This window comes from Paenibacillus lupini, assembly GCF_011761355.1.
GTDB classification, from domain to species: Bacteria; Bacillota; Bacilli; order Paenibacillales; family Paenibacillaceae; genus Pristimantibacillus; species Pristimantibacillus lupini.
The window spans coordinates 1-230,686 of the sequence record NZ_JAASRW010000005.1; the positions used below are offsets into that span (position 1 = coordinate 1).

Consider the following 230,686-nt stretch of genomic DNA (forward strand, 5'->3'; position numbering starts at 1 on the left):
GGGATTAAAAAAGATGACTCCTGATGAATACAGAAGTCATCTTCTTACAGCCTAAGCCCTTTTTATTACGTGTCCATAACTCGGGTTACAGTTCAAAGAACCTGCACGACCGCTTTGTTTTTTATGAAGGAAGCGATTAGCCGATTAGTTCGGTAACTGCTTTGTAGATCGTGTCGAACAATTCTTCAAGGTTAGGTTCTTCGATACAAGAGAAAGCTACACGAAGATCGGTTTCGCCAAGCGCAATTGTACCAATTCCGTATTCGTCCAGGAGACGGGTGCGAACGGCTTCTGCCGATACGCCATTAAGCTTGAGGCACATGAAGTATCCGGAGTTAAATGGATAGTAGCTCCACACTTCACCGTAACGACCGCTGTCGAGCAGCGATTTTACTTTATTGGCACGTTGCTTCATCACATCATATTTCTCTGCTTTTTGCTCATCGAATTCTGGTGATTGCAGCGCACGCAGAACGAAGGTTTGTGATGGATGTGGACCACTTGAGATCGTAGCACGGATAATGCCCATCGTTTTTTGCTCAAGAGCAGCCAGTACTTTATCAGAAGTAGAGGCGAAAGTAATGAAGCCTACGCGGAAGCCCCATACATACTCTTCTTTTGTTGCGCCGTCAACTTTGATAGCGAGGACACGCGGATGCAGGTCAGCAAGCTTGCCGAACAGAGATTCATGCATCGAATCTTCAAAGAACAGGCCGAAGTAGGCATCGTCGGTTACCGCAACTACATTAACACCTGCTTCTGCAGCATCATGGATTGCAGCAACAATCTCATCGCCCTCTTGTGGATCTGGTGAATAACCGGTAGGGTTATTCGGGAAATTGAGGACAACAATGGCTTTGCCTTTGTCCTTCTGGCTGAGCAAGGCTTCACGCAGACCAGCACTGTTGAAACGGTTATCTTCATTGTAGAGCGGATATTCAACGATTTGGGCACCGCGGCGGATGCCAAATGTTAATTCATAGTTTTCCCAGTTCTTGTTCGGAATAATGACAGCATCGCCTACATCTGCGAACAAGTCAGCAACAATACTCAGTCCATGCGTCAATGCATTCGTAGCGACAGGGTTGCTGAAATTTTTACCTTCAAGAGAAGGGTTTTCTTTAATCATCTTCGTGCGCCATGCAGCGCGTAGCTCCGGCTTACCAGCAGGAGGTGCATATTCATATATATCTTTTGGATCGTAAGAGGATAACGTGTCTTGAATGACCTTCAAGTGCATTGGCTGGCCATTTTCTATTGCAATGCCGATTGTGGCGTTAAATTTCTTAGCCTTGGCCTTTGCTTCTGCGGATTGGCTGAGGATGCCTTCTTTCGGGAAATAAATCGCTTTTCCTAAAGCGGACAACATGTCATAGACGTTCGGACATTCAGTAGCGAGCGTCTCATTCAACTGCTGAGCAAGTGGGTTCATGGACTTCATTCCATCCTTCCGGGAAATCAATTCGTCATTTAACGCTTATCGGGTGCTATTATAACATTTTTTTAATAAAGCAAACCATCCAAAAATGCAAATTTTTTTGTCTTTTGTGCAAACGAGTGTCTCAGAATGCTTGCGCGGGAGATTGAGGCTGTTGTATGATGTCCGCAAGAACGCCATTTTTCGCTGAAAAACGACTTATAACAACATGCTAATGTTGATTCTTAGATATCCTTTTAGGAGGAAACCCATGCTGCACTTATCTCCAGATTCGTACATTAAATTGCCGCCTATTGCCAAGATCGTTTGTGAACCGGGCTGGAAATGGCAGCGGCGGGAAAAGCCGATGGCGAACTATGATTTATTTTATGTATGGAGCGGCGAAGGGGAAGTGGAAGTTAACGGGACGACGTATCCGGTTGGGAAGGGAAGTTGTTTTTTGTTCCGGCCCGGCGATTATACGAGCGCTACTCATAATCCCCAGAAGCCTCTTGTACTGACTTATATCCATTTCGATGTACGCGAGCCGGTACAGCTTGTGCCGGAGCGATACCGCAAATTAAATGATACCGTTGACTTTGAATATTTGTTGTCACGTTATGTTAGGCTGTTCCTCGTAGAAACATACGCAGCCGAAGAAGAAGCACTACTTGTGCTGAAGCAGCTGATGATTCATCTGCTTCGGGAGGATCGAGAGCTGCCGATTGAGAAGAAAGCAAGTAATCAGTTGACGGAAGCTATTCATGAGGTGGCGAATTTCGTGAAGCAGCATCCAAGTGTTGCTCATCGGGTCGAGGATTTAGCGATGCGCGCGCAGCTGTCTCCGCGGTACTTCTCCGTAAAATTCAAAGAAATGATTGGTATGTCGGTGCAATCCTACATGATCCGGACAAGGATTGAGCGTGCTCAGCACCTGCTTATGCATGAAGGCATGAACGTAACCGAAGTAGCCGATGCGCTTGGCTACCGAGATATCTTCTTCTTCAGCAGGCAATTCAAACAATATACAGGACGCAGCCCATCCGAAATTCGTTAACCAAACAACAAAAAGGCGCCACAGGAGTTAGTCACTGTGGCGCCTTTTGTATGTACTACTTTAAGCCATTAGAGTAGTAATGGCGTCACTTTGTTAATAAAAATAAGTGGATTGGTAAAGTAAAAACGGAGCAATTTGAATGATTCTGGAGAAAGCCTTCATTTGGGGATTCCCTCCTTATAACCTAATTCAAGGAATCCCCAAACAACAGCAGTCGGAAGAACATTCAAATGCTTAGTTTACCTCTTTACCTCAATCCACTTATGTCCCCAAGCTTTTCACCCATCCGAACCTTCAATCCAAGAGCAAGATCCTGCCTTGGTACAAAAGTATCATCTTCTGTCAGCAGCACAACTGTCGAGCCGAATTCGAAGTAAGCGAGTTCTTCGCCTTTCTTCACGTTGTCATGAATGGGCTCGCAGTACCGGATACTGCTGACATTCATTGCACCAACTTTGACAACGGCCGTTTCGCCTCCGGCGTGCTTGATGTATGTAATGAGCCGTTCATTGCGGCTAAGTACTCGGCGCATGCGCCGAAGACCAAAATCATTGACCGGATATACTTTGCCGAGCACATGCTCACGCTCCACAATACGTCCGTCAACGGGGGTATGTATTCGGTGGTAGTCGGTTGGACTTAAATATAGAACGATGTAATAGCCGTCAAGATAATGGTCCGCACGTGGCGAGCGATTAAGAAGCTCTTCGATCGTATAGTCCTGACCCTTCACATTCACAATCGTACCGGATTTAATCGGACCAGCGCCCGTTATTAGAGCATCAACTGGACTTACAAGAGCAGTAGTCTCTTCGTGTATAACCCGGGAACCTGGCTTCAGACGCCTGGTGAAAAATTCATTTAATGTGCTGTATTCATGCAGCGGCTTTTCCGCTTCGTCTACTTGAATATTGTACATGTTGGCGAATCTTGGAATCCACCCTCGGCTAGCCTTCGATTGTGCGAAGCGGCCGGTTAATTTGGAAATCCATTTGCGCGAACTAAGTTCCGTCATGGCTTGAAATAACCATCCCATCATGCCCGCACCTTCACGTCCTTTCCTTGCATCTTGCCTTTCGATGTTCTCCGAACAGTGTGACACAACCGGCTTTACAAATCAATAGTACCAGACGTTCTACCGTAGGCATCCGCTCAACCTTGTGGCAAGACGTTAATGGTCAGCGTATGCTAACTGCAAATTGATAACGAAGGAGGCATTCCTTCGAAATGTCGCCTGTAAAAGTGGCATTCGTTACGCCGGGAGCCTTTCCAATTCCATCGGGGAACAGCAGCTCCGTTGAACGGGTTGTAGAAAAATTCGTTCCTTTGCTGCGTCCTAATGTTGAACCTCGTATATATGGGAAAATCGGGCGTAATTTGCCCCGCAGAAGCCTGGTGAATCATGTCGTATGCGAGAGATTTCCTGCTGGCAACAAATCGGCCTATCTTGTTGATGTAGGACACGCCTTGAAGAAATTTAATCCGCAAATTATTCAAGTCGAGAATCGTCCCAGCTCCGTGCTGAAGCTGAAACGTGCGAACCCCAAAGCGAAAATTTGGCTGAATCTACATTCTTCTACCTATATCAGTCCCAGACATATTTCTGAAACAAGTCTTCGCAAGAGCTTTTTAATGGCAGATCGGATTATTGTAAATAGTGAATTTTTGAGAACTCACTTGGTTACCAAGGTACCTGAAGCAAGGCATAAAATCCGCGTCGTGTACCCGGGAGTTGAGACGAAACGTTTCCCATCCCGTTATTCGCCAGAGGGTGAAACAGCCCGTAAATTCCATCGCGAGCAAAAAGGACTTGTCCATCGCAAGGTTGTCATTTTCCTCGGCAGATTGATTCCGCTTAAAGGTGTCCATCATCTGCTGGCAATTGTGCCAAAGCTGGCTAAAGTTCATCCCGATCTTCTGGTTGTTATTGTGGGAAGCCCCTTCTACGGTTCTCACCGTTCAACACGGTATTCACGCAAGCTAATGAAGATGGGTGAACGGTACAAGAAGCATATCCGGTTCGTGCCTTATGTGCCTTATTCCGAAGTGCCGGGCTGGTTTATGGCTGCCGATCTAGCTGTTATGCCATCCGGTAAACGGGAAGCATTTGGGCTTGTAAACGTGGAGGCCATGGCAACAGGCTTGCCGGTTATCGCGACACGGGCAGGCGGTATGCAAGAGATTATCCAGGACGGCGAGACGGGATATCTTATTAACCAAAAGAATATTGAGGCTGAACTGACCGAGAAACTGCTGTTATTGCTTCACAACACTTCCCTGCGCAGACAAATGGGCCTGAGGAGCAGGGAACGGGTAGAGCAGTTGTTCACATGGGAACATACGGCCAAACGATGGTTAAGGATTCAAAGAAATGAAGTGGATATGAGGTTCCAAGATCATGAGGGGCTTATTGATGAGACAATTACTCCTGAATCTAATCATGGGAATACGGCTGATAACGATGAAGTAATCAGCTATGAAATGTGCTTCGAGAACGTTAATTTGTCCAAAGATAAATAGGATTTCGGCAACAAGGACGGCAGGCTTACCTGCTGTCCTTTTGTTCGTCTATTCGGAAAACGGTGTAGCGAGCCCATGGGTAAGAGCATATAGTGAAATAACTTTGAGGAGGAAGAAAGAAGGAGAGGTCAATGACTAAAGGCAAATCGTCTAAAAACGCCAAAGGGCGTAAACCAAGTTATTATGTCGATAATCCCAATGCTTCGGAATTAAAGTGGCTGGATGAATTAAACCGCAAAAAAAATACGGTGCAGCAGCCTGTTATTAATCGCACTGTTCCGCAGCCTCAGCCGCAGCCTATTCCGGCAGAACACAGAACGGTTAATATTAACGCTATTGCTCCTGTAGAACTGGAGCCTCAAGCGGAGACGCTCGAAATCCCTGCATTGACGGAAGAATTGATCCTTATTGCCGATGCCTCCTCATCGGCTGAAGTGAGTGACGTGGAAACTGAGCGGCTTATAGAGGAAATCACTTCGTATCATGCAGTTCCAGAGCCTGAGATCAAGCCTGTACCTGAACCTGAGCTGCAGCTGCAGCCTGAGCCTACCTATGATCAAAAGCTGGATAAACTGGTTGAAAAGCAGGATCTATACAAACCGTTCCCGTTCATTTATACGGATGATATCGTGGATGGCGCGGTTTCGAGCGGCAAGCTCGCCGCCTATTCGGTTGACTCGGATAATCTGCGTCCAGGCAGCGTTACATCATCCACAATCGCCGATTATGCGGTAAATAACATTCATCTTGGTCCTGGTGCGGTGACGGGAAATAAAGTTGCACCTTCTGCCATAACGGGCAATCATCTGTCCGACAGTTCCATTACAGGGGACAAAATCGTTGATTCTTCTATAAACGGCAGCAAGCTGGAAGATGGGAGCATTACATCTGAAAAGCTGGCTGACAGGACGATTGACTCCAGCAAAATTGCTGACGGCTCAATAAACTCGAGGCATCTTCAATCTTTTCTAATTACAGAAGAGCTGCTCGACAAACAGTCGATCTCTTCGGAGAAAATTCAGAACAGCGCTGTTCGTACGGAGAAAATTGCGAACGAAGCAATTACGAATTCAAAGCTTGGTGAGGCTTCGGTAACTCATTCCAAGCTTCGGGATGGAGCTATTACGGGAAGTAAACTAGCTTCGGATACGATTGAGTCTGTTCATCTTAAGCAAGGACTGCTGCTGGCTGAGCATGTCTCGATTGGAGCTATCCTGGGGAAGCACCTGGCTCCAGGCGCCATCGCACAAGAGCATTTGGCGGAAGGGGCAGTGGGCACCGAGGCCCTTCAACCTCAATCCGTAAACGCAGAGCGAATAGCACCCGGAGCCGTTAATTCTACCCATCTTCAGCCGGAGGCTGTAACAGGCGACCATATTGTTGCTGGACAGATCGGCAGCAAGCATCTTGGAGATCAAAGCATCATTTCGATCAAGCTGGCTAATGAAGCGGTTCAAACTCGGCATATCGGCCGCAGCAGTATTATTTCTGACCATATTTCCATCGGACAAATTGAACAGCGTCATATTGCTCATCAAGTCGTTTCCCGTCAACATCTGCAATCAAGCTCTGTCGGCAGGGAGCAATTGCAGGATGGCTCTGTGAAAAGTGAAAAAATCGCTCCTCAAGCGATAGGCTCGGAGCACTTGAGCGACTCTGCAGTTGGGACTTCTCAGCTCGCTGACCAATCCGTAACCGATAAAAAAATTGCTGATGGCGCGATAAAAAGCTCTAAGCTTGCCGCCGGTGCAATCGAAACCAACCATCTGAAGAATGAGAGTATCACCTTCCAAAAAATTGCACCGGATACGATCCGTGCTTATCATTTTTCTCCAGGTGCAATTACGGAAGAAGCGATTTCTCCTGAAGCTGTAACCGGAGAACATTTGAAGCCAAAGCTCATTGAGAAGCAGCACTTCGCGAATCAATCGGTTGGTACGGATGCCTTACAGGACTTGTCCATTACAAGCGGGAAGATCGCATTTGGAGCGATTACGGAATTCAACTTAGCACCTAATGCTGTCCATCTGCATCACCTGGCTGATTATGGCATCGGTTCGCAAAAAATTGCTCCGGAATCGATCACAACCGATAAACTTGCCGAGTTTAGTGTGACATCGTCGAAGCTCGCTGAAAGCAGTGTGAATGAACAGCATATTGCACCAAGCGCGGTTAATGCCGAAGCGATTCAGGCTTCCTCCATTCATGGAGGTCATGTTCAGTCGTTTGCTATTGATAGTCAGCATTTGAAAAATGGTGCGGTTCAGTCTGAGCATCTCGCAGGCGAAGCGGTTACCGAGCAGCATTTGTCAGGCAGCAGCGTGAAGACAGAACATTTGTCAGATCTGTCGGTGACAACAAGCAAGCTGGCTTCAAAATCCGTTACTAGTGATAAGCTTGCGGATTCCAGTGTGACATCGTCGAAGCTGGTCGATGGAAGTGTACTCTCGAATCATATTGAAGCGGGTTCAATTCATTCTGAATTAATCGGCCCATCAACCATTACATCGGAGCATCTGCAAGCTGGGATCATTCATTCCGAGCACATGGGCTATCAATCGATTACGGAAATGAATCTGTCTTACGACATTATTAATACGGATCATATTGTCGATCAGGCGGTGACAACAAGCAAGCTGTCCAAGGACTCCGTCACAACCGAAAAATTAACAGATTCGAGCGTAACAGCCTCCAAGCTGGCCGATGGCAGCGTAACGGCAAGTAAACTTGCAGAGGAATCGATCTATTCCGAACTCATTCGTCCTTTATCGATTCGAGGAGATCATATTCAGTCACTCTCAATTAGCTCGGAGCATCTGCAGGATAGTATTATTCATGCTAATCATATCCGTAATGGTGCGGTGGGATCAGATGCTCTCTCCAACTATTCGATAACGGCATCAAAACTGACAAAAGAGGCAGTTCAGTCGAGCCATATCAGTAATGAAACGGTGCTGAGCAGGCACTTGGCTAATGAATCTGTGCTTGGTATTCATATCGGAGCAGAGAGCGTCCGTTCCATCCACCTGTCGGATGAAGCGGTAACAGAAGCGAAGCTGGCACCAAATAGCGTTGGTGAGGCGCATATTCAAAGTGGAGCGGTACATGCGGAAGCTTTGCAAAAAGAAATTGTTGGTACGGAGCATCTAGCCAATGGTGCTGTTCTAGAATCGAAGCTTTCATCCCTATCGGTCAACTCTCGCCATATCCAGCTTCAATCTATACAAGATAAGCACTTGACGCCAGGAAGTGTAGATGAGAGTAAGCTGCAAAATGGGGCCGTTACATCGTCTAAGCTGGCTGTTGATACGGTATCAGGCGATCATCTGAGGCTCGAGACCATTGCAAGCAAGCATATTAAGGCGGATTCTATCCAAAGCTATCATCTTCGTAAAGGTACGGTCTCATTCGAGCATTTGAGTGCGGATGTTCTTAACGAATTTAAGCCAAAGCTCATCACGAGCGAGCAGCTGACAGGCGGGATTATTGACCATTCAAAGCTGGCTGATGGCAGTGTAACAAGCCGTAAATTAGGCGACGAAACTGTTACCACGGAAAAACTGGCAGATGACAGCATAACGAGCCGTAAGCTCGTGGATGAGAGTATTACGAGTGAGAAGCTGGCTGGCGATAGCGTTACGACCGACAAGCTTATAGACAGCAGTATCATTAGCAGCAAGCTGGCCGACGAAAGCGTAACGAGTGAGAAGCTTTCAGACGGGAGCATTATAACTAGCAAGCTGGCGGACGAGAGCATTACAAGTGGCAAGCTAGCAAGTGAGAGTGTTACAACCGATAAGCTGGCAGAAGGAAGCATCTCGAGCAGCAAGCTGGCTGATGAGAGCGTCACAAGCGAGAAGCTGGCGGACGTGAGCATCACAAGCAGCAAGCTGGCAAGTGGGAGTGTTACAACTGATAAGCTGGCAGGCGGAAGCATCATAAGCAGCAAGCTGGCTGATGACAGTGTCACGAGCGATAAGCTTGCAGATGAGAGTATCACAAGCAGCAAGCTGGCCCACGAAAGTGTCACGACTGAGAAACTTTCTGACGGAAGCGTAACTAGCAGTAAGCTGGCGGATCAAAGCTTCACGAGCGAGAAGCTTGCGGACGGAAGCATCATGACCAGTAAGCTGGCAGATGAAAGTATCACTAGTGAGAAATTTGCAGATGGAAGCATTACAAGCCGTAAGCTTGCCGACGAAAGTGTGACGAGTGAGAAGCTTGCCGACGAAAGCATCACAAGCCGAAAGCTCGTAGACGAAAGTGTCACGACCGAAAAGCTGGCCGATGAGAGCGTCACAGGTGATAAGCTTGCGATCGGGAGCATAACGAGAAGAAAATTGGCCGACGAAAGTGTTGCAACTGATAAGCTTGCGGACGACAGCGTCACAAGCCGTAAGTTAGTAGACGAAAGTATCACAACCGAGAAATTGGCGGACGATAGCGTCACAGCTGATAAGCTTGCGGATAGCAGCATCACAACTAACAAGCTGGCAAACGATAGTGTGACAAGTGAGAAGCTGGCTAATGAGAGCATCACAAGTGATAAGCTGTCAGGGGAAAGTGTGACGAGCGAGAAGCTTGCGATCGGCAGCGTAACAAACAGCAAGCTGACTGACGAAAGCGTAACGGCGGAGAAGCTTTCAGACGACAGCATTACGAGCCGTAAGCTGGTAGATGAAAGTGTCACAACTGAGAAATTGGCGGACGACAGCGTCACAACGGAGAAGCTTGCGGATAGCAGTATAACAAATAGTAAGCTTGCAGATGAAAGTGTGACGAGTGAGAAGCTGGCCAATGAGAGCATTACTAGTGATAAACTGACAACGGAATGTGTGACGAGCGAGAAGCTTGCGATCGGCAGCGTAACAAACAGCAAGCTGTCAGACGAAAGTGTGACAACCGAGAAGCTGGTGGACGATAGCATTACGAGTCGTAAGCTGGTAGATGAAAGTATCACAACTGAGAAATTGGCTGATGAAAGTGTTACTGCTGAGAAGCTTGCAAATAGCAGTATTACAAACAGCAAGCTGTCAGACGAAAGTGTGACAGCCGAGAAGCTGGCGGACGATAGCATTACGAGCCGTAAGCTGGTAGATGAGAGTGTCACGACCGAGAAGCTGGCAGAAGAAAGCATTACAGCTGATAAACTTGCAGACAGAAGCATCATAAGCAGCAAACTTGCCGATGAAAGTGTTTCAACTACGAAACTTGCAGATAGCAGCATCACAAGCAGCAAGCTGGCAGACGAAAGCGTAACGAACGAGAAGCTGGCAGGCGAGAGTATCACAGGTGATAAGCTTGCGAATAGCAGCATTACAACTAGCAAACTGTCAGAAGCAAGCGTGACGACTGAGAAGCTTGCGGACAGCAGTATCACAACCAGCAAGCTAGCCGAGGAAAGCATCACATCTGAGAAGCTGGTGGACGGAAGCATCTTAAGCAGCAAGCTTGCGGACGGTAGTGTTTCGTCTGCGAAACTTGCTGACAGCAGCATCACAAGCGGTAAGCTGGCGGATGGAAGTATCACCTCTAATAAGTTATCAGACGGTAGTGTCTCGGCTGTTAAACTCACACAGGAAAGTGTGACGACTGCGAAGCTTGCTAACGAAAGTATTACTAGCGAGAAGCTGGCGGACGAAAGCGTCACAACCGAGAAGCTAGCAGATGAGAGTGTGACGAGTGAGAAGCTTGCGGATGAAAGTGTAACCAGAGAGAAGCTTGCGGAGGACAGTGTATGCGGCTGGCATATTGCTCCGGAAGCCATTACACTGGAAAAGTTGGCGCCAGAACTTGTGTCTGCTCTATTCCCGGAAGCTGTCGAGGAAATGATCGAGCAATCAGAACCGGAACCAGCGCCGGCCTTTATTCGATCAACGGGAAGCGGCCAAGTGATTCAGCAATTTGGGCTTGCTCCGTATACCTTCTTCAAAAAGGGTAAACAGCTGGAAATCGAGATTCTATTCGAAGAACCATTCAGTGATACCAATTACGTCATAACCGCCATCTGTGATAATCCAGAATGTTATGTCTCTATATTTAGCAAATCCAAGGATAGAGCTATTCTTAATATTGTTCGCTCCAGAGGATCATTTGAACCTGAAGGATATATGAACTGGATTGCCATTGGCCGATAATGTTCATCTTTTTCATAGAGGATTGGAAGCGCGGAGTACGCTTCTATCCTCTTTTTTATTTATAGCGGGACATCCGTCTTGGAAGTTGTACAAATGCCGTTGCACCAGCAGGAGCAATACATACTATGTGATGTACATCAATTAAGCTTGTAAATTTTAATAGGCATAAACTGAGGTGATTTAGTGAATGAAACGCGCAGAGCGATTGATAGGCAGCCGGGCAGGCAGCCGATCGTCGGAGCACGGATCTTACAAGCCTCATCCTAATCCGATTGTATCGGTTATTATCCCAGTAATGAATGAAAGATCGACCATCGGGCGCGTGATTCGCGAAGCTGCAAAAGTACATCCACGGACAGAAGTTATCGTTGTGGCTAATGGTTCTAAGGATGGCTCAATTGCAATTGCTAGGAAGATGGGAGCTAGAGTGCTGCAATACGAGAAGCCCCTTGGTCATGACGTAGGAAGAACGATGGGGGCTCTAGAGGCCAAAGGCGAGGTCCTGCTTTTTATTGACGGCGATATGGTTATATCAGCCTCTCATTTGCGCCCTTTCATTCACGCGGTGAAAGAAAGAGGAGTAGATGCGGCACTGAACAACTATTCAGGCCCCGTTCATAAGGTGAATGTTCATAGCGTGGTGCTTGCAAAACATGCTTTAAACGCGGTTCTGCAAAGGCCAGATCTGAAAGGTATTTCGTTTACAGCAGTACCCCATGCCATCAGCCGAAAATGTCTGGATACGATTGGGGCATCAGCCTTGTCTGTTCCTCCGCTTGCTCATGCAATGGCTGTTAAGGAAGGGCTTAAGGTTGCTGCCGTACATGCCGTTAATGTCGGCAAATTAAATAAACCTCGTCCGGAGCGGGAGAGGAAAAATCCACTTGAACGGTTAATTCTAGGCGATCATTTGGAGGCGATCTATTGGCTGCTTTCATGCACAGATGAACGGGGCGGGTTCGAAGATCGGCTGCGTAAGCGCGAGATGGCCTTGTAAGTCTGAACATGATAGGAGGTTTGTACAATGAAAGCTGTTATATTGGCAGGTGGAACGGGATCGCGGCTTATGCCTTTAACTTCTTATATCAATAAGCATATGCTGCCTGTCGGTAAACATCCAATGATCCATCATGGTATTCAATCCCTGCAGAAAGCAGGGATCCAGGATATTCTGATTATCACGAATCGGCAATCTGCAGGAATGTTCATTCAATATTTCGGAAGTGGACATCAAATGAAGATGTCGCTGGCGTATCGGATTCAAGAGGAAGCCGCTGGCATTGCGGACGCCTTGCAGCTTGCAAGACCGTTTATCAATGATGGTGAAAAGTTCCTTGTACTCTTGGGCGACAACTTATTTGATGAGGATTTAACACCATATGTGGAAGATTTTCAGAAGCAGGCAGAGGGAGCGATGGTGCTTCTTAAGCAGGTGGATGACCCGCGCCGCTATGGCGTTCCGGTCTTCAGTCCCTCTGGTACCATCCTTCATATTGAAGAAAAGCCTGCCGAGCCGGAATCCGATCTATCGGTTACTGGTTTATATATGTATAGTACTGATGTCTTTCAGCATATCGAGAATATTAGCCCGTCCAGCAGAGGGGAGCTGGAGATTACAGATCTTAACAATCTCTATGCAGCCGCTGGACTATTAACCTACAGGGAAATATCCGGCTGGTGGATCGATGCAGGAACATTCGAGTCGCTGAGAGAAGCATCCGCCCGATATTGGGATAAAGAATACTAGACGGGAGAGATCATACGTGAGACGAAAGTCGCGGAACATCCGTCGTCTCAAGCTCGCACCGACGCAAGAAGGCAGGCGCTTGGACAGTTATCAGGCCGGTTTGCAAGCGGGGTACAATCAGGGGCTGCAAGCAGGTCAAAGCAGCTACCACACTTTATTCGATGGAACCAGCATCATCATCCCGAGCTATAATCAAGTGGATTATTTGAGAGCATGTATCGATAGTATTATGGATAATACCGAGCAGCCTCATGAAATTATTGTGGTCGATAATGCATCAACCGACGGGACTGTAGAATATTTGGAACAGCTCGACGGGCAGGTGCGTTATCGAGTTTTAAGCGAGAATTTCGGATTTTCCGGGGCGGTAAATATGGGGCTTATGATGGCCAAAGGAACAACTATGGTCGTTCTTAATAATGATACGCTCCTGACGGATAATTGGCTTGGTAACATGCTAATCTGTCTGCACAGTGATCCAACAATTGGACTGGTAGGTCCTGTCACCAATTATATTAGTGGAGATCAACAGATTCAGGTCCCTTATGTGAGTATTGAAGATATGCCTGAGTTTGCTAGATTAAATAATATTTCCGATCCGAAGCGATGGGAGAGAACAGACAGACTTCCAGGCTTTTGCCTCTTGTTCCGGCGGGAGCTGTGGGAGAAAATCGGCTTCCTGGATGAAGGCTTCGAATACGGCAACTATGAAGATGATGATTATAATATTCGGGTCCGGCTGCTTGGGTACTCCCTTGTTATTGCGAGAGATTCATTTATCCACCACTTCGGAAGTGTAAGCATTAAGGCGCTTGGTGCCCAGCTTGAAGAAGTGACAACCCGAAATATGGTTTACTATATGACCAAATGGAATAATCCGTACGCTTGGATTCATCAGCTTCGTGCAAGTGAGCATGGCAATTCTTCCTCCTCCCTGATGACGAAAGGGGAAACCGCCTTTTATCCGGAGGGAATTGTGGTAAAGGGAATTGGACAACAAGCCTATTGGATTGAGAATGGAGTCAAGCGGCCAATTGAAGGTGGTTGGTCCGGCCCGGTTATAAGGCTTCCACAAATCCTCATTCGTAACTGGCCGGTAGGCGACTCTCTATCTACCCTGGAGGCTGAGATCAAATGGCAGACGCTGCATTACGTTCATCATGGTGCGCCATTACACGGACAAATCGCAAGCGGGCTTGATGGTTTCCTCTACTATCTGGAGCATGGAATGAAACGGAAAGTGATTACCGAAGCGGCAGCTGTCGCCTGGAATTTGAAAGAGAGAGCTAAATATCCGCTAACGGTTGAACAGCTGGAAGCACTGCCGGAAGGGCTGCCGCTTATTCCTCCAGTCAAGCTGCGACAAGCGTTGTAGGCATGCCGCATGTATCACCCTTTTTACCTGATGCATATGCTGGTATGACGACATCTGTAGAGAGCTAAGGATATTGCTGCCAGAGGAGGGGAACGTATTGCAGCAGATCGTAAATGAAATTATTGAGCACCTATCTCATTCCCATCATCAGATGGCCCGTATGATTGATTCCAAGCGTCATGTTGTCGTGCGGATGGCCGAGGTTGTGAAGGCGATTCCCGATAAAGATCCAAACTTTGGGGGGACGGATGGGCTGCTGTCCAATACCCAATCCTTGCTAGGCGGAATAGTCTCTTACTTGACGACGATTGCGGAACTGCAAGAAACACTTGCAGCACAGCTGACGTTTACCGTTCGCGAGCTTCGTCTAGAAGATGAGGAGTGAATCGGAAGGAGGACGTCTGTCATGAATCGTGAACAGGCTTATAAGCGTATGCTTGGCGCTACCGCCAATATGCAGTGGAACATCGCTATGATGCTGGAAGCTAAAGCAGAGGAAGCCGAAAAAGCACGTAATTGGATATGCAACCATATCACATCGGCTTCCTTCCTTGGTGAACAAACGCAAATGAAACAATCCGCTCAAATCAATGAGCAGGTTATTGAAGTATTAGACGGTGTAAACAAAATGAGTCAAGGGATTCTTTCTGTCATGAGGTCCGTTCTGCAGAAATCCAATGAGGGCGGGGGCGACGGAGACGACGAGGAAATGCTATTTGGCATGGGTGATATCGATTGAGCCTGATCACTCATAGAGAGCGGGAAGTGAAGCTGGAGCTTCTGTCTTCCTTGGCTAGAAGCCAAGCTGCACTTGCCCGTATTCTGGATAGTATTGCTGTCGTATCGGAGGCATCACCCGAGCTTGCGAGAAACATTGCAGAAAATGTGAAGCTGCTGACTGACATGCAGCAGAATATAACGGAAGCTGTAACAGGGCTGTCTTTGAAGCGTAAGCGCATGAAGATAGGCAGCCCCGTTCATCCATGGCTGAATACGAAGATTATAAGAATTAGAACGTCATCACGAAGGAGGCGTTTGATATGAAGAAGAAAGCTGCCTCTGCTGCGAAACGGAAAGCCAAACGCAAGCCTCATGTCCGTACAAAACGTAAAACAGCAGGAGCGCGGAAGCTGACCGGCAAGAAAACAGGCAAAGGCACAATGAGCCGCCGGAAGTCAGCGGTTAGGAAGAGAAGAAGAAAAAGCTTCGATGCCGTAAGTTATGATGAAGGCTTTAATCAAACCTATAACGAAGGCTATAACGCTGGTTTTGCTAAAGGGTTCGAAGATGGGCATCAAATTGCTTACGAGACGCAGGTGTAATATCAGCGATACAGGTCTTAGATCTGCCTTGTTCATGCCCATGATGGACAAATCAGGAATAAGGCTTTTTTTGTATAATCATGAACGATGGGCAGGTGAAGGGGTATTTTGAATACGACAGCAGAAGTGTCGTTTCAAACGGGCAGGCAGCAGGGCTTTGCAGCCGGATTCCATACAGGATGGCGGGATGGAGCTTGCGAATGGGCCAAAGCGGCTTCCATTACTCCGCAGCCAGAAATACAGCCTTTGCGAGTCTTATATATTCCGCAAGGTTCATTAGGATTTGAGGCGATTGACTCCGGAATTATTCTTGCCCTGCAGAGATGCGCCAGCGAAGTTCTGGTAGGCACGCAGGAGCAATTATTGGAGCAGGCCATTGCTTTTCAGCCAAATATGATGATTGTGCTTAATGGCTTATATACGTTTCCTCCCGATCATTTGCAGCAAATAGATGCGATAAAGGCACTTGGCATCCGTACAGTGATCTGGTTTGTAGATGATCCTTATATGACGGATCAAACGGTCCCAATTGCTCTTCATTATGATGTTGTATTGACCCATGAACGGAGTACGGTTCAGCTGTACCAGCAGCATGGCTGCCTGCAGGTGCATCATATGCCATTAGCAGTGAATGAAGCGATATACCGGCCGTTTCGGGCGGAGAAGTCGTATGAGTATGATGTTTGTTTTATCGGGGTCGCTTTCTGGAATCGGGTAGAGTTGTTTGATGCTATTGCCAAGCAGCTGTCTCATAGGCGGTTGTTTATTGGCGGAGGGCAATGGGAGCGGCTAAATCATTACTCCCTGCTTAAGCCTTTCATTCAATCGAGAGAGATTATACCAGAGGAAGCTGCCCATTATTATAACGGCTCCAAGATTGTCATTAATCTGCACCGGACCGACGTTCCCGGAAAAGACAATCAGAACGAAGCGCAGCTTCCAGGGCTGTCAATTAATCCAAGGACGTATGATGTAGCAGCCTGTGCTACGCTGCAATTAACCGATATCCGTGACGATCTCATTCATCAATACCGTCCAGGTCATGAGATTGAAACGTATAACGGGGCAGCCGAGCTGCTGGAGAAGATTGATTATTATTTGACTCATGAAGAAGAACGGCTTCGCATTGCGATGAGAGGGTTATATCGGACTTTACGAGATCATACGATGACGACGCGAATGGCATCGTTATTGACATTATTAAAGTAGGAGTGACGAATATGGCGCCAGGGCTCAAAAGAAAGCCCGATGAGGAGGCTGGGCGAGCGGCAGGGTTTCAATTAGGCTGGGATCATGGCTATTGGTACGGTTTATGCGAATCGGCAATTAGCCGTATTCCGCAAGTAAACCAAGTATGGCCGATTCATGCCATGTTTGTTGAGACGGGAAAAGGCTTCCCGTACTCGCCAATTGATGAAGCGGTAAGAGAAACCTTGTCTACCTTCGTTCAGCGCTTGACAGTGGTTAACGGCACCCAGCCGGTCGCGGAGATCGCGATTGCAGAACGGCCGGATATTGTAATCGTGCTTGACGGCCTTCAATTTGATGTCGGGCAGATCATTACGATGAAGGATAACGGGATTCGTACGGCGATCTGGCTGACGGATGATCCTTATTATATGGACATTACGACAAGTCTCGTCCCTCATTACGATACGGTATTCACGCTGGAGAGGAACTCCGTCGACTATTACAAACAGCTGGGCTGTCAGCAAGTGTATTATTTGCCCTTTTGCTTTCACCCAGCCCAATACCGGCCAACGAATCCTGATCGATCGATTCGAAAGGAAATTACATTTATAGGTTCAGCTTATCTTAATAGGGTAAGCTACTTCAATGAATTAACTTCTTACCTGGCAGGCAAAGACACCTTAATATCCGGTATTTGGTGGGATCGGCTAACCAAATATGATCAGCTTCGTTCCAAAATCAAACTGAATCACTGGATGGGGCCAGCGGAAACCTCTCTCACTTATAATGCCTCAAAAATTGTAATCAATATGCATCGAGCACATGATGATGCGCTGTATAACAGCAATACAATTGGGCTGACTGCCGTTTCGCCGAATCCACGTACGTTCGAGATTGCGGCTTGCGGCGTCCTGCAGGTATGCGATATTCGTGACGATCTGGCCTCATTCTTTATACCAGATGTAGAGATTGTAACGTATTCTTCTCCCATGGAGCTTATACAGAAAATGGATTATTATCTGAGCCATGAACAAGAGCGGAAACAGATTGCCCTTCGAGGCATGTATCGTGCTTTCCGGGATCATACGTATGCGAATCGCATTCATACGATGCTGTCGATCTTATTCCCGCTGACTTGATCGAGATATTAAATGGACCAGCGCAAAATGACGCCAGATTGGGTCAGTCCACCGCCAAAGCCATAAAGCAGCAGCAGATGTCCAGGCAACACACGCTGGTCGCGGACAGCGGCGTCAAGAGCAAGTGGAATGGATGCAGCTGATGTATTGCCGTAATGCTCAATGCTCGACAAAGCCTGCTGCTCGCTTATGCCGGTCCGTTCGCATAACGCGTCAATTATGCGCTGATTCGCGTTGTGCGGAACGAACCAGTTCATCTGGGAAGGTGCATAGCCGCTTTCATGAAGCAGATTGGAGATCCCTTCAGAAACTTGGCTTAAAGCCCAGCGGTATACTTCACGTCCATTTTGTACGATACGGCTTGTAGTATCGATATCCGCTGCATTAATTGTGGAGGACAAGCCACTGCGGTAAACATGATGTCCACCTAATCCATCCGTATGAGAGGAGGCAGCTAGAATGTCGCCTTCAGAACTTGCTGCGACTTTGGCTTCCATTAATATAGCGCCAGCTCCGTCTCCAAATAAGATGCAGGTCGTCCGGTCGGAATAGTTCGTTACTTTAGACAAGGTTTCTCCGCCAATAACAAGAATTTTACGGTAAACTCCCGACAACAGCAGACCATTAGCAAGCTGAATCGCGGATGTGAATCCGGCACACGCAGCCTGGATATCGATCGCACCACATTGCGTGATGCCAAGTGCTCCTTGAACTTGTGCGGCTACGCTTGGGATAACATTATCGGGAGTGGAGGTTGCTACAATAATGTAGTCTACATCTTTGACATCTACTCCGTAACGCTCTTGCATGTTGCGAACCGCCTCTATACATAAATCGCTGGTGAACTGATCTTCGGCTGCAATACGGCGTTCACGAATGCCGGTACGCTGCACAATCCATTCGTCAGAGGTCTCAACGATTTGTTCTAAATCTGCATTGGAGAGAATCTTCTCCGGCGTGTAAGTGCCAATAGCTGTAATAACGGCATTTGAGCGGAATTGTTTTTCCATAATAAACAGCTCCTTCACGATTTTATTTTTATTTAGCACCTGGTACTAATACTTGATAATAACTTACTCAAACAGAGAGGATTTGTCAAGGGTTACAGCAGGATAGCTTCGTAATCATCCGCGCACAATAATGGACGGGTCAAAGCCTAACTAAACGAATGGAGGAGTGGCCAGTTCATGAAAAACAAATTCATTCTTCTCACAGCAAGTGTGGCTTTAGCAACAACGTTAGCGGGATGTGCAGCTAATCAGGGGGATATAGGCAACAAAAATATTCGTCCCAATAGTGTACGTTATGATGCTAACGGTAATGCGATCCGTAACCTGGCAGTTCCGGGTGCGATGACAGACAAACGTTTCGCCAATGACCAGATGAACGAGATGAATCGTGTCAATGGCCGTCGCCTCAACAGCAACAACATTGTTGGCAGTCATAAAAATTATAAAATGGAAATGAGCGATGAAATCGCGAAGCGGATTGTAGCATTAAATACCGTCAAATCAGCCAATGTGATGCTGACAGACAATAACGCTTATGTGGCCGTATCCTTCGAGGATCATGTAAACGGCTTAAGCGCAAAAAGCATCAGCCGTACAAACAGAAGCTATGCTAACCCGATTACCGATACTAACCGCAGCATGAATGGCACATATGGAGCCAATGGGAAGTACGGCATGAACGGGATGAATGGTACGTATGGCATGAATCCAGCGATGGATGGCAACGGTACAACGGGTAGGGGCTACAACAACAACAGCAATGGCATGCGTGGTCTGAGTATGACGAATACCGGAGAAAGTCAGCTCACAGATAAAATTAAAAGCGATATCGCTGCAGAAGTTAAGCGAATACACCCATCGATTCAAAATGTGTATGTATCCGCAAACCCGGATTTTGTGGACCGCATGAACAGCTATATGGGCGATGTTGCACTTGGCCACCCAATACAAGGCTTTGTATCTGAATTTAATGCGATGGTTGAACGGATTTTCCCGGCTAATGCAACCAGGCTGAATTCGCCAAACGAAAAGCATACTTCCCCGTATATCTATGATCGTCGTTAAAACACAATAGAACAAAAAAAGGGCCCGCTTGCAAAAGCGGGCCTGTCCTAGAAAATGGTATCAACTGTGGGGTTGATGCATATGATTGTATCGAAGAAAGCTTAGCGTAAGATTAAAGAACTTTGTCGAAATTGAAACAAAGTAAAACCCCGCCCCTTTTTATGGAAGGAACGGGGAAGCTAGATAGCCCAAATCGAGGTTGGGTTGATTAGATTTGTAACTCCCCAAGCTTGATCAGCTCGACAACCGCTTGTGAACGACCTTTAACGTTCAATTTTTGCATGACATTGGAAATGTGGTTGCGGACGGTCTTCTCGCTAATAAATAATTGCTGTGCAATGTCTCTAGTTGTCTTATCCTGCACCAGCAGCTCAAATACCTCGCGTTCACGATGCGTTAATAAAAACTTGCTCTTATGGTCGCTACCCTTCAAGGGTAAAGTTTATTCTTCACTCCAATTTATCTCTTTTCTCTTCGAATCACTTAAAACCCCTTTATTCCTCAGTGCTTGTCCGTTTTATCCTGTTAACCTTCACCTCTTATTATCCTGTAATATTCTTATTTCACTTCCTTTACTTGCATCAAATTTGCATCAGATGCATTTTAGTGATGCAAATCGGCTGATGCATCACATAAAATCACTGTCCGTATTAAGGACGAAATTTTGTCATATTTTGGGCGCGGAATGTGCTCCATTAGGAATTTAGCGTGTTATATTTATAGCATAGGAAATCGAGAAGAGAGCAGCCGGCCTTGATAAAAGGTTAGCTGCTCATTTTCGTTCCTAGAGGACAATCGCATCACCCGATCAGTCGACATACCTGTTTGACGGCGATGGAGTCGCAAGGGTAGTACAAGCGGGGATCATCGCGATTACCCTCAGAGTTCATCTTGAAGGCATTCAATGCCGGAGGTGATCAAAGTATCTCGTTGCCAGACGCTCTCAGGTGGTCACAGAACATCAGTTCCAGTTCTGCTCGCGTATTCGTGCAGGTTAAATTGGAACTTCTCAAATCGCCTTATAGAGCGTCGGGTGATGTATAGCTTTCTCTGCATCCTCGGGTGGCAACCGAAACACAAGGGGAGACATGGCAATCCCCTGCGAATATTACAGCGTAGATAGTTCGAGGTTGGGTAAAGATGTAACTTATCGTTTGTAACGATTTATATCAGCATAATACCGAGCAGCATGTAACCCGGGGCCTCTACGTCCAAACACGAACGCAGCGTTTTTTCCTGAATACTGACCACCAATGATTAATCCTCCATCATGTGCCATATGAGTAGGAGTGACCGTTAATTCTACGCCGTTACAAAGGAAGTGCCCGTTTTCTACGATAACTTTATGGGGCGGTTCAAATGTAAATTTAATGAGGATATTTCGGTGACCTTCTCTTATGGTTAAACTTTTACCGACAAATTGTATATCCCAGACTTCAGAGCTATATATAAGTTCGTTATTCAGGATGGTTAAAACAACCTTATTGAATGAATCTAGAATGTTCATATGTAAACCAAAATTACCGTCTTCAAAGGAGAACCCTAGGAGTAACTCCATATCAACAACAATAGCAGCAAAATCTTTGTAACTCTCGTTTTGTTCCCAGGAAACAATGTTGCTTCCGATAATGAAATCTATCTTCGGATCGTTGTAATGTAATAATAAGGGGCGGCTTTGGCCGTGTCTTAAGTTTATAGGGTCTTTGTTGGCGGAAAATACTGATTCTCGAGAAAGTAGACCATGAGTTACTTCCGTATGATGCTGAGGACAAAGCAAAGTTAAATCTTCAGCTTTATGTTCCTTTACGATTGCCCATTCTTTCATGTGGTCGTACTGATAAATGGGAAGGCCACATATGACACAGCCAAAACCACATCGTTGCCGTACCTCTCTTTTCATTGGCTCAGGTATTGGTGGTCTTTCCTGCATAAAGCACCCCTTCAAATTTTGGCATATAATAACATGTCCTAATGATAACGAATAAATAAGCATAACAAAAGTGTCAAAGGGTGATGACCTTAGATGTGGTTGAAACCTAGGTGCCCCAATCTTGGTAGAGATATCGCTACGGATGATCGAAATGGTCGAGGGCTTATCCTCAAATAAAGGTGAGCGTTAATAATCATCGGACATAGATCAAGTTTGCTAAATGGACTACGGTCTTCGGCAGCCTCGATGATGTGTGCATACCAGCACTTCCCTTGGTTCCAATGAGTCAGCGAATGATACAATTGGAACATATGGGAGGGAAGACACCATGATCACAGCGACAGCACCACAAGCAATGCTCCTTATGAAGCGAGAAGAAGCCTTTGACGATCAGCGGTATGTATTTGAGCCGAAGATCGATGGACACCGGCTGCTGCTCGCTAAAGAGGGTGACTCTATAAAGCTCTGGACGCGGCATATGAACGAAGTAACGCGACAATACCCAGAGTTACACGCTCCACCGTTAAACTGCTCCAGCGCCATTCTTGACGGTGAGGTTGCATATGTCGACCCAGCAACGGGAATGATTGATTTTGAGGCAATTATGGAACGGTTTAAGATGGCGAAGCCGGATAAGATCCGAGAAGGTATGAAACGCCTGCCAGTGCAGTATTTCGTATTCGATGTGCTTGAGGTAGATGGTCGCGATGTTCGCCGGCTGCCGCTTGTAGAGCGTATGGCGATATTGGATTCGATCATGTCGGAGAACAACCATTTCAGACGCTTGATGCAGATTGATGGCAAGGGCAAAGACTTGTTTCAGATAATTCAACAGCAACAGCTCGAGGGCATCGTCGCCAAGCGTAAAGATAGCATTTATGTCGGACGTCGATCAGACAGATGGCTAAAGATGATCAATTACACCTATGCTGACGTGAAGATCGGTGGCTACCGCAAAGAGCAGTTTGGATGGCTGGCGCAGCATGAAGGCAGGAACGTTGGAGTGATTGAGCTGGCAGTACCTGCAGATCATCGGAAAGCTTTCTACCGAATTGCCCAGGACATTGTGACTGGCGAGGATAAGAATTTTGTTTATGTGAAGCCGGTGATTACAGCGCGGATTCGAATGCGGAATTGGTACAAATCAGGTATGATGCGATCACCTGAATTCGTGCAGTTCGTAATGTAAATGTCAACACTTGATTCGAACGTTTGTTCGCTATATAATCGCCTTTGAGGTGATTGAATTGGACGGACAAAGGCCGATGGTACCAACTAAAGAAGAGCTTGAGTTGATTCGTGAATTCTGTCTTTTACCGATGCTTCTCGATATTGTAGCAAAGAATAAGAAGGACCTGGAGTATACTGATTCTACTTTAAAGCCTTTTTATATACTGATTGTGGAAGCCTTGCTGGATCGGATCCACACAGAACTTACGGACATTAGGAAGGAACTAAACCGGATTAAGTGCAAGGTCAACCAGTTAGACCGACCTGACCCTGCGGCCTTCCACTTTGAATTTCGGTTGCGGGGCTATCATGAAGAATTCTGGTTATGGAAGTCGCTTGTTAGATCAGAAATGAGTATACGGTTAGGAAAGCAAAAATCCGAAATAGCAGAACTGCTTAAACAGCCATCCCATTAATTTAGGATGGCTGTTTCTATGAAGAATTTAAATCTCAGTCGAACGAGGCTTTCGTCGCCGATTATAACAAACAGGTCGTTGAAGCTTTTGATTTTGCCGGACCCGATCCGGTCCAGTGATAAGAATTTGACATCCTTGCCGCTTTCGATTGCGAATTTAAAGTCTTCATCGGTGATGAGCTCGTGTTGCATGGTATCGCCTCCTAAGGACACAGTTCGCCACTTTAAAGGAAATTCCTTTTCTTATGGCGAATGTGATTCGGTGAATAAGAGAGTCCGAGTAAATGTAGGGGGCATGTAATTTTGGAACCAATTGAGTATGAATTTTTATTAGAAGATATGTTCGACTTAAATAAAAGCCTATCACGATTTATCATCAAACTTGCAATGGCCAGAAATGACGTTTTATATGTACACAAGCACCTTTTAAAATTAACTGAACAACAACCTAATAATTATGTCAGTGAGTCTTTTTACTTTTTCAAGCTTGGTATCTCACACCTCAGAGAGGCTTACATGTTACTTGATGCATTCAAAAACGACAATACCGTTAAATCCTTTATTGAACAAACAGGTCCTGAAAATCAAGAGATGTACAGTAGAATAAAAGAAGTAAACAAAAACTATAATTCGAACATTGTAGGAAAGCTAATCAAACCGATACGACACAACACATTTCACTATTATAAAACTGGTAAAGACTTCAAGGAATTTGACATGTCATTTATGCAAGAACTGCTTAAATTAAAGGGATTAGAAACCGGAATTCGGTTCACTGGTGAGAAGGTAGCTGATGCTGAATATACTTTCGCAGATGAGATCTCATTTAACTTGCAATTTAAAACTTACGATGGTTCTTTTAATGATAATGAAATGAAACGGATATTAGGCGATTTAAGTGAACTCATGACTGATTTTTTATCATTTTCAGATTACACCGTTGCGTACTATCTCACAGAGAATGAATCAAAGATGAGAAATTTACGAAAATAAGACCAGTAAGAAGAAAAAAATATGCGCGGGCACATATGTTCGTGTTTTTGAGTGGAAAACGGCTGAATTTGCGATTAGGCGATTTTCATCGATCTCGATATAATGGTCTTGTTCTTCCTCTCTAGTTACTAAGTACAGGTGCTTTTAAGTAATGGCGCGTTTATGCGCGGTTTGCGGTAAGCGCAGCGTTACACCGTGCTGTGCATTGATTATATAGATCAATAAATGAATCATAGATGCCTCCATTTTGCGTAGCGAAATGCCGAACGATAGTGAGGGAAGAGGAGTGGAGGTTTGGAACGACGGTGAGTTCCAAGGTCTTAAAGGCAACGCACATTGTTTCTATATACGTATAAAGGAGCATCTCAGCTAATGAAGCATAAAACCAGCTATACTGAGGATGTTGAAGAGTTTAACGCAGCTGTTCGTCAACTGTGGGAAGCAATGGGATTATATCGGATACGCAATTGGTTATCTGCTAAACTCGAAAGCCGGTCATGGTGGTTATGAGACAGTTCATACATAAACGATAAAGTGTCACTCAATCGAGTGGCTCTTTTTTTTATGGAGGTGGGGATTATGAAACGCAAAATACATCCTACAACAAGCGGTGTTGTTGCGGGCTTGGTAGCATCGATATTGTTTGACGCTACACAAGCGGAAGTGTTCATAGCATGTCTGCTTGGATGGCAAGTAGGATACTCCCACAACAAGGAGGTTGATAACCCATGCGAATGAGAGCATTGCTTGCAGCTGGCGTGTTATGGTTTGGAGCGTTCAACGGGCTATACAGTGTACCGAAAGCGATTGAAGCACCTAGAGCGCCGTGGCCAAAAGATTACATCGTACAGGGTGAAGGAGTGAAGTTGTGATGGACGGCAAACGAAGAGTCTATTTCGACATTGACAACGGGTATGTTATAGAACCGATTATTTCAACTCCAGCTATGTATGCGGAAGTAGAGGGCGACGAAGTAAAGGAGATATACGCTTGCTATTCGCAGGCTAACATTGACCGGCTAGGTGAGACATGGGCGTTAGGTGAGCTGCTTAAAGATCGTGAAGCGTGGACATGTTATGGCTGGCTCAGACGAAGCCTAGTGCATCACATCATGGATACTAGGGAAAAGATTCAGCGCGACTTTGAGACTCTTCTAGCGCCGCGTTACGTGTACATGCCAATTCGTATACCTGTTCCGATTCGATGTCGAAGTTGATGTATAAAATGAGGTGTGATCGTGGCCAGACATCCTGAGATATACGCTAACCCTGAGTGGAAGAAGGTCCGGAGATTCGTAATCAAACGAGCCAATGGATTGTGCGAAGAATGCACCAGGCAGCACAGGATCGAAGCCGGCAAGGAAGTCGACCATATCATTGAACTGACAGATGAGAATAAGCACGATTGGAACATTGCATATAACCCAGATAACCTGCAGTTGCTGTGCTCGACCTGCCATAACATTAAGCATGGACGCTGCACCGGATTACATTTCTTTGCGGACATCTGATTCGTAGTCCATTCATGTCCTTTTCGTGTCGAATGATGTCGAAAATCACCATTTGAGGGCCAAGGCACCCCCCCCTGAAAAATCGCGCAGGAGGGTTTTTTGTTCACCGCTCTCGACAGCTGCAAAATCACTCGAGTTACACGCACATACGGAGGGGGTGTAGTATTTTTGACTGAATTGACCAAAGAAAAGCGGATTAAGAAGGAAGTTACCAGACTTAAGAGGCTGTTTAATGTAATCCCTAAAAACACGTTGGAATCGGTTATGTCGTTAATTACTAACGCCGCCTTCATGACTGTAACGCTAGAGGATCTGCAGCAGAAGATCAATGAGGATGGCGCTGTAACCAAGTATCAGAACGGTGAAAACCAGTGGGGTACGAAGAAGAGTCCTGAGGTCGAAATTTACAACACGATGGTCAAAAACCATGCCTCACTAATCAAGCAGCTCACTGAGTTGATTCCTAAACCAGATGATATACCAATTGTCCCAGTCATGCCGCCGCCGAAGAAGCAAGATGCATTCGAGAGGATTGTAAACCGTGGCCAGGGCGGCTAAGGTCATTGATATCCCGGTCTACATCAGAGAATGGCATGACTATGTGGAGCGGGAACCGAAGAATCACGGTAAAGACATAAAGGATCTAAAGAAACTCGTGGATAAGCTGCTGCGGTCAAAGACGATCTTCTATGACCCAACAGACGTTCAGGCATTTATCGATTTCTGCGCTTTGGTGAGACACAGAGAGGGACGATGGGCTGGTAAGCCGCTTGAGCTTAGCATTGAGCAAGCGTATATCGCTGCTTGTGTATTCGGCTTCAAAGTGTATGACGAGGAGCTTGGCATTAACGTCCGTTACTTCAAGGAGCTCGTGCTCTTTGTAGCCCGTAAGTGGGGTAAATCAACGTTCATTTCAGCGGTGGCAACATTTCTATTAATGGCAGATGGTGAGCCAGCAGCGCAGGTTTGGTGCCTTGCAACACAGAAGCAGCAAGCGTCAATCGTTTACGAAAGTGCGAAGGCCTTCTTGCAGTCGAGTGATGTGCTGACGCCTGAGGAAAATCCTCGCAAGCATTGGAGGACCAAACGAGATAGAGACAACTCAGAAATGATAATGTACCCGGCTGCCGGTAGCTATATGAAAGCCGGCTCGAAGAATAGTAACTCCCAGGACGGTCTTAACCCGCATGCGTTCATCATTGACGAATGTCACGCTATTAAAGACCGCAACACTTATGATGTATTCTCATCTGCCGGCGGTGCTAGGACGCAGCCTCTTGGAGTTATTATCTCGACGTTTGGCTTTGAGCGTGAAGGCATCTTCGATGGTATCTTGGAGCGTTGTAAGAAGGTACTGTCAGGCAAGAGCAAAGAGCGACTGTTCCCGATGATCTTTAGGATCGACGATGATGATAACCCTGCCGATCGTTCTTGCTGGATTAAGGCAAATCCCGGTGCCCGCGAAGGCAGACCGACAATGGGTTACCTGGAAGGTGAGTATCAGAAGGCGGTTCAAGATCCGGCGCAGATGCCATCATTTCTGGCCAAGCATCTCAACAGAGCAAGTGGTATGAGTGTTGTTTACTTCGACCTAATGAGCGTCGATAAGTGTATGGCGGACATGGTTGAAGCGATGATCCGAGACAAGTATGCTTCTGGCGGAGTGGACATGGCGGAGACGACAGACCTTTGTTGTGCTTCCGCTTTGGTTCCTTACGGAGGCCGACTGCATCTCTTCCAGAAATACTTTATTGCAAAGGCTCGCCTTGAGAAGAACAGTAAAATGGACAAGATGGCATACGAGAGCTTCTGTCGAACGAAAGCTGCTGATCCCTTGAATCGCGAATTGTTGCAAATATGTGAGGGCAGTATGGTTCGGAAATCGGATGTAACGGCTTGGTATGTTGAGTTGGCTAACACTTATGGTGTGACCTTCTGGAAGATTGGCTACGACCGCTGGCACGGTGGTGACTGGGTCGATGATATGGAGGCAAACGGCTTCCCGCGGGAGGATCCAGACGGCCGCGGCGTGACGTTCCCAGTGGCGATGGGTTCTAAATCGTTATCTACTCCTATGAGGGAAACGAAATCGCTATTTGAGGATAAGGTCATTCTATTCAGCCCACAAAACGGACTCTTCCGATGGTGTGTTACGAACACTGCGGCTAAGATCGACACCAACAGCAATATACAGCCGGACAAGTCGAAGAGCAGGGCACGTATCGATGGATATGTGTCTTTTTTAATTGCCTACATTGCTTACAAACGATGCGTAGATGACTTTGAAACATTCCAGCCGTGAAGGGGGTGAGAAAAATTGGGGTTTTGGAATAAGATTTTTCGATCTGCAGCAGATGATGGTCCTCTGAGAGTAAAGCTCGTTAGTGATCGCGGTGACTGGTACACCAGTTGGAATGGCAGTCTGTACAAATCAGATGTAGTTCGCTCTGCGATACGGCCAAAAGTAAAGGCTGCCGGAAAGCTAGTTCCACTGCATATACGTGAAAGCCCAGACGGATCAATTAAAGTGAACCCGGATGCTTATCTGCGGTTTCTTCTTGAGGAGCCGAATCCTTATTCAACTGGTCAGATGATGCTGGAGAAAATGGCGACACAGGTGCAGCTGAATAACAACGCATTTGCCCTTATCTATCGAGATGATAACGGGTATCCGATGCAGCTTTATCCGATTACAATGGCAACCAGAGTTGAGGCCATACGCAATGATAACAATGAGCTGTCTCTGAAGTTTTGGCTTCCACGAGGAAGCACGATGACAGTCCCTTATTCTGATGTTATTCACTTGAGGGATGACTATAGTGATAATGACGTATTTGGGAGCCCAAAGGCTGATGCGCTTGAATCGTTACTTGAAACTCTGAATGCTTCAGACCAATCCATCGTTAATGCGGTCAAAACATCCGCAACAATTCGCTGGATTATGAAGTTCAAGCAAGTTTTGAAGAAAACCGACCGGGAGTTACAGGTCAGTGAATTCGTAAATAGCTACCTAACTCTAGATAATGACGATGGTGTTGCTTATGCTGACCCGCGTTATGACCTGGAGCAAGTCAAGCCTAACGCATATGTCCCTCCTACATCGCTGCAGAAAGAAGCTGTGAACCGAGTTCATAGCTTTTTTGGTGTGAATGAAAACATCGTTCAAGCAAAGTATGACGAGGACGAATGGACGGCTTGGTATGAGGCTGAGGTTGAACCATTGGCCATGCAGATCGCTGGGGAGATGACACGTAAGTTCTTCTCTCGTCGAGAGCGTGGGTTTGGGAATCGAATCACTCTTGATTCAGGCGACTTATCCTTCGCCAGCATGAACACGAAGCTGCAGCTCATGCAGATGGTCGACCGCGGTGCAATGACACCGAACGAATGGCGGCGCGTTATGAATCTCCCTCCAATTGAGGGTGGCGACAAAGCGATTCGCCGTCTTGATACAGCAGTCGTAGACGATGGCAAAGCAACTAGCACGAAAGGAGGTGGAAAAGGTGCCTAAGACAGTCAATATCAAAGGTGTAATCGTCGGAGATGACGAGAAGTGGATCTACGATTGGTTTGAGATAGCAGCTACAAGTCCAGGGGATGTTCAAAGGGAACTCAATGATGCAAATGGAGAAGCAGTCGATGTGTTTATTAACTCGGGCGGCGGATCCGTATTTGCGGGTTCAGAGATTTACTCGCTGATCAAAGCTTACCGTGGCAAGACGATCGGCAAGATAGTTGGGTTAGCAGCTAGTGCAGCAAGTGTTGGCGCAATGGGCTGTGACACTGTACAGATTTCTCCGACAGCACAGATCATGATTCATAACGTCTGGTCTTATTCTTCAGGCGATTACCGTGATATGCAGCACACGTCGGATGTATTGAAAAATATGAACACGTCCATAGCAAATGCTTACAGACTGAAAACAAATTTGGAAGAGCAAGAGCTGCTGGACATGATGGACAAGGAAACGTGGTTGAGCGCTCAGCAAGCCTTAGAAAAAGGCTTTGCAGACGAGATTATGTTTGATTCAGAAAAGAAACTCGCTGCTAGTACTGGTGGATTTGCTGGTCTATTGCCTCCAGAAGTCATGGAGAAAATGAGAGCTCATTTGAAAGCAGGTGGAGCTCCAGCTCCGGTAGCAAGTGTTGTTGCTGAACCACAAGTCGATGAAATGAAACAACGGCAATATGCCGCAAAATTAAATTTACTCAAATTGAGGAGCGTGGATTTGTAATGACAAAGAATGAATATCTGGCTAAACGTAAGACTCTTTTGAACGAAGCTGATCAGCTGATTAATGCCGGCAAATTGGATGAGTACGAAGCGAAAGAAAATGAAATCAAGGCACTGGATGCACAGTATGAGGATGCTGCAAAGGCTCAGGCAAATGCTGCAGCTATGCAAGGCCGTCTGGCTGTTCTGACTAACGCATCGATTATTAAAGACGGTAACGACGATGAAGGAGCGGGCGGTACTGTTCTCGCAGCTACACAAGAACCAACTCCACAAATCGCGCGTAACTCAGCACGTGGTAAAGCGTTGAAAGCAAACAACGCGGTGACAGTTGGGGCTGGAACTGTTGTAACACCTCGTCATAGTGCGTCGGATATTCGACCAACATTTAATCAGGTTTCGTCTCTGATTGACCGTGTTGGCTATAAAGAACTTAAAGGCGGCGAAACTTTCCGTCAACCGTACATTGTTGGATATGGTACAGCTGATTACACGGCTGCTGAAGGCGATGACTACAACACTGCAGAGCCTACATTTGCATACGCGGATATCAACAAAACGAAGGTTACTGCGTACGCAGAAGATTCCGAAGAAATCATGAAACTTCCTGACGCAGATTACGATGGCGAAGTAATGAAAGGCATCACGATTGCCAGCCGTAAGAAACTCACTCGTGAAATCCTCATCGGTACCGGAGCTGCCAATCGATTGACTGGTATTTTCTCTACTGCGGCTACAGCAATCGATGCTTCTACGGACTTGGCGATCTCTGCGATTGATGCATCGACGCTGGATGACATTATCTTCAGCTTCGGAGGCGACGAAGAGGTTGAAGACGCAGCGGTTCTTATCCTGAACAAGAAAGATCTCAAGGCATTCGCGAAGCTGCGTGGAACGGACGGTAAGAAAATCTACAACGTCGTATCCAACGGTAACACAGGTACAATCGATGGCGTACCGTTCATCATCAACAGTGCGTGCAAAGCGATTACTGATGCTGCAACGACTGCTGGCCAATTCGGTATGGCTTACGGTCCACTTTCCAACTACTTGTTGACTGTGTTCAGTGACCTGGACGTACAACGTTCTACTGACTTCAAATTCAAACAAGGCATGATTGCTCACCGCGGTTCCATCTTCGCCGGCGGTAACGTTGTATCGAAAAACGGCTTCTTGCGCGTTAAGAAATCCGTATAAGGAGGGCTTACTGAATGGCTGAAGCTAAAGTAACCCAATACATTCTGTGTAAGCTGGATGGGAAAGAGTACGAGCCAGGAGATACCTATGAAGGTTCACCTGAACGTATTGCCGAGTTAACCAAACTTGGATATCTCGAGGCAGAAGAAAAAGCGAATCGCGGTCGTAAGCGGAGTGCTGATGATGGCAGCGCTGATTGATCGAGTAAAAACCTCACTCAGAATCAGTGCCGCGGCATTTGATGAAGAAGTGAGTGGGTTGATTGCGGCAGCCCGACAGGATTTAGTTCTGTCGGGCGTTTTGTCTATCAAAGCGAACGACGAGACAGATGCTTTAATAACTCGTGCAATCACCGTATATACAAAAGCACATTTCGGCTATGACAACCCAGATCATGAACGGCTGCTGGCAGCTTACGAGATGTTAAAAAACCATCTCACTTTATCCGGGGAATACACGGTCGGTGAAAGCCCATGATGTGGCGTGACGTTGTCAAACTGTTTAGTCTGTCGCTGGTCGGCACTGATAATCAGTCAGTAGCTGAAACTGATAGAACTGTATTTGCCAATAAGAAGTCGGTTGCTCGATCTGAGTTTTACCAGGCTTTCGCAAACAATTTGAAGCCAACGATTATCTTCGAAGTCCGTTCCGTTGAATACGAAGGTGAGCAGAAGCTGCAGCATAACGGCGTTGATTACATCATCCTTCGGACGTACAGCCGGAATGACGAAACAATCGAGTTAACTTGTCAGTCAGTCAATGACGTACAAACCAACTTAGCCCGGCTGCAGAACATCGTAGAGATTTGGCACCATATTACGGGCACAAACAACATGGGAGAGATGCAACCAGTTGAAAGACTACTCTTCACTGTGCCGGCGCGAGTGGAACAGAATGGCGGGGGCTCAAACAGCTCAGATGGGATCACTGAGACCACCAATTATGTTTCGGTCACAATGGTCTATCGAGAAGGTATAAGACCGGATATGTTTCTTAAGATCGATGGCAACCGGTACGATATCCGCTTTATCGAGGATCCGCTTAACCGCCACGAAACTCTGATCATCAGTGCAGAGAGGGTGACACCATGATTACTCGAGCCCAAATCAACAAAGCCATTAATGAACGAATAACAACTGCATTCTCCGGCGTGCCGTTACAAAGCAGCGATATTGAAGAGGGCTTCTCAAGGCCCTCTTTTTACGTTTCGCTTGAAACACCTCGGACTGAGTCTAATCAGTTTTCTCTTTATCGGGAGATGACCTGTAGAATCCGTTACTTCCCGACCAATCGTAACGCATCCAAAGAAGAAACTTACGATGTGCAAGATCGGCTGGAGATTTTGTTCGGACTGAACTTCCGAGTTTCAGACCGGACGATAACGATTGAAACTGCTGACTCTGATGTCGTCGATAAGGTCCTTTACTACAACTTCAATTTTGCTTTTTCCGAGGATATCGAGAACGTGGATCCGGAAGTGCTCATGCAGGAGTTGAATTTCAATGGATGATTTTGATATCAAGATGAATCCATTGTCTGTATTCGTTCGGGAGTTGGAAGATCTTCAAAAGCACTTCCCGAAGCAGGCTAAGCAGCTTATGATGCGGTCCGGTTCGAAGGCTAGGACCATCGTTGCTAGAAAGGCGCGGCAGCTGGTTCAGAAGAAAACGGGAACATACTTGAAATCCATTAAACGAGGCAAGGTGTGGATGGATGCAGGAGCGGGTTGGTACAAAGTTCGAGTTTACACCCGGGCTCCACACGGTCACCTCATCGAGCTTGGACACCGGATTGTAGGCAAAGACGGTTCAGAGCATGGCTTCAAAGAGGGCTTTCACGTTTTCGATAAAGCGACGGTAGAAATTGAAGACCAATGGACTGACATCGTCGAAAATGAGTTCGATAAAATCATGAGCAGTGGGCGGGAGCCAGCTGCCTAGGGCAACTATTCCACCAGACAATGTTCCTCCTGTGATTACAGCTTCAATACCTGCCGGTTCATATAGTGGAGCACAAATTGTGAGTTTGACATCTGATAAGGGGGCTTTGATTTTCTATACCCTTGATGGTTCTACTCCTACAACTGCAAATGGGACAAGATATAAATCACCTATAGCGATTTCGGACAACAAGACTCTGAAATTCTTTGGTGTCGACTCATTTGGCAATGTATCTGCTATCCAATCAGTAACTTATACGATAGCGCCATTCAGTACCACAGCAAATTTACTGGCTCATTGGCTAGCAAGTGATTTGTCAGCAAGCGGAGACGGCGCCAGCATTAGCACATGGAATGATAAGAGTACTAACAGTAATAACCTCACATCTGCATCTAGCGGGGAGAACCCTACGTTTAAAATTGCCAAGAACGGCAAGGCTGCTGTCTTTTTTACAGGCGGTTCGCAGAAACTTTCGACTGGAAACGTTATAATGCCTCAATACATGACGGTTTACATTAGAGTTCTATTCGACCAACTTCCGGTATCAAATCAGACAATTATTTCGCAGGACCTCTTAGGAAGTGGTCCGCGTTTGTGGCATGAAACTGTTGATTCAACATCATTTAAAGCTGTTGGATTTAATGGTACAAGTGGCTTGGTCGACCAACAAAGCGGCACGTTGGTACAGAGTCAATGGCATACCTTTGTGGCACGACATACTCCAACTACAATCGAAGCGTTCTTTGACAACGTCAGCAATGGAGCATTGTCTATTATTTCACAGAATGCCGGCACGCAAAAAATCAATATGGGTGGGACCTATAACGGGTCTGGTGTATGGGCTGAGTCATTAAACGGTTATATTGCGGAGATAAGAATCTATTCTGCATATCACGATAATGGCCAGATCTCAACGGTTATTTCATCATTAGCGTAACTATACATTGTTTTGGGTTTAATGGAAAATACTTGATCAATCAGGACTTTTGCCCCATTATTATACTCAAATGATTTTATTTGAGGAGATGAGCGGTGTGCGAAGGTTCGAGGAATTGGATTCATTAAGGGGCTTGGCAGCACTGACTGTTGTGTTCTGCCACTTCTTATTGATCTTCCCGGCAATGGATTACTTGTACTCTAATCCAGATGGAGAAGGAAGTATCTGGGTAAAAGCGTTAACGTATTCTCCGTTGCATCTACTATGGGGAGGACATGAAGCGGTAATTTTATTCTTTCTATTGAGTGGGTTTGTACTGACCTTGCCTTTCCTGAAGAGCAAACAGGCATACATACCTTACTTAATTAGAAGGATCTGCCGGATTTATCTGCCTTACTTAATTGCAGTCGTGATCGCACTGATTGCTTGCGTTTCGCTATATAGTGGTGTTGTTAGTGGATTGAGTGAGTGGTTCAATATTCGGTGGGTTGATCCAATCTCAATCAAAGCAATCCTAGCTCACTTATCTTTGATCCTTCTGCCAGGCAGCATGATGAACGAATACAATGCGGTGCTATGGACACTTGTTCATGAAATGAGGATTTCGATTATCTTCCCGCTAGTGGTGTTTGCAGTAAATCGTTTGTCATGGAGAAACAGCTTAATTCTGGCTGTGTTAATTTCGTTGGCTGGCTTCAGTGGGAAGTACATTGCTTATCCGTTTCATGGGAATGAACTGGTAACAACGCTTCAGTATCTTGGAATATTTGTTGTAGGCTCATTGCTCGCGAAACATAAGAACACATTACAGCAATTTTTCATGAAGTTGACTGCAGCTAAATCGGCAATACTTCTCGTGTTTGCAGTATTGAGTTATACCTATTCGTGGTGGTTTTTCTACGATATTAAGATCATTCACCTCGAAATCATTAACGACTGGATCATCACAGTAGGAGCGAGTATCTTCATACTATTTGCTCTATACTCAAAAGCCTTCTCAAGAGTGCTGTTGGTAAAACCGATTCATTACCTTGGCCGCATTTCTTACAGCCTGTACCTGTATCATTTTATTGTTCTAATTAGTTTGGTTCATCTGTTTAATGGTCAGTTGCCAATCTGGCTGATCACCGTGTTATCGTTCTTAGCAGCTCTAGCTATATCGAGCGTTGCTTATCACTTAATTGAACTGCCAGCAATTAGAATTGGTAAACATTTATCCAGTTACGCTAAAAGAAAAAGTACTGAGAAATCCTTGGCACAGAAGCGTGTGTTAAACTAACACGCTTAATAAAAACATTTTAAAGCTCCGCTATATGCGGGGCTTTTTATTTTGATTAGGAGCGTGGGAGATGAAGAATGTCCATATCATGAATTGGTTAGCAGGGGCTTTCGGAGCGATTGCTACTTATGCATTTGGGGGGTGGAGCGGCATGCTGGAGATATTCTTTTTGGCCCTATTGTTTGATTACCTAACGGGAGTTGCCGCTTCGCTTAAGGAACAGAAGGGGTTAAGCAGTCAAGTTGGATTTTGGGGCTTGGTAAAGAAGTTATTGATGATCGCGGCAGTTTACTTTGGTCATCGTGTTGACCTGGCATTCGAACTTAATTACATCATGATGGGCTTGCTGTCTGCTTTCCTCGCTAATGAACTGATTTCTCTTGCTGAGAATTATGGGAGGCTGGGTTTGCCTCTAAGTAAATACATCGCACCGATTATTACAGTACTTAAAAGCAAATACCAACAAGTGGACACAGTTCTTTCTGCCAAGGAGGAGGCAAAAGATAATGACGCATCAGTTTAATAAGGCCGCGTTCTTTGAGTTCTTAACTCCGACTGTTATTCGAGTGTGGAAAGAAGGATCTCCGCTCCTACCAAGTGTCCGACTGGCTCAGAACTGGTTGGAGACTGGCGGCCGTATCCATGATTGGTTTAACCTTGGCGGATATAAGGTTGGTAGCGGCATAACTAATGCCTACTGGAAAGGTCGAACAGTCAACACAGCTACATGGGAAGTGTACGCAGGCAAGACGATCAACACAGCGGCAAACTGGCGTGCATACGATTCGATCTATGACTTCTATAAGGATCAGGATCTCCTCTTCACAAAGACCCGTTATGATCGTGTACGAGCGGCCAAGACACCTGAGGCACAGACTGCTGCGCTGTATGCTTGCGGGTATGCAACAGATCCTGACTATGCCAGCAAACTGATGTCGATCATCAAAACAAACGACCTGACGGTTCATGACAAAGAGGAGGAGGATGAGGACTTGGAGAAGATCGATGTATATGTCAATGGAAAGAAGCTCACAGACGGTCTGTATGACGATAAAGCAGGCGTTACTTATGTTCCTGTCCGTTCAGTCGCTGAGTCTCTTGGAGCGTCAGTGAAGTGGGACGGAAACGCTAAACGAGTCGATTTAACCGCCAAGAAATAGTGAAAGCCCACCAGCCGCATATAGGCTGGTGGGCTTTTTTTGTTTGTAATTAAGTTTCGCAAGCAATTCCATCGCCATCTTTGTCGAGCTTGGTGCTGTACCCTGGATCACCTTTTCTAATTGGAGCTTTGCCAGCTGCTTTGACCGCTGAACAATTTGCGTAAACGACATTAGAGGACGCAGGCGGAGTTGTAGGTGTAGTTGATTGAGCGATCTTGTACTCCACGCTTTTAAACCGCTTCGTGTCAGCCCACATTTTGTCGAACTGAGCAGAGAAATTCTTCGCCACATCTGCGGTCCTGATTACCATCAGTATCTCATCGTTCTGCTCACTCGCAGCCTGAGAGTAATTAAATGAGCCAGTTGTTCCAATCTTCTTGTCAGCGATCGTCATCTTGATATGCATTAGACCACTATGTGAATTGACCTTGATTGGAATGCCTGCACTACCGAGTATCTTAAGTGCTTCAGTCTGAGATTTACCTGCTGCTTGAACCTTATCTGTGATGATCCTAACATTGACTTTACGCTTTTTAGCATCCTTTATAGCGGCTACGATATCTGGATCCGTAAGGCTGTAGATTGCAATGTCGAGCGTACTCTTTGAGGATTTAATCGTATCGATCAGAAGCTTTTCCTGATCCTTGCCAACAAATGTCCATTCTACATCAGCTGACTTTACGCGAGCATTTTGAGCTGCATACACAATGCCGATTGAGGCAGAAAATACAAGAATGAATGCTATAAGATACTTTGTTAATTTCAATGGAATGCCTCCTCCTACTTTAGGTCTTCCTGGCCTATCTGTGCTTCATATGCCTAGAAGTTGTTTCTTTTTGAGCGCGAATTCCTCTTCTGTAAGGAGCCCCGTATCTCTCAGATCAGCAAGTTTCTTGATTTGATCAGTCAGTTCATCCGATATTGATTCAGCAAATACTTCGGAGGTATTAATCGACTTTTTTTTTCTTTTCTGCCAGAAGTACATCGCTATAAACCCCAGTATGAAAAATATTATTAGTTCCGTTATCTCCACTCCCTCTCAGTTAATTGTTCCAAAATCTGTTGTTAAAGCACCTAGACTCTGTCTTAAAAGCAATTTTTGATAATGCATCTAAATATCTTCTCATCAACCTCAACTAGGCTCTTCTTTCCATCTTTAAACTGCAACGCAACAATATGGACTCCTTTTGTTTTAGCTGAAAGTCCAGCTAATAACCCAACAGGTCCAAGTAAGAATCCTCCTACTAATCCCCGGCCAACTGCACTAACAGCACTCTTGCTGTGAGATTCGTCCATTACTTCATATCCTTCAATTGAATCTTTGTTTAACTGTACATTTTTAAATCCATTAGATATTGCAACAATACCAAAGTTGGATGAAATACGCTTTCCTTCGTAATCTCCAGCGATCACTTTATTCTTCGCTCCCATGAGGCCTATCACCCATTTCAAATTTGGTTTTAGTATACCTTTAGAACTAGATTCCAGCAATAGGAAATTGATCAGACAAATGCCCACTGACCTAAGCGGTCAGTGGGCATGTTTCGTTTTTCGCTTCTTAAGTTATATTGAGCCAACTAAAGGTAAGTTCAATTATACCAATAGCACCAAAGTAAATAGCTCCAGCGATCAGTCCAAGAATGACATCCATAGTTCGCAACTCCTTCGGTTTTAATGAAAAAATTATCCCCGAAAGTCGCAAGTGATATTCACCCCATGGGCGGCCAAAAGTCTTCGGGACGGACATTCTTACCTGATAATTTACGAGCAGCATCAGTCAGTAATTTGCGTGTGCTTTTTCGAACGATATATTCTGGATTATTGCAAACGCGGGTCATTGTATCCCGATGCAATCCCGTTTCCTCGCTAACTCTTTCCTGAAATATCTTATTATCATCAAGAAACTCTCCGTATTTAGTTCTCTTCTTACCAATCCTAAACATCATACTCACCTTCGTCTCTTCCATTATCTTTCTATTATTTTGGACGAGACTATCAAAATTTATACTGTGCTCTTTCTGCATATGCGGAAACTCTCCCAAGCCATCACCATAGGCTAGTGACATAACCAGTGATTAAACGACAGGCTTCAACAGCTTGGTAGTGATACCACCGGTGACGACAGCTAGAGGAGGCGGTATTACAGCATGACGATTCTTACCATTGACGGCGGCGGTTCGACAGTAAAGTCGTATGACGGCGTTCAGCTCCGTCAGTTCCCCGCGACGATCAGCTACGATTGGCGACAGCGGAATATCGAGAGTAATGGGTTATACGACTTTGAATGGGAGTACAACGGGGGTAAAGGCTTTGCTGGCACATTAGCGCAGCGAGAAAGTGACTGTGCAGACAGTATGAAAGGAGATACCAAAGCGCATCCAGAGGCTGTCCTACGTGTATTGCTTGCATTACACCAATACTGTCCAGACCCAGCACCACGGATCATTGTAGGCCAGCCGATTAAGACGCACACGCTTGGCGAGAAGACAGCGATTAAAGAGATGTTGCAGCGCAAGCACGACATCACAGTGAATGGTCAACGGCGCATAATCTTGGTTCAACGTTGCGAGGTCGCAGCCGAAGGTGTTTCTGCTGGGTTGCTGGTAGCTGGTGCTGGTTTAACCAGGGTGATTGATATCGGCAGCGGGACAGTGAACTTCGGAACTTTGATCGATAGGCAATTCAATGATTTGGGCAGTTTCACATTAAGTACAGGGGTTGAGACAACAAGAGGCGGCATATCCGCGCTTGCACATCAAATAGCTCGTGCAGCGAGGGCGGCAAAATGGCAATCGGAGGAGAAGGTGTATCTTTGTGGCGGCGGGGCATTGGCAATGCTGGAGTTGCTTCGCCCATACTTCCAAAATGTCGAGGTTATTCCGGATCCGGTGACAGCGAATGTCCGGGCATTCTATATGATCGCGAGGAAGGTGTATGGCTAAGAAAATCAATAAGATACCGGTTTGCTTTAATATGTTAGACCCGGATCAAGCAAAGATGCACGAGTGGGTATGTAGCAGACCGAACCGATCTGGATACCTAAAGAGATTGATACAGAGGGATATGGAAGGTGGCGCGGCAGTTGGTGGACGTAACACTAAGCCTGCATCAACTTCGCTAAATGATGATTTTAATGCGAGTGCTTTTATATGAGGGGGGAATTACCATGACAATCAAAATTAACGGAAGGGAACTTGAGAAAATTGAAGAACTCGAAAGATTGGAGCAGCATTACTTCGAAGTCATCAAAACAACAGCTTATATTATCCTCGGCTGTATCGCTGTCGTTTGTTTGCCTGGGATTGTTAACGCCATTGCCAGCATGGGTCTTGATATCGGGCCGGCTCGTATCATCAATGCTTTTAAGGCGATTAAATAGCGAAAACCGCCATAGGCGCAGTACGGGCAAGGCGCTGCGGGCGGTTTACCCTCAGCCTATGATACCTCATCGGAAATAATGCAAGTACAGGAGGGAAGTTATGAAATTTTGTCTAACTGATGCAGGGATGTGTGAAATTGCACCACTTCCATATAAATTATATTGCAACAAAAAAAATAACCATATCGAGCGTATCCTCGAGAAGGTGCGCTCCGGTGTTGAAATCATTGTCGAACACGTTGAGCGCCATAAAGTCGTTTATCGGATCGGAGCAATGACTCTGGTTATGTTGATCGGTCTGGATGTCACTGCATTTGCTGCTGATTCTAGTATCGATGAGAACGCGGGTAAGCTTTACCACAAACTCATCGGAATTGGGAAATGGATTGTTCTTATGAAGGGTGCTTTTGACACAATCAGCCATACGGTGCAAGGTGATTTCGTGGCAGCTCGTAAAGCCGGTTTAGCTTATATGTTGGTGTACGTGATCCTGTTGGGGTTGCCGTGGGCTTTTGATCAGATTGAAGGTTTGTTTGAGGAGATGACCTGATATGCCGATGAAGTTTCGTATTTCATCCGAGTATGGGGTGTTAGAGGAGATCCGCGGCGGCCGGGTTCATAAGGGCATCGATCTGGCTATGCCGCCGGGAACTGAACTTCACAGCATTGCAGATGGAACTATTGAGAAGGTCATCAATAACAAGCTGATGGGTAATGGAGTTTACGTTCGTGCTGAGAATGGCGATGTTCATGTTTACGGCCACCTCGACAAGGTAGCGGTTAAACCAGGAGACCACGTTGATGCCGGAGATTTAATCGCACTAAGTGGGAACACAGGACACAGCACAGGACCGCACCTGCACTTTGCCTTACTACATGACGGGTATGTGGCTGATCCCACACCGTTAGTGAATGCAGTGCAACACTACTCCGGAGAAATAGCAGGACCGTCCTTCCTAGGCATTAAAGGTCCAGCGCTGTTTATTGCAGAGAAGGTGCCCCATAGTATCGGGGATGCAGTCAAGGATCAAGTGGCACATAGCCTCGCCGCACACGCTCTCGACTGGTTGCAGGCAGCTTCTATCGTCTTTTATGAACTCGGTCTGGTTGCATGTACAGCGCTCATTATACTGGGTGCAGTGGGGCTCAAGAATGGTTACCGCTGGGCGGGAATGACATTCATTTCCGTCGCGTTATTAAGATACTTGTTGGGCGGTGTAGCAGAATGAAAAGCATCACGTTAACGAAATATCTGCAGGTAACTCAACCCGAATATGTTTACCTTCGAATCAAACCAAACAATGCTGTCCGCAATCAAGGGACTTACAAGATCGCCAGAGCAATTGCCGCGCTACACAAAACCGCACTCGCTAACATCAAAATCGAAGAACACAAACTGGTTAAAGCATTCGGGAGAGAATTCGTACTCGGTACGAGGTATCGCTACACAATGCCGGCGAAGGTTGGCTATTACATTTACATGGAGCAGCGTAAGGTTGAGTTCTTCTTCATCGTACCACGGCAGCATCTTGCCTTTCTTCGGGAGAAGTTGTCGGACGTATGGGGTCAGGTGACGATCGAGGAGGTTGCAGAACTTCCGGGCTTTAGTTCAACAGCCACACGGTATGAGTTGGTCTACGAGAAAGAGGATGCCATGAGCGTGGCTACAGACCGCCGTAACAACGACCTGCTGACCAGTAACCTGAACGCTGTAGAACTGCTGGAGGAAGGCGATAAGCTCGCTATCATGTACAACTTCATCCCTACTTCCCAACTCAGCTGGAGGCATCTCTACAAGGCTACAATCGATAAGGTTAACCGCCGTCTTCCAGTGGACCGCAATAAGATGGGCACATGGTATCTATTCCGTTATTTGATTGCTGCAGGCAATGCTGTATTTAAGGAGATTGCTGAATCACTTAGCGAAAAGAAAGGTGCAGCAGCTGGTGGTGATTATATGGATACTCTGCTTGATCGGCTTAATGGAGGCCGCAAGATAAGTGAGAGCACGACAAAGAAAGCAGCCAGCACGATAATTGATACGCAGATCGTAGTGATGGCTGAGAGTCCGGATAAACTCCGTGAGAGGAACGCAGCTCGAAGTCTGGCACAGTCATTTGATACAGTGTCAGAAGACAATAGGCTGCTGTATAAGCCTTATCGACGGCAGTTCCTCTTCACAGACCGCTATCTTCCAGGAGCAGAGAAGAATAAGGTAGGTGACCTTGAAGCCCAGAACTTCCTCGAGCTGCCTGGTAGAGGCGTCTTAGAACGATATGACTTCATTGACAAGGTAGAGACGCAGGAAACCCAAGTGCCGGACGATCTGAAACAAGGCGTGATGAGTATTGGCACTAACAAGTATCGTGGAAATGATCAGGCAGCTTATCTATCGACAGACAAAGAATACAAAAACCTCATGCTTGCTATTATCGGACCTACACGTGCAGGTAAATCTACGCTGATCGGTAACTTAAGCCGAGACGCAATTAATGCGGGAGAGAGTGTATTTATCTTTGACTTCGTTAAAAACTGCGAGTTAAGTACCGAGGTTTCAGAACTATTCCCTAAAGATAAAACATTAGTTATTGATTGTGCTGATCCTCGTAAAATCCAAGGTTTAGGATTTAATGAAGTCCCTCATACCCCAGACCCTTTTTTCCAATACGATAACGCTAAAAAGCAGACCACGCAGCTGATGGTTCTAATCAATTCAATCAATGCTGACGATACCAGGCTGACGGCTAAGATGGAACGGTACTTAACAAGTGCAGCACTCGTCGTGTTCATTACTGGAGGGAGCATCAAGGATGTATTCAATGTGCTGCAGAACCATCGTGCTCGACATTCTTTCCTTGAAAAAGTACCAAAAGTGCATTTCGAAAACTTAGAAGAGTACATGAATAATCTTGAGGAGCTTGATGAATACAAAGATGTGAAAACGAAGGTTGGGAAAGAAACTATAGTTGAATCAGTGTTATGTGGGACAAAAGATCACCTTATCACTGGTGTAATTGATCGTCTGAATAAACTCAAAGCGAATACTTGGATGGAGCAAATGCTTAAGAAATCAACTGCTGGGAACATCGATCTGGTTCAAGAGATCCAGAAAAATCAATTGATCTGTTTGAAGATGCCAGAGACCATGTTCCAAACAGATGGAGAGCGCGACATCTATACGACTTATTGGCTAGCAAAGATATGGCTTGCACTCCAGATACGCGGGCAACAGATACCCGATCGGGGGAAGCTGACTAAGCTGAATGTCATAATTGATGAATTGTACCAGGTGGAGAATACAGAGAAACTCCTTACAGAGAAGATAAGCCGTTTGGCTAAGTTCGGAGCAAAGCCAATAATCAGCGCCCATTACCTCAATCAGATCCGACATATCCGCGATGAGCTGCGATCTGCCAATGCCTCATATATGCTGATCAGTGGCTGTGATAAGAACAATTACAAGGAGCTAAGCAGCGAACTATATCCATATACAGAGGAGGATCTGCTTAAGCTACCACGTCATCATAGCTTGAATCTGATTAAGAACAAAGATGGTTATGCGAGGTTTATAACAAAGCTTCCATGTCCCATAATAGTAGACGATTACTATAGAAATGATGAGACATAAGTTGCTGTTTTACACTAACTCTAAAATTAAATAATATGAATGCACTATAGCATTAGTCTAAGCATGTTTTTATAGTATTGCATCTCCTATATAAATGCATTTTAAAAAAAGGATGGTGCAATAAATGGGGAAATCACCCAAAAATACAAGTATTACCAAAAGACCTAATCCACCGAGAATTATTAGTAGAGAGGACTTGGTACCTGCTTCAACTAGAAAGGCCTCAGTGACTTTAAGTATATTTGTCCTAATACAACCAGGTAGGGGTATTGAGTCTAGACCGGGTATTGCAGCAAGTATTAGAAACGATATTAATAGTGTTGAAACAATATGGAATATATCAGTCGGTTATGAAATTATTTATGTAGCTTATCAATTAGTATCCTCAAGAAGTGTTGAAACAGATAATGCCTTCCGGTTCATAAATCCTATAGGCAGGACACTTATTGAGTGGGTTGAAAGTATAAATCAGAAAAATAGTAGAAGAATACCTGTAATATATACTGACCTTACAACAAATCTAGCTGGTAATACTGGAGAAACTTATGTTCGAAGGTCTTCAACCGGAGGAACACCAACACCAATAACTGTATCCGCACTTGTATTAATGTATCTTATTAAGGGGCCAAATACTTTAGCTCATGAATTAGGTCATGCATTTTTTGGTACAGATCCGACTGGTATGAATAAAGATGGTTTCGATCCAGATTCCGGCGCCAATCATAATTCAGATGAAAATAATGTAATGCATTCACCAAGCCCAAGCGTTCCAGCAGCATCATCAATGGCTACATTGAACCAAAGAACAGTGGCTTACAGAAGTTATTATATAAATAATCCTTCAAGTCCTTTATCCCTAACTCAATTGAGGCGTATAATTCACAGACCTCCTCTTAAATTTTTCTAACGTTTGAGCAAGCAAACAATCTGACTCTTACCGGAGTCAGATTGTTGCTTAAGGCTCCTTTTTGGATGCTCCTAAAGGGGAAGCTACTAAAAGAGTTATTGTAAGGTTATTACTTGTTATTGATGTTAGAGTTTAGCCTTAACGCTATGGATTTTTTAGACTTCAATCGACTACCATTACTGGCTACATCAAGTTTTTTATTATTTGACTTCAACTTACCAGCACTGGAATTTTGGCTACCGTTTGACTTCCACTGGCCACCACTGGAATTTTGGCTACCGTTTGACTTCAACTTACCAGCACTGGAATTGTGGCTGCCGTTTGACTTCCACTGGCCACCACTGGAATTTTGGCTACCGTTTGACTTCCACTGGTCACCACTGGAATTTTGGCTACCGTTCGACTTTCCATGACTTAAGTTCAATGAAGTCGACATCCCAATTAACAGACGTTTTTTTGTTTTATATAAAGTTTTAAATCCAAATTTCTTGAAAATGAGCAGAGCTTTATTGTTTTTGTTACTTACTGCACCAGTAATTACATCAACACCTTGCTTCTTAACGTTTTCTAAAAAAGTTGGAAAGAAGTTTTTAGTTATACCATTACCTTGAACTCCATAATCAACAATTGCATAGCTAATAAAAATTGTATTTGATAAAATAAAACGATATGACAATACACCTTCTATCCGTTCATATTTATTACAAAGAACTATTGTTTTGTTCTTTTTTAATACTTCATTAGCCGTTTTATATTTTGTGTCAAAGTGACGCAGTAATAAATCAATAATTATTGGTTTATCTTGGTTAGTTGCGGGGCGAAGATAATAATTTTCACTTAAGTGCAAGATACCATCTCCTTTAATTTATTCTATTTCGTAAAACAAGCTAACTATTGCTAATTAACCTTATGCTACATATATTCAGTCACAGAGTATTATTCTTGGGTAAATACCGCCTCATAATAAAAGTAGATAAAAACCATTTATTTACTAGACAAACTTTTGGACTATATTTACAATTTTGTTGCAGGAAAATTTACCTATTTAATGAAAGTGAGAGGGAATTGATGAATTTATTGATGCAAATAAGAAGGTTTTTAATATTTGGCGTGGGGGGGATTGGCCTATTAGTCAGTATTATCGTCGCTCTTGCTAATAAGGAAGAGTTAAAAAAAGACAATGACATTATAATTTTTTTAGTGCTATTGTTTTTAGCAAGCTTAGTCACACTCTTGTATAGATTTTCCAGAGCTAATGTCTTTACTATCACATTATTAATCTTTATTGCTGCGCCGCTAGTGATTACTTTGACACTATTGATGCTTATCATTCTAATTACATCAGGGTCGTCACACTATTTAGTTGTATATTTCCCGTTTTACTCCATACCGTTATATTGCTTGATTTATATATATCTGTTGAGTGCAAAGGAAAAGCAATTTCTACAACAAATTAAGGTTGCCCTCGGTTATCATTCTGCATTCTTCGGTACCATATCACTAATTGTGGGGATGTATTTTTTTGCGAAAATAGGGACAATACCTGATGTCACAGTAAATATAACTAAAGGTGAATTTATTAATTTTCGCTTTCTAGCTGCTTTGTTATCATTTCCATTTCTTGCAACAAGCTTATGGGGCAGAGCTATTGTGGATCACAAGCTACTGTAAAACCAAGTAATGCCGAGAAAGAAAGAGGGGCGGGTAGTCTGATTATTTATCCACATTGCTTTGAATACCACTGAGGTTATTTAGAGGTTACTGATAGAACAGGTTTGTTTGACCTATAATCATAGATAAATCCTCCTCTAAATGGCTTTGAGGAGGATTTATCTGACAATCCACATAATTATTCGGTAAGGTGCGAAACACTTGTTACAATAAAACTATCAACAGCACCGAGAAAATATGCGGTAAAAGAATACTTCTGTCCAACATTTATGTATGGTACTTTTGTTGATTTGGGAATCATTAAATATTCTTCTGTAACGTTATTATTTTCATCAATTAACAAAGTAATGTACTTGTTGCCGTTCTTCTTATTATAATTAAATCCTGATACTTTGCCTTCTATAACAATCAAAGGGTTATTACTTGTGTTTGCATAATGATATTCTTCACTGTTAGCACCAATATTAGTTAATGTTACACTTATTATCCATGCGCCAAGGAGTAAAATAATTAAAATTCCAATAAAACGTGATATAAATCTGAAATTTTCTATTCGTGGATTGTACTCTTCTTTATGTAATCCTATATCAACTGTTTTTTCGTTTTTCATATTCATACTATATAGTTTATTATTAGTAATTCGATTAATAAACTTTTCAATTTCTGCCTTACGTTGTGATAATCCAAAACCTCTTTTTGATTTAAATGCTTTTTGGAGACTATGCTCTAGCGATTCATTTAACTGGTCGCTGAATAAGTGGTGTTTCCAGAACTGTTCTGAAAGTGATTCACTTCCAGATGATTTTCTTAGGACTTCATGTCTTGAGAACCCATAATGTACTACTAAATAACCGAAGGATGTATTTATTAGTGATGGATAATTGGATTGAATAAGCTCAATAAGTTCTTGATAATGTAATTTTACCTGATAAAGCGGATTTGTGATCTCATTATTTTTCCATTCCATTGAGCCATCATTATGTATGTTCTTAATGGGATCTATTGACCAGTTCTTCACCTCGATGATACGAAACCCCCATTTGGGAGAATAGATAATAAAGTCGGGATCGTACTTGCCAATAGTGGGGTGAGCAATTACATAACAATCTTCAGGAAGGTATTTGCACAAAAGTTTCCCTGTCTCAAACTCCCCGATTTGCCCCTTAACTATGTTTTGTGATTTGCTTAAGAAAGAATCATTGTTAACCTCGCCGACGAGTTTTGCCATACTGTTTAGCCTCCATGATATGAGAATTATTAAGTGGACATGAAAGCTAAAACGTAATAACTACTTTTTTCAGTTTACCAATTATATATATGTTATTTTCACCTGCCGTGCAAATGATCGGCGGGTAATTTGTGTTTTCAGACTGCAGAACGAGCGTTGTTCCTTGGCGGTATACACGTTTCAGTACAGCTTCTTCCCCGATCAACACAGCAGCGATCTCTCCGTCTTCAACTTCTTCCTGCTTGCGAATCAGCAGCAGGTCGCCATCGAAAATGCGGGCTCCTTGCATACTATCTCCCTTAGCTCTGAGGTAGAAGTACTCTCCACCATTGATCCAGGACCGTGGTGTCGGTTCATAACCTTCGATGTATTCATATGCGAGCTGGCCATTACCGCAAGAAATCTTCCCGACGATCGGAAGGGTAATGTTGTCAGTCTCCTCAACCTCAATGCCCAATTTCTCATAGGCCCCTTCGGTCAGTTGTAGGACACTAACATCGAGTGCTGCAGCCAAATCCTTAAGCCGCTCTGTATCGATTCTATGTTCACCGTTTTCGTAACGTTGAATTGTTTTCTTAGTGAGCCCGACTTTTTCAGCGAGGACTTGAAGGCTGTAATTTCTCAGATCACGATACTTTTTTATGTTTGCGCCAGTTGCAGCGTAAAATTTTTTTGTACCGATTGCATCAGTCATTTTTAAAATCCCCTTCATTAATGGCTTGAAAACAGTATACCTCAATTAAGACACATCCATCAAGATAAATTAATATTCGTGTCTTAAACGGGTTGACGAAGGTAAAATGTGGTGCTATTCTGAGTGTGTCCTAAGCGAGACACGAATAAACGTTCTTATGGAAAGGCGGTGAACGAATGAAGATTTCGGTAAAGGCAGCACGAATAAACGCAAATAAGAAAGCGCAAGAAGTCGCTGATACTCTAGGTATATCGATTACTACGTATTCCAGGAAAGAAAACGGACATGTTCGTTTTTACGCTGATGAAGTCGCCAAGCTAAGCAACATGTTCAATGTTCCATATGAAAATTTTTTTGATGCGGGGTGTCTCGAAAAAGACACGGATTGATGCTCCGCTGATAGGAGGAAATCGGAATTAGTCAATATGCACCTGAATAGGAGGCGATTCAATGACCGGCATCCAGCGAGTAATGAACAAATGCATGTTCTTCCTCCAACTCGAGGATCGGGCCAAAGCAGATGGTGATCTAGCCAAAGCAAAGCATGCGAGAAGCATGTATCGCACTTATAAGCTACAACTCAATAACATGAAGGCACGCCGCAGTAAGCTTGAATCCAACTACCTACAACACGAACTACATAAGCACGGAGCAAGCTTCCAGCAGTACGTCGAGCTCGTTGAGCTGAGTCTTAAAGGACTGGAGGCGCCGCATGTACCAAATATTGAAAGCCAAGATCGAAGCTATCCTGCATCTGAACAGATTGTGTGAGTTTAGGAATCAACCAGAGGTACATCCTTCTCAGCATGATTGGCTTGACATCGAGATCGCAGAGCTTGAACGAGACATAGTGAGGAGGAACTGCCAGTGACTATGGGGAACGCAGCGCATATAAGGACGGTCTTCGTTCAAGAGCAACCGGCAAAAGACCTCGGAACCGTGGTTAACGAGAAGATGGTCGAACTTGGAAGTGATGTTGAAATCATTGACATCAAATTCACATCTTTTTCAGACGAAGATGGAGTTGGCTGGCATGCTGCATTGATCGTTTATAAAATGTCGGACAAATAGCTGCTTTCAGCTGGCCCTATTATTTTTTTGCCAAAATCGGGTGTTTGAGCCCGAAATCAATGGGTTTGAGGAGGAATTTCGGTGGTTGAAGAAGCTTTAGTAATTCAGTCAGTCACGGTCTACAAAGGCGCGACTGAGAAAACATATTCCGTTGGTGAAGAGGTAAATGGCGCGGTTGTAATCGAGATCGTTGATAAAAAGACTATTGGAACTATCGAGTTTGATTTGCTCGACGAAGACGGGCAAGTGATTCTTAAACTCGAGAAACTCCCTTGTCTGGTTGAGTGGATGAAGATTGCGGTCGACGGTCCAGTTAGTGAGGTGCAAGCCTAATGCCAGTTATTCGCTTAATCGAAGAGCAGCTCAACAACTTCGCCGGCATCAAGAACCGCACAATCAACTTCGGCGCTGTTACAAACCTATCCGGAAAGAACGGGGAAGGCAAGACATCGGTCGGCACTGCACCCATCTGGATCCTGTTCGGTAAAGACCTGCTGGGTTCCGACTACACCAAAGACAAATACAGCCCGCGGCCTACCAATTACGAATACGATCGGGTCTACGCCTCAATCCTGCTTTCAATCGACGGCACTGAATACAAATTTGCTCGTGAGATCGATGAGAAGAAGAAAAACAACTTCTATATAAATGACATTCCTAAATCAGCATCAGACTTCAACGCTGCAGTATCAGCTCTCATAACGCAAGACGAATTCATGTCCTTATACTTCCCGGCATACTTCTTCAATCTTAACTGGACCAAACAGCGCGAGCTTCTAATGAAAGGTGCTGTTGCACCACTGAAAGCGACTGTACTACAAGAGATGTCTCGCACTTCGCCTGAGCAAAAGCCGAAGGAGATCATACTTAACCCGCATGCAGCAAAGCTGGAACCTTTATTGAAGAAGAACACCATTGCCGATCTGGAGAGCAAGCACAAGCAGGATAAGACGCGGCAAGAAAAAGCTCATACAGAAGCAGGTGGGGCAACCAAGAAGCTGCGCGAGATGATTGAGCGTCTGCCGGTAGCCGTAGGCGATCTGTCCGAGCTCGAAGCTGAGGCAGCTGCATTAAAGGATGAGTTTGCCAAATATGAACCAGAACTCGCGGCAGCATGGGAAACGAACGATCGGTATCGTCAACTTCAGCATGAACTAATAACAATCTCAGCTCAGGTTGAAGCCTCAAAAGAAGCATGGCCGGCACTAAAGGATGAGCCTATAAAGGAAACATGCCGGACTTGTGATCAGCAATTACAACCGGAAGCTGTTAAATCTGTCATAGCTGATAAGCAGCAGCGGATAGATGCGTACAAAGCAAAACATGCTGTGCTCCAGCACAAGAAGAAAGCTGCGATAGCTGCACTGGGTGATGCTCAGGAAATCGACATACCGGAACTTCGGACAATTCTCAATGGAATCGAAGCAAAACACGATGTTGTAATGCTTAAAATCAGAGCCCATAAAGATCGGCTGCCATTACAAGAGGAGCTTGCTAAATCTGTTGATACCGAGTCAACAACACTTACCAGCCTTCGAGAATCAACACTCATCCTCGATGCGATCAAGGCATTTAAAGCCAAGGAAGCCGAACTGCAGGCAGCAGAGATCGAATCGAAGTTCACTCGTTTATCAGTCCGGCTGTTCAAATACGTTAAAGCCAACGACGCATACGAACCAGACTTCAGCATCCAGATGGACGGTAAGGATTATCAGTTCCTTTCCACCGGAGAGAAGATCGCTGCGGGGCTGGAGTTAACCGAAGTCCTTCATAAACAAACAGGCGTCATCGCACCGGTGTTTATTGATAACGTGGGTGAGTATACGGGACCAATTACAGCTTACGACCAGGTTATCACTGGCCGGGCGGTACCGGATCAAGAATTAAAAATAGAAGTGGATGGAGTGAAGTTGAATGGATAACAAAAACAATCAAATTCAAGTGGCATCAGAGCTAAATGAAATCGTACAGATCGGTGACTTCGGGGCTAACGAGCTCATGACAATGAAAGAAACAATCGGCAAAGACTTAACCATTCCGCAATTCAATCTCTTCATGTACCAATGCAACCGGATGGGCCTTGACCCAGCATTGAAGCACGCTTTCCCGATCTTGTACGGTGGTAAGCTGGACAGCCGAGTTTCATATGAAGGGCTGCTTTCTTTAGCTAAAAAGTCAGCTGGCTACCAAGGCGTCTTTAACCAAGTGGTTTGTGAAAACGAAGCGGACACCTTTGAAGCAGAAACAGATGATGAAGGTGTAATCGTTAAGATCAATCACAAGGTTAAGTTCCCACGGGGCAAAGTAATTGCCGCTTACTCGATCGCCAAACGTGAAGGTCACAAGCCAGTTATCGTGTTGATGGACGTCATGGAAGTACAGAAGCTGCTTAAAGGCCAGAATCAGAAGTTCTGGAAGATGGAAGACGGTTCGCCTGATCCGGATATGTTCAAGAAGCATGTAGGCTTCCGTTCAATCAAAGCCCAGTTCGATATCGCCTCTGTTGTTGAGGAAAACATGGAGTCACTGAACACACCAGAAGGTTATACGCAGCCTGAACAACCTACACGGAAAGATATCACGGCCGAAGTAAATGCAGCAGCGGCTCAATCACCATCATCATCCGAACCAGCTGTCGATCCTGTTGATGCCAAATGGAAAGAGGTCGGCGCTATTTTCCAACAGCTTGGTATTACTGTGAAGGCTCAGCAGGCTGAATACATCCGAGAAAACCTCAAGATCAAGGGAGAATCAGCAACTGTCGCTGAACTGACAGGCTTGATCAAGATCATGAAGATGCAGTTAGAATCTGCCGGCGATGAGCTGGAATAAGAGGAGGAATAACTCTATGCAAATCACAAAAAGACACTTGATCTTTCTGGAAGAGGCAAAGCGGGCATTTATCGAAAATCCTCATTATGAAACTTACCGCAACGAAGAGAATAACCTGATTGCTCTCCGACGCGGGGAAGATCGGGATTGCATTGAAATTTACAAACTCAGCGGAAGAGTTGGTTTCTTCGCTCAAATGATGGCTGATGTTTGACGTCAAAATCCACGCCACAGGGTCAGATGGGAACTGTGTTTCGATAAGTAACGGCGCTGTAACGATCCTGGTTGATGTCGGGTTGCCAAAGACAAAGGTCGAGAAGATCCTGCTCGCTGCAGGTATTGACCCAACGAAAATCCACTCAATATGGATTACACATGAACATCAGGACCACTGCCGCGGCCTAGGTTTTGCTGATAAATACAAGATACCGGTATACGCCAGTGAGGGGACACTTAAGGCGCTCGAAAGACTAGACAGCGGCAAAGTCATCAAGGCCGGTAATTCAATCTGCTTCGAAGCTTTTAGTATTACGAATCACATGTTCGTGACTGCTTTCAACGTCTCACACGATGCAATGGAGCCGCTGGGGTTCGCGATACAGAGTGGGGCAGGCAAAGTCAGCGTGATGATGGATACCGGCTACGTGACTGATGAAATGCTTCATGCGATGGCTAACAGCGACATCTACGTATTCGAATGCAATCACGATGAGGATATGGTCGTTAACGGTGATTATCCGGATGTAACGAAGAGCCGGGTGCTGGCAGATACGGGTCATTTATCAAATGAGGCTGCTGCCTCGGCTCTCGCCAAATTAGTACATGGACTCGGAGAAAAGATCTACTTAACCCACATGTCCAGCAACAATAATATGCCGGCGCTTGCTCAGGGCACAGTGAAGAGAGCTCTTAAGGCGAAGGGGCTACTGGCAGGTAAACATTACGAATTGGAGGTGTTGTGAATGAGACAATCGCCTGAGTATATGGAGTCGAACCGCAATTCAGCCAGCATGCAGAGCGTTCAAAGATACGGTAGGGACACTATCCTACAACTACTCAGTCATATTGATACGATCGAGACTGAGCTAAAGATTGCAACAGAGGACGAAGAACGTGCAGTAGCTGCTGCGGATCGTCTGACTGAGAATGTAGCTAAACTGTATGTTGAGAAGCAGGAGTTTGAGAATCAAATGAACGCATTAAGAGTGCCGGTTGTGCTGCCTAAAGAGATTGCAGAAGCGATGAATAAATTAGAAGCAGTAGGTCACACGGTTGATGAAGCGGCTTGGTTAATAGCACATGGGGGCCGAGCAGACGCCACTGAAGCAGAAGGAACTTTGAATAAATACGCATTAAGAAAAAATGGCTTCATTCAATTAGTCAACGCTCTCCAATATGGCTACACCGTCGAAGAACCAATCAACCACGAGCAGCGCCTACGGATCGAACTGGAGAAACTTATCACTACTTGGGACGGACTCAGCCGCTACACGTTGAACAAAGATGTCGGTGAGCTGCTGACTGATCACTTTCAAGAAATTGCGAAATGAACGTTGGTGATGTGGTATGTCAGGCGGAGCTTTTCAAACCAGCAGGGAGTTGTTCGCTAATCCAATCTGGCAAAACATTGTGGAGTTCAGACTTTTCTTCCTTATATATGGCAGTGCAGTATTCGCTGAGGATGGCGTTAAAATTACTGACGACCTCACATTGAAGAGAGGTCAGTGGTTACGGTCTACTCGCAAGCTGCAGGAAGACCTCAAATACATCGAGAATCGGCAGGTTTTAACCTACTCTGTATCCACTATAAATCGCACTATTAAACGACTTGAGAGGTTGCAGAGGATATGCACGAAACAGCATCAACTTGGAACAGTCTTTACAGTGCTGAATTATGAGCAATATCAAGGGTTTGGTAATTACAAGCATACCGAACTTGGAACGGAACTTGGAACAAACGCGGAACAAACGCGGAACAATAATAAGAATGTATATAAAGGTAAAGAAGGATCTTTAAATAATTCTTCCTCTCAGAATAAGAAAATCACTTATTCAGAGGACGATGATTTCTATCTCATGGCTTTATACCTTCATGTAAAAATAATGGACCATGCAGAAATAAACGGAAAGAAACATCTCGTTGAAAATGCAGATATGCAGAAATGGGCAGACGAGTTTAGGAAGATAATCGTGCTCGACAAGCGGAACAAGAAAGAATTGAAGGAGATCATTGACTGGTGTACTTCAGACACTTTCTGGCAAGTCAATATTCTTAGCCCTAAAAAGCTCAGAGAAAAGTACGCGGAGTTGGGACTGAAAATGAATCAGCCTAGTGGAGGAAAACAAATGACTACTAGACCGATGAGCAAGGCTGAGAAAAACAAGCAGTTGTTACAACGTAAGATGAAGGAGGCGCAGGAACTTGAACAGGCAGGAGGTAATGAAGCTCCTCTCGATCTATTCAGCAGCCTACCCTATGGTGGAGATCAGTGATGAGCAAATAGAACTTTGGGTAGAAATGCTCGATGATATCCCTTATGCAAAAGGGATACGCAACATCAGAGAACATGTTCGTTCCAGCAAGTTTCCACCTACTATTGCAGACATCGTCCGGCATGATCCTGAGCAATTCACTAACCAGAATCAACTCCAGTCTGAGATGAACCACCGAATTGCATTAATGGATCAATGGGAAAGAGATTCATCAGACTCAATCCCCGAGCATGTTAGGAAGCGTTTGGAGCTAGTTCAGCAGAGAATAAAGTCAGGTGAGATTGGATGAGTTATGAAGCAGAAGCTGCTGTACTCGGTACATTAATCCTTTACGGCGAGAAGATGGATGAATGCATTCTTAAGCCGGAGGAGTTTGATGCGGATCCGCGGCACTCAACCATAATGGAATACCTTCGCTTCACGTGGGAGCAAGATGGTGCAATCAATCCAGTGTTGATGGTCCAGCGCTCCGGTAAGAAGATCGAACGTATGGGCGGCCTTGAGTATCTCATGCAGTTGTCGGGAAGTGTTTCCCACCACCATCACTTTGCCCAATACCAGAAGGTTGTTAGGAACGCTCATATCGCTAAGCGGACACGGGAAGCGATGCAAGGAATAGCGGTCGCTGGATCGAGTGCTGGTGTGGACACAACGAAGCTGCTATCTGATGCAAGGGCAGCAATCGAGGAAATATCCGAGCTAACGATAACGGACAGTGACAAGGGCTTAAAGCATATCAAAACATTCTTGGAAGGTCATTCGGATAAAATCGTTGAGCGTAAGAAGAAGCGTGGATTGACCGGCTCAAAGACGGTAAGCGCTCAGCTCGACAAGATGACCGGGGGCCATCAAAAAGGCGATCTTGATATTTATGCAGCACGACCCTCGATGGGGAAAACAGCACTCATAATTAATGAAATGATTACGGCAGCACGGAATGGTACAGCAGTAGCTTTTATCTCTTTGGAGATGTCAGCAGCATTGGTCGTTGATCGTTTCATCTGCAGCTTAGCTAATATCGAGAATACGAAAATGCGGTCAGGCGATTTCGACGATGACGATTGGGTGAATTACAGCTTTGCGGTCGAGGAATTCATTAAGCTTCCAATTTACATCGATGATACAACCGGAATGTCATTGCAGGATATAAGGCGAGAAATTAAGGAGCTTTTAAAGAAGCACAGCCATGTCGCTTTATACGTCGACTACCTCCAGTTGGTGCAGCCAGGTAGATCATTCAAGGAGCCTCGTGATGGAGTCGCATACGTCTCTAAAGGTCTCAAAGCACTTGGCAGGTCACTAGACGTTTCAGTGGTCGCAATATCAGCTGTAGGCCGGCAATGCGAACAGCGTCAGGATAAACGGCCAATGATGTCTGATCTACGAGAGTCCGGCTCAATTGAATCAGATGGTGATAACATCGTGTTTCTTTATAGAGATGATTACTATAATTCGGACAGTGAGAAAAAGGGCATTGTTGAGCTCATAGTTGCTAAAGGTCGCAACGTCGGGGTAGGCAAGGTAGAAATGGTGTTCCTCAAACAGTACGGGAAATTTGCGGATCTGGATAACTCAGGGCAAGCTCCGAATAAAGGAGGCGCTAATGGCAAAGATTCCGGAAAAGATCAGCAACGATCAGGAGTACGAAGAGATTCTGGCTCGTATCGTAAAGGGCGCGCAGACGATTGAGGACCCGCTAACAACACCAGAAGAAAAAGAGTTATACATGCGGGGATACGACAAGATGGTTGCTGTAGCAAGGGAGTTCAGAATAAGAGAGGGCTGAAGCAGAAATGAAATCATTTCACATTCGTCTCGCCGAACTTACCAGGAAACGCAAAACCAAACCTTTAACAGATGCAGAAATCATCGAAATCCAGCACTGCCAACAATTGAATGAGGTTTACGTTGAATCAGTTCTCACATTACAAACAATGATCGTGGCAGCGGAGACAGCTAAGGACACCGAATGGGAGAGCCAGCTATATATCCAGCTCGACTCACTAGAATGTGACCCTCACCGAACGAAGGTGAAATAATGCGGAAGCGAAACACAAAGGTAGTACAGCGGCCGAAGCCAAAGTTTGATCCGATATTCCACGAGTATCCTTGGGAAGTCATTAAAGATGATCGTGGCCGGGTGATAGGTGAGGTATATACCGCACCGCCAACTTATATCAACTGCGGGAGGATAAATGGAAAACCAAAATAAGTTAAGCAAAAGGCAGGGAGAAGCACTGGAATTCATTCAACGCTATCAAGCAGCGAATGGGTATGCTCCTTCAATTCGAGAGGTAGGCAAGGGAATGGGGCTGAGTTCATCATCAACAGTTCATGCGATAATGGCCCGCCTTCAGCAGAAAGGCTATCTCGTCCGTGAAGGTAAATCACCGAGGGCTATACGGTCAGCAGAAGCTCATCAGCAGCAGAGAGCAGACATCGCAACGATGAAGCATCATGACAGATTGTTGGTGGCAATATTCGGGGAACTACGAGAGGCGGTGGGCGACTGATGAGGTTTCTAGGTATTGATCCAGCCACAAAAACAGGTGTCGTCGCTCTTAATGGAAGAGGCGAAGTGGTACTTGAAGTTGAGCTGAAAGGTGCCGGCAAAGCAGAGAAGGGCGGCATTACAATTGCCCAGCTTGTCGATCTTGAGAACCAACTCTATCAGGTCATTCAGCCAGGTGATGAAACAGTCATTGAGCAAGCAGCAGCCGGAACACAGAAAGGCATCACAACCGGAATGATTCACGGCGGCTTAAGATCGATCATTCACCGGAAAGGCTTGGTATACCACGAGATCAACCCTCTCCAGACAAAGAAGTATGTTGGCGTTACTGGCTGGAAAGGCGAAGCAGGCAGTAAAGTCCGGCTGAAAGACAAGGAGAAGAAGGCAGCAGTAAGCAAAGCAGTGCAGGAGATGTTCGGATATCACCACAAGAGCGATAACGTAGTTGATGCATACATCATAGCCCGGGCCGCTTGGAATCTATTTCTGCTGCGAGAGTTTAAGCCACTAGTCGACACACATCCGTTTCAAGTAGAAATCATTCAAGGAATACTCGATAAAGCGAAATAACCGCGCATGCGCTCGGTGAAGGGCTTCGTGCAGATATATAACCGAACATATGTGCGTGAAAGGGTGATTGCGATGGCCTATTCAAATGTTCGAATCATGCCAAAGGTCAGAGAAACTGTGATCGGTATCGGGTTCTTCGGTCCGGTCAGAGAAAAGGTTGTAGTTGATACCGGAGAGCCGTGGTTGGTCGTTTATCACACTGGCACACGCCGCTGGTTGGTTACAAACGATCTTGAAAAGCACGGACTGAATGCAGCAGCAGCCGACATCGAACCTATTGGATTTGCTGAAAACGTAAAGGCAGCGCTGTTCGTTGTCTGGGAGCATCAGTGTTCCCTAGGACTTGAAAGAACGATCTTGGATGAGCTGCGGGAGAAGGAAGACAAACAGATAGTAGCTGATGAGACCGAGTGGGAGGGAGAGTGGTCGGCATCTTGAAACAACTTAACTGGCGATCGGCGAGCAGAGAACAGCTGGTCAACATAGCCATCATCGATACTGAAGCACCGTTAGAGCACCGCATAGCTGCACAGGTTGAACTGAAGCGCCGGGCTCGTAAGCGGTACGACAGGCTGAATCAGAAGATCAAGGTGGTGCATCCACGATGAAAGATCACTCTCCCAGAAAAAAGCACAAACCACTACCACGAGAGAAGTTGGATAAGGCCTCGGCAAATGGCCCAGTAAGCAGTCGGCAGTGGACAGAAGAAGAACGGCAGAGGGTTGAATCGGCACCATCTCCAAAAGGTAAGCAGCCGTTCGTTTGGAGGAAGAAGTCATGAACCGGGAAGAGAAGCGCAAACAGTTCCAAGTGTTGAAAGCGATGAAGCCAGATCAATTCTGGTCAGCTATGAATGTGCTTCATACAAAAGCTTATGCAACTGCCACAAGACATTACCATCAAGCCATGAGAGAGCTGTTTGATCCTGAAACAATGGCTGCAGTAATCAAAAAAGCAAATGAGATCCGAATCGGTGAAGGCATGGCCACTATTGATACGAATCAAACGGAAGTCGAAATATTTTATCCGGAGGAGGCGGACGCTTTGCATTTAGGTGTGCCGATGCGTGACAGGGAAATGCAGTCGCAGGGTTCTGGTGAGGTGCAAGTTACCAAGTTAAGCCCGGAGCAAATGGAAAGAGAGTTTGAGCGGATGAATGGTGGCAAGCATACGCCAAGCACTGTACCTAATCAGAAGGAGGATGAAGACATGAATAAACGGAGAGGTCCAGCACCGAAAGAAGGTCCAGCATGTGGGCTGACAAAGAAAGACTTCCTGAAATCCATAGCTGAAGGCGAGACGATCGCAAGTATTGAGAAAGCATGGAGCATGAAATACAACACACTTCATGACTGGGTGAAAAAGTGGGGATTTAGAGGAATTACGCCGGGCAAGGCGCGCGAGCTGCTAGCGGCTATGGATCCAGAAGAAACGCCGGTTATGGTTACAGTTGAGGTAGCCAATCCCGAAGATCCTCAGGTTGTAGCTGAATTCTTAGAACAGAATGATGAATCGTCAGAGGTAGAGGTTGAGACGCAAGAAGTGCATGTTGTGGCACTTGAGAATTCAGTGCCAGTTGCGACAATACCTGCAGCACCAATCATTCTACAAGATCGACCGCAGCATCAAGCATATATCTCCGTAGCTATTCCGCTGATTATCTCGAATGAACCAAAGTTGGCGAAGCGAGATAAAGCTTACGAATCAATGAGCAGACTGCTTTCTGATGGAGTAGACTCCACAAGTCTGGACTACCCAGTTCTCGCTGCTGATATCCTTGAAATCCTTCAGGTAGTGGTCAGCCTGGTATATGACCAAACGAGTGCGGTGGTAGTTAAGCCGGGCAAGGCACTGGAGGCTGTACAGGAGTTCTTCAGTCATCACAATCAAGAACATCTGAACCGTATGGAACAACTGCTTGGGAACGATGGATGGCGGAAGATTTCGGTATGAAGCAATTAATACGGGAGCTGATCGTTGACAACTTTGCAGGCGGTGGCGGTGCGAGTACGGGGATTGAACTCGCGATTGGTCGAAGCGTTGATGTGGCAATTAACCATGATCCAGCAGCCATAGCAATGCATAAGGCTAATCATCCCGATACCGAACATTATTGCGAATCAGTATGGGATGTAGATCCCCGAAAGGTAGCTCGAGGTCAGCAAGTAGCCCTGTGCTGGCTCTCCCCTGACTGCAAGCACTTCAGCAAGGCAAAAGGCGGCAAGCCAAAGGAAGAGGGAATTCGCGGACTTGCTTGGGTGGCTGTAAGATGGGCGGCAACGGTGCGGCCGCGGGTCATCATGCTAGAGAACGTTGAGGAATTCAAAACCTGGGGGCCGCTACTTAAAGACGGCATGCCGGATCCGGATAAGAAGGGCAAGACATTCCAAGCATTCATCAATGCACTTAAACGTCAGGGATACGAGGTCGATCACCGAGAGCTCCGAGCAAGTGATTACGGAGCACCAACGATTAGAAAGAGGTTCTTCCTGGTTGCTAGGTGTGATGGTCAACCGATCGTATGGCCGAAGCCGACTCATGGAGATCCGAATCGTATCGAAGTTAAGAAAGGGCTGCTGAAGCCTTGGCGGACAGCTGGTGAAATTATCGATTGGTCATTGGAGTGCATGAGCATATTCGAACGTAAGAAGCCGTTAGCTGAGAATACAATGCGCCGGATAGCCAGAGGGATAAATAAGTTCGTGCTCAATAATCCAGATCCGTTTGTCATTAAGGTTAATCATCAAGGCGAGGCTTTTAGAGGGCAACAAATCAGCGAGCCATTACAAACAGTAACTTCAAAAAATGGCTGGGGCATCGTTACACCGTATATCGCTCGCATCGGACAGACGGGATTCGGTGGCGATAGGATGCAATATCCACTTGATCAGCCATTAACCACAATAACTACTAAGGCTGAACACTTACTGATCAAACCATTCCTTGCGAAAAACTACGGTGGAAATTATAACGGACCAGGCGCTGATGTTAAGGAACCACTATCGACAGTGACCACTAAAGATCATCACTCGCTTGTAACAGCTTTCCTTGCTCAGTACCACAGTGAGACAGCAAGTCATGATGCACGTGGGCAACAACTTGATCGACCGATCCTTACGCTAGATACCTCAAACCGATACGGATTAGTAGCTGCTCACCTTGCCCGGCACTTTGGAGAATCGGTTGGAAGTTCGGCAGATGATCCAGTTGGAACTGTAACAGCAGGCGGTGGTGGAAAGACTTCGCTCGTAACAAGTCATCTTATCAAAATGAAGGGAACGAACATTGGACAACCGGCAGATGAACCGCTACAAACAATTACAGCTGGTGGACTGCACTTCGGAGAGGTTCGGGCTTTCTTGATGAAATATTACGGAACAGGCGAAGGACAAGAAATAAGCGAACCGATGCACACCATTCCTACTAAGGATCGCTTCGGACTTATAACAGTTCATGGTCAAGATTACGCTATCGTGGACATTGGCATGCGGATGCTTGAGCCACATGAACTATTCGCCGCGCAAGGTTTCCCTGAAGAATACATCATTTCCAAGGATGCTGATGGCAAGCAATATCCAAAGTCAGCTCAGGTAGCCCGCTGCGGTAACTCAGTGCCACCGCCATTTGCTCAGCACCTAGTAAGAGCTAACCTACCGGAGCTGTGTAAGGATGTACCGTATGGCGGGGAACATCAATATGAGCTGCAGTTGATGTAATGAAAAAAGATTTTCCGGAACGATCCAGCAGCCATTGATTAATCAAAACATCGAATGTTCATAAGCCGGCCATCCCATCTAGGAGGTGCGCTCTGAACGAAAAGGATAGCAAAAACATCTATGTATTGTTCGGCGTTGTAATCGGCATTCTGCTGGTGATCGTCATCAAAATCATTTAATGCACACGGCTGTAATCGGCGAGCTGGCGGCCAACTACTGCTATTAAACCGAACATATGTGCGGTGGAAAGGAAGGTATATGGTAAAACTGACGCAACGACAGCTCGACTTGGTCAAGGTTGTTCAAGAGAGCCCTGGTATCGCATTACCACCAATGTTGGAGAAAGCAGGCTTTAAAAGCAACAGTAGAACAGCGTATGAGGTAATGAGGTACTTAAAAGCTCAAAAAGTCCTCATCCGTACTGGCAAACAGAAAAGCTACCGGCATTATGTTGATCCAGATCTGAAATACGAGCTGGTGAAGGTGAGTTCTGAGTTGGATAGTATTCCGCAGCCAGATTCACTTATCGATGAGGCAAGTGCAATCACTCTTTCGGAAGATCAAGTTTTCTATATGAAAAACCATCATCAGCACATGCCACGAAAGAAGTTAGCCGAGCGACTCGGGATCAGCAAGTTGGCATTAAACCTATTCTTAATCAAAAACAATTTGGAAACCAAATCTAGGGAGGCAATTTAACCATGAAAACATTTATTAACGCAAAGATCAAAGATATCAAGCTCGCGAAAGAAGAAGTTATCACACTTACCCTGGATTCTTTAAATGGCGATCAATTGGAAATCCTCCGTCAAATCAAGAAGCAAGGCACGGCTTACATCACATTCAATAGCTCGCAAACTGATGTTGATGACTACTACGAGTACCATTCTTCGCGGGAAGGCGTTCGAGGCACAGTTAACTCGGACGGGACAATCAACTTGAACCAGAAAGATGAAGGCCAAGTGACCTTGGAAGAGGTCGGGGAGCAGCCGGCACCAGATGAGGAAACGACAGAGCCGTCTGACCAAGAGCAAGAGTCGGGTGAGGAGACTGAGCAGGAGCCAGCTGAAGAATCAGAAGATGAACTCCCTGAGGATGTAGAGGAGCAAGAGGGTTCTGAAGCTGAAGAAGCTGGAGAGGCCCAGGAAGATTCCGAAGAAGACCAGCAGCCGGCAGGCGCAGACAACGACGACCTCGAGGACTAACGTATGCGTCACTGGAACTGGGAACGGATTGGTTATGTAGCACTCTGCCTAGGATTCTGGGTTTGGCGTTTTGGATGATATCAAAAATCTAAATGATTTCGGCCCCGGTTCATCCGGATCGGGGCTCTAACGCACTTATGGAGGTGAAGTTTTTGTTTAACATTTTTGAAGACAACGAGGGCATCGTGCTTTTAGTAATCTTTGTAGTTATTGTTTTGGCTATATTCGGATTGGGGTTACTTACAGGTTGGTGTATATGGGGAGGTTAGAACAATGAATTTTAAGGTAGAGACTGGGCGTGTTCAGATGCTAGGCGCTGGTATCGCATTTGATCGGATACATTACCACAACTTCGAAAGGAGATCATTCGGGGTAGTCTTCATATGTTTCGCCGTTTGGTTTTCTTGGGACAAAGATACATCGAAGGGAGGGGCTGCCGTTTGAAGGAAGTCACACGCTATAAATGCGATCATTGCAAAAAGTTGGCGGCAAGAAAATCAACAATCGAGAAGCATGAGTTAATCTGTGTTTGTAATCCTGAGGGTGAAAATTGCTTCACTTGCAAACACATGACGGCAGATTACGAAATGAATCGCGGTGAATTTGACCATGAGTGTGACAAATTAGGCGGCGAATGCAAGAAATTCAGGGCGTTAGAGTGTGGGAATTATGAGCGCTTGAATCCTTTTAACCGCGCTTTATAAGTACAAGTATGATTACTGAAGCACATGAGGTGATTTATGCAACTCAACTTCGAATTGCCGGAGCTGGATAGGAGAAGGACTCAGCTGGCTGTTGAGTCAGCACTTGAGAAGTATCGGATCTTCAAGACGATAACCTTCGATGAACGTGAGGCTAGCACAACTGCAGGATACAGTGATATGCCTCGCAGTTATACCGGTACGACTACTGATCAAACGGCTAGCATCGCAATTCACAACGTAGATGTACCAGCACAGCGGAGAAATTACTGTGAACGTATCGAGCGGGCTGTAAGGCGATTGCATCCAAAGGAACGGCTGCTGATTGAAGAACGCTATATGAAAGAAGATTACGTATACGACTTCGCGGTGTATAACCAGAAGTTCAACCCACCGATCAGCAAGGGAACATACATCAAGATTCGCTGGAAGGCATTCTATAAACTCGCCCTTACTCTTGACATAGCCGTTGAAAAAACGGACGAGGAGTGGGAAGAGGAATGAACATTAGGACATGGTAAACGAGAATATATTAAGGTGAGGTGAGGGGAAATGGACGTTTACAAGGAAGGATACGAGCCTGAGACCTTAGAGGTGTCTGACATCCGGCGTATCCTTGGAATTGGACTGAATCAAGCTTATAAGCTTGTAAACTCAGGAGAGTTTCGCGTAATAAAAATCGGACGGAAAATAGTAATACCAAAGGAATCATTCTATAAGTGGTTTAACGGCGATGAAAAAAAAGAAGAACAAGGGGAGTAAGTGCCCTTGTTCTTTCTTTGTCTTTATTCAATATCGAATCCAATAGTTCGGTCAAGAGATAAAACTGCTTTCTCCTGGCCTGTAGGGAGAAGGTGGGAATAAGTATTAAGCGTTGTTGTTACAGTGGAGTGTCCAAGTCTCTCAGAGACAACTCGGATATCCTCGCGCTCATTAAGCATGATGCTGGCGCTCTGGTGCCTGAGATCGTGATAAGTGATTTTGGGCTCATGCTCAGGTTTATATTTATCACAGATGTTGTACCACATCTCCAGCACCTTATTGGCGCGTGCTGGAGTGCCTAAGCGTGAACATACAACAAGATCATTGTCTTGATATTGTTTGCCAAGTATCCTTTTCTCTACATCAATAATATCTCGATGCTCGAGCAGAAATGCAGCTGTTAGAGGTGACATACTTATAACCCGATTACTTTTTCTGGTCTTAACTTTTTTAAGCGTTGTTGTATTCTTCTGCAAGCTCCGACGAATTGAAATGGTCCGCTTGTCAAAGTCTATGTCAGCCCATTTGAGGCCTAATATCTCGCCTTGTCTCATGCCAGTCATGATTGCGAGGAAGTATGCGATCCAAAAGCGAGTCGTGCCCTTGCTGCTTGACAGCACTAGTTTCACTGAATCATTATTCCATATTTCCCGTTCTTTTTTCTCAACACGTGGCCGCTCGTTCTTAGGTAATTTGGATACGGGATTAATATCGATGATATCCAAAGTAGCAGCATCATTAAGTGCAGTGTTTATTGTTGCATACATACGTCTGACAGTTTCGTCTCCTAGCCCTTTACCAGTCCGCGAGTTTGCATCAGTCTTTAAGTATTTCAAGAACTTAAGGATATCCATTGCAGCTAATTTAGAAAGTTCAATTTTGCCGATCCGTTCTTTGACATGTCTCTCATGGAAAGATAAGTACAATTCGCGAGTTGTTTCTTCGATGTTACTCCGGTTATTAACCCAATCAAGGAAGTACTCTCCAAAGGTGATTTTAGTTGGATCGATGTAAGAGCCACGATTCATATCTACAGTAAGTTCATCACGTGCCTTTTTAGCCTCAGTACGAGTCCGAAAACCGCGGCGAGTAACACGCTTGCCATCAACCATAACCTGGAACCAATAGGGCTTGCCGTTTTTTACTTCTTCGTTAAAATAGATGTTATCCTTGGTTTTACTGGTATCACTCTTCTTACCCACGAAAATCAGCCCCTTATTGATTTGCATCAAATTTGCATCAACAATTAATATTGTGACTCAAAAGCCTTGATATATCAATGTTTATTTAATTATAGTATAATACCCTTCAAGTTTGTCACCCCTCCTTGCTCGGGTTTTTATGGTTTAACAAGGTTAAGGGATACAGTCAAAATTATAGTATGAATTGGCCGTGGCAATGGTGCTGTATGTAGGGAAAATGGGCGCTTATAATAAAGAAGGACTGTCCATCCTGTCATGTTGATGACCGGTTGGACAGCCCTTCTATTTGTTTGCGATCTAGTAGCCGTCCGTCCGATGTCCCAATTCCTCAGCAATTTCCATCCCTTCGCGAGCCGGGAATGTACCGATATGATCGGATTTCATCGCAGCCGATTTCTTGATGGATTCCGCGACAAGGCGGCCGTACTCCGGATCAGCATTGGTCAAATTGGCAAGCATCTTCTCTTGGATGACAGGTGCACAGGTCGATAACGCATCACCAAGATTATGAATGAGCTCATCACGTTCCCATTGCTCCAACTTCCGGAATGTATCGCCTGCTTGGCCAAAGTTGTTTGTGCGGTCGATCGCTTGTTGAACCAGATCCGCATCATAATGCGGCTTATGCGGCTCACCGGAGGCTTCAGCCTCTACAAGGCCGTTTAAGCTCGACGGCTCATAGTTGATATGTGGATTTTGCCCAGGAGCTACATCCACATAGAAGGACATTTGGCCGTCACGCTGATTCGTCGCGGCACGTTTTTTTGGCGCATTAATCGGCAGCTGCAAGTAGTTCGCGCCAATACGGTAACGCTGAGTATCCGAGTAGGATAATGTACGCCCTTGGAGCATTTTATCGTCTGAGAAGTCTAGTCCGTCCACCAGAACCCCCGTACCAAACGCCGCCTGTTCTACTTCTGCAAAGTAATTTTCCGGGTTTTTGTTAAGCACCATCTTACCTACAGGAACCATAGGGAATTTGTCTTCATCCCATAGTTTTGTATCATCAAGTGGATCGAAATCAAGCTCCGGATGCTCGCCATCCTCCATGATTTGAACCTTCAGTTCCCACGCTGGATAATCACCGCGCTCAATCGCTTCATACAAATCCTGTGTCGCATGATTGAAGTTTTTTGCTTGAATTTCTTCCGCTTCACTTTGAGTTAGATTACGGATACCTTGCTGCGGATCCCAATGATATTTGACGAGAACAGCCTCGCCCTGAGCATTTACCCACTTGTATGTATTCACCCCAGAACCTTGCATTTGACGGTAGTTAGCCGGAATACCCCATGGTGAGAACAGGAAGGTAATCATATGCGTTGCTTCAGGGGAATTGGACACGAAATCAAAGAAACGCTCCATACTCTGAATGTTGGTTACGGGATCTGGCTTAAAGGCATGAACCATATCCGGGAACTTCATCGCATCGCGGATGAAGAAGACTTTCAGATTGTTGCCAACCAGATCCCAGTTGCCGTCTTCGGTGTAGAACTTTGTAGCGAATCCGCGAGGATCACGTAGTGTTTCCGGCGAATGCCCGCCGTGAATAACGCTGGAGAAGCGAACGAAGACAGGCGTTTGTTTCCCTTTTTCCTGGAACAGCTTCGCTCTCGTATATTTGCTGATTGGTTCGTTGCCAAAGGTTCCATATGCTTCGAAATAGCCATGTGCACCCGCGCCACGTCCATGCACGACACGTTCAGGTACACGTTCCCGGTCGAAGTGCGTAATTTTCTCGATAAAGTGATAATTTTCTAACGTGGCAGGACCACGGTTGCTTACTGTTCTGATGTTCTGGTTATCTGTTACGGGATGACCCTGCCTTGTTGTCAGCGTCATATCCGTTTCTCCCGCCGCTTTACGGTTATCTGCAGCTCCGCCAGCTCCGGTTGCGTTTGAGCCATTCATCTCATTTGCAGACATTATAACTTTTCCTCCATTTCCATATTTCAGGTGATTGACCACATCCTCCACTACTATTCCTCATTCGCTTCAGGATTATGAGATTAATGGTAAATTTGTTTCTTTTGGGTACTCCCCTATTCAGGCTTGCTGCCGCGTAGTACTGTATTAGAAAACGGCCTGCACCAAGGGGGAAGGAAGTACGATATGAACATTCTGATCGTCGACGATGAACCAAGGCACTTAAGAGGGATGGCTGGCATGATCCAATCGATGCGTCCGGAGGCAAAAGTGAGTACGGCCAAAGACGGAGCAGTCGCACTTGCCATGGTAAAAGAAAATCTGCCAGATGTAGTGCTGAGCGACATCCAGATGCCTAATTTGGATGGTCTAGCTTTCTTGCAGCTGCTTAAGGAAGAAGGCTTGCAGACCAAGGTTGTTATGGTGTCTGCCTACAATCTGTTTGAATATGCCCAGACTGCTATTCGGCACGGCGCTTATGATTATTTGCTTAAGCCTGTAGACATAGAGAAGGTGGAGACGCTGCTGCAGCGGCTGGAGGAGCAGTTCGCGGCAGAAGCCAAAGAGCGAGGGGAATCTGCTGAGTTAAAGCAAAAGCTTGAACTTGCCTCTCCCGCTTATCGAAGCCGGTTGCTTCATCAGTGGCTGATCGGCGAGCTGCCTTCGGACCAAGGTGCCGAATTGGAGGAGTGGCCGCTTCTTCAGGAGGTGAATGTCCTCCTGCTGACAGATATAAGAAGATTAGAAGCAGAGGAAGCGATTCCGCCTCAACTGATGGAAGAGCTCTCCGGGAAGCTCAGGAGCTTCGCCGAGAAATTTGGACAAGCCTGTGTATTTCCGCTTCAGACCATGCAGCAGGGAGACAGGCTTGTTACCGCGCTGAAGCTCGGACAATTGTCAGACCTGTCAGCAGCAGAGCTTGCTGCAGGACTGAGGGATTGTATATCTTCCTGGCAGCTGCTGCATGGCAAAGTCGTTCACGGGATGGCTGTCCGGACCATTCACGAAGGCATTCCAGATTTGTATCAGAGGGCGGAGACGGCTTTGCATTATGCTTTCCATGATGAATGGCAGGGAGTTGTAGCTGCGGAGGAGATTGCCGCATATGAGCCGAAGGAAGCGCTCTATAAGCTGGATGGAGAGCTGTTGTTCGAAGCCCTTCAAGAAGCTTCCTTCAAGAAAGCAGAGGAAATGTGCCAAGAAGCGTTCAAGACTCTGGCAGCCGGCGGTTACACTGACCCTAAGCTGATGATCAATTATGCTGCGTTAACCTTGATTAAGATCAAAAGCCGAACCTCAGGTATTATTGATCCGCAGGTTGGAAGCGTACTCACGGAGACAGCTTCCAATTCTATTCCTTCCTGCAGCACGAGCGATGAACTGCTGAAGCAGCTGATGTACTGTCTGGGAGCTGTTCATCAGGCGCTTACGGATCGGAAGCAGGGCAGCGGCGATGTTGCCGTTGAGCAGTGCTTAAGCTGGATTCAGTCCCATTACTTTGAGGATATTACGCTTGAGATGGCAGCCGAGCAGTTCCATTTCAATCCGTCTTATTTCAGCACGTTGATCAAAAGCCGTACTGGCCGTTCGTTCTCGGATCATCTAACTGAATCGCGGATACGGGAAGCGAAAGTGCTGCTGGCATCAGGGAAGCTCAAAATATACGAAATTGCAGAACGCTGCGGTTACCGGGATACGAAATATTTTACCCGAATCTTCAAACGGCAGGTCGGCTTGTCGCCGGAAGCTTATAAGCATACAGCACGTCCATTAACCGGAGGCGATTCACGATGACATTCAGGAAGAGGCTGCTGCTCAGCTATTTGATACTGATTGCACTGCCGCTGCTTGTACTCAGCTCACTATTCTACCGGACAAGCCTTAATGTTGTGACCGAGCAGGCACAGAAAAATGTGTACGATGTGGTCATGAAAAATAATGATGTGATCGACACAAAGCTTGGCATCGCAGATCAGAACAGCCGGGCACTATTTGTGGACAAAGACCTGTTCCAGATTTTTAACGATCTCAATCCGGCAAAGGAAGAAGAGCTGCTGGCGGCTGACCGACAGATTACAGCTATCTTAAGCAAATATTACTCTCTCAATGAGGATGTCTATTCAGCACAGCTGTGGACCTCCTATTACAATTTTGGAAGCTCCGTGCAAATGCCGCTTGGCAATCCGGTACAGTCAGACATCTATAAGGAGGCTGTTAAGGCAGGCGGGAAAATGGTCTGGTATCCGACATATGATTTTATTCAGATGTTCAATCAGCCATGGCTGGAGAACGGGTCGATCGACTTCCGTTACTTGTTCTCGGCAACAAGACTGCTCAATTTCTCTCATATGGAGGACAGCACCCTAGTTAAGCTGAAGCCGGATGTAGAACGTCCCGTGCTTACCATCAGCTTCAAATCAACCGTAATGGACCAATTGTTCGAGAAGAGCATTCCAGCCGGTTCCACTTATATGGTGCTGAATCCGGAAGATATTGTTGTCGCTTCAAGCGATTCCACTCTCGTTACAAAGCCGTTTAAGGAAGACTGGCTTGACCAGTTTCGGGACAAGGATAGCGGGACAGCGCGGATTAAAATTGACGGGCGCAGTCAGATCGTCAGCTATGCCCGTTCCGAAATAACAGGATGGCTGTCCATTGTTGTTACTCCGCAGTCTGTACTTGTTGAAAGCCTTGTGCCAGTTATACGTACCTCCACGCTTGTCAGCGCAATTGCTTTAAGTGTTGTTGCTCTCCTATTTGCTTATTTCATTCTGAGCCGCATCACCGGACCGATCAAAAAGCTGATGAGTGCCATGCGGTCGGTTGGCGAAGGGGATTTCGGGACTCGTGTCGAGGTGACAAGGCAGGATGAGTTTGGACTGCTTTCGCAGCGCTTTAACCGGATGAATGACCGGATTGAGATGCTTGTGAAAGAAAATTACGAGATTAAGCTAAAAGAGAAAGAAGCCGAAATTCAGGCATTAAATATGCAGATGAATCCTCATTTTCTGTACAATACGCTCAATATTATGAACTGGACAGCCATTGAGAACAATCAAACTGAACTCAGCAAGATGCTCGTCTGTTTATCCAATATGCTGCATTATACGTCCCGCAAGGACTGGGGAGCTGTTCATCTGACAGACGAGCTGGAATGGATTCGCAATTATTTCTTCATCATGTCAGCACGATTCGAAGGGAAGTTCATTGTTTCATATGAGATCGAGCCGATACTCTACGAGGAGAAAGTGCCAAGGCTGCTATTCCAGCCCTTTGTGGAGAATGCGATACTGCATGGGTTCAGCGGCATGGAGGAAGGCGGGGAAATTACAATCCGGGGTTGGACGGAAGGGGAAAGCCGGTATTTCGAGATCAGCGACAATGGACGTGGAATCAGCAAAGAAGGTATAGATACAATTTTATATAAGGAATCTGCATCTGTTGGCATTAAAAATACGATTTCGCGTATCCGGATGGCGTATGGTGACGAGTATGGGATCCGCATAGACTCCACTCGAGGCAAGGGGACAAGCATTGTGATCCATCTTCCGCACAAGATCCAATAAAAGTCCACCATTCTAGAAATGCTCGGGTTTTGTAAGCGTTATCTATGATCTACAATAAAAACAATCATAGACTGCAGCTATGAACCATGAGGATGGAAATAAGAGAGGGGCTCGAAAAAATGATTATGAATCGATGGAAATACACTTCCGCGTTTATGGTTACGGTTCTGTCAGCTGTGCTTGTTATGTCTGGCTGTACCAAGTCTGATAGTTCTAATAATTCCTCATCCAGTGATAACACAAGCACTTCAACAAACAATGCCGGAACGGATACGAAGAGCGGCGAGAAAATTACTCTGAAGCTGACCGGATGGGGCGCTCCGGCAGAGGTAGCGGCATACAAATCTGCCATTGCCAATTTCGAGCAGGATCATCCAAACGTTAAAGTCGAATTCCAATCGATTAGCAGCGGTGATTACGATACAAAGCTGACAACGATGGTTGCCGGCAACGATGAGCCAGATGTAGCGATGATGGAGTCTGCGACGATCGCCTTCCCGCTCGCTGAAGAAGGCAAGTTCCTGAATTTGCAGGACTTCCTTGCAAGCGATCAACAAATTACACTCGACTCAATCGTTCCGAATATTACGTATTCCCAGGCGCCGGGCAATATTATCGGCATTGGCCCAGGCCCCGAAACATTCGGACTGTTCTATAACGAAGATGTATTCAAGGATGCTGGTATCGAACCGCCTCCATCTGATATTTCCAAAGCATGGACCTGGGATCAGTTCGTTGATGTCGCGAAACAGTTGACGCTTGATAATAAGGGACGGAATGCGACAGATCCAAACTTTGATCCTAAAAATATTAAACAATTTGGTATTAACCTTCCGACATGGTGGGGGCAATACAGTAACTTTATCTATTCCAATGGTGGAGATTTCCTGTCAGCAGACGGTAAGACCTTCGCTCTTAATCAACCAGCGGCTGTAGAAGTTATTCAAAAGCTTGCTGATCTGATTAATGTGTATCATGTCGCTCCATCTCCACTGCAGTCGAAAAATATCCCGGGAACAAACGTGGCCCTGCAGACGAAGAAAGTCGCTATGGCTATTGATGGTCAATGGGCTACTTCATCGCTTGCTGAATCCAAGGTTCACTTTAACGTAGGTGTCCTGCCTGTGATGAAAGAACCGGTAACAACGGTTGTGGCCGGCATGTTCTCCATCTTCAAATCGACGAAGCATCCACAGGAAGCTTGGGAGCTCCTGAAGGCACTGCTTGACCCGGAAGCATCGCTTGATATGCTGACAAACGGAACTTGGATGCCAGCTCCTAAAGACTGGTATACCGACAGTGAGAAGCTGGCGAAGTGGACGAAGGATCTGCCTGCCCGTCCATCCGGCTACCAAGGTGCAGTTATCGATATGCTGCTCAATCACAGCCATGCAACCCCAACGGCTTATGTGAAAAACTTTAATAAAATTATGGATATCGTAAATCCCGCTCTGGATAAAGTGTGGCTGGGCAAACAGTCGGCCCAGGAAGCGCTTGATTCCATCGCCGCGAAGGCACAGCAGCAGGTGCAAGGCCGGCGTGACGTCGAGTAAGCAGTCTGCGGTAGTGGACTAAAGGAGAGGACAGCGGTTCTTGGCTCCAAGAACGTTGTCCTCTTTCATAGACAGGAGGGATACGGCATGGAAATGACGGCAAAAGATGTGCAGCCAGCGGGGACAAGAGCCAGGAATAAATTCTCCAAAAGAGAGAAGAAGGCGTTGTTCTATGGTCTGCTCTTTACAGCGCCGGCGATAATCGGCTTTATCATTTTTACATTAGGTCCGATGATAGCCAGCTTATATTTAAGCTTAACGGATTACAACGTATTCAAGGATACAACTCACTTTATCGGTTTGGACAATTATACAAAGCTGTTCAGCGGTGAAGATGATCTGTTCTACAAGTCGCTTGGTACCACCTTCTATTTTGTTATTTTGCGCGTACCAGCGGTCATCATTATCTCGTTCTTCCTGGCCATTTTGCTGAATATGAACCTAAAGGGTCGTTCACTTTTCCGGACGATTATCTACCTGCCAAGTATCGTTCCGGCGGTTGCCTCTTCGATGATCTGGCTGTGGCTGATGAACCCTGATCTAGGCTTGCTTAATACCGTTCTAGAATGGCTGCACCTGCCGACAAGCTCGTGGCTGTTCGGAGAGGGCAGTGTTATCCCATCCGTCGTGCTTACGACATTATGGGGAATTGGTGGGACAGTAATTATCTTCCTCGCCGGCTTGTCTGGTGTACCGAAGTCCTATTACGAAGCGATTGATGTAGACGGCGGCGGCTGGTACAGCAAGCTGCGTCATATTACGATTCCAATGCTGACGCCAACGATCTTCTTCAATACGATTATGACGATTATCGGCTCCTTCCAGGTGTTCAGTGAAGCTTATATCCTGACCCAAGGTGGACCTAATAACAAAAGCTTGTTCTTTGTCTTCTACCTATGGAGAACGGCCTTCCGTGATACGGAAATGGGCTATGCATCCGCACTTGCTTGGGTGTTGTTCGTTATTATTATGATCTTTACGGTGCTTATCTTCAAAACCTCGAAATCCTGGGTGCATTATGAGGGGGAACGGTAATGAGAGAATCCAGGCTAAAACTTACTGCGGGGTTTACTACCCTGCTGATTATTTCCGTGATGTTTATCGTGCCGTTTGTGTGGCTGCTGCGCAGCTCGGTGATGGATCTGTCTCAAATTTTCATCATGCCGCCGCAGTGGATTCCGAAGCCTTTTCACTTTGAAAACTTCAAGGAAGCCATGACGGTCGTGCCGTTTGGCGCTTTCTTCAAAAATACGCTTATTATCGTAGCCGGTGTATTGATCGGCACAGTCGTCTCCAGTACCATTGCTGCATTCGGCTTCTCCCGCATTAAGTGGAAGGGCCGCGATATGGTGTTTGCTATTCTGATGTCTGCAATGATGCTGCCAGGAGCGGTAACACTCATTCCTAGTTTTCTCGGCTGGAAGGAGCTTGGATTCTACGATACGTTCTATCCGCTGATCCTTCCTTCATATTTCGGCGGCGGTATGTTTAATATCTTCCTGCTGCGTCAATTCTACATGTCGATTCCTCAAGACTTTGATGAGGCGGCTGTTGTGGACGGAGCGACTTATTTCCAAATCTATTGGCGGATTCTGCTTCCGCTCAGCCGTTCAGCCGTTATAGTCGTTGCGCTCTTTACATTCCTTGGCTCATGGAATGACTTTATGGGACCACTTATTTATTTGAAGAGTGACAGCCGGTTTACCCTTGCACTTGGTCTGCAGATGTTCCAAGGCAGTTATAATGCACAGTGGGATTTATTGATGGCAGCCTCAACCGCTGTTGTACTGCCATGCGTATTAGTCTTTTTAGTTGGACAACGATTCTTCCTTGAAGGAATTACACTGACGGGGCTGAAAGGGTAAGAAGCGAGAATTGCGCCATCTGTGTGAGCATTCTTTTTAGGAGGCATGGCAATGACCATTATGAAGCAGTCGAATGTGATAAAAGGGTGGCAAGGCGTCCCTTTTTCCAATGTATCCATCAGTGATGCTTTCTGGCGTCCGCGGCTTGAGACAATCAAGAATGTAACGATTGGTGTCTGTCTGGACCAATGCGAGAAGACGAATCGGATCGCGAATTTTGCGCTGGCAGGCGGGCTAATCGAAGGCAAATATGAAGGCATGTACTACAATGATTCCGATGTCTACAAGGTACTAGAAGGTGCGGCATACTCCCTTATGACGGATCGTGATCCAAAGCTCGAAGCGGAGATTGATCGGATTATCGGACTGATCGAAGCTGCACAGGAGAGCGATGGGTATTTGTCTACGTATTATACGGTCGAAGCGCCTGATCTCAAATGGACGGACATGGAAAAGCATGAAATGTACAATGGCGGCCATCTGATTGAAGCGGCGGTTGCCTATTATCAAGCGACGGGCAAGCGTACATTGCTGGATGTGGCCTGCCGAATGGCGGACCATTATGATTCGTTGTTTGGACCAGGAAAACGCCACTGGGCAGAAGGACATGAGGAGATTGAGCTTGCGCTCGTGAAGCTGTACGGAGCTACGGGTGAGGAGCGCTATTGGAAGCTGGCACTCTGGCTTCTGGAGGAGCGCGGACATGGACATGGGGTTGGCGCCATCTGGGATAAGGCAGATTGGGGACCAGCGTATTGCCAGGATGATGTTCCGGTACGGGATATCCGTGAAGTGAAAGGGCATGCCGTCCGGGCTATGTATCTGTACACGGCAATGGCGGATGTTGTAATTGCTTCGGGGAATCCAGAGTATCTCGAAGCGCTTGATCGGGTGTGGGCGCATACGGTCGAACGGAATATGTACGTGACAGGTGGCATTGGGCCGTCTGTGCATAACGAAGGCTTCACCCATGATTATGATCTGCCTAATGAATCGGCTTATTGTGAGACCTGTGCAGCGATCGCTATGGCCTTCTGGAACCACCGGATGAATCTGTTGCATGGCGATGGGAAATACGCGGATGTGGTGGAACGTGAATTGTTTAATGGGGCATTGTCGGGTATCTCGCTGTCTGGCGATCGTTTCTTCTATGTGAATCCGTTAGCATCGAAAGGCGAGCATCATCGGGTGGAATGGTTCCATACATCATGCTGTCCAACGAATCTTGTTCGGTTCCTGCCGGCGGTTGGCCAATATACGTATGCGGCAACAGTAGACGGTATTGCGGTTAACCAATATTTGAGCAGCGAAACGACTATTGAAGTGGAAAATGCGGGTAAAGTGTTGATTGCCCAGTCTACAGCGTATCCGTGGAAAGGCCGCATATCAGTAAGCATATCGCCGGAGCAGGTCAGTGAATTTACGGTACGGCTCCGCCTGCCGGGATGGTGCAGGAGTTATCAGGTATTCGCACAAGGTGAGCGTGTTCAAGGTGCGGAGGCGCTGGCGGAGAAGGGCTATCTTGTTCTCAAGCGTCACTGGGCACCAGGTGATACGATTGAACTAGAGATGGATACTCCAGTTGAAGTGGTCCGTTCACGGCCGGAAGTGGAAGAGAATCGCGGTCGAATCGCATTCCAGCGGGGGCCGGTTGTGTACTGCCTCGAGCAGTCCAGCAATACCGGACTAAGCTATGATGACTTCGCGATGAACGCGCATGAGCCATTTGTTACGGAACATCGTGAAGATTTGTTAGGTGGTGTAACGGTTCTGCGAGGAAAGACGGCAGAAGGCGCGCTCTGCGAGCTTATTCCGTATTATACATGGGACAATCGGGAAGCTGGATTCATGCAGATCTGGCTGCGCGAAGCAGAGGATCGGAATTTGTATCGGTAGAGAATTATAACGGGAAGAGTTGTCTAAGTGGCTGCAGATGAGCCACATAGACAGCTCTTTTTTTATTGTGATTCCTTGCGTTTCCATGATCAATCCGAGCCAGGTGGAATATGCTGTTAATAGGCCGTTTGTAGTTCTGTTTCCTGGAAGCAGCGGTGAAATCTATTTCTCAAGATGATAGGGTTATGTTAAGATTAATACATATTAAACCAAATGATGGTTGAAAATCAGGGGGTTGCAATGGGGAAAATCTTTTTACTATTTGTTTTTTTTACATGGTTGTTTGGTAACCCAATAATTGCAATCTTGGTGTTGTTATTTATTGTATACGTTATAGAACGGAGATTTATTGGATTAACGCCTAGTCTGCTGAAGCCAATTCGCCGCTCCTCCAGGTTAAAGAAGCTGAAGCGCCATATTGCGCAGTCTCCTAACGATACATCCTCCAAAGTGGAGATTGCCAGAATATTAATCGAAAAGAAAAAATACAACGAAGCATTAAGCCTGCTTGCACCACTCGAGCGTATGCTTGATGATTCCGCTGAATATTGGGATGATCTTGGTCTTTGCCTCATGCAGACCGGTAAGTCGGAAGAAGGCGAAGCAGCCATGAGTAAAGCGCTCTTGCTTAACCCTAGAGTCAAATATGGAGCTCCTTATCTAAGACTGGCCGCCTATTACTCGAATCAAGATGCGGAGAGAGCTCTTTCTTATATCGAAGCGTTCCAGGAAATCCATTCCTCTTCCTGCGAAGCTTATTACCGTCTCGCGGCTATTTATGAGCAGATGAACCGGAAAGAAGATGCAAAACAAGCGGTTCAGGAAGGGCTTCGAATCTACCGTTCTTTGCCAAGATATAAGAAGCGGGTGGAACGCAAATGGGCTATACGTTTGCGTATACGGCGAACCCAAGGTTGATGGAAACAATTTCAAGGTTCTTTTACCTCAAGCCTTATTGTTGTTTCAATGAAAATCATCCATAATCGAAGTACATTACAGGAGACTTAAAGGAGCATCATATGCCGCGCAATACTTGGCTCATGGCAATTAGCTTGAGCGTTATTATCGTTTTACTTAGCAATGTTGCTTATTATTTTCTAACCAAAAAAACGTTGGAAGACGCGCTAAACCATGAGATGCGAGCTGTTGCAAAGCAAATTGAATTTTCTGTTGAGCAATCCCGGCTTGGTTCTGAGAAATTTCAGGAGCAGATTGGGCGGGAGCTTCGAATAGTTGCCATTGCAGCGCAATATGCGCTGGACCCAGATGTAGAGAAGGTAACGAATGAACAGTTAAAAGAATTAAGCGCGAAGATTGGCGTCAGCCATATCACACTGATGAAACGGACAGAAGACAACATTATATTGTACAAGTCATCTGACGAGAATGAGCTTGGCAAAGGAACAAAAACCTGGGATCCCTGGTACGTTGCCTTTAATCAACTATTTGATGACAAGCAAGTGAAGATCGATTGGCTTGGGCAGACGCTTCCGAACTTCTGGAGCGGACCGTTTGAGGTAGCCTCGACAGACCCCGATCATATATACAAATGGGGCTATTATCACGACGGAACAACCAACTATATTATCGATCCATACGTCAACTATACGACTCTTGCGGAATATGAGAAATTAACGGGTACAAATCAATTAATTGATAAGTCGATTAAGAACAGCGATTCCTTACTGGAAGCTACCGTATTTAATCCGTCTACGTTTGGTAAAGGCTCGTTTGATACGGTGAATGAAGACGGTGAAGTACAGGGGCATTTATTGCAAAAGGATATCTTTTATGGATCCTATCTTTATGAAGCAGACAACGATGTTCAGAACGTAACGAAAGCTTATAAATCAGGAAACGTTATTTCGGCTAAAGAGAACATAAACGGCAAGCATGTGCTCAAAATGTTTATTCCTGTCCTGACAGCAGATAACGGTGCCAGCATTGTCGATGAGAACGGTGAACCGATTCATGGATATGTTCTTTCATTAGTTTCCGACTATCAGGTTATTCAGGAAAGACTTGATTCCCAGTTCTTGAACATTGCTATTGTTATTTTCCTTATTACGGGAATAAGTATTCTGATAGCGACCTTCGCTATGCGTTATTTCCATCAGTCTCGTGAGAAGATGGTTCAAGTGACGCAGCAGACTTATGTAGATGAGATCAACAGCATGTTCCAATCAATCCGGGCACAGCGGCATGATTTTCTAAATCATGTTCAGACGATCCATTCACTCGCAGAGCTTAACAAATCGAAGGAGCTTGTCGCGTATACGAAGGAATTAACGGGTGAGATCCGGTTGATGAACGATATTATCAATATTGGGAATCCGGCTATTGCGGCCTTGATCCGTTCTAAGATTTCGCAGGCAGAGAGCTATCGGATCGCCTTCAGCTGTTCCTTTAGCGGACTTAACCGTCTGGAGATGGGGCTAAAGACGCTGGATGTGAACCGTATGCTTGGCAACTTGATTGATAACGCTTTTGATGAGGTAATGAAATATGCGGAGGATTCACGTGAGGTCGAGCTGTCCGGACGACAAATGGACGGATTCATTGAGTTTTGTATCAGCAACACCTGCATGAACGCACATGAAGTGAAAGACAAGCCTTTGTTTGAAGCAGGCTTCACCACAAAAAATGATGCTCATCAAGGGCTTGGCTTATTTACAGTCAAGTCGATTACGGAGCATTATAAAGGCACGATCCAAGTTAATGTGGAATCAGAGAACCGTATTACGTTCTATATTCGTATCCCGCACTAATGAATACCTTCATAATCAGCAGTCCATTGGCTCAGGTTGAGAGTCAATTGGGCTGCTTTTGTCTTTTCAGAGGGGGCATTTTTTGTGGTATACTAATAAGATGCTAGGTGAACGGAAGAAGGCGGGTGAAATAGCTTGGCAAGTCTTGATGATAAGCTTCATACAGCGCTTGAACACAGTCTAGGTCAGCATTTGCACGAAGATATCATTCGCCGCGGATGGGATTATTATCGAAGCGGCCAGGTGCTGAATGTCAAACAAGCGGATGAAGATACCTTATACGGTGCTGTACAAGGTTCAGATGTTTATTCGGTTTTGCTTGACTCAGACCAATTTCGATACAGTAAATGTACGTGTCCCTTTAATGATTATTGCAAACATATGGCGGCCGTTTATTTTGCCTATTGTCATAATCTGGACGGTGAATCTGCGGCGCAGGCAGCTTATGACCGTATTCTAGGTGTTGATCAGAAACCGCAGCGGACATCGGTCACTGTGAGCGTTCCGAAATTCAGCGGCAGGCATGAGCAGCCATCCGATGATGCTTCTCCATGGGATTGGGGACATTGGATGGAGGAGGAATATGGCGAGACGTGGCGCAGCTGCCGCCATTCCCTCCATTCGCTGCAGCCTGTGCTGTCGGCCTTGAAGGGAACGACCAAGCATTGGGACAAACGAAGCCAAAGGCTTCATTGGATGAGTGTCATCTTATTTGTTCTCGATCAGGCGGAGCAGGCTATCAAGACGGTCGATACTTTCAGCCGTTATTATCATGAAATGTCGTTTCTACGCATGGCGGAGCCATGGGTGGAGCATTATTATACGCTTGTACTCGAGATGCAGCCGTCAGAAGTCATCGGACTTGACCGCAGATGGATCAACTATGTGGCTGACTATGCGAAGAAGAGAGCAATGAAAAACGAGCAGCAGCTGTTTGATTGGACCTATATTTATTTGGCGATCTGCGAACGGATGGCAGAGGATACCGAGTGGTATGAGCAAGAGCTTGCTTCGATGACTCGGGAAGAGCATAGGGAAGATCCTGTTGATCTGACGTTCGTGCATACTGCTGCAGCGATGTTATGTTTCTTTGGCAGAGATGACGAAGCGGCACTATCGCATTTTGGCAAGACCGATTTCGCGCGTTCACAGAAGGTCATCTATCCTTGCGTTGCACAGCGTCTTGAAGAAGGCGACTGGAAGGTAATCGGCGAGTGGATGGGCTTCTTATATGAGAATATATCCAAGGTGAAAAATGCACGGACGATTGGTCCGTTTATGACATTATGCAGAAGAGCAGATACCGATCAGCCGGATGAACCACGCTGGACCCGGTATATGGTGGAGCTTCTGCCGCATTCCTATTCCGATTTGTCGGATCATTGGCTGGCTGTGAAGAAATATGAGGAATGGGCAGACCTCCAGCTGCTCATCGGAATGAGACCAGATGATCTAGGTATTCAGAATGTGCGGGAAGTCGCGAAAGTGGCTCCGAGCGTGATGATTCCGCTTTATCATCAGTCGATTGATGAGTGGATCAATTCGCGTAATAGACAGGGATACCGCATGGCCGTGAAAGAATTGAAGAAGCTCGAGAAGCTGTACAAAGCGGGCAAAGGTGCAGAAAAATGGGACCGTTACCTTGCTGGTATCGTGAGCAAGAATCAACGGCTTCGAGCGTTTCAGGAAGAGCTCTGGAAAGGAAAAATCGTAACATGAAATCATTCATCGGCGCTCGAACGTTAGTGGTGGACGGATATTGGAAGCAAGGTGAAACAGCAGAAGAAAGTGCGATCATATTGGCTGCGGCTGAACGGTCCGAGAATTCGGCTCGGCTCAAACCGGTGCTCTTCGCATGGCATCAAGCATCCTGGTATGGTGCTGAGGTCGAGGATATTGAGATTGAGGGCGGCAAAGCACTTAAGCTTTCTCCACTTATTGCCATTGATTATTTATCCTCTCCGCAGCACGTACGTCTCCTTCAAGTGGAATGGACAACGAGGTTGCAAGGCTTGTTGCAAGTGGCCGGTCTGCTGCGTCAGGTGCTGCTTCACGGATGGTTTCAGCCAGACTGGGGACGCTGGTCGGAGTATCGAAGGGCTTGGCGAATGGAAGTTCCGGCCGAGGAGAAAGATTTTCTGGCGGCTTGGGAGCAGCAGACAAGAGATGCTGGGGTAGTTGGCGTAGAGCAATGGTTAAGTGAGGCAGTCGAAGAAATTCTGGCCCAAAATGATCATGCTGCCAGCGCTTGGCGCAAAATAGCTGCGGCAGCAGGCGGTGAATCCTTGCTGCTTCACAAAGCGGCCGATGAAGAAGATTGGCTGATTGCTCTTGGGCTGCATAAAGATACAATGCCGTTTAAGGTTGCCCTTCAGCTTGCAGAGCCTGTAGAAGGGGCGAGCTGGCAGCTGCGTCCGGCTTTGCAGGATCGGAATGGCGGACCGTGGATTTCTGTGGTACAGGTGAATGGGCAATGGCAGGCCATGTTCGATCAGGACGGCCTGCTGCCTGAGGATTGGATGCCGCATCTGGAGACTAGGCTTGCGAAAGAGCAGGGGAAATGGCTTGCTGCCCTGCCGGACTGGAGAGATGAGGCGAACCCGGAGAAGTTTCGTGTTCAACTGGGAGATAATGATGCCTGGTACTTCATGGAGAAAGCAAGTTTACAGCTGCTCGAGGCAGGCTGTCCGGTCCTTCTGCCAAGCTGGTGGGAAGCCGTGCGTTCACGCCGCTTGAGGCTGAAGGCGAAGATGAAGTCCTCGGTAGGCTCCGATACGCAGCCGATGTTTGGTCTTGATCAGATCGTCCAATTCGATTGGAAAATGGCACTGGGCAATATCGATTTGACCGAATCAGAGTTTATGCGACTAGCCGAAGAAAACCGCAGATTGATGAATATCGGCGGGGAATGGGTGCATCTTGATCCGCAGGATGTCGCACAAATTAGGGATTGGATGACAAAGGTCGGCAAACGCAAAGGCATGTCCTTCCGAGATGTGATGGAGATGCATTTGATGGGCGGCTCCGCCTTGGAAGAGGGAGAAGATGCTTCGGAAGGCCTTAGAGCTGAAGTTGAGCTGAATGATCATTTGATGAGATGGCTTGAACAGCTGCAGCACACGGCTGAAATTCCGCTTGTTGATATTCCGGAAAGCTTTCTTGGATCACTTCGCCCTTATCAGCATCAAGGGGTATCCTGGATGTTATTCCTGCGCCGGTTTGGTCTTGGCGGCGTGTTAGCTGATGATATGGGTCTTGGTAAGACCATTCAATTTATGGCCTATCTGTCGTATGTGAAAGAGCATGGCGATAAAAGCTTTGGTCCTTCTCTCCTCATCTGCCCGACCTCGGTAATCGGCAACTGGGAGAAGGAGCTTGAGAAGTTTGCACCAACCTTGAAGGCTTACCTGCATTATGGTCCAAAGAGGGAGAAAGGCGAGGCATTAAGAGAAGCGATCGCAGACTCGGATCTGGTCATTACCTCATACTCCCTTGCTCAAATAGATGAAGAAGAGCTGAATCAGATTGATTGGGATGCTTTATGTCTGGATGAAGCTCAGAATATAAAGAATGTATACACGAAGCAGTCAACCGCTATTCGTGCGCTGCCCGCACATCATCGACTTGCGCTTACGGGTACACCGATGGAAAATCGGCTTACTGAGCTGTGGTCGATCTATGATTTTATAAATCCAGGTTATCTTGGTAGTATGGGTGAATTCCGCAAAGCGATTGTTCTTCCAATTGAACGTAATCGTGATGAGGAAGTAATCAGTGGTTTGCAGCGTTGGGTGAAGCCGTTTATGCTTCGCAGGGTGAAGAAGGATCCAGCTATCCAGCTGTCATTGCCAGACAAGAATGAATCAAAAACGTATTTGACGTTAACAACAGAGCAAGGCGCTATCTATGAGAATATTGTCGCCGACCTGCTGGAGAAGCTGGATAAGCTTGGTCCAATGCAGCGCCGCGGACTAATCCTGGCATCACTAACAAGGCTGAAGCAGCTTTGTGATCATCCCGCTATGCTTAACGAGGAAAGTGATCAGCAGTGGGACGACACTCGTTCGAATAAAGTGGCTCGATTGCTGGAAATGGTTGAAGAGATCGCTTCTGAAGGAGAACGCTGCCTGATCTTTACCCAGTTTGTTGATATGGGGAAGCAGCTGAAGAAGCTGCTCGAAGAACGGCTTGAGCTGCCTGTTCCTTATTTACATGGCGGTGTGCCAAAAGCAAAGCGGGATGAGATGATTGAGAAGTTCCAGAATCCTGAAGAGCCTTGTTGTGCATTTGTACTTTCGCTGAAGGCTGGCGGTACAGGTCTTAATCTGACGGCCGCGAACCATGTGTTCCATTTCGACCGCTGGTGGAATCCCGCAGTTGAGAATCAAGCGACGGACAGGGCATTCCGGATTGGCCAGACGAGGAAAGTACAGGTTCATAAATTTATTACGTTAGGCACGCTTGAAGAGAAGATCGACGAGATGATCGACCGCAAGCAGCAGTTGAACGAGCAGGTTGTTGGTCAGTCTGAGCAGTGGATCACCGAAATGTCTACGGATGAATTGAAAGAACTATTCGCACTTCGTAAAAACTGGTTAAAGGGATGAGGGGGATAAATGTCTGAGGGCAAGGATAAATGGGCTAAAGCAATGAGCGAACGGCATACCGGCCTCCCTAAGCCGGATGAAGAAGGCGTTAATCAAGAAGTGTCAGGTTCTGAGCAAGGAAATGAAGAATGGAAAGCTTTCTATGAGGCAATTAAAGCTCATGTTATCGATATGCGTAAGTAATATGTGACCTATCATTACACAGTCTGTCGGAAAAAGTAACCCGAGAGGCTGTGTTTTTTTATCCCTATTTCGAAAAATAATAGAATTGTATCCCTCGTCGGGCTTATTTTCGACCTCCCTCGCCCTTACACAGCGAACTTATAATAAGGGTGCAAGGCAAACAAGCAACATTATATCGAGGAGGTCTTCTTAAATGAAAAAAAGTACTTTGCTCATCGCCACATTGCTTGCATCATTCACCATGGTCGCTTCAGCTTGCGGATCAAACAATAATAATGGTGGTAATAACACTCCTGCAAGCTCAGAAGCTTCGCAAGAGCCGGCAGCTACAACAGAAGCAACACCAAGTCCGGAAGCAAAAGATGTGACCTTATCTCTGCGCCACACGCAAATCAAAGAGACGAGCAAAAACCGCCTTAAAATTCTCGAAGATGTTGTGAAGAAAACACAGGACGAAAACCCTGGCCTTACATTCAAGCTGGAAGGGATCGACGAAGTTGTTAACCGCGACCAAAAGCTGAAAGCGGAAATGACAGCAGGCAACCCGCCTGATATCTTCGAAGTATTCGGCGGTGCTGACCTGAACCTTTATGTTAAAGCAGGCCGCATGCTGGACCTTACACCAATCATTGAAGAGCTTGGTATTAAAGACAAATTCGCCAGCCTTGACGAGTTCACGGTTGACGGTAAAGTATACGGCTTGCCATTTGGCGGCTACTCGGAAGGTATTTTCTACAACAAAAAAATCTTTGCTGACCTTGGATTGTCCGTCCCTACAACTTGGGATCAGCTGATCGAAGTTGCTGACAAGATCAAAGCAGCAAAAATTACACCACTTGGTCTTGCAGCAAAAGACGGCTGGGTAAATGGTATGCTCTGGAACACAGTTATGGAGCGTAACGTAGGTATCGACGGGTTCAACAAGCTCGTTACAGGCGAAGCAAAATGGACGGATGAAAACTTCATTAAAGGCTTCACGAACTACGCGGATCTCGTAAACAAAGACTACTTCACAAAAGGTGCACTGGGTCTTGCTTATGCGGATCAAGGCGCTCAACTGCTCTCTGGTAAAGCTGCAATGGTATTCACAGGCACATGGGATGCCAGCCGCTTCACAGGTGAAGAAGCAGGCGACTTGAAAGGCCAAATCGGCTACTTCAACTTCCCATCAATCGCAGGCGGCGCAGGTGACCAAACGTCGATCAATGCATCGTACTCGAACGGCTTTGGCTTCTCGGCTAACCTGAACGAAGATCAAGTTGCAATGGCTAAGAAATTTATCGCTAACTTCTACAGTGAAGAGATTCAAAAACGTACGCTTCTTGAAGACAAAGTTCTTCCTTCTATGAAATTGTCTGACCTGTCCGGCGTAGATCCGCTGATCTCTGAAGTGCTGACGGTTATGGCTAACGCTTCTACTTCCTGGAAAGCTTATGATGCTATCGTTCAACCTGCTGTAGGCGCTGTTGTTAACGTAGGTTTGCAGGAGCTGATCGGTAAGGTGAGTAAGCCTGATAAAGTAGCTAAGGATATTCAAGCCGCACAAGACAAGGCTAACGCTGCTGCTAAGTAAGACCGCTGCGCGAAAGAATTTTTCTTCCGATCGCCATTGCCCCCGAATTTCTTTATTCCAATCCGCTAGCGGATGAAATTCGGGGACAAAAGCGAACGTTTCACTTCTCCAGAATGATTCTTTCGCTCCGCTAATGCGGCGCGTGAACATCCTAAACACTTTACAGGCAAGGGAAATAGGAAAAGGAAAAAGCTAAGGTTTTTTACGAACCTTAGCTTTTTTAAAGGAAGGAAGCAGGAGGCGAAGTTATGAAGGCACTCAGAAATCCGTTTACTTATATCGCGTTCATTATTCCAACGCTTGTATTATACGCTTTGTTTTTTGTTTATCCGGTAATCGTATCGTTCGTTTATGGGTTCTATCAATGGGACGGCATTACAGATAAGGTGTTTATCGGCCTGGATAACTTCACAAGGCTGTGGGAAGATGAAGTGTTCTTGAAATCGCTTGCAAACAATTTCTATTTTATGGCGTTCTCCTTAGTCGTGAATATTCCGCTCGTCTTCCTTATCTCGATCTTGATCAGTAAGGTTGGTCGTATGCGTGACTTCTACAAGTCGGCTGTGTTTGTGCCGGTCGTGATCTCGACCGCAACGGTCGCTATATTGTTTGGTGTGTTGTACAACTATGATTCGGGCCTCATCAACCAGTTTATCCGTTTGGTAGCACCTGACAGCTGGGCGCGTGAATGGCTGTCGGATCCGAAGCTTGCAATGCTGTCCATTCTGATCGCTAACGCATGGCAGAACATTGGATTCTTTATTGTCTTGTGCCTTGCTGCCATCTTGAACATCCCGAAGGAAATTGTAGAAGCTTCGAAGATTGATGGTGTAAACGGCTGGACGGAAACCTGGAGCATTACTCTTCCGCTAATCAGACCCGTACTGTTCGTCATGCTGCTCCTTAGTGTATCCGGCACGATGAAGGTGCTTGATATCGTTCAGATTATGACCAATGGCGGTCCATTCCAATCGACCGAGGTTATGTCCACGTATATGCTGAAGGTTGGCTTCCGTTCAATGGAGCTTGGTTATGGCAGTGCGATTGGCGTAACGATGTTTATTCTGATTCTCGTGCTGACGGGCATCCTGCAAAAACTGACGAAGCATGAGGAGGTGCAGTACTAATGAATGCAGCATTAACTGGACTGCGCAGAGGGAAGTTCTGGATTCACTTTTCGCTCATTGTTTATATCGTTGCTACCTTATTCCCGCTTGTGTGGCTGCTCATGTCTTCCTTCAAGACGAGTCGTGAAATTACCGTGAATACGTGGGCTTTCCCGAAGCATTTCAACTTCGATAACTACAGGCAGGCTTGGGATACGGCGAAAATCGGTCTTTATGCCTGGAACAGCTTCTATGTCACGATCATCGCCTGTCTGGTTACATTGCTGTTTGCAGCGATGACATCATTCGCTTTATCGCGTATGAAATATTCCCGAATGAACAAAGCCGTGTACCAGTTTATTTTGTTCGGATTGCTTGTTCCACCGGGCGCATTGTTTATTCCACTGTACCGTTTGATCCAGCAATTGAGTGTTGGCGGCATCCATTTATACAATTCGCATTTCGGCCTTATTTTGGTATACTGCACATATGCATTGCCCATTACGGTATTTATTATTTATGCCTTTATGCTTTCGATACCTAATGAGCTTGAAGAAGCGGGAATTATGGACGGGCTTTCAGCCGGTGGATTGTTCATGAAAGTTGTCCTTCCGGTCTCGTTACCTGCACTTGTGACCGTTACGATTCTTAACTTTATTGGAAACTGGAATGAATATATATTATCGCAATTATTTATTACATCCGAATCGCTTCGCACACTGCCTACAGGTATGGCGAGCTTTAATGATGGCTATCGCACGAACTTTGCCGCTTTGTCGGCTGCCGTTATTATGAGCATTATCCCTGTGCTGGTCGTGTACTTCTTCTTGCAGAAGCAAATTATTGAAGGCATGACGGCAGGAAGCGTGAAGGGCTAAGACGATCGGAAGGGGCCCGCTAGATGAACTTGAGACCGAAATTGATGCTTGCTTTTATTCTTCTGGTCGTATTCCCGATGATCGGATTAGGCATTGTGTCTTTTCTTAATACGGAATCCGTGCTGGAGAAGAAATACAGCGAGCAGACTGAAATATCGCTCAAGGCTGTCGGTGGGAATATTAAATACTTTTTCAAAGAGCTTGACCAGCTCTCAGACGGTAATTTAACGAGCTCCGAGGTGCAGGATACGCTGAATTACAGCAAATATTATTCGAGCGATGATGCCAGCACCTTAATTGCGATTAACCAATCGGAAAAGGAAATGAAGCGGATCTTGTTCCAGCATCCTGCAGTCAGCTATGTAGTGCTGTATGCGATGGATGGGACGATGTTCCGCACCTTCCGCAATGATCCAACGACGTTTCGTCCGATTGCCTTCGAAGCATTAAAGGTCCAGCCTCTCTATAATGAAACGATTCAATTAGGCGGACGTCCAAAATGGATCGGCCCATATGAGCATCAAGAGCTGACAGGGGTCGAACCACCTCTATTTACCCAACTAAGGTTAGTAAAAGATTATGAGACACTGGATGATTTGGGTCTGATGATCACGCAGTATAAGACAGAAGAAGTGTATTCCATGCTGAATACCTTCTTGAATCCGAAGGCTGAAGGCCAAACCTCCCGTTATGTGATTGTGAATACAGAAGGGCTTGTTATGCTCGACAGCGGCAAGCATTTCGAAGGAACCAATATTGCGGATTACTCCAGCGAGCTGCCGCAGAAGACAGTGGATTATTCAAGCTCCAGGCTGCGATTTGATGGGGAAGACAGTCTTGTTTCTTCCTATAATCTTGGCTTTAACGGCTGGGTTCTGGTATCGGTCAAATCATGGGATTCTTTAACGAATGAGAATGAACGTTTTGTACAGTGGATAGGAATGATCACAATCTTCTGTATTTTATCAGCAATTCTATTTAACATCTTCTTCGTGAACCGGGTCGCTAAAAGTATTATTAAAGTCGTTCGCAAAATGCGGCTTGTTGAGCAAGGTCTGCTTGATATTCGCGTGAATGCGCAGGGTAAGGATGAGACGGTACTGCTCGCGAACAGCTTCAACAGTATGGTGGAGCGGATTGGGGAACTCCTGACCGAAGTGCGTACAGAGCAGGAACGAAAACAGCATGCCGAGATGATGCTCATGCAGGCACAAATTAAGCCTCATTTCTTATTTAATACCTTAGAGTCGATTAATGCGCTTGCCGCTCAGAATGAGGGCGGAAAGATCATGATGATGGTGCGGCGATTAAGCAACTTGCTTCGCACGAGCATGCACCATACGGAAGAGATTTTCATCGGGCAGGAGATTGAGCATGTCCGAAGTTACTTAGAGATTCAGAAATATCGATTTGAGGACTTATTTACTTATGAATTGAATGTATCGGAAGAAGCGTTTGATTATTCGATCCTGAAGCTGACGCTTCAGCCGCTAGTTGAGAATAGCATTCAGCATGGCTTTGAAGGACTTGAGGATGGGAATGGCGTTATTAAGATCGAGGTAATCGTCGAAGCCTATCAGATTGTCATTATGGTTAGTGATAACGGACATGGCATGAACGAGCAGACGCTTAAAAAGTTCGCCGAAAGAGAGCAGCAGCCAAGTGGTAAACGGAGTAATGCCGCAGAGCTTGGGGAAAGACGGGGACTAGGGCTCCGCAATGTAGCGGATCGCCTACGTATTCATTATGGTCCATCTTACGGATTAAGGATTTGCAGCGCAGAGGGGTATGGCACAGTGATCCGCTGCACCATTCCGAAAAACAGAGGTGAACGATTATGAATGGCAAAGTATTGCTCGTAGATGATGAGCCGCATATCACCCGTAATTTGGAGAAGGTTATTCCATGGGAAATGCTTGGCTTAACCGTTGGTGGTACAGCGAAAAACGGGATGGAAGCTCTAGAGCTTCTGGAGTCCGAATCTTTTGATTTGGTATTATGTGATATTCGGATGCCTGTTATGGATGGACTGGAGTTAGTTCGGCATATAAGGGAAAAAGGGACAGAAAGCGACATTATAATGCTGTCTGGCTATCAGGATTTTGCTTATACACGGGCTGCCATTCAATATGGTGTGAAGGATTATGTCTTAAAGCCTATTCCTTATGACGAATTAACAGGAGTTATTGCCCGGGTAATGGCGAATCAACGTCAGAAACGGAAGCAGCAAAGCGAGGAGCAGCAGAAGATCGGCCGGATGATTGACCTTGCAAGCGAGAAGATCCTTTATGATATTCTAATGGATTATACGGAAGTAACAAGCGGGAACTGGCTGTTTAGCGGGGAAGAGCAGGAACTGGATAAGAGATATGTACTTATTGTGCTTGATCTTGATGTTAGCTCGGAGCGGACGAAGGATTGGCGGGAATGGTCGGATAAAGAACGGAAGCTGTGGAATTTCGCAGTATGTAATGTACTCCGTGAGAGGCTGCAGCAGAACGGCCTGCATCATGCGGTCATTCAAATTCGGGATGGCGAGTGGTGCGTGCTGATTGAATGCGAGCAGGCGTCACCTTATGATTTGAAGCAAATTACAGGTTGGACAGAGCTTCTGCTTAGTGCGGTGAAGAATCACGTCAAGTTGTCTTTGTACGCAGGTATTTATCGCGAATATGCTGAAGTGACGTCCCTTTCCCAAGCCTATAAGCTGGTTCAGCAGGGGATGCAGCTTACGCCAGTTCAAGAGCATATTGCAGTCTATCCGGATGAACGGGTTGGCTCTTCGCGGGAAGATCAAGCCTTCTGGGATACGTCCGAGAAGCTGATTGGTGCGGTAAAGCGCGGCGATACGACTGTCGTTGATGATGAGCTGAAGCGGCTGACGACTCAATTGCAGCGGATGAATGAGACCTCGCTTGGACGCTTCAAGCCAATGCTGCATTTCTTCGTGCTAAACCTGATGCGCGAGACGAAGGAAATGGGGATTTTCTCTCGGGATCAGGAAGATTTGCTCTGGCTGAAGCTCGACAGGCGGTTTGGTATTAAGGATCTTCTGTCCGTTATCTTGCAGGTGACGAAGGCGGTTGCCGAGAAATCGACGGATAAAAAGAAACAGTCTGAACGCTCCATGTCGGAGGCTAAAGCTTTCCTTAGCCGGAATTTGTATCGTGATTTGAGCGTAGAGGAAGCAGCAACTCATGTGGGCTTAAGTACCTCCTACTTCAGCTTGTTGTTCAAACAGACCTATAACGAGACGTTTATTGAATATGTCACCCGCGAACGGATGGAGAAGGCGAAATCGCTGCTGGCCGATACGATGAAAAGCATCGCGCAAATCGCCAAGGAAGTTGGTTATGCAGAGCGGCGGTATTTTACGAAAGTATTTATGAAATATACAGGGGAAAATCCGACGGATTACCGGAATAAGCATCAGCAGAATCCGGCTGGACTTGAGGAGCAGGAAGCAGAATAGCGCTGAAAGTAGGGGACGGGGAATGGGAGAGTTGTCTTGGAACAGCTGGACGCTGCGGGAGAAGGTTGGTCAGCTGTTTGTGTTTGGGTTTCATGGGTATGAACCAACCGAGCAGATTACTTCTTTAATTGAAACATACGGCATTGGAGGAACCATCTATTTTGGACGTAATGTTCAGAATGCAAGGCAGGTTCATCAATTGTCCAGCTCACTGAAGGATATTGCCAGCCGTGCAGGCAGACCTAATGTACTAGTTGCCATTGACCAGGAGGGCGGCATGGTTGCCCGTATTGTAGATGGCGTGACGTTGATGCCTGGTAATATGGCTCTTGGTGCAACAGGTTCGGCAGAAGGTGCGGGTGAAACGGCTCGTGTATGCGGTGAAGAGCTCCGTCTGCTTGGCGTCACGATGAACTATGCGCCGTGCCTTGATGTAAATAATAATCCGGATAATCCCGTTATTAATGTTCGTTCTTATGGTGATCGTCCGCAACTGGTTGGAGAGCTGGGGAAAGCGGCGCTGCTTGGTTATCAAGCATCCAAAGTAGCTGCAACCGTTAAGCATTTCCCGGGCCACGGGGATACATCGGTTGATTCGCATCATGCTTTGCCGGTGCTGCCTCATAGTCGTGAACGGTTAGACGCCATTGAACTGGCACCCTTCCGTGCTGCAATTGAAGCGGGAACAGCTGCTATTATGACCGCACATGTCTGCTTGCCTGCACTTGATCCATCGGGAAAACCGTCGACGTTGTCGCAGCCGGTATTAACAGGTTTGCTTCGTGAAGAGCTGGGCTACACAGGGGTTATCGTGACGGACTGTCTCGAAATGGACGCCATCGATCAGTATTATGGTCCTGAGAAAGGTGCAGTACTTGCACTTCAAGCTGGGGCGGACATGGTGCTAGTCTGTCATACGTATGAGAAACAGGTCGCAGCGCTTGAAGCTGTTGTTGCAGCAGTTGAAAGCGGCGAGCTGACAGAGGCTCGTATCGATGAATCATTAACCCGGGTAATGCAGCTGAAGCAGGACTATGAAGTGGATGCAGCGCTGGGTTCGTGGGAAGAAGTAGAGTCTGCCATTGGGACTGCTGCGAATAAAGCTGTTGCTCGGCAGTGGAGCGAAGCCTCTGCGACGCTTGTGAAGAACGAAGGTGCTCTGTTGCCGCTTCGCCGTGAGGGCCGTACTTTGGTATTATGGCCGGATATTAAGCCAGTTTCAGTTGCGGATGAGATGTTATCTGGTGACGGAACATTGGGTGATTATTTGGCAGTGCGGCTTGATCAGGTAGAAGAGCGCTCTATGAATGGAACTGATCCACTGGCTGATCTGGAATCGTTCGAGCATATTGTAGTCGTCACCTATGATGCGACAAAACATCCAATCGAAGCGGATATTGCTCGTCAAGTTATTGCCAAAGCTGGTGACCGTACGGTTGCGGTTTCGGTCCGTAACCCGCTTGATTTGAACGTGTATCCTAATGCAAAGGCTTTTCTGGCTGTGTACGAATGCCGTCCGCTGGCGCTTGAATCAGCTGCTAAAGTGTTAACGGGAGAGCTTAAGCCAACAGGAAGTTTACCGCTGGAGCTATCCGCGCAATATCCGTTTGGCTGGAACGTAACGTTATAATACGAAATGCCTCTGATGGTAAGGACTGACCATTCAGAGGCGTTTTTTTATAGGCGGTTTATGTCCGGTAAGACGAGTATGTAATGTCGCATTTTCATAGTATCATGGAGGGAACTAAGTGAAAATCTTTTCCCTTCTTATTTTAAGCCAAGGCTCTAAGGTATAATGAACTGCAACTTATGTGCATCAATGGCTGCAAATTTATCTCAGGGGTGATATTCGTGGAATACCGGGTATTAGGACGTTCAGGTTTGCGGGTAAGTGAGGTCAGCTTAGGCTGCTGGGCAATAGGTGGTCCATCATGGCGGGATGGGGATCCAGTAGGCTGGTCGGGTAATGATGATAACGAGTCTCTTGCAGGTTTGCGCCGAGCTCATGAGCTTGGTATTAATCATTTGGATACAGCGGATGTATATGGCGACGGTCATTCAGAGAGAGTAATCGGACAATTTCTGAAGGATGTTCCACGTGAGTCTGTGGTCGTTGCTTCGAAGGTAGGATGGTTCAGAGGGACAGCACCTAATGCAATGCAGCCCGTACATATCCGTCATCAATTGGAGCAGACACTGACGAATTTAGGTACAGATCATGTAGATCTTTTTTATTTTCATAATACGAATTTTGGACCAAATGACCTCTATCTGGAAGAAGCAGCTGATACGATGCGCGAGCTTCAGAAAGAAGGCAAGGTTCGAGTGATTGGCCAGTCGGCCTACAGTTATGCGGATTTTATGCGGGTATGCCCGGTAACAAGGCCGGATGTTCTGCAGTTCCATTATAATGCCTTCGGCAATGAGTTCGATAAGCCGGGAACACAGCTGTTCCAATGGGCAGAACAAGAAAATTTGGGTATAGTGTTGTTTGGCCCTCTTGCACAAGGATTGCTGCTGGATAAATTCGATCCGGAGAATCCTCCTCAATTTGGTGAGGGAGATATTCGCTCGACGAATCAATCGTATTCCAAAGAGCGCTTGCTCGAAATTAGGAGACAGCTTCAGCCGTTGAAGGAGCACTTTGGCCACGAAACACAGGATCTGGTACGAGCGGCTATTCAATATGCGTTGGCACAATCCCCTAATGCATGTGTTATTCCTGGGTTTAAAAATATTCGTCAGGTAGAATCCAATGCCAGTGCTGCTGGCAGTCCGCTGACTGCACAAGAAGTCGAACTAATCAAACAATCGATTCGATAAAATGTACTGAAATAAATAGCCCCCAGAAGGGATGCTCATGGCGAGCAACCTTTCTTCGGGGCTTTTATGTCGTATCTATTATTCCAACCATTGCCGTGAGATCGTTGTATGGAAAATTGACTCCCGATGAGGATTCAGTGCATCTAGAATGCGATTATAGGTGAAGTCTTTCATCGGTCTTGGAAGATCATTGAGGGCATAGTAGCCGAGATCTAATATTTCATCTGAGCTTGGCTTTGGCTGCTGACCATCTCTAATCGTTGCGAGAAACACAAAATGATGCATGTCATACTCTGAATCGTAGTAAACGCCGGTTAATGCTCCAATATCAACTTGTACGCCAATTTCCTCCAGCACTTCTCTCGCTGCGGTTCCTTCAGCCGATTCATTAGACTCCGATTTTCCGCCGGGCAAATCCCAGTTATTCCTGCCGTAACTGTGCTTAACCAGTAGTACTTTGCCTTCTTCGTTTACTATAACGGCTGCCGCGCCCATTAACTTGTTCGACAAGATAATGCCTCCTTAAATGACGTTTCCAATTGGATGATAAATCCATACAAAAATGGTATTCGGTAAATTAAACCGTTATCCTGCAAAAGAGATAAAGGACCGTCAACTCAAATGAGTTAACCGGTCCTTTGTTTTTACAAATAACTATGACGTACCTTTAATTTTTGATACCGAATAATCCTGGAAGATCGTTCAGGAATCGGCCGATTGGTTCGGCCGCATACTCATTCCACGGTGCATCGAAGCAGCCGTACCCAAATACCAAATGCACATGGCCAGCCTGAACGGCTGGAAGCTTAAGCCACGCCTCACTTATCGAGAGTTGATGCCAACGAGCTTCAGCGGCTGATCCCCGTTCGATATGATCTCGAGGTCTTTTCTAATAATGAAAAAAGTATATTTCGTGAGAATGCCATCATGTATTTCGAAGCGGGTCGATACATAGTAACCCCATAGCAAGAAAAAGACGATAGCTGCCCAAAAAAAGTGATTGTGATAATAAAGTCCAAGAACGAATACGAGGAGTATGACTCCAAATATAAAGAGGGTACTGCCTTTAGCTCTTCTAAATGTCATGGTTGTCTGCCTTTCCGCTTACGACAGCTCATCTAATGTCATTCCCAAGCTTGGCGCCATATTAGCAAGGAACCAATCGGTTTCCGGCAAGCCGAGTCCCTCGAGGGAAGCTTGGATCTGTCCTTTGGCGACGAGAAATTCGCGGTTGCCGGTGGACACCTCGGTCAAGCATTTCAAATAAGCATCCAGCAGGTCAGCGGCTTTCACAATCTTATGGAGCTGCTGCTCCTCTTCGGACAGCGTCCCGTCTGGTTTCCCGAGCAAGGGAGCGTAGGCAGACTGTAGGGGCTCAGGCACCATCCCAAGCATTCGCTCTGCGGCCATCGCTTCAATCTCGCGGAAGCTCGCTAGCATTTTCGGATTATGATGCTTAACTGGAGTTGGGATATCACCGGTGAATACTTCCGTAGCATCGTGAAATAAAGCTATCGTAACCGCACGATCAGCATTGTAGCTGCGGCCAAAGAAGCTGTTGCCAATCTCGCACAGCATGTGGGCGAGCAGCGAAACATGGAAGGAATGCTCCGCTACAGTCTCCTTGGTCGTGTTGCGCATCAAGCTCCAGCGTTCAATATATTTCAACCGGTACATATAAGCGAAAAAATGACTTTCCATTCGATTCGAAGCTCCTCTCCATTACGTATCTTTCCATTTGCTTATTTTACTATATCCTACCATATATGAGCTATACCACGGTTCGTTAGAGTAGGGATCAAATCACAGGTGAGGCAGCACAGATCGTGAATGGTCAGCAGTAGGAAAAAGGTCCTATAAATTTCCTATAAATTAATTCTTGTTTAAATGTATAAAAATTATTAGAATGATGAAAGGGTGAAGGAAATAAAGCTTTTGCCTTATACTAAGATGCTTCTGACTAACGACTAATTCGGCATTAATGAACCAGAGATGGAGCTGGACATAAGCCTAAATAAGAGTTGTTCACAACAACTTTTATTTAGGCTATTTTTATTTCTATTTCTACTTACTATTAAATAACTGCAGCTACTGAGGATGGGATTTTTGGACAAGAATGAAAAACAAATTCAAAGTGAAATTGCGAGTCATATTGGAAGATTACTGCGTGAATCTTTTGGAAAAGGACCGCAATCAATTTATGTGAATATCAGCCGCCCGTTTATTGTGATATATCTTAGGAACTTCTTATCGCCAACAGAGAAGATCCTGCTTCAGCAAGATCAGGTTGATTCTGTTCGACATACAAGAGACTTAGTGATGAAGTCGTTAATACCGGAGATAAAAGCTTATTTGCTGCTAGCGGAAATGAACATTCGGGAATTTTATTATGACTGGGGATTCGATAACTATTCTGGCATCCTTGTTGGAATGGAATCAGACCGGCATTCCTTACTTTATAGTCCACAAGAGTGGTATGCCGGGAAAGAGGAACTGCACGGTGAAATGGAGAAGATCAGTCAGCAAATTCAAAAAAAACCGGAAGAAATTCGCTCCTATCTAATTAATGAAAGGACACTTCTAGTTGTCAGAACGGGGATGTTGATTAGCCTAGGCAAGGAATTGATCCGGCTAGGGTTTGAAGAAAGCTTGAAGCTGGCGGAACACAATCTGGAGAGAAGACATCTATTTAATAACAATCAACTTCAGAAAATATTTCAATCGCGAATTTCGGATATTTTTATGGACTGGAATTTTCATTTGGATAAAAGCGTGACCGTGTTTATTCTGAATCCAAGTAAATAGGAAATGGATATAATTTCCCAATCCGTGCATAATAAGTTTCGATTGTTTTATTCCAACTAAATAATTACAATAAATTTGGGGCGAAAGAAATAATGCTTTTGCCTGAACCTAAGGATGAAAAATCTTGGATAAACAGGCTGCTCAATCCGAAATAGCGAGCTATGTTGGCCGATTGTTAAGAGAGTCGTTTGGGAAAGGTCCACAATCGATTTTTGTCAGCATTAATCGACCCTTTGTAGTCCTTTATTTAAGAAGCTTCTTATCACCAACCGAGAAGATTCTTCTTGATCAAGGTCAAATCTACACCATTCAGTCGACTAGGGACTTGTTAATGAAGTCATTAATCCCTGAAATCAAAGCTTATCTGCTAGTGCTAGCAGGTATGAATATTCAGGAATTTTATTATGATTGGGGACTTCATAATCAGTCAGGGATTATGGTCGGTATTGAAGCTTCCGAAGAATATGGACAGTCCCGTCTGGAATCCGTGTATACAGGGAAAGAGCAGCTTGAATTAGAGGTTAATACAATCAGTCAACAGGTCGAGAAATGGCCGAGCGAATTGTATTCTTGTTTGATTAATGAAAGAACCCTGCTGGTTATTCGGATTGGAATTCTGATTAGCATTGAGAAAGAGCTGATTCGAATTGGTCATGAAGAAAGCTTAAGACTCGCTAAACGTAATCTTGAAAAGAGTCATCTGCATAATAATGGCCGTTTCCAGGAGTCTCTGAATGCAAAGGTAATTGATCTGTTTGTCGACTGGGATTTTCATCTGGATAAAAGTGTGATTGTGTTCATCTTACATCCAGGTCAATAAGTGGCGGCAATGAACCAGAGAGATCGCTGGGCATAAGCCTAAGTAAAAGCTGTGAATGCAGCTCTTATTTAGGCTTTTTTTTATGGTTACTTCGCGAAATGAGGGGGATATATGGTCCATTATTGTGAACAGAATGAGATTCTCGATCGAATCACGGATGCTGTCTTTGCACTTAATGACTCCTGGGAATTTACTTATATTAACGAAGCAGCACTACGATTAATGCCATATAAAAGGGAAGAACTCCTTGGTGAAAAAATATGGAGTATATTTCCGAGTACGGTTCAATCTACTTACTATGAACAGTATCATAAAGCGATGAACGATCAGATTCGGGTTGAATTTGATGCCTACTATCCACCACTAGCTTCTTGGTTTGAGATAAGAGTCTATCCATCCCCTAGCGGTCTTTCCATCTATATACATGATATTACGCAGAATAAAGGACTGTCCTTACAAAAGGAACAGCACTATGAGTCGCTATTCAAATATAATCCTGATGCTGTATTTGCCTTTGATACGGATGGCAATTATCTTCGGGTGAATCCAGCCATGGAGCAGCTGTTAGGATATAGTGCGGATGAGTTTTTAGGTATGTCTTATACTCCTTTGATACCTAAGGATGAACTGGAGAAGACAAAGGAGCATTTTCGAAAAGCAGCCAAGGGGATTACGCAGCATTATGAAACGAAGGCTTACCACAAAAACGGTCACATTATTGATGTTAAAGTAACCAATATGCCGATCATCATTAATAATGAAGTGGTGGGGGTATATGGAGTGGCCAAAGATATTACACAGGATAACCAACATAAGATGATGCTGTTACAAGCGGAAAAACTGACTGCAGTCGGGCAGCTCGCAGCTTCCATTGCTCATGAAATAAGAAATCCTCTTACTTCGTTAAAAGGGTTTATCTATCTTATCGAGCACGGAAGAAGCAAAAGCTATATAGAGATCATGAAGGATGAGCTGAAAAGAATTGAACTTATTACAAGTGAACTTCTTTATTTGGCCAAGCCACAAGCTCAGGAGTTTAAAAGAGAACACATAGGCCCGATTATTCAGGATGTTATTTTACTCTTGGGCTCACAGGCTTTGATACATAAGGTGGAAATCAATTACTCACAACTAGGTGACCTGCCTTCCGTACATTGTGTGGGGTCACAATTAAAGCAGGTGTTTATTAATCTTATCAAAAATGCCATGGAGGCTATGCCAGTTGGCGGGGAAATTAAGATTAAAGCCGCAAGCCTAGATGAGGATAATATTACGATCGATGTTATAGATCAAGGCCAAGGGATTCCTGAGGAGCTCATTTCCAAAATTGGATCGCCCTTTTATACAACCAAAGAAACGGGAACAGGTCTTGGCATGATGGCTACTCAACAAATCATTCATTCTCATGGGGGTACGTTGGAAATAACGAGCCGGGAAGGTCAAGGGACAACTATTCATATTACATTACCGGCAGATTTCTCCCATCCTGACGATGCGCTTACTCCATAAATAAGATATGATAAGGGGTAATTGACCATAATAAGTAAATGAGGGATGGCTTACGAGAGAATTTGGATTGAAATTCAACCAAAATTTCGAGCGGTGGATGTTTCTAATTATCCCGGGATCTCTTGTCCTGGGTTTTCTTTTTGCTGATCAGCTTCAGCCGATGGTTGACGCTGTTCCCTATTTGTTTGCCTACGTTACATTGACGATGGCGATTGGCTGCGGCATTCGTCAATTGGGCGAAGCGGTACGAAAGCCTGGCGTGCTGTTATGGACACTAATTCTGGCGCATTTGATCTCGCCATTAATTGCTTATGGAATAGGCAGCCTTATCTTCGGCGCAGCTTCCCCTTATGTTGTTGGACTTGTTTTATTTACGATTATTCCGCTTGGGGTATCGACTGTATTGTGGGTAGGGATGTCGGGTGGCAGCGTGCCGCTTATGTTGGCAATGGTTGTACTCGATTCTGCGTTAAGTCCATTTGTTGTACCGTTTGGCATTCATCTCTTCTTTAATACTTCAGTTGATATTGCGATTGGGCCGATTATGTTCGACTTGTTCGTCATTGTTGTACTTCCGACCATATGTGGAGTTGTTCTGTATGAGTCAAGCAAAGGGCGTATTCAAGACCGGGTCAAGCCAGTGGCGGCGCCAATCTCCAAGCTCTGTTTCGTAGCCGTGGTTGCCCTGAATGCCTCAGCAATTGCGCCATATGTCGATCAATTGAAAAGGGATATGGTGAAGCTTGTTCCTCTTGTTATTGTACTGGTAGGTGCCTGCTATGCAATCGGATACTTCGGAACAGCGAGACACAGCCGCAAGGATGTTCAAGTCACTGTCTCTTATGCAACGGGAATGCGCAATATTTCGCTTGGTATCGTGCTTGCACTTGGCTACTTCAGCCCTCTGGCGGCTGTGCCGGTCGTCCTGTCGATCCTTGTACAGCAGCCACTTGCGACAGTGCATCATTTTGTTTTACAAAAACTTAACAAAAACAAGACTAGCGATGCGTCGCATGCGCATGTACGATAAAACGAGTGACTATTAGGCAAGAGGAGATGAACGATTTGGCCATGAACAGCTTTCGCAATCGGCTTACTTTTACAATGATCATTATACTTGCGCTGTCCGTTACAGCTGCAGGTCTCTTCATGGCGAAGACGTTTAAAGATAATCATATTAACGCGCTGGAAGACAATATGGTACGTGAGATGCATATCATATTGGCCAAGACGGAATGGAAGCAGGGTGATAAAGCTTCGTTATTTCCGTACTTTACGAAAGAAGCAGAAAGCCTTCGAGACTTTACAGGTTCGAGGGTAACCTTTATTGCCGGTGATGGCACGGTGCTTGGTGATTCAGACCATGCTCCGGATACAATGGACAATCACAGCAAGCGGATTGAGGTGCAGGAAGCCCACAAAAAAGGGGTAGGTCGAGCTGTTCGGTCCAGTGCTACTCTGAAGGAAGATTTATTGTATGTAGCTATACCAACGAATGCTTCCGATCCGAACTCGAATGTCATCCGTCTTGCGATGAGCTTGAAGGAAGTGGATCAGAGCATCTATAAGCTGTGGACGGTGCTTATTATTGGGCTCCTTATTCTGTTTATCCTTGCTGCAATTGTCAGCTACCGTATTGCCTTAAGCTTGACCCGCCCGCTGGAGCAAATTACGAAGGTGGCGCAGCGAATCAAGCAGCTTGATTATAAAGCAAGGGTGAAAATTGAGAAGCACGATGAGGTTGGCGAGCTTGGTCATGCGATTAACGCCATGGCGGAGAGCCTCGAAGTTCAAATGACCCGAATTCGGCAAAATGAAAGCCAGCTGGAGAGCGTCCTCGATAACATGATCAATGGAGTTATGATGATTGATCCTAGCGGACGTATTCTGCTTATGAGCCGCCGTGCGGAAGAAATTTTAGGTTTCTCGGCACGTGAGCTGGTTGGCCGCAATTATGCGGAGGCGAAGCAGCAATATGAGCTGTCCCAGCTTATTCAAGAGGCACTTAGCAGTCGCGAACATATCCGTGAGGAGATTACGTTCTACTTCCCGGAAGAACGCCTGCTGGAGCTTAACCTTGTTCCGATCCATGGAGAAAATAATGAATTCAGCGGTCTGCTGCTTGTTCTTCAGGACGTTACTGCGATCCGTAGACTCGAGAGAATGCGCAGTGAGTTTGTCGCGAATGTCTCGCATGAGCTGAAAACTCCAATTGCAGCTGTCAAAGGTTTTGCCGAGACACTGCTTAGTGGAGCGGTAAACGATGAAGAGACAGCGCGTTCCTTCCTGCAGATTATTTTTGACGAGAGTGACCGTTTGAACCGACTTATTGGCGATATTCTGGCCCTTTCCAAGATTGAATCCAAGCGCGTTCCGATGTATTTCTCGCCAGTAGAGCTGGATTCCTTCATGATGAAGACAATCACGATGCTGGAGACAGAGGCAGCTCGGAAATCGATCATTCTGGATCTGCAGATCGAGCAAGGACTTTATGTCGAAGCAGACGAGGACCGTTTACGACAAATTATGATGAATGTTGTAGCAAATGGTATAAACTATACACCAGAGGGTGGCAAAGTCTCGGTTCATATTGCGAGTATCGATGAGGATCATATCCGAATTAAGATCAGCGACACGGGTATTGGCATTCCGAAAAAAGATTTACCGCGTATTTTTGAACGATTCTACCGGGTGGATAAAGCAAGGTCGCGCAGTTCAGGCGGCACCGGCTTAGGCTTGTCTATTGTGAAGCATTTGGTTGAGCTGCATAAAGGAACAATATCGGTAACGAGTGAGGTTGGCCTTGGTTCGACCTTCATTATCGAGCTGCCAGTTCTTCAGCAATAATCTGCCTAACTTAAAAGTTTACCCATTCTTCATGAAATCGTGATAAAATAAGGTAGAAAAATTGTGTCTAGGCTGGACAGGCTGGAGGTTATCATGTCGCATAAAGTATTGGTTATTGAAGATGAACCGACATTAGCTCGGCTTTTGTCGTATAATCTGACGCAAGAAGGTTATGCAACGACGGTTATTGATCATGGGGCAACGGGGCTGCAGACAGCTTTACAACGCACCTTCGATTTGATTATTTTAGACATCATGCTTCCAGGCTTAAATGGATTTGAAATATTAACACGTCTCCGTCAGAACGGCGTGAAGACGCCTATTATTATATTGACGGCACGTAATGCAGAGGAAGAAGTCGTTCAAGGGCTGAAGCATGGCGCTGATGACTATATTACGAAGCCGTTTGGTGTGGCCGAGCTGCTCGCACGTGTATCAGCAGTACTACGCAGGACTCAGTCGGATGATGTTGTGCCAATTGAAACATCGGAGAAGGTCATCACAGCTGGAGATTTATCGATTTATCCAGAGAAATACGAAGTGATTCTGAATGGCGAGACTGTTCCGCTTCGTCCGAAGGAGTTCGAAGTACTGCTATACCTGGTGCAGCGTCCGGGAATGGTTATTACACGCGATGACTTGATGAATGTTGTTTGGGGCTTTGATTACATCGGGGGACAACGTACGGTAGACGTTCATGTCAGCTCGCTTCGTAAAAAGCTTGAATTAGGCCAGACGGTTCAGATCGAATCGATTCGTGGTGTTGGATATAAACTTGTAATGTCGAAAAAACTCGTCACACCCAAGGGATAAGGGGGACGAGTTTTTTTGTTTAATTCTAAGAATTTATATGTTTATCCTATAAATATGGCTTAGAATTCTCCGGAATGAAACGCGCCTCTCCGCATAAGGACGGAGAAGTCGTTTCACCTTGGCTCATTGCCGGTTCCAATCGAGCATTTTACGTTGGAACTGCTTTGGCGAGCAGTCATTATATTTTTTGAACATTTTATAGAAATGGGCCATATTTGGCATTCCGATTCGTTCGCCAACCGCGGTAATACTAAGATCCTTGGTCAGCAGTATGCGCTCTGCCCATTTGATTTTCCGGTAATTAACGAATTCAGTGAAGGACATGCCAATCGTCTTCTTGAAAAACTTCACGAAGTAGTAGTAGCTCATATTGGCGATTTTGCATACTTCCTCAACTTGAATGCGGTCAGTCAGCCGATTCTCCACATAGTCGAGTACAGGCTTGAGACGGACACGGTCGAAGTCATCCTGTTCCGCAAGTGCCTTTCGATGATCGTTGCGCAGCAGCGCAAGCAGGATTTGCTTGATCAAGACGCTAACGGCAAGCTCATAACCGGTTTCTTTGCGTTCTGCCTCATGATGCAGCTGACGGATGAAGTCACCAATCTGCTTCTTCACAGCGCTGTTCTCTTGGAAAATATAATTAGCCTGGCTGAGCGGATTCTCCGTCTCGGAGAAATATCTCATATAGGCAATTGTGCTCTGATCAAAAAATGGCTCGAGTTCAAATTGCAAAACGATGTAATCCAGATGCCCGGCGCTTCGGTCGCGATGCAGCTGAGAGGCTCCGATTATAATAACGTCGCCTGCTTCAAGATGATAGCTTTCTTCTTCCACATCAACTTCAAGCTTGCCTTTCATAATATATAGCAGCTCAAGCTGCCGGTGATAATGCCAGTTAGTCAGGTCGTCATCCTTTCGAATCGGCTGCCAGACCCGCAAGGATAACAAAGGGTTCTCATAGACAACTTTCTCGTTAAACGGTTCCACCCTTGCTAGTCCCACCTTACGCTGTAGTTTGATTCTGCACGAGTCCAAGTCATATGCAGCCTACTTTATTGTAGTGGGCTTCTGACTTAAAGGCAACCATTCGCCTTGGGACATGTGTATAATAGAAATAGAATTCGAGGGGAGATGATGGCATGCGGCCAAAAGTATACATATCAGCGAAAGTTTCCGATCAGGTAAAAGATTACCTCGATCAATATTGCGATTGCGAAATGTGGCAGGATCAGGAGAAGGCGATTACTGGCCAGCAGCTCGCCGAGAAAATCGGTGATGTAGAAGGGCTGCTTGCAGCCGGCAACGCAATCAGTGAGCGATTGCTCAGCGCAGCTCCAAAGCTTAGAGCGGTCAGCAATATATCCGTTGGATATAACCATAATGATCTTGAAGCGATGAAGAAGCGTAATATTATTGGTACCCATACACCATATGTTCTTGATGATACGGTAGCTGATCTTGCATTGGCGCTTATGCTGGCAGCTGCAAGAAGAGTAACCGAGCTTCATAATCTGGTGCGTACCGGGGGCTGGCAGCGCGGCATCGGGGAGCAGTTGTTTGGCATGGATGTACATCATGCAAAGCTGGGTATTATCGGGATGGGCCGGATTGGCGAGAAAATAGCGAAGCGTGCGAAGTTTGGCTTTGATATGGAAGTTTCCTACTATAACCGCAGCCGTAAGGTGGAGGTTGAGGAGCAGCTTGGCGTTAACTACCTACCGCTGAATGATCTGCTTGAACAGTCGGACTTTATCGTGCTGATGACGCCGCTTACGCCAGAGACGAAGCATCTCATTGGTGCGGAGCAATTTAACCGCATGAAACGGAGCGCGATCTTCATTAACGTATCACGTGGTGAGACGGTTGATGAAGCGGCGTTAATTGAAGCTCTTAGCAGCAAGCGGATTTTTGGTGCGGGGCTGGATGTTTACGAGAAGGAACCAGTCAGCGCGGACAATCCGCTATTGCAGCTGGATAATGTCGTGACACTGCCGCATATCGGCTCGGCAACAAAGAAAACAAGGGACGATATGGCAATGGTAGCCGCCCGCAATCTGGTGGATGCGTTGTACGGTAGAGAGCCGCAGTACGTCATTCCGGAATTGAAAAAATAACAGTCAGGCGCCTCTGCATATTGCGGAGGCGCCTTTTAATTTATTTCGCTCGTCTTGAATCGTTTGGCCTAGGCCGAACGGTTCAGTTGAGGTCTTGCTGAATCGTTCGTCCAGGGCCGAAAAAATCAGGGACGATCCCCCTGACTTTTTCGGCCTACATGAAACATTTTCGCCTCATTCACTTCGCTTTCTTTCGCGGAGATGGAGCTTGAGACCAGCTTGAAGACAGAGGTCTTGCTTCCCATGGAGGAGACGTATCTCTCCAGATGACTCTTGGCTAGCGGGCGATCGAAATAGCCGGGAACATATTTGTTCAGCATCTCCTGCATAGCGGCAGTTGCTTCATCCCAATCCGTTACTTTGATAACAGTGCCATAGATGATTGCACTCATATAAGCCGTATCGACATGAGCGGGAGTTGGATCGGAGATCGTACCGTATTCTTCACTAACTGTGAAACAAGCTTCGGGGTTTTCAGCGATCATATTGATCTTCCTGCCTTCAGACGCGCCGTGGAAATAAACGGCTTCATCCATCCATACGAAGTTAAGAGGAACGACGTATGGCACATTGCCCGAGGCGAGGCCGAGAAATCCGGTGCGTGCTTGCTCCAAGAATTGTTGGATTTTGTGAGGATCCGTACAGGCTCTTTTTTGTAATCGAATAGGAAACATCTTGACCACTCACTTTCTGGAAAAAGTTAATTATGCTATCATTGTAGTGGTCAACTGTCCTTATCAAAAGGTACAGTTTTGTTGAAAATGATGGGTACAGAGGTTGGTGGCAGTCAGTGATCAGTTTAACACCTGATTTAGATAGACAAAGTGATGTTCCGCTATATCAGCAGCTTTTTTCCTATCTGAAGGGACAGATGGAAGCAGGAATATTGAAAGAGAATGAGCGCCTGCCATCAATTCGGCAGTTGTCTGTTTATTTATCCGTCAGCAAGAATACGGTGGAAACCGCCTATCAGCAGCTGCTTGCGGAAGGTTATATCCAAAGTAAGCTGCGAAGCGGGTTATATATCATGGCACTGGAAAAGCTGGAGTTAGAGGGAAGTGGAGCAAAAACCGGGACAACGTTGGGTTCGGAAAAGACGCAGCAGATTCCGAAGTCGAGCCTTCCTGCTATTAACTTTGAATACGGGGATGTGGAACTTGCGCATTTTCCGGTAAGGCAGTGGAAGAAATGTATGGTGGAGGCCCTGGAGGAATGTACAGTAGAGGTGTATGGGTATGGAGACCGGCAGGGACAGGCGGGACTTCGAACCGAAATCGCCCGTTATTTGTACCAAGCACGTGGTGTTGTCTGCTCACCTGATCAGATTTTCCTCAGTGCCGGTACGCAGACGATGATTAGCATGCTATGCCAGCTGTTACCGTTACCAAAGAAGATTGCGATGGAGGAGCCTGGCTATAATGGAGTCAGAACGGTGTTCCGTAATCATGGCCGAGAGATTATTCCAGTTCCCTTAGACAGCGATGGATTATCTGTTGAACTGTTGAAGCAAGGTGGAGCTAACACGGTATACGTTACCCCGTCTCATCAATTCCCTGTTGGCATTATTATGCCGGTCCAGAACCGGGTAAGACTGTTGCAATGGGCTTATGAACACAATGGTTATATTATTGAGGATGATTTCGACAGTGAGCTTCGTTATCAGGGACAGCCGATTCCTGCTCTGAAGGCGATGGATACGGGAGACAAGGTCATTTATTTGGGGACATTTTCGAAGTCCTTCCTACCAGGAGTACGCCTTAGTTATATGGTGCTTCCGGAGCTGCTTGCGAAGGATTATCGCAGTAAGCTTCAAACGTACAGCCAATCTGTCTCACCACTTATACAGGCAGCTATGTATCGTTTTATGAAGGAGGGATATTTCGAAAGTCATATCCGTAAGATGAGAAAGCTGTATCAAGCACGGCATAAAACCTTGCTTCGGGTGATCCAGGAGCTCTTTGGCAGCCGGGTTGGCGTTATTGGACAAAAATCAGGTATGCATCTCCTGCTGGATGTGTACAACCGGTCAAGTGATGAATTAATTGAACAAGCTTATCAGCAGGGAGTTATAGTATATACGCCTAGGCTGAATTGGCTGAATCCGGAGGAATGTCCGCCTTCCTATATCATGCTTGGCTTTGGGGGCCTTAGCGAAGAGAAGATCCGGGACGGAATTATCCGGTTAAGTAAAGCTTGGTTCTCTGAGATGTGATACAATACTACAAACAGACAAGGAAAGAGAAGTGAATTTTTTGATTACCATTACGATTCCGGAACCGGACGTTACGATTTACAAACAAACCAATCCCGAGCTGAGCCATATTTACAACTTTACGGATTTCCATCTCATTACGCGGGAAAAGGGCGGCTTCTTTATATTCTACAACTTCAAGGGCGATGTGCTGTTTGTTGGCAAAGCCAGAAAGCTTAGACCTCGTATCAAAAAGCATTTTGAAGATAGTGTATCTCCAATGAAAAATTACCGGGATGAAGTGACCAAGATTGAGATCTATGTCAATGAAGATCCGGTTGAGCGGGAGATTTATGAGACGTTTCTGATCAATGAGTTTAAAGCGAAGTATAATGTGGACAAGGTGCTTTTCCGTTAAAAAGAAGATGGTATGTCAAAGGCTGCTCAGCGATGAGCGCCTTTTTTTGTGGAAACTGTAGATTGCACAGCATGTCCTTTAGTTTCGATAGTTCCATACACTATCAGATGCGATATAATGTAGCGGCTTGATCTATTTTCGGCAAGGAGAGGAGCTTACCATGATGGGCATTACGATTAACCAGCTTGGTTACCGGAATAAAGATACGAAGACAGCTGTATTTGCAGGAGAAAACGAAGGCTTCAAACTGATTAGTCAGGAGAATGGCGAAGTAGTTTGGGAAGGTGAGACTTTGATCTCACTAGATGATGCTGCGAGCGGGATGACGGTCAGCAAGCTGGATTTTTCTGAGTGGCAGCAGCCGGGTACATATTATGTGAAGATGAATAATGGATCACAGTCAGAACCTTTCCTAATCGGAGAAGAGGTTTATGAAGAGGCTCATCAAGCATTGTTGAAAGCGTTTTATTATTTCCGCTGCGGAATGGATTTAGAAGAGCAGTATGCTGGAGATTGGAAGCATGGAAAATGCCATCTGACGCCTGCGATTGTCTATGGTGATGAAACCAGAAAAGTGGACGCTTGGGGCGGATGGCATGATGCGGGGGATTATGGCAAGTATGTAGGTCCAGGTGCTAAGGCGGTGGCTGATTTGCTACTCGCGTTTGAATGTTATCCGAAAGCCTTCGCCCGGATGGTGCCGCTGCCCGAAACGGACGGTGTCATGCCAGATGTGCTGCATGAATGCCGTTATGAGCTGGATTGGATGCTGCGAATGCAGGATAACAAGTCTGGTGGTGTTTTCCATAAGCTGACAACATTACGGTTCCCATCAGCAGATACGATGCCAGAGGATGATACTGAAGAATTGTACGTTTCTCCGATCTCGGCAACAGCGACGGGTTGTTTTGCTGGTATTATGGCGATGGCCGCACGGGTGTATGACCGCTTTGATGCAGCTTTTGCCTCCAGTTGTCTGATCGCAGCGGAAGCAGCATGGGAGTGGCTGACTCTTCATCCGGAGTACCCAGGCTTTAGAAATCCATCTTCCATTGTGACGGGGGAATATGGAGATAAGCTGGATACGGATGAACGTTATTGGGCTGCAGCAGAGCTGTACCGTACAACTGGGGAAGCTCGTTATCATGAAGCGTTCCAGCAGCTAGCGGAGTTTTCTTTTGACAAGTATGAGCTTGGCTGGGCTGATATGGGCGGTTATGGAACCATCTCGTATCTGATGTCGGAGCGTGAGAGAGAAGCGGGGTTAGCGGAACAGTTACAGGCGGGCTTGCAGGAGGAAGCAGGAAAGCTGGCTGCCGTGTGCAGACAGGACGGCTTTGGTATATCGCTCTTGCCGGAGCAATACATATGGGGCAGCAATATGGTGCTGCTTAATCAAGCGATGCTGCTGCTTATAGCAGATCGATTGGGAGGTACAACGGCATATGAACGTCTTGTGCTGGACCATATTCATTATTTGTTTGGGATGAATGCGGTAGGCATGAGCTATGTGACCGGCTTCGGGAGCAAGCCAATCCGTCATCCACATCACCGTCCATCAGAAGGTGATGGAGTGGATGAACCGGTACCCGGACTTGTCTCAGGCGGACCTAATGTTGGCGTGCAGGATGAATACGCCCGCGAGCATTTGACAGGCAAAGCCCCAGCTGCAGCATTCGCCGATGTGATGGAAAGCTATTCGACGAACGAAGTGACGATTTATTGGAATTCGCCAGCTGTGTTTGTGCTGTCTCATTTTGTATAGGGTCCCGGGAGGGTCTTATACGTGTCAAACTAGCACTGAACCGTAACGATAAGACCCTCAGAGGGTCTTATTTGTTTGTAGGTGGATAAAAATGGTGGGTTGTGAGAGGTTTATACACGAAATAAGACCCTTAGAGGGTCTTATACGTGTCAAACTAGTATCGAACTGTAACGATAAGACCCTTAGAGGGTCTTATTTGTTTGGTGAGTGGATAAAAAGTGCGCCATCAGATGGACGGTCTATTTAAGATTTATCCCAAATTCATTTCACGAACCATCAGCACCTGTTCCATGTTTGTCGCTAAGCCCATCTCGCTGAGCAGCTCAACGAGTACGGTATTTGATGCCCTGATATTAAAGGCTGATCGGCGGCAGTTGTCGCCGGGCTGCCAAACTTCCTGCAGAGCTGCTCGTATGACACCTGCGGAATCCTTACGGTCTGGCGCAATCTCAAGCCGGTACAAGATAATTCCCGTTAAGCTGCCCTCCGGGCTGAATGTTCGCCTGAATATGGCATAGCCTGCAGCATCCTCACCGTCGAAGATAGCTACACTTTCGCCGTCTCTCAAGCTGGGAATACCGGCTTGCCAGACTTCGCCTTCGTTATAGAAGGGAAGTCTAGCAGCTTCTGCTGCCATGCCAAGCGCCACATGGTAAGAGTGCTCATAGCTGTCGTCCATATCTGGAATAGGCTGCTCAGTCGACATAATAAGCAGGCGGTCAATCTGCGAATAACCTACACTTTCATATAGCTGAATGGCATATTCATTATGGGCAATAGCCTCCAGATTCGCCTGCTGTACGCCTTGTTCCTCATACAATTGCAAATTCCTCTGCATCATGACTTTGCCGATTCCTTTGCCACGAAACGCTGGCTTGATCGCCGTTCCGCCATTCCAGGCCAGCTTTCTTCCGTCAAACTCGCGGAAGCCATTCATGACTAGTCCTGCTGCCTCACCATCGACATAGCAGGCAAGGGAATGCTGGAGTGCTAGCCCTTCATTCGCCACACGGCCAATAAAACGATCAAGTGGAAGAGCAGCGAGGACAAAGTAATCTTCAAAGGACTGGTTCCACAGCTCTGACACTTCTCCGATAGGAAGCTCGCTGAGAGGCCGAAACGTGATATTCATACGTCTTCCTCCTTACAGCGCTTGGTCATCTACGCTTTCCAGCCAGCTGTCGATGCTGCCAATAACAGAAGTTACGCAGCCATCCTCGAACGGCGAGATGAGGCCGGCCACCTTAACCAGTTCCGTGAAAGAAAGGCTGCCGCCTTGACGGCACAGGTGCAGGTAATCTGCCCAAGCGGCGGAACGGTCTTCCTGCATTCTTTTCCAGAATTGAAACGCACAGATTTGCGCTAAAGTGTAGTCGATATAGTAGAACGGACTGCCGAAAATATGACCCTGGCGCTGCCAATAAGCACCTTGTTCCAGGTACGTATTCTCTTCATAGTTCCGGTGAGGAAGGTATTTCTTCTCGATCTCCCGCCATGCAGCCTTGCGTTCAGCTGGAGTAGCATCCGGATTCTCGTAGACGAAATGCTGGTACTCATCTACCGTTACGCCGTAAGGGAGGAAAAGCAGAGCGCTCGCCAGATGCTGGAACCGGTATTTATCTACATCCTCTTTGAAGAACAAGTCCATCCACGGCCAAGTGAAAAACTCCATACTCATCGAATGGATCTCACAAGCCTCGTAAGTAGGGAAGGCATACTCAGGCACCGCGAAGCTTCTGCTCTCATACACCTGGAACGCATGACCGGCTTCATGCGTCAAGACGTCAATATCTCCGGAAGTGCCGTTAAAGTTGGAGAAAATAAACGGTGCGCCGAATTCGCTGATATAGGTGCAATAGCCGCCGCCTTGCTTGCCCTTTTTGGCAACCAGGTCCATCAGGCCGTTATCCTGCATAAATGCGAAGAACTGATCTGTCTCGGAGGACAGCTCGGCATACATTTTCGCCCCGTTCTGAACGATCCAGTCTGGGTCGCCTTTCGGCTTCGCGTTGCCGGTAAGGAAGGCGAGATTCTCATCGTAGTAATACAGTTTATCGACGCCAATCCGTTCGCGCTGACGTTCTTTCAGCTTTGTTGCAACGGGAACGATATGCTCAAGCACCTGATTACGGAAGTTCGCAACCATCTCCGCTGTATAGTCGGTACGGTTCATTCGGGCATAACCAAGCTCAACAAAGTTCGTGAAGCCAAGTTTTTTTGCAATTCTGGTACGAACCTTTACAAGTTCATCATAGATCCTGTCGAATTGCTCTTCGTTCTCAGCCATAAAACCGGAAGATGCAACGGATGCGCGCTTGCGGACTGAACGGTCGGTTGATTGCTGGAAAGGCGATAATTGAGAAAGCGTCCGTTCTTCGCCGTCGAACATAATTTTGGCAGAAGCTATCAGCTTCGAATATTCGGTGGACAGTTTGTTCTCCTGCTGGAGATCCTCGATAATCTCAGGGCTGAATGTTTTCAACGAGAGCTCAGCCAGCTGGAAAAGCTGACGCCCCCATTTACTCTCTAGCTCGGCACGGAACGCCGAACCAACAAGCGCCCGGTAGTAATCCGTTATGTATTCCTGTACAACAGGTCCATTCTCATCGAAGAAATCCTGCTCGGCTTTATAAAATTCATCATTCGTGTCGATCGAGTGACGGATGTAGGCAATTTGCTGCATCGTATCGAACTCGCTCCGAAGCTTGTTCATGCCCGACATAGCAGCATCCTGCTCTTCATAATTTGCTGCTGAGCTGAATACAGCTAGAAGCTCCTTGAATTGTTTCTCGAAAGCTGCTACATCTGGACGTTCATAACGATACTCATTAAATTTCACTTGGTACACCTGCCCTCTCTGGAAATAAATTAGGAATGGGATCTTATGCCATCGCCTTGTCAGTCTATTCGTTAGCTGTTGCTGCTAATCCTGCTTCTATAGCAAGGAAAGAGGCTCCCTTCACCAATGTTAAGTGGAAGAGCAGCCTCTTGTGAACGTATGTTCAAATCCATTATTTCTGTTGGAGATTTTCGAACTCTTCCCGAATTCGGGCGAGCAGAGCCGGGTTAGCAAATACATCATAGGCAGTAGCCGCGAGTGTCTTGGCAGCGAATATCATCCGATTAAGTGCACGCTCTGTCATTGCAGCATCACGGAACTCCACGGTATGAAGGAGGAAGCGCTCCTCGACGATCTTGACATAAGGATGAATGGCCGGGCAGCGAACGGATACATTGCCAAGATCCAGCGAACCATGATCCTTGCCCGTCTCGATTTCTTCTGGCTGCACGCCTAATTCAAACAGATTAGCGGTAAAACTTTCCGATAACGCTTCGTTTGTAACCAGCTCGTCATAGGAGAATTCATAATTGTTCATCTCAAGCCTGCAGCCGGTCTGGAGAGCAGCACCTTCTGCGCAGCGACGTACTTTCTCTGCAAGTTCATTGGTATACGAGCGGGATGCGGATCGAACGTAAAATTGGGCGGAAGCGTGGTCCGGAATAACGTTTGGCGCTCTGCCTCCATCATTAATAATGCCGTGAATCCGTGCATCGCTGCGGGTCTGCTGGCGCAGTGCATTAACGCTATTGAACAATTGAAGAATTGCATCCAGCGCATTAACACCTTCATAAGGGCTCGCTGCGGCATGAGCAGGCTTGCCGAAGTATTCGAATTGAATAGCGTCCAAAGCAAGCGATTCGCCGGATTTCTCGAACGTATAGTAGGGATGAGCCATAAGGGCAAAGTCGCAGTCATCGAATAAGCCGGCTTCGGACATCGGTACTTTGGCGCCTTTTGTCTCTTCAGCAGGAGTACCGTATACGCGGATCGTTCCGCCGAATTGCTCCAGTACTGCCTTTAATCCAACCGCTGCCGCAATGCCCATCGTACAGATCAGATGATGGCCACAGGCATGGCCAATCTCCGGCAAAGCATCATATTCACATAGAAAAGCGACCGTAGGTCCCGGCTTCCCGGACGAATAAGTTCCGATAAACGCAGTAGGGATGCCAAGTGTACCCCGCTCGACAGAGAAGCCTTGTCTCTCAAGCTCGGCACACAGTATATCGGCTGACTTGAATTCCTGATGGCCAAGCTCGGGATTTGCCCCGATTGTACGGGAGATTTGTTTGAATGTATCTGCATGGGAATCGATCATATCAAATACGAGTTGTTTGTTGCTGCCTGTCATGGACAAGCCTCCTTCTATCAAGCATTATCCCCAACATTATACCCCAAATAAGGCGCCATTGCCCGCATGCAGGAGGTGATGGAGGGTCTGTTCAGTGAATCCCGTGCATCTTCTTGAACTGCTCAGGACTCATGTTTTCCAGCTTCTTGAAGACGGAGCTAAAGTAACTTGCACTCTCAAAGCCAACCATGGATGCAATCTCATGCATCTTGTATTCTCTGCCTAGAAACATCAGCTCTTTGCTGCGGTTAATCCGTTCCCGGTTCACATACTCCATTGGCCGCATCCCCATTGATTGCTTGAACAACCGGCACAAATACTGCGGAGTGACATCTATGCGTGTAGATAACTCTTGGATGGACATCATGCTGTCAATATGCTCTTCAATATACCGGATGACGGGGTTCAGCTTCGTATAATATTGCTGAGCGGACTGCGTACTGACTTGAATTACCTTCATCAGATCGAGCAGGAATAAATAGACAAGCTTCGAGCACTCGATACCGAGAAAAGGAAGCCCGGATTGCGCCATAGCCAAAATGCCCCGCAGATGGGCTACTATCATCTCACTGTCGGTAACGGAATAGAGGCCTGGCTCCTTAATGCCGGCTAAAGCAAGCATCTCCTTGGACATATTGCCGCCAAAGCTGATGAAATAGATGTCCCAAGGCTCGCGGATTGTAGAATAGCGATGAGGGACGCCAGGGAATAAGCAGAAGCCTTGGCCTGCTTTTACCGTATATCGTTCCTCTCCAATCCATAATTCGCCTTCGCCGCCTGTTACTTGCAGCCATTGATAGTGCGGGAAGCCTTGCGGCCGGTCAATCGTTTCCTGATTGTCCCAATGGCCGATAATATCTGTATATAGAGGGAGTTTCCGGTCGGCATCTGCCAAAGTCGGAAATACCAATTTATCCATAATGAGACCACTTCCAGTTTCATATTTTATAAGTAAGGTGAATATAATGTGATTTTATTGGATCTTAATGCGTATTACAATATTAATATAGTAATAGACAAATTCTTCGTTTGGAGGCAAATATCCATGACTTTGAAGTTCCCGCCAATCAGCCCAAAATTCCCGCAAATGCTCCATGGAGCGGATTATAACCCTGACCAATGGCTTGATTACCCTCATGTACTTGAGGAAGATATCCGATTAATGAAGCTGTCGAGCAGCAATGTGATGTCCGTAGGCATCTTTGCATGGGCAGCATTAGAGCCTGAAGAGGGCGTATATACATTTGAATGGATGGACCAGTTGCTTGATCGTTTTGCAGCGAATGGCATCTATGCTCTGCTGGCAACACCAAGTGGTGCAAGACCAGCTTGGATGTCGCAGAAATATCCGGAGGTTCTTCGTGTTGAGGAGAACGGTATTCGTAACCTGCATGGCGCACGCCATAACCATTGCTTCACGTCCCCTGTATACCGCGCGAAGGTGCAGGAGATGAACCGGAAGCTGGCCGAGCGTTATTCGGATCATCCGGCTGTTATCGGCTGGCACATCTCCAATGAATTTGGCGGAGAATGTCACTGCGACTATTGTACAGAAGCATTCCAACAATGGCTGGAGAAACGTTATGGCACCATCGAAGCGTTGAATAATGCTTGGTGGACGTCCTTCTGGGCACACAAATATACAAACTTCGGTCAAATCGATACGCCAACTTACCGCGGGGAGAAAGCTGTTCATGGCATGAACCTCGACTGGAAACGGTTCGTAACCGATCAAACCGTAGACTTCTGCCGTCATGAAATGGAGCCGCTGCGTGAGATTAATCCGGAGCTGCCGATTACAACCAATTTCATGTTGGACTTTGAACCGCTGAACTACTGGAAATTCGCTGATCTTCTCGATATGATCTCGTGGGATGCTTATCCGACTTGGCATGATGCAAAGGATCAAAGCGAGCTTGCCGCATGGATCGGCTTCAACCATGACGTATTCCGTTCGCTCAAGGGCGGTAAGCCGTTTATGTTGATGGAAAGCACGCCAAGCATGACGAACTGGCAGCCTGTCAGCAAGCTTAAGAAGCCAGGTATGCACCTCCTTGCCTCGATGCAGGCTGTTGCTCATGGCTCGGATACGGTTCAATATTTCCAATGGCGCAAAAGCCGCGGCTCCAGCGAGAAACTGCATGGTGCTGTAGTCGACCATGTTGGTCATGAGAATACGCGTGTATTCAAGGATGTTACGGATGTTGGCCAAGCACTTGAACAATTGCAAGAAGTAGTAGGAACATCGGTGAGGCCGCAAGTGGCCATCATCAATGATTGGGAGAATCGCTGGGCGGTGAAAGATTCACAGGGTCCTCGTAACGGAGGCATTCATTATGAAGAAACGATGAAACGCCACTATCGTCCGTTCTGGGAGATGGGCGTGCCTACAGATATTATCGATTCCGAGTGCTCTTTTGACTCCTACAAACTACTTATAGCTCCTATGCTGTACATGGTACGTCCAGGCGTTGGCGAGCGGATTGAGAAATTCGTGCAGGAAGGCGGCACCTTTGTTGCTACTTACTGGTCAGGTATCGTAGATGAAAGCGATCTTTGCTTCCTGGAAGGCTTCCCTGGACCACTCCGCAAGACGCTTGGTATCTGGTCGGAGGAGATCGATTCGCTTCATGACGGTGAAAAGAACAGTGTTGTGATGTCCGAAGGCAATAAGTTGGGTCTGCAAGGTGAGTACGAAGCTTATGAGCTATGTGATCTGATCCACCTGGAAGGTGCTGAAGCGCTCGCTGTATATGGCGATGACTTCTATGCCGGTCGTCCTGCTTTGACCGTTAATCAGTTTGGGGAAGGCAAAGCGTATTATGTAGCTTCCCGCAACACAGAGCCGTTCCAAACCGATTTCTTTAAGAAGCTGGTTGAACAAGAAGGACTGAAGCGGGTAGTTGAAACAGAGCTTCCGCAAGGTGTTACTGCTCAATTGCGTTCTGACGGTGAGAGCGACTATGTATTCGTAATGAACTTCAGCGAAGCGAAGCAACAAGTGAAGCTTGATGAGAAAGAGTACGAAGACGTACTTGCTGGTGGCAAAGTGGCGAATGAGCTTGAGCTGCCGCTGCATGCTGTGCGTATTCTGAAAAGAAAAGCAAGCTTCCATTAATAAGCAATCTGTTTTATAAAAAAAACTGCAAGCAAAGCGCATGAAGCGTTCTGCTTGCAGTTTTTTATTTGCTGTATCTACATACTAGATGTCTTAATATTAAATATATTAAATAAGTCTAATAAAGTCGGAATATCTTGAATTCAAACGAAATTCCCCGATAAAATGAGTCATCTTGCCTTGTTCTGTTGTCAATCAACTCAATTTTGTCGTTAAAATGTATTATTGATTATATTGAATATTTATATTAAGATGTTGGGCAAGAACTTGTACATGTCATCAAGTATACGAACGATAATTTGAAGGGCGTAGTTGCCCTTCAAATGCTTAACTAACGGTACGACAGTAAAGGAGGAAGAGAAGCATGGGAGTGAATAAGCAACAGGAGCGGGCCGAGTGGACGGGATTTCAGGAATCGCGTCCCTATGGGCCAAAGTATGATCTTCGAACTGATTTTGTAATGGTGTATGGGCTTTCGGATCAGTTAGAGCAACGTATCGAAGGGTGGAGGAAAGCTGGCTACACGATTCATCTCATGACCGGTGTCTCATGGGGAGAATATCAGGATTATTTGTACGAGAAATTTGACGGCAGAAATCATTGGGATGAAGCTCAAAAGGACCGGTTCGGCAACTATATTCAGCATGGCAAGGACGTACCGTATATGGTTCCGACAGTCGCTTTCTCCGAATACTTGGCGTCCTATATCAAGAAAGCGATCGACTGTGGTGTGGAAGCGATCCATCTGGAGGAGCCTGAATTTTGGGCGCAGTCGGGTTATTCGGAGGCGTTCAAACGAGAGTGGCTGACGTATTACGGGGAGCCGTGGATAGCTCCTCACCTCTCGCCGGATGCACAATACCGGGCTTCGAAGCTTAAAGCATACTTATATTATCGGGCGCTTGATCGGCTCTGTGCGCAGATGAAAGAATATGCACTTGTTACCTATGACAGGGTAGTTCGATTCTACGTTCCTACCCACAGCTTAATTAACTACACGCAATGGCGTATCATCAGCCCAGAGGCGCTGCTCGTATCGATGCCTTCCTGCGACGGGTTTATCGCGCAGATCTGGACAGGGACGGCGAGAACGCCAAATGTATACCAAGGTGTCCGGCGTGAGCGTACCTTCGAGACGGCATTCCTGGAATATGGTGTTATGCAGGAGCTGACTCGTGGTACAGGCAGAGACATGTGGTTCCTGCATGATCCGATCGAGGATAATCCCCGTTATAGCTGGAGTGATTACCGCCATAATTACCGGGCAACGGTTGTGGCAGCCCTGCTTCATCCGGGTGTATCGAAGTTTGAAGTATGCCCTTGGCCATGGCGGGTATTCACACTTGGCTATCCAACTGAAGACGGTAAAGGAAAAGAAGTCATTCCGGCGAGCTACAAGACCGTTCTTCTTACGGTCATGAATGTACTTCGGGATCTCCATCATCATGTGGAAGAAGAGGATGACATCTATACGAGAGGAATTGGACTACTCTTGTCCAATTCCGCCATGTTCCAACGAGGCGATGTTATACCTGAAGAGACGGAGCTGTCGACTGCCGGCAAAAAAGCGGATGGGGTAACAACGTCAGATATGCTGTCCCCTGAGCAGCAGGAGCTGCTTGACTGGTCTGCGTTCTATGGACTAGCGCTGCCGCTCGTGAAGCATGGTATTCCGCTGCGTCCGGTTCAACTGGATAACGCACTAACTTTCCCGGGATACCTGGACGATTATAAAGTGCTGCTTCTCAGCTATGAGTTCATGAAGCCTGAACATGCGGGGCTGCATCAGGCGATTGCGGGATGGGTCAGAGATGGCGGCGTGCTTATCTACGTTGGCGACGGATCTGATGACTTCCATGGTGTTCGGGAGTGGTGGAACCGGGAAGGCAGCAGGCGTATCTATGAGCGTCCGGATCAGCATTTGTTCGAGACGCTGGGGTTATCGGCGGATCAGGAGAGCGGTGAATATGCAGCGGGTGATGGATTCGTCATCGTGCGCCGTGTTCATCCAACCGTTCTATCACGATCAAGTGATGGTGCCGATATGGTCCGTGATAGTGTGCAGCTGGCACTGGAGCTTAGAGGTGAAGCAGAAGCGTATCATGAAAGCGGGATGCTCCGTATTAAGCGGGGTCCTTATGTCATTGCGCAAGCACTTGATGAGACAGAACATGTGGGGAATCGGATTGAAGGGTCTTTTATCGACCTATTCGAGCATGATCTCCCGATTCGGGCTACCGTTGAATTGAAACCAGGCAGCAATTGTTTGTTATACGATTTAAACTCGGTAGAGACTGCGACCGGCAGCAGTGTTGCGAAGGTTCTTGTCAGCTCATCGCGGATCGAGGATGAGACGGTGAGTGCCAAGGAGATCACATTCCGTTCGGAAAGCCCGTCAGATATGACGGTCAGCACACGGCTTCGCGCAGCTTCGGCTCCATCTCTCGTAACGGCAGATGGACTCAAGGCGGAACATGCGTACGACGAAGCTTCGGGTACACTGCTTATCCGATACTCCGGCAAACCGGAAGGTGTTCTGGTGAAAGCAGCCTGGAACTAAAATTAAAAACTGCAAGCAAAGTGCGAATATTGCGCTCTGCTTGCAGTTTTTTTATCTAATATGGAATTTTAACGCAGCGAAAACAATAATATGAACTGAAATTGATTCTTCAGTCCTAGAATTAGGTCTATAGCCTATTGAGAAAGGTGAGAGACCATGACGATTGCTGTATTAGAACGTCGAGCAAAAGAGAGACAAATCGAGAATCAAGTCGAAACGATTGAACCATCAACCCGTCTGCTTGAATTTATCCGTTCAGCGCCTGCTATTACTTCTACTCAGTCATGCAAAGAAACGATAGCCTTATTTAAACAATATCCGGACAGCGAATGCATTGTTGTGTGTGAAGAAGGAGAAAAGAAGGACAAGCCGGTAGGTCTCATGATGCGCAATCAATTTTTTATGCGGCTTAGCCAGCGGTTTGGTGTTGATCTGTATTATGAGAAGCCGATCTCGGAGCTGATGGATCCCTCTCCTCTCATCGTAGATCGCAGTCATTCACCACAACAATTAATAGACAGTGCACTTAAGCGTGAGGACAACGTTCTATATAACTGTGTCATCGTGACGAAAGATGAACAAATGATCGGAATTTTAACGGTCTCTGACCTGCTTCGTATGTCCCGTCAGCTTCAGCAGGAAGCGATTGATGGACAGGTCAAGACGATACATAGTGTGGGGAACCGGGTGAAGGAAATTGATCAAGCTGTAAGCTCGGTAAGACAATCCGCTGTGCAGGGTAAGGAAATATCTGCGGATATGGTGGATTTGACGTTAAGCGGAAAAAATCAGCTGGACAAAGTAACCGCTGCGTTCGGTAAGCTCGCCGCTAACTCTATGCAGCAGGAGCAGCGGATGAACGACTTGCAAGCTGAAGCAGGATCTATCAGTCACGTCTCTAAGCTGATCAAAGAATTAGCTGAACAAAGTAATCTGCTTGCGATCAATGCTTCAATTGAAGCTGCGCGTGCTGGTGAGCATGGCAGAGGTTTTGCTGTTGTAGCCGGCGAGGTGATGAAGCTGGCGAGCGAGACGAAACGCTCCGCGGAGTCAATCACAACATTGACGAAAACAATTCTGGCGGCAATTGAGCAGACGGCTGCACTTGCGCGGGAAGGCCGGGAAGAAGCGTTCGTTAGTGAGTCTGATGTCAAGGAAGCGGGTAGTGTCTTTAGCCATTTGTTCCAGGCATCGGCGAACAGTAAGGACAGTTCGGAGCAGATTGGCCGACTGTCGGAGCAGGCTTACCAGCAGACAGTCCATGTTAATAAGGAGATCGATAAACTGCTTGGGTCTTATTTTTAACATGGAATTTACAAAACAACAATACGCTATTTACAAACGGCTAGTAGGATAGAAAGGTCAGGGATTAGCCCGGCACCTTTCATAAACAAAAATATTTCATTTTCTCTGGGATGAACTAATGATTAGGCTTCCCATTTTTTCTATTTAAATAAGCGGAGGAGAACGATCATGCAAACGACCTTGCAGACGCAGACCCTAATTAACATTAATAAGTTGAATTTGTATTATGGAGCCTTTCATGCTTTGAAAGACGTATCACTCACTATTCCTGAGAAAGCAATCACGGCTTTTATCGGACCTTCCGGCTGCGGGAAATCGACACTGCTTCGTACGCTTAACCGGATGAATGACATGATCCCGGGAACAAGAATCGAAGGAAGTATCTCTATCGGTGGTACAGAAATTTATTCCAATGATGTCGATGTGGAGACGCTTCGCAAGAAAGTTGGTATGGTATTCCAACAGCCGAATCCTTTCCCGAAATCGATCTATGATAACGTTGCTTATGGTCCACGTCTTCATGGTATTAGCAGTAAAAAGCAGCTGGATGAGATTGTAGAGACAAGCCTAAAGGCTGCAGTATTGTGGGATGAAGTAAAAGATTATTTGAAGCGTTCGGCGCTTAGTCTCTCTGGCGGACAGCAGCAACGGCTTTGTATTGCGCGTGCGATTGCCGTGAATCCGGATGTTCTGCTCATGGACGAAGCAACCTCGGCGCTTGATCCGATCTCCACTTTGAAGATCGAAGAGCTTGCGCAAGAGCTGAAGGACCGTTATACGATCGTGATGGTTACGCACAACATGCATCAAGCGGCTCGTGTGTCGAATCAGACGGTCTTTTTCTTGAATGGCGAGGTTGTTGAGTTCTCGGATACAGAGAAGTTGTTCTCCAATCCGACAGATCAACGGACAGAGGACTATATTAGCGGACGCTTCGGCTAAGACAAGGGGGACAATGATGATGATGACTACAAGAAAAGAGTTTGACCATGGACTTGAACAGCTTCATAATTTGCTCGTTGAGATGGGGACATTCGTCGAAGAAGCACTTGTTGATTCGATGAAAGCTTTGAGTGGTACGGATGTAGAGAAAGCAAGAGCAATTATTAATAATGACCAGCATTTGAATCATCTGGAGGATCAAATCACTGATCTTGGTTCTAAGCTGATTGCTACCCAACAGCCGGTTGCCAAAGATCTTCGCAGGATTTTAGCTGCATTCAAGATTGCATCGGACCTCGAAAGAATGGGTGACCTGTGTGTTAATATCGCAAAGTTCGTCGTACGTCTGGAGGGGCAGGCATTAATTAAACCCTTGATTGATTTGCCGCGTATGGCGGAGATCGTACAAACGATGACTTATGAGTCGATCCAGGCTTTCGTCCAAGAAAATGTTGATTTGGCTTATAAACTGGCTGTCGAGGATGATCAGGTGGATGCCTTGTGTGCCCAGATCTCACGCGAGCTTCTGTCGCTTATGATGGAGAATCCGCGCAACATTACGCAGGCGACTGTCCTGAACTTAGTTGCCCGTAACATCGAGCGAATTGGTGACCATGCCACTAATATTGGCGAGAGTGTTGTATACCTCGTTACGAATAAACGCCCGGATTTGAATACTCAGCACAATATCTAAGATGTGTGATGACAAGAAGCCTGTTACCCGAGCTGCTCGGATAACAGGCTTCTTTGTGGTATTACAACGTGTAGGACCGAATGAATGTGATTTCCATATTAATGCTTGCCAACTCAGAATATGGATGGTTAAATGTTAAGGCTACATCATTTTATAGCATTCATTAGAGTATGGGGAGTTGAATTATGATTATTTCTAATTTGGGAAAAATGAAGAAATGGACAAGCATACTGCTGATTATTTTGCTTTCCGCAGGATTATTGTCTAGTTTGGGAATTTCTAAAGTGCAGGCAGCTAACGAAGAACATGGATTAACGAATCTAACGATTAAAGATCAGAACAACCATGAATATACGCTTACACCGGAATTTGATTCATGGCAATGGACTTATGATTTATCAGTAGAGACGTCTGTGACACAATTGACAATTGAAGCAACTCCTCTAATCGAAGGGGCTGAAATCACTTACGATGGAGTGACTTCACAGACGGGAGGAACGGCCATACTTGCAACTCCGGATAGCAAGACTTATGTCGTTCATGTGCACGTTGATCAAGGTGATAAAAGCGCGTCATACCAAATTATTATTAATCGCACAGGTCCCAAGGATTCGTCGATCAAAGAGCTTTCTGTCTTCGACAACACGAACGAAGTGTACAAGTCTCCTGTTGTTATGCCTGGGGTCAAGGAATACTCTGTAGAAGTTGAGAGCAATACCAAACAATTACTTATGTTTGTTTATCCAACGGATGACAAAGCTAAGGTAGCGATTACTGGTGGAGTTCAGGATCCGGAAGAACCGATCAAGCAAATGTATGATATTCCGGACAAGACGACAATCTTTACAATAAACGTCACTTCGCCTGACGGAACAGTAACGGAAACTTATAAGTTAACCGTAATGAAAAAGGATGCAGCTGTTGTAATCCCGCCAAGCGGTGGAGATGGCGGGAATACGGTCGTAGCATCTAGTCCTCTTGAGGAAGCGCTGAATAATGCGACATCCTCCACAGTTACCGTGAAAGTAACTGGTTCAAGCATTAGCATCAGTGCGGCAGAGCTGGCAAAGTTCCTGGCTCAGAACAAAGTGGACACGATTGTCTTTGATTCACAAGCGGGCTCGTATATTTTGAAACCGGGTCAGTATGACTGGAGCAAGCTTGCTACATTGTTTGGACTCTCGCTAACGGATTTACAGTTGAAGCTTGAAGTGGCTGCTGATCAAGCAGCATCGGATTCTGCGGAAAAAGCAGGCTTCGACGTATTGGGTTCGGCTAGCTTTAAGCTGAAAGCCGTGAAGAAAGACGGGCAGGAGATCGTCCTGAACGATCTTGGCCACTACATTAAACGTACGGTTAAGCTTGGCAGTCAGCCAAACATAGGGCATGTAGCTGTTGTTCGTGTCGATAAGGATGGGAAAGGCAATACCGTCTATACACCTGTACCGTTTACGGTTAGTGGCTCAGAGGTTTCTATCATGAGCCGTACGGACGGAACCTTCCTGATCGTACAGACAGATAAATCATTTACTGATACGGCAGCCCATTGGGCGAAAAAAGAGATTGATGCATTGTCTAATCTGTTGATCGTTGATGGAGTAGGTAATGGCAGCTTTGATCCGAATCGTTCCATTACACGAGCTGAGTTTACAGCCCTGGTTGTTCGTCTGTTCGGCCTTGCGACTCCGGCAACAACTAGCGGAAGCACGTTCGATGATGTTCAATCTGGTGACTGGTTCGCATCTGTTGTTGCATCAGCTACAGGAGCCGGATTAATTAACGGCTATGCAGATGGTGAGTTCAGACCAGATCAAACGATTACTCGTGAGGAAATGGCTGTTATCTTATCGCGTGGTCTAGCGTTCGCAGGCTATGCCAATGATGCGAATAAAGCTGGTGACTTCGCCGACCAAGGCGATATTCCAGCATGGGCAGCAGAAGCAATTAGCCAGCTTGCAGGCTTTGGAGTTGTAAATGGCAAACCGGGTAATGAATTTGATCCGGAAGGTGATGCAACTCGTGCAGAAAGTGTAGTTATGCTGTACAGATTGCTTTCAATTCTGACGTTCACGAAGTAACATCATGTAATTGGAGATCACCGCTGGGACAATGTCCCGGCGGTTTTCTATTTACCCCGCCTGCAGCAAGGAGTTTGCTTCATAAATATGGTATGATAGAGGGTAGAAATGTTTAGTGAGGTGTCTGAATGGACAAGTGGATATTAATTGACGGCAATAGTATCGCGAACCGTGCATTTTACGCGATGCCGCCGCTTACGAACTCAGCAGGTTTACATACGAATGCGGTATTTGGATTTACAACGATGCTGCTTAGATTACTTGAAGAAGAGAAACCAACCCATGTGCTTGTTGCCTTCGATGCTGGTAAAGTCGTGTTCCGCCATGAAGGCTATACGGAATACAAAGGCGGCCGTGCGAAAACGCCGTCGGAGCTGTCTGAGCAGTTCCCGGTTATGAAGGATTTGCTTCGAGCATTTGGGATCTCACAATTCGAGCTGTCCGGTTATGAAGCCGATGATATTATTGGGACGTTGACGCGTATGGCAGATGAGCAAAATGTGCAGACGCTAGTTGTTACCGGTGATAAAGATATGCTGCAGCTTGCTTCGGATAACGTTACGATTGCGATTACCCGTAAAGGGATTAGTGAAGTGGAGCTGTTCTCCCCAGCAGGAATTGATGAGAAATATGGCCTGAAGCCGATGCAAATTATCGATCTGAAGGGTCTAATGGGTGATGCATCTGATAACATTCCTGGTATTCCGGGTGTTGGCGAGAAGACAGCGCTCAAAATGCTGCATGAACACGGTTCCGTTGAAGAGGTTTTAGCAAACACAGACAGTCTGAAAGGCAAGATGAAAGAAAAGGTCGAGACGCATAAAGAAGATGCGATTATGAGCAAAAAGCTTGCGACCATCTTCCGTGAAGTACCGCTTGAGCATGGTGCCGACGATATTCGTTATGACGGTTATGAGCCTGCCGTGCTGGCAGAAGCATTCCGCAAACTGGAGTTTAAGTCGCTGATCGAGAGGTTGGATCTCGGCGGTGAAGGAGCACACAGCGGTGAAGCAGCAGCTCCTGCTGTTGAACTGAATGTGATTGTCATCGAATCGGATAATGATCAGGAAGCGTTACAGAAGCTGCTTGAAGCCTTGAACGTGGAAGGTGCTGAGCATGGCCTGTATGTAGAAGCAATTGGGGAAAATCCTCATCATGCTGATGTATTGGGTCTTGCTGCAGCAGTATCAGAAGATACGGTCTATGTCGTGCCAACAGCTGCGCTTAAGCAGCCTTTCACCGAAGAACTGCGTGCTTATCTGGCGGATGCGGACAAGCCGAAGTTTGGCTTTGATACGCATAAGATCGAGCTGGCGCTTGGCTGGAATGGGATCGAATGGAAAGGTGCAGCGTTTGACGTGCAGCTTGCCGCTTATTTGCTTGATCCAACGGATACGAATCTATCGCTTAACGCACTTTGTGATCGTTATACTCAGTCTTCTGTGCCGCTTGATGAAGCGGTGTACGGCAAAGGCGCCAAGTTCAAAGTGCCTGATAATGAGGCGTTATATCGCCACCTGGCTGCCAAGGCAGACGCGGTTCGCAAGCTGACCGTGCTGATGCGTGCGGATCTTGAGAAGAGTGGCATGAACAAGCTGTATTATGAGCTTGAACAGCCTTTATCTGTCGTGCTCGCCGGCATGGAGAGACAAGGGATTGAGGTAGAAAAGGCAGAGTTGGAACGTCTAGGCAGTGAACTTGAAAGTAAGCTGACATTAGCTGTGAGTGAAATTCACCGTTTGGCTGGTATGGAGTTCAATATTGGATCTCCTAAGCAACTTGGCGAAGTTTTGTTTGAAAAGCTGGGACTTCCCGTTCAGAAGAAGACGAAGACCGGCTACTCTACAGATGCGGAAGTACTGGAAAAACTGGCGCCTTATCATGAGATCGTGCCGCTTATCTTACATTTCCGTACGCTGTCGAAGCTGCAATCGACCTATATTGAAGGTCTCCTGAAAGAGGTTCGTCAAGAGACTGGCAAAATCCATACGTATTACCGTCAGACGATCGCGGCAACAGGCCGTCTTAGCAGCCAATTCCCGAATCTGCAGAACATTCCAATCCGTCTTGAAGAAGGACGTCAGATTCGTAAAGCGTTCGTGCCTTCCGAGCCGGGCTGGTACATCCTCGCAGCGGACTATTCTCAGATTGAGCTGCGTGTGCTTGCCCATATTTCTGGTGATGAACGGTTGAAGGAAGCTTTTATCAACGACATGGATATCCATACGAAGACGGCGATGGACGTATTTGGCGTTACGGCTGATCAAGTTGATTCGAATATGCGCCGGTCGGCGAAAGCTGTTAACTTCGGTATCGTATACGGAATCAGTGATTTTGGCTTATCGCAGAACCTGAACATTACGCGGAAGGAAGCGTCGAAATTCATTGAGCAATATTTCGAAGTGTTCCAGGGCGTGCGCAAATATATGGACGATATCGTTATGCAAGCTCGCCGTGATGGTTATGTGACCACTCTGCTAGAGCGCCGCCGTTATTTGCCAGAGATTAAAGCTTCGAACTTCAACCTTCGCTCCTTCGCAGAGCGGACCGCAATGAATACGCCGATCCAGGGCACAGCGGCAGACATTATCAAGCTAGCAATGGTGCGGATGGATGAGACACTTCGCGAACGTGGGCTGAAGAGCCGCATGCTTCTGCAAGTACATGACGAACTTGTCTTCGAAGTTCCTGAAGATGAGCTTGAGCTCATGAAGGAGCTTGTACCTAGCGTAATGGCCGGAGCACTTGAGCTTGATGTTCCGCTGAAGGCGGACGTGAACTACGGTGTGAACTGGTATGAGGCGAAGTAAGGCTGGACTAAGGCTGCCGTGGGATTGACAAAAGTATCCCAAGCCGAAGCTTGTACGAATCAGGTATAATGGTTGTTGAGGTGAATAGAGATGCCTGAATTGCCAGAGGTAGAAACCGTAAGAAGAACGTTAATTGAACTTGTTGCCGGTAAAAAGATTACATCGGTGACAGTTAAGCTTCCCCGCATCATACAACGACCGGCTGAGCCAGAGGCGTTTGCTGCTGCTCTTGAAGGTCGCACGATTCAGACCGTTGAGCGGCGAGGAAAGTTTTTGCGAATTATATTAGATGATCTCGTGCTTGTCTCCCATCTGCGGATGGAAGGACGTTACGGTGTGTTCCCTAGCGATGAGCCGGTAGAGCTTCATACACATGTCCTGTTTCATTTTGAAGATGGAACGGACTTAAGATATAAGGATGTACGTCAGTTTGGCACGATGCATTTGTTTGAGCCAGGCACGGAATTTGAACTGAAGCCGCTCAATAAGCTTGGGCTGGAGCCGCTTGATAATGAAGCTTTTACAGTGGATGCATTAAGAGGCTTACTTGGTAAAAAAACCGGACTGATCAAGCCGCTTCTGCTGAATCAGGAATATGTGGTAGGGCTTGGCAATATTTATGTGGATGAGGCATTGTTCCTCGCAGGTATCCATCCAGAGCGTACGGCTGATTCCTTGAAGAAGGCAGAATGGGATCTTCTTCATGAAGCGATCATTTCGACGCTGGCGAAGGCAGTTGCTGCAGGCGGCTCTTCGGTGAAATCATACGTGAACGGGCAAGGGGAAATGGGCATGTTCCAGCACCAATTGCTTGTGTATGGCAGGAAGAACGAGCCTTGCACCAAGTGCGGCCGCTTGCTTGATAAATCGGTCGTAGGCGGCAGAGGAACGCATACTTGCGCGAGCTGTCAGCCATTGCCGAAGGTCCGCAAAAAGGTCGTTCGGAAGGATTAATGCACCGCAGCGGATTCCCCGCATATGCTGTTGTTGTTACGAACAATAGGCGGATGTCTAGATGATTGAGACATCTGATATGCGGGGGAGGGCTGCGGGTTGTTCGCGCATTTTGCTTCTTTGCTGGTGCTTGCTTTTGCTGTCAGTGTGGACGGCTTCGGAGTAGGCGTGACATACGGATTGCGGCGAATACGAATTCCGCTCTTATCGATTGTCATCATTGCGATTTGCTCTGGCATGGTTATTTTTCTGTCGATGCTCGTTGGTTCATGGATTACGGGATATTTATCCCCTTTTGTCGCTAAGTTAATTGGATCTGTGGTTCTTGTTGCCATCGGGACCTGGGCACTCTTACAGCTTAGACGGAGCGGCAAGGAAGCCGGAGCTGGTGACGGTGAGGCGGATGCCGAGCAGGAATCAGGAACTGAGCCATCGACCTTGGTTGATCGTTCGCATCCGGTGCTTGTTGTCATTGTTGAATTGAAGCGCCTAGGATTGGTTATACAAATATTGCGGACTCCACAGGCTGCCGATGTTGATAAGTCGGGGACGATTTCTGCGACTGAAGCGCTTATGCTTGGTGTTGCCTTGTCGTTTGATGCTTTTGGTGCAGGTATCGGGGCTGCGATGGTTGGATTGTCACCTTTATTAACTCCTATTATGATTACCGTGGCGAGCGCCTTGTTTCTTCTAGGCGGTATACGGTTTGGCTTCCGGTTCTCGAACTGGAAAGGCATGCAGGCGGTTTCGGTGCTTCCGGGTATTTTATTGATTGTGATTGGGATATTAAAGCTGTTATAGGATGATTAGAACGGGGTGAAGCTAATGAAGATCGGTTTAACCGGCGGAATCGCTACCGGCAAGAGCACCGTTGCTGCCATGTTGGTAGAACGGGGTGCATTGCTGGTCGATGCCGATCAGGTTGCGAGAGAGGTTGTTATGCCCGGCGAACCGGCTTTAGAGGCGGTCGCCTCTACATTCGGACAAGCTGTTATACATACAGACGGAACGCTCAATAGGAAAGCTCTTGGAGAGATCGTGTTCAACAATCGCGATCAGCTCATGCAGCTTGAGAGTATTCTGCACCCTGCGATACGAAATCGCATGCAGCAGCGGATCAGGCAATATGAAGAACAGGACCCGAAGCAGCTTGTTGTAGCGGACATCCCTTTATTGTATGAGACAGGCCAGGAAGAGTTATATGAAGGTATTATGGTTGTCTATGTTCCGCAGCAGCTTCAGCTTACACGGCTGATGGAGCGGAACGGTTTGGTACAGGAAGAAGCACTACGCCGTATTGGACTTCAAATGAATATTGAGCAGAAGAGAAGCCGTGCGGACTGGGTGATTGATAATAGTAGTTCACTTGAAGAAACTAAACGTCAGGTGGACGAGTTTTGGAAAAGTCAGGATTTGCCATGAGATGGTTAATTCGAAAAAGAGTGCTGCTTCTTCTGCTCATCGGCCTCATTGGTGTGTTATTCCTGAATTCTAATTGGCTTGCCCGTATGATGTATCCGATCGAGTTCAAGGAAGACATACGTGCCAGCGCATCTAATTATGGTGTTGATCCGCATCTTATTGCAGCGATTATTCGAACAGAAACCAATTATTCGACCGGACAAGTATCGAAAAAAGGGGCACTAGGCCTCATGCAGATTATGCCTGATACAGCGGACTGGATTTTCCAGAAGGCGGATTTCAAGAATGTAACAGAAGATATGCTGCAGAATCGACCGGATGTCAGTATCGAAGTTGGAGCATGGTATTTGCAGTCCTTGCATAAGCAATTTGATCAGAATACGGTAGCTGTCATTGCAGCCTATAATGCGGGTCCTGGTAATGTGAGAAAATGGCTTGATTCCGGAAAATGGGACGGGAAACTGGATACAGCGGATCAAATTCCATATGGAGAAACTCGCCACTATGTACAACGTGTTATTTATTATTATAATAAGTACAAAGATCTTTATCCGATTCTCTGACGTAGACAAGAAGAAGCCTTGGCCGTCCGCCGCTTCAGGACGGAACAGCCAAAGCATCTGTTATACATGACTGATGAAATGATTATTGACGACCTGCAAGAGATTGTTCGGCAATTTGCACCAAACGGCGAGTAATGTTACCCCCGATGTAGCCTGCGTCTTTTGTAAGCAGGTTGCCGTAATAACCGTCTTGCGACAACGTAATACCCAGCTCTTGAGCGACCTCATATTTCATTTGGTCTAGTGCTGCAGTAGCTTGCGGTACCAGTAGTGTGCTGCTGTTGTTCGAGCTCATTGATGTTCACCTCCTTGCGGTTGGTAAATGTATTATGTGCGGAATTCGCAACTTCATTCAGGTAACGATTGGTAAATTTTTTATAATCACAAAAATAGGATTCGGAAGGAGTGAAATTGATGAAATGCCCTTATTGCGATTACGCGGGTACAAAAGTACTCGATTCAAGGCCAGCCAATGAGAATAAATCCATTCGCAGACGTCGTGAATGTGAGAAATGCAGCAGAAGGTTCACGACCTTCGAGATGATTGAAGAAACCCCGCTTATCGTCATTAAGAAAGGCGGCAGCCGGGAAGAATTCAGCCGTGATAAAATTCTTCGCGGCCTCATTCGTGCCTGCGAGAAGCGTCCGGTATCTGTTGAACGTCTTGAGGTTATCGTCTCGGAAGTGGAGAAGGAGCTTCGCACGACTGCTCTTGCAGAAGTCGAGAGCCGTGATATTGGCGAGATTGTGATGAGCCAGCTATATCCGGTTGATGAAGTCGCTTATGTGCGGTTCGCATCCGTATACAGACAGTTCAAGGATATCGATATGTTCATGAAAGAGCTGAACAGTCTGTTGTCTAAGCACCCTATTAACAATCCAAGCGGCTTGTAGCTGCATGAAATAGCCCTTCCCTTAAGCGGGAGGGCTATTTTTGCATCAATATGAATGGTCAGCTGATTTCTGTCTGATTACGAAGACACCGATGGAAGAGGTTCTCCGGCATCTGGCAGCTTGTGATGTGCAGGTGGAGGAAGGGCCAGTTGCTCGGACTGGAGCTGTCGGCAAGATTGTATCTGTGTATGTACGTGATCCAGATCAGAACCTCGTCGAGATATCGAATTGTACGGCGAAAATTACTTAATTTTTTATATAAAGCCTTTAATTTCTAACATGCGGCAGGACCGTATCGTTCTATATAATCAATGTAGATACGTCATATAGGAAAAGGTGATATCTTCAGATGGATAATAAAACGATAGAAGTGAAGACTGATGATCATAAAGGTCCAACGGCTCCTAAAGATCCGACCCGGAAGCGAAGCGGATTTTTTATTATGTTCGAATCCATTATTGAAGCAAGTACCCGCCTTGACGGAAAGTTCTCGCAAGAGATTTATCTGGAAGGACGGCTGAGTGACAAAGCGAATTTTACAGGTGGGGTCGAGGACGAGGAAATACTCGCACACCTGGCGAGCTGCAACGGGTTCCGCAAGCTGGTACATAGTATCGGAATCTCTGTGAAGGCGCATGACGAGCGAGAAGGTACGGAGATCTACTTTAGCCTCGAAAACTGGGGGAAGACAAACAAATACGAGTCAGGCACCAGGATCAGAATTCCTTGTGTGGCAGATGGTTCGGAAACTTTATTGATCCTGGATGAGTATGAGTGGTCATCGGATGATGATGTACCTGGAAAATTCACTTTTGAATTTGAGCAAGCAGGTGCACTTGCGACGGCGAGCATTATTTTGTACCTGAATGATGGGTTTGAAGTTCCGGAGATTACGCCAGAACCACCTATCGAGTTCGGGTCTGAAGCTTATCGCGGGATGATTACTAAGTCTTTAGTCAGCAAAGGTAATAATTATAAACTGAAAGCAGCAATTGAAAAAGCGAAAAGAGGCGAGGATGTAACGATCGCCTACATCGGGGGCTCCATTACGCAAGGTGCAGGAGCCAAGCCGATTCATAATACCAGCTATGCTTATCAAGCTTATGAGCGATTTAAGCAGCTGTTCGGCCATCCTGAAGCTGACCATATACATTTAATCAAAGCAGGGGTTGGAGGAACGCCTTCCGAGCTTGGCCTTGTTCGTTATGACAGGGATGTTCTTCGAGATGGTACGGTGGAGCCGGATATTGTAATTATCGAATTTGCCGTGAATGACGCAGGGGACGAAACGAAAGGGAACTGTTATGAGAGTCTTGTACTGAAGGCATTAAATGCTGCAAACGCTCCAGCCGTTATCCTGTTGTTCAGTGTGTTCCAGAATGACTGGAATCTTCAAGATCGGCTATCGCCTGTAGGCTGGCATTATGAGTTGCCCATGGTCAGTGTGAAAGATGCGGTTGTGGAGCAGTTCCGATTATCAAAGGCTAAAGGCAATATCATTTCGAAAAGGCAGTTCTTCTACGATATTTATCATCCGACGAATGCAGGCCATACCGTGATGGCAGATTGTCTTGGTTACTTGTTTGAAGAGGCGGACCGTTCTGAAGCCGAAGGGCTAGATATTATGATTGAGAAGCTGCCGGTTATCGGGAATGATTTTGTGGAGATACGATTGTTGGATAGGAGTAATTGCGAAGGCATTGCTGTGATTGAAGCCGGGAGCTTTATTGAAACGGATACTGATCTTCATATGGTGGAGTTGGATTTCGATTCATTCGGAACACCGCAGTTTCCTTTCAACTGGATGCATACGGCTGAAGCGGGAGATGGAAGCTTTAAGCTGACCATTCACAGCAAGCGGCTTATTCTCGTGTTCAAGGATTCTGGAAGTCAGGAATTTGGAAGTGCGGAAATTTTGGTTGACGGGCAGCATATGAAAGTTGCAGATCCTCATATCATCAACTGGACTCATTGTAATGCGGTTATTTTGTATAACGAGCAAGAATCCAAGGAGCATACGGTTGAGATTAAGATGGCATCAGGACACGAAGATAAACGGTTTACGATACTAGGATTCGGGTATGTGAAATAAGAATAAATGAGACTAGTAAAAGGATTGACAGTTTGGAAATGACTGTGCTATTATTTTGCTAGTCCGGGGCCATAGCTCAGCTGGGAGAGCGCTTGCATGGCATGCAAGAGGTCAGGGGTTCGATCCCCCTTGGCTCCACCAAATAAATAACTCTACGCAACCTATCAGAAGGTTGCGTTTTTTATTTGGCGGAATGGCAAGGGGGGGATGAACCCCTATAGGTTCGCCCGTGCGGACGGAGCGAAATATTTTATCCGGGGCCCCCGCAAAGTAATAGGAATATGCTTCGGAGATTGGCTTCACTTTGTGGGGGAAGAAAACGGCGTCTGAATCTACCGCTGAAAGTCCTCTTCGAGTAAGCTTCGTCAGCCATTTAAATAAAAGATTCAGACATCCCATGATGAGAAGTAACCTGTACATTCATTAACCTAACTGGGAACGTTAGTTGAGAACAACAAAATGGCAGCTGATCCAGCGTCAAGTATTTGAGGTGATCTAATGAAAGTCATTTTATGCCTTTTATTGATATTAATGACGTGGCGTCACAATCCGATCCCAGCAATTATATGTCCGAATCTTCTTATGCAGATATCATTAGTTTAGGGAATAGGGATTATGTCAACGCTTGGGAGCTGGCTTTGTTGGACGTAACGGAAATCAAAGAGATTGGGAAAGTCGACAGCGGAACTGTAATTGCTGAGGGCACACCGGTATATTCCACTCCGAGCTACCCAGATCATGATGTGGTTATCGTAAGAACTTTAGCATAATAAAGACAACTCCGCAGCCGGCTGACTGATCGGCTTCCGCTTTTCATTGGAAGGTAGTATAGTAAAACGCTGCCGATTACAATATTGCAGTTTCTGATGAATGTGCGATCAATTCGTATCGTTAGCGATTACATTTTTTTATCGATAAACGCAAATCTGCCTGCGCCTTCTGCCAGCACGGCTACGACGCGGTGGGTCATTTCGTCCACACTTATATCCTCATAAGCTTTGCTCCATTGTACCGCGGCGCCGAATATCGACCAGCTTGTCATGAGAGCCATCGTATCGACGTGGATGGTCCAATCAGCCTGGTCCGCCCGAAGCCGTTGCAACCAGTGTTGCAGCAATTCGGCTAGCTCGTCACGGACCGACCTCTCGAATAGCAGATTGATCGTATCGATCGGGCTGCACCGACCGTATAGCGAGCGAACGTGTTCCAGTACTATTCGGACCAGCACGCGCAAATGCTCAGGATTCCAACCTGCATCCGGTGGAAGTTCACGCCCTAGCATATGGAGAAATTTATCACGGATGGACTGCTCCAGCAACGCGAATTTGTCCGGAAAATGAGCGTAGAACGTCCCCCTGTGTACATCTGCACGGTCGGTAATATCCTGGATTGTCATCGCGGTAAATCCCTTTTCCCGCATCAGTTCCGCGAACGATTGCTTCAGCAGTAACTGCGACCGCCTCCGCCGTCTATCGGCTTCATTCCTCTCAGTTCCCATCGCTTGTAACGCTCCTCGCTTGACGTCAACGGAGCTCAAGAGCCGACAGCCCCGACAGCCCCGACAAAATCGTCGATTTGTCAGGTAAACGACTTGCGGGCTGCATTGTCCGTTGTTACCAGTCTCCGATTTTATTACTATTGTAATGAACGTGGCCCGTTAATTCAATGAAGCGAAAGAGGGATAAATGATCATGGCGATGGAAATACCCCAGAAAATCAAAGCGATCCGATATTTTACTTACGGAGGGCCGGACGTGTTGCGTTACGAAGAAGTACCCATTCCGGCGGCAGGTAAAGATGAGGTTCTCGTCCGCGTTCATGCAGTCGGCGTCAATCCAGGCGATTGGCAGATCCGTTCGGGCTTGGCAGGTGATCGGTTCAGACTTCCTTATATTCCTGGCTGGGATGTATCGGGAGTCGTTGCCAGTGTGGGTGCTGGAGTAACGAGTTTTCATCCGGGGGATGCCGTTTACGGGATGACCGTCAACAGTGGGGGTTGCGCGGAATATGTCGTTGTACCGGCGGGGAATTTGGCACTCAAACCTGAATCGGTTGATTTCGTCGAGGCGGCAGCTCTGCCTCAGTCTGGCTTTACTGCTTGGCATGCGCTGTTCGTACAAGGGAAACTAGAGAAGGGACAAGCGGTGCTGATCAACGGTGCCGCCGGGGGAGTCGGCCACCTAGCGGTCCAACTCGCCCGATGGAAGGGGGCGCGCGTCATCGGAGCCGCTTCTGCCCGTAACGAGCCATACTTGCTTGATCTAGGCGTCAATGTGTTTGTCGACTATACATCCATTCTGCCGGCAGAGATCGAACATAGCGTGGACATTGTCCTCGATACAGCGGGAGGAGAAAAGGTAGACTGGCTACTGAATACCCTAAAGCCGGGAGGCCGCCTCGTACCGATTACGTGGGGGCGCTATTCATCCGATAGCGCGGCAAAAGCGTCTGTAACGGTCCAGGAGGTACAGTACACGCCGATCACTACTGCTTATCTAGACGAATTGACCCGCCTAGTTAACGGCGGACAATTGAACATAACGATCGACTCTGTTTTCCCTTTAGAGGAAACTGCCAAGGCACATGAAAAAAGTGAGAGCCGCCGAGCGCGCGGTAAAATCGTCATCCGCGTGCTGTAATGGTAAAACCAAAGGGTTTTGCATTTCAAAAAGGGTTAATCTAGCCGACCAGCTTTACTCTATATCTTTTAACCGGGTGGTTGATTTCCTCACATATGAGCAGCGTGCACAGCCCTTTTTAGATGAAACCGATTATGACGTATTCCTGAAGCAGACTCTACGTCTCTGATATAGTCAAGAAAGGATGCTAAACCCTCAAGATTATGCTGGAACTTAAAGACCTTGCCATACGGTAATCCACGTTTTAAAAAGGCTTGTGCATGACTCTCTCCCTTAGAAATATCCATACCAATGCCCAAGCAGGGAAGAGTGAAATAAAACCGCTTGTCGCTGCAGTTTAATCCGTGATCAAAGCAGAACTAGGCCGCACTAGCATTGGCCGGTAGATGACCCTCGGAATTCGTCAATTCGTCGGGGGTCATCTGTTTTTTGTCCAGAAACGGAAGCGTACGAGGGACGATATCGCCGCGTTCTATGCGGTTCGCAAACCGATTTGAACGGCGGCAACGGGATGCTATTGTCCGGGCACCTTGCCATCCAATCTTCAAAAATGACAACGCTTTCTTAAGAATGTTGGCTTTCGACGCTCTGATTCGAAGAGTACACTTAAAAACAAAGGAGGAGCAGATATGGAATTGGATACACGCGTAACCGGAATTAAGGGAAAAACAGAACAGCGAACGCAGTTTTGGAAGCGGTTTAAAAAACAAAAAACGCTGCACCTGTTCGTTGGGCTCGGCATGATATTTTTGCTTGTCTTCGCCTATACGCCGATGTTCGGCATTCTAATGGCATTTAAGCAGTATTCCATCTCTACCGGAATTAAGGGCATTTTTACAAGCGAATGGGTGGGATTAAAGCATTTCAAGGAGTTCTTTAATGACTATCAGTTTGGAACAATCGTTCGAAATACGCTGGCATTGAGTCTGCTAAAAATCCTTTTTGCTTTTCCGGCTCCCATATTGCTGGCCATTCTATTAAGCGAAGTGAAAAATTTGAAGTTTAAGCGTTTTGTCCAAACGATCAGCTATTTGCCCCATTTCATCTCGTGGGTTGTCGTCGCAGGCATCGCTTTCGCCTTCCTGTCCACGGATATCGGGATGGTCAATAGAGCGCTTCTAGGGCTAGGCATAATCGACAAGCCGCTTGACATATTGACGAACCCCAAATATTTCTGGGGACTGGCGACTGGAAGTGCCGTCTGGAAGGAGATGGGCTGGTGGACGATTATCTTCCTGGCCGCCATAGCGGGCATTAACCCGTCATTATACGAAGCCGCGCAGATCGACGGAGCGGGCCGCTTGGCTCGAATTCGCCATATTACGTTCCCTGGAATGAAGGGAACGATCGTCGTTGTACTTATTCTGACGATCGGAAGCATTCTGGGCGGAGGACTGGTGGGCTCTAACTTCGAGCAGGCGTTTCTGTTCGGCAACAGCATCAACAATCCGACCTCGGAGATCGTGCAAACTTATGCGTTTAAGGTCGGATTAAGAGACGGGAGATTCTCCTATGCGGCAGCGATTGATTTGATCCAGTCCGTCATTTCCGTCATCCTGATTTTCTCCAGCAACTACATTGCCAAACGCACTTCGGGATCAAGTCTATTCTAGGAAAGGGGAGCGTGCATGCAGCTCAGCCAAAAACAAAAAGATCGTATCATGGACACTATGATTTATGCATTACTAGCCATTCTGACGTTATCGATGCTTTATCCGTTCTATTACGTCCTGATTCTTTCCTTCAATAAAGGAACCGATTCGCTTCTTGGGGGCGTCTATCTATGGCCAAGGACCTTTTCCTTTGAAAACTACGCGCGATTTTTGGATGACCCCCACTGGTACCGTGCTTTTTTGGTCACGATTATGAGAACGCTTGCGGGAACCGCCCTAGGTGTCCTTTTTACCTGTTTGGTTGCTTATGGGCTGTCTCACCGCGATCTGCTGTTTCGCAAAGGTTATTTCACGGTCATTATATTCGCGATGTACTTTTCCGGCGGTTTGATACCGTATTACGTCGTTCTGCGCTCACTGGGGCTGCTGAACACGTTTGGTGTCTATGTCATTCCTTCCATGTTAAGTACGTTTTTTCTGCTGATAGCCATTTCGTTCTTTCAGGAAATTCCGAGTGAACTCAAGGAGTCGGCTTACATGGACGGGGCTACCGAGCTCGTTATTTTCTACCGGATCATCCTTCCCGTCTCGATGCCGCTGATTGCAACCATGTCGCTTTTCTTGGGGGTTGGTCAATGGAACTCTTGGCTGGATTCTGCTTACTTCGTGCAGTCGGAAGGTCTGCGGACGCTCGCTTTCCGGATGATGGAGGTTATCAACAAGAGCAATGCGCCGATGGACGCTATAGCTGTTGCGAACAGCGCTTCAGCGGGTGTCACCAGCTATTCGCTTCAGGTAGCGGCTATGGTTATATCTATCGCGCCTATCGTGTGCGTCTATCCGTTCCTCCAGAGGTTTTTCATTCAAGGCATTATGCTGGGTTCCGTGAAGGGTTGATTTTGTTGGCATGATATTAAAGCGTTTGCTTTAATATAAACATCACTTGTTGGAGGGGTTATTTTGAAAAGAAACAAAGGGAAGAAGGCACTGCTCTTATCGCTCATCCTAATGATGACGATAGCGCTGATGTCCGCATGCGGAAATAACAACGATGGTCAAGTCAATAACTCGGTGGTGGGGAGCGAACCGCCCGCCAAAAGCAATGAGGTGAAGGAGCTGTCCTTGTTTATCGATGCCTCCTGGTATCCGGTGAAGGAGTGGAAGGGGTCGGTTGCCGAAAAAATTACCGAAAAGACGGGAATCAAGCTGAAAGTGACAGTAGCGACGGACGACAAGCAGCTTCCGCTCATGATCGCATCCGGCGATCTCCCGGATCTGGTTTTTACTAACGCGAACATCGAACGGATGTCCGATTCGAAGCTTTCTTATCCTTGGAACGAGCTAATCGAGAAATACGCGCCTGACTTTAAGATCGACCCGACAAGAATTGCGATACACACGATGGATGACGGCAATTTCTACACGGTGCGCAATTCTTTCGCGACCCAGGAGGAAATGGCGAATAACAAATACTCGGTCGGCAGCGACGGCAACCCGGGAATAGCAGTGCGCGAGGATATTCTGAAAGAGCTGGGGAATCCGCCGATCGACACCATCGATAATTTCATAAAGGTTCTGGGCATGGTCAAACAAAAATACCCGGATATGATTCCGCTCATTATGGACAAGGACTGGATCGAGCAATACTTCCTGCAGCAGTTCGGCGTCGAAGGTCTTCTGGACGGCTGGTACGAACGGGACGGAAAAGTAGACTACGCGATAAGGCAGCCGGAAATGCTGGAATTTTTCAAGTTTATGAATCGGCTTTACCGCGAAGGGTACATTCTGGCGGAGAACTTCGCCTATACGAACGATCAGATCGACGATCAGTATGCGACCAGCGGGAAGGCGTTCGCGCATAGCCATACGGTCAGCATAGCGGACATGGACAATATCAAGGTCAAAAACGCCGGCGGTTCGTATACGTTCCAGATGCTGCCGAGCGCAATCTCGAAAAGCACGAAAGCGGTCAGCTCGGGACTGGGCTTCGCAGGTACGTTCATCACGAAGAAAAACAAGGATCCCGAGGCGTCGATTAAATTCCTTGAATATCTTGCAAGTGACGAAGGAAAGAAATTGACGATGTTCGGCGTCGAAGGCGAGCATTGGACTTGGAACGAAGAAGGTTATCCGAATTTGAAATACGATCCGTCCGATGCCGATTTCGTTAACAGCAACGGAATCAAATGGTGGTATCTGTACAACGACGGCGTTATGGAAGGAATGCTGAGCTATGTGCCGGGGGCTCAGAAGACGAAGGCCTTGATGGAGAGAAAAGCGTTTACGGTTTACAAACCGGAGCTCGGCTTGATCCAATTGCAGCCGGATTCGGACGAGAAGACGATTAAAACGAAGATAGACGAGATGATCAAAAACGAGAAGGTTAAAATCTACTTGGCGAAGTCGGAGGAAGAAGCCGTGGCAAACTACGAGAGCATGGTGAAGAACGCCGAGAAGATCGGTCTGGAGCGCTTGGTGGATTGGGCTAACCAAACCTATCAGAAGAAGAAGGATTTGTTTAAAAAATAAGACTGGGTCCGTCAGGAGCGCTACGCGTTCCTGACGGACTTTGCACGCTATATTGCAGGTGAAGGCAAATGGGAGAACGGAAAGGCGGGAAAATGATGAAGCTGGAGTATGATTCGCCCGGTACGGCATGGAAAGAGGCTCTTCCGATTGGCAACGGACGGCTGGGAGCAATGGTGTTCGGAGCAGCGGAAACGGAAAGAATCCAGATCAACGAGGAGACGTTGTGGTCGGGGGCGCCGCACGATTATAACCGGCCGGACGCGGGGCAATATTTGCAAGAAGTCCGGAGCTTGATTTTCAATGATCGGATCGAGGAGGCGGAGCGGCTGTTTCTGGACCGCATGATGGGCGAGCCGATCCATCTGCAAGCCTACCTGCCTTTTTGCGAGCTGAATCTGGCGTTCCCCGGGCATCGCGAGGTTACGCGATATCGGCGTGAATTGGATCTGCGGCGGGCGGTGGCGACCGTATTCTATGAAGCCGACGGATGCGAATACACGCGCGAAATCTTCTGTTCCCGCCCGAGCGGCTGCCTGGTGATTCGGCTTTCGTGCGGCGAGCGGGGCAGTATCGCCGTAGACGTGTCTTTGTCCAGCGTCCACCCCGATGCATCCGTTCAATCGGACGGCAGCCGTGCGATTCGGCTGACTGGACGGACCGGAACGCGCAAGGGTCCAAGAAATTGGAGCGGCTCTTGGGAAGGTCCGGGACTCCGATTCGAAGGGAGGCTCACGGCTTTTTGCGAAGGCGGCTCGTGCGCGGCCGGCGACGGCGTCCTGCGCATAGCGGAAGCGAGTGCCGTAACCCTCGTTTTTTCCGGAGCGACAAGCTTCTTGAACTACCGGGACATGGGGGGCGATCCTTCGGTATTGAACAATCGGTATATGGCGCGCGTCTCCGAACGACCTTATCGCGAGTTGCTGGACGAACACGTCGAAGACCATAAAGCCTTGTATGAACGAGTCTCGATAAGGCTGGGGGGAGCCGGGGCGGACGAGCGAACTGGCGGCAAGCGGCGTCCGACGGATCGGCGCGTACTCGACATTCGGGAGACGGAGGACCCGTCGCTCGCCGCGTTATATTTTCAGTTCGGCCGGTATTTGCTCATTGCGTCTTCCAGACCGGGCGATCAGCCTTCCAACTTGCAAGGCATATGGAATGAAGAAGAATGGCCGGAATGGGGTAGCAAATGGACGACCAACATCAACGTCCAGATGAATTACTGGCCGGCGGAGGTCGGAAACTTGCCGGAATGCCACCTGCCGTTGTTCGATCTGATCGACGATCTTCGCGTCACCGGCGCGCGCACGGCGGAACTCTATTACGGCGCGAAGGGCTTCGTCGTCCACCACAATACCGATTTATGGCGCGCCGCGGCCCCTGTCGACATCCATGCCGGAATATGGCCGATGGGCGGGGTATGGTTGGTCCAGCACTTATGGGATCACTTCGAATACAATCCCGACCTTGACTTTCTGAGGGTACGGGCTTACCCTGCCATGAAAGAAGCCGCCCGATTCGTGATGGACTTCCTGGTGGAGGCTCCCGAAGGCGTCAAATTCGCCGGTCTGCTGATTACCAATCCTTCCTATTCGCCGGAGAACGCGTATCGGGACGGCCGCGATCGAAGAAGGCATCTCACGATCTCGTCCACGATGGACGTGCAGTTGATCCGAGACTTGCTCGAACGTTGTTTGATCGCAAGCGAGCTGCTGGGCGAAAATTCGGCGTTTGAACACGAAATCCGAAAGGTTCTGGACCGGATCCCCCCCATGCAAATCGGACGATTCGGCCAATTGCAGGAATGGCCGGAGGATTGGGATCGACCGGAAGATTCGAACGGCCACGTTTCTCACCTTTACGGCTTATATCCCGGCAATCAGATATCCGAGGATACGCCCGAAACGTTCGAGGGGGCGCGCAAAAGCCTCGAGCTTCGCCATCGGAGCAAGGACCGAATCCTGGCTTGGCCGGCTGCTTGGCGGATAGCGCTGCACGCCAGATTGCGAGACGGGGAGAGCGCGCGCAAGCGGCTCGTCGATCTCTTGGCGGGATCGACCAATCCGAATCTGCTCAATCAGCATGAGCCGTTTCCGATGCAGATCGACGCCAATTTCGGCGGAACCGCGGGCATTGCGGAAATGCTGCTGCAAAGCCGATCCCGCTATCGAAACGGAAAAGCCGAATACGAAATCGAATTGCTTCCTGCCTTGCCGGAAACATGGCCGGAAGGCTCCGTCTCGGGCTTTCGCGCCAGAGGGGGATTCGAAGTCGGCATGACTTGGGCGGAAGGAAGCTTAATCGGAGCCGAGATCCGTTCCCTTTGCGGAATGCCTTGTACGCTACGCTATAGGAAGCGATCGATCCGATACACCGTGAAGGCTGGCGAATCGTTTCAATTTGATCCGTTCTCACGTTAACCGGGGGTTGCGGAATTGCAAATCTGGAAGGGATGCGCCTCTATCGGAATTCTTTAGTACATGATATGTTAACGATATATGGATTCCGCATCGGAGGGAAACGCCGCCTTGAGCATCATGCGCAAAATCGTGCTTGGTTACGTGATTATGATCTTTATCCCTGTTCTGGCATTCGGTTATCACTATTACACGCAAATCTACGGCAACCTGACGCAACAATTCGTGGAGAGCAGGCAGAAAATCCTGGAGCAGGCTTACGCCAATCTGAAAACGGATTTCGCCCGAATTCAGTCGGTCCACCGGGTGCTGCAATACAATCCTTACTTGACCGATTATCTGGACGGTGTATACGAATCCGACGCGGACAGCATCTACGCGTTGACCCGCTATATTCTCCCGCTTAACACGCAATCGATGTTCGCTAATCCGGAGATCGAATCCATCGTCATTTATAAGATGAAGGATCGGGTATTGCCCATAACCAATCTGTTTCGCGATCGGTCTATGCTGGATCCGCAAACGGAACAAACCGTCTCGTCCCTGAAAGCCGGACAGGGGAAATGGCTGCGCGCCGATCCCGCGGCGTCGGATCCCGACCTGATCTATTACCAGTACATTTACAATACGCAAATTACGGAGCGAATCGGCCTTCTTGAAATTCGGGTACGCAAAAGTTTAATCCATAACTTCTATGCGGCCGCGGGTGTGGAGGGAAGTTGGAGAGCGTTGCTGTTGTCCGGACAGGGCGATCCGTTGACGAACGAAGCGCCGGCGTTGGACAAGAAGACATTGCGTCTTCTGCAAGCGGATGACAGGAAATTTTTTATCAACCGGCAAACGATCGTCAATCAGCTGAAGCTCGAGCCGCTGGACGTTCGCGTCATCGTCACCGGTCAGGTGGGAGACGTATTCCGTTCCGTGAAGAAGAAGGAAATCGTCTTGGTGACGATGATCGTGCTGCTGTTGATCGCTTTATCCATCGCCTATTACCTGCTGGCTTCGACGATTACCAAACGGATTCTTCGGTTGGCCCGGCATATGCGTACGCTGAACGACAATAACCTCAGGCAGCTGACGATCAAAAACGGCAAGTTCGAAAAGGATGAAATCGGCTTCCTGATCGTCACCTATAACGCGATGGTCCGGCGAATGGACGAGCTCATCAACAACGTCCACCGAGCTGAAATGCGCAACAAAGAAGCGGCATACCAGGTGCTGCAAGCGCAGATCAAGCCTCATTTCCTCTATAACACGCTCGAGACGATCCGCATGGTCGCCGAGGCTAACGACGACAAGGAAGTCGCCGATATTTCCTTCTGGTTCGGGAAACTGATGCGGTACAGCTTGTCGTCCGCGCGGGAAGAAACGGTTCTTGCGAAGGAAATCGAGATGGTTTCCTTTTATATGAACATCCACAAAATGAGGCTCCAAAGCAGGCTGACTTTTGAAATTCAAGTTGCACTGGATGCCGAACGGCTGGCTTGTCCGCGATTCCTTTTGCAGCCGCTTATCGAAAATGCGATCGTGCATGGAGCTTCTGCCGTCCTTCGACCCGTCCATATCTCGCTGCAGGCGACGGAAACGGAAAGCGAGATTACGATCGACGTTACCGACAACGGCAACGGGATTACGCCGGAGAAGCTTCTCGCGCTTCGCGAACGTCTGTCCAGGCACGACGAGCCTAGAAAGGCAGAGGAGCGGATCGGCGTAGGTTTGAAAAATGTCAACGAACGAGTCAAAAGCTTCTTCGGAGGAGAATCCCGACTGGAAATCCTCAGCGAGTCGGGCAAAGGAGCCTGCTTGCGCATTATCATCGTGAAAAGGAAGGTGGCGGACGTTGAAGATCTTGATCGTAGACGACGAACCTTTGATTCTGAAAGGGTTAGTTAAAATCGTCGAGGAAGTCGCGCCTGTCGGTTCCGACATTTGCTCGGCCATCAATGCCCCGGAGGCATTAGAGACAATGAAGCGCTTTATGCCCGATGTGACGATAACGGATATCCATATGCCGGAGAAGAACGGATTCGAATTAATTCAGGAGGCCAAGCTTGAGGGGTTATGCGATCGATTTATTATCCTGACCGGCTATGACGAGTTCGACTATGTCCGTCAGGCTCTTCGCTCGGGCGTCGTGGATTACTTGCTGAAGCCTTTGGACAAAAAGGAAATCGCGTCCCTGCTGAGCCGCGTGAAGGAGGAGCTTCCCGCCGCATCGGATTCGGATTACAGTCGGCACGCCGAACGGATATTGGCCTATTTGCAAATGAACTATATGAACGATCTGTCCCTCGACCATCTTGCGGATCGCATGAGTCTGCATCCGAATTATATTAGCAGCTTGTTCAAGAAGGAGACGGGAGACACTCTCGTCAATTACTTGAATGCGTTACGAATCCGGGAAGCGCAAAAGCTGCTGAAAACGCAGCCTCATTCGACCGTTTGCGCGATCAGCCGGCAGGTCGGCTTCGATACCAAGCACTACTTCGCGAAGGTGTTCAAAAAATACACGGGAACGACTCCCGGCACCTACCGCGAAAATCAAGAAGAAATCGAACGTCATGAATCGCCTAATACCTGAAGGTTTTCTTCATTCGCGCTTCACAGGCGAACAACTTAACCATTCCTTGCTTCATTTTCTGACGGGGATTAATTTCTTGAAACCAGAAAGTTTATTGTTCGCCAACATATCTGGATTAGATGAAGAGGTAGACGCTATAAAAACTGAAACTCCAGTTTCATCCACCTCATCAGCGATTGGTTTAAATCCTCCTGCCCTTTGCTTAGTTTCTTGCTTATCTGTGGCGGTTACGGATATAACGTCCTGGAGGCATTCCTTCCGATTTCGTAAATTGCTTGGTAAAGGAATAAATATCCCCATAACCAAGACTAACGGCTACGTGTTTAATGGGGAGTCCGGCGAGGAGCATCATTTTGGCCTGTTTCATTAAATGTTCAATGTGGTACCGCTGAGGGGAAACTCCGGTTGTGGCTTTAAATAGCTTCCTGAAATTCTCATAGCCCATATTTACAGCTGCTGCGGCTTCCTTAATATCGTAATGGATATCATTGGCGCCGCCGATTAGTTGGCAAGCTTTTGAGATTTTATGATCATTGTGCTCTCTCTGAGTATGATGTACGCTGCCGTGCAAACGGATAATGAGTTCTTGAGCTTTCATCAGCAAATAGGGGAGCCTTTCATCTACAGCGGCTTTAAGAGAGTTAAGCAGGGCGGCAAATTCATTCAAAATATCGCTTGTATGTCGTGTCGGCTGCACCTCTTGGTCGGAATTTATGATGCCTAGCGTTTTGAGGTAATGATAGACAGGATAACCTATGCTGATATAAAACTCGATCCATTCCCCATTCGGCTCGATTTCGGTGGAGTGCATACGATCGGGCAAACGTTGTACCAGATCCCCTGCTTGCATTTTAATAACAGTGCCATCCTTTGAGATAAATCGTCCGTTGCCTTGCAGGACCAACAAACAGCTGTAATATCCGATCCTGAAGTCATACTGGGAGCGCTCTGCCGTTCTTTTTCTCATAAAGCCGCATGACAAAATGCCCTGGTCGAAATCGTCTCCGATACACCGGTATACGACATCGTTTTCTTTTATAGCATCGAAATTCATATCGTCACTGCACCTACCAAAATGGATAAATGAATTACCAGAACTAACATTTTATATGAAAACTTGTCCTTATATTATAAGGGTATCGACTTTCATAGCACAACCAATTAAGACAATTTATGAGGGGGTTATTCGAAACGTATGAAGCTGAACAGAGACTGGGAGAATCCGCATGTCGCTCACAAGAACCGTCACCCCATGCATGAGCCGTATGGAATATACGAAACCGTGGAACAGGCGCTAAGCGGCGACCGGAGAGCGTCAAAATACGTAAAATGCTTAAACGACACTTGGAAATTTAAAACGTTTTCATCTCCGGATGTAGTAACTGATGAGTTTTATCATCCTGCATATGACGTGTCCAAATGGGATGATATCCCTGTTCCTTCCAACTGGGAGTTGTTCGGATACGGGAAACCTATATACACTAATATTAAGTATCCCTTTGCGCGGAAGGGTGCGGACTCTCATCACGAAATTCAACTGAAGCAAGATGAATTTGTTTTGAATCCGCCTTATGTGCCGGAGGATAACCTCACCGGATGTTATGTCCTATCGTTCGAAATTCCTGAACATTTTAACGGCAGAGATTTGTTTATCGATTTTGCCGGTGTGGAATCCTGCTTTTATCTGTGGTTAAACGGGAAGTTCGTCGGTTATTCGCAGGACAGCAAGCTTAACGCTTCTTTTGATATTACCGATTACATCCAAACGGGGCAAAACCATTTGGCCGTTCAGGTGATGCGATTCGGAGCCGGTTCTTATCTGGAGGATCAGGACTACTGGCATCTATCTGGTATTTTCAGAGATGTTCTGATTTATGCAAAAACGCGAATGCGAATTCATGATTATAAAATCGAAACGCTTTTCCCGGGTGATTATGACAATGCCGAATTAGCCGTGACGGTTTATCCTAATAATCAAGCAAGCTGTTATGGGGAAGCTCACGTGCGTCTGTCTCTTTATGATCACGATCGAAAATTGGTTACGCAATTTGAGACGCCGAAGTTTGCGGATTTCAGATCCTACCTGAAAGACAACTATGTGGCGAAAGTCAAACAAACCATTAAGAGTCCCCAATTGTGGAGCGACGAAATTCCTTACCTCTATAAATTGGTATTGGAAATGATCGACCCTGACGGAAATGTCGTTGACATCGAGAGTGCAAATGTCGGCTTCCGAGAAATCAGCATCGATAACAAAGGGATATTGAAAATTAACGGCAAACGTCTCATCATTCGAGGAACCAACCTTCATGCATTTTGTCCCGAAACGGGGCGCGTGGTGTCGACGGAGTATATGAGTGAGCAGATCAAGATCATGAAATCGCTAAATATCAATGCGGTAAGAACGAGTCACTATCCGCATGCCGTCGAATGGTACGACCTTTGTGATGAACTGGGCATATATGTTGTGGATGAGGCCAATATTGAGACCCATGGCATCGGCGGCCAGCTCAGCGCATCTCCCGAATGGACGCATGCTTATATGGAACGTGCAGCACGGATGGTGTTGCGAGATAAGAATCATCCCTCGATCATTCTGTGGTCCTTGGGAAATGAGTCCGGTTACGGAGCGAACCATGCTGCCATGTACGGGTGGATGAAGGAATATGATAAAACAAGATATGTTCAGTATGAGTCCTTGAATCCTCCGGCCAATATTTCCGATATCATGGCGCCCATGTATCCTCAGAAGGATTGGATCGTGGATTGCATGACGAGCAGCGATGACTTGCGGCCGTTTATTATGTGTGAATATGCGTACGCGAAAAGCAATAGCAACGGGAATTTCAAGGAATTCTGGGACCTTATTTATAAATTCCCGCGGTTTCAGGGCGGCTTCATTTGGGATTTCCAGGATAAAGCGCTTGCCTTGCATGATGAATCTGAGAACAAAAAATATGTTTATGGCGGCGCCTTCCAGGAAGAGATTATTGATTCCGCGCCCGATATGTGCCTGAACGGCATTGTATTTCCGGATTTAACGCTGAAACCGGCTGCTTATGAAATTAAAAATGTACAAGCTCCCGTCCAGATCGATTATTTTGAACGGTCTTATGATGTTCCCGGTAAAAAAAGTTATCGAATTTATAATCATTATACGCACCGGGACTTAAGCCACCTGGACATCGGTTGGGAACTTGTTTGCGACGGGAAGGTTGTGGAAAACGGTACATTACCCCGATTACACACGCCGGCCGGAGCTATCGAAAGTCTTCAGGCACCATACGATCCAACCAAGGTCTCTGGGGAAGCGTTCCTGAATTTTTATGCTTATCTGAACGAGGACACCTATTATGCAAATAAGGGAACCTGTATCTATGCATGCCAGGTCGAGTTGAAAGATTCCGTATATGAAATACGTACCGGGGATATTCAAAGTGGGAGCCTGGTATATGAAGAAGCTGCGGATCGAATTCATATTTATAATGAAAATACGAACGTGGTCTTCTCGAAAGAAACGGCAGAGTTCATTTCTGTCAGATACAATAATCAAGACTACTTTACGGGCGGAGCGAACAATTTCTATCGGCCGCCAACGGGGATAGACGCAGGTGTGCCTGGTGAGACGCTAAACTATGCAGATGATTGGAGAAGCCTCGGGCTGAACTCCGATCAGAAAGAGATCAAGCGTATCCGGGTATATGCAGCGCCTGCATCAGTCATCATTCAGGTTCATGTTCTTTATCATGGATGCATTGAAACACTTACGGAGTATGCGATTGGCGGTAAAGGCATTGAAATTACGAACACTGTCGTGAATAATGCTAATGTCGATACCTTACCGAGAATCGGTCTGAGCTTTACCTTCCCTGCTGCCTGGAAGAGTATCAAATGGTATGGCCGCGGGCCATGGGAGAACTATGCGGACCGTAAAACGGCTGCCTTCGTCGGTATATATGAAAGCTCTGTTGAAGAACAGCATGTTCCCTACATCGTGCCGGTTGAGTGCGGGGGCAAGGAAGATGTCCGTTATTTGTATGTGTCGGCGGATGACCGCAAGGTAAAAGTTACCTCGGCGGGTCACTTCCATTTTGACATCCATCAGTACAGCATCGGACAGTATGACAATGCCGCCTATGAGGACGAGCTTGGCACATCCGATTCTGTTTTCCTTCATATCGATTACAAACATGCAGGTCTTGGTGGAGATACTGGATGGACCAAAAATATTCACGATGAATATAAAATCGAAAAGGGCATCTATGTATACAAGATCACTTTAGAGATCGTGGATTGAATAGTAGATCCTCGAAAGCGAAGGATAGAAGTGAATTTTTGATAAAGGCACTGGCCAAAGTTTCTTCGAAATACATCCAGGATCGCGTCAAGCGTTGGAACGAATAGGAACTAGTTAAGATTATTCGCAGCCAAGATCTAGTCAATCGGGACCGGATCGGGTCAGTACGATTTGGAGAAAGTTAAATTCCGTGAGCCTAACTGGCTCGCGGAATTTTTTACTTCCTCGGCCAACTGACAAACGATACGGCGGCAGTCATCGATCCGTTCTCGCCAGCCACTCCTCCCATTTTCCTCTGTCTCCCCCGACTTTCAATATAAACGCTCGTACAGCACCAATCCTGAGAAGGCAACAACTTCTTCGTTTCCGCAAGCAAATGCCGGTACGCTCTCTCTATGCGGTTGCCCGGACGCTCCGACATCATCCGCAAACGTTGTTGACGCCGATCAGGATGCTGATCAGATCCGGATTTAAGCTGATCGCGTCATCGTCCCAGCGGGCGTAAAAATCTGCGACCCGGTTGCCGCCGACTCCCCGGTTGATGAAATGCGGCCGGTTGCCGACCATCGCCTGCATCGGATTCGGATTACAGTCGGCACGCCGAACGGATATTGGCCTATTTGCAAATGAACTATATGAACAATCTGTCTCTCGACCATCTTGCGAATCGCATGAGTCTGCATCCGAATTATATTAGCAGCTTGTTCAAGAAGGAGACGGGAGACACCCTCGTCAATTACTTGAATGCGTTACGAATCCGGGAAGCGCAAAAGCTGCTGAAAACGCAGCCTCATTCGCTTAAGCGGCTGCTATTTTTATGGGAGTAACGGGCAGATTTGCGCAACAATTGATTGTATTTCGCGCCCTAATTATTTACGAAGGGGGATAAGCGTGAGAATTGTGATGTTTGTTGTTTTGTTAATTTGCTTCATTATAGATTTCAAAAGGATGAGGGAAGAGCCGGTGGCTAGGAGATTGGCAAATGGGATAATACATTGAATGCACGTTTTTAATCCATTTGTTCGAATCCGCGTTGCGCATAAAAACTAATTCAGAGTTTTTATCGCTATTATTCTTGAAGAACTACAATTAAGAGGGTTGGGTTTTCCAGAAACCACCGTTAAACAAGATAATCACCAAAAAGAGAATCGCCCCAATGCTGATAACTAAAGTATGACCTAGAGATTACCGGCTTCATGAAAGACGTTTTTCGCTCGGCGAACAATGTCCTCATGAATGCCACACAATGGACATCTACCGAGTTAAGACGGAATTAAAGAAACGCGACATCGTGTCGAGCAGATCGACAGGGGAGCAGCTGCGCTTCATTATTCGTACTGGTACAAAGGATACGAGGATCGTTTCTCTCTCATGAAGGAAGTCGTTAAATCGGAGATCTCCGTCCGGCTCGCGCGGTATATTCAAGAACTGAATATCTATTGATCCCAAAAGAAGAGCCCTTCCGTGATCCGGAAGGGCTCTTCTTCAGTGTTTACACGCCAACATCGACACCAGACTGGTTCAGCGAGCTGATACGGAACGTCCGATCCGTATAAACAAAGAAAGCGTCCCAAATTAAACGGATATATGTATGGGCAAGGGAATTCCCCTTGCCTTTTGTTAGTGTTATTAGAAGAAATCGACAGCAGTTATTGAAGTACGCTTGATAAAAACGACGGTACCGCTAGCTAAACGAAGAATGACAGAGCCATTTTGAAATCCTAAAAAAGTACCTTCATGGAATGTACCGTCAAAATGGATTCGGACGTTAGGCGTACCCACTCCGATTTGAGATAAAACGGATTGAACACCGTCGTTGCCACTAGTTTTGTTACCACTAGTTTTGTTGCCGCCACTTTTGTTTTTTGGCATTTTTCATCACTTCCTTTCTATATTTGTTAACAGTATATGGATAGTGATAGAGTTTGGCTTGTACACATGTACCAAATCTAGTAATTGGGCTCCCCAGCGTAAGAAACAGAAAAGCCCTTCCGGATCTCGGAGGGGCTTTTCTTTCAGATGAACGTTGTCGAATCCTCCATGCTAATAGATGTTCGACAGATTTTTATGTGGTGGCTTTCGCCTTGTCACCCATTTTTATATACGATGCGCGTATAGTTGAAATTGAATATGACCAGAGTCAAATAAGCAGTGAACAATTGAAGAAAATTGTTACTGATTATCTCAGCTATGCTGCTTCAAACTCGTCGACTTCTAACAATTGGGAAGAGATGCTTAAACCATATCAATTGCGCATTGAAAAGTTAGGCGATGCTAAAAAAACACCAGTGATAGCTGAAAAAGACATCGGCTCAACAGAGATAAATTGGCTATTTGAATAAAATAGCGCCACAAGTGGATTAAACTAACGGGAAACGATAGTTCAAACCAAAACGACAGCGGCCGGAAAATAATCGATTGCTGTTTTTGCTGAAGTAAAGGGTAGTTTAGCGTGGAACGTCATGAAATGAGAGTATCTAAAAAGGGATATTCACATTATCTATTGAATACTTAATGAGTTCCGTTGGCAGGACAAAAGAACGGAGCGCCAATGTTGTTAAAATATTCGAGGTGGGAAATAATGCTTGGAAATCAAGTTGTTTATTGGATAGGTGGATCATCTTGTGCAGGTAAAAGTACATTAGCCAGGATGTATGCAGAAGAGCATGGATTTGAATTTTATTCTTGTGATGAACATTTTGATAGACATTTGAAAAATGTTTCATCTACTGAATATCCAGCAATGCATAAAGTTTCTACAATGAGCCCCAATGAAGCTTTCTATGCGAGGGGTGTCCAAGAACAGCTAAGTGTATATATACAATCTTTTGTTGAGGACTTTTCATTTGTGATAAATGACCTTGCAAAGAGAACAGATAAACCTTTTATTGTTGAAGGCAATCAACTATTACCTTCTCTCGTATCAGCTCATTTAGGCGAATTTCATAAAGCTGTCTGGATTATTCCAACTGAGAGATTTCAAAAAGAACAATATGCCAAGAGGGTTTGGATACATGATATATTGCGAAACACTGAAAACCCTGAAATGGCTTTTAATAATTGGATGTCACGGGATGCACTCTTTTCTGAATTTGTGCAGAGTACAGCTTCTAAGCTACAGTTAAATATATTAAAAGTAGATGGTAGTAAAACATTAAATGAAAACTTTGAATGTATTGAAAATCTTTTCGGTGCTTAGAGTATCGTACATGAATAGAGCTAACTGGGAACGTTAGTGGGGGGAGCTGCCACGAGGCATCTCCTATATGTAATATGTACTTCAGGAACTAACAAGAGCTCAACATAAAGAAGGTCCAACTATTTTTGATATTTTGATGGAGATTTTTGAAAATCATGAAAACAAGAATATCAAATTACATCTTAAGTAAGGATTAAATGTATCCAATCGCTTAGGTTCGATTCGATCTTCATTGCGCTAAACGGGGAACGTTAGTTCAGCCACCTAGGAGCAGTTTGCCACAGCGGCAGCTGCTCTATTTTTATTAAGGTAGAGGGAGGATAGTTCCAATATGTGTTAAAATGAATGAGGCTAAAATTAGGAGTTGAGTCAATGACAATTAGCAAAAAAGGGTCAAGAAAGATTGTTGTAGAACAAGAATCATACAGATGGGTAATCACTGCATTATCAAAAGGTATTATTACGTTAACCGTTCAGCATGATGAAGTGAAAGGGCAATTGAAGGGTAGATATAGATTCAGACATCAATGAATTTTGACTAGAGCTTCATCATGTTGAGTCACTCAGAAAGTTTTAAACTTTCTGAAAGCAAGCTTGTATCATTAAATTAACGGGGAACTTTAGTTCAATAAAGATAGCAATGCGATTCAAAACATGTGAATTGCCTTTTTCTACAACCGCAACATAAAGTTCAGTAAACTCGTCAAAAAAGTTTGAGGTGGTTATGAATGAGAAGGATGAAATATCTGGGGGGAATTTCGTGTCTACTTCTTTTTTTGATGTTGGTAGCCAGTTGTGGTACGACGGACAAAGAAGAAGGGAAGCTAAAATCTCAAGTTACTGATACTGAACCAGTCCCGGAGAAAACAACGGAACCGTGCATGGCAGTAATTGAGTGGGTAGATTTCCTAATGATCAACAATATTAAATATTATCAAAACTACGATGGAACAAAGTCTGTAACAGAGGAACAACTCGATGATAAAGTCGGCGAAGTCTCTTATATGTTAAACGATCATGCCTGTACTGATCATGTGGAGAAGAACGGGGATGCGGCATTTCTTCCAATTGGTACCGTTGTTTACGCTCTGAAGGGATACAAACCAGAATTCCGTGTCGTAGCCAATAACAAGATTTATGAAGTAAAAGATAATTCGAAAGCAGAGACTATTGGAGAACTATTAGACATAGAAGGAAAAGTAGAGAAAATTAGCCTAGAAAGCAGCGAAGACGGCAGTCCAATCGGTGACTTCGGCAAGGATGAGACCACAGAATTCGTTCAGGAGCTTTTGAGTCTGGAGAATGTTGGATTTAATGCGGTTTATGAAAAAATAAAACATGAAGCTGGTATTTTCCTGCGTGTACACCTTCATGATGGTACATCCTTTCGCATGGTCTACTATCCAAGTGCAAATGGTTTTACGGCAGGCGCTTTCGGGTCGGAAAAACTGAGAATTTTAATCATGTCCCAACGAGAACAAATTAAAGCAGCAGCGGGATTATGAGGTGGAGTGAGACATGGTTAATTCATAAACATGGTAAAATGTTACATATAAAATGAAATGAGAGGGGACTTGGAAATGAACAGAAACAACATCCATGAAACCCATCCCGAAAAGGAACATTTGTACAGTAACGATAATTATGTTGATGAGAACCTTCGCTCTATTCAAAATATTGAGGGTGGGGGACCACTAAGAAAAGTCGATCTAAACTCAATGCCACGTCCTCTAAGAATTCTCGGTTACCTTTTATTTTCTATTATAGTGTTAATGGGTGCGTCAGTACTCTTAGTTAGTTTTATTCGTTAACTTTGCTGAACCATCTAGGAACGGTACACGATCGGCAGCTTTGTTACTCTAATGAGCAGGATAACGAAAATAACTTCTTTACTTCAGTGAATATTCTAACTACAATTACAGTAAATATTTGGTATGTGTGACTGGCGTTAACGTGGAGACCCACGAGGAAGTACATATTGTCATATGCCGAATGCCTGGGCAGAGGTAAGGGAGAGGTATCCCTTACCTCTGTGTGTTTTAGGAGGTAAGCATGATGGTCCAGAGAGAATGCGCTCGATCTGATTTTTAAAAAGTCGAAATAGATGTGTGCTGGATTACCAATCAGATTCATTTAGGGAGGAAATAACATGCTATACGAGTTGCGAATCTATACGATTTACGAAGGTCGAATGGATGCCATTCAAGACAGATTTAAGGAGCATACGTTTGGAATTTTCACAAGACTGGGAATGAAGGTCGTGAATTTCTGGATAGATGCAACAGGCCAAAATAAACTATTTTATGTGATGGAATTTAAGGATATGGCACAGCGTCAAAGGCTATGGGAGCAGTTTAAGAAAGACATCGAATGGATTCAAGTAAAACGCAACTCTGAAGAAAACGGAGGGCTCATAGTCGAAAAAATTGATGAATATTTTATGAATCAAGCTGAATTTTTCAGATTGGGAAATTGAAATAACGGGGAGTTGAGAACAACAAAATGGCAACTGATCTAGATGATCAGTTGCCATTTTTGTTGAAGTAAAGGGCAGTTTAGCGTGATTATAAGTATTCTTTACGCCCCAAAATATGGGGTTTAATGGTAAACTCAAAGTATTATCTATAGCTTGGTTGAGGGAGTGATCTGCGTGGAATTACATAGCGGAGCATGTAATAAATAATTATTCTACTTAGAAAGGACAACACTTTTCGATGATAATACATAGTTATGACTACAAAAACCATGACAAGTACCGAGCAAGCTTCAATCGACTTTCCAAACTAGTATTTGGGATTGACTTTGAATCATGGTACCAAAAGGGAGCCTGGGGCGAACGCTATATTTGCCATTCAATTGTTGAAGATGACCAAATAATCGCGAATGTTTCGGTAAGTAAAATGGATTTGCTTATTAATGGTGAAAGCAAAAGAGCAATACAAATTGGAACGGTAATGACTCATCCCGAGCATCGGGGTAAGGGTTTGTCCAGACAACTGATGGAGTATGTATTGGAAACCTACGAAGGCACATGTGATTTGCTTTTCTTATTTGCGAACAGCACCGTGCTCGAATTTTACCCCAAGTTTGGATTTACGGTATTACCTGAACATCAATTTTATTTAAACTTAGCTGTTCAGCCCGCAGGTGAACCAACTTTACTGGAAAAACTGGATGTTTTGAAGGAAGAGCATTGGGATTTAATTAAACAAATGCTTTCTTCCCGTAGACCCATTTCAAAACATGTTGGTGTCACAAACAGCGAAGGTTTATTTCAATTTTATGCTTTGAACATCTTCCACGAATGCCTATATTACTCGCGAACTGACGATGCCATTATCGTTTTCGAGCATGAAGGCGATTTGCTGCATTTGTATGAGGTGATCAGCGACAAACAGGTGAACATGGAAACGTTGGTCTCGCGAATTACTACGAAACGAACAAAGAAAGTACGGTTTCACTTCAGACCTGATCAACTCCTCAACAAAGCTTATGTAGAACCCTATGGTGAGAATGAAGATGTCTTGTTTATTAGACCGCTTTCTGATTTGGGAAAGCTACCCGTGTTTTGTATACCTACGCTGGCTCATGCTTAGCGGCTAAGTTAACGATTCCGGTCGTTAAACAATACGAGATCTAAGACAGGGCCATCATCCTGCAAAGGATGGCGCTATAACTTGCCGTAATAAACAGCGCAGAGAACCGTATTATAAGTAAACGTCACGCTAATAGGAGACTTTAATTAAACAAAATTAGGTAAACTGCCTACATTACTGAATCAAATGATAATGATGGAGTTGCTTTAGCACTTGAGAAATTTGTACTCTGAATGCTGTAATCAAACATCTAAATGACCGTTAGGAAGTGATAAATTGATTGTATTGATGGAGAAAATTATGGAAGAGGGATTAGATGTATTTATCCGTAGAAGGAATATACTATCTCAATCACTTTTTTGTCTTGAGGAAATATCGTAGGAATAATATTGGCAAGCAAGCTGCAATAAAGGCATTTAAATTATATATGGGAAAATGGAGAGTGAGTGAATTCGATTGGAATACTCCAGCACAAATCTTTTGGAGAAAAATTATTAAGGAGTATACAAACGGTCAATACAATGAGATCAGGAGAATTGATAACAAAGGTCCAGCACAAGAGTTTACAATGTGAATTAGATTAATGTTACACAAATGATAGTGTTAGGGATTGAACTAACTGGGGAGTTGAGAACAGCACAATTGCAGCTGATCCAGATGATACTTTATTTTCGTTTAATCAATCTTTCAATAATAACGATTATGGCAAGTCCAATAAAAACCAACGCTACAACCCTTCCATCCATACCTGTTGCATTAGCTATTCCACCTGGAATTATATACAACACTTAAATCACCTTCTAAATTGAATAGTTAATCTATTTACAATCTATGCGGTTATTGGTTGTAGTCATTACACTACCGGGAAGCTCATTTAAACACTATGGTAGCTGGTAGAGAATTCGCTGTCGTTTATTTATGCGCCATGTGGATAATATTCGTTAGCTTGAAGTTCCACAAAAAAGCAGGAAATCCATTAGGGAGGCGAAGTTGCATAGAACCGAACTTGGAGAAAAAACTGCAAGAGATCTGTACTGACATTGTTGTTTCATTAAGGGGAAACCAGGCAGGGAATGGGAATGCGGTGATCGACCGCAATCTCATTGAGCTCCTATATTCTACCTTGGATGCCTACAAGGAATGCATTCAACAAGAAACGGTTGTCTCAAGAGAATTGATCTTCTCCCTCTTTTACACCAGTAGCCGGTTCTACATTCAGAGTAAATATTCGAACAACGCTGCTGATCTTTTGAAGGAGTTTGAGCGCTTAAATGGGAGATTGCTTCTATTCTTGAAGTGAAAAGAATTTCATCACAACTTGTAAACTAACAAGTACACTCGGTTCATTGAGCTAAACGGTGAACTATAGTTCAAAATACACATAAGCAACCTAACAGGAGCGCGGTTGCCTGCTAGTGGACCGATTTTTCTCTTGTTTAAGCCTGGATCGAGGTGTATAATCCGTTCAGACATCGGAGAGAAAAGTGGGGAATTGATTATGAACAACGGGTTGGTCAACGCCATTATTGCGTATATCATGTGGGGGGTTCTCCCACTATATTGGAAGCTGTTCAACGACGTGCCGGCAGGAGAGATTTTATCGCACCGGGTCGTCTGGTCGTTTGTCTTCATGGGTATACTTGTTGCCGTCCAGCGCCGATGGAGCGACATGAAGCGGATTGCGGCTAGCCGCACGATCCTGCTGCCACTCGCCGCCAGCGGACTGCTGATCGCGGCGAATTGGCTCATCTTCATCTGGGCGGTGAATAATGGCCATATTGTAGAGACAAGTCTAGGCTATTATTTGAACCCGTTGCTGAACGTGCTGCTGGCGGTCGTCTTCCTTCGCGAGAAGCCAAACCGTGGCCAATGGCTCGCGATTGCCATCGCTGGGTCTGCAGTGCTCATCATCGCTATCGATTACGGGCGGTTCCCATGGGTCGCGATCTCGCTGGCCGCGTCGTTCGGCTTGTACGGCTTCGCGAAGAAAAAAATCGTGCAAGACGCTTCTGTAGGCTTGCTGTCGGAGACGGCTGTCGTCCTGCCCATCGCAATCGGCTACTGGATTTACTTGGCCGCCGCGGGAAAGACGACGGCATGGACGCTGCCCGCGTCCACGTTCGTCGAACTGCTTCTGTCAGGCGTGGTTACGGCGTTGCCGCTGCTCTTCTTTGCGCGGGCTGCCGCCCGGATGGCGCTGTCCGCACTTGGATTCGTACAATACATTGGGCCGACGATTATGTTGCTATTGAGCATATTCGTATTTAAGGAATTGGTCTCCCCGGTGCTGCTCGTCGGCTTCGCGCTCATCTGGACATCGCTAATCGTATACGCTGTTGCATCAGTTCGCGGCACGAGACTCGCCAAGGCGAGTTGACGGCAAAGGCGCTCAGGCATCGACATATAGCTATTTTCGCCCGTCTGGGCGGAAATAGCTATTGTGAAGTTGTGGGTGTTATGTCGCTAGCCCGAACACACTACGTTGGTTATGCGACTATTTTTATATTCAGTTGGGGATTACGCTAACTGGGAACATTGGCACAATAAGAACAGCAGCCGGTCAATTCTGACCGGCTGCTCCTGTTTCTCATGATCTGGAGTGCAAGTTGGGCATGTATTACAAGTTAAATATCAAGTAATGGGATGGATACTGCGATTGCATCAGACCGGAGATTTTCTTTGTAAAATAGAAGGAGACCCTTCCGGTTGGATATTGTCCAACCGGAAGGGTCCGCATTTTTCTGTTTACGCTTTTACTTAGCCAGATATTCGACGAACCTTACAAAGATAGTGGCTACTTCGGCGCGGGTGCCGGTGGCTTTAGGGTCAAAGAGGTTGTCCGGCTTGCCTAATACAATGCCCATGCCCCGCAGTGCCTGAACGGCCTCCAACGCCCATGAGCTGATCTCACTCTCGTCCGCGAAGGACTTAGATTGACTTTCAGGTATCTCATAGCCCTTGTACTTCATGTAGTTGTACAGTATCACCAGCATCTGCTCGCGCGTCATCGGTGAATTGGGGTCAAACAGGTCTGCGTTTATACCGTTGACTATGCCGCTTTCGGCTGCCCACTCGACTGCCGCCGTGTACCACTGCCCGTCCGTCACGTCGCTAAAGCGGGAACTCGTATAACCAGAGCGGTTTACGTTCTCAAGATTGGCCAGTACCTGAACGAACATCGCGCGCGTCATTGAGGTGCCCGGTGAGAACGTCGTGGACGTCGTGCCATTGAAAAGACCGTATGAGTAGGCGAAGTTTACGTAGCTGTAGAACCAGTCGTCCATGTTGACATCCCTGAAAGGATTGCCCGACATCACGAGGAAGCCCAGCGGGGTATCGTCATCGAACACAAGCTCCGTACCCTCATGGATATTCAGCGTCATGCTGCTGCCGGGTAGTGCCACTTCGGCGCTCTTGCCCGCCGGGATGGTAACCTTATCGTTTGAGTCTATAGTTGTGCCTGCGGGTACCTTAATCTTGGTCCCACCCTTGGTCGCAATCTCGCCGCCGCCGGGTAGGGTGGTGTTGCCGTTTTTGTCTGTGACCGCGGGCTTATCCTTAGGTGTATTCACAGTGTAGTTCGACTTCAATCCCGCGTCTGTCCCGGTGCCCGTATTTCCGCTGTTGCCACCAGAAGGATTGGGCACAGTGGGAGTTGTCGGCTTCGTCGGCGTAGCCGTTGCACTGAGCTCCGCGCCTTCGCCCTTCGCATTTACCGCAACGATCTTGAAGGTGTAGCCTTGGTTGTTTGTCAAGCCAGTGAAGGTATATTTGGTCTCCGCCGCACCCAGTGTGACTAGCGTCACGCTGCCGTACCAGACCTTGTAACCCGATATCGCACTGCCACCGTCGTCAGCCGGAGCAGTCCAGCTCAATGTGACCTGACCGTCGCCCGCCGTTGCCTTGAAGTCGCCCGGAGCACCGGGCCCGTCCGTTTTTCTCTGCGCGAACATCCAATCAAAGACGTCGGTGTAGTCATTGCTCCAAGCCGGCAAGTTAGAGGACTGCGCCGTGGGAGCTATGCTCCAAGTCCCCATCGTAATCTGGTTGTAAAGAACCGCAGCTTCAACCTCGTGCGCTATATAATCAGGCAGGGCAGGTGTGTTGTCCGGATTCGGCCTCTGACTCGGCTGATCAAATTGATTGTAGGGCCATGTAAGAGCCTCATTGCTCTCAAAGCGGGAAGCTCTCGCGTTGGTCATTTTCGGCATATTGGTGTTTATGAAGGTAGCGAGGTTAGTCTGGTATATTCCAACGTTATTCGCATTGATAAACATCCAATAGGCCAGTTTGGCGTGAGCGTCGTTGGTGCTCGCGTTCGGTGATCCGTTTACCGGAGACATAGGTGCGGCGGCCGCGAAGAAGCCGGGGTAGTCGTTAACTAAGCTGTTCGTATACAGGCCGCCCCACGAGAAGCCCGCCACGTAAATACGGTTAGGGTCTACTGCGCCGCTGGCAACCAGGTCGTCTATAACCTTCTTAACATTGGCTGTAGAGGGAGTAGATGTGCCATTATAGGAAATATTCAGTATATGGCTGGCGTATTTCTCGGGATATTCCTCCATTTTTTTCATTAGAGCGACCGAGCCGTTGGCGGATTTCATGGCTGCTTTTTGGTCTGTTTCTGCGTTTGTGCCGCCGCGTGACCTGCCGTGGGTATAGACATACAGCGGCAATCGTTGCACCACTTTACCGTTGCCATCCTTGTGAAGGTAGAGCGCGCGATTGACCGAATCGCCCGTAGGTGTTGTAAACTTGTCAAGGATCGGATTCACAACTTTGTCCTGTTCAAAAACCACGTTGCGAAGCGAACTCCCATCTGTTAGTTGGATCTCGTCGTTCTGGACGATGTTGTAAACTTGCTTTGTCGAGTTACTGTTGCCATCCAGCGTTATATTGCCGCCGCTCTCTGAATAAAACTCAAACTCAACTACGATGTAACGGCCGCTTGCCAGTCCTTCCTGATAATCCGGTGAATGGCTTACCGTCCCTAGATAGCCGCGTACCTTTGGTTCGTTGTTGGCGTATACCCTTGTGATCTTGCGCGTACCTTCAAAGGTCACCGAGTCGCCGCTGAGGGTCGTGTTCCTAGCTGAGACGATAAACAAGCCCGGTTTAAGCGCGGAGCCTAACGCCGACTTCCCATCGCCTAAGTCAATGATGACGGCCGTCGTGTACTCGCCACGGGCGAAGTTGTCATTCCATACGATAAAGGGAAGCTGCTTCGCGTTCGGATCGTTTTTGAATGTCACGTGAATGGTATGGTCAGCCTCAACATTTAAAAAGGTATAAGTGCCAGCAATTAGAGTCACGGCCTCGCCGTCTACCGTTACGGTATCCACAATTTTTCCGTGATTGGGGGTAAACGTAAATTGTTTGCTTGAGCCCTTAGCAAGTCTCAGAACATCGCCGGGTGGGTCCGGCGTTATTGTACCGCCCGGTCCCGCCGTTGCGGTGATTGAGAATCTGGTGTCCGCTTCATTGGCTGAAGTAAGCTGCAGGCTGTCTGTAAATGAAGCATCGCTGGAATAACCCGCGTCCGGAACTCCGAAAGAGGATACGACTTCATAGCGGTCACCGCCCTTTTCCGTCGAGTTATTGATATAAACCTCAAAGGTAAGCTTGCCTTCCTGTAAGGTCAAGGTTCCTTTGGGTATTCTCATCTCCACGATATATCCTGTATCCGTGATCTGGGTCCACGCAGCTCTGCCAGGAGCGGACTGCCCTGAAAACACGCCCGTCGCGCTGACACGCCATTGGTTTGAGCCTCCGGATCCGTTGCCGACATAAAACTCCAGGCTATCGTACTGGTAATCTCCGCCGGCTCCCTTATATAGATTGCTGTCCTCCACAACTACGCGGGCATACAGGTAGTCGTGGTCCCAAAGGATTCTGGCTATGCCCGTGGCATGAGGTCTGGGGTCGCCGGGCACAGTGCTTTTGTTGATGAGATGCTCCATTGTCAGGGCCCACAGTGGGTCGTCTGACCCGAGTTCGGGAGTTCCGAAAATGGCGGTCGGCGTTTCATTCGTCTGCAAGCTTGTAAGAGTTGTAGAACTGATGTCGCCATCAAGTGCTTCTGCGTACTTGATGTTGTCAGTGGCTGCGGCAAAGCTGGCAGGGATTAGCGACGCCACCATTACCAAGCAACAGAGGAACGCGAGCATTCTGCCAAATCGTTTTGACATAAATGAAAATCCTCCTTATTTTTCGATCCGGTGCGCCCACGGCTTACCCGCATCGTATTCGGACACATTGTCAGTTTGACAAACGCCCAACTATATGATGTGGTATTTTTACCAGGTTTACAACCTGTCAAAATATAGAATCCATGGAAACTATTACTCCGAGAACAAGGCGAAATGCTAAAGGATTCTAATACAATTTGACCAGATGGATCGACTTTGAATTGGAATAAATATAGCCTGATTTTATTTCGGCCGCAAAGCCGGTACGCAGAGCGAGGAGAAGCATTCATGTATGTATGAAAGTTCTTGTCGTTGTACACTTGTCTGAAAACGCTTTAGCTTCTATCATATTTATTGATAGGAAGTAATACAAATTTCTGAGCGAAGCGGAAGGAATGAATATTAAATGACTCAATATAGAATGGCCAAACCAGAAGAACGAGATGAGATTGTTGATTTAGCAAACTATTCATTTGGTATCGATTTTGAAAAAGTACTCCCAAAGGTATACCATGAGAATGATCAATCTTATGAGATAACTATGGTTGCCGAGAATAAGGAAGGCAAACTGGTATCGCAAATAGCGTTGTTGCCGCAAACTTTGCATGTGGGCACTCTTGAGCTCCGCGCAAAGTTCCTAGGGGGAGTTGCTGTTCATCCGCGGGCTCGGGGAGAAGGACATATGAAGGTTTTGATGACGAGCTGGCTGGATGAAATGAGAGGTACTTCTGATCTGAGTGTATTGAGTGGTCAGCGGCAGAGATATGAGTATTTCGGGTATACGGCTGGCGGAATCAAGTGTGAGTATACGATTACCAAAGCAAATGTCAGGCACGTAATGGAGAAAATAGATAGCAGGGGAATCTCATTCTTGCCGCTATTTGAACTTGAGAATGCTGAAGCATTTACCAACACAATAAACACGTCACGTCGTGCTTACGTTCCGCGGGAACCACGTCTTATCCAGAAGATTTTCGCCTCCTTTGGACAAGCTCCTATTGGCATAGTATGCGAGGATACCCTTATCGGGTATTTGGTCAAGGATCATAGCGGTACTGTAATAAGTGAACTGTCGGTAACAAACGTGAAAGATATTCGAAAAATAATGAAAGCTTATTTTGATAAATATGCTGTAGATCAAGTGAGAATTTCACTACCGGAATATGAGATGGAGAGTAATGCGGAGCTTAGTGCTTTCGCGGAAAATTATAAAATAGAAGCATCTAATATGTATAATATATTTGATTTTGCGAATGTACTAGAAGCCTTTTTAACACTGAAATTCCATACAATTGGACTTTCTCCAGGTGTTTTTTCAGCTGTCATGGATGATCAGCCGGTAACCATCCGAGTCGACCAATCAGGTGTACATGTCGAGCGGGAAGCTTGGCCAGAGGCTGTTGTTCTTGATAAAATGGAAGCACAGAAGCTGATTCTTACGCCTTTTGGCCGATATATGGACGTAGCTGCTCCAAAAGACTGGTTTCCACTCCCGATCTTTTGGCATTTAGTCGATTGCTTTTAATACTTGGAATCGTTAAGGATTCGGATCTCGTTAAAAAGGTTCAAAGCAAGGGGGAGCTATCATTTTATAGTTGCCCCTTCTTTTATTTTACCTGTTGACAACATTACGAATATGAGTTATCTTTAATTCAAGATATTTAATTTAAAGATAAACGAAACGAACCCTCAAAGTCATACGATGGATCACAAATCGAATCGATTGTGAAATGCGAAATACAATGGGAATTGAGCATCGTGTTGTAGAGGAGAAATTTTTTTATCTCACATATCTTAATTTAAAGATTATTAAATTAAAGACAAAAACTTTGGAATGAGGTGCAGATTATGATTGCTATTCTCGGACGTATTAACGAATTGAGCAGAAAACAGCATGCTGAAGGATTAAACGAGCAGGAGAAAAAAGAGCAGACAGAGCTTCGTACTGAGTATTTGCAGCAGATTCGCGGTCAAGTTCACGATATGCTGCTGGGTGTCTCGGTAATCGATGACAATGGCGAGGACGTAACTCCGGCGAAGCTGGCAGCTGATAAAATGATTTTGCTAAGGGATGACCGCTAGAGGGATTATCTCAATAGTATGACAGGGCAGATTCGCTAGGTAAATTTAGATTAACACTATAAAAATTTGGGAGATGAATGAAAATGATGGATTTGGGACTTCTTATTATTCGGGTAGTGGTAGGATTGTTGTTTGTTGGTCATGGAGCACAGAAACTGTTCGGCTTGTTCGGGGGATATGGCCCGAAAGGGACAGGAGGCTGGATGGAATCAGTTGGCATTCGTCCTGGTGTTGTTATGGCTGTATTTGCTGGAGTATTGGAACTGCTGGGTGGGGCATTGTTCACCACGGGACTGTTCACAGTAGCAGCAGGAGTGATGATTGTAATCACCATGGCAGGTGCTATAGTTAAAGTGCATCGGCCTAACGGCCTGTGGGCAACAGCAAATGGGTATGAATATCCGCTGGTCCTCGTGGCTGTAGCTATCGGCGTTGCACTGACAGGAGCAGGAGCTTACTCACTGGATGCGCTGTTGTTCTAATCGTTGATGACTTGAATTAACAAGGAGCAGATTGCTACGGCAGCTGCTCCTTTTTTATTAAATCCTTTTTTTACCACAGTTTGCCGATTATTGATAATAGCTCATCACCTATTATTTAGTAGAATGATCTTATAGTTTCAAACTATAGAAAGTATAGAAAATATAGAATTGTTGATATACCTCGGTTTCAATATTATAAAGGCATGCGATGAGCTTCGACATACGGCGAAATTATTGACTAGTTAGTTCGATTACTTCGTAAAACTTATAAAAGAAAGTAGGGATTTTCAAGAAGTTCTTCCTTATCCATTATTGGAAGACGAAAAATTTTAGGCAGCAGTTACGCAATAGTTTTGATGTCAGGAACGGTTACGAAGTTTACATGGTAATAGACGCTTCGGCCGAGACACACTGTTCTACAATTTTAAAGATAAAGGGAGATAATAATCATGAAAAAATTACTAACAAGCCGCGTAACAACTCTTGCACTTTTAACTGCTTTCGTATCGGCTAGCGCATTCGGATCAATTCTTGTTGCCAAAACAGAGAGAGTTGACGCTAGTTCAACTGCCATTCAAGCCAAGGCAGTTCCGTCTCCTAGATTGTTGACGCCAACGAACCATACCTTGCTCATGATCGACCATCAACCGCAAATGGCATTTGCTACATCATCTATTGATATTCAGGAATTGCGGAATAACGTGACCGGACTTGCCAAAGCAGCTAAATCTTTCAAGGTGCCGACCGTTCTGACTACTGTTGCTTCAGAGTCGTTCAGCGGACCGATTTTCCCGGAAATTCAAGCAGTTTTCCCAGACCAGAAACCAATTGACCGCACAACGATGAATGCTTGGGAAGATAAACGAGTTGTTGATAAAGTAAACAGCTATGGCAAGAAAAAGCTTGTCGTTTCTGGTCTGTGGACAGAGGTTTGCGATTTATCTGCTGTGCTTTCCGCGATCGATCAAGGATATGAAGTATACATTGTAACCGATACATCGGGCGGTGTCTCAAAAGAAGCGCACGATATGGCCATTGAGCGAATGATTCAAGCGGGCGCGGCACCAATCACTTGGGAACAGTACTTACTGGAACTACAACGCGACTGGGCACGTTCTGAAACGTACAAATCGACAACAGATATTGCTAAAGAACACGGCGGCGCATATGGTCTAGGTGTTATTTACTCGCAAGAAATGTTCGGCGGCAGTGAGGGACACTAATCCATAGCAGAAAAAATTCACGAAGTAAGCAATACTTCGTGAATTTTTTTATAACTGGAAAGGAAGTAGAATAGTGACACTATTCCAAGTAAATGAATGGCTGGACGAATACAATTACTATATGCTGCTCTATGAAATGTTCGGTGATCAAACCTATTTAAAAGAAGGGGAAGAAATAATGAGGAGCATGGAAAAATATGTGGGCAGAATGCTAATTCTTGAAAAATTTAAACATGCCTGATAGGAGTCAAGGTTCACTTAGAACGATAGTTGAATTAACCGCCAACGTGATTTTGCCATTCCCCGTCTTGCCATTGCTACTATTAATATTCGCTATATGCGCTAATGTCCTTGGGCTAACGAGTGTTCCAATTCCGCGATAGAGAAGCGGCTCCTTCATAGTTTCAAACCACAAATAGAGCCCCCAACACACCAACCCTAAAATCTAGAAACCCTCACCTGAAATCTAGCGGATATATTATATGACCGGTTCTTTTATATAATATTTACAAAGCCCTGCAATTAATACGATACGTTCATCACTATCACGGAAGCACCAAGAAAAGTAACGGCTAATACTAGATAGTGCATTGGTGCTTCCAATCTATATTTTTTGCTGATTTGAGAAACGGGGGATCTCTATGCCAAGAACGAGAATCAAGAGCCGCAACGAGAAGGATATGCCGGCGATTAATAAGCTTATGCATGACTATGATAACCTTATGGCGGCGTATCGTTTACAGAATCAAGAGGTACAGCGGTTGTACGCCGAATTTCGCAGGTTGAATAAGCAGCTGGAAGCAAAAGAAACTTCAAAGGATGATTAATCAGTGAAAGCGACGATGTACGGCATTGAGATTGAAGGCACGCCAATGGAAATAGCGGAATTGAAAATGCGAATTGAAACTTGTCTCAAAATGCAAACACTCGTGATGAATCCGAGTCCATTACAGGCACCTCCTTGGACAACTGCTCTCTCGGAAGAGTAGGGTATAGGGAAAGAGGGACGGGGGTGGCACAGCTCACCGCAGCTGTCCTTCCACTTCTCTCGCTCGCTGCGGTTCAGAAAGATGAACGAACTGAACTTCTAATCTGGATTAACTAAGGGGGATACACTGTGGAATTGCGCCAGCTTGAATATTTTATTCATGTTTGCCAATCAGGAAGTTTGACCAAAGCCAAAGAAGAATTAGGTGTGACTCAGCCTACACTAAGTCAGCAGATTCGGGTTTTGGAAGATGAGTATAATATTCAATTGTTCAATCGGGTGAGTAGAGGAGTTGAAGTAACGGAAGCAGGGGAAATTCTCTTAAATAAGGGCAACGCTATTATGAATCTTCTTGAGGAGGCACGTAACGAAATAAATGGCCGAAACAATAAATCTAGAGAAACTATCTCTATTGGGTGTTGTCCTGCTGAGCTTGAATATCTTGCTCCTTACTTCATAAGATTTCATCAAAAATACCCGAATATTTTATTGAAAATAATCGATGCAGAGGATGTGGAGAATAAAGTATTGAAACATGAGGTAGACATTGGAATTACGGCATATCCGGTTTCTGCACCTTCGGTCATTTCGACTCATTTGTATAGACAAGAAATGGTGCTATTAATTCACTCAGAACATCCTCTGGCCGATAAATCATTGATTCCTTTTCGATCTTTGAGGCAAATGAAATCAATCATGTTCCTAGAAAAAAACAAATCATTAATTGATATATATTGTTTCTCTTGTGGATTTAACTTGAAATCGACAATAGAAACGTCTTCTACTTCAGTATTGATTCATTGGGTTCGTCAAGGACTTGGGGCAGCTCTAATACCAGCATCCTCGCTGGAAAGTCTAAGGGACGATTCGTTGCGTATTGTCAAATTAGAAGGCCATATTCCTTGCTGGGATATATCTCTTTTACATCTTAATTCCGTTACTACGAGTTTAACGTCACGAATATTCATGCAAGAGATGGAATCATATGTAAGTGAGGTTGAGGTGAATCTTTCATGTTCAGGCAATTAGAATGTTTCATTCAAATTTGCAAAGAAGGAAGTTTTACTAAGGCTGCAGAGGTTTTATTGATGTCTCAACCTTCTTTAAGTCAACAGATCCGCTTTCTAGAGGTAGAAGTGGGAAGCCCTTTGTTTGAGAGAGTTGGTAGAGGGGTAAAGATTACAGCTGACGGGGAAATACTTTATGAAAAGGCCCGTTCAGTGATGAGGCTCATTGAAGAATCAAAAAAAGAAACTTACGAGTTACGTTATTCTCGGGCAAATAGACTTTCGATAGGCATTTCGCCAATGGATTTTTTTTCTTTCATACCCCGCTTTTTGAAGTTCCATGAACAGTGTCCTGACATTACATTAAAATTTTCGAGTGTAGAAAATACATCACAGCAATTATTGAATAGTAGTATCGATATTGGCATTACTGACAAATATACTCCAAACAAAGAAATTCATTCGATGCACCTATATAAAGAAGAACAAGCATTGGTCGTTTATGCGGATCATCCATGGGCAGATCGAACCGTTGTTTCTTTTCAAGAGCTGGAAGATTTAGAATCTTCCTTATTTGTTGGGGATATAAGCTTAATCGAGCACCTCCATACATTCAGCGATAAAATCGCTAAATCCTTACAATCAAAGTTTGAGTCAACTTCCACGGCTATTCTTCTTTCTATGGTACTGCAAAAGATGGGGGTAGCTATCTTATCTGCTTCTTTAATTGAAAGTTTTTCCGGTCAGCAATTGAAAATGATTCGTCTCGTGAATCCAACACCAATTCGTGAGATAAAGCTTGTTTTTAAAAAGTATCATGACAATAATCCTTCTGTTCAGAAATGTATCAACTTTTTTCTAGAAGTATAAAAATTTAAAGACTACAGCAAGCGAGCCAAGACGAAGGGGATTTCCTTGTCGTGCTCGCTTATTCGAGTTGGCGGCGTAGGGAAAAATAGTATCCCTACCTGAAATGTAAGCCTTTTCCTTCCCTTTGCTTGCTATAACCTTTATACTAGCAGTAAATTGAGGCCTCTGGACAGTGTTCCCCTGTTTGTTTGTGTTAACATATTACATTAATAGGATATTAAGTTTACTGCTCACAGCCGAAGGAGAATTAAGAATGTATAAAATGCGTAAATCAGCAATGCTGTTACTAGCACTGATGATGTGTTGGACGTTAGCGGCTTGTTCTGGGAACACTGGTACATCGAGCAATGGCAAGCCTAAGGAGGCAGATGCTTCTCAAACGAAGGCTTCTCCGGATGAGCCTGCCTGGAAGCTGGACACGACACCAATTACGTTTGACTGGTATATCAATTTCGATTGGTTCACAAGCAAGTGGGGAGGAAACATCGTTTCCGATTATATAACGAAGAAGACGGGCGTCAGCTTGAACTTTATCGTGCCTGCTGGTGACGCCGGCGAGAAGCTCAACACGATGATGGCTGCAAAGTCGCTCCCTGATTTCATTACGCTAGGCTCGTACGAGGATTCCGCACTGAAGATGATTAATGGAGATATGGTGCTTCCATTGAATGAACTAGCGGATCAGTATGATCCTTATTTCTTTAAAGTCGCTGACCCCACGAAGCTTAGCTGGTATACGCAGGCTGACGGCAATGTGTATAGCTATCCGAACGCCTCTTCTTCTCCTGAGGATTATCGAAAATATGGTGAGCTTTTTACGTCTAATCAAACCTTTCTAGTTCGGAAAGACATGTATGAAGCACTTGGAAAGCCGGATATGAGCACGCCCGAAGGGTTTCTCGACGCTCTGAGAGCAGCGAAGAAGCAGTTTCCCGAAATAGACGGCAAGCCACTCATTCCCATTGGCTTGCACGAATTTACGGAAACAGGCAACTATTCGCTGGAGGAGTATCTTCAGAACTTCCTAGCTATTCCACAGCAGAAAAACGGCAAACTATACGATCGTCGAAGTGATCCAACTTATCTAAAATGGCTGAAGGTATTCCGCCAAGCGAATGAGGACGGGCTGATACCGACAGATGTCTATATTGATGAAAAACGACTGGAAAAGGATGAGAAAATATCGCAGGGTCGCTATTTTGCTATGCTGTATCAGTGGTCTGATTTTACTGAAATTAACCAAGATTTGTATCAGAAGGACCCGAATAAGGTGTATATCGCGATTGATGGCCCTGCAAATGATGCGCATGATGCGCCAACACTTGGAGGAAATGGTGTCTCTGGTTGGACGGTGACGCTTATCTCGAAGAACGTCAAGGATAAGAAGAGAGCAATTGCCTTTCTCAGCTATTTGCTCAGCGAAGAAGGAAACAAAGATCTATTCTTAGGAGAGAAGGGGGTCACCTACGATACGATTGACGGCAAAGACCAGTTGCTGCCGGAAGTCAGGCATCTGCTCAATACCGACCGCCAAGCGTTCGATAGCAAATATGGCGGTTCTTACTTATATTGGATGCTTATGGATACGAACTTAAATCTAGCTTGGATGGAGGGTATGGATGCTGAGCCAGCCAAACAAATTAGAGATTGGACGAAGGGCAAGACGATCAGTATGAGCGAGTTTGAAAATCTCGACCCTGATCCGACGACGAAGGAAGGTATTGCGGAAGGAAAAAACACACGGCTCTGGGCAGAGACGCTGCCGAAGCTGCTAATGTCGGGATCAGATTCTGAATTCGATAAGCTGTTCGCCGAATTTATGAACACCATTACCAAGGAGCCTGAGTATGAAGCTATTTTAGCTAGCCGCCAAGCAACTTATGAAAGAAATGTTCAGAAGCTGAAGTTGTCGCTCAATCAATAGTTCCACAGAGGACGCAGCAGGATGTGAGACAGGGGATGGGATTAGCAGCAATCAGACATTGGTTATTGGGGATACGTACATTTACATTAAAGCTTTCGCTCCAAGTCAAATTGATTCTGTCATTTGTATTCGTTATCTTTATACCGGTTGTTCTATTTTCCTGGTATACACTTGATGAAGAGTCCGCTAAGGCAATGAAAGAATTGAAGAAGAATAGCGAGAATGTGCTGGCGGTCGAGAAGATAAATATTGAGAATAACATTGAGCTGATGGGATGGACCGGTCAACTTGCGTTATCCAATCGGGAAATGAACAATTATCTACAAATTGAACAACTTCAGGATGCAGCGCGTGTTCTTTACATTAAGAAAGATGTGGTCAACAGCTTTCAATATTTTCTGTTCAACAATCCACGAATTACGAATGTCCGGTTGTTCACGGACAATCAGTATGTGTATGAGATTTGGCCAGTCATCCTACAGGAATCTCGTATACAGGACAAGCCTTGGCATGATGCGGTGATGAAGCAGGACGGTTTGCCCTGGTGGGAGATACAGGAGAGCGTTGGCCTCACTGGAGTGCCATCTGAACAATCGCCCAACGAGCCCTTCATGACGTACTTGCAGGAATTCAAATATCCGGACAACAGAACACATAACGGAATTTTAGAGATTTCAATGAAACTGTCGGACTTTTTCTCTCAAACGTTCAGTAGTGTGCAGGACATGAACTCCCAGCTGATTGTAGTAGCAAGGAGCGGACAAGTTTTTAGCTTGAAGGCTTCGCCTGTGTTTGAGCAACACAGCGCGGAGGAATTGATGAATAACGTGAAGCTGACGAATAATCCAGAATACGAGACGGTACAGCTAAAGGTTAACGGACATTCCTACTTGGCATTTCAGAGCTACATTCCATCTATCGACGTACATCTGGTCAATATGGTTAGTCTTGCGGACACGAAGGAAGGCATTAACCATTCGAGAGTTCGTTATATTGTGCTCATTTCGTTATTAGTGGCCTTTCTCGTACTGCTGTCTTACTCGATGCAGGCTATGATTTTACGCAGGCTTAAGGTGTTAAGAGAATCGATACAACAGGTGAGAAGCGGTAACTTCAACGTCGAGCTGCCGCCAATTACTGGTACTGATGAGGTAGGAGAGCTGGGCTTGCACTACAGTAGGCTCATTCTGAAGATTAACGAGCTCATTCAAGAACAGGCAACTAGGCAAGCGGCAGGCAAAGAAGCCGAGCTTCGGGCGCTAAAGAACCAAATAGATTCCCATTTCCTCTACAATACGCTGGAGAACGTCAAGATGCTGGCGGAGATTGAAGGGCAGTACCTTATATCGGATATAATGACCTCGTTAGGCGGTATGATGCGGTATTCGATGGAATGGAAACGGGAACATGTGCTGCTCAGCGATGAGATTCAGCAAGTCAAGAATTATGTATCTGTTATGAATATCCGTTATGATGGAAGACTTGATCTAAGGTTGTCGATTGCATCGGAATGCCTTGAGCAGGAATCGCTCAAAATGTCACTGCAGCCGGCAGTCGAGAATGCAATTAAACATGGGATGAGCCGCATGCATTCCAGTGATGGAAATCTTGTCATTACAATCTCTGCCGTCCGGCGTGATCAAGCTTGTGTCATAGAGATTACGGACAGTGGCTGCGGCATACCGGAAGAGAAACTAGGCTTATTGAATCGAATGCTTCGAATGGAAGACTCCGCTTACCAGGATGTCCGGCAATTATTCGTTCGCAAGCATAATCAGGACAGCAATGGGATTGGTCTGCGTAATGTGGACCAACGCTTAGTGATGAGCTATGGGACAGAATATGGGATTCAGATTGAGAGTCAGGAAGGAAGCTATACACGCATAATCATGACTTTACCGTATCGGGTCATGGAGGGAGATTAGAAGCATTTATGATTAGCTTGCTGATCGTCGACGACGAGAAGATCATTCGAAGGGGCTTGGAATCGGTAATTGAGAGGCAGTTTCCTAATCTGTTCAACTACCGATTTGCAGAGAATGGACAAGAGGCACTGGAGCTGCTTAGCCAGGAGCCTGCAGATATAATGTTCACAGATATAAGAATGCCAATTATGGATGGGATCGAACTACTCGAGCAACTGCAAGAGCATTCCGTAAGGCCCGAGATTGTACTGCTGTCTGGCTATAATCAGTTTGTATATGCTCAGAAAGCGATTCGTTATGCCGTGAAGGATTATCTCGTGAAGCCTGTGATACGGGAGGAGTTGTTTGCCGTCCTGGAGCGAATGATGCATGACATAAGGACGAGAGAAGAGCTAGCAGACACGGCAGCCGAAGATGCCAGCTTTGTTGCTTCCGAGCTAATTACTCAGCATTTGACTCAGAAGGATATTGGTGATGCGGTAACACAGAATAAGCTGAAGCAGGCCGGCTTTAGCTTATTGGATGATAGATATACGCTGGGCTTTCTTACGCGGCGCGGTGGAGGATCAGAGCCTAGCAGTATGGATGCTGCTTCTTTCAGGAATCAAATCGCTGAGTTGTTACAAGAGGATACGGATTGGATGCTCACCCGTGATGGAGAAGGCGGAACGATTATGATCGTACGAGATCCGGTTATGTTCTACCAGCTATCGGAACGGTGGGGGGTCAGTGTATATGATTCGCAGCTGCGAATCGCGATCAGCAAGTCTGTTCAAGGGATAGAGCAGATAAGGTGGGCATACAGCCAAGCGAAGCAAACCTTGAAATACAGTATTGTGCTTCCTGAACTCCATGTGTTGGACTACACCAGCATAAATGAGCGCAATGAGCGGCATGTCGTTCCTGTTGAGTCCATTCAAAGAATATTGAATCTCATGGGAATGGGACGCGGTGATGAAATCAAACAACTTCTCGCTCAAATCCTCGATATTCGCATTATTAGAAGCAGTGAGATCGGTTATCTGGAACGTATTAGCCAACTGCTCAACGAAGAGCTGTTCGACAAGTTGTTCCGCATCTACGGGCATAAGATACTTGGCCTTTTAAGGACGTACGCCTGTGTTGGTCACATCGGAAACTTCGAGCGGTTTGAAGACTATTACATAGCTGTCGAGCAGCTTCTCGATAGTCTGGATAGGTTCATCCAAGATCGGAGAGAGCAAGTTCCGACGGAACAAAACACGATGCAAAAAGTGCTCACCTACTTGCAGACGCATTATGCCGACGATTTGAACATGGCGGTCGTGTCCAACCATTTCTCACTTAATTACTCGTATTTCAGCCATGCCTTCCAAGAATATAGCGGTGAGAATTTCTCGAACTATGTTCGCCGGTTAAGACTGGACAAGGCGAAGGAGCTGTTGGTGCACTCCGATTTGAAGGTGTACGAAATCAGTGATCAGGTTGGATTCGAGAATGTGAAGCATTTTACGAGAATATTCAAGGATACCGTAGGCATCACAGCGCTGGAATTCCGAAGCCAGCGAAGGCGGTTTGAAACTTAACAAACAAATGACCCACAAGAGAGTCACCTTCTTAAGGTGTCATTCTTATGGGTCACATTTTACACATTTATTAACATTCCTCTATAATCCTTATGAAAAGCCTCGAAGGCGCTCTATATGAAGGAACTGATGATTCCGTGACTATTCATTTATTTGTTATTAAGGAAGTGAATTAAAGCGGTATTGAATTCTTCAGGGTGAGTCGCATTCAAACCATGAGGTCCACCTTCAATGACAACGAGTTGACTCCCCGCAACAGCTTCGTGGGAAAGTTGACCGCTTACCTCAAGTGTCACAATCGCATCGGAATCGCCATGGATAACAAGTAATGGGATATCAAATTTCGCCAAATCGTCACGGAAATCTGTTCGGCCAAAGGCATCAATACAATCCAGCGTCCCCTTTGGCGATGCATAAGAAGCGATATCAAGGTTGTAAGCACGGAAGGACTCGCTGACCAGATCGGTTCTATCCCCAGCTTTATAGAAATTGTGAGTGAAGCTGTCAAGGAAGGCGACACGATCCTTCTTCAAACCGTCTTGGAAGGCCTGAATGGTGGCCTCATCCAGACCGCCTTCCGGATGCTCGTCAGATTTATAAAAGAACGGAGGAACCGCTGCAGCGAGCACGGCTTTTTTGACACGGCTTGTTCCGTATGTGCCAATGTAACGGGCAACCTCCCCGCCACCCATCGAAAATCCGACCAGTGTTACATCCTTAAGGTCTAGATGTTTAATTAGCTTATGGAGATCCGTCGCAAATGTATCATAGTCGTAACCATTCCACGGTTGGGAGGATTGTCCGAATCCGCGGCGGTCATAGGTAATTACGCGGTAACCTGCTTCGATGAGGGCTGGAACTTGCCCTTCCCACGAGCGCCCGCTCAGTGGCCAGCCATGAATTAATATCACTGGTTTGCCTGCACCAAGATCCTCAAAGTACAATTCAATGGGTTGTCCGTTTTCTGTTCCAACTGTTAATTTAGCCATGCTTCATCATTCACTCCTCTGATAATTGTCTCTCTATCCCCCGTGGCCGCCAAACATCGCTTGGGCATAAACAAGACCCGCGCCATAGGCACCACCATGCTGCATAGCAATCTCCAAGACTGCGTCATACGTTTCTTGATGTGCCCAATCCCGTTGATACTCAAGAAGAACAGACATCCAAGTAACGGGAATTGCTCCCGCTTGTATCATGCGTTGCACGGCTATGTCATGTGCCTCCGTAGTAGTCCCGCCTGAAGCATCCGTTACAATGTATACTTCATATCCATCTTTAATGGCTGAAACTGTAGGAAAAGCAAGGCAAACTTCCGTCCAAAGTGCAGCCATGATCAGCTTTTTACGGCCTGTTTTCTTCACTGCTGCTAAGAAATTTTCATCTTCCCAAGAATTCATAGTTGTACGGTCAATTGGCTTCTGCTCTGGAAATACCTCTTGAATTTGCGGATGAAGCGGGCCTGAAAATGATTCCGCTGCTACAGTTGTAAGAATGACAGGCGCCTTGAAAACTTTGGCCGTCTTGGCCAATCCAACCGTATTGTTAATGATGGTTTGACGATCAGCACTTTGAACACCAAAGAGCATTTGTGGCTGGTGGTCTACAAGAATAATTGCAGAGTTATCAGACGTTAGCAAATCTGTTTTCGCGTTAAACATACTAAAATCCCTACCTTTTCCGGATATGATTACAACAGTTCAATAAATTGGAAATCCTGCTGCATGTACTCAGTCTATTGAAATGTAACCGTGCAAACAATTCTCAGTTTTCTATATGTTTCATAGGGAAAAGCTATATATATCAAAAGTTCTATAAATGATATCCATAAGTAAATCCTATGATTGTTATAGAGAAAGCCTTATTGCTAGTCAAAATGTTGACTCTTAGACTTAAGAACAGCAGGCATCTAGTAGGAACATAAAAATGATAAGAATTGAGGGAGGAGAGATAAGTATGGGTTCTATGGGTTTTGTGGGTTCTATGGCTCTGGCTCTTGCTGCAGGTATTGTAATTGGCGTTATTTTTCAATCGCTTAAGATCCCTTCGCCAGCACCGCCTTTTTTGGGACTACTTGGTCTTGCTGGTATGTTCTTGGGTCAGAGGTTGATACCCTGGATACAGCAATTGGTAAACAACAAATAAATAATCTAAAGGGAGAGTAGAGTCATGTCTAAGAAAACAATAGATGTTGAAGCCAATTTGGTCATTCACAATGCCGGTATAGTAACGATGGATGATTCAAATCCTACAGCAACAGCAGTTGCAATTAAGGATGGTCAATTCCTAGCTGTTGGAGATGATGCCGAAATCATGAAATATGTTGGATCATCGACTCAGGTTGTGAACGCAAATAAACGAATGTTAATACCAGGCTTGAACGATTCCCATATTCATCTCATTCGAGGTGGTCTTAATTATAATCTCGAGCTTCGTTGGGATGGAGTGCCGTCCGTAGCGGATGCATTGCGAATGTTGAAGAAACAAGTGGATCGTACACCAGCTCCTCATTGGGTCCGTGTTGTAGGCGGCTGGACAGAGTTCCAATTCATTGAACGCCGTATGCCCACTCTAGATGAAATTAATCGAATTGCACCAGACACACCCGTTTTTATCCTCAATCTTTACCGTCAAGCTTTTCTGAACAAAGCTGCCTTGCGAGTAATTGGCTATACAAAAGATACGCCGAACCCGCCAGGCGGAGAGATCCAAAGGGATAGTAAAGGTAATCCAACAGGAATGCTCATCGCAAGGCCTAATGCTACGATTTTGTATGCGACTTTAGCTAAAGGGCCAAAGCTCTCATACGAGGACCAATTAAACTCAACTCGACTATTTATGAGGGAATTGAATCGATTTGGAGTCACAAGCGTTATTGACGCCGGTGGGGGCTTTCAGAACTATCCCGATGATTATCAGGTGTTTGACGAACTTGATAAACGTGAAGAAATTACGGTTCGCACGGCGTACAATTTATTCACGCAGCATCCCAAGAATGAATTGAGTGACTTTAAAGCATGGACCGCTTCATCGCAGCCGTACACGGGCAGTTCCTATTATCGTCATAACGGTGCCGGTGAAATGCTTGTCTATAGTGCAGCAGACTTTGAAGATTTTGTAGAGCCTCGTCCAGAACTCCCGGCTGTACTTGAAGATGAACTATTTGAAGTTTCTAGGCACCTCGTTGAACAACGCTGGCCATTTCGTCTTCATGCAACCTATGGAGAGTCAATTACACGCTTCCTTGATGTATTTGAGCGCGTGAATAAAGAAGTGCCTTTCAAAGATCTGCGCTGGATTCTGGATCATGCCGAAACCATTCATGAGAAGGATTTGGAGCGGGTTGTGGAATTAGGCGGCTCGATCGCCGTTCAAAGCCGAATGGCTTTTCAAGGCGAGTATTTCGTCGAAAGATATGGCGCCAAAGCAGCAGAAAATGCTCCTCCGATAACCAAAATGCTTCAGCATGGATTGCGTGTCGGGGTAGGGACAGATGCGACAAGAGTAGCCAGTTATAATCCGTGGGTTGCCTTATACTGGTTAGTAACGGGTAAGACGTTAGGCGGGTTAAGCCTGTACCCTGAATCTAATCGCGTAGAGAGGCATGAAGCACTTCGCATGTATACGGCGGGGAATGCATGGTTTTCCAAAGAGGAAGATGTCAAAGGGCAAATTAAAGAGGGCCATTATGCTGATTTTTCGATTCTTTCCGATAATTTCTTACTTGTCCCCGAAGAAGCAATTAAAAAAATTGAATCGGTCTTCACGGTTGTAGGAGGCAAGATTGTCTACGGCACCAGCGAGTTTGAGTCTTTGTCGCCTCCAGCTCCGAAAGCCAGTCCTGACTGGTCTCCGCATAATGTCTTTGGCGGCTATTACAAGGAACCGCAATATGGAGGCGGATCAGGTGCCCATGCACCTAGTCAGGTCCATCTTCATCATAAGTGTAACCATCATCATGGCAGCGGTTTCTGTGACCTGGATTGCTTCGTCTTCTAAAAATTATTAAGGCAGGTGAGAGTGTATCATGTCCGATGTTACGATTAAAGTCAATGATAATGGACCATTAAGAATAACAGGTAAAGTAGAGATGGTGGACGCGCTGGGTAACCGTTTCGAGACAAAAGAGAGCTTTATTCTTTGTCGGTGCGGATTATCAAGTCAGAAGCCTTTCTGTGATTTGACTCACAAAGGTAAATTTGAAAGCGCACCACGTGCTTGATTGATAGAAAGGGCCGCCACATAAGTCATTAAACTGACTTTGGGGCGGCCTTATTTTAATAAATGAATTAATCCCTCTAAAAACGGTTTCACCGTGATCCAGCTCCTAGCAGCTGCAACTTTTCTCCGAATTCGGGTCGACCGGCGTCGGATAATCGTTATCGAAGCAAGCCATACACATGCCCCGATTGAATTTGCCGTCGTTGCCGCCGACCGCCTCGATAAAGCCTTCGTTGCTCAAGAAGTAGAGAGAATCCGCGTTGATCGCCAGACGGATTTCCTCCACGCTCTTCTGCGACGCGATCAGCTCCTTGCGGTCCGGCGTGTTGATGCCGTAGTAGCACGGGTTCTTGAACGGCGGCGACGTGATGTACACATGCACTTCCGTCGCGCCTGCTTCGCGAAGTAGGTTGACAATGCGCAGGGACGTCGTGCCGCGGACGATGGAGTCGTCGATCATGATGACGCGCTTGCCTTCCACCACTTTGCGGACTGCGGACAACTTCATCTTCACGCCCTTCTCGCGCAGCTCCTGAGAAGGCTGGATGAACGTCCGGCCCGTGTATTTGTTCTTAATCAGGCCAAGCTCATATGGAATCCCCGTCTGCTCAGCGTACCCGATCGCCGCGGAAATACTCGAATCCGGCACGCCGGTCACGATGTCCGCGTCGATGAACGCTTCAAGCGCCAACTGCCGCCCCATCCGTTTGCGCGCGGAGTGAAGGTTGATGCCATTGATGTCGCTGTCGGGACGGGCAAAATAAATATACTCCATCGCGCAGGTCGCGCGGCGCTCCAACCGTTCGAAACGGTCGACGCGCAGGCCGTCCTTGTCGAGAATGAGCAGCTCGCCCGGCTGGACGTCGCGCTCATAGATGGCACCGACGGTATCCAGCGCGCAGGTCTCCGACGCAAACACATAACCGTCGCCCATGCGGCCCATAACGAGCGGACGCAGGCCATGCGGATCGGAAGCGACTAGCAGTTTGTCGTTCGTCATGATAAGGAACGCGAATCCGCCGATAATGCGCTGCAGCGCGTCTTTCGCCGCGCTGACGAAATCCTTGTTCGAACGGGCGATCAGATGCGCGATGACTTCCGTATCGCTCGTCGTCTGGAAGATAGAGCCTTGGCTCTCCAGTTCCTTGCGGATGGAAGGCGCGTTCACGATGTTGCCGTTCGTTGCTACGCCGAGGTCGCCGTCGCGGTATTTGAAGAGGAGTGGCTGCGCGTTCGCCAGTCTGCTCTCGCCTGCGGTCGAATACCGAACATGCCCGATGACGCGGTCGCCTGGCAAGCATTCAAGCGTAGCCTGGTCAAATACTTCTTTGACCAGGCCCATGTTGCGGTGGTAGGAAAACTTGCCGGTCGCGGACTCCACAGTTGCCATCCCAGCGCTCTCTTCGCCCCGGTGCTGCAGCGCGTGAAGGCCGTAGTAGCCGAGCGAGCAAGCATTCGGCACATTAAACACGCCGAACACCCCGCACTCCTCACGCAATTTATCGAAAATATCGTCACGACCGATCCCTTCGTTATAATGATCGCCAGTCCACAGCTTCGGGAGCTGTTTTATTTCATCAGACATGGAATCGCATCCTTCCATAAATTCTCCAATTGTTCATCCGGCGCGTTGACGCCCTGTTTGCCGTAGATGTTGATTGTGGGTCCGTTGCCGCGTACGTTGCCGGAAATTCACCTCCCTATGCTCAAGATGGAAAGGCGGCTTTGAACCACTCTGCCGCTCGCTGAACCTCGGAAGACGACAACCGATGTCCGTTGCCTTCCCAATGGACCGTCACGGAAGCGCCAGCACCTTGCAGCAGATACGTCAGTTCCTCCGATTCGATGGCCGAGCAGATCGGATCGTTTGTACCGGCTCCGATGAAGATGGGCACGTTTGTCAAATCCGGAAGGGCAAGGCCGCGAAGGGGTACCATCGGGTGGTGAAGCACGGCGCCACGCAGCGCATCGGCATAGTGGAAAAGCAAACTTCCCGCAATGTTGGCGCCATTGGAATAGCCCGCAGCCACGACGTTGTCCCGGCTAAAGCCATAGGTTTCGGAAGCTTCGGCAATGAAATCGTATAATTCCTTCGTTCTGAACTTCAAATCTTCTTCATCGAAAATGCCTTCAGCAAGCCTTCGGAAGAACCGGGGCATCCTTTTCTCCAGGACGTTGCCCCGAACGCTCAGGACAGGCGAGGAGGGGGAGAGCAGCTGCGCCAGCGGCAGCAGATCATGTTCGGTACCGCCCGTGCCATGCAGAAGTAGCAGTACGGGCGCATTAGTATCAGTGCCGGGTTGAAAAAGATGTTTCATTATTCATCGCCCTCCAATACCCGAACTTCGATCGGGAACAGATTCTGTTCGATGATGCCGCGCTGCGGCTCATACCAAGCAGGAAGCATCAGGTTGCCTCCAAGCTCGTCGAATTCCTCATCGTGCTGGAATCCTGGCGCGTCTGTCGCGATTTCGAACAGGATGCCGCCGGCTTCGCGGAAATAGATCGCATTGAAGTATTGGCGGTCGATGATGTCGGTCGCATGAAAGCCGTTCTCTATGACGTGTTCGCGCCATTTTGCATGATCCTCATAGCTGGCTGCACGCCATGCAATATGATGGACGGTTCCCGCGCCGGCGACTCCCCTAGGCATAGGCTCGGCGTTGATGTCGATGACGTTGCCGAGATCGCCTGCCGCGCGGTAGCGGACGAGGCCGCTTTCTTCGCCGATTATCTCCAGGCCCATCACGCTCACGAGCGTGACTTGTGTTTGCGCGGGCTTTGTGCTGTACAGAATCGCGCCGCCGAAGCCTTTAATCGCTTTGCCTGCCGGCACGCCGCCGAACGACCATTGGCTTGGCGCGCCTTCTTCACGTTCGACGAGTTCCAGCTGAAGGCCGTCGCCGTCTTTGAACTGTAGGTAGGTTTCGCCGAAACGCGCAGTCCGTTCGAAGGCGACGCCGAATTTCGTCAGCCGCTCTTCCCAGAACGACAATGCGCCTACCGGCACGACAAACGTTGTGTAGCCGACTTGGCCGCCGCCCACCTGGCCGATCAGGGCCCCTTCGGAAGGGAAGAACGTCATGACAGTACCTGGACCGCCGATTTCATTGCCGAAGTACAGATGGTACACGTCAGGTGCGTCGAAATTGATCGTTTTCTTCACGAGCCGCAAACCGAGAAGGCCTGCGTAGAAATCTACGTTGTCCTGCGGATGGCGGACGAAAGAAGTGATGTGGTGAATGCCTGCTGTATGATAGTTCATTTGAAAACCCTCCTAGTTTTGATTATCGACAAGTCATGCGTTTGCCTTCAAAGGATTAGTTTGAATTTACCTTTAAATTAAGATATTTGTAAAAAAGATGTTCGTGACAGTTCCACCAAGAATGAAGCGACTTTTCCAAATAACTTCGATTGAATGATTATCGGAAATATCTTTAAATTAATTATCTTAATATTGAGATAATAACTCTTGGATTTTTGATTGTCAACATGTTATTTTGCAGCATTAGCTGTAACTTGTTCATAAAAACCTCCCGACATTGCAAAGAGTGGCACTGCCTATAAACGGGAGACGATGGCTCAATGAACCGCCTTTTCAACCAAGGCGGTTCTCTTATGGTTAAATATCAACATTAGAATTTAACTTAGCCTTATGAAATAGTTTGATTCTGCTGATTGATCGGGGTAATGGTTTCCTTATTCTCTAAGCGAATAAAGAGTGGGACAACCGTACTTATCAGCAGCAATCCGGCTAACACCTCGAAAGTAGACCTGTGACCTTGAGTGTCGATCAAATAAATGGATATGATAGGGCCAAGTGAGGCTCCAATGAAAAGCATAAACATATGGAAAGATAGAGCGCTGGCTCTTAATTCTCCTGCTAAAGTTCCTATTAATGATAACAAGGCGGGAAGGGCCATAGCTATGCCAGCAGTAAATATAATGCTTGTCGGGATTAATAAGGCGAGGTTCTCCGATATGCCAACCAGACCTAGACCAATACCGGCCAATATCAAACCGCACCACAAAACATTTTTTACCCCAAACCTGGTGACGAGCCCTCCATCAAATGGAGAAATGAACATACCGATGATACCGGCTGCACGAACCCATAAGATTTCCTGGTGGCTCAGACCGAAGAGAGGGCTGCTTAGATAACTTCCAATCGTGGAGAAAAAACCAACGAGTGCAATAAAGAGAGTGGAGGAAATGATGTAACAGATGGGTAAACTTTTTTTCTTAAAAATACCACCAATGCGCTTTAGAGGAGTGAAAAAGTTATCCTTAGACTTGTGTGTTATATCTTTAGGTATACCTAATGTAATCAAAAAAAGCGAGACAAAATACACGATGCCGAGAATATAAAATACATAATTCCAGCTTAGTTCCATTACGATGGTGCTGCTATAGATCTGTCCAACGATACTGGCCATTAAAAAGGCGGTGCTTATAAAACCGAGGATGGTTACCCTTTTAGTAGCTGGGAACATCTCCATAGCGTAGGCTAACACAGAAGGTGGAAACATGGATGCTGCCAGTCCCTGTATAACCCTTAGAACAATAAGCCATTGAAACTCATGAACGGTTCCTATAAAAGGGGTTGATATGGTGAGCAGGCCTAACCCGGTTATCATCATTTTTTTTCGTCCATAGCGATCAGAAAGCCCCCCGAACAGGAGTGCTCCACCAGCAAAAGCAAAAGAAAAGGCGCTGCCTGCCCAAGCCGCTTTAGAAGATGAGACCTGGAATACATCCTCAAATACGGAGAACAGAGGGATCGTTAAATAGAGGGAAGAGACGACAATTAATGAACACCAGAATAGGATAAGGGTCGTAAGATTATAACGTGGTGCAATTGGATTCTCTTGGTTAATCAAAAGTGCGCCCCCTTTTCTTCAGCTATATTCGTTTCTTTAACATTTAAAAATACGTTGACAGCAAAAACAAGAATTCCACATCCGGCAACGGTTTCGCCCATGCGTTTTATAGTCGATAACCATTCCTGATCATAGCCATTTGAAATAAATGATAGCGAGATCAACATGATTGGCAAGCCAACTCCCTGCAGCCAGAAGTGCCATTTAGCTAGTCGGGATTCTGCGGCTTTGGGGAAACGCAGATAAGTAAATCCGCAAAGGGCTAAAGTTGCCCATCCGAAAAGATTGGCGTGAGCATGAACGCTAGTCAATGCAAAGTTCAATGTTGCACCCATGTAGATTCCAATCCCAATACCAAGAACAATATAGATAACTGCCATTTTTAAAAAACGTACTCCCATTCAAATTCTCCTTTATATTCGGTGTAACTCCATCGTATAAACGTTGGTTCGTACGATCAATATCGATCTTTCTATGGCTCATATAGCTTTTTCTTATAGTACGAAATCCGCGTATACAGAGGTTTATTGGGTGTGTTATAGTGGGTCCTGGAATTTAGTGCTAAATTTGAAAGGGGCTTTTTTTATGTCTGAAAAACTCACGGAAATGCTAAACACTCAGATCGCGAACTGGAGTCTTCTGTTCACCAAACTGCATAACTATCATTGGTATGTCAAAGGTCCACAGTTCTTCACTTTGCATGTGAAGTTTGAAGAACTATACACGGAAGCTGCGCTTCATGTGGACAATCTTGCCGAGCGGCTACTGGCATTAGGCGGCAGCCCTGTAGCGACTATGCATGGAGTTCTTGAAACCGCAACGGTAAAAGATGCGGTGGGTAATGAAAGCGCTACGGAGATGGTCCGCACGATTGTAGCCGATTTTGGAACTATTGTTAATGAGCTTAAAGAAGGCATGAGCATCGCTAATGGTGAGGACGACGAGACAACTGGTGATATGCTTTTGGCTATTCATTACTCACTTGAAAAGCATGTATGGATGTTGAAATCATTTTTAGGGTAACCTCGCCAATGATATAGTAAATTTGCTATACAAGTATAGAAAAAATGGAATGGTTCGCTCGAACTCTTTTCTCTATGATTTGAAGTAGATGAATGTTCAGTTATTGGCATGATCGATAACTCAAGAGGAAAAGGAGTTTAGAAAAGATGGTTAATAACTTAAAGAAAACAGCTGGAATCCATCATATTACATGTTTCGTGAAGGATGCGCAGAGAAATGTAGATTTTTATGCTGGAGTGCTGGGTCTTCGTCTTGTGAAAAAAACAATTAACTTTGATGCACCCGAAGTATACCATTTGTACTTCGGCAACGAGAAAGGCAGCCCTGGAACCATTATTACGTTTTTCCCATACAAATTTTCTAGTAAGGGTCGCATAGGTGGAGGACAAGTTGGTACAACAACATACGTAGTACCAGTAGGCGCCATTGATTTCTGGAAAGCACGCCTCACAGCATTCGATATTTCCTTCACAGAAAGTGCTCGTTTCTCCGAAAACTATATCGAATTTGTAGATGTGGACGGTCTGCAGTTAGAGATTGTTGAAAGGGAAGAAGGAGCTCTCAATACGTTGTCATCCGGAGGTATTCCAACGGACAAGGCTATCAAAGGATTTGGCGGCGCGGTGCTATACAGCACGGCATCCACAATGACCATGAAGGTACTTGAGGACGTTTTAGGTCTTACAAAGGTAGGTCAGGATGGGGACTTTATTCGTTATAAGGCAGAAGGAGACATCGGCAACCTTATTGATGTGAATGCGGAGTCCATGGAATGGGGGATTGCCGGTGCAGGCACCGTTCACCATATCGCGTGGCGAGCCAAGGATTATGAAGACCATGATGCTTGGAGAAGCCATGTGGAAAGAAGCGGTTTTCATCCTACGCCGATTATTGACCGACAGTATTTCCATGCTATCTATTTCCGTGAACATGGCGGCATTTTGTTTGAAATCGCGACAGATCCTCCAGGTTTTGCAAATGATGAGTCTGAAGATCATCTAGGCGAGAAATTAATGCTGCCAGCATGGTTTGAAGACAGTCGTGCTGAAATTGAAAAGAACCTGCCTCCTATTCAAGTGCACGAAATGAAGCCAATCTTTTAATGAAACAAATTTTTCTTTACCACAATGGGAGGGTATCATGAGTAAAATTGCAATATTTGGATTTGGACGAATCGGTCGGCAATTACTTAGAGTAGCACTTCAGGAGAAGCTCTTTGTACCTTATTCTATCTCTGATATAAAAGATGAATCTATACTTGCTGCGCTTTTTGAGGTTGATACGAATTATAAACGCTGGCCTGAAGAGGTCCTTGGTCGAGAAGGAGCTATCATCATAGGCGGCCGTGAAATTCGGTATATGAATTCGTCCAGTGAAGTGCCTAATTGGGGAGAACTGGGTGTTGAGTTGGTGGTTGACTGTACGGGACGTGCTGTAACAAGACCCGTTGCACAATTGCACTTGGATCGCGGTGCCAAGCGTGTGCTTGTCAGCGGGCCAAGTAAAAGTCTCGAAGACTGCGATGCCGTTTTGCTTAAAGGAATTAATCTCAGCAGCTTCGATCCCGAGAAGCATAAAATTATCAGTATGGCCAGCTGTACAACAAACGCACTGGCACCAGTAGTGAAGTTAGTTAGAGAAAATTACGGTATTAAATATGGATTGTTCTCAACGGTTCACTCTTATACCAATACACAATCATTAACCGATCAGCCTATGAGGGATCGGCGGGATTCTTGGGCAGCAGCAGAAAATATCATCCCATCATCCTCAGGAGCGGCTAAGGCTCTCAAGTTTATTTGGAGTGATCTCCAAATTACTGGAAAGGCATACCGAATTCCGACTCGCACAGGCAGCATTGCAGAGCTTAATCTCATAACAGAGAAACCATGCTCCGTTCAAGAGATTAATGAAATGTTCCGCCTTGCCGCTAATGAAGGGGAACTTAAGGGAACTCTAGATGTATTGGAGGGTGAATGGGCCTCTTCCCGTATTGTAGGGGATCCACATTCCTCTATTATTGATCTGCCATTGACGCAAGTTCAAGGAGAGCTGCTATCAGTAGCTGCTTGGTATGATAATGAGTGGGGCTACGCTTCGCGACTAGCTGAAGTTGCTGCTTTTCTTGTATCAAAATAGTTTGATTTAAGTATTTGATAACGCCAATAAAAGAGCAGTTACTCAGGCATTAGCTGCCTAAGTAGCTGCTCTTTTTTCAATGAGGTAAATGAATTAGATATTTGAATGTCCTATGGCAGGTATAGACAAAGACATATTGATAGAGATAGGTGCGAGGATTTAAGCTATTACCATCATAAGGAGGGGATAACGTGTTTCGAATAACATGGGTTTTTGTCATCATTGTTGCGTATGTCACATTGCTAACAGCATGTGGAGCTAGTAAAAATGAAGAAGTACAATCAGGATCTAGTGAGGAGTCAGAAGCAATTGCGAATGAAGTCGTTATCACGGCAAAGAACTGGGAGTTTGATAAAGCTGAGTATAGAATTAAAAAAGGGGAAGCCGTTAAGCTAACGTTAGAGTCGGGGTCTGGTGTACATGGTATTGCATTCGAAGACCTTGAAATCAAAGAACTGCGCTCCGGTGATTCCAAGGTTGTGACAATAAATGAGGCTGGTACGTATGAATTCTCCTGTAATGTAATGTGCGGCTCAGGCCACGCCAATATGAAGGCCAAACTTATAGTTGAATAAAATAGCTGTAACTTGCTTGGAAAATAGATCAATAGTGAGGTTTGTTTGAAAATGATAACAGTGAAAGAACTGAATGGAATGACAGAAATTCGAAACGTACAGCATAGTAAAACGATGAATAACTTTGAATATGAACTAAATAATACCTTGTCCGGAAGTGAACTATCTGAACGATTAACCCGATTGGCCGAGCTTTTAAGAAATGGAGAAAAGTATGTTTTCACTTTGCGGATAAAAGGACAAGGCATTTAATATCACTAAATTCGAAACCTTTAAGATTCAGTTGAAAGGAGCTAGTATGTTGAAATTAAATCGTATGGAAGCTTTCAGCGATGGCGTGCTAGCCATCATAATTACCATAATGGTACTTGAATTCAAAGTGCCCGATGAACACACTTGGAGTTCTTTGGTTGACCTGGTTCCCAAATTCCTAAGCTACGCGGTCAGCTTTATTTATGTAGGAATATATTGGAATAACCATCACCATCTACTCCATACGGTTCATATCCAATAGGGAAAGATTATGTGGTTGAATTTGTTGTTGTTATTCTGGTTGTCTCTCGTGCCGTTCTCTACAGCGTGGATAGGAGAAAGTAGCTTTTCATCTACGCCAACAGCATTATACGGTATAGTTTTGCTTTTTACTGCCATTTCATACTCGTTGCTGCAACACGCGATACTCAAACAACATTCCTCCAACTCCCCTATTGCGGTTGCGATGGGGAAAGACTTCAAAGGGAAAATTTCAATCTTATTTTACATAGTCGCTATTGCGACAGCATACCTCCATTCATGGATATCATGCTTCTTAATCGTGCTGGTCGCTGCGATTTGGTTCGTTCCTGATCAGCGGATTGAGCGTGTTATTAAGAGCAGAGAATTGTAACCAAGAAGTGGAAGAGCTTTTTCACGATTATACGGCTAGATGTTAATTCTAAGACGTAATTCCTCCATCATAGCCTCAGCTTGTTGTGGATCTTCATTCAGCAGCTTCCTGTATGTCAGCATCCAATTCAGCGTTACAAGCATATGATCGTATTCGTCTTTTTTGCGCTCGATCTCATTGATTTTCTGAAGAATCCATTCTATTACTTCTTGGTTCGTGCGTTCATTCGTATCGTGATCCTGCAAAATCGTCTTCAGCTCAGCTAACGAGCAGCCGATACCTTGAAATTTCTTAATCAGCTTTAACCGCCCAATTGCTTCGTCTGAGTAGTTGCGGTAATTATTCTTCTCTCTCTGAATATGCCTGCTGTCAAGCAAGCCTTCCTTCTCATAAAAACGAATGGTGTGGGGTGTTAAACCCATCAAGTCTCCTAATTCCTGAATTTTCATTTAAAATCATCCTTCCAAACGCTTGCCCTAGAGTTTACTTCATAGTTTAGACTGGAGTCATATCTTCGTCAAATACTTAAGGAGGCGTAAACAATAATGCGTATATTCGTTACAGGTGCAGCAGGTTATATTGGTACAGCAGTTGTCCGCGAACTCATCAGTGCAGGCCATCAGGTAGTTGGTCTTACCCGTTCAGAGAGTGGTGCTCAAGTATTAGAAAGCTTGGGAGCTCAGGTGGCTCGTGGTGTTTTAGAGGATCTGGATTTACTGCGCAGCTGTGCAGCCGATTCAGACGGTGTTATTCATCTGGCATTTAACCACGATTTCTCAAATTTCGCCGGATCATTATCAACTGATCTACGCGCCATCGAAGCAATGGGAGAAGGGCTTGCGGGTTCCGGTAAACCACTTGTTATTACAGCTCATGCTAATGGCAAAGCATCGGAGGATGCAGCACTTGCGTTTGTAGAACAAGGCGTGAGAGCATCAATCGTCTCGCTTGCACCTTCCGTTCATGGGGAAGGAGATAAAGGCTTCGTGCCGCAATTAATCCGGATCGCCCAGGAAAGAGGCTCTTCGGCTTACATTGGAGACGGCACCAACCGTTGGCCAGCGATCCATCGCTTGGATGCAGCAGTATTGTTCCGCCTAGCAGTAGAATCTGCACCTGCAGGCTCACGACTGGATGGTGTGGACGACGAAGGCATTCCGTTCAGCGACATTGCCGGCGTAATCGGTCGTCACCTAGATGTGCCTGTAGTCAGCATCCCGCGTGAAGAGGGCCAAGCGGTCTTCGGTTTTCTAGGCATGGTTGCGTCGCTTGACTTAGCAAGATCAAGTGAAGGAACGAAGGAGCTTCTCGGCTGGAAGCCTGTCCAACATGGACTTCTCGCAGATCTGGAGCAAGGACATTATTTCACAAAATAGCGTTAAGAATACGATTAAGGAATATTCTGAAGCAGATATAGCAGGTTACTTGTTCAGCCGGCTTCAAGAGCTGGAAGTTGCTTATGATGATGTCGTGAAATGCATGCTGGACCATATTGAGCTTGGAGGGCCTTTTAAGGGGAAAAGGGTCGGCCACAATTTACTGAAGAAAGCAGCAAGAGATCTAAAAACAAAAATAGCAGTGCAGGGATAGCCCTTGCACTGCTGTTTTTATAGAAATTACACTGATGCGAGCCGTTTCTCCAGCGAGCGAACCCCTTTTGGGACGGCCCCTTGTTAGATATGTTTATTCAGCTGATGGTGCTTGATGTTCATCAATATAGGCGAGTGCATTGTAGATCAGCACAGCCGCATCTGCACGTGTAATTTCATCTGTAGGATTGAAATTTCCGGCCTGATCAAGCTCAGCGATTTTAAGAACAAGTGCTCTTTGGACAGATCCTTCGTAGGAGACGGTTAACTCATCCTGGTCGTTAAATTCCATCGGGATGATCTTAATCATTGGCAAATTGCTGTGCTTCTCAATCGCAAGGATCAACTGATGGGTAAACTCTTCTTTTGTCCATGTTAGGTTAGGATCCAGATCATTTGGCAGACCAATGTCATTGTTCGCCGCGATAATAAGTGCATTTGCATACCAAGCAGCATCGTCTGCTTTCGGGAAATAATCCGTAGCATGAGGTTCTTTTAAAAAGCGAAGCGTATCAATGTTCAAATCAAGCGCATTTACGATTAGCTGGATACCTTGTGCTGCAGTCAGCGTTGCGTCTGGGAAGTAGCGTTCTTTGCTAACACCTTGCACTAAACCTTTATCCTGCAAGGAAATAATTTTATCCTTAGCGCTCACATTCGCAATATCCGTGAATGTAGTTGTTGCCGCAAAGCTTTGTCCAGCAATGGATAGGGTAAGCACTGCTGTAGCTGCTAATGTAACGAGTTTGAATTTGCTTGTCATGGGATCACCTCATCATGTATTTGGAACGTTCCTTCCTCATAGACGGGTTATCCAAATTAATGTTGCAGATAAACTTACTTTTTTTTATAAACTTAAATAAATTTACTAAAAATTAATATTTAGAAGCCGAAACAGACGAATAAAGATCCATTGGATCGGTTTTTAGGTCATTCCTTGTTATATTTTTTTCGTTTATTTTACAAAGCCCGCCTCGACATTACGTCGAGACGGGCTAGCTGAAGAAGTTACTTGATCGTTTTAGTTACAAGGTTAATATGGTCCAGTCCTGTTCCGCTCGTGCCGTTGAAGATGAACTCCAGCTGATACTTGCCTCGAACGTACGTGATTTTCTTTTGTACAGTCTTGCCGGACTTAATGAGGACCGATTCATTTGGAGCACCCCATTGCTGAATCAGCATACGGACAGTAATGCCGCCCAAATTGGTCTGGCGCTCAACGTTCGTGCCGAAGTAGCGCATTTCACGTATTTTACCCAGCTTGTAATTTATCGCGTAGCCAGGATGGCCCATTTCCGCATGGTATACGTCGAAACCGTCGGCATCCGTGGCTGGGGACTCGGCTTTGCCGATCGTCTTAATGACTGTTTCGTGTGAGGTCTTGCCAAGCGTGAAGCTGTGGAAATTCGGGAATTGACCTTGGAGAGCCGGTTTATAGAAGCTCATCAATGTACGGAGAGCTTGACTATGTGCATCGACGGAAGCTGCTGCAACCGCGTGAGAAGAGGGGATAGCTCCGACTGTGGATAGGGTCAGCGTTCCTACGGCTACCGCAGCAATCGCTGTTTTTTTAGCATATGCATATACGTTCATTTCATTTTCCTCCTAATGGTGTTGGTTCAAGTGTGATTCTCCGTTTTAGACGTAGGTACGTTACAATAGGTTGCTTATTGATAAGTAACAAAATATGGGATCCGAGATCTGGAGAAGCTCATCTTTTTGAAGACCGGTCGTCTCGGGAAAAATAATCATAACAAAAACACGCCTAATTTCAGGCGTGTTTTTTGTGTTTGGTGGAGCCAAAAGTCTTCTGCACTTCACTTTTTTCGCCGATAACGGCTTCTGGGAAAATCGCATAGTGCTTTCCTGTGGGTGGAAAATGGTGAAGCAGCCGAAAAAATCCCGTTGAGGACGGGGGATGCCGCGTTTATTCTTATTCTGCCAACATTATATGAAAGGAGTGTGGAGATGAGCGTTTTCTCGATAGACAAAGATACGTTTATGGACAACGGAAAACCTGTCCGTCTGCTCTCCGGGGCGATGCATTATTTTCGGATTATTCCCGAGTATTGGCGGGACCGGCTGCTGAAGCTGAAAGCTTGCGGGCTGAATACTGTCGAAACGTATATCGCCTGGAACGTGCATGAACCAAAGGAGGGCGAGTTTCGATTCGATGGCATGGCCGATGTCTGCGCCTACATCGAGCTTGCGGGCAGCCTTGGCCTTCATGTCATCGTTCGTCCGAGTCCATATATTTGCGCGGAGTTTGAATTCGGCGGATTACCTGCGTGGCTGCTAGCCGATTCCGATATGCAGCTTAGATGCAGCCATCCGGCGTTTCTGCGGAAGGTCGATGCGTATTATGACACACTCATTCCGCGGCTATTGCCGCTGTTGTCCACGAACGGTGGTCCGATCATCGCCGTTCAGATCGAGAACGAATACGGCAGCTATGGCAATGACGCGAAGTACCTTGATTATCTGAAGCAAGCGCTGATTACGCGTGGAGTAGATACGCTGCTCTTTACTTCCGACGGACCGACGGACGCACTGCTGCAAGGCGGTTCCGTCCCTGGCGTACTCGCAACGGCCAATTTCGGCTCGCATCCTACATCGTCCTTCGCCAAGTTGCAGGAGTATCAGCCGGATGGGCCGCTCATGTGCATGGAGTATTGGAACGGCTGGTTCGACCATTGGGGTAAGCCGCATCATACGCGCGATGCCGCAGACGCCGCGGCTGTCCTCGAGGAAATGCTGTCGCTAGGCGCGTCGGTCAACTTCTATATGTTCCACGGCGGTACGAATTTTGGCTTCTATAACGGTGCGAATTGCCAGGAGCCAAATTTGTACGAGCCAACGATTACGAGCTACGACTACGACGCGCTGCTGGACGAGACAGGGCAGCCGACGGAGAAATATTTCGCTGCGCGTGATGTGATCGCCCGGTACACGGAGATGGCGAACTTGCCAGAGCTTCCGGCGCCGGCGCCAAGGCAAGCCTATGGCCGCGTCGAGCTTATAGAGCAGGCGGCCTTGTTCGGACAATTAGAAGCGCTCTCCGATCCTGTTCAGGTAGTCGCGCCGCTTCCAATGGAAAAGTTCGGACAGCAGTACGGGTTTATTTTGTATTCGACGAGAGTTTCCGGTCCAAGGCCGGAGGAACGGCTGTTCATTCAAGAGGTTCGTGACAGGGCACTCATCTTCGTAGACGGTGAGTACAAAGGCACGATCGAACGGTCGCAGACGGTCCAATCGCTGCCGATTGCCATAACGCCGGGAGGCGTGAGGCTCGATATTCTAGTGGAGAACATGGGCAGGATCAACTACGGCCCTTACCTTAAAGATGCGAAGGGCATCACCGAAGGTGTGCGCCTCGGCTTCCAATTTCTATTCGACTGGACAGTCCGGCCCTTGCCGCTTGTTGATTTGGCGAGGCTTAGCTACGACCGCTGGCAATCGGCCTCCCAGGAGGGACCGCTTTTCTGCAGAGGAACGTTCCGCGCCGAAGCATGCGCCGATACATTCATTGACATGCAGGGCTGGACGAAAGGCGTCGTCTTCATCAACGGGTTCAATCTTGGCCGCTATTGGGAGCGAGGGCCGCAGCGGACATTATACGTACCTGCGCCGCTCCTGCGAACCGGCGACAATGAAATCGTCATTTTCGAGCTGCACCAAACACGGTCGTCCACGGTCGTCTTGACCGATGCGCCAATACTGGATTCCCTTACAAACGATACGAGGAGGAATTAGGAATGAGCGAAGAGATGAAAGAAGCTGTACACGAGGTAGAGAACGGAGTCCACAATTACAGCAGTGAAACCGATTGGGTGAAGCCGGAGAACCCGATGACGCTGGAACGGCTGGAATGGTTTAAGGATCAGAAGCTGGCTTTGATGATGCACTGGGGGCCATATTCTCAGATCGGCATGGTTGAATCGTGGATTCTGAGCGACGAGGACGGCGACTGGGCCAGAAACGACGTTGATTGGACGAATGATTATGAACAAATGAAACGTGAATATTTCGATCTGGGCAAGACGTTTAATCCGATTCGCTTCGAGCCGGAGAAATGGGCGGAAGCGGCGGCTGAAGGCGGCTTCAAATATCTAATCTTTACGACCAAGCACCATGATGGCTTCTGTATGTGGGATACAAAAACGACGGATTACCGCATCACCGGAAGCGAGACACCATTCCATACGCACCGTTATGCTGACATATGCAAAAACCTCTTCGACGCGTTCCGTGACAAGGGACTAGCGATTTCTGCTTACTTCTCCAAAGCGGACTGGCACACGCCGACTTATTGGGCGCCAGACACAGAACGCGGCACGCATACGTGGCGTGGACCGTCGTACAATCCGAAGGAGAATCCGGAGCTGTGGGAGAAATTCGTGTCATTCACGCATGAACAAATTATGGAGCTGCTGACCAACTACGGCCGAATCGATATTTTATGGCTTGATGCCGGCTGGGTAAGAGAAGGCGGCCGAGTCAGCCAGGACATCCGTCTCGGCGAAGTCGTAGAGCTCGCACGTCAGACGCAGCCGTGGTTGCTCTCGGCCGACCGCACCGTCGGCGGCCCGTACGAGAATTACGTCACGCCGGAGCAGACCATTCCAGAGCGTCCACTGAACGTACCGTGGGAGAGCTGTATTACGCTCGGAACTTCGTTCTCCTTCGGGTTCGATGACCGCTATAAATCCGCGCGGCAATTGGTAAACATCCTGATGGAGGTCGTCGCCAAGGGCGGCAATCTGGCCTTGAACGTTGGCCCGCAGCCGGACGGCAGATTGCCGAAAGGCGCACTCAGAAGCATGAAAGAGCTCGGCGCCTGGATGAAGGTGCATGGCGAAGCGGTGTACGGCACTCGCATTTGCGCACCGTACTTCACAGGTGAGTGCGCCTTCACGCGCAAAGGTGAGACGGTCTACTGCACGTACTTGTACGCAAGCGAGGATACGCCGGTTAATGCGACGATTTCCATTCCGTATTCGGATGAGGTTTCGAAGGTCGAGCTAGTTGGCACTGATGAGCCTGTTGCTTTCACGCGCAGCGGCGAGGGAATGAACTTGCGGCTTCCGGCGAGTCAATTGAAAGGTGGCAAAGCGCCGATTGCGCATGTGTTCCGCTTGCTTCCTTAAGATAGGAACAGCGATGGTAGAGTGGCTGACGCATATCGTGTAAAATTAATTTTTTGAAGCTATCATCACAGGTAGCTCCGACAAATGGCGGGCGAGGGGAGGAATAACATGAATAGCAGCTGGTTTCGTAAATTACTTCTATCGTATCTTCCCGTGTTCGTTGTGGTCGTCACGATCCTGTTCGTCGTGTTCTTCCAATCGCTGAGCGAGCAGAATCGTAAGCAAGCGGTTAAAGCCAATGAGTTCTTGGCGGAGCAAGCCATAAGGATTACGGACAATTCCCTGAAGGCGCTCGATTATCAAATTTTGCGCGCTACGCTGTCATCCAGCGAACTGAAGCGGTTCTTTGGGACGAACAGCAACGATGTATACGGCAGTATCCAGGCAAATAAGCTGATGGACGACTGGAAGCTGAATTACGCTATTATCGACTCGGCCTATTTGATTCGCTTGAAGGATCAGTTTATCCTGGGCGACGGATCGGCGCAGCAGTCGAAGTTTCTGGATCAATCGTTCATTCAGCCCTATATTGAGCAGCGCATGGCGCTTGGCGAATGGTCGGGAAAAAGGAGCTTCAAGCCATACACAACGTCGGTGCCATCTGATGTCATCACGTACGTACAGGGGTACCCACAGTTTTCGACGGTGAAGCAAGGTTTCGTCGTTGTCAACGTCAGCTTGGCGAAGCTGAAGCAGACGATTGCGCCGATGTACAATCCGAATGTGACCTTCGTTCAGTTCAACGACAGCCAGGGCGGCATACTGATGAACGATGGCGACAAGCTGCCTAACAAACGAGGTATTCTGGCCAGTTACGTCTCCACGTATACGGGCTGGAAAGCTGAAAGCGGTCTAGCAAGCGGCACGCTGTCCGAGATTGCGCTAGAGTTCTACAGCGCTTGGGTCATTATCGCGTTTGCTGTCGTACTGCTTGGCGTCATTTGGGTCGTTCATATTACGCGCCGCAATTACAAGCCGGTCAGCCAGCTCGTATCACTAATCCGGACGAGTGCGTTGATTAAGCCTGATACCGACATGGGTTTGCCCAGCAGCAACGAGTTCGGCTTCATCCAAGGTGCGCTGGAGCAGCTGATGGAGGAAACGACAAAGACGCGGCAGAAGAACAAGGAAACGATTATTTTGCAGAAGAAACACCGGTTCCAAGAGGTGGTCGAGGGGGCTGTCCCGATTCGCGAGACGGAATGGCAGACGGATCTGCTCGCTTTTCACATCCAGCCAGCGGGCACTTTGGCCTTCATGCTTGAGCTGGAAATTGACCGTTATGCACAGTTTATCAAGCGGTACCAGCACCAGGATCAATCGATGCTCAAATTCGTTGTCTCCAGCGTCACTCAGGAAATCGCCACGATGAGCGGCGCTTCGGTGTGGGCGGAATGGATTGCGGACCGCAGAATGTCTGCAATTGTTTGGGTGCCTGACGATTCGGAGGGCGCGGCGTTAAGCGTGTTGATCGGGGAGCAAATCGTGGAGTGGGTGCGCGGCAATTTGAGCTTCTCCGTCACGATCGGCGTGCACGGCATGGCGTGCAATCTCGAGGAATTAAGACGATCGCACGAAATTGCGCGTGATCTGCTGCATTACAAAGCCGTGCTCGGGATGGGGCGGCTGCTTGACGCAGCGGAGCTGGAAAGTCGCTCCCATGATTTTTTCGGCACCATTCAAGCGCTGGCGCAGGCGATTCGGCTTGCCGATGGTGGATGGCGGAAGCCGATGGACGAGCTGTTCAGCCAGATGACGGATGCTGTCTCATCGCGTAAGGAAATCGAGAGCTTTATGCAGTTTCTCCACCAGCAGCTGAAACGGATGTTTCTGGAGCTGCCCAAAGATTATCGCAATGTGTGGAAAGATACTAGCACGGAATTGCTGGAGCTGCTGGCCGATTGGGAGACGTTGGACGAATTGAAGCAGGGCTGCACGCTCATCTTCGAGGCGGCGGCCGCCAAGCTGACGGTCTTGAAAGATTCGCAGCGTACGCGGGCCGTTATCGGGGATATCCGGTCGTACATTGAAGATAATTATCCAAATCCGGAGCTGTCTCTCGATCATTTGAGCGATAAGTTCGCCATCAGCGCGAAGAACATCAGTAAGCTGTTTAAGGAGGAATCCGGCTGCAACTTCGTCGATTTCCTAATTGGGCTGCGGATGGACAAAGCGAAGCTGCTACTGCTGTCGACTCATCAGTCACTCCAGGAAATCAGCGGGGAAGTCGGTTATTTTAATTATAATTCCTTTAATCGGGCATTTAAGAACGTAGCAGGCATGTCACCAAGCGATTATCGCAAACAGCAGGCGGCACGGTAAATGGATTAAACCTTGAGTTTGCCGAAAGTGTCGGCAGACTCAAGGTTTTTTTGTTTGTTGCCCGACTGGACCAGCGAAAATCATGCAATGTAGAAAAAGGTGGAGCCCGCATTTTTCACCGCCTACGATGCGCCAGGACAGCGATCCGACGAAAATTGCATGCTCGCAGAATCTTACGAATTGCCGCTTCTTGAGGCGGCGGGCTAGAATCAGGCTATCGAACCGAGCGGGGTTTGGCAGGAAACATCATGCGGCCCGTCGCTTCGGATCATAGACTGATTCTGATAGAAGGAGTAATGCGGATGGTTCAAACAACATGGTTGAGAATGAAGCGAAGTTGGGAGCTGTATCTCCTTGTCCTTCTGCCGGTGCTGTATCTAATCATATTTCAGTACATTCCGATGTTCGGGGTAATTATCGCCTTCAAAGATTTCAATATCATCAAAGGCATCTTGGGCAGCCCGTGGGTAGGCTTCAAACATTTTACCGATCTGTTCCAATCGCCGAACTTCCCGCTGTTAATTAAGAATACATTGCTGATCAGCCTGTATTCCTTGCTGGCGGGCTTCCCGATTCCGATTTTCCTGGCGCTGGCGTTGAACGAAATCCGGACGGGCTTCTTCAAGAAATCCGTACAGATGATCACGTATGCCCCCCATTTCATTTCGACCGTCGTTATGGTGTCGATCATTATCTTGATGCTTTCGCCACATGTTGGCGTAGTGGATCGGTTATTCACATTCTTCGGCTGGTCGGACACGAACTTCATGGGCGAGCCGAAATTATTCAAATCGATTTACGTGTGGTCTGGTGTATGGCAAGAAATGGGATACGCTTCTATTATCTATATCGCTGCTTTAGCCGGCGTTGATCCTTCGCTCTACGAAGCGGCGCGCATGGACGGTGCGTCCCGAATTAAGAAAATTCTCCATATCGATTTACCTTCCTTGCTTCCAATTGCCATTACCATGCTGATCCTGAGTTTGGGCAGCGTGATGGGGGTCGGCTTTGAGAAAATCTACTTGATGCAAAATTCGCTCAACGTGAGCACGTCAGAGGTTATTTCTACCTATGTCTATAAGGTCGGTCTCCTCGGCGCCAACTTCAGCTTCTCTTCTGCGGTGGGATTGTTCAATTCCATCATCAATTTGGTGCTTCTCGTCAGCGTTAATGCTATTGCTCGTAGAGTTTCAGAAAATAGTCTCTGGTAGAAAGGCGGCCGTCTATGTTGACCAAATCAAAAATCCGGGAACCGTTCGGCGACCGCGTCTTGCTCGTCACGATTTATGTTCTACTCGGCGCACTTACGCTGACGGTGCTTTACCCGCTGCTTTATATTCTAAGCTCGTCCCTCAGCTCTCCTAACGCCGTGGTATCTGGGCAAGTATGGCTGTATCCGGTAGAATTCTCGCTCAAAGCTTATAAGTCGATTTTCCAAAGCTCGCAGTTGATGCTCGGCTACTATAATAGCATCGTTTACACGGTTGTTGGTACTTTCATCAACGTCTCGTTTACCGTATTGATGGCCTTCCCGCTATCGCAGCGTATGATGGCAGGCCGCAAGTACATCATGATTCTGATGATGATCACGATGTTCTTCAGTGGTGGACTTATTCCAACCTATTTGTTGGTGAAAAATTTACATCTGCTTGATACACGCTGGGCGTTGTGGCTTCCAAGCGCATTCTCGGTCTTCCAGGTCATTATCGCCAGAACCTTCTTCATGTCATCGATTCCGACTGAATTGCAAGAGGCTGCGCAAATGGACGGCTGCCGGGATACACGATATCTATGGAGCATTGTGCTGCCGCTGTCCAAGCCCATTCTCGCGGTTATGACATTGATGTACGCGGTAGGACATTGGAATGCTTACTTCGATGCCCTCATTTACTTGAGATCCGAGCATCTGTTCCCGCTGCAATATGTTCTTCGAAATATGTTGATTCTGAACGCAGCCGATCCGGAGATGTTAGCGAATACGGCTCAGAAGCTGCGGGATCAAGGCTTCGAGCAAGTGCTGAAATACGCGCTGATCGTCGTAGCTTGCGTACCTGTGCTCATTATGTACCCGTTTGTGCAAAAGCATTTCGTGAAAGGCGTCATGATCGGTTCCCTGAAAGGCTGATTTATTATGGAGGTTGATCTCGTAAATTCTAGGTGGAGGTGAGGCGGCAGGCGATTTAGCGCATTAACGGGACATGGCAGGGGGAGTCGTCCAAGCTGACGTTTGGGTGGCACTAGAGAACTTATACATTCCAAGGAGGAATCAATGCTATGAAAAAGTCCATTTGGGTATCGCTTATGCTTGTCATGATCATCAGCAGTTTTGTGCTCTCCGCATGTGGAAGTCAAGAAAGCAATAACGGGTCGAATAGCGCGAATACGGAAGCTTCCGGCACAAACGCAGCGGACAAACCGGCCAAGACGATCAATATCGGATTCTTCGCTCCGCAAGGGAAGGCCCCGCTCGAAGATAACGACTATACCAAATATATCGAACAGAAATTCAACGTCAACATTAAGTGGGATCTTGCGCCAACGGATGCGCTGGTGGACCGCAGACAGCTGCTGCTTGCGAGCGGCGACTATCCGGAAGTATTCCTGGAAGGCAAATTCACGAACTCGGATCTCATGACGTACGGCAAGCAAGGCGTACTCGTGCCGCTGAACGATCTGATCGACAAATACGCGCCGAATCTGAAAAAAATGATGGACGAGAAGCCGTATTTGAAAGAAGCGATGACGGCGCCAGACGGCAACATTTACGGTATTCCGCGCTTCAACGAATGCTACCACTGCACATTCTCGCAGAAATATTGGATCAACCAAGAATGGCTTGACAAGGTCGGCCTCAAAGTTCCGACCACAACAGACGAGCTCTACACCGTGCTGAAAGCGTTCAAGACGCAAGATCCAAACGGCAACGGCAAAGCGGATGAAATTCCGCTGACTGGCGCACCGAACAAATACGTATGGAACGGCAACATCGACTCGTTCCTGATGAATTCATTCATTTATAACGATAATGACAAGTACTTAACCATTGCGGACGGCAAAGTTGATTTTGCTGCGAACAAGCCGGAATGGAAGGAAGGCCTGGCGTACATGCACAAGCTGTACAGCGAAGGCTTGATCGACAAGGCATCCTTCACGCAGAACGATCAAGCGGTCGCCCAGCTCGGCAATCGCGAAGGCGACGAGGTCGTAGGCTCCATCACGACGGCGCTGCTCAGCTACCTGGTCGATACGTATGACGACACGAAACCACGGGCCAAGCATTGGGTCATTGTTCCGCCACTGAAAGGACCGGAAGGTATTCAGCTTGCAGGCATGTCGCAGGGCTTTGGCGAATTCGCAATGGCCATTACGAACAAAGCAAGCGAAGAGCAGCAAATCGCAGCGATCAAAATCGCCGATTACGCCTTTACCGAAGAAGGTGCATTGTACAGTGAATACGGTCTGAAAGAAGGCATTGGCTGGAATAAAGCGAAGGCGGATGAGAAGAACATCGAAGGTCAGCCTGCGAAATATAGCTTTGCCAACCTGGCGAAGGCTGACCCTAACGTCGTTCGTAATGACAGCTGGTCGCTGCTTGGACCAAAGGATCTGTCGAAGAGCTTCCGTGACCTGTTTGCGACTGCGCAAGATCCGCTCACTGGCGCAGGCTACGAGAAGCGTCTTGCAGACGCAACAAGCACGTATGCTCCATATGCACCAAAAGAATCCTACCCCTCCAGCGCATTCGTCCGTCCTGAAGATACGGATACAATGGCGCAGCTGGCAACATCCATTAAAGACTATGTACAGTCCAATATGGCGCAATTCATTATCGGCGATAAGAACCTCGAGAAGGATTGGGATTCCTATTTGAAAGGGTTTGATGGTTTAAACCTGCCGCAGTACATCAAGATTTATCAATTAGCGATTGAGAAAAATTAAGACAAAGATAACAGCAGAGGGGAGTATACCTTCGGGTATACTTCACTCTGCTTGTCTTCGGAGAGGAAGTGTACCGATTGATGCGTTACAAAGACGCTGCGCTCCCGCCAGCCGAACGGGCGGACGATCTGCTTGCGCGCATGACGGCGGAAGAGAAGATCGGACAGATGACCCAGCCATTCGGTTGGAAAATGTATCATAAGCGGTCAGGCGGCACGATTGAGCTTGATGTCGAATTTCAAGCACGGATCAAGGAGGGCGGAATTGGTTCCTTGTATGGCACGCTGCGTGCGGATCCTTGGACAGAAGTGACGCTCGAGAACGGACTTTCACCGGAGGAAGGCGCCCGCGCTGTCAATGACATTCAGCGATATGCAATCGAGCATTCCCGGCTTGGTATCCCTATTCTGTTCGGCGAAGAATGCTCGCACGGCCATATGGCGATTGGTGCGACGGTGTTTCCGGTTCCGCTGCTCATTGGCAGTACTTGGAACGTGGATCTGTACCGCAAGATGTGCCGAGCCGTGGCGCTGGAAACCCGCAGTCAGGGCGGAGCTGCCACCTATTCGCCGGTGCTGGACGTTGTACGCGATCCGCGCTGGGGAAGAACCGAGGAGTGCTTCGGTGAAGATCCGTTCATGACCGGTGAGTTGGCGGTTGCTGCCGTGCAGGGCTTGCAGGGCGAGCGTCTTGATGGGGAGGGCAGCTTAATTGCGACGCTGAAGCACTTTGTCGGCTACGGCCATTCTGAAGGGGGACGCAACGCTGGTCCTGTTCATATGGGAAAACGCGAGCTGCACGAAGTCGATTTGTTACCTTTCCGTAAGGGAGTCGAGGCGGGAGCGATGTCCATCATGCCGGCCTACAACGAGATTGACGGCATTCCTTGCACGTCGAATGAAGAACTGCTGAACGGGGTGCTGCGTCAACATTGGGGTTTCGAGGGCTTCGTCATTACTGACTGTGGCGCCGTCAATATGCTGGCTTCGGGCCATGATGTAGCCGAAGGCGGTGAAGAAGCTTCGGCGATCTCTGTGAAGGCGGGCATCGATATGGAGATGTCAGGCGCTATGTTCGCGGGGCATTTGCATCATGCATTGCAGAACGGCCTTGTCACTGAAGCTGATCTGGATCTCGCGGTACGCCGGATTCTGGAAGCTAAGTTTAAGCTTGGTCTATTCGAACGCCCTTATGTCAATCCGGAAGCGGCTGCACGCGTTATCGGCTGCCTGGAACATGTGGAGCTTGCGCGTGAGATCGCCCGCCAAGGCATCGTCCTCTTGAAGAACGAGGACAAGACACTTCCATTGTCTAAAATTCATGCCGGCAAAATCGCGATCATCGGCCCGAACGCCGACCATATCTACAACCAGCTCGGTGACTATACGTCGCCGCAGCCAAGAGAGCGTATCGTAACGTTGCTGGACGGAATCAAAGCCGCGCTCGGCGAGGAGGCTCCGGATCGCGTGCTCTATGCACCGGGCTGCCGGATTCAGGGCGATTCCCGGGAAGGTTTCGCTTCCGCGTTGTCCTGCGCCCTGCAGGCGGATGTCGTCGTGCTAGCGCTTGGAGGCTCCAGTGCCAGAGATTTCGGTGAAGGTACGATTGATTTGCGTACAGGCGCATCTGTCGTTTCGGGTCTGTCCTGGAGTGACATGGAGTGCGGGGAAGGGATCGACCGCGCTGGCCTTCATCTGATGGGCGTTCAGCTGGAGCTGGCTCAGGCTATTCATAAGCTCGGCAAGAAGATGATTGTTGTCTACATTAACGGTCGTCCGATCGTTGAACCTTGGCTTGAGGAGCATGCCGATGCGATTATCGAAGCCTGGTATCCGGGACAGGAAGGGGGGACGGCGCTTGCCGAGATCCTGTTCGGCGACGTCAATCCTTCGGGCAAGCTGACCTTGTCTATTCCTAAGGATGTCGGCCAGCTGCCTGTGTACTATAACGCCAAGCGAAGCCGCTCCAAACGGTATTTGGAAATGGATACGAAGCCTCTCTATCCGTTCGGATACGGACTTAGCTACACCACGTTTGCTTACAGTGAGCCAGAAGTATCGCCGGCAGCCATTATGCCGGATGGTGAAGCAACCGTCACCGTTCATGTAACAAATACCGGCGAAGCCGCAGGGACCGAGGTCGTGCAATTATATATCACCGACGTTGTCAGCTCGGTGACGAGACCGGTTAAGGAATTGAAGGGCTTCGAGCGCGTGTCGCTCGCGCCAGGCGAGACGAAGGCCGTACAATTTACAGTCGGCCCGGAGCAGCTGCAGATGCTGGATGCGCGGCTGCAATCTGTCGTAGAGCCCGGCGTATTCAAGCTGACGGCAGGCAGCCATGCAGAAACAGGGAAGGTCGCACATTTGACTGTGCTTAGAGAGGGGTAACACATGCATCGCATCAGTCGTTTTATTCGTCATTTATCGGAGCGCCGGTGGGCGGAGTCGCATCCGCTGCAGGACTGGAAAGTTAAGAAAACCCGTTATGGTCTTCCGGGCAAATACGAGACCATCCCCGGCGGCGAAGAAAGTCAACAGACGGACATGCTGCTCGATGGGCAATATGGGATTACCTATTTTCTGACCAAGCAGATTACCATCCCGCAGGAATGGGAGCCCAGAACGGCTGGTTTGAGAATCAGTGGCGGCGGCGAGGGCTTGCTTCGTGTCAATGGGGCGTCCTATCACGGTATCGACCGCAATCACAACGTCGTTCCGCTGTATTTGGAAGGAACGGGCTTAACGCCGCTGCTAGAATTTGAGCTGTTTGACCCGATTCCAGAGCCTGTCGATCCACTTAACAATCAGGCGCCGGTCAACCCACCTGTGACGATGTTTGAAGTAAAGCTCGTCCGGTTCAACAAGGCGGCGCAAAGCTTGTTTTATACCGTACAGGCTGTTTATGAGACGATGATTCTGTTGCCCGAGCAGGACAGTAACCGCGGGCGTCAGCTCCATGCGCTGTATGAAACCATACAAGCCTGCGACGACTTGCGCGAAGAAGAGTGGCATGAGAGCGAGCGGCTGTCCGCCATCGAAGGCCGTCTGGCTGATCGGATTACTTCCATGTTCCCCTCGCTTCCGACGCAGGGCAAGATGCACATGGTCGGGCAGTCCCATATCGACATTGCATGGCTATGGCCGGTTAGGGAGACGGTCCGCAAAGTAAGCCGTACATTCTCCACGATGACATCGCTGATGGAGGAGTACCCTGATTTTGTATACTCCCAAAGCCAGCCGCTGCTGTACGCGTTCGTGAAAGAGAATGATCCTGAATTGTACGTGAAAATCAAGAAGGCGGTCGCCGAAGGACGATGGGAGCTCGTCGGCGGCATGTGGGTGGAACCGGATTTGAACATTCCAAGCGGCGAATCGCTCGTCCGCCAAATCCTCCATGGTCAGCAATTTTACCGTGACGAATTCGGCAAAGGATCGGCTATCGAATGGCTGCCCGATACGTTCGGCTATTGCGCTTCGCTTCCGCAGATTCTGAAGCTTGCTGGCGTTGATTATTTCATGACGACCAAGCTGAATTGGAACGATACGAACAAGTTCCCGCATGAATTATTCCGCTGGGTCGGTATCGACGGAACGTCGATTGTTTCTTACCTAAGCCATGCTCTTAATGAGAATACGAGGCCAAAGAACGTGGCAGAGAGCTGGAACGCTTACAGACAGAAGGACAAGCTCAATGAGCTGATGCTTCTTTACGGACATGGCGACGGCGGGGGTGGCGTGACGCGAGACATGATTGAGCTCGTGCAGCGAAGTAGGCTAATGCCGGGTCTGCCTGCGGGCAGCTTCAGCACGGCTGGCGCATTCTTCGAACAGGTCGGCCATGTTGCAGAGACGCTGCCGGAATGGCATGGTGACTTGTATCTGGAGTTGCACCGCGGCACACTGACGACGCACGGACGGAACAAGCGAAGCAACCGCAAAGCGGAAGCACTCTACCGCGAAGCGGAAATTTGGGGCACGCTGGCTCGCGCTTACACCGGCGCGGACATGGATGTCGAAGCGATGAACCGGGGCTGGAAGCTTATACTGCTTAATCAGTTTCACGACATCATCCCGGGCACGGCGATTACGGAGACGTACGAGACCTCGGCCACGGAGTACGATGAAATCTTCGCACTTGGGGGCAAGGAGCTGGACCAAGCGCTGCTTGCGCTGGCGGGAGCGGTAGACGCGGTGGGCGAAGGAACGCCGTACATGGTGTTCAACAGCCTTGGCTGGGAGCGCGAAGACACGATTCTCATCGCAGGCGGAGCGGAGCTTGCAGGTGCCTGCGCCTATGATGAAGCGGGCTTCCGTCTGCCATGCGATTGGCTGTCGGACGAAGCGGCAGGAGGAGATCAACAAGGCGGGTTGATGGTGACGGTTCAGGCGATTCCAGCGTTTGGCTACAAGACGATCTGGCTGCGGCAAGCACCTGGCAAAGAGGATCAGCAGCGGAGCGCAAGCTTGAACGAGACCGATTTGAGTGAATGGGAAACCGTGCATTACCGGCTGGAATTCAACGAACGAGGCGAGATCGTGCGCTGGTGGGACAAAGCGGCGCAGCGCGAGCTGCTGAAGCCTGGCGCCAAGGCGAACGAGCTGCAGTTCTTCCATGACAAGCCAACGTATTGGGATGCGTGGGACATCGATCCGAAGTACGAGCAGCATCCAGCTGGACAGGCTGAGCTTATTGGGAAGCGGCTTATCTTGTCAGGCGACACAGCCGATATTATCCGGTTCGAGTGGGAGCTAGGACTGTCACTTATCACGCAGGATCTGATTCTCTATCCGAATCAGAAGCGCGTTGATTTCAAAACTCGTGTACAGTGGCGGGAAAGCCACAAATTGCTGAAGGTAGCTTTCCCTATGGATATCCTGTCCACCAAAGCAGCGTACGAAATTCCGTTTGGTGCCTTGGAGCGTCCAACGCATCGCAATACAAGCTGGGAGCAAGCGCAGTACGAGGTGTGCGGACACCGTTGGGCAGATATTTCGGAAGGCGGTTACGGGGTTAGCTTGCTGAATGACAGCAAGTATGGCTACGACGTCAAGAATGGTGTTCTCCGTCTTTCCTTGCTGCGTGCACCGAAATGGCCGGATAACACGGCCGATCAAGGCGAGCATGAATTTACTTATTCGCTTTATCCGCATGAGCAGGACTGGCGTAACGCCGAAGTCGTGCGCAGAGCGGCAGAGCTGAATCATCCGGCTGCCTTGCTTCGTCTCCCTAAGGAAAGCGAGAATGGCGCAGGCAAGCTGCCGTCGACGAAGACGCTGCTGCAGCTAGATAGCCGTACAGTTGTGCTCGACACGGTGAAGCCTGCGGAAAGCGGTGAGGGCATTGTGCTTCGGTTCTACGAATCGACCGGCAGTCGCGACCGGATCGTGTTCGAGCTGCCGCCGGCAACGGAACGTGCTAACGTTGTTAATTTGCTGGAAGATGTCATGGAAACCTGCAGCGTCGGCCCGAATGGTACAGTAGAGCTGATATTCAATCCGTTTGAGATCAAATCGATTCATTTGTTCTAGTATATTTTAATCATGGGAGAGGCGGTAACCGCGATGAAAATCGGATTAAGTACGTACAGCTTGCTTGGAGCTCTCAATTCCGGCGAAATGACGGTTCTGGACGCAATTGATTGGATTAAAGAGAACGGCGGGGAGCATATGGAAATCGTGCCGTACGGCTTCACACTCGTCGATAACCCGGAATTAGCAGACGCGGTGCGAGAGAAGGCGAAGGCGGTCGGCATCGAGCTGTCGAATTATTCTATGCCGGCGAATTTCGTGCAGCCGGATGAACCGTCTTTCGAGGCGGAGATGGACCGCGTCAAAGCTCATGTTGATCTCGTTCACCGGCTCGGCATAAAGCATATGCGCCACGACGTGACGGCGTTCTCGATCGAGAAGGAGCAGACGACGATCGCCTGGTTCGAAGAGAGCCTGCCGCTTATCGTCAAAGGCAGCCGGATTATCGCCGACTATGCAGCGCAATTTGGCATTACGACAACGATCGAGAATCACGGCTTCAGCGTTCAGGCGAGCGACCGGGTACAGCGAGTGCTGCAGGCGGTAGACCGTCCGAATTTCAAGACGACGCTCGACGTTGGCAATTTCATGTGCGTGGATGAGAATCCGGTCATCGGCGTTATGAAGAACTTGCCTTACGCATCTCTGGTGCATTTCAAAGATTTCTACTTCCGTTCGTTCGATGAGTCTCCCGGCGGCGGTGACTGGTTCCGCACAAGCAACGGCAACTATCTGCGCGGGGCGATCGTTGGGCATGGTGAGATTCCGCTGCGCCGCATCGTGAAGCTGATAAAAGGCTCCGGGTATGATGGCAACGTCACGGTCGAATTCGAAGGCATGGAAGAGTGCAAGATGGCTTCGCGGATCGCAATGGACAATCTTCGTCAGCTGTGGCAGGAAGCCTAAGAAAATTCGTTAATGGGGAAGGCGGATTTGAACATGCAGACAGATAAGGCGGAAGAATCGCGCATCGTGCCAACGGCCAAACAGTTGGCTTATCAGGATTGGGAGTTTGGTTTGTTCTTGCATTTCGGCTTGCGGACGTTCTATGAAGGCTATGCTGATTTCGACGAGCGGAAGATGACGCCTGCCGATTTCAATCCGGTCCAGCTCGACTGCGAGCAATGGATTCGGACAGCCAAGGAAGCGGGAATGGAATACGCAGTCCTGACTGCGAAGCATCATGATGGCTTCTCCAACTGGCCGTCCAAGTACAGCCGGTTCACGGTCGAAGCGTCGCCGTGGAAAGATGGCAAAGGCGACGTCGTGCGCGAATACGTTGACGCTTGCCGTAAGTATGATGTGAAGGTGGGGTTGTATTACTCGCCTTTCGATGGCTCAACCGATTTCTATTCGCAGGATGCGCAGGCGTATGACGATTATTTCGTCAATCAAATTACTGAGCTGCTTAGTGATTACGGCGACATCGATATCCTGTGGTTCGATGGCTGCGGCTCCGAGAATCACGAATACGATTGGCCTCGGATTATCGGAACAATCCGCCGGCTGCAGCCGAGTATTCTAATCTTCAACATGGGCGATCCGGATTTCCGCTGGATCGGCAACGAGGACGGCATTGCGCCAATTCCGTGCTGGAACACGGTCGAAACTGCCGACTTCTCGATCTATACGGAGAAGAAGGAACAATTCGGCAAACGGTTATGGCTGCCTGCGGAATGCGACGTGCAGATGCGGCAGAACGGCAGCACCTGGTTCTACAGTGACAATGACGAACACATGGTTAAGAGTGTGGACGAGCTGATGGGCCTCTATTACCTGTCCATTGGCCGTGGCACGAATCTGCTGCTCAACATCGGACCAAACCGCGAAGGTTTGCTGCCTGCCAAGGATACGGCGCATTTAACGGCGTTTGGAGACGAAATCCGTCGCCGCTTCGGTGGGCCAATCGCGTCGCTTGACGCATGTCGGCAGGAAGGGCGGCAATGGCAATACAAAGCTTCGGTGCCGCATATCATTGATCACATTATCATCCAGGAGAATTTGACGGACGGCGAGTGCGTGCTCTCCTTCACCGTGTCGGTGCTATCGGCGAAGACCCATACGCCGGTAACCGTCTACGAGGGTCGAAACATCGGCCATAAAGCGATTATCCGCATCCCAGCAGTCAAAGTGGCCGGAGTGATCGTGGAAGTGACGGCATGCGACGGGGAGCCTATTCTCCGTGAGCTGAGCTTCCACTATGCGGGGGACACCGATTCGTAGTTGCAAAGAAACCTAACGGCTTTTACGTTAGGTTTCTTTTTTTATTATGAGCGTTTATTGCTCCTCTGTTGAGGACTCCCCAACCCTCAGAACAACCGCCGCCTTAAACAAATCCCCATCAGTCTCCAGCGTCAGTCGACCCTCATGCAGATCAATAATCGACTTGGCAATCGCGAGTCCGAGTCCTGATCCTTCCGTATGACGTGACGTATCCCCGCGTTTGAAGCGCTCGAATAACTCCTCAGCATTATCGCTAATTTCATACTTCGATACATTCTTGAACGTAATCGTAACTTCTTGCTGTTCGGATAACTGCATCGTGATATAGGCTCGTGTCTGAACGAGTGAATACTTCATCATGTTTCCAATGAGGTTATCGAACGCGCGCCACAGCTTCTGACCATCTGCAATTACGTATATGGGCTCCTCGGGCAAAGAGATACGGAATTGAATATTTGAGCTGTCCATATCCTCTTTATACTCCGCAAGCGCCTGCTGCATAAGCTGGACGAGATCTGTTTGCTCTAGGAGCAGCTTCGCATTGCCGCTTGCCATGGTCGACACTTCAAACAAATCGTCAATCATTACCTTTAAACGCTTGGATTTCTGGTCGATGATCTCGACGTAAGCGGCTCTCTCCTCAAAAGTTGCTTCCTCCGATTTTAACAGCCCCGCATAAGTAATTATTGAAGTAAGGGGAGTCCGAAGATCATGACTAACGTTCGTAATGAGCTCTGTCTTCAGCCTTTCACTTTTGGCTTGTTCATTCTGAAGGAGTTTGACGCCACGTCTTAACTCGTTGATATTGGCAGCCAGCGAAGCAAGTACGCCACTTCCCGATGGGGGAAGCTCATTTGGCATTCGGCCGGCTGCCAGCTCGTCCGCTGCCAAGGCAACCCGATTTAGATGTATGGATTGCCTTGCCGTTATGAGGATTGCGACAATCCCAATAACCGCAAGAATCGGTATATATAGAGCAATGATGGAGAGCTCATTGTAGCCGGGCTCATGAAAGAAGGAGATAATCATCCCCCATACCCCAATAAATCCTAGTCCGATCAAGATAAAGGCAAGAACGAGCAGTCTTATTCCAGTGCTTTTATAAATAAAGGAGTCCTTCACCAAATTCACGATTTGATTGAATCTGGCTTTCACACGTAAGCTGCCCCGATTTAATAAAGATTTGGACCATTGTCTCCTGAAATCGCCCCAGCTGCCCAACTCGCTCACAAGGAACTGTCCTTGAAGAAGGGAGAGTGCCATGCCAATCGCCGCAATGGAGAGTACAACAAGCAACCTCCCGAGGTATGACAGAGGTGCTTCGAGAAGGGAAGGGTAATGATCCGCCATGTTCACGAGCAAGCTAATGGTCAAGACAGACGTTCCGGCGAAAAATAAAGCTTTGGCATCAAGCGGCAGCTTACTATAGGAGGCCGTCCATAGGCTTGTCTCACTCCGAATGGCCATGATGACTTTGAAACGCTTCAAGCATAGGACGAGCAACGTAATGCCTGCGAGACAATAGGCGAACAGGATCAACTGCTCCCAGGTGTATCTAATGGAATTCCCCTGAATAGGACTGTTCATTGGCACCGCGATCCAGCCTTGATAAGGATTGATCGAAGCGTCCAGCAGTTCGTGAGCTCCAATATTTTTCTGCATCGAATTCGTAATATCGATCGTATAGTCCGTTGTATAGACGTAACCGCTGCTGTGTAATTCTTTTTGAGCAAGTCGATCAGAGACATTCAAGCTCGAATGAACAGAACTAGCGGTAGGACTTGAAAAGTAATAGTCAAACTGATTCGCCAGTTCATTGTACTTAAAGCGGTAAGGCTCCCTTAACCTGAAGTAGGTGTCTATTCGTTGTTCCTTCTCCTTACGGATAAGGGAAATGACATAATCGTCATCATTGTAGAGTCTCAAGAGTTCTTCCAGCTTGCTTTGTCTCTGGGCTATGTAATAGGCAACCACATTGCTGTTGCCATCTGCAGATGCTTTCGCAATAAGTGGCTTGTATTCTTCTAGGATTGCATTCGTTTGGTCAGCCAGAGGCTCCAGCTCATTGCGATAATTGATCATGTCTTCCATCTCCACCTTAATGGAGTTTTTCGCTGCTTGCACCTCGGGCGAATTGAGCTCAAACAGGTTCAAGTAAGCAGCGAATTGATCAAGCTGTTGCTTGAATTCTGACGTATGGTAGTAATCTTGATGAAGGTAACGGCTTCCCTGATTTAATAACGTTAACGGTCCGCTCAGGCCAATCACAAGCAAGAGCGCATAGAGGAAGAGACGTGTGCTATTTCTCCATTTTGTATCCAATGCCCCACACCACTTTCAAATATCTTGGGTTTTTCGGATCAATCTCAATCTTTTCACGAATTTTGCGAATGTGGACGGCAACCATATTTTCGGCGTTGTAGCCTGGCTCCTTCCAAACACGTTCATAAATTTCCTGGATCGAGAGGACTCGTCCCGCATTTGTCATTAAGAGCTCAACGATCTTATACTCGATAGGGGTCAGCTTGACTGCTTCGCCATTCACAGTTACTTCCTTGCCCTCCACGTTTAACGCGAGACCGCGCAGGTCGATCATTTTCTTGACGCCTTCGTAGGAGCCAAAAGTGACGTATCTCCTTAGCTGGGACTTCACCCTTGCAACAAGCTCCATCGGATTAAACGGCTTGGTCACATAGTCATCCGCCCCTATATGAAGTCCAAGTATTTTATCGCTGTCCTGGCTCTTGGCACTTAAGATGAGGATCGGAAGGTTACGATGCTCGCGGATTTTGAAGGTGGCAGTAATACCGTCAAGCCTAGGCATCATGAGATCCATTATGATGAGATGTACTTGGTGTGACTCCAAAGTCTCCAGTGCTTCCAAACCATCCTCCGCCTTCAAAACGGATATACCTTCGTGTCTCAAATAAATCTCGATGGCGTCACGTATTTCCTTATCGTCGTCGACCACCAGCACCACGCGCTGCTCCATCTTTTTCATTCCCCCTTGCGTGTTAGCCATTTCATATTCTCATTGTAATTGGAAATTCTTAATAACTGTTCATGAAATTTATGAAGAACTTCTTAAATTATTGGCGTATTAGGTATCATGTACTGAATAACCCGAGTCTCTCGTCGATACGACCAACTTAACTGCTTTCGAGCAGGTTTTTCTTTGTGCAGACCGGTTGTGAGCAGCCATTAAAGATTACTTTGACACATAGAGTACTTTAGGCTATTATTACTCTATCAGATAGAATAGTTAGGCAAGGAGGGCTCAGTATTATTAGGAGCGACATAATTCGCGGGCATTTGGATCCAATCATCCTACGCCTGATTCTGGAGAAGGATCGGTACGGATATGAAATTTCTAAAGAGATCAGCCTGCGAACGAAGGACAGATTCCAGATTAAAGAAGCCACTTTGTATGCGGTATTCCAAAGGCTGGAGAACAAAGAACTTATTGAGTCCTACTACGGAGACGTTTCTCATGGGGGACAGAGGAAATATTACCGAATAACGACATTAGGTAAGGCTTACTTACGTGAAACGGTTATAGAATGGCAAGAAATTAAGGAAATTATCGACGTGTTTATGGAGGGATTGATTTGAAATCGATAAAGCAGCATGTAGACGAATTGTTCAAGGGCATTCCGGAGAGCGAGAAAAAGAAGATTATCAAACAGGAAATTGTAGCTAATCTTCAAGAGAAAGTATTCGACTTGATGGAGCAGGGAAAGGAAGAAGAGGATGCGATCAACAAAGCGATTGTTGAATTTGGTGACATAGAAGAAATCAAGCAGCAGCTTGGACACAAGCTTCCTACAAGAAGGAACAATGCCAAATTAAATCTCGGCTTCTCGGTCTGGGGCAGCCTTATGATTATTGCACTTGTTGTATTCGTCAATTTCTATTATACCCCTGATGTGATCTGGTTCGTGTACCCGACTTTTGCTGTTCTTTGGTGGCCGTTGTCCATGGTGTTTAATTGGTTACGCTTAAGGTGAGGAGGTCGACCTAATGATAGATAGGCAGCAAGTTGGTTTTGCCGCAGTTGGCAGCTTGATGAGTATCTTGTTTTTTATGCTCGTGAATTTCTTAACAAGTCCAAGTGAAATTTGGTTTATTTATCCGGCATTTGTATTATTGTTCTGGCCACTTAGCCTGGCGTCTGTAAGAAAGGGTTATTACAGGCTGTATTCGTTGCTAGGGAGCCTGCTGGTCATTGTCTTTCTGCTTACGATTAACTATATGGAATCACCTGATTATCCGTGGTTCGTCTACGCCTTATTTCCAGTAATATGGTGGCCAATTACGATGTACAGCAGGTCCAAAGCTAAAACGTTAACCTTCGCCATCATCTCGAACATAAGTGCGATTTTGTACTATTCGATCTTGAATGCTGCTATGTCTCCTGATTATCCTTGGGCGATATATCCTGCTTTTGCTGTGATCTGGTGGCCGCTTGCTCTGTATTATGTCCGTAAGAAGCAGTATTATAGCTTTTCCATCTCTGCCAGCTCACTGATGATTGCCTTCTTTATTACGGTCAATGTGGTTTCTTCCCCGGATACAATCTGGGCGATCTATCCGATCTTTGCCGTTCTGTGGTGGCCGCTCAGCATATATTATTTTCAGGTCAAAAGAATCAAGAACTGATCTAACCCAGATTAAATGGAATGTCCTTAAGGACAGAGGGGAACAATATGCAAAATTCCGTACGTCAACTTAAAAAAGACATGGCTCCTTATGAGAAATCAAATCCCAAGACCAGCATTCTACAGATCTTGAATACCATCTTGCCGTTTGTAGTGCTCTGGTATGTTGCCTATCTCTCGCTCTCCGTATCTTATTTGCTCACTTTAGCTGTTGCTGTTGTCGCATCCGGATTCGTCGTTCGGACTTTTATTATTTTCCATGATTGCTGTCACCAGTCCATGTTCAAGAGCAAGAGATTAAATGAAATAGTCGGAACGTTTACAGGCATTCTTACTTTCTTTCCTTATTATCAGTGGAAGCATGCGCACTCGATTCATCATGCTACAAGCAGTAATCTTAATAAAAGAGGTATAGGGGACATTTGGATCCTTACGGTAGATGAGTATTTAACTTCTTCCGTATGGAAGCGTATCGGTTACAGATTGTATAGGAATCCTTTTGTTTTGTTCGTTCTTGGACCGTTCTACACGATTCTTATTGAAAATCGCTTCAATCGGAAAAATGCCAAAGCGAAAGAACGAATCAATCTGTATTTGACGAATTTAGGTATTGTGGTTGTAGCAGGGCTGGTCTGTTGGGCTATTGGCTGGCAAGCCTTTCTGATGGTTCAGATTCCGATCTTCTATGTATCCGGAGCAGCTGGTATCTGGTTGTTCTATGTGCAGCATCAGTTCGAAGACAGCTACTTCGAGAACGAAGAAGAGTGGGACTATGTGAAGGCGGCAGTTGAAGGAAGCTCTTATTACAAGCTGCCTAAGCTGCTGCAATGGTTGTCGGGGAATATCGGCTTCCACCATGTTCATCACCTGAGTCCTAGAGTACCGAACTATTACTTGGAAGAAGCTCATAATATGACGCCAGCTTTGCATAAAGTGACTACGATCACGATTGCCTCCAGTCTGCAGGCCATTCGGTTCCGCCTCTGGGATGAGAGCAACAAGAGATTTGTTGGATTCAAAGAAATAAGTGAGAGAGTTAAAAAAAGTAAAATGGGTGCTGTTGCAGCCGGCAAGGAAAATTAAAGGGCAGTCTCTCAGGTAAAGCACCTGAGAGACTACCCTTTTTTTATTTTACCTTATGAATTTGAGAAATTTGGTGCTTGCGGTATTCACCAGGCGACATTCCGATCTGCTTCTTAAACATCCGGTTGAAGGATGTTATGTTAGCGTATCCGACCTGCATGCTGATGTCTTGAATGGACATCTCGGTGACGATGAGCAGCTCCTTTGCCTTGCGGATGCGAATCTCGTTCAGATGGTCGCTGAAGTTCGCACCGGTCTTCTCTTTAATATAAACAGATAAATAAGCAGGGGACATGGTCAGCAACTGGGACAAATAGGCGAGCGACAAATCTTGAGAGTAACGGGTGTGTAAAATATCCATGACAAGGGCCGCGGTCGGATCCTGATGTTTTTGAGAATATTTGATGAAGGCGGCGACCTGTTCGAAAAGCTTTGTGAACGTTTCCAAATAGTCCTGGACAGTTCCACATTCATACAATTGCTTGATAATGGTGTAGACCTTCTCAACTGCTGCGGCTTCCAAGTGCAGCGGTTCTAGAGTAATCCACACTTTGGCCGCTGTAAGGTTAGCGAGGTGTTGGTAGGCTTGAAATGCAGCTCTGCTTTTGACAAATTGGTCAATCAATTGGGACACCATCTGCATAGCACCTTCAGCGTTGCCCGATTGCAAAAAGGAGCTAAGAGCCTGCTCGTGCTTAGGACTTAATAGAAGTGGGGGAGTTGTCTTCAGCTTGTCAATCACTTGAGTTTCCTCGGTCAAGTTCGCTTGCTTGGCCATCTCTTGTACTTGCTGATAGGCGACGCCAAGCTCATTATAACGAACGGACTGCGTGCCGACGGCTATGGTGATATGGCAGCGGGTCTTCTCCCATTTCAGCATTGGTTTCAACGTATTGATGAACGAGGCAATTTTCTCGCGAGTGGTTCCATAGAAGACAGAGACAATACTATCTGTCTCGATCTGGAACGTATCTGTGTCGTTAAATCGCTCACTTATCTGAATATGGAACGATTCGGCGAGGTTGTGAAGGATATATTGCTGTTCATCGCTAGCGCTAGCTTCTTTTGGAAATCGAAAATGAAAAAGCACGACATGACAGCTTCGGTTGGCAGACAGCCGATTGCTCCAATCTACACTCAAAACGCCGTTAATATTCCTTAGCCGGTTTAAACATTCCAAGCGAGATAGGGCAGAGAATTGGGTTGAATTCGAACCTAACTTCTTGAAGCTGTTAGAAGGCCCTTTCCGCGTAGACATTCTCATGAAAGGAATCCCACTTTCCAGTTGTATTTGTCCATTTATTCATTTTACTTCCAATAAGTGAGTCCTGAATTAAGATAATGTTATCGCAATGTCAAATAAGCGATAGACCCTATTTAAGAAACTATGCAAGAATTACTGACTTTTCGAGAATTCCGCTAATCTTCTAAAGAGCTGTAAGCTATCTAATGAAATGTGAATAGGCATTCCACCTTTGCTAGATTAAGATGTCTGTGAATTAGGCAACAGCAATCTTGATAGAAGCGGGAGTGTGAGGAATGAACAGGTTGTTCAAACAAGTGCGGAGGCGGTTCATCGCGGGAACGATGACGGCAGTACTTATCGTAACAGGCTTGCCGATCGGCGCGTCTGGAACGGTTAATGCAGAGGCATTGCAGCTCGAACCGGAGTTATTGATTACGGAAATTGTAGCAAACTCTCCAAACTATACGCCTCCGGGCGGTAGTGGTACTGACGATAACGCTTGGGAATATGTTGAGCTGTACAATAACAGCGGCTCTGCGATTTCACTCAATGATTACTTTATTACTCGCGACAGTTATAACGGCGGCGCTCATTATGATTATCCCATTGAAGCTGGCCGTATGCTTGAGCCTCATCAGACGATTGTTGTAAAAGGGCAAAGTAATGCCACCGATCCTGCGACAGCAGCAGACCATGACACGCTTGCGTCGTTTAATTCGGTTTACCATACCGAGCTCCCCGAGACTCAAGTCACCTATATGGATCAGTCCAGTGGAGGCAACCTCCCGAACACGGGTACGCAGACAATAACGGTAAAACGGTCAGCGAACAACGAAACGGTTGTATCTGCGAGATATAATGACGTTGATTTGACTGGAGCACCGTTGATCAACTCCTCCAACAACATCGACGACAGCAATGGAAAAAGCATCGTATTTGCTTATAATCCACTTTCTGGCACAACCGTGATGACGAAGCTGGCATCAAAGCAAGCACCAACGCCGGGAAGCCTGGTTACAGGTCAGCCGGTTGCGGATACAGGTGTTCCATCGACGACACCTCCTGTATTGAACCACGTTCCACAGACGGCACCGATCCAGCCGCAAGATTATTCCGTAACAGCTGACGTGAGCAGCGATGGTACTTTGCTTTCTGCGAAGCTCTATTATAAAAAAGCGGAAGAATCTGCTTATACATCCGTCCCGATCAGCGTTAAGGACGGCCTAAATACACTTACCGGCGTAATCCCGGAAAACGCGATGCAAGGTACAAGCAAGGTCGACTACTATATCGAAGCTGTGAACTCGGCAGGTACGACAAGAAGTCCGTCAGCGGCCGACAGCTTCTACGAGCTGCAGATCGCACAGCAGGAGCAGCCTGAGGAACCTGGTCTGCCTGAGCAGCCCCCAGTTCTGCTCATTTCCGAAATCGTGTTCAATACCCCGAATATCGGAAGCGGGGATGTGAACGCATGGGAATACTTCGAAATTTACAACAACAGCAGTGAGCCAATCGCACTGCAAGACTACCAAATCCAGTATTTTAATGGTTCAACATTAGCGTACGAGTGGACGTTCAAAGATAGTAAGACCATCCAGCCAAACCAGACGATGGTCGTACGTGCTTATTACAGTGACGAACAGAACGGCTCGCTGGACAAGTTTAACGGAGCCTACAATGTGTCGCTTATAGACAGTGACATTGTCTCTTTTAATCATCCGTCCGGAAATCTTATCAACGCGAATGAGCACACGATATCGATCGTGAAGAAGACCGGTGAAGCGGTCGAAACGGTCGTATCTGCGAAGTACAATGACGGTTGCCCGGCTGATGCGGCGACCAATTGCGATGATTTGAACAATACTTCTGTCATCTATAAGGTGGATGGCCAAACGACTAAGCTTATGGAGAAGGTAGGAAGCAAGGTAGCCCCAACTCCAGGTTCTTTGGTTGCTGATCAGCTTTCACCTCATATCGAGCATGCACTGGCAGCGGGCTCTACTTTGGAGAAGGATCTTCCGATCTCCGCCGTTATTACGAGTGCGGCTGGCGCTATTCAAGGCGCGAAGCTTTACTTCAAGACGGATAAGGATACGGATTACACCTCCGTTAATATGACCGCGGGAGCAGAAGACCGCTATAACGCCGTCATTCCAAAGGAAGCATTTGATGCAGAAGCCGAGTACCTCTATTACTATATCGAGGCAACTGACGGTATTCATACGAGAAAGAGTCCTTTCTCCGGCGATCCCTATGAAATTAAGGTGTTCCACTCGGTTACGGATGCTGCACCTTCACTTCTCATCACGGAGCTCGTGCCAGATGATAAGGGCAGCGATATGTATGAGTACATCGAAATGTACAACAACACGGATCGCAGCGTTAATTTAAAGGACTATACGATCTACTACGAATTCTCCCATGGCGCCACCATTAAGTGGGATTTGACGGAGGACTTTATTCTGCCTTCGAAGCAAACAGCTGTCATCTGGGTGAAGTCCGACTTGAGTCTGGACAAGTCGCTGGCAGATTTTAATACACATTGGAGTTCGGTTACGGGTTCAACCGTGAACCTAACCAGCACGCAAGTGACATCTCTTTACTCGATCGGGATGGACAATACCAGTGAGGGACGTATCCTAATCGCTCCGGATGCGGCGGATTGGGTCGGCCATTGGGGCGGCGCGATATCACAGGCTTGGTATAACGTTGCTAAGGATGAAGTGAACGATGATGGGAAAAGTGTGGTATACGAATATCCGAAAGGAGATCCGAACCCGCAGTTCCTGAATCGGATGTTCGAGCGCTCCGCTGGTCAAACGGCTACGCCGGGCGTAATTGTCGAAGGACAGGTGCCTGAAATAACCGCTGAGATTCCCGAGGATACTGTAAAGCCGGTAATCTCCTATACAGCTCCATCAGGCAACCAGCCTTTTGGCAGCTTGACCGTTACAGCAAGCATTACCGACGACGTTAAAGTGGATCGGGCGACGCTCTTATTCAAAAGAACAGGCGATTCCGCTTACCAGGAAGCTAACCTGCTTCGCTCGTCGACTAATTCAAATGAATATAGCGGCACAATAGCGATGGATAAAATTCTCGGAGCAGGCTCGGTCGAGTATTTCATCGAAGCGACGGACGGCCAGAATGTATCTCGTTCGACGGACGGTGGTGCCGAGTTTTACAAGGTGACGTTTGGACCAAAGAGCAAGCTGTGGCTCGATTTTGCTGCGGGCAGCTTCTTGAAAGGCAGTACCCGCATTCAAGGAAATGCCCTTGATGCAGGACGCACGTTAAGTTTGAAGGTAGACGGACAGACCCTCACAAGTGAGAAAGCCTTAAATGATGATGCTTATCTGACGTTTAATGCTGACAATATGGAGAAGAGCTTTAATGATGGCCTTTACGTAAATGGACAACTGGTATCCACGTTCCCTAACGTGACCTACTTAGCTCCTCATGTCGCAACGGTACCAAAGAGTCTGCTGAAGCCAGGTAATAACGTGCTGCTCGTGACGGCAGGTAACAAGCTTGATCCACTAGGCAAGGAAGGCAATAACGATGACTATAAAATTGAGAACATCAAGCTTTTACTCAGCAATGGCGAGCAAGCAGCTGTAACGGCTAGAGGCAAGGTGCTCGACAAAGACCAATTTACGGCGGTCGATCCGGCAAAAAGACAAAAGGTCGGCGACAGCTCCGGATACTTCGAATATCTTGAGCTTACCGTTAACCTGCCTGAAGCGCTGTTCTACAGCGCAGCTTCGGAGCTTGACACGAAAACGCTGTCTGATGGCGAGCACACATTCGAGGTGTCCGACGCGGAAGCGGGAACGAAGGCAAGCGTATCCGCAATCGTCGATAACACACTCCCGGTGTTCGACGAGTTCTCGATTAAAGATGGCGAAACGTACAGCGGCAATATTTCGCTGAATGTTAAAGCAACGGATGCGACCTCCGGTATTGGCTCGACGACGGCAACCTTGGACGGCGCAGCCGTGACACTGCCGACTCAAGTAAAAGCATCTGAGCTGTCTGCCGGCGACCATGTGTTCCGCGTTACGGTAACAGATAAGGCTGGTAATGAGGTCGTTCGCTCCGCAACGTTCAGCGTCGGCAGCGAGATACCAAGTCATTCCTTTGAGCCAATGCCAGCGGATAACGCAACGAATGTTGGAACAAATGCACAGCTTAGTGTAAAAGTAAGTGATCCAAACGGAGATGCGATGGATGTCAGCTTCCATGAGGCATACCGTTATAACTATAGCAATCGCACAGATATCGAAGGCTTCTCCAATTCGACAGACCGTGAACCTCCACTCGAGCTGAGTCCAGCCGGCGAAACGGCTGTCTCTGCAGAAGCGATCAATCAGGTCAAGAGTGTTGATGGAACTTATTTTGTCACAGACGCGAATGGCCTGTTCCCTTATCAGCGCTATGACTTCAAGCTCGATCAAGAGCCTGTCGATATGGCGAATGTCGAAGTTATCTGGAATGGACATTCACTGCCGGATCGTCAAGTAACGTTATATACTTGGAACTACAACACGAACAAATGGGTAAGAGCCACATCGGGCGTTGGAGCTGAAGACTTCGAACTGAAGGCGACAGTCAGCGTTGCAGACATGGTAAAAGATAAGACGATTCACGTGCTAGTACAGGATCTCGTACCGGCTGCCGAAGACGGAGTCGACTTCAGCTTCGCATGGGCGAGTGACACGCAATATTACTCCGATTCATATCCGGAAATTTACGACAAAGAAATGAAATACGTGGCGGACATGAAGGACGAGAAGAAAATTTCCTATCTCATTCATACCGGCGACTTGGTCGATGACTTTAACCGTCCGGATGAGTGGAAGGTTGCCAGCGACAGCATGAAGCGTCTGGAGGATGCCGGCGTTCCATATGGCGTCGTAACCGGCAACCATGACGTCAATCATGACGAATCCAATTACACGGAGTATTGGAAGTATTTTGGCCGCGAACGTTTTAAGGACCAGCCGTATTATGGCGACGACCTGAACAACAACCGTGACCATTATGACTTGATTTCAGTTAAGGGCCAAGATTTTCTGATCATGTACCTTGGCTGGAACATTCAGGACAACACGGTGGAATGGGCAAACGAGGTGCTTAAGAAGTATCCGGATCGCTACGTGATCATCGGTACCCACGAGTACATCTCTCCGACTGGTGCTTATTCCGGTCAAGGCGAGATGATCTGGAACGAAATTGTAGCGAAGAATGACAATGTTCGTATGGTGCTTTGCGGACACTTGCATGGCGTTGCCTATAACGTTAAGCATGTTGACAACAGTGATCGCGTCGTTATCGAGATGCTGGCGGATTACCAATCCGGCCCGCAAGGCGGACAAGGCTACATGAGATTCCTGGAGTTCAATCTGGCTGCTAACCAAATCCATGTCTCGACTTACTCGGCTTATATGAATGACAGCAACTTCTTCGAGGAAGAAGGCAAAGACGACTTTTTATTGCCTTACAAAACACAAGATCCGAGTAAGCAGGTTGCCACTGATTTTATCGGAGTGAATGTGTACGGAAGTAAGGAGATTGGCAGCCAGACCAATGTGGCAAGCGGCGGCACCGCAACAGCAAGCTGGCCGGCTCGCTCAGGCAACACGGTCTATAATTGGTATGCGATTGCTACTGATAAAAACGGGGACAGGGCGACATCAAATATTTGGAGCTTCTCGACCGGCAGCACGTCCGTACCTCCGACGACGCCAACAAATCCAACCACTCCTTCGAATCCTGTCCCAAGTACGGATGTAACTGTTATTTCTCCAAATGCGATCCCTGCAACGGGAGATGTTACATTGAAGCCTGCAACAGGAGCCAGCGCGATTGCACTTAGCGGAGATACACTTGCCAAAATTGGCAGCCGCGATGTGACAATCGAAACCGATCACAACGGTGTAGTCATCATTCCTGGTGCGGTTCTGCAGTCTCTCGGCGGCAAGCTGGGCGATGGAAGTGAGTTGGTCGTTAAGCTGGACCAAATCGCGCAGACGTCGATTGATCAAGCAGAAGAGTCCGCAGGAGTGGAACGGAAGGCCAACATGAATGCGAAAGGTGCTGCCTTGCAGCTTTCATTCAGCGAACGTAACAAATCCGGCAGTCTGACAACTATTGGCACGCTGCCAAGTCCGGTCAAGATTGAATTAAAGGCAGATTCGATTAACAACGTCAAGCTCGCGGGTATTTACCGTATCGACGAGAGCGGCAATGCCGTCTGGATCGGCGGCGAATATAAGAATGGCAGCTTTACAGCGTCTGTTGATCAACCGGGCAAGTATATCGTTATGGAATATAACAAGCCTTACAGTGACGTGTCTTCAAGCAATTGGGCTTACGATTACGTACAGGAGCTTTCGTTCCGGGGTATCGTAAATGGCATCAGCGATAACAAGTTTGGCGCCAACCAGCCTACGACACGCGCGGAATTCGTAACCTTGCTCGCAAGAGCGCTTGGTCTTACTGATTCTGCATCAACAGCTTCGAAGTTCAAGGACGTTAAAGCAGGAAGCTGGTATGCAGATGCTGTAGGGGCTGCCGTTCAGGCGGGTATCGTAACAGGCATCACGGCTGACAGCTTCGAGCCGAACAAACGAATCAGCCGCGAAGAAATGGCTGTCCTGATCATTCGTGCTCTCGAGTACAAGAAAGGTACCGCTGTCGCAGAATCAGGCGGTGTTTCGTACAAGGATGCCGGCAAGATCAGCGCTTGGGCACAAGAAGCGATCGATAAAGCGAACGCGCTTGGTATCATGACTGGCCGCGACAACGGGCAATTCGCTCCACAAGCGAATGCAACTCGTTTGGAAAGTGCCAAAGTAATCTACGAAATATTGGAACAATTGAAATAACGGGTAGTTTTCGCCGAGCCGGCGCAGGGGGATCCAGTCTTCTTAGCGCTGGCTCGGGTTTTACCAACCGTTATCGCTTGTCCAAGGAGGCTTGTGAATCTCATGAAAAAGGCGACTGCAATTTTGGCCGTCTGTCTATTCTTGTTCGGCATTGTTCCGCATGCGTACGCGCATATGAACACATATGGATATTCCGACATCAACGTGAATGACGGGCAGCTTGAATACGATTTGTACTTGGATATTACAGAAGTGTCTCAGTGGATGGATATGCGTTCTAGCGGAGTGTTCATTATCGATCCAGACAAATCTTCTCCGGAAGAAGGAGAAGTGTCGTGGACGGAAGAAGATTTACGTCCTCTGATCGCGGATTCGCTTGTCTTAAAGGCAGGCGGTGAAACTCTAGAGCCAAAGATCGGAGAAATTGCAACAAAAAATAGAAACAACGGCTTATGCTTGTTCATGAAGCTTACATATGAGCTCCCGAGTGGTGCTTCTGAGTATATGATCAACTACAACTTTTTCTTTGATACCGATCCGTCACATCAGAACTTCGCGACCATCCGTGAAGCGGGCTCTTCCAAGGATATTGTGTTTAACAGCGGCAACAGGACGGTAACCGAGATGCTCGGCGCATCGGCAGGGGATTCGTCTAAAACGACGGTCGAGGTGCCGAACTGGCTCATGTCGATGTGGGAGTATATACGGATTGGTGTCGAGCATATTTTGAGCGGGATCGATCATCTGCTCTTCATTGCGGCGCTTGTCATCGCGAAGCAGCGCAAACGGGATTATGTGAAGGTGCTTACAGCCTTTACGATTGGACACAGCTTGACGATCGCGCTCTCGGCCCTTGAGGTCGTGAATTTGCCCCCAGCATTCGTCGAGCCAGTCATTGCGCTAAGTATCGCCTATGTGGCGGTGGAAAATATTTGGCTCAAAAAGGTGAAGCGCCGCTGGATCATTGCCATGGGCTTTGGTCTGATCCATGGCTTTGGCTTCGCCGAGGTGCTGCGTGGAGCGATGAGTGACCGTTTCCTATTAACCCTATTTTCGTTTAACGTAGGCGTCGAAATCGGCCAATTAGCCATTCTGGCCATACTGCTTCCGCTGCTCATTTGGGTTGGCCGCTACAAAGCTTACAAGTATGCTAATTATGCAGCCTCTTCGTTCGTTGCTGTAATCGGACTATATTGGTTTGTAACACGGATTATCACAGGCTAAGTTATGAATCGATAGCTCCCCTATGGTAGGCAGGTATAATAACCCTGTTGCTGTAAGGGAGCTTTTTTTTAACTAAACTCTCCCATTTAAGAAAAACTTAATGTTTTCCCCCATTTTTAATTAAATAATTTTTCCTATCCTATTGTATAGATTGTACTGGAGGAGAAGGGAGAAAGTTTCTCTATGGATCGGCATGTTAAGATCTCTATATTGCGGCGGTATGAGAACTATTGTTATCAGATCTGTCATTACCTTATACAGCACGAGCAACATGCATCCCAAGCAGCGAAGGAGGCTTTGCTCAGCATCGCCGGCGATGCTTTTTTTTACACGGATTCAGACGAAACACGCAGGCAGAAGATCCTCCGTACAAGCATCCACAAGTCGTTGTTATGGCAAGGAAATGGGCTTCAACATCAAACAATGGTCTGATTGTATGGATTTACATACAAAAAACCTCTTCTCCCGATTTACGGAGAAGAGGTTTTTGCAATTTATATATCTATACGCCTTGAGCAATCATCGCATCCGCGACTTTAACAAATCCGGCGATGTTAGCACCGATAACCAGGTTGCCAGGAACGCCGTATACTTCGGAAGCTTTTACGCTTTCGATATAAATGCTATGCATAATCTGGTGCAGCTTAGCATCAACTTCTTCGAATGTCCAAGACAGTCTTTGGCTGTTTTGAGCCATTTCCAAAGCGGAAACAGAAACCCCGCCTGCATTTGCCGCTTTCGCTGGAGCGAAGAGGACTTTGTTGTCGAGGAACACATCGATTGCTTCCAATGTGGAAGGCATATTTGCACCTTCACCAACGGCTTTGACACCATTGCTTACAAGAATCTCAGCAGATTCTTTGTCGATTTCGTTTTGTGTTGCACATGGCAGAGCAATATCACAAGCAATTGTCCAGATGCCAGAGCAGCCTTCTACGTAAATAGCATCGGTATGCTCAAGTACGTAGTCTTTAATTCTGCGGTTCTCTACCTCTTTCAAACGTTTAACTGTATCGAGGTTAATGCCGGCTTCATGATAAATGTAACCACTGGAATCACTGCAAGCTACGACTTTTGCGCCCAATTGGAGCGCTTTCTCCATCGCATAGATCGATACGTTGCCTGAACCAGATACAACAACGGTGCTTCTATTGAAGCTGTGTCCTTTGCTTTTGAGCATCTCATCAACAAAGTAGACGCAGCCATAACCAGTAGCTTCTTTACGAGCAAGGCTTCCGCCGTAACCGAGTCCTTTACCTGTCAGAACACCTGCTTCATATGCGCCAACCAGCTTTTTGTATTGTCCAAACATGTAGCCGATTTCTCTAGCACCAACACCGATATCACCCGCTGGAACGTCAGTATCCGGACCGATATGTTTGCTGAGCTCAGTCATAAAGCTTTGGCAGAAGCGCATAATTTCAAGATCTGATTTTCCTTTTGGATCAAAGTCGGCTCCACCTTTACCGCCGCCAATTGCTTGCCCTGTCAACGAGTTTTTGAAGATTTGCTCGAATCCGAGGAATTTGATGATACTAGCGTTTACAGAAGGGTGGAAGCGTAAGCCGCCTTTATAAGGGCCGATGGCGTTGTTGAATTGAACACGGAAACCACGGTTCACTTTAACGTTGCCATTGTCGTCAGTCCAAGGTACTCTAAACGAAATTAACCGATCCGGCTCAACCAAACGATCAAGAACGGCGTGCTCGATATATTTCGGATTCTGGGACAGTACTGGGATCAAGGAGAGGAATACTTCTTTTACAGCTTGATGAAATTCAGTTTCGCCCGGATTACGTTTTTGAACCGTTTCAAATAGCTGGTCGATATAGTCGTGTGCAATTCCTGTGTTTGCTTGTTCCACTTCCTGTACGATACTCATGAAGACAACACTCCCTAATATAGATGTATGAGACATATTCATTTTTCTTTTTTGATTTAGTAGTTTAATATTAATATCAAATATTTAATCGCAACAATATTCAGATAAGATAAAGTTGATGCGTTTTACGCATAAAGGATCGTGGATTTTAGTGGAATTTAGACAAATGAGATACTTTATGGAAGTTGCAAGAAGAGAACATGTCACAGAAGCCGCGAATGTTCTTCATGTTGCACAATCCTCAGTCAGCAGACAATTAGCCCAATTGGAAAGTGAATTAGGGGTAGATCTGTTTATTCGTAACGGGCGGAGAGTAAAGCTGACTCCGATAGGGAAGATCTTCCTGCAGCGCGTAGAGCAGATGATGAATATGATGAGCGAGGCTGAAAGAGAAGTGAAGGAATATCTGGATCCGGAAAAAGGAGTCGTTCGCATTGCTTTTCCGATCAGCTTGGCGGCTCATGTATTGCCTAAGGCCATTTATGCTTTTCGAAAACGGTATCCAGAAGCTAAATTTCAGATGAGACAAGCCCTCTATGCTGATTTAGTTGACGGTGTCATTGAAGGTGAATTTAATCTGGCTATGATTGCCCCGCTGCCGAGTGAAGATAAGCATATTAAGCAGAAGATTCTGTTTACAGAACGGATTGTGACGCTTCTGCCTATTCATCATCCACTCGCTCATCGGTCAAGCATTCAGTTGTCGGAGATAAAGGATGAATCCTTTGTCACACTGCCTGAAGGGACTATCTTCCGGAAAATTGTAATGAATGCCTGCAGTGAACTCGGATTTACGCCTCATATTGCCTTTGAAGGTGATGATATTGATGCGTTAAAAGGGTTAGTGTCAGCAGGACTTGGAATAGCACTTATGCCTGAAGTTACCTTGGTGGAGAGCATCCCGCAATCAACGGTAAAAATTCCGATAGCGAATCCGGCTGTGACAAGAAGCATCGGTATCATCTGTCCAACACAGCGTAAACTGCTTCCGACGGAGCAATTGTTCTATCAGTTTCTTGAAGAATTTTATACACCGGATTATAAACTATAAATATTCAAAACTCCTTGATATCAAGGAGTTTTTTTGTTTTTCAATCGGCACAATCTAATCTGCTGACGAGAATAATTGAGGCGGCTATGGTAAAAAATACATTTACCTATAATGCGATTCGAGGGAATGACATGGCTGACAATCAGAAAACAGAACCCAGGGATATTGCCCAATTCCTAAAGCAATTGAAGCAGTCCAGCGATTTTAAAACGATCCAGCTCAGTATTGGCGACAAACAGCTGAGCATCTCTTATTTCAAAACCTTGATTGATGAGAAGCTGCTTCAGTCCCATGTCATTCTTCCCTTGCAGGAACGTGCGCTGGATTTAGATTTCAGGCAGCTTGAGGACTTAAAAACTTGGATTCCGATTGAGGATATAGAAATGACGGGTCAGGTTGAAAGTATTCAAGCCAAGCTGTTGAAAGGCTGCGCAATTGCGGCACTCGATAAAGAGGTTTGCAAGTATGCTTTGATCCAATTGGCTAGTATAGAAGGACTTAGAAAAAACAATGATACCGAAAATGAATTTAGCGTTGTTGGACCCAAGGTAGGTTTCGTAGAGAGTATTGACACAAACATTGGCTTGTTACGAGCGCAAATCAACATTCCAACTTTGGTTGTCAAAGAAATCCTGGTTGGCAGGACTTCCAAAACAAGAGTGGCCATTATTTATATTGATGGAGTGACCAATAAGCAAAACGTTCAAACGGTACAGCAAAGGATGGAGCAAATCGACTATGACGTTATATTCGATACTTCCCAATTAGATCAGTTCATCTCGGACAACTCCCTGACACCGTTTCCTTTGTTTTTGTCTACGGAACGCCGAGACCGGGTTGTATATGCACTCATTACCGGACAAGTTGCGGTTGTTAGCGATGGATCACCTTATTTCATCACGGGTCCTTCTACCTTGTTTGATTTCTTCCTGTCGCCTGAAGATTACTATTTGCCCTGGATTTTAGGCTCCTTTTTCAGAATGATTCGTATTTTTGGCGTTATTTTCTCCTTATTTGCAACCTCCATGTATATCGCCATCACGACGTTTCACTATGAAGTCATTCCGAGGGATTTGCTCGAGCCGTTAATATTCTCCAGAAGAAATGTCCCTTTTCCGCCGCTCCTTGAAGTGCTTTTTCTGGAGATTACGATTGAATTTCTCCGGGAGGCCGGTGCCAGGCTTCCAACAAAGATTGGTCAGACCTTAGGTATCGTAGGCGGTATCGTAATTGGTCAAGCTACGGTTTTAGCCGGTTTGACAAGTAATATTCTGGTTATTATCGTGGCCTTCTCGGCGCTGGCCTCGTTTGCTACACCAATCTATAAGATGTCAAATGCGATCAGGTTTTTGCGCTTCCCGATGATTTTCGCCTCATCGATCTGGGGAGCCCTTGGACTGTTTATCGGGATTGGCTTTCTGCTTGTCCACCTTACCCGTCTGACCTCATTAGGTATGCCGTATCTCGTACCCATTCATCCTCTAAGAGTTCGGGACCTCAAAGACAGCTTTATACGTCCGTCGTATCAGTTTTCTAACAAGCGGCCGAGCTATTTAAGACCTGAGTCTTCCGTCAAATACAAGCCTGGGAAGGTAAAGAGAAAGAACGATCTGGATAGAGAATGACTTAAGAAGGCGGGAATGATGGAGTTGAGAAGCAGGACCTTCCTAATTATTGTTCTATGCATGCTGCTTACTGCGTGCGGCGATAAAAACATTGTGAACAGCATTAAATTTGTCCAAACCATCGGTTACGATGCCGCTCAGAACGGAGTTGCCAGCAGCGCGGTTATAGCCAATTACGAAGAACAGGGAAAAGCGAAGCTGGAATTTTACGTGACGGAATCCAAGTCCGTATATGACAGCATGCCCAAGCTTAACATGAAGCTTGACTTCCCGATTGAATATGGGCAGCTGAGAATGGCCTTATTCGGAGACAGCTTCGCGCGCAGAGGGATAACAACGGCAATCGAGAGTCTGATCCGTGACCCCAAAATATCCTCGAGGATGCATCTTGGCGTTGCGGATAGAGCTGCCTTGGAGCTGCTCAACATTCCCGAGAATAGGCGTGATCCGTATTTTCTGTCCGATATGATCGAACAGAATATGAAGTATGGGAATTTGCCGAGGATGAATCTTCACTTAACCTTCTTTAATTTTTATGGCGACGGAAGGGATTTCTTCCTGCCTCATTTTACCGTTGAACGAGACGAGATCAAGCTTGATGGCATAGCTCTGTTTAAAGGCGATAAATTCAAAACCAAAATTGGCATAAGGGATTCCTTCTTGCTGAAATTGCTGCTGGAAGATTCCAAAAATGGGAGCGTAATGGTTCCTATGACAGGCGCGAATCAAACCCGCGAGGAGTATTTCCTGATGAACAGTATTGGATCCAAACCAACCTATAAGGTGATTCGTACCGCATCTCCAGCCTCCGTTGCTATTCACGTGAAACTTAACGCCCAAGTAAAGGACGTTCCTCAATGGATTGATCTAACTTCGGAGGATCAGCTCGCCTTGCTTGAAAAAAGCATAGAGGTCTATTGCGAAAGCGAAATACAGAAGTTTATCTCCTTATGCAAAAGAAACAACGTGGATCCGCTGGGCCTTGGGGATTTGATAAGAAGCAGGTTGAAGGTATGGAACTCGCAAGAGTTCGAGGAGCAATATAAGTCATTAGCAACGACAGTTCGCGTAAATGCCCGCATCATCCGAATTGGCGCAGGTGGTTAAGGCAGCAAAGCCATGCTCTTTGGGGAAGGTGACAAAAGTTTGAGTAATGAAATCAGCGACAAATACACAATATCGCCCCACTTAATTGTTTTTCCTCTCTATGTGAGCATGGTGGGAGTTGGAATACTGACTTACGAAAGAAGAGTAATTGAGCACGCCGGTTATAATGCATGGATCTCCGTTATGATAACGGGGATCAGCATGCATTTCCTCATATGGATGCTTTATAAAATATTATCATCAATCGATGACTCGCGTGATATCGTGACCATTAATCATAAGCTGTTCGGAAAATTTTTTGGCAACTTGATCAACTTTGCCATTGTGCTGTATTTTGTTTTTGGGGCATTTATTAAATTTAAGGTTTATATGGAAATGATTCAAGTCTGGTTTTTCCCCAGCATGAACTTTCTACCCGTCAGTATTGTTATTCTTCTGCTTGTCTACTATGCGGTCTCTGGCGGAATCCGATCTGTTACGGGAATTGCTGTTTGGGCGACAATCATCTCATGTGTTTCTATTATCCCTCAGGTGTTGCTTACCTTTCCTTTTTTGTATCCGATGAACCTGCTGCCGCTATTGAATCATTCAGCATCCGATATTCTTCTCTCATCAAAAGACATGGCATTTGAATATCTGGGGGTTGAGACGCTGCTATTCCTGTATCCGTTCGTTAGGACACCGGAAAAGTCACAAAAATGGGCGCATCTTATCATGATATTGGTTACCTTATTGTATTTGATGATCTTAATCCTGGCTTTTATGTTTTTCACCGAAGAACAGCTGCGGCATACCATTTGGCCAACGTTAAATATGATTGGCATCTTTGAAGTTCCGCTGCTTCAAAGACTTGAGTATTTGGCCATTTCATTATGGTTTATTAAAATTATTGCCGGCATTTCCATCTTTATATGGGCGGCATGCCGTGGAATGAAGATCGCATTTCACCTAAGGCCGCGAATAAGTTTGATTGTTTTTCTCACCGCCATTACGGCTTTAAGTCATTTCATTATCGATCACAGAACGGTTGAACGGGTATCCGAAATCTATTCCAATGTCGGTCTGTACTTTCTTTACGCCTATATACCGTTTGTCTTTCTATGCGTGATGATTCGGAGAAAGTTGACAGGGCCTATTTGAGCGGTTTTGTGATTTAAACCTGCTAACGAATGTCCGCTAATTATCAGATACTACAGGAGAGCTCTAAATTCTGTAGAGACAGGAGGATGATGATGGATATTCGGCCCTTTCCGTTTCCATGTCGCACAGCAAGCTAATGAACGATGTAGGAATCAGCGTGCTCAAAATGGCTAAGGACCATACGACGCAGCAGTCGCAGCAGCTGGTGCAAATGATGATGCAAAGCGTGCAGCCCCACCTGGGGGGCTATATCGATTTGCGCGCGTAAGAATGTGACAAGAAGAGAGACCGCCTTTGCGCCCATATAACGCGAGGGGCGGTTTTTTTATATTGCATTTATTTTAAAAATCCACTTTACAGGACACCAAAAGGTGTTATATTATAAAGACAGAAAAGGACACCAAATGGTGTCTGATAAAACAAGCGAATAGGGAGCGGTTTAAACATGCATATTCTAGCCATTATTCTTCAAAGCTGGTTGCTTTTCTCCATGGCATTCTTTGGCGGGAGCAAGCTTGCGGGAGCAAAGCATCAGGTCGATTTGTTCAACGAAATTAGATTTCCTCAATGGTTCCGCGTCGTTACAGGCATCGTTCAAATTGCAGCTTGCGGAGGACTCATTATTGGCTATTGGAATGCGGAGATTGCTGCATGGACCGCCGTATTCATCGGAGTTAT

General features: G+C 46.7%; 213 protein-coding genes, 1 tRNA gene, 1 pseudogene and 1 riboswitch (1 of these 216 cut by a window edge). Of the genes and pseudogenes, 170 read left to right on the forward strand and 45 right to left on the reverse strand.

The window, feature by feature from the left end; translation table 11 throughout:
* Positions 1-136: 136 nt before the first annotated feature.
* A complete protein-coding gene (locus tag FHS17_RS16535; protein ID WP_167280040.1) occupies positions 137-1,432 on the reverse strand; it encodes an aminotransferase class I/II-fold pyridoxal phosphate-dependent enzyme in 1,296 nt (431 codons plus the stop codon).
* Positions 1,433-1,688: 256 nt separating this feature from the next.
* Here FHS17_RS16535 and FHS17_RS16540 point away from each other — a divergent pair, with 256 nt between their 5' ends.
* Entirely contained in the window at positions 1,689-2,474 is a 786-nt protein-coding gene (locus tag FHS17_RS16540; protein ID WP_167279552.1) for a helix-turn-helix domain-containing protein, read from the forward strand.
* Positions 2,475-2,721: 247 nt separating this feature from the next.
* Here FHS17_RS16540 and asd read toward each other — a convergent pair whose 3' ends face one another.
* Positions 2,722-3,513, reverse strand: coding sequence for an archaetidylserine decarboxylase (asd, locus tag FHS17_RS16545; RefSeq protein WP_167279553.1), 792 nt, complete (start codon positions 3,511-3,513; stop codon positions 2,722-2,724).
* A gap of 188 nt (positions 3,514-3,701) precedes the next feature.
* Here asd and FHS17_RS16550 point away from each other — a divergent pair, with 188 nt between their 5' ends.
* The 11 genes from FHS17_RS16550 to FHS17_RS16600 all read left to right on the forward strand — a co-directional run bounded on the left by FHS17_RS16550 (position 3,702) and on the right by FHS17_RS16600 (position 17,905).
* A complete protein-coding gene (locus FHS17_RS16550) occupies positions 3,702-4,994 on the forward strand; it encodes a glycosyltransferase family 4 protein (protein ID WP_167279554.1) in 1,293 nt (430 codons plus the stop codon).
* Between the two features lie 131 nt (positions 4,995-5,125).
* The gene (locus FHS17_RS16555) at positions 5,126-11,131 is read left to right on the forward strand and encodes a WIAG-tail domain (RefSeq protein ID WP_167279555.1); all 6,006 of its coding nucleotides are present in this window, start codon (positions 5,126-5,128) and stop codon (positions 11,129-11,131) included.
* Positions 11,132-11,318: 187 nt separating this feature from the next.
* Complete coding sequence (locus FHS17_RS16560) at positions 11,319-12,128, forward strand: glycosyltransferase family 2 protein (protein WP_167279556.1); 810 nt, start codon at positions 11,319-11,321, stop codon at positions 12,126-12,128.
* Between the two features lie 27 nt (positions 12,129-12,155).
* On the forward strand, positions 12,156-12,878 hold the full coding sequence (locus tag FHS17_RS16565) for a sugar phosphate nucleotidyltransferase (RefSeq protein WP_167279557.1): 723 nt from the start codon (positions 12,156-12,158) through the stop codon (positions 12,876-12,878).
* Positions 12,879-12,894: 16 nt separating this feature from the next.
* On the forward strand, positions 12,895-14,253 hold the full coding sequence (locus FHS17_RS16570; RefSeq protein WP_167279558.1) for a glycosyltransferase: 1,359 nt from the start codon (positions 12,895-12,897) through the stop codon (positions 14,251-14,253).
* A gap of 97 nt (positions 14,254-14,350) precedes the next feature.
* Positions 14,351-14,638 carry a nucleoside-diphosphate sugar epimerase gene (locus FHS17_RS16575; protein ID WP_167279559.1) on the forward strand — a complete coding sequence of 96 codons (288 nt, stop codon included), beginning with the start codon at positions 14,351-14,353 and terminating at the stop codon, positions 14,636-14,638.
* 21 nt (positions 14,639-14,659) lie between these two features.
* Positions 14,660-14,992, forward strand: coding sequence for an alpha-helical endospore appendage domain-containing protein (locus FHS17_RS16580; RefSeq protein ID WP_167279560.1), 333 nt, complete (start codon positions 14,660-14,662; stop codon positions 14,990-14,992).
* On the forward strand, positions 14,989-15,297 hold the full coding sequence (locus FHS17_RS16585) for a hypothetical protein (protein WP_167279561.1): 309 nt from the start codon (positions 14,989-14,991) through the stop codon (positions 15,295-15,297). Before FHS17_RS16580 ends, FHS17_RS16585 begins: the two co-directional genes overlap by 4 nt.
* A complete protein-coding gene (locus FHS17_RS16590) occupies positions 15,294-15,575 on the forward strand; it encodes a hypothetical protein (RefSeq protein WP_167279562.1) in 282 nt (93 codons plus the stop codon). The genes FHS17_RS16585 and FHS17_RS16590 overlap by 4 nt, the downstream gene beginning before the upstream one ends.
* Before the next feature lie 108 nt (positions 15,576-15,683).
* A complete protein-coding gene (locus FHS17_RS16595) occupies positions 15,684-16,784 on the forward strand; it encodes a CgeB family protein (RefSeq protein ID WP_208420435.1) in 1,101 nt (366 codons plus the stop codon).
* Positions 16,785-16,795: 11 nt separating this feature from the next.
* Positions 16,796-17,905, forward strand: coding sequence for a CgeB family protein (locus FHS17_RS16600; protein ID WP_167279563.1), 1,110 nt, complete (start codon positions 16,796-16,798; stop codon positions 17,903-17,905).
* Positions 17,906-17,913: 8 nt separating this feature from the next.
* On the opposite strand, the gene FHS17_RS16605 is transcribed toward FHS17_RS16600, so the two are convergent.
* Complete coding sequence (locus FHS17_RS16605; protein WP_167279564.1) at positions 17,914-18,915, reverse strand: ketoacyl-ACP synthase III; 1,002 nt, start codon at positions 18,913-18,915, stop codon at positions 17,914-17,916.
* A gap of 177 nt (positions 18,916-19,092) precedes the next feature.
* On the opposite strand from FHS17_RS16605, the gene FHS17_RS16610 reads away from it, so the two are divergent.
* Positions 19,093-19,980 (forward strand): YhcN/YlaJ family sporulation lipoprotein, encoded by an 888-nt coding sequence (locus FHS17_RS16610; RefSeq protein ID WP_167279565.1) that lies wholly within the window; start codon positions 19,093-19,095, stop codon positions 19,978-19,980.
* A gap of 208 nt (positions 19,981-20,188) precedes the next feature.
* Here the strand turns inward: FHS17_RS16610 and FHS17_RS16615 are convergent, their stop codons facing one another.
* Positions 20,189-20,413, reverse strand: a complete 225-nt coding sequence (locus FHS17_RS16615) for a helix-turn-helix domain-containing protein (protein WP_006040330.1) — start codon at positions 20,411-20,413, stop codon at positions 20,189-20,191.
* 714 nt (positions 20,414-21,127) lie between these two features.
* Positions 21,128-21,910 carry an HNH endonuclease gene (locus FHS17_RS16620; protein ID WP_167279566.1) on the reverse strand — a complete coding sequence of 261 codons (783 nt, stop codon included), beginning with the start codon at positions 21,908-21,910 and terminating at the stop codon, positions 21,128-21,130.
* A gap of 328 nt (positions 21,911-22,238) precedes the next feature.
* Between FHS17_RS16620 and FHS17_RS16625 the strand changes: the two genes are divergently transcribed.
* Complete coding sequence (locus FHS17_RS16625) at positions 22,239-23,099, forward strand: ATP-dependent DNA ligase (RefSeq protein WP_243865403.1); 861 nt, start codon at positions 22,239-22,241, stop codon at positions 23,097-23,099.
* A gap of 76 nt (positions 23,100-23,175) precedes the next feature.
* Positions 23,176-23,556, forward strand: coding sequence for a YhjD family protein (locus tag FHS17_RS16630; RefSeq protein WP_167279567.1), 381 nt, complete (start codon positions 23,176-23,178; stop codon positions 23,554-23,556).
* Here the strand turns inward: FHS17_RS16630 and FHS17_RS16635 are convergent.
* Positions 23,553-23,747 carry a hypothetical protein gene (locus tag FHS17_RS16635; protein WP_167279568.1) on the reverse strand — a complete coding sequence of 65 codons (195 nt, stop codon included), beginning with the start codon at positions 23,745-23,747 and terminating at the stop codon, positions 23,553-23,555. The two genes, FHS17_RS16630 and FHS17_RS16635, sit on opposite strands and share 4 nt — an antisense overlap.
* A 111-nt stretch (positions 23,748-23,858) precedes the next feature.
* Here FHS17_RS16635 and FHS17_RS16640 point away from each other — a divergent pair, with 111 nt between their 5' ends.
* From FHS17_RS16640 to FHS17_RS16735, 20 genes are all read left to right on the forward strand, one after another.
* On the forward strand, positions 23,859-24,548 hold the full coding sequence (locus tag FHS17_RS16640) for a hypothetical protein (RefSeq protein WP_167279569.1): 690 nt from the start codon (positions 23,859-23,861) through the stop codon (positions 24,546-24,548).
* Positions 24,549-24,920: 372 nt separating this feature from the next.
* Positions 24,921-25,058, forward strand: coding sequence for a hypothetical protein (locus FHS17_RS16645; RefSeq protein WP_167279570.1), 138 nt, complete (start codon positions 24,921-24,923; stop codon positions 25,056-25,058).
* A gap of 69 nt (positions 25,059-25,127) precedes the next feature.
* Positions 25,128-25,286 (forward strand): hypothetical protein, encoded by a 159-nt coding sequence (locus tag FHS17_RS16650; RefSeq protein WP_167279571.1) that lies wholly within the window; start codon positions 25,128-25,130, stop codon positions 25,284-25,286.
* Entirely contained in the window at positions 25,277-25,420 is a 144-nt protein-coding gene (locus FHS17_RS16655; RefSeq protein WP_167279572.1) for a hypothetical protein, read from the forward strand. The genes FHS17_RS16650 and FHS17_RS16655 overlap by 10 nt, the downstream gene beginning before the upstream one ends.
* Positions 25,420-25,764, forward strand: a complete 345-nt coding sequence (locus FHS17_RS16660; protein WP_167279573.1) for a hypothetical protein — start codon at positions 25,420-25,422, stop codon at positions 25,762-25,764. The genes FHS17_RS16655 and FHS17_RS16660 overlap by 1 nt, the downstream gene beginning before the upstream one ends.
* Positions 25,765-25,785: 21 nt before the next feature.
* On the forward strand, positions 25,786-26,058 hold the full coding sequence (locus FHS17_RS16665) for an HNH endonuclease (protein ID WP_167279574.1): 273 nt from the start codon (positions 25,786-25,788) through the stop codon (positions 26,056-26,058).
* Between the two features lie 168 nt (positions 26,059-26,226).
* Positions 26,227-26,616, forward strand: coding sequence for a hypothetical protein (locus FHS17_RS16670; protein WP_208420436.1), 390 nt, complete (start codon positions 26,227-26,229; stop codon positions 26,614-26,616).
* Positions 26,600-28,360 carry a terminase TerL endonuclease subunit gene (locus FHS17_RS16675; protein ID WP_167279575.1) on the forward strand — a complete coding sequence of 587 codons (1,761 nt, stop codon included), beginning with the start codon at positions 26,600-26,602 and terminating at the stop codon, positions 28,358-28,360. Before FHS17_RS16670 ends, FHS17_RS16675 begins: the two co-directional genes overlap by 17 nt.
* Positions 28,361-28,375: 15 nt before the next feature.
* On the forward strand, positions 28,376-29,569 hold the full coding sequence (locus FHS17_RS16680) for a phage portal protein (protein ID WP_167279576.1): 1,194 nt from the start codon (positions 28,376-28,378) through the stop codon (positions 29,567-29,569).
* Positions 29,562-30,293: a head maturation protease, ClpP-related gene (locus tag FHS17_RS16685; protein WP_208420437.1), complete on the forward strand. Its 732-nt coding sequence runs from the start codon at positions 29,562-29,564 to the stop codon at positions 30,291-30,293. Before FHS17_RS16680 ends, FHS17_RS16685 begins: the two co-directional genes overlap by 8 nt.
* Positions 30,293-31,489, forward strand: coding sequence for a phage major capsid protein (locus tag FHS17_RS16690; protein WP_167279578.1), 1,197 nt, complete (start codon positions 30,293-30,295; stop codon positions 31,487-31,489). Before FHS17_RS16685 ends, FHS17_RS16690 begins: the two co-directional genes overlap by 1 nt.
* Before the next feature lie 14 nt (positions 31,490-31,503).
* Positions 31,504-31,689 carry a hypothetical protein gene (locus tag FHS17_RS16695; protein ID WP_167279579.1) on the forward strand — a complete coding sequence of 62 codons (186 nt, stop codon included), beginning with the start codon at positions 31,504-31,506 and terminating at the stop codon, positions 31,687-31,689.
* Complete coding sequence (locus tag FHS17_RS16700; RefSeq protein ID WP_415639921.1) at positions 31,670-31,966, forward strand: phage head-tail connector protein; 297 nt, start codon at positions 31,670-31,672, stop codon at positions 31,964-31,966. The genes FHS17_RS16695 and FHS17_RS16700 overlap by 20 nt, the downstream gene beginning before the upstream one ends.
* Positions 31,963-32,580 (forward strand): phage head closure protein, encoded by a 618-nt coding sequence (locus FHS17_RS16705; RefSeq protein WP_167279580.1) that lies wholly within the window; start codon positions 31,963-31,965, stop codon positions 32,578-32,580. Before FHS17_RS16700 ends, FHS17_RS16705 begins: the two co-directional genes overlap by 4 nt.
* Complete coding sequence (locus tag FHS17_RS16710) at positions 32,577-32,999, forward strand: phage tail terminator family protein (protein WP_167279581.1); 423 nt, start codon at positions 32,577-32,579, stop codon at positions 32,997-32,999. Before FHS17_RS16705 ends, FHS17_RS16710 begins: the two co-directional genes overlap by 4 nt.
* Complete coding sequence (locus FHS17_RS16715; RefSeq protein WP_167279582.1) at positions 32,992-33,429, forward strand: HK97 gp10 family phage protein; 438 nt, start codon at positions 32,992-32,994, stop codon at positions 33,427-33,429. The genes FHS17_RS16710 and FHS17_RS16715 overlap by 8 nt, the downstream gene beginning before the upstream one ends.
* 31 nt (positions 33,430-33,460) lie before the next feature.
* Positions 33,461-34,366, forward strand: a complete 906-nt coding sequence (locus FHS17_RS16720) for a chitobiase/beta-hexosaminidase C-terminal domain-containing protein (protein WP_341805842.1) — start codon at positions 33,461-33,463, stop codon at positions 34,364-34,366.
* Positions 34,367-34,463: 97 nt separating this feature from the next.
* Entirely contained in the window at positions 34,464-35,645 is a 1,182-nt protein-coding gene (locus tag FHS17_RS16725; RefSeq protein ID WP_167279584.1) for an acyltransferase family protein, read from the forward strand.
* Positions 35,646-35,715: 70 nt separating this feature from the next.
* Positions 35,716-36,168, forward strand: coding sequence for a phage holin family protein (locus FHS17_RS16730; protein WP_208420438.1), 453 nt, complete (start codon positions 35,716-35,718; stop codon positions 36,166-36,168).
* Entirely contained in the window at positions 36,152-36,805 is a 654-nt protein-coding gene (locus FHS17_RS16735; RefSeq protein ID WP_167279585.1) for a glucosaminidase domain-containing protein, read from the forward strand. The genes FHS17_RS16730 and FHS17_RS16735 overlap by 17 nt, the downstream gene beginning before the upstream one ends.
* 49 nt (positions 36,806-36,854) lie before the next feature.
* Here FHS17_RS16735 and FHS17_RS16740 read toward each other — a convergent pair whose 3' ends face one another.
* The 4 genes from FHS17_RS16740 to FHS17_RS16755 all read right to left on the reverse strand — a co-directional run bounded on the left by FHS17_RS16740 (position 36,855) and on the right by FHS17_RS16755 (position 38,829).
* Positions 36,855-37,571, reverse strand: coding sequence for a phospholipase D-like domain-containing protein (locus FHS17_RS16740; RefSeq protein ID WP_167279586.1), 717 nt, complete (start codon positions 37,569-37,571; stop codon positions 36,855-36,857).
* A gap of 45 nt (positions 37,572-37,616) precedes the next feature.
* Complete coding sequence (locus FHS17_RS16745; protein ID WP_167279587.1) at positions 37,617-37,790, reverse strand: SHOCT domain-containing protein; 174 nt, start codon at positions 37,788-37,790, stop codon at positions 37,617-37,619.
* Positions 37,791-37,891: 101 nt separating this feature from the next.
* Complete coding sequence (locus FHS17_RS16750; RefSeq protein WP_167279588.1) at positions 37,892-38,236, reverse strand: hypothetical protein; 345 nt, start codon at positions 38,234-38,236, stop codon at positions 37,892-37,894.
* A 278-nt stretch (positions 38,237-38,514) separates the two neighbouring features.
* Positions 38,515-38,829, reverse strand: a complete 315-nt coding sequence (locus FHS17_RS16755) for a hypothetical protein (RefSeq protein ID WP_167279589.1) — start codon at positions 38,827-38,829, stop codon at positions 38,515-38,517.
* Positions 38,830-38,952: 123 nt separating this feature from the next.
* On the opposite strand from FHS17_RS16755, the gene FHS17_RS16760 reads away from it, so the two are divergent.
* From FHS17_RS16760 to FHS17_RS16790, 6 genes are all read left to right on the forward strand, one after another.
* Complete coding sequence (locus FHS17_RS16760; protein WP_167279590.1) at positions 38,953-39,747, forward strand: ParM/StbA family protein; 795 nt, start codon at positions 38,953-38,955, stop codon at positions 39,745-39,747.
* A 224-nt stretch (positions 39,748-39,971) separates the two neighbouring features.
* Positions 39,972-40,184 (forward strand): hypothetical protein, encoded by a 213-nt coding sequence (locus FHS17_RS16765; RefSeq protein ID WP_167279591.1) that lies wholly within the window; start codon positions 39,972-39,974, stop codon positions 40,182-40,184.
* A gap of 100 nt (positions 40,185-40,284) precedes the next feature.
* Entirely contained in the window at positions 40,285-40,734 is a 450-nt protein-coding gene (locus FHS17_RS16770) for a hypothetical protein (RefSeq protein WP_167279592.1), read from the forward strand.
* A 1-nt stretch (position 40,735) separates the two neighbouring features.
* On the forward strand, positions 40,736-41,413 hold the full coding sequence (locus tag FHS17_RS16775; protein WP_167279593.1) for a M23 family metallopeptidase: 678 nt from the start codon (positions 40,736-40,738) through the stop codon (positions 41,411-41,413).
* The gene (locus FHS17_RS30305; RefSeq protein WP_208420439.1) at positions 41,410-43,812 is read left to right on the forward strand and encodes a type IV secretory system conjugative DNA transfer family protein; all 2,403 of its coding nucleotides are present in this window, start codon (positions 41,410-41,412) and stop codon (positions 43,810-43,812) included. The genes FHS17_RS16775 and FHS17_RS30305 overlap by 4 nt, the downstream gene beginning before the upstream one ends.
* Before the next feature lie 124 nt (positions 43,813-43,936).
* A complete protein-coding gene (locus FHS17_RS16790) occupies positions 43,937-44,719 on the forward strand; it encodes a hypothetical protein (RefSeq protein WP_167279594.1) in 783 nt (260 codons plus the stop codon).
* 109 nt (positions 44,720-44,828) lie between these two features.
* Here the strand turns inward: FHS17_RS16790 and FHS17_RS16795 are convergent, their stop codons facing one another.
* Entirely contained in the window at positions 44,829-45,566 is a 738-nt protein-coding gene (locus FHS17_RS16795; protein ID WP_167279595.1) for a GNAT family N-acetyltransferase, read from the reverse strand.
* Positions 45,567-45,787: 221 nt separating this feature from the next.
* Between FHS17_RS16795 and FHS17_RS16800 the strand changes: the two genes are divergently transcribed.
* Positions 45,788-46,390 (forward strand): hypothetical protein, encoded by a 603-nt coding sequence (locus tag FHS17_RS16800; protein ID WP_167279596.1) that lies wholly within the window; start codon positions 45,788-45,790, stop codon positions 46,388-46,390.
* Between the two features lie 178 nt (positions 46,391-46,568).
* Here FHS17_RS16800 and FHS17_RS16805 read toward each other — a convergent pair whose 3' ends face one another.
* Positions 46,569-47,618 (reverse strand): nuclease-related domain-containing protein, encoded by a 1,050-nt coding sequence (locus tag FHS17_RS16805; protein WP_167279597.1) that lies wholly within the window; start codon positions 47,616-47,618, stop codon positions 46,569-46,571.
* Between the two features lie 46 nt (positions 47,619-47,664).
* Positions 47,665-48,312 carry a LexA family protein gene (locus tag FHS17_RS16810; protein WP_167279598.1) on the reverse strand — a complete coding sequence of 216 codons (648 nt, stop codon included), beginning with the start codon at positions 48,310-48,312 and terminating at the stop codon, positions 47,665-47,667.
* A 176-nt stretch (positions 48,313-48,488) separates the two neighbouring features.
* On the opposite strand from FHS17_RS16810, the gene FHS17_RS16815 reads away from it, so the two are divergent.
* The 23 genes from FHS17_RS16815 (at position 48,489) to FHS17_RS16920 (ending at position 64,174) form a co-directional block, all read left to right on the forward strand.
* Positions 48,489-48,701, forward strand: a complete 213-nt coding sequence (locus tag FHS17_RS16815) for a helix-turn-helix transcriptional regulator (RefSeq protein WP_167279599.1) — start codon at positions 48,489-48,491, stop codon at positions 48,699-48,701.
* A gap of 61 nt (positions 48,702-48,762) precedes the next feature.
* Positions 48,763-49,083, forward strand: a complete 321-nt coding sequence (locus FHS17_RS16820; protein ID WP_167279600.1) for a hypothetical protein — start codon at positions 48,763-48,765, stop codon at positions 49,081-49,083.
* 96 nt (positions 49,084-49,179) lie between these two features.
* Positions 49,180-49,383: a hypothetical protein gene (locus FHS17_RS16825; RefSeq protein ID WP_167279601.1), complete on the forward strand. Its 204-nt coding sequence runs from the start codon at positions 49,180-49,182 to the stop codon at positions 49,381-49,383.
* A gap of 81 nt (positions 49,384-49,464) precedes the next feature.
* On the forward strand, positions 49,465-49,716 hold the full coding sequence (locus FHS17_RS16830) for a hypothetical protein (RefSeq protein WP_167279602.1): 252 nt from the start codon (positions 49,465-49,467) through the stop codon (positions 49,714-49,716).
* A complete protein-coding gene (locus FHS17_RS16835; RefSeq protein ID WP_167279603.1) occupies positions 49,716-51,305 on the forward strand; it encodes an AAA family ATPase in 1,590 nt (529 codons plus the stop codon). Before FHS17_RS16830 ends, FHS17_RS16835 begins: the two co-directional genes overlap by 1 nt.
* Positions 51,298-52,215, forward strand: a complete 918-nt coding sequence (locus tag FHS17_RS16840; protein WP_167279604.1) for a recombinase RecT — start codon at positions 51,298-51,300, stop codon at positions 52,213-52,215. Before FHS17_RS16835 ends, FHS17_RS16840 begins: the two co-directional genes overlap by 8 nt.
* A gap of 16 nt (positions 52,216-52,231) precedes the next feature.
* Positions 52,232-52,429, forward strand: coding sequence for a hypothetical protein (locus FHS17_RS16845; protein ID WP_167279605.1), 198 nt, complete (start codon positions 52,232-52,234; stop codon positions 52,427-52,429).
* On the forward strand, positions 52,422-53,177 hold the full coding sequence (locus tag FHS17_RS16850) for an MBL fold metallo-hydrolase (RefSeq protein ID WP_167279606.1): 756 nt from the start codon (positions 52,422-52,424) through the stop codon (positions 53,175-53,177). The genes FHS17_RS16845 and FHS17_RS16850 overlap by 8 nt, the downstream gene beginning before the upstream one ends.
* Entirely contained in the window at positions 53,178-53,765 is a 588-nt protein-coding gene (locus FHS17_RS16855) for a DUF1642 domain-containing protein (RefSeq protein WP_167279607.1), read from the forward strand.
* A 16-nt stretch (positions 53,766-53,781) separates the two neighbouring features.
* Positions 53,782-54,708 carry a hypothetical protein gene (locus tag FHS17_RS16860; RefSeq protein WP_167279608.1) on the forward strand — a complete coding sequence of 309 codons (927 nt, stop codon included), beginning with the start codon at positions 53,782-53,784 and terminating at the stop codon, positions 54,706-54,708.
* Positions 54,692-54,997, forward strand: coding sequence for a hypothetical protein (locus FHS17_RS16865; RefSeq protein ID WP_243865405.1), 306 nt, complete (start codon positions 54,692-54,694; stop codon positions 54,995-54,997). Before FHS17_RS16860 ends, FHS17_RS16865 begins: the two co-directional genes overlap by 17 nt.
* Positions 54,994-56,397: a replicative DNA helicase gene (locus FHS17_RS16870; protein ID WP_167279610.1), complete on the forward strand. Its 1,404-nt coding sequence runs from the start codon at positions 54,994-54,996 to the stop codon at positions 56,395-56,397. Before FHS17_RS16865 ends, FHS17_RS16870 begins: the two co-directional genes overlap by 4 nt.
* 104 nt (positions 56,398-56,501) lie before the next feature.
* Positions 56,502-56,747, forward strand: a complete 246-nt coding sequence (locus tag FHS17_RS31245) for a DUF7667 family protein (protein WP_424992011.1) — start codon at positions 56,502-56,504, stop codon at positions 56,745-56,747.
* 156 nt (positions 56,748-56,903) lie between these two features.
* Positions 56,904-57,221 carry a LexA family protein gene (locus FHS17_RS16875; RefSeq protein WP_167279611.1) on the forward strand — a complete coding sequence of 106 codons (318 nt, stop codon included), beginning with the start codon at positions 56,904-56,906 and terminating at the stop codon, positions 57,219-57,221.
* Positions 57,221-57,790 carry a RuvC family protein gene (locus FHS17_RS16880; protein WP_167279612.1) on the forward strand — a complete coding sequence of 190 codons (570 nt, stop codon included), beginning with the start codon at positions 57,221-57,223 and terminating at the stop codon, positions 57,788-57,790. The genes FHS17_RS16875 and FHS17_RS16880 overlap by 1 nt, the downstream gene beginning before the upstream one ends.
* A 51-nt stretch (positions 57,791-57,841) precedes the next feature.
* Positions 57,842-58,228 (forward strand): hypothetical protein, encoded by a 387-nt coding sequence (locus FHS17_RS16885; protein WP_167279613.1) that lies wholly within the window; start codon positions 57,842-57,844, stop codon positions 58,226-58,228.
* Positions 58,229-58,567: 339 nt separating this feature from the next.
* Positions 58,568-59,743: a hypothetical protein gene (locus FHS17_RS16890; protein ID WP_167279614.1), complete on the forward strand. Its 1,176-nt coding sequence runs from the start codon at positions 58,568-58,570 to the stop codon at positions 59,741-59,743.
* Positions 59,740-61,506, forward strand: a complete 1,767-nt coding sequence (locus tag FHS17_RS16895) for a DNA cytosine methyltransferase (RefSeq protein WP_167279615.1) — start codon at positions 59,740-59,742, stop codon at positions 61,504-61,506. The genes FHS17_RS16890 and FHS17_RS16895 overlap by 4 nt, the downstream gene beginning before the upstream one ends.
* Before the next feature lie 258 nt (positions 61,507-61,764).
* Positions 61,765-62,205: a hypothetical protein gene (locus FHS17_RS16900; RefSeq protein WP_167279616.1), complete on the forward strand. Its 441-nt coding sequence runs from the start codon at positions 61,765-61,767 to the stop codon at positions 62,203-62,205.
* A 2-nt stretch (positions 62,206-62,207) separates the two neighbouring features.
* Positions 62,208-62,711: a hypothetical protein gene (locus tag FHS17_RS16905; RefSeq protein WP_167279617.1), complete on the forward strand. Its 504-nt coding sequence runs from the start codon at positions 62,208-62,210 to the stop codon at positions 62,709-62,711.
* A 440-nt stretch (positions 62,712-63,151) separates the two neighbouring features.
* A complete protein-coding gene (locus tag FHS17_RS16910) occupies positions 63,152-63,415 on the forward strand; it encodes a hypothetical protein (protein ID WP_167279618.1) in 264 nt (87 codons plus the stop codon).
* Positions 63,416-63,451: 36 nt separating this feature from the next.
* Positions 63,452-63,916, forward strand: a complete 465-nt coding sequence (locus FHS17_RS16915) for an ArpU family phage packaging/lysis transcriptional regulator (RefSeq protein WP_167279619.1) — start codon at positions 63,452-63,454, stop codon at positions 63,914-63,916.
* Positions 63,917-63,964: 48 nt separating this feature from the next.
* On the forward strand, positions 63,965-64,174 hold the full coding sequence (locus tag FHS17_RS16920; RefSeq protein WP_167279620.1) for a helix-turn-helix domain-containing protein: 210 nt from the start codon (positions 63,965-63,967) through the stop codon (positions 64,172-64,174).
* A gap of 23 nt (positions 64,175-64,197) precedes the next feature.
* Here FHS17_RS16920 and FHS17_RS16925 read toward each other — a convergent pair whose 3' ends face one another.
* The gene (locus tag FHS17_RS16925) at positions 64,198-65,376 is read right to left on the reverse strand and encodes a tyrosine-type recombinase/integrase (protein ID WP_167279621.1); all 1,179 of its coding nucleotides are present in this window, start codon (positions 65,374-65,376) and stop codon (positions 64,198-64,200) included.
* A gap of 297 nt (positions 65,377-65,673) precedes the next feature.
* Entirely contained in the window at positions 65,674-67,302 is a 1,629-nt protein-coding gene (locus tag FHS17_RS16930) for a catalase (RefSeq protein ID WP_167279622.1), read from the reverse strand.
* A gap of 186 nt (positions 67,303-67,488) precedes the next feature.
* Between FHS17_RS16930 and FHS17_RS16935 the strand changes: the two genes are divergently transcribed.
* The 18 genes from FHS17_RS16935 to FHS17_RS17020 all read left to right on the forward strand — a co-directional run bounded on the left by FHS17_RS16935 (position 67,489) and on the right by FHS17_RS17020 (position 93,592).
* Positions 67,489-69,096 carry a response regulator transcription factor gene (locus FHS17_RS16935; RefSeq protein WP_167279623.1) on the forward strand — a complete coding sequence of 536 codons (1,608 nt, stop codon included), beginning with the start codon at positions 67,489-67,491 and terminating at the stop codon, positions 69,094-69,096.
* Positions 69,093-70,868 carry a cache domain-containing sensor histidine kinase gene (locus FHS17_RS16940; protein WP_167279624.1) on the forward strand — a complete coding sequence of 592 codons (1,776 nt, stop codon included), beginning with the start codon at positions 69,093-69,095 and terminating at the stop codon, positions 70,866-70,868. Before FHS17_RS16935 ends, FHS17_RS16940 begins: the two co-directional genes overlap by 4 nt.
* Before the next feature lie 119 nt (positions 70,869-70,987).
* A complete protein-coding gene (locus FHS17_RS16945) occupies positions 70,988-72,421 on the forward strand; it encodes an ABC transporter substrate-binding protein (RefSeq protein WP_167279625.1) in 1,434 nt (477 codons plus the stop codon).
* A gap of 87 nt (positions 72,422-72,508) precedes the next feature.
* The gene (locus FHS17_RS16950; RefSeq protein ID WP_415639892.1) at positions 72,509-73,456 is read left to right on the forward strand and encodes a carbohydrate ABC transporter permease; all 948 of its coding nucleotides are present in this window, start codon (positions 72,509-72,511) and stop codon (positions 73,454-73,456) included.
* Positions 73,456-74,286: a carbohydrate ABC transporter permease gene (locus tag FHS17_RS16955; protein WP_167279626.1), complete on the forward strand. Its 831-nt coding sequence runs from the start codon at positions 73,456-73,458 to the stop codon at positions 74,284-74,286. Before FHS17_RS16950 ends, FHS17_RS16955 begins: the two co-directional genes overlap by 1 nt.
* Before the next feature lie 51 nt (positions 74,287-74,337).
* Positions 74,338-76,182 (forward strand): glycoside hydrolase family 127 protein, encoded by a 1,845-nt coding sequence (locus tag FHS17_RS16960; protein ID WP_167279627.1) that lies wholly within the window; start codon positions 74,338-74,340, stop codon positions 76,180-76,182.
* A gap of 240 nt (positions 76,183-76,422) precedes the next feature.
* Positions 76,423-77,100, forward strand: coding sequence for a tetratricopeptide repeat protein (locus FHS17_RS16965; protein ID WP_167279628.1), 678 nt, complete (start codon positions 76,423-76,425; stop codon positions 77,098-77,100).
* A 101-nt stretch (positions 77,101-77,201) separates the two neighbouring features.
* Positions 77,202-78,950: a sensor histidine kinase gene (locus tag FHS17_RS16970; protein ID WP_167279629.1), complete on the forward strand. Its 1,749-nt coding sequence runs from the start codon at positions 77,202-77,204 to the stop codon at positions 78,948-78,950.
* A gap of 135 nt (positions 78,951-79,085) precedes the next feature.
* On the forward strand, positions 79,086-80,669 hold the full coding sequence (locus FHS17_RS16975) for an SWIM zinc finger family protein (protein WP_167279630.1): 1,584 nt from the start codon (positions 79,086-79,088) through the stop codon (positions 80,667-80,669).
* Positions 80,666-83,557: a DEAD/DEAH box helicase gene (locus FHS17_RS16980; protein ID WP_167279631.1), complete on the forward strand. Its 2,892-nt coding sequence runs from the start codon at positions 80,666-80,668 to the stop codon at positions 83,555-83,557. Before FHS17_RS16975 ends, FHS17_RS16980 begins: the two co-directional genes overlap by 4 nt.
* Positions 83,558-83,566: 9 nt before the next feature.
* Positions 83,567-83,740: a hypothetical protein gene (locus FHS17_RS16985; RefSeq protein ID WP_167279632.1), complete on the forward strand. Its 174-nt coding sequence runs from the start codon at positions 83,567-83,569 to the stop codon at positions 83,738-83,740.
* Between the two features lie 193 nt (positions 83,741-83,933).
* Positions 83,934-85,313: an ABC transporter substrate-binding protein gene (locus tag FHS17_RS16990; RefSeq protein WP_167279633.1), complete on the forward strand. Its 1,380-nt coding sequence runs from the start codon at positions 83,934-83,936 to the stop codon at positions 85,311-85,313.
* Positions 85,314-85,561: 248 nt separating this feature from the next.
* On the forward strand, positions 85,562-86,440 hold the full coding sequence (locus tag FHS17_RS16995; RefSeq protein ID WP_167279634.1) for a carbohydrate ABC transporter permease: 879 nt from the start codon (positions 85,562-85,564) through the stop codon (positions 86,438-86,440).
* Positions 86,440-87,297 carry a carbohydrate ABC transporter permease gene (locus FHS17_RS17000; protein WP_167279635.1) on the forward strand — a complete coding sequence of 286 codons (858 nt, stop codon included), beginning with the start codon at positions 86,440-86,442 and terminating at the stop codon, positions 87,295-87,297. Before FHS17_RS16995 ends, FHS17_RS17000 begins: the two co-directional genes overlap by 1 nt.
* Positions 87,298-87,320: 23 nt before the next feature.
* The gene (locus FHS17_RS17005; RefSeq protein WP_167279636.1) at positions 87,321-89,138 is read left to right on the forward strand and encodes a cache domain-containing sensor histidine kinase; all 1,818 of its coding nucleotides are present in this window, start codon (positions 87,321-87,323) and stop codon (positions 89,136-89,138) included.
* Entirely contained in the window at positions 89,135-90,769 is a 1,635-nt protein-coding gene (locus FHS17_RS17010; RefSeq protein WP_167279637.1) for a response regulator transcription factor, read from the forward strand. Before FHS17_RS17005 ends, FHS17_RS17010 begins: the two co-directional genes overlap by 4 nt.
* A gap of 22 nt (positions 90,770-90,791) precedes the next feature.
* Positions 90,792-92,399 carry a glycoside hydrolase family 3 protein gene (locus FHS17_RS17015; protein ID WP_167279638.1) on the forward strand — a complete coding sequence of 536 codons (1,608 nt, stop codon included), beginning with the start codon at positions 90,792-90,794 and terminating at the stop codon, positions 92,397-92,399.
* 221 nt (positions 92,400-92,620) lie between these two features.
* Positions 92,621-93,592, forward strand: a complete 972-nt coding sequence (locus FHS17_RS17020) for an aldo/keto reductase (RefSeq protein ID WP_167279639.1) — start codon at positions 92,621-92,623, stop codon at positions 93,590-93,592.
* A 78-nt stretch (positions 93,593-93,670) separates the two neighbouring features.
* On the opposite strand, the gene FHS17_RS17025 is transcribed toward FHS17_RS17020, so the two are convergent.
* The 3 genes from FHS17_RS17025 to yfbR form a co-directional block, all read right to left on the reverse strand.
* Positions 93,671-94,102: an NUDIX hydrolase gene (locus FHS17_RS17025; protein ID WP_167279640.1), complete on the reverse strand. Its 432-nt coding sequence runs from the start codon at positions 94,100-94,102 to the stop codon at positions 93,671-93,673.
* Between the two features lie 312 nt (positions 94,103-94,414).
* Complete coding sequence (locus tag FHS17_RS17030) at positions 94,415-94,678, reverse strand: hypothetical protein (protein ID WP_167279641.1); 264 nt, start codon at positions 94,676-94,678, stop codon at positions 94,415-94,417.
* A gap of 18 nt (positions 94,679-94,696) precedes the next feature.
* Positions 94,697-95,293 (reverse strand): 5'-deoxynucleotidase, encoded by a 597-nt coding sequence (yfbR, locus tag FHS17_RS17035; RefSeq protein WP_167279642.1) that lies wholly within the window; start codon positions 95,291-95,293, stop codon positions 94,697-94,699.
* A 405-nt stretch (positions 95,294-95,698) separates the two neighbouring features.
* Here yfbR and FHS17_RS17040 point away from each other — a divergent pair, with 405 nt between their 5' ends.
* The 6 genes from FHS17_RS17040 to FHS17_RS17065 all read left to right on the forward strand — a co-directional run bounded on the left by FHS17_RS17040 (position 95,699) and on the right by FHS17_RS17065 (position 102,386).
* A complete protein-coding gene (locus FHS17_RS17040; RefSeq protein ID WP_167279643.1) occupies positions 95,699-96,397 on the forward strand; it encodes a Na-translocating system protein MpsC family protein in 699 nt (232 codons plus the stop codon).
* Positions 96,398-96,521: 124 nt separating this feature from the next.
* Positions 96,522-97,217: a Na-translocating system protein MpsC family protein gene (locus FHS17_RS17045; protein WP_167279644.1), complete on the forward strand. Its 696-nt coding sequence runs from the start codon at positions 96,522-96,524 to the stop codon at positions 97,215-97,217.
* A 111-nt stretch (positions 97,218-97,328) separates the two neighbouring features.
* Positions 97,329-98,726, forward strand: a complete 1,398-nt coding sequence (locus FHS17_RS17050; RefSeq protein WP_167279645.1) for a PAS domain-containing sensor histidine kinase — start codon at positions 97,329-97,331, stop codon at positions 98,724-98,726.
* Between the two features lie 67 nt (positions 98,727-98,793).
* Positions 98,794-99,756 (forward strand): bile acid:sodium symporter family protein, encoded by a 963-nt coding sequence (locus FHS17_RS17055; protein ID WP_341805844.1) that lies wholly within the window; start codon positions 98,794-98,796, stop codon positions 99,754-99,756.
* A gap of 41 nt (positions 99,757-99,797) precedes the next feature.
* Positions 99,798-101,573 carry a two-component system histidine kinase PnpS gene (pnpS, locus tag FHS17_RS17060; RefSeq protein WP_167280049.1) on the forward strand — a complete coding sequence of 592 codons (1,776 nt, stop codon included), beginning with the start codon at positions 99,798-99,800 and terminating at the stop codon, positions 101,571-101,573.
* A 93-nt stretch (positions 101,574-101,666) separates the two neighbouring features.
* A complete protein-coding gene (locus FHS17_RS17065; RefSeq protein WP_167279646.1) occupies positions 101,667-102,386 on the forward strand; it encodes a response regulator transcription factor in 720 nt (239 codons plus the stop codon).
* Positions 102,387-102,509: 123 nt separating this feature from the next.
* Here the strand turns inward: FHS17_RS17065 and FHS17_RS17070 are convergent, their stop codons facing one another.
* Entirely contained in the window at positions 102,510-103,376 is an 867-nt protein-coding gene (locus FHS17_RS17070) for a helix-turn-helix domain-containing protein (RefSeq protein WP_167279647.1), read from the reverse strand.
* A 152-nt stretch (positions 103,377-103,528) separates the two neighbouring features.
* Here FHS17_RS17070 and FHS17_RS17075 point away from each other — a divergent pair, with 152 nt between their 5' ends.
* Positions 103,529-104,503, forward strand: coding sequence for a 2-hydroxyacid dehydrogenase (locus FHS17_RS17075; RefSeq protein WP_167279648.1), 975 nt, complete (start codon positions 103,529-103,531; stop codon positions 104,501-104,503).
* Between the two features lie 125 nt (positions 104,504-104,628).
* On the opposite strand, the gene FHS17_RS17080 is transcribed toward FHS17_RS17075, so the two are convergent.
* A complete protein-coding gene (locus FHS17_RS17080; RefSeq protein WP_167279649.1) occupies positions 104,629-105,177 on the reverse strand; it encodes a pyridoxamine 5'-phosphate oxidase family protein in 549 nt (182 codons plus the stop codon).
* A 116-nt stretch (positions 105,178-105,293) separates the two neighbouring features.
* On the opposite strand from FHS17_RS17080, the gene pdxR reads away from it, so the two are divergent.
* The 3 genes from pdxR (at position 105,294) to FHS17_RS17095 (ending at position 108,877) form a co-directional block, all read left to right on the forward strand.
* The gene (gene pdxR, locus FHS17_RS17085) at positions 105,294-106,715 is read left to right on the forward strand and encodes a MocR-like pyridoxine biosynthesis transcription factor PdxR (RefSeq protein WP_167279650.1); all 1,422 of its coding nucleotides are present in this window, start codon (positions 105,294-105,296) and stop codon (positions 106,713-106,715) included.
* A 40-nt stretch (positions 106,716-106,755) separates the two neighbouring features.
* A complete protein-coding gene (locus FHS17_RS17090; RefSeq protein ID WP_208420456.1) occupies positions 106,756-107,112 on the forward strand; it encodes a nucleotide excision repair endonuclease in 357 nt (118 codons plus the stop codon).
* Between the two features lie 160 nt (positions 107,113-107,272).
* Positions 107,273-108,877, forward strand: a complete 1,605-nt coding sequence (locus FHS17_RS17095; RefSeq protein ID WP_167279652.1) for a glycoside hydrolase family 9 protein — start codon at positions 107,273-107,275, stop codon at positions 108,875-108,877.
* Between the two features lie 250 nt (positions 108,878-109,127).
* Here the strand turns inward: FHS17_RS17095 and FHS17_RS17100 are convergent, their stop codons facing one another.
* The 4 genes from FHS17_RS17100 to FHS17_RS17115 form a co-directional block, all read right to left on the reverse strand.
* Positions 109,128-110,009, reverse strand: a complete 882-nt coding sequence (locus FHS17_RS17100; RefSeq protein WP_167279653.1) for a GNAT family N-acetyltransferase — start codon at positions 110,007-110,009, stop codon at positions 109,128-109,130.
* Positions 110,010-110,021: 12 nt separating this feature from the next.
* A complete protein-coding gene (locus FHS17_RS17105; protein ID WP_167279654.1) occupies positions 110,022-111,716 on the reverse strand; it encodes a M3 family oligoendopeptidase in 1,695 nt (564 codons plus the stop codon).
* 172 nt (positions 111,717-111,888) lie between these two features.
* A complete protein-coding gene (locus tag FHS17_RS17110; RefSeq protein WP_167279655.1) occupies positions 111,889-113,070 on the reverse strand; it encodes a M20 family metallopeptidase in 1,182 nt (393 codons plus the stop codon).
* Between the two features lie 91 nt (positions 113,071-113,161).
* The gene (locus FHS17_RS17115; RefSeq protein WP_167279656.1) at positions 113,162-113,989 is read right to left on the reverse strand and encodes an AraC family transcriptional regulator; all 828 of its coding nucleotides are present in this window, start codon (positions 113,987-113,989) and stop codon (positions 113,162-113,164) included.
* A 126-nt stretch (positions 113,990-114,115) separates the two neighbouring features.
* On the opposite strand from FHS17_RS17115, the gene FHS17_RS17120 reads away from it, so the two are divergent.
* The 11 genes from FHS17_RS17120 to FHS17_RS17170 all read left to right on the forward strand — a co-directional run bounded on the left by FHS17_RS17120 (position 114,116) and on the right by FHS17_RS17170 (position 129,516).
* Positions 114,116-116,188, forward strand: coding sequence for a beta-galactosidase (locus tag FHS17_RS17120; RefSeq protein ID WP_167279657.1), 2,073 nt, complete (start codon positions 114,116-114,118; stop codon positions 116,186-116,188).
* A gap of 364 nt (positions 116,189-116,552) precedes the next feature.
* A complete protein-coding gene (locus tag FHS17_RS17125) occupies positions 116,553-118,748 on the forward strand; it encodes a hypothetical protein (protein ID WP_167279658.1) in 2,196 nt (731 codons plus the stop codon).
* Positions 118,749-118,904: 156 nt separating this feature from the next.
* Positions 118,905-120,053 carry a methyl-accepting chemotaxis protein gene (locus tag FHS17_RS17130; RefSeq protein ID WP_167279659.1) on the forward strand — a complete coding sequence of 383 codons (1,149 nt, stop codon included), beginning with the start codon at positions 118,905-118,907 and terminating at the stop codon, positions 120,051-120,053.
* A gap of 168 nt (positions 120,054-120,221) precedes the next feature.
* Positions 120,222-120,995: a phosphate ABC transporter ATP-binding protein PstB gene (gene pstB, locus FHS17_RS17135; protein WP_167279660.1), complete on the forward strand. Its 774-nt coding sequence runs from the start codon at positions 120,222-120,224 to the stop codon at positions 120,993-120,995.
* Between the two features lie 22 nt (positions 120,996-121,017).
* A complete protein-coding gene (phoU, locus tag FHS17_RS17140; RefSeq protein ID WP_167280050.1) occupies positions 121,018-121,689 on the forward strand; it encodes a phosphate signaling complex protein PhoU in 672 nt (223 codons plus the stop codon).
* A gap of 185 nt (positions 121,690-121,874) precedes the next feature.
* Positions 121,875-123,767: an S-layer homology domain-containing protein gene (locus tag FHS17_RS17145; RefSeq protein WP_167279661.1), complete on the forward strand. Its 1,893-nt coding sequence runs from the start codon at positions 121,875-121,877 to the stop codon at positions 123,765-123,767.
* A 128-nt stretch (positions 123,768-123,895) separates the two neighbouring features.
* Positions 123,896-126,577 carry a DNA polymerase I gene (polA, locus tag FHS17_RS17150; protein ID WP_167279662.1) on the forward strand — a complete coding sequence of 894 codons (2,682 nt, stop codon included), beginning with the start codon at positions 123,896-123,898 and terminating at the stop codon, positions 126,575-126,577.
* 90 nt (positions 126,578-126,667) lie between these two features.
* On the forward strand, positions 126,668-127,531 hold the full coding sequence (mutM, locus tag FHS17_RS17155; RefSeq protein ID WP_167279663.1) for a DNA-formamidopyrimidine glycosylase: 864 nt from the start codon (positions 126,668-126,670) through the stop codon (positions 127,529-127,531).
* Positions 127,532-127,630: 99 nt separating this feature from the next.
* Positions 127,631-128,332, forward strand: coding sequence for a sporulation membrane protein YtaF (gene ytaF, locus FHS17_RS17160; protein ID WP_167279664.1), 702 nt, complete (start codon positions 127,631-127,633; stop codon positions 128,330-128,332).
* Positions 128,333-128,356: 24 nt separating this feature from the next.
* Complete coding sequence (gene coaE / locus FHS17_RS17165; RefSeq protein ID WP_167280051.1) at positions 128,357-128,953, forward strand: dephospho-CoA kinase; 597 nt, start codon at positions 128,357-128,359, stop codon at positions 128,951-128,953.
* Positions 128,950-129,516, forward strand: a complete 567-nt coding sequence (locus FHS17_RS17170) for a lytic transglycosylase domain-containing protein (RefSeq protein WP_167280052.1) — start codon at positions 128,950-128,952, stop codon at positions 129,514-129,516. The genes coaE and FHS17_RS17170 overlap by 4 nt, the downstream gene beginning before the upstream one ends.
* 82 nt (positions 129,517-129,598) lie before the next feature.
* Here the strand turns inward: FHS17_RS17170 and FHS17_RS17175 are convergent, their stop codons facing one another.
* Complete coding sequence (locus FHS17_RS17175; RefSeq protein WP_167279665.1) at positions 129,599-129,811, reverse strand: alpha/beta-type small acid-soluble spore protein; 213 nt, start codon at positions 129,809-129,811, stop codon at positions 129,599-129,601.
* A 119-nt stretch (positions 129,812-129,930) separates the two neighbouring features.
* On the opposite strand from FHS17_RS17175, the gene nrdR reads away from it, so the two are divergent.
* From nrdR to FHS17_RS30915, 5 genes are all read left to right on the forward strand, one after another.
* A complete protein-coding gene (gene nrdR, locus FHS17_RS17180; RefSeq protein ID WP_167279666.1) occupies positions 129,931-130,410 on the forward strand; it encodes a transcriptional regulator NrdR in 480 nt (159 codons plus the stop codon).
* A 40-nt stretch (positions 130,411-130,450) separates the two neighbouring features.
* Positions 130,451-130,660: a VOC family protein gene (locus FHS17_RS17185; RefSeq protein WP_243865407.1), complete on the forward strand. Its 210-nt coding sequence runs from the start codon at positions 130,451-130,453 to the stop codon at positions 130,658-130,660.
* Positions 130,661-130,759: 99 nt separating this feature from the next.
* Entirely contained in the window at positions 130,760-132,502 is a 1,743-nt protein-coding gene (locus tag FHS17_RS17190) for an SGNH/GDSL hydrolase family protein (protein WP_167279667.1), read from the forward strand.
* A 65-nt stretch (positions 132,503-132,567) separates the two neighbouring features.
* A tRNA-Ala gene (locus FHS17_RS17195) sits at positions 132,568-132,643 on the forward strand.
* 500 nt (positions 132,644-133,143) lie between these two features.
* Entirely contained in the window at positions 133,144-133,272 is a 129-nt protein-coding gene (locus tag FHS17_RS30915) for a hypothetical protein (RefSeq protein WP_279590367.1), read from the forward strand.
* Positions 133,273-133,400: 128 nt separating this feature from the next.
* Here the strand turns inward: FHS17_RS30915 and FHS17_RS17200 are convergent, their stop codons facing one another.
* A complete protein-coding gene (locus FHS17_RS17200; RefSeq protein ID WP_167279668.1) occupies positions 133,401-134,000 on the reverse strand; it encodes a TetR/AcrR family transcriptional regulator in 600 nt (199 codons plus the stop codon).
* Positions 134,001-134,256: 256 nt separating this feature from the next.
* Between FHS17_RS17200 and FHS17_RS17205 the strand changes: the two genes are divergently transcribed.
* The 7 genes from FHS17_RS17205 (at position 134,257) to FHS17_RS17235 (ending at position 144,281) form a co-directional block, all read left to right on the forward strand.
* On the forward strand, positions 134,257-135,141 hold the full coding sequence (locus FHS17_RS17205; RefSeq protein WP_208420441.1) for a zinc-binding dehydrogenase: 885 nt from the start codon (positions 134,257-134,259) through the stop codon (positions 135,139-135,141).
* 629 nt (positions 135,142-135,770) lie between these two features.
* A complete protein-coding gene (locus FHS17_RS17210) occupies positions 135,771-136,754 on the forward strand; it encodes an ABC transporter permease (protein ID WP_167279670.1) in 984 nt (327 codons plus the stop codon).
* Positions 136,755-136,769: 15 nt separating this feature from the next.
* Positions 136,770-137,651, forward strand: coding sequence for a carbohydrate ABC transporter permease (locus tag FHS17_RS17215; protein ID WP_167279671.1), 882 nt, complete (start codon positions 136,770-136,772; stop codon positions 137,649-137,651).
* Positions 137,652-137,714: 63 nt separating this feature from the next.
* Positions 137,715-139,283 (forward strand): extracellular solute-binding protein, encoded by a 1,569-nt coding sequence (locus FHS17_RS17220; protein ID WP_167279672.1) that lies wholly within the window; start codon positions 137,715-137,717, stop codon positions 139,281-139,283.
* 68 nt (positions 139,284-139,351) lie between these two features.
* Positions 139,352-141,703, forward strand: coding sequence for a glycoside hydrolase family 95 protein (locus FHS17_RS17225; RefSeq protein WP_167279673.1), 2,352 nt, complete (start codon positions 139,352-139,354; stop codon positions 141,701-141,703).
* A 117-nt stretch (positions 141,704-141,820) separates the two neighbouring features.
* On the forward strand, positions 141,821-143,593 hold the full coding sequence (locus tag FHS17_RS17230) for a sensor histidine kinase (RefSeq protein ID WP_243865439.1): 1,773 nt from the start codon (positions 141,821-141,823) through the stop codon (positions 143,591-143,593).
* Entirely contained in the window at positions 143,541-144,281 is a 741-nt protein-coding gene (locus FHS17_RS17235) for a response regulator transcription factor (RefSeq protein ID WP_167279675.1), read from the forward strand. The genes FHS17_RS17230 and FHS17_RS17235 overlap by 53 nt, the downstream gene beginning before the upstream one ends.
* Positions 144,282-144,495: 214 nt before the next feature.
* Here FHS17_RS17235 and FHS17_RS17240 read toward each other — a convergent pair whose 3' ends face one another.
* Positions 144,496-145,335, reverse strand: coding sequence for a helix-turn-helix domain-containing protein (locus FHS17_RS17240; protein ID WP_341805848.1), 840 nt, complete (start codon positions 145,333-145,335; stop codon positions 144,496-144,498).
* 141 nt (positions 145,336-145,476) lie between these two features.
* On the opposite strand from FHS17_RS17240, the gene FHS17_RS17245 reads away from it, so the two are divergent.
* Entirely contained in the window at positions 145,477-148,578 is a 3,102-nt protein-coding gene (locus tag FHS17_RS17245; protein WP_167279677.1) for a glycoside hydrolase family 2 TIM barrel-domain containing protein, read from the forward strand.
* Between the two features lie 420 nt (positions 148,579-148,998).
* Here FHS17_RS17245 and FHS17_RS17250 read toward each other — a convergent pair whose 3' ends face one another.
* On the reverse strand, positions 148,999-149,145 hold the full coding sequence (locus FHS17_RS17250) for an SGNH/GDSL hydrolase family protein (RefSeq protein WP_167279678.1): 147 nt from the start codon (positions 149,143-149,145) through the stop codon (positions 148,999-149,001).
* 53 nt (positions 149,146-149,198) lie between these two features.
* On the opposite strand from FHS17_RS17250, the gene FHS17_RS17255 reads away from it, so the two are divergent.
* Positions 149,199-149,405, forward strand: coding sequence for a helix-turn-helix transcriptional regulator (locus tag FHS17_RS17255; protein WP_243865408.1), 207 nt, complete (start codon positions 149,199-149,201; stop codon positions 149,403-149,405).
* Between the two features lie 427 nt (positions 149,406-149,832).
* Here FHS17_RS17255 and FHS17_RS17260 read toward each other — a convergent pair whose 3' ends face one another.
* Together FHS17_RS17260 and FHS17_RS17265 are read right to left on the reverse strand one after the other, a co-directional pair.
* Positions 149,833-150,027 (reverse strand): hypothetical protein, encoded by a 195-nt coding sequence (locus FHS17_RS17260; protein WP_167279679.1) that lies wholly within the window; start codon positions 150,025-150,027, stop codon positions 149,833-149,835.
* Between the two features lie 180 nt (positions 150,028-150,207).
* Complete coding sequence (locus FHS17_RS17265; protein WP_167279680.1) at positions 150,208-150,450, reverse strand: hypothetical protein; 243 nt, start codon at positions 150,448-150,450, stop codon at positions 150,208-150,210.
* A gap of 53 nt (positions 150,451-150,503) precedes the next feature.
* Between FHS17_RS17265 and FHS17_RS17270 the strand changes: the two genes are divergently transcribed.
* The 8 genes from FHS17_RS17270 to rarD all read left to right on the forward strand — a co-directional run bounded on the left by FHS17_RS17270 (position 150,504) and on the right by rarD (position 157,750).
* The gene (locus tag FHS17_RS17270; RefSeq protein ID WP_167279681.1) at positions 150,504-150,920 is read left to right on the forward strand and encodes a hypothetical protein; all 417 of its coding nucleotides are present in this window, start codon (positions 150,504-150,506) and stop codon (positions 150,918-150,920) included.
* Positions 150,921-151,159: 239 nt separating this feature from the next.
* Positions 151,160-151,777 carry a hypothetical protein gene (locus FHS17_RS17275; protein ID WP_167279682.1) on the forward strand — a complete coding sequence of 206 codons (618 nt, stop codon included), beginning with the start codon at positions 151,160-151,162 and terminating at the stop codon, positions 151,775-151,777.
* A gap of 372 nt (positions 151,778-152,149) precedes the next feature.
* A complete protein-coding gene (locus FHS17_RS17280) occupies positions 152,150-152,308 on the forward strand; it encodes a hypothetical protein (RefSeq protein ID WP_167279683.1) in 159 nt (52 codons plus the stop codon).
* Positions 152,309-152,505: 197 nt separating this feature from the next.
* A complete protein-coding gene (locus FHS17_RS17285) occupies positions 152,506-153,282 on the forward strand; it encodes a hypothetical protein (RefSeq protein WP_243865409.1) in 777 nt (258 codons plus the stop codon).
* A gap of 423 nt (positions 153,283-153,705) precedes the next feature.
* Positions 153,706-153,786, forward strand: a riboswitch (ZMP/ZTP riboswitch).
* A gap of 140 nt (positions 153,787-153,926) precedes the next feature.
* Positions 153,927-154,253, forward strand: a complete 327-nt coding sequence (locus tag FHS17_RS17290; protein ID WP_167279684.1) for an NIPSNAP family protein — start codon at positions 153,927-153,929, stop codon at positions 154,251-154,253.
* A 238-nt stretch (positions 154,254-154,491) separates the two neighbouring features.
* A complete protein-coding gene (locus tag FHS17_RS17295; RefSeq protein WP_167279685.1) occupies positions 154,492-155,373 on the forward strand; it encodes a GNAT family N-acetyltransferase in 882 nt (293 codons plus the stop codon).
* 316 nt (positions 155,374-155,689) lie between these two features.
* On the forward strand, positions 155,690-155,947 hold the full coding sequence (locus FHS17_RS17300) for a hypothetical protein (protein WP_167279686.1): 258 nt from the start codon (positions 155,690-155,692) through the stop codon (positions 155,945-155,947).
* 924 nt (positions 155,948-156,871) lie between these two features.
* Positions 156,872-157,750: an EamA family transporter RarD gene (gene rarD, locus FHS17_RS17305; protein ID WP_167279687.1), complete on the forward strand. Its 879-nt coding sequence runs from the start codon at positions 156,872-156,874 to the stop codon at positions 157,748-157,750.
* A 376-nt stretch (positions 157,751-158,126) separates the two neighbouring features.
* Here rarD and FHS17_RS17310 read toward each other — a convergent pair whose 3' ends face one another.
* The gene (locus tag FHS17_RS17310; RefSeq protein WP_167279688.1) at positions 158,127-161,561 is read right to left on the reverse strand and encodes an S-layer homology domain-containing protein; all 3,435 of its coding nucleotides are present in this window, start codon (positions 161,559-161,561) and stop codon (positions 158,127-158,129) included.
* A gap of 406 nt (positions 161,562-161,967) precedes the next feature.
* Between FHS17_RS17310 and FHS17_RS17315 the strand changes: the two genes are divergently transcribed.
* The 12 genes from FHS17_RS17315 (at position 161,968) to FHS17_RS17370 (ending at position 173,627) form a co-directional block, all read left to right on the forward strand.
* Positions 161,968-163,086, forward strand: a complete 1,119-nt coding sequence (locus FHS17_RS17315) for a GNAT family N-acetyltransferase (RefSeq protein WP_167279689.1) — start codon at positions 161,968-161,970, stop codon at positions 163,084-163,086.
* A gap of 323 nt (positions 163,087-163,409) precedes the next feature.
* A complete protein-coding gene (locus tag FHS17_RS17320; RefSeq protein WP_167279690.1) occupies positions 163,410-163,643 on the forward strand; it encodes a DUF896 domain-containing protein in 234 nt (77 codons plus the stop codon).
* Between the two features lie 83 nt (positions 163,644-163,726).
* The gene (locus FHS17_RS17325; RefSeq protein ID WP_167279691.1) at positions 163,727-164,125 is read left to right on the forward strand and encodes a DoxX family protein; all 399 of its coding nucleotides are present in this window, start codon (positions 163,727-163,729) and stop codon (positions 164,123-164,125) included.
* A gap of 632 nt (positions 164,126-164,757) precedes the next feature.
* Positions 164,758-165,348 (forward strand): hydrolase, encoded by a 591-nt coding sequence (locus FHS17_RS17330; RefSeq protein ID WP_208420458.1) that lies wholly within the window; start codon positions 164,758-164,760, stop codon positions 165,346-165,348.
* A 73-nt stretch (positions 165,349-165,421) separates the two neighbouring features.
* Positions 165,422-165,589: a hypothetical protein gene (locus FHS17_RS17335; RefSeq protein ID WP_167279693.1), complete on the forward strand. Its 168-nt coding sequence runs from the start codon at positions 165,422-165,424 to the stop codon at positions 165,587-165,589.
* Positions 165,590-165,989: 400 nt separating this feature from the next.
* Positions 165,990-166,175 (forward strand): hypothetical protein, encoded by a 186-nt coding sequence (locus FHS17_RS17340; RefSeq protein ID WP_167279694.1) that lies wholly within the window; start codon positions 165,990-165,992, stop codon positions 166,173-166,175.
* Positions 166,176-166,178: 3 nt separating this feature from the next.
* Entirely contained in the window at positions 166,179-166,337 is a 159-nt protein-coding gene (locus tag FHS17_RS17345; RefSeq protein WP_167279695.1) for a hypothetical protein, read from the forward strand.
* A 128-nt stretch (positions 166,338-166,465) separates the two neighbouring features.
* Positions 166,466-167,365, forward strand: coding sequence for a LysR substrate-binding domain-containing protein (locus tag FHS17_RS17350; protein WP_167279696.1), 900 nt, complete (start codon positions 166,466-166,468; stop codon positions 167,363-167,365).
* Positions 167,350-168,213 (forward strand): LysR family transcriptional regulator, encoded by an 864-nt coding sequence (locus FHS17_RS17355; RefSeq protein ID WP_167279697.1) that lies wholly within the window; start codon positions 167,350-167,352, stop codon positions 168,211-168,213. Before FHS17_RS17350 ends, FHS17_RS17355 begins: the two co-directional genes overlap by 16 nt.
* Before the next feature lie 253 nt (positions 168,214-168,466).
* Positions 168,467-170,137 (forward strand): extracellular solute-binding protein, encoded by a 1,671-nt coding sequence (locus FHS17_RS17360; protein ID WP_243865410.1) that lies wholly within the window; start codon positions 168,467-168,469, stop codon positions 170,135-170,137.
* 35 nt (positions 170,138-170,172) lie between these two features.
* On the forward strand, positions 170,173-172,062 hold the full coding sequence (locus tag FHS17_RS17365) for a sensor histidine kinase (RefSeq protein WP_167279698.1): 1,890 nt from the start codon (positions 170,173-170,175) through the stop codon (positions 172,060-172,062).
* An 8-nt stretch (positions 172,063-172,070) separates the two neighbouring features.
* Positions 172,071-173,627, forward strand: a complete 1,557-nt coding sequence (locus tag FHS17_RS17370) for a response regulator (protein WP_167279699.1) — start codon at positions 172,071-172,073, stop codon at positions 173,625-173,627.
* A gap of 149 nt (positions 173,628-173,776) precedes the next feature.
* Here the strand turns inward: FHS17_RS17370 and FHS17_RS17375 are convergent, their stop codons facing one another.
* Both FHS17_RS17375 and FHS17_RS17380 read right to left on the reverse strand, forming a co-directional pair.
* Positions 173,777-174,616 carry an alpha/beta fold hydrolase gene (locus FHS17_RS17375; protein WP_167279700.1) on the reverse strand — a complete coding sequence of 280 codons (840 nt, stop codon included), beginning with the start codon at positions 174,614-174,616 and terminating at the stop codon, positions 173,777-173,779.
* 33 nt (positions 174,617-174,649) lie between these two features.
* Positions 174,650-175,288, reverse strand: coding sequence for a hydrolase (locus tag FHS17_RS17380; protein ID WP_167279701.1), 639 nt, complete (start codon positions 175,286-175,288; stop codon positions 174,650-174,652).
* A gap of 295 nt (positions 175,289-175,583) precedes the next feature.
* Between FHS17_RS17380 and FHS17_RS17385 the strand changes: the two genes are divergently transcribed.
* From FHS17_RS17385 to FHS17_RS17395, 3 genes are read left to right on the forward strand one after another with little or no spacing between them, the layout of a single operon-like run.
* Positions 175,584-175,772 (forward strand): XapX domain-containing protein, encoded by a 189-nt coding sequence (locus FHS17_RS17385; protein ID WP_243865411.1) that lies wholly within the window; start codon positions 175,584-175,586, stop codon positions 175,770-175,772.
* Between the two features lie 24 nt (positions 175,773-175,796).
* The gene (locus FHS17_RS17390) at positions 175,797-177,626 is read left to right on the forward strand and encodes an amidohydrolase (RefSeq protein WP_167279702.1); all 1,830 of its coding nucleotides are present in this window, start codon (positions 175,797-175,799) and stop codon (positions 177,624-177,626) included.
* A 28-nt stretch (positions 177,627-177,654) separates the two neighbouring features.
* A complete protein-coding gene (locus FHS17_RS17395) occupies positions 177,655-177,849 on the forward strand; it encodes a CDGSH iron-sulfur domain-containing protein (protein WP_152395379.1) in 195 nt (64 codons plus the stop codon).
* A 105-nt stretch (positions 177,850-177,954) separates the two neighbouring features.
* On the opposite strand, the gene purF is transcribed toward FHS17_RS17395, so the two are convergent.
* The 5 genes from purF to FHS17_RS17420 form a co-directional block, all read right to left on the reverse strand.
* Entirely contained in the window at positions 177,955-179,433 is a 1,479-nt protein-coding gene (purF, locus tag FHS17_RS17400; protein ID WP_167279703.1) for an amidophosphoribosyltransferase, read from the reverse strand.
* A 121-nt stretch (positions 179,434-179,554) separates the two neighbouring features.
* Positions 179,555-180,169, reverse strand: a complete 615-nt coding sequence (locus FHS17_RS17405) for an alpha/beta hydrolase (RefSeq protein WP_341805864.1) — start codon at positions 180,167-180,169, stop codon at positions 179,555-179,557.
* Positions 180,166-181,113, reverse strand: a complete 948-nt coding sequence (locus FHS17_RS17410; protein WP_167279705.1) for a ring-cleaving dioxygenase — start codon at positions 181,111-181,113, stop codon at positions 180,166-180,168. Before FHS17_RS17410 ends, FHS17_RS17405 begins: the two co-directional genes overlap by 4 nt.
* Before the next feature lie 388 nt (positions 181,114-181,501).
* The gene (locus tag FHS17_RS17415; RefSeq protein WP_167279706.1) at positions 181,502-182,728 is read right to left on the reverse strand and encodes an MFS transporter; all 1,227 of its coding nucleotides are present in this window, start codon (positions 182,726-182,728) and stop codon (positions 181,502-181,504) included.
* Positions 182,725-183,129, reverse strand: a complete 405-nt coding sequence (locus FHS17_RS17420; protein WP_167279707.1) for a hypothetical protein — start codon at positions 183,127-183,129, stop codon at positions 182,725-182,727. Before FHS17_RS17420 ends, FHS17_RS17415 begins: the two co-directional genes overlap by 4 nt.
* 184 nt (positions 183,130-183,313) lie before the next feature.
* Between FHS17_RS17420 and FHS17_RS17425 the strand changes: the two genes are divergently transcribed.
* The 5 genes from FHS17_RS17425 to FHS17_RS30620 all read left to right on the forward strand — a co-directional run bounded on the left by FHS17_RS17425 (position 183,314) and on the right by FHS17_RS30620 (position 186,979).
* On the forward strand, positions 183,314-183,751 hold the full coding sequence (locus FHS17_RS17425; protein ID WP_167279708.1) for a Dps family protein: 438 nt from the start codon (positions 183,314-183,316) through the stop codon (positions 183,749-183,751).
* 146 nt (positions 183,752-183,897) lie between these two features.
* Positions 183,898-184,854: a ring-cleaving dioxygenase gene (locus FHS17_RS17430; protein ID WP_167279709.1), complete on the forward strand. Its 957-nt coding sequence runs from the start codon at positions 183,898-183,900 to the stop codon at positions 184,852-184,854.
* Positions 184,855-184,891: 37 nt separating this feature from the next.
* On the forward strand, positions 184,892-185,890 hold the full coding sequence (locus FHS17_RS17435; RefSeq protein WP_167279710.1) for a type I glyceraldehyde-3-phosphate dehydrogenase: 999 nt from the start codon (positions 184,892-184,894) through the stop codon (positions 185,888-185,890).
* A gap of 191 nt (positions 185,891-186,081) precedes the next feature.
* Complete coding sequence (locus FHS17_RS17440; RefSeq protein ID WP_167279711.1) at positions 186,082-186,465, forward strand: cupredoxin domain-containing protein; 384 nt, start codon at positions 186,082-186,084, stop codon at positions 186,463-186,465.
* A 316-nt stretch (positions 186,466-186,781) separates the two neighbouring features.
* Positions 186,782-186,979 (forward strand): TMEM175 family protein, encoded by a 198-nt coding sequence (locus FHS17_RS30620; RefSeq protein WP_279590374.1) that lies wholly within the window; start codon positions 186,782-186,784, stop codon positions 186,977-186,979.
* A 407-nt stretch (positions 186,980-187,386) separates the two neighbouring features.
* On the opposite strand, the gene FHS17_RS17450 is transcribed toward FHS17_RS30620, so the two are convergent.
* Positions 187,387-187,800 carry a MerR family transcriptional regulator gene (locus FHS17_RS17450; RefSeq protein ID WP_167279712.1) on the reverse strand — a complete coding sequence of 138 codons (414 nt, stop codon included), beginning with the start codon at positions 187,798-187,800 and terminating at the stop codon, positions 187,387-187,389.
* Between the two features lie 96 nt (positions 187,801-187,896).
* Between FHS17_RS17450 and FHS17_RS17455 the strand changes: the two genes are divergently transcribed.
* Both FHS17_RS17455 and FHS17_RS17460 read left to right on the forward strand, forming a co-directional pair.
* Positions 187,897-188,727 carry an SDR family oxidoreductase gene (locus FHS17_RS17455; protein WP_167279713.1) on the forward strand — a complete coding sequence of 277 codons (831 nt, stop codon included), beginning with the start codon at positions 187,897-187,899 and terminating at the stop codon, positions 188,725-188,727.
* Complete coding sequence (locus tag FHS17_RS17460) at positions 188,681-188,941, forward strand: hypothetical protein (RefSeq protein WP_243865412.1); 261 nt, start codon at positions 188,681-188,683, stop codon at positions 188,939-188,941. Before FHS17_RS17455 ends, FHS17_RS17460 begins: the two co-directional genes overlap by 47 nt.
* A gap of 93 nt (positions 188,942-189,034) precedes the next feature.
* On the opposite strand, the gene FHS17_RS17465 is transcribed toward FHS17_RS17460, so the two are convergent.
* Both FHS17_RS17465 and FHS17_RS17470 read right to left on the reverse strand, forming a co-directional pair.
* Positions 189,035-189,703, reverse strand: a complete 669-nt coding sequence (locus FHS17_RS17465) for an S-layer homology domain-containing protein (RefSeq protein ID WP_167279714.1) — start codon at positions 189,701-189,703, stop codon at positions 189,035-189,037.
* A 245-nt stretch (positions 189,704-189,948) separates the two neighbouring features.
* Positions 189,949-190,533, reverse strand: a complete 585-nt coding sequence (locus FHS17_RS17470; protein WP_167279715.1) for a YjgB family protein — start codon at positions 190,531-190,533, stop codon at positions 189,949-189,951.
* A gap of 375 nt (positions 190,534-190,908) precedes the next feature.
* On the opposite strand from FHS17_RS17470, the gene FHS17_RS17475 reads away from it, so the two are divergent.
* The 10 genes from FHS17_RS17475 (at position 190,909) to FHS17_RS17520 (ending at position 208,102) form a co-directional block, all read left to right on the forward strand.
* Positions 190,909-192,693, forward strand: coding sequence for a glycoside hydrolase family 35 protein (locus FHS17_RS17475; RefSeq protein WP_167279716.1), 1,785 nt, complete (start codon positions 190,909-190,911; stop codon positions 192,691-192,693).
* Between the two features lie 2 nt (positions 192,694-192,695).
* Entirely contained in the window at positions 192,696-194,087 is a 1,392-nt protein-coding gene (locus FHS17_RS17480; RefSeq protein WP_167279717.1) for an alpha-L-fucosidase, read from the forward strand.
* 108 nt (positions 194,088-194,195) lie between these two features.
* A complete protein-coding gene (locus FHS17_RS17485) occupies positions 194,196-196,409 on the forward strand; it encodes a helix-turn-helix domain-containing protein (protein ID WP_167279718.1) in 2,214 nt (737 codons plus the stop codon).
* Between the two features lie 302 nt (positions 196,410-196,711).
* Positions 196,712-197,620 (forward strand): ABC transporter permease, encoded by a 909-nt coding sequence (locus tag FHS17_RS17490; protein ID WP_243865413.1) that lies wholly within the window; start codon positions 196,712-196,714, stop codon positions 197,618-197,620.
* A 14-nt stretch (positions 197,621-197,634) separates the two neighbouring features.
* A complete protein-coding gene (locus tag FHS17_RS17495) occupies positions 197,635-198,534 on the forward strand; it encodes a carbohydrate ABC transporter permease (RefSeq protein WP_091187161.1) in 900 nt (299 codons plus the stop codon).
* A 149-nt stretch (positions 198,535-198,683) separates the two neighbouring features.
* A complete protein-coding gene (locus FHS17_RS17500) occupies positions 198,684-200,348 on the forward strand; it encodes a type 2 periplasmic-binding domain-containing protein (protein WP_167279720.1) in 1,665 nt (554 codons plus the stop codon).
* 80 nt (positions 200,349-200,428) lie between these two features.
* Entirely contained in the window at positions 200,429-202,738 is a 2,310-nt protein-coding gene (locus FHS17_RS17505) for a glycoside hydrolase family 3 N-terminal domain-containing protein (RefSeq protein ID WP_167280056.1), read from the forward strand.
* Between the two features lie 3 nt (positions 202,739-202,741).
* Positions 202,742-205,879 (forward strand): alpha-mannosidase, encoded by a 3,138-nt coding sequence (locus FHS17_RS17510; RefSeq protein WP_167279721.1) that lies wholly within the window; start codon positions 202,742-202,744, stop codon positions 205,877-205,879.
* A gap of 33 nt (positions 205,880-205,912) precedes the next feature.
* Positions 205,913-206,785 (forward strand): sugar phosphate isomerase/epimerase family protein, encoded by an 873-nt coding sequence (locus tag FHS17_RS17515; RefSeq protein WP_167279722.1) that lies wholly within the window; start codon positions 205,913-205,915, stop codon positions 206,783-206,785.
* Between the two features lie 33 nt (positions 206,786-206,818).
* Positions 206,819-208,102, forward strand: a complete 1,284-nt coding sequence (locus FHS17_RS17520; protein WP_167279723.1) for an alpha-L-fucosidase — start codon at positions 206,819-206,821, stop codon at positions 208,100-208,102.
* A gap of 54 nt (positions 208,103-208,156) precedes the next feature.
* Here FHS17_RS17520 and FHS17_RS17525 read toward each other — a convergent pair whose 3' ends face one another.
* On the reverse strand, positions 208,157-210,424 hold the full coding sequence (locus FHS17_RS17525; protein WP_167279724.1) for a sensor histidine kinase: 2,268 nt from the start codon (positions 210,422-210,424) through the stop codon (positions 208,157-208,159).
* Positions 210,402-211,094, reverse strand: a complete 693-nt coding sequence (locus FHS17_RS17530; RefSeq protein ID WP_167279725.1) for a response regulator transcription factor — start codon at positions 211,092-211,094, stop codon at positions 210,402-210,404. Before FHS17_RS17530 ends, FHS17_RS17525 begins: the two co-directional genes overlap by 23 nt.
* Positions 211,095-211,384: 290 nt before the next feature.
* On the opposite strand from FHS17_RS17530, the gene FHS17_RS17535 reads away from it, so the two are divergent.
* From FHS17_RS17535 to desA, 4 genes are read left to right on the forward strand one after another with little or no spacing between them, the layout of a single operon-like run.
* Complete coding sequence (locus FHS17_RS17535) at positions 211,385-211,714, forward strand: helix-turn-helix transcriptional regulator (RefSeq protein WP_167280057.1); 330 nt, start codon at positions 211,385-211,387, stop codon at positions 211,712-211,714.
* Positions 211,711-212,109, forward strand: coding sequence for a permease prefix domain 1-containing protein (locus tag FHS17_RS17540; protein WP_167279726.1), 399 nt, complete (start codon positions 211,711-211,713; stop codon positions 212,107-212,109). Before FHS17_RS17535 ends, FHS17_RS17540 begins: the two co-directional genes overlap by 4 nt.
* A 13-nt stretch (positions 212,110-212,122) precedes the next feature.
* Positions 212,123-212,761, forward strand: a complete 639-nt coding sequence (locus FHS17_RS17545) for a 2TM domain-containing protein (protein WP_167279727.1) — start codon at positions 212,123-212,125, stop codon at positions 212,759-212,761.
* Positions 212,762-212,808: 47 nt separating this feature from the next.
* Complete coding sequence (gene desA / locus FHS17_RS17550) at positions 212,809-213,843, forward strand: Delta(5) desaturase DesA (RefSeq protein WP_167279728.1); 1,035 nt, start codon at positions 212,809-212,811, stop codon at positions 213,841-213,843.
* A gap of 43 nt (positions 213,844-213,886) precedes the next feature.
* Here desA and FHS17_RS17555 read toward each other — a convergent pair whose 3' ends face one another.
* A complete protein-coding gene (locus FHS17_RS17555; RefSeq protein WP_167279729.1) occupies positions 213,887-214,984 on the reverse strand; it encodes a helix-turn-helix domain-containing protein in 1,098 nt (365 codons plus the stop codon).
* Positions 214,985-215,382: 398 nt separating this feature from the next.
* Between FHS17_RS17555 and FHS17_RS17560 the strand changes: the two genes are divergently transcribed.
* Both FHS17_RS17560 and FHS17_RS17565 read left to right on the forward strand, forming a co-directional pair.
* Positions 215,383-221,979, forward strand: a complete 6,597-nt coding sequence (locus FHS17_RS17560) for an S-layer homology domain-containing protein (RefSeq protein ID WP_167279730.1) — start codon at positions 215,383-215,385, stop codon at positions 221,977-221,979.
* Between the two features lie 102 nt (positions 221,980-222,081).
* Positions 222,082-223,203, forward strand: coding sequence for a HupE/UreJ family protein (locus tag FHS17_RS17565; RefSeq protein ID WP_167279731.1), 1,122 nt, complete (start codon positions 222,082-222,084; stop codon positions 223,201-223,203).
* A gap of 502 nt (positions 223,204-223,705) precedes the next feature.
* Here the strand turns inward: FHS17_RS17565 and gdhA are convergent.
* A complete protein-coding gene (gene gdhA / locus FHS17_RS17570) occupies positions 223,706-225,085 on the reverse strand; it encodes an NADP-specific glutamate dehydrogenase (RefSeq protein ID WP_167279732.1) in 1,380 nt (459 codons plus the stop codon).
* Between the two features lie 151 nt (positions 225,086-225,236).
* On the opposite strand from gdhA, the gene gltC reads away from it, so the two are divergent.
* The 6 genes and pseudogenes from gltC to FHS17_RS17600 form a co-directional block, all read left to right on the forward strand.
* Positions 225,237-226,136, forward strand: a complete 900-nt coding sequence (gene gltC, locus FHS17_RS17575; RefSeq protein WP_167279733.1) for a glutamate biosynthesis transcriptional regulator GltC — start codon at positions 225,237-225,239, stop codon at positions 226,134-226,136.
* Positions 226,137-226,267: 131 nt separating this feature from the next.
* Positions 226,268-227,761 (forward strand): spore germination protein, encoded by a 1,494-nt coding sequence (locus FHS17_RS17580; RefSeq protein ID WP_167280058.1) that lies wholly within the window; start codon positions 226,268-226,270, stop codon positions 227,759-227,761.
* A 15-nt stretch (positions 227,762-227,776) separates the two neighbouring features.
* Complete coding sequence (locus FHS17_RS17585; RefSeq protein ID WP_167279734.1) at positions 227,777-228,868, forward strand: Ger(x)C family spore germination protein; 1,092 nt, start codon at positions 227,777-227,779, stop codon at positions 228,866-228,868.
* Between the two features lie 39 nt (positions 228,869-228,907).
* Entirely contained in the window at positions 228,908-230,008 is a 1,101-nt protein-coding gene (locus tag FHS17_RS17590; protein WP_167279735.1) for a GerAB/ArcD/ProY family transporter, read from the forward strand.
* A gap of 115 nt (positions 230,009-230,123) precedes the next feature.
* A pseudogene (locus tag FHS17_RS17595) lies at positions 230,124-230,276 on the forward strand (YjfB family protein); the annotation flags it as partial.
* A gap of 177 nt (positions 230,277-230,453) precedes the next feature.
* Positions 230,454-230,686: the 5' portion of a DoxX family protein gene (locus tag FHS17_RS17600; RefSeq protein ID WP_167279737.1), read on the forward strand. The gene runs 124 nt beyond the window's last position; the window shows 233 of its 357 coding nt (coding positions 1-233); its start codon is at positions 230,454-230,456; the stop codon falls past the right edge of the window.

Coding starts and splice junctions, on each gene's coding strand:
- FHS17_RS16535 (WP_167280040.1), bottom strand. CDS start 1,432: ATGAACCCACTTGCTCAGCAGTTGAATGAGACGCTCGCTACTGAATGT.
- FHS17_RS16540 (WP_167279552.1), top strand. CDS start 1,689: ATGCTGCACTTATCTCCAGATTCGTACATTAAATTGCCGCCTATTGCC.
- asd (WP_167279553.1), bottom strand. CDS start 3,513: ATGATGGGATGGTTATTTCAAGCCATGACGGAACTTAGTTCGCGCAAA.
- FHS17_RS16550 (WP_167279554.1), top strand. CDS start 3,702: ATGTCGCCTGTAAAAGTGGCATTCGTTACGCCGGGAGCCTTTCCAATT.
- FHS17_RS16555 (WP_167279555.1), top strand. CDS start 5,126: ATGACTAAAGGCAAATCGTCTAAAAACGCCAAAGGGCGTAAACCAAGT.
- FHS17_RS16560 (WP_167279556.1), top strand. CDS start 11,319: ATGAAACGCGCAGAGCGATTGATAGGCAGCCGGGCAGGCAGCCGATCG.
- FHS17_RS16565 (WP_167279557.1), top strand. CDS start 12,156: ATGAAAGCTGTTATATTGGCAGGTGGAACGGGATCGCGGCTTATGCCT.
- FHS17_RS16580 (WP_167279560.1), top strand. CDS start 14,660: ATGAATCGTGAACAGGCTTATAAGCGTATGCTTGGCGCTACCGCCAAT.
- FHS17_RS16590 (WP_167279562.1), top strand. CDS start 15,294: ATGAAGAAGAAAGCTGCCTCTGCTGCGAAACGGAAAGCCAAACGCAAG.
- FHS17_RS16600 (WP_167279563.1), top strand. CDS start 16,796: ATGGCGCCAGGGCTCAAAAGAAAGCCCGATGAGGAGGCTGGGCGAGCG.
- FHS17_RS16605 (WP_167279564.1), bottom strand. CDS start 18,915: ATGGAAAAACAATTCCGCTCAAATGCCGTTATTACAGCTATTGGCACT.
- FHS17_RS16610 (WP_167279565.1), top strand. CDS start 19,093: ATGAAAAACAAATTCATTCTTCTCACAGCAAGTGTGGCTTTAGCAACA.
- FHS17_RS16620 (WP_167279566.1), bottom strand. CDS start 21,910: ATGCAGGAAAGACCACCAATACCTGAGCCAATGAAAAGAGAGGTACGG.
- FHS17_RS16625 (WP_243865403.1), top strand. CDS start 22,239: ATGATCACAGCGACAGCACCACAAGCAATGCTCCTTATGAAGCGAGAA.
- FHS17_RS16630 (WP_167279567.1), top strand. CDS start 23,176: ATGGTACCAACTAAAGAAGAGCTTGAGTTGATTCGTGAATTCTGTCTT.
- FHS17_RS16635 (WP_167279568.1), bottom strand. CDS start 23,747: ATGCAACACGAGCTCATCACCGATGAAGACTTTAAATTCGCAATCGAA.
- FHS17_RS16645 (WP_167279570.1), top strand. CDS start 24,921: ATGAAGCATAAAACCAGCTATACTGAGGATGTTGAAGAGTTTAACGCA.
- FHS17_RS16650 (WP_167279571.1), top strand. CDS start 25,128: ATGAAACGCAAAATACATCCTACAACAAGCGGTGTTGTTGCGGGCTTG.
- FHS17_RS16655 (WP_167279572.1), top strand. CDS start 25,277: ATGCGAATGAGAGCATTGCTTGCAGCTGGCGTGTTATGGTTTGGAGCG.
- FHS17_RS16660 (WP_167279573.1), top strand. CDS start 25,420: ATGGACGGCAAACGAAGAGTCTATTTCGACATTGACAACGGGTATGTT.
- FHS17_RS16690 (WP_167279578.1), top strand. CDS start 30,293: ATGACAAAGAATGAATATCTGGCTAAACGTAAGACTCTTTTGAACGAA.
- FHS17_RS16695 (WP_167279579.1), top strand. CDS start 31,504: ATGGCTGAAGCTAAAGTAACCCAATACATTCTGTGTAAGCTGGATGGG.
- FHS17_RS16700 (WP_415639921.1), top strand. CDS start 31,670: ATGATGGCAGCGCTGATTGATCGAGTAAAAACCTCACTCAGAATCAGT.
- FHS17_RS16705 (WP_167279580.1), top strand. CDS start 31,963: ATGATGTGGCGTGACGTTGTCAAACTGTTTAGTCTGTCGCTGGTCGGC.
- FHS17_RS16710 (WP_167279581.1), top strand. CDS start 32,577: ATGATTACTCGAGCCCAAATCAACAAAGCCATTAATGAACGAATAACA.
- FHS17_RS16715 (WP_167279582.1), top strand. CDS start 32,992: ATGGATGATTTTGATATCAAGATGAATCCATTGTCTGTATTCGTTCGG.
- FHS17_RS16730 (WP_208420438.1), top strand. CDS start 35,716: ATGAAGAATGTCCATATCATGAATTGGTTAGCAGGGGCTTTCGGAGCG.
- FHS17_RS16735 (WP_167279585.1), top strand. CDS start 36,152: ATGACGCATCAGTTTAATAAGGCCGCGTTCTTTGAGTTCTTAACTCCG.
- FHS17_RS16745 (WP_167279587.1), bottom strand. CDS start 37,790: ATGTACTTCTGGCAGAAAAGAAAAAAAAAGTCGATTAATACCTCCGAA.
- FHS17_RS16750 (WP_167279588.1), bottom strand. CDS start 38,236: ATGGGAGCGAAGAATAAAGTGATCGCTGGAGATTACGAAGGAAAGCGT.
- FHS17_RS16755 (WP_167279589.1), bottom strand. CDS start 38,829: ATGCAGAAAGAGCACAGTATAAATTTTGATAGTCTCGTCCAAAATAAT.
- FHS17_RS16760 (WP_167279590.1), top strand. CDS start 38,953: ATGACGATTCTTACCATTGACGGCGGCGGTTCGACAGTAAAGTCGTAT.
- FHS17_RS16765 (WP_167279591.1), top strand. CDS start 39,972: ATGACAATCAAAATTAACGGAAGGGAACTTGAGAAAATTGAAGAACTC.
- FHS17_RS16770 (WP_167279592.1), top strand. CDS start 40,285: ATGAAATTTTGTCTAACTGATGCAGGGATGTGTGAAATTGCACCACTT.
- FHS17_RS16775 (WP_167279593.1), top strand. CDS start 40,736: ATGCCGATGAAGTTTCGTATTTCATCCGAGTATGGGGTGTTAGAGGAG.
- FHS17_RS30305 (WP_208420439.1), top strand. CDS start 41,410: ATGAAAAGCATCACGTTAACGAAATATCTGCAGGTAACTCAACCCGAA.
- FHS17_RS16790 (WP_167279594.1), top strand. CDS start 43,937: ATGGGGAAATCACCCAAAAATACAAGTATTACCAAAAGACCTAATCCA.
- FHS17_RS16800 (WP_167279596.1), top strand. CDS start 45,788: ATGAATTTATTGATGCAAATAAGAAGGTTTTTAATATTTGGCGTGGGG.
- FHS17_RS16805 (WP_167279597.1), bottom strand. CDS start 47,618: ATGGCAAAACTCGTCGGCGAGGTTAACAATGATTCTTTCTTAAGCAAA.
- FHS17_RS16810 (WP_167279598.1), bottom strand. CDS start 48,312: ATGACTGATGCAATCGGTACAAAAAAATTTTACGCTGCAACTGGCGCA.
- FHS17_RS16815 (WP_167279599.1), top strand. CDS start 48,489: ATGAAGATTTCGGTAAAGGCAGCACGAATAAACGCAAATAAGAAAGCG.
- FHS17_RS16820 (WP_167279600.1), top strand. CDS start 48,763: ATGACCGGCATCCAGCGAGTAATGAACAAATGCATGTTCTTCCTCCAA.
- FHS17_RS16835 (WP_167279603.1), top strand. CDS start 49,716: ATGCCAGTTATTCGCTTAATCGAAGAGCAGCTCAACAACTTCGCCGGC.
- FHS17_RS16840 (WP_167279604.1), top strand. CDS start 51,298: ATGGATAACAAAAACAATCAAATTCAAGTGGCATCAGAGCTAAATGAA.
- FHS17_RS16845 (WP_167279605.1), top strand. CDS start 52,232: ATGCAAATCACAAAAAGACACTTGATCTTTCTGGAAGAGGCAAAGCGG.
- FHS17_RS16850 (WP_167279606.1), top strand. CDS start 52,422: ATGTTTGACGTCAAAATCCACGCCACAGGGTCAGATGGGAACTGTGTT.
- FHS17_RS16855 (WP_167279607.1), top strand. CDS start 53,178: ATGAGACAATCGCCTGAGTATATGGAGTCGAACCGCAATTCAGCCAGC.
- FHS17_RS16860 (WP_167279608.1), top strand. CDS start 53,782: ATGTCAGGCGGAGCTTTTCAAACCAGCAGGGAGTTGTTCGCTAATCCA.
- FHS17_RS16865 (WP_243865405.1), top strand. CDS start 54,692: ATGGTGGAGATCAGTGATGAGCAAATAGAACTTTGGGTAGAAATGCTC.
- FHS17_RS16870 (WP_167279610.1), top strand. CDS start 54,994: ATGAGTTATGAAGCAGAAGCTGCTGTACTCGGTACATTAATCCTTTAC.
- FHS17_RS31245 (WP_424992011.1), top strand. CDS start 56,502: ATGAAATCATTTCACATTCGTCTCGCCGAACTTACCAGGAAACGCAAA.
- FHS17_RS16875 (WP_167279611.1), top strand. CDS start 56,904: ATGGAAAACCAAAATAAGTTAAGCAAAAGGCAGGGAGAAGCACTGGAA.
- FHS17_RS16880 (WP_167279612.1), top strand. CDS start 57,221: ATGAGGTTTCTAGGTATTGATCCAGCCACAAAAACAGGTGTCGTCGCT.
- FHS17_RS16890 (WP_167279614.1), top strand. CDS start 58,568: ATGAACCGGGAAGAGAAGCGCAAACAGTTCCAAGTGTTGAAAGCGATG.
- FHS17_RS16895 (WP_167279615.1), top strand. CDS start 59,740: ATGAAGCAATTAATACGGGAGCTGATCGTTGACAACTTTGCAGGCGGT.
- FHS17_RS16900 (WP_167279616.1), top strand. CDS start 61,765: ATGGTAAAACTGACGCAACGACAGCTCGACTTGGTCAAGGTTGTTCAA.
- FHS17_RS16905 (WP_167279617.1), top strand. CDS start 62,208: ATGAAAACATTTATTAACGCAAAGATCAAAGATATCAAGCTCGCGAAA.
- FHS17_RS16915 (WP_167279619.1), top strand. CDS start 63,452: ATGCAACTCAACTTCGAATTGCCGGAGCTGGATAGGAGAAGGACTCAG.
- FHS17_RS16920 (WP_167279620.1), top strand. CDS start 63,965: ATGGACGTTTACAAGGAAGGATACGAGCCTGAGACCTTAGAGGTGTCT.
- FHS17_RS16930 (WP_167279622.1), bottom strand. CDS start 67,302: ATGTCTGCAAATGAGATGAATGGCTCAAACGCAACCGGAGCTGGCGGA.
- FHS17_RS16935 (WP_167279623.1), top strand. CDS start 67,489: ATGAACATTCTGATCGTCGACGATGAACCAAGGCACTTAAGAGGGATG.
- FHS17_RS16940 (WP_167279624.1), top strand. CDS start 69,093: ATGACATTCAGGAAGAGGCTGCTGCTCAGCTATTTGATACTGATTGCA.
- FHS17_RS16945 (WP_167279625.1), top strand. CDS start 70,988: ATGATTATGAATCGATGGAAATACACTTCCGCGTTTATGGTTACGGTT.
- FHS17_RS16950 (WP_415639892.1), top strand. CDS start 72,509: ATGGAAATGACGGCAAAAGATGTGCAGCCAGCGGGGACAAGAGCCAGG.
- FHS17_RS16955 (WP_167279626.1), top strand. CDS start 73,456: ATGAGAGAATCCAGGCTAAAACTTACTGCGGGGTTTACTACCCTGCTG.
- FHS17_RS16960 (WP_167279627.1), top strand. CDS start 74,338: ATGACCATTATGAAGCAGTCGAATGTGATAAAAGGGTGGCAAGGCGTC.
- FHS17_RS16965 (WP_167279628.1), top strand. CDS start 76,423: ATGGGGAAAATCTTTTTACTATTTGTTTTTTTTACATGGTTGTTTGGT.
- FHS17_RS16970 (WP_167279629.1), top strand. CDS start 77,202: ATGCCGCGCAATACTTGGCTCATGGCAATTAGCTTGAGCGTTATTATC.
- FHS17_RS16980 (WP_167279631.1), top strand. CDS start 80,666: ATGAAATCATTCATCGGCGCTCGAACGTTAGTGGTGGACGGATATTGG.
- FHS17_RS16985 (WP_167279632.1), top strand. CDS start 83,567: ATGTCTGAGGGCAAGGATAAATGGGCTAAAGCAATGAGCGAACGGCAT.
- FHS17_RS16990 (WP_167279633.1), top strand. CDS start 83,934: ATGAAAAAAAGTACTTTGCTCATCGCCACATTGCTTGCATCATTCACC.
- FHS17_RS16995 (WP_167279634.1), top strand. CDS start 85,562: ATGAAGGCACTCAGAAATCCGTTTACTTATATCGCGTTCATTATTCCA.
- FHS17_RS17000 (WP_167279635.1), top strand. CDS start 86,440: ATGAATGCAGCATTAACTGGACTGCGCAGAGGGAAGTTCTGGATTCAC.
- FHS17_RS17005 (WP_167279636.1), top strand. CDS start 87,321: ATGAACTTGAGACCGAAATTGATGCTTGCTTTTATTCTTCTGGTCGTA.
- FHS17_RS17010 (WP_167279637.1), top strand. CDS start 89,135: ATGAATGGCAAAGTATTGCTCGTAGATGATGAGCCGCATATCACCCGT.
- FHS17_RS17015 (WP_167279638.1), top strand. CDS start 90,792: ATGGGAGAGTTGTCTTGGAACAGCTGGACGCTGCGGGAGAAGGTTGGT.
- FHS17_RS17030 (WP_167279641.1), bottom strand. CDS start 94,678: ATGACATTTAGAAGAGCTAAAGGCAGTACCCTCTTTATATTTGGAGTC.
- yfbR (WP_167279642.1), bottom strand. CDS start 95,293: ATGGAAAGTCATTTTTTCGCTTATATGTACCGGTTGAAATATATTGAA.
- FHS17_RS17050 (WP_167279645.1), top strand. CDS start 97,329: ATGGTCCATTATTGTGAACAGAATGAGATTCTCGATCGAATCACGGAT.
- pnpS (WP_167280049.1), top strand. CDS start 99,798: ATGAACAGCTTTCGCAATCGGCTTACTTTTACAATGATCATTATACTT.
- FHS17_RS17065 (WP_167279646.1), top strand. CDS start 101,667: ATGTCGCATAAAGTATTGGTTATTGAAGATGAACCGACATTAGCTCGG.
- FHS17_RS17075 (WP_167279648.1), top strand. CDS start 103,529: ATGCGGCCAAAAGTATACATATCAGCGAAAGTTTCCGATCAGGTAAAA.
- FHS17_RS17080 (WP_167279649.1), bottom strand. CDS start 105,177: ATGTTTCCTATTCGATTACAAAAAAGAGCCTGTACGGATCCTCACAAA.
- FHS17_RS17095 (WP_167279652.1), top strand. CDS start 107,273: ATGATGGGCATTACGATTAACCAGCTTGGTTACCGGAATAAAGATACG.
- FHS17_RS17100 (WP_167279653.1), bottom strand. CDS start 110,009: ATGAATATCACGTTTCGGCCTCTCAGCGAGCTTCCTATCGGAGAAGTG.
- FHS17_RS17110 (WP_167279655.1), bottom strand. CDS start 113,070: ATGACAGGCAGCAACAAACAACTCGTATTTGATATGATCGATTCCCAT.
- FHS17_RS17115 (WP_167279656.1), bottom strand. CDS start 113,989: ATGGATAAATTGGTATTTCCGACTTTGGCAGATGCCGACCGGAAACTC.
- FHS17_RS17120 (WP_167279657.1), top strand. CDS start 114,116: ATGACTTTGAAGTTCCCGCCAATCAGCCCAAAATTCCCGCAAATGCTC.
- FHS17_RS17125 (WP_167279658.1), top strand. CDS start 116,553: ATGGGAGTGAATAAGCAACAGGAGCGGGCCGAGTGGACGGGATTTCAG.
- FHS17_RS17130 (WP_167279659.1), top strand. CDS start 118,905: ATGACGATTGCTGTATTAGAACGTCGAGCAAAAGAGAGACAAATCGAG.
- pstB (WP_167279660.1), top strand. CDS start 120,222: ATGCAAACGACCTTGCAGACGCAGACCCTAATTAACATTAATAAGTTG.
- phoU (WP_167280050.1), top strand. CDS start 121,018: ATGACTACAAGAAAAGAGTTTGACCATGGACTTGAACAGCTTCATAAT.
- FHS17_RS17145 (WP_167279661.1), top strand. CDS start 121,875: ATGATTATTTCTAATTTGGGAAAAATGAAGAAATGGACAAGCATACTG.
- polA (WP_167279662.1), top strand. CDS start 123,896: ATGGACAAGTGGATATTAATTGACGGCAATAGTATCGCGAACCGTGCA.
- mutM (WP_167279663.1), top strand. CDS start 126,668: ATGCCTGAATTGCCAGAGGTAGAAACCGTAAGAAGAACGTTAATTGAA.
- coaE (WP_167280051.1), top strand. CDS start 128,357: ATGAAGATCGGTTTAACCGGCGGAATCGCTACCGGCAAGAGCACCGTT.
- FHS17_RS17170 (WP_167280052.1), top strand. CDS start 128,950: ATGAGATGGTTAATTCGAAAAAGAGTGCTGCTTCTTCTGCTCATCGGC.
- FHS17_RS17175 (WP_167279665.1), bottom strand. CDS start 129,811: ATGAGCTCGAACAACAGCAGCACACTACTGGTACCGCAAGCTACTGCA.
- nrdR (WP_167279666.1), top strand. CDS start 129,931: ATGAAATGCCCTTATTGCGATTACGCGGGTACAAAAGTACTCGATTCA.
- FHS17_RS17190 (WP_167279667.1), top strand. CDS start 130,760: ATGGATAATAAAACGATAGAAGTGAAGACTGATGATCATAAAGGTCCA.
- FHS17_RS17200 (WP_167279668.1), bottom strand. CDS start 134,000: ATGGGAACTGAGAGGAATGAAGCCGATAGACGGCGGAGGCGGTCGCAG.
- FHS17_RS17210 (WP_167279670.1), top strand. CDS start 135,771: ATGGAATTGGATACACGCGTAACCGGAATTAAGGGAAAAACAGAACAG.
- FHS17_RS17215 (WP_167279671.1), top strand. CDS start 136,770: ATGCAGCTCAGCCAAAAACAAAAAGATCGTATCATGGACACTATGATT.
- FHS17_RS17225 (WP_167279673.1), top strand. CDS start 139,352: ATGGGAGAACGGAAAGGCGGGAAAATGATGAAGCTGGAGTATGATTCG.
- FHS17_RS17230 (WP_243865439.1), top strand. CDS start 141,821: ATGCGCAAAATCGTGCTTGGTTACGTGATTATGATCTTTATCCCTGTT.
- FHS17_RS17240 (WP_341805848.1), bottom strand. CDS start 145,335: ATGAATTTCGATGCTATAAAAGAAAACGATGTCGTATACCGGTGTATC.
- FHS17_RS17245 (WP_167279677.1), top strand. CDS start 145,477: ATGAAGCTGAACAGAGACTGGGAGAATCCGCATGTCGCTCACAAGAAC.
- FHS17_RS17250 (WP_167279678.1), bottom strand. CDS start 149,145: ATGGTCGGCAACCGGCCGCATTTCATCAACCGGGGAGTCGGCGGCAAC.
- FHS17_RS17265 (WP_167279680.1), bottom strand. CDS start 150,450: ATGCCAAAAAACAAAAGTGGCGGCAACAAAACTAGTGGTAACAAAACT.
- FHS17_RS17275 (WP_167279682.1), top strand. CDS start 151,160: ATGCTTGGAAATCAAGTTGTTTATTGGATAGGTGGATCATCTTGTGCA.
- FHS17_RS17280 (WP_167279683.1), top strand. CDS start 152,150: ATGACAATTAGCAAAAAAGGGTCAAGAAAGATTGTTGTAGAACAAGAA.
- FHS17_RS17285 (WP_243865409.1), top strand. CDS start 152,506: ATGAGAAGGATGAAATATCTGGGGGGAATTTCGTGTCTACTTCTTTTT.
- FHS17_RS17290 (WP_167279684.1), top strand. CDS start 153,927: ATGCTATACGAGTTGCGAATCTATACGATTTACGAAGGTCGAATGGAT.
- FHS17_RS17295 (WP_167279685.1), top strand. CDS start 154,492: ATGATAATACATAGTTATGACTACAAAAACCATGACAAGTACCGAGCA.
- FHS17_RS17300 (WP_167279686.1), top strand. CDS start 155,690: ATGTATTTATCCGTAGAAGGAATATACTATCTCAATCACTTTTTTGTC.
- rarD (WP_167279687.1), top strand. CDS start 156,872: ATGAACAACGGGTTGGTCAACGCCATTATTGCGTATATCATGTGGGGG.
- FHS17_RS17310 (WP_167279688.1), bottom strand. CDS start 161,561: ATGTCAAAACGATTTGGCAGAATGCTCGCGTTCCTCTGTTGCTTGGTA.
- FHS17_RS17315 (WP_167279689.1), top strand. CDS start 161,968: ATGACTCAATATAGAATGGCCAAACCAGAAGAACGAGATGAGATTGTT.
- FHS17_RS17320 (WP_167279690.1), top strand. CDS start 163,410: ATGATTGCTATTCTCGGACGTATTAACGAATTGAGCAGAAAACAGCAT.
- FHS17_RS17325 (WP_167279691.1), top strand. CDS start 163,727: ATGATGGATTTGGGACTTCTTATTATTCGGGTAGTGGTAGGATTGTTG.
- FHS17_RS17330 (WP_208420458.1), top strand. CDS start 164,758: ATGATCGACCATCAACCGCAAATGGCATTTGCTACATCATCTATTGAT.
- FHS17_RS17340 (WP_167279694.1), top strand. CDS start 165,990: ATGCCAAGAACGAGAATCAAGAGCCGCAACGAGAAGGATATGCCGGCG.
- FHS17_RS17355 (WP_167279697.1), top strand. CDS start 167,350: ATGTTCAGGCAATTAGAATGTTTCATTCAAATTTGCAAAGAAGGAAGT.
- FHS17_RS17360 (WP_243865410.1), top strand. CDS start 168,467: ATGTATAAAATGCGTAAATCAGCAATGCTGTTACTAGCACTGATGATG.
- FHS17_RS17365 (WP_167279698.1), top strand. CDS start 170,173: ATGGGATTAGCAGCAATCAGACATTGGTTATTGGGGATACGTACATTT.
- FHS17_RS17370 (WP_167279699.1), top strand. CDS start 172,071: ATGATTAGCTTGCTGATCGTCGACGACGAGAAGATCATTCGAAGGGGC.
- FHS17_RS17375 (WP_167279700.1), bottom strand. CDS start 174,616: ATGGCTAAATTAACAGTTGGAACAGAAAACGGACAACCCATTGAATTG.
- FHS17_RS17380 (WP_167279701.1), bottom strand. CDS start 175,288: ATGTTTAACGCGAAAACAGATTTGCTAACGTCTGATAACTCTGCAATT.
- FHS17_RS17385 (WP_243865411.1), top strand. CDS start 175,584: ATGGGTTCTATGGGTTTTGTGGGTTCTATGGCTCTGGCTCTTGCTGCA.
- FHS17_RS17390 (WP_167279702.1), top strand. CDS start 175,797: ATGTCTAAGAAAACAATAGATGTTGAAGCCAATTTGGTCATTCACAAT.
- FHS17_RS17395 (WP_152395379.1), top strand. CDS start 177,655: ATGTCCGATGTTACGATTAAAGTCAATGATAATGGACCATTAAGAATA.
- purF (WP_167279703.1), bottom strand. CDS start 179,433: ATGTCTGATGAAATAAAACAGCTCCCGAAGCTGTGGACTGGCGATCAT.
- FHS17_RS17410 (WP_167279705.1), bottom strand. CDS start 181,113: ATGAACTATCATACAGCAGGCATTCACCACATCACTTCTTTCGTCCGC.
- FHS17_RS17420 (WP_167279707.1), bottom strand. CDS start 183,129: ATGGGAGTACGTTTTTTAAAAATGGCAGTTATCTATATTGTTCTTGGT.
- FHS17_RS17425 (WP_167279708.1), top strand. CDS start 183,314: ATGTCTGAAAAACTCACGGAAATGCTAAACACTCAGATCGCGAACTGG.
- FHS17_RS17430 (WP_167279709.1), top strand. CDS start 183,898: ATGGTTAATAACTTAAAGAAAACAGCTGGAATCCATCATATTACATGT.
- FHS17_RS17435 (WP_167279710.1), top strand. CDS start 184,892: ATGAGTAAAATTGCAATATTTGGATTTGGACGAATCGGTCGGCAATTA.
- FHS17_RS30620 (WP_279590374.1), top strand. CDS start 186,782: ATGGAAGCTTTCAGCGATGGCGTGCTAGCCATCATAATTACCATAATG.
- FHS17_RS17450 (WP_167279712.1), bottom strand. CDS start 187,800: ATGAAAATTCAGGAATTAGGAGACTTGATGGGTTTAACACCCCACACC.
- FHS17_RS17455 (WP_167279713.1), top strand. CDS start 187,897: ATGCGTATATTCGTTACAGGTGCAGCAGGTTATATTGGTACAGCAGTT.
- FHS17_RS17460 (WP_243865412.1), top strand. CDS start 188,681: ATGGACTTCTCGCAGATCTGGAGCAAGGACATTATTTCACAAAATAGC.
- FHS17_RS17465 (WP_167279714.1), bottom strand. CDS start 189,703: ATGACAAGCAAATTCAAACTCGTTACATTAGCAGCTACAGCAGTGCTT.
- FHS17_RS17470 (WP_167279715.1), bottom strand. CDS start 190,533: ATGAACGTATATGCATATGCTAAAAAAACAGCGATTGCTGCGGTAGCC.
- FHS17_RS17475 (WP_167279716.1), top strand. CDS start 190,909: ATGAGCGTTTTCTCGATAGACAAAGATACGTTTATGGACAACGGAAAA.
- FHS17_RS17480 (WP_167279717.1), top strand. CDS start 192,696: ATGAGCGAAGAGATGAAAGAAGCTGTACACGAGGTAGAGAACGGAGTC.
- FHS17_RS17485 (WP_167279718.1), top strand. CDS start 194,196: ATGAATAGCAGCTGGTTTCGTAAATTACTTCTATCGTATCTTCCCGTG.
- FHS17_RS17490 (WP_243865413.1), top strand. CDS start 196,712: ATGGTTCAAACAACATGGTTGAGAATGAAGCGAAGTTGGGAGCTGTAT.
- FHS17_RS17495 (WP_091187161.1), top strand. CDS start 197,635: ATGTTGACCAAATCAAAAATCCGGGAACCGTTCGGCGACCGCGTCTTG.
- FHS17_RS17500 (WP_167279720.1), top strand. CDS start 198,684: ATGAAAAAGTCCATTTGGGTATCGCTTATGCTTGTCATGATCATCAGC.
- FHS17_RS17505 (WP_167280056.1), top strand. CDS start 200,429: ATGCGTTACAAAGACGCTGCGCTCCCGCCAGCCGAACGGGCGGACGAT.
- FHS17_RS17510 (WP_167279721.1), top strand. CDS start 202,742: ATGCATCGCATCAGTCGTTTTATTCGTCATTTATCGGAGCGCCGGTGG.
- FHS17_RS17515 (WP_167279722.1), top strand. CDS start 205,913: ATGAAAATCGGATTAAGTACGTACAGCTTGCTTGGAGCTCTCAATTCC.
- FHS17_RS17520 (WP_167279723.1), top strand. CDS start 206,819: ATGCAGACAGATAAGGCGGAAGAATCGCGCATCGTGCCAACGGCCAAA.
- FHS17_RS17530 (WP_167279725.1), bottom strand. CDS start 211,094: ATGGAGCAGCGCGTGGTGCTGGTGGTCGACGACGATAAGGAAATACGT.
- FHS17_RS17545 (WP_167279727.1), top strand. CDS start 212,123: ATGATAGATAGGCAGCAAGTTGGTTTTGCCGCAGTTGGCAGCTTGATG.
- desA (WP_167279728.1), top strand. CDS start 212,809: ATGCAAAATTCCGTACGTCAACTTAAAAAAGACATGGCTCCTTATGAG.
- FHS17_RS17560 (WP_167279730.1), top strand. CDS start 215,383: ATGAACAGGTTGTTCAAACAAGTGCGGAGGCGGTTCATCGCGGGAACG.
- FHS17_RS17565 (WP_167279731.1), top strand. CDS start 222,082: ATGAAAAAGGCGACTGCAATTTTGGCCGTCTGTCTATTCTTGTTCGGC.
- gdhA (WP_167279732.1), bottom strand. CDS start 225,085: ATGAGTATCGTACAGGAAGTGGAACAAGCAAACACAGGAATTGCACAC.
- FHS17_RS17580 (WP_167280058.1), top strand. CDS start 226,268: ATGGCTGACAATCAGAAAACAGAACCCAGGGATATTGCCCAATTCCTA.
- FHS17_RS17585 (WP_167279734.1), top strand. CDS start 227,777: ATGATGGAGTTGAGAAGCAGGACCTTCCTAATTATTGTTCTATGCATG.